The following is a 216,123-nucleotide window of genomic DNA, read 5'->3' on the forward strand; positions in this document are numbered from 1 at the left end:
CCCGCGACGACATGGTGCACTACGCCCGCGCCCTGGACCGAGTGCTGCAGTGGGGTTACTACTCGATCCAGAACTACTACAGCGAAGGCACGCCCACGGTGTTCCTCAACCGCTTCGGCAGGCCCAAGGTCGCGCCCACCTACGACGTCGGCCTGGACACCTGGTGGCAGGTCAGCCCCACGCCCCTCACCACCCTGCAAATGAGCGCACTGGCGCGCAATTCCGAGGAGCACTGAGATGCTGCGCTATATCTGTCGGCGGCTGCTGCTGATCATTCCCACCCTGCTGTGCATCCTGGTGGTCAATTTCGTCATCGTCCAGGCCGCGCCCGGCGGCCCGGTGGAACAGGCCATCGCCCGCCTGCAGGGCGCCGGCGGCCACGGCGTGGGCGGCGGTGGCGGGGAAAGCGCCGGGGGTGGCGGCAGCCGCTCCAGCCGCGGCCTGGACCCGGCGCTGATCGAGGAGATCAAGCACCACTACGGCTTCGACCAGCCCATGCACGCGCGCCTGTGGTTGATGCTGAAGAACTACGCCCACCTGGACTTCGGCACGAGCTTCTTCCGTGGCGCGCCGGTGACCGAGCTGATCGCCCAGAAGCTGCCCACCACCCTGTCCCTGGGGCTGTGGGCGACGCTGATCACCTACCTGATCTCCATTCCCCTGGGCATCCGCAAGGCGGTGCACCACGGCACGCGCTTCGACGTGTGGACCAGCACCGCGATCATCATCGGCTACGCCATGCCGGCGTTTCTGTTCGCCATCCTGCTGATCGTGGTCTTTGCCGGCGGCAGCTACGTCAACTGGTTCCCGGTGCAGGGCCTGGTGTCGAGCAACTTCGACCAGCTGTCCACCCTGGGCAAGGTCGGCGACTACCTGTGGCACCTGGTGCTGCCGGTCAGCGCCCTGGTGATCGGCGGCTTCGCCACGCTCACCATTCTCACCAAGAACAGTTTCCTCAACGAGATCAGCCGCCAGTACGTAACCACGGCGCGGGCCAAGGGCCTTACCGAGCAGCGCATGCTCTACGGCCACGTGTTCCGCAACGCCATGCTGCTGGTGCTGGCGGGCATTCCCCAGGCGCTGATCGACGTGTTCTTCGCCGGCTCGCTGCTGATCGAGACCATCTTCAACCTCGACGGCATCGGCCGCATGAGCTACGACGCCGCCGTGTCGCGCGACTACCCGGTGGTGTTCGGCACGCTGTTCCTGTTCACCCTGTTCGGCCTGTTGATCAAGCTGCTGGGCGACCTGTGCTACACCCTGGTCGACCCGCGCATCGACTTCTCCGCGAGGACTGCCTGATGTTCCGGATCTCCCCTTTGGGCCAGCGCCGCCTGGCCGCGTTCAAGGCCAACCGCCGTGGCTGGTGGTCGCTGTGGCTATTCATCGCGCTGCTGCTGACGTGCCTGTGCAGCGAGTTGCTGGCCAACGACAAGCCGCTGCTGATCCACTACCAGGGCAAGATGTACTACCCCATCCTGCATGAATACCAGGAGACCGATTTCGGCGGCCAACTGCCGTTCGAGCCCGACTACAGCAGCCAGTACGTGCGCGACCTGATCAGCGCCAAGGGCGGCTGGATGCTGTTCCCGCCAATTCCGTTCAGCGACCAGTCGGTGAACTACGACCTCAGCCAGCCCTCGCCCAGCCCGCCCACGCGCGACAACTGGCTGGGCACCGACCAGCAGGCCCGCGACGTGCTGGCGCGAGCGCTGTATGGGGCGCGGGTGTCGATTCTGTTTGCGCTGATACTGACCGTGGTCAGCACCCTGATCGGCGTCTGCGCCGGCGCCGTGCAGGGCTTCTATGGCGGCTGGGTGGACCTGATCGGCCAGCGCCTGCAGGAGATCTGGTCGGGGCTGCCGGTGTTGTACCTGCTGATCATCCTCTCCGGCTTCGTCGCCCCCGGCTTCTGGTGGCTGCTGGGGATCATGGCGCTGTTCTCCTGGTTGGCGCTGGTGGACGTGGTGCGCGCCGAATTCCTGCGCGGCCGCAGCCTGGAGTACGTGAAAGCCGCCCGCGCCCTGGGCGTGACCGACGGCGCGCTGATGCGCCGGCACATCCTGCCCAACGCCATGACCAGCACCCTCACCTACCTGCCCTTCATCGTCACCGGCGCCATCTCCACCCTCACCGCCCTGGACTTCCTGGGCTTCGGCATGCCCGCCGGCAGCGCCTCGCTGGGCGAGCTGGTGGGCGAGGCCAAGCAGAACCTCGAGGCGCCCTGGCTGGGCATCACCGCCTTCTGCGCCCTGGCGCTGATTCTTTCGCTGCTGGTGTTCATCGGCGAGGCCTGCCGTGACGCGTTCGACCCAAGGACCTGAGCATGACCGACAACCTGATTGAAATCCGCCACCTGAGCGTGGCTTTCGGCGAGCGCGAAGTGGTGCACGGCATCGACCTGGACATCCGCCGCGGCGAGTGCCTGGCGCTGGTGGGCGAGTCCGGCTCGGGCAAGTCGGTGACGGCGCACTCGATCCTGCGCCTGCTGCCGGGCAAGAGCGTCAACACCGGCGGCAGCATCCGCTTCAACGGCGAGGAACTGGTGGGCGCCAGCGACAAGCAGCTGCGCAGCCTGCGCGGCAACCGCATCGCCATGATCTTCCAGGAACCCATGACCTCGCTGAACCCGCTGCACACCGTGGAGAAGCAGATCGGCGAGGTACTGGCGGTGCACAAGGGCCTGGCCGGCCGCGCAGCGCGGGCGCGGGTGCTGGAGCTTTTGGAACTGGTGGGCATCACTGAACCTGCCAAGCGCCTCAAGGCCTACCCGCACCAGCTGTCCGGCGGCCAGCGCCAGCGCATCATGATCGCCATGGCCCTGGCCAACGAGCCGGACCTGCTGATTGCCGACGAGCCGACCACGGCGCTGGACGTGACCGTGCAGCAGAAGATCATGGAGCTTTTGCGCTCGCTGCAGGCGCGCCTGGGCATGTCGCTGCTGCTGATCAGCCACGACCTCAACCTGGTGCGGCGCGTGGCCCAGCGGGTGTGCGTGATGCGCGGTGGCGAGATCGTCGAGGAAGCTGACTGCAAGACCCTGTTCGAGCGCCCTGCCCATCCCTACAGCCGCCAGTTGATCGACGCCGAGCCCGACGGCCGGCCAGTGCCGGTGATGTTCGACCAGTACCTGCTGGAAGTGGACGATGTGCGGGTGTGGTTCCCGCTGCCCAAGCCGCTGTTCAGCCGCCAGCGCGACTACATCAAGGCGGTGGACGGGGTGAGTTTCAAGCTGCTCAAGGGCAAGACCCTGGGCATCGTCGGCGAGTCGGGCTCGGGCAAGTCCACCCTGGGCCAGGCGATATTGCGGCTGGTGGAATGCCAGGGCAGCATCCGCCTGGGCAACAAGGAACTGACCCTGCACAGCCAGCGCCTGATGCGGCCGTTGCGGCGGCAGATGCAGATCGTCTTCCAGGACCCGTTCGCCAGCCTCAGCCCGCGCATGTCAGTGCAGCAGATCATCGCCGAGGGCCTGGAGACCCATGGCATCGGCACCCCGGCCGAGCAGGAGGCGGCGGTGATCCGCGTGCTGGAGGAAGTGGGCCTGGACCCGGCCACCCGCCACCGCTACCCGCACGAATTCTCCGGCGGCCAGCGCCAGCGCATCGCCATCGCCCGCGCCCTGGTGCTGGAACCGGCGCTGATCCTGCTGGACGAACCCACCTCGGCGCTCGACCGCACCGTGCAGAAGCAGATCATCGAGCTGCTGCGCAGCCTGCAGCTGCGCCATGGCCTGACCTACCTGTTCATCAGCCACGACCTGGCGGTGGTGCAGGCCCTGGCCCATGACCTGATGGTGATCCGCCACGGCCGCGTGGTAGAGCAAGGCCCGGCCCGGCGCGTCTTCGCCGACCCCCGGCACGCCTACACCCAGGAGCTGCTCAAGGCCTCCAGCCTTCACAAACGCACACCGCAAATCGCGTAGCAGCGGCCGCGCTGCACCAGGCAAACCGCGTGTACCGCGAATGCGTATACCGCATAAATCGCGTCGCCTGCATCGCGGCCAAGGCCGGCTCCTACCACGAACGCTGTAGGAGCCGACTTTAGTCGCGATGCAGACGACGCGATCGACCGTAGCAGCGGCCGCAGGCCGCGTCCCAGACGCCGCCTGGCGGCAGCTGCTACGGGGGCTAGGCGCGGGAATGAAAAAGGCCGCCCCTTTTCGGGGGCGGCCTTCGGTTTTTGCAGGCTTGTGACTTACAGCTTGTCGCCCTGCAGCACCAGCGGCGGGTTAGGCAGCCCCTGGTCCTTGCGCAGCTTGGCCACCTGCTTGGCGTCGACGGTCGCCGCCGCCGGGTTGCCGAACTGGGTGAAGACGTAGTTGGTGACCTGGGCCACCTGCTCGTCCGTCAGGTCTTCGGCGAAGGATGGCATCAGGATTTCGCCCTTCTCCATCTTGCGGTTCACCGAACCCAGGATCACCGAGACCACGTTCTTGGCGTCCGCCGCACCGGTGGTGGTGTGGTTGAACAGCGCCGGGTAGGCGCCGAAGCCGCTGCCCGCGCCCTGGCCCTTGGCGCCGTGGCAGGTGGCGCAGTTGCCCATGAACAACGCACGGGCCGGGTCCTGGGCGAGGATCGCCGGGCTCTGGCCGCGCATGTCGACGTAGCCCTCGCTCGGCTTGCCGAAGCTCGACCGCGAGCCTGGCTGCTTGTCATCGGCAATGGCCGGCACCGACTGCAGGTAGGTGGCGATGGCCGTCAGGTCAGTGTCGGGCAGGTACTGCAGGCTGTGCTCGATGGCCTCGGCCATGGGCCCGGACGCCGTGGCACGACCGTCGACGTGACCTGTCTTGAGGTAGGTGACCAGTTCGGCCTGAGTCCAGTTGCCGATGCCGGCGACCTTGTCCGGGGTGATGTTGTAGGCCACGAAGCTGCCCAGGTCGCCACCGGCGAACGGCTTCTTGGTGTCCATGCCCATGGTCAGGTTGCGCGGCGTATGGCAGGTGCCGCAGTGCGCCAGGGCTTCCACCAGGTAACGGCCCTGGTTCCACTGGGCAGTCTGGCTCGGGTCAGGCTTGAGCTCGCCGGCCTTGAAGTTGAAGAACTTCCAGAACGTCATGCCCCAGCGCTGGTTGAACGGGAACGGCAGGTCGGTCTTGGGCGACGCCTCGGCCACCGGTGGCAGCGACATCAGGTAGGCCTTGATGGCCAGCACGTCGTCGCGCGACATCTTGGTGAAGGAGTCGTAGGGCATGGCCGGGTACAGCTGTTCGCCGTCCTTGCCCACGCCGTCACGCACCGCGGCGACGAACTGGTCATCAGTCCAGTTGCCGATGCCGTGCTCCTTGTCCGAGGAGATGTTGGTGCCGTAGATCACGCCGAACGGCGTGCCCACCGGGTAGCCGCCGCCGAACGCCTTGCCCTTGGGCGCGGTGTGGCAGGCAGTGCAGTCGGCGGCGTGGGCCAGGTATTCGCCACGGCTGATCAGCGCCGCGTCGGGGGATTGTTCGGCGGCCTGGGCACCCAGGCTGGCCACCAGCGGTAGTACCGCCATGAGGAATTTTTTCATCGATAGCTCCCGGTTCATGCCAAGCTCTTGAGCACGGTGTCGGCCATGCGCAGCGCCAGCGCGGTGCCGGTCAGGGTCGAGTTGACGATGGCGGCGGTCGGCATCACGCCGGTGCCGGCCATGAACAGGTTCTCGTGCTCGTGGCTGCGCAGGTCGCGGTCCACCACCGACGTAGCCGGGTCTGCGCCCATGCTCAGGGTGCCAGTGATGTGCTGGTTGTTGTCGTACACGCCACGCTTGCTGAACACCACTTCGGTACCGCCCATGGCACTGGCGATTTCCTTGTAGACGTCGATGGAGTGGTCGTAGCCCTTGTGCACGTATTCCGGGAACTTGTAGTGCACCTCGATGCGCGGCAGGCCCCAGGCGTCCTTCTCGGTCTTGCTGAGCATGACGCGGTTGTCGCGGTCGGGCAGGATTTCCATCATGCCTTTCAGCAGCACGTAGTGGTCGGCCTGGTACTTGAGCTTCTCGTTCAGCGCCTTGCCGTAGTAGCCCTGTTTGATCAGGCGCTCGGTGAGCATGCGCGTCGGGTTGGTGTTGGCAAGGTCGATGCGCAGGCCCGAACGGTCGGCCCGGAAGGCGCCGTCGCGGATGTTGTTGATGCTGCTGGGGCGCATCGGGCCACGGCCGAAGTAGATCGGCTCGTCGGCCAGGAACTCCACGGAGGAGCCAGGATGGTCCATCAGGTGGCGGCCGACCATGTCGTTGCTGTTGGCCACGCCGTTGGGCAGGCGGTCGCTGGTGGACATCAGCAGCAGCTTGCTGCTTTCGATGGCGTTGGCGGTCAGCACGAAGCGCTTGCCGGTGACGCGGTGGCTGGCCTTGTTGGCGTCCAGGTAGTGGACGGCGACGATGCGGCCCTTGTCATCGGCCTCGATGCGGTAGACCACCGCGTTGGCGACCAGGCGCACGCCGGCGTCCAGGGCTTTGCGCGCGGCGATGCCGCCGTGGTACTGGGCGTCGATCGGGCACACCGGCATGCAGTTGTTGTTGCCACAGCAGGCCGGGCGGCCGTCGAACGGCACGCTGTTGCGCGCCTGCGGGCCGATGCCCACTTCGTAGCCCAGGCCCTTGAGGCGCTGCTTCATGCGCTCGAAGCCGTACGGCAGCGGAATGCCCGGCAGCGGGTACGGTTGCGAACGTGGCGAGCCCAGGTCGCTGTCACCGGACACACCCATCTGGAACTCGGCGTCGCAGTAGTAGGGTTCCAGCTCTGCATAGCTCAGCGGCCAGTCCACGCCCACGCCGTACAGCGATTGCAGCTTCATGTCGTTAGGCAGGATGCGGAACGCCTGCCCCGCCCAGTGCCAGGTGGTGCCACCCACGCCGCGCAGGTACGAGGCCAGGTACGGGTCCGGGCCTTTCTGGATCAGGTAGCCGTTGTCCACCGGCTGGAACTTGGGCTGCGGCGCCCAGGGCTTCGGTGGGTAGGGTTCGGTGAAATCGCCCTTGAGCGGGCTGTTGCGGAACAGCTCCACGGCCTCGTCACGCTTGATCTCGGGACCCGACTCCAGCATCAGCACCGAAGCACCGGCCTTGGCCATTTTCAGCGCCGACAGGGAACCGGCGATGCCGGCACCAATGACGACTACATCTGCACTGAGGGAATCAGACATGGGCCACGCTCTCGGACTGGGGGGGTTGAATCCAGAAATTCGGTTCGCCGGCGCAGTAGCTCGGCGGGGTGAAGGAGGTGCTCAGCAGCTGGTAGCTGACGATGGTTTCGAAGCCGACGCACACGGGGTTCATCTTGCTGCCCACCACGCCCAGGTACCAACCGCCCAGCAGGGCCTGGTACAGCGCGGCCACACCGGCGGGCTGCGCGGCGATCTGCGCCTGGAAGGCATCCGGGGCCAGGCCCTGGTGCGCGTCCAGCAGGCCGTTGAGGCTGGCCATGTTGGCGGCCAGCTGCGGGTCGGCGTGCTTGAGCCAGTCATGCAGGCGCTGGCCCAGTTGCAGGTCGGGCTTGTCTATGCCGGTCAGGCGCATGGACAAGGCCAGGAAGTCTGCGGGCAAGGTCAGGTTGTTGACCAGCGGGGCGCTGGCGAACGCGTTGGAAACCAGCAAGGTCTTGCCCAGGGCACCCGCAGCCAGGAGGCTGGTGGCGCCGAAGACCAGATGGCGTCGGCTTAGATTTATCATGGTTGATCGTCCGATGTGATCACATCCCCGATAGCCAGGCTCCGGGGCTTTTAATGGTGTGCACAGTGGGGCGCCGCGACGGGCATGAGCCTGTCGCGGGACCGGTTGCAACGGTTACAGCAAGGGGTGTTACTTGAGGGCTTGCGCCGCGGTCTCGCTGGCCTGGTTGTCCAGGGCCTGCACCGGGGTGCTGACGCCGACGGCGCCGACCACTTCACCGTTGAGGGTCAGCGGGTAGCCGCCACCCAGGGCCACGGCGTGAGGGATTTCGAGCACGGTGGACTCGCCTTTCTGCAGGCGTTCCATGAATTTCACCGAAGGCGCGCGGTACAGCGCCGAGGTGCGGGCCTTGCCGATGGAGGCATCGACGCAGCCCAGCGGCGCGCCGTCCAGGCGTTCAAAGGCCAGCAGGGTGCCGGAGACGTCCACCACCGCTACGCAACCAAAGCTTTTCTGCGCGGCGAGGCTGGCCTTGACGCTGCTGATGACCTGCAGGGCCTGGGCGTTGTCCAGCTGCTGGTGGGTCGCGGCGAAGGCGCTGGAGGATGCCAAAGCCAGAATGCTGGCACCGAAGAAAAAAGACAGGGTTTTCATGAAGTTGCCATTCCTATGAGCAGTAACCAATTTTAACCAACTGGTTAGTCCACTAACCATCCGCATTTGCGCAAATGATCGTTACAAAAAAGCGAACAATTGCCGCATTGACATTTCACGCAAGGCCCTGGCATGGCGTGCACGACCGCGTTGATGCGTCCAAAATCCCGTAGCCGCTGCCGCAGGCTGCGCTGGCCCGGGTAGCCACCGAAGATCTCCAGCGAGGCACAGTGCCAGCGCAGCCTGCGGCAGCGGCTACGGTGGGATATGGGACGCAATTTGCGTAAACTAGGTGCCCCGATTTCACAGGCACCCTCGATGAGCAACGAACTACTGGTCGAAGACCTGCAACCTGGCACCGGCAAGGCCGTGGTCAAGGGTGCGCTGATCACCACCCATTACCGCGGCACGCTGGCGGACGGCACCGAGTTCGACTCGTCGTGGTCGCGCGGCAAGCCCTTCCAGTGCGTGATCGGCACTGGCCGCGTGATCAAGGGCTGGGACCAGGGCCTGATGGGCATGCAGGTAGGCGGCAAGCGCAAGCTGTTCGTGCCCGCGCACCTGGCCTACGGCGAGCGCAGCATGGGCGCGCATATCAAGCCGGGCAGCGACCTGTATTTCGAGATCGAGCTGCTGGAAGTGCTGACTCGCGACGATTGAGCCTGCAACCGCTAAAACGCCTTGACCTGCCAGCGGCGATGGTTATAAAGGTCAGGTCATTTTCGACATGAAGCCCTCTGAACAATAAGGCACCTATGGATACCGGAACACGACTGAAGTTGGTGCGCGAACGGTTTCAACTGTCCCAACGCGAACTGGCGCGCCGCAGCGGCGTGACCAACTCGACCATTTCCAACATCGAGCAGAACCGCGTCAGCCCCTCGGTCAGCTCGCTGAAGAAACTGCTGCAAAGCATTCCCATGAGCCTGGCCGACTTCTTCACCTTCGACGAGCCGCCCAAGCAGGAGCGCTATGTGTTCCGCTCCGACGAGCAGCCCGACCTGGGCCGCGAAGGCCTGCGCCTGCTGCTGGTGGGCGCCACCCTGCCCGGCCGCGACATGCGCATGCTGCGCGAGCTGTACGCCCCCGGCGCGCACTCGGGCGACGAGTTCATCGTGCACAACGAAGGCGAGGAATGTGGCGTGGTCACCCGCGGCACCATCGAGCTGACCATCGACGGCCAGACCAGCATCCTCAATGCCGGCGACGGCTACTACATTCCCACCACCCTGCCCCACCGGTTCCGCAACATCGGCCAGGACGAGGCAGAGATAATAAGCGCCAACACCCCGGCCAACTTCTAAACGAGCAAGACTCGGAGTGTTTTGCCGGCCCCCGCAGGGCTAAGCTGGGGCCACGTTCAACTGCCAGGCCACGCCCATGAGACCCACCACCCACGATGCCCACGCCGCCCTGGTCACCCGTGCCTGCGCGGTGCTGGACGCCGCCGCCAGCCCGCCGTCGCTGGCGCAGCTGGCGGCCGAGGTGGGGCTGAGCCCCTACCACCTCCATCGGCTGTTCAAGCGTTTCACCGGCCTGACGCCCAAGGCCTACGCCGACGCGCGCCGCGCCCAGCGCGTGCGCGAGCAGCTCAAGCCCGGCGGCACGGTGACCGAGGCGGTGTACGAGGCCGGCTTCAATTCCAACAGCCGCTTCTACGAGTCCAGCAACCAGCGCCTGGGCATGAAACCGGTGCAGTTCCGCAACGGCGGTGCCCGCGCCACCCTGCGCTTCGCCCTGGGCCGCTGTTCGCTGGGCGATATTCTGGTGGCAGCCAGCGAGCGCGGCGTCTGCGCGATCCTGCTGGGCGACGACCCCGAGCAACTGCTGCAAGAGCTGCAGGACAGCTTTCGCAACGCCGAGTTGATTGGCGCCGATGCCGAGTTCGAGCAATGGGTGGCCCAGGTGGTGGGCTTCGTCGAGGCGCCCGGCATTGGCCTGGACCTGCCGCTGGACGTGCGTGGCACGGCGTTCCAGGAGCGGGTGTGGCAAGCGCTGCGCGCGATACCGGTGGGCAGCACCGCCAGCTACGCCGAGGTGGCACGGTTGATCGGCGCGCCCACGGCCACCCGCGCGGTGGCCCAGGCCTGCGGCGCCAACCGCCTGGCCGTGGCCATCCCCTGCCACCGGGTGGTGCGCAGCGACGGTGCGCTATCGGGCTACCGCTGGGGCGTGGAGCGCAAGCGCCAGCTGCTGGCGCGCGAGGCGCGCTGATCAGCCCTGGTCGGCCTGCAGCACGCGGCGCACCATCGCGGTCAGCGCGTCGGGGCCATAGGGTTTGCGCAACAGGTGCTGGTGCGGCGCCAGCTCATAGTTGCGCGAGATGATGTCGCGGGTGTGGCCCGAGGCGAACAGCACCGGCAACGGCGGCGTGCGTGCCTGGGCCCAGGTGGCCAGGTCAGCGCTCTTGACCTGGCCGGGCATGACCACGTCGGTGAAGATCAGGTCCACCCGCAGGCCGTCGAGCAGGAAGCGCATGGCCACGTCGCCGTTTTCCGCGGTGATCACCCGGTAGCCTGACTGCTCCAGCAGCTCGGCGGCGGTGGCGCGCACCTGCTCGTCGTCCTCGACCACGAGGATGGTCTCCTCGCCATCGATCATGACCGCTGCCCCCGGCACCTCCTCGATGCTCTCGGCCGCGTGGCTGCGCGGGAAATACATCTGCACCGTGGTGCCCTGGCCCTCAACGCTGCAGATTTCCACGTGCCCGGCGCTCTGGCGGACAAAGCCGAACACCATGCTAAGGCCCAGGCCGGTGCCGTGGCCATCGGGCTTGGTGGTGAAGAACGGCTCGAAGGCCTGGGCCAGGGTGGCCGGCGCCATGCCCACGCCGTCATCACTGACCGACAGCCGCACATAGTCGCCGGGGCTCAGCTCCTTGCCGGTGCAGAACTCATGGCCCAGCACCACGTTGTCGGCGCTGATCACCAGCTCGCCCTCGCCACCCATGGCGTCGCGGGCGTTGAGGGCCAGGTTGAGCACGGCGTTTTCCAGCTGGTTGCGGTCGACGTGAATGCTCCACGGTTGCTCGGGCGTGTGCATGCGCACCTGGACGGTTTCACCCATGGCGCGCAGCAGCAGTTCGCCCAGGCCGTCGTACAGCCGGCGCAGGTTATAGACCCCGGGGGATAGCGGCTGGCGACGGGCGAAGGCCAGCAGCTGCGCCGACAGCTTGGCACCGCGCTCCACGGCGGCCAGGGCAGCGGCCACCCGGCGCTGGATGGGTGCGTTGTCCTGCTGCTGTCGACCCAGCAGGTGCAGGTTGCCGGCGATCACCTGCAGCACGTTGTTGAAGTCATGGGCCACCCCACCGGTGAGGCCGCCCAAGGCTTCGAGCTTTTGTGACTGGCGCAGCTTTTCCTCGGCCTCGGAGCGGGCGCGCACCTCCTGCTCCACCCGCTGTTCGAGGTTGCGCGTGAGCTGCAGCAGGGAGTCTTCGGCGATCTTGCGCTCGTGAATGTCGATCAGCACCCCCGGGAACCGCGATGGCGCCCCCTGGGCGTCGTAGTCACAGCGGCCGCTGGCCTGCACCCAGCGGTAACTGCCATCGGCACGCTGCAAGCGGTACTCGGCGTTGTAGCCCGAGTGCTGCTGGATGGCGGCGTCGATGGCCGCCTGCACGCGTTGGCGATCATCATCGTGGATGGCCGCCAGTGCCTGCTCGGCGGGCAGGTGCTCCAGCGGCGTGCCGGGTGGGTAGAGGAAAGTACGCGCAAAACGCTCGTCACCCGAGAGCTGGCCGCCCTTGATGTCCCACACGAACGAACCCAGCACCGCGCCGGTGTTGAGGGCCATCTGCAGGCGCTCACTGGTGGCCCGGTGCGCACGCTCGGCGGCTTCACGGGCACGCTCGGAGAGCACGTGGGCGGTGGTTTCCACGACGATGGCCATGACCCCGGCGGGGCTGCCGTCGTCGCCCGGCACCGGGCTGTAGTAGAGGTCCATCCACACGTCTTCGGGCACGCCGTTGCGCAGCAGCACCAACTCCTTGCTGTGGTAGCTCAGGGTGCCGCCGGCCAGGCAGGTGTCGACCACGTTGCGGTTGAAGTCGGCGACTTCCGGCCAGCCCATTTCCACGGGCGAGCCCAGCAGGTACGGGTGGCGGCCACCGGCGAACAGCGAATAGGCGTCGTTGTAGATCATGTAGCCGGGGCGGCCCCAGAGCATCACCAGCGGCACTGGCGAAGCCAGCAGAAACTGGGTCGCCATGCGCAGGGCGGGCGACCAGAGGTCGAATGGGCCGAGTTCGGTCAGCGACCAGTCAAAGCCGCGAATACGCGTGGCCATTTCACCACGCCAGCCTTCACAGCCGTGGTCTTTGGAAAGGAATTGCATCGCGGGGCTCGGACTCCGTGGGCGGGGCTGCGCCCTTCGAGTCTAACGCTGGGGAGAGGGAAAGCACATAGGCGGCGCGACGGTCCGTAGCCGCTGCCGAAGGCTGCGCTGGCCCGCGTGCACCCTGGAGATCTTCGGTGCATGGGAGGGCCAGCGCAGCCTGGCGGCAGCGGCTACGAGTTGCGCGGCGTGGCTGGCATCAGTGGCCGGTGACGTCGCCGTTGCGGCTGGTCTCGAACAGGAACCAGGTGCGCTGTTCGGTTTCGTCGATCCAGTTCTCGATCAGGCTGGCGGTGGCGATGTCGTTGTACTTGTCGCACAGTTCGTGGACTTCGCGCATGTAGGCGGCCAGGCCCTTGTTGTCACCCTGCAGCTCGGCCAGCATGTCCAGCGGCTGGACGAATTCGGCGTCGTTGTCGAGCACCGACTTCAGGCGCGCGATGTGGCCGATGGAGCGCAGCGAGTTGCCACCGATTTTACGGGTGCGCTCGGCGATGGCGTCGACCATGGCGAAGATCTCGGTGGCGTGGTCGTCCAACAGCAGGTGGTAGTCGCGGAAGTGCGGGCCGCTGACGTGCCAGTGGAAGTTCTTGGTCTTCAGGTACAGCGCGAACACGTCGGCCAACAGGCGGTTCAGCGCGCCGCTGAGGTCACGGGTGGCGTCGCTGCCCAGGTCGGTGGGAGTGGCCAGCGCGCGGGCGCGGGTCTTCAGGGCGGCAGGCTTGTCGAGTGGGGCCTTGGCAGCGGCAGGCGCTTTTGCCGAGGCAGGCTTGGCGGCGGGCTTTTTCGCCACTGCAGGTTTCTTCGCGGCGGCGGGCTTCTTGGTCGGGGTAGCCATTGCGGTAGTTCTCCTTCGGTCTTGGAGCGGAAGATTCATGCAGCGGCCGAATGTCTCGACGACGCGCTGATCCCCCAGCCTAACAGGTCGCTTTCCAGCAACTCAATCTGATCATTACCTTGGGCTTTGGTTTCGTCATTTCAAGAGGTGTTCGCGGCAGATCGCCTCGACCTGCCAATCTTCATTCATCGGTGAAACGTTTCATGGCACTTAAGCGGGACTATGCTGTTCCAAGCTTTTTTCCCCCACCAAGGTGAGTGTCATGATCAAGACATACAGCTACGCCGCCCAGAGCGCCAGCGACGCCCTCAAGCCCTACCGGTTCGAACGCCGCTCCCCCGGCGCCGACGATGTGCAGATCGACATTCTCTACTGTGGCGTGTGCCACTCCGACCTGCACACCGTGCGCAACGAATGGCACAACACCCTGTACCCGTCGGTGCCGGGCCACGAGATCGTCGGCAAGGTGACGGCGGTGGGCGCCAACGTGAAGCACTTCAAGGTCGGCGACCTGGCCGGCGTCGGTTGCATGGTCGACAGCTGCCAGCACTGCGCGTCCTGCGCCGAAGGCGAGGAACAGTACTGCGAGAACGGCTTCACCGGCACCTACAACGGCCCGGTGTTCGGCGGCGAGAACACCTTCGGCGGCTACTCCGACACCATCGTGGTGAAGGAGAAATTCGTCCTGCGCATCCCCCACAAGGACAACCTTGCGGCCGTGGCGCCGCTGCTGTGCGCAGGCATCACCACCTACTCGCCGCTGAGCCACTGGAAGGTCGGCCCGGGCAAGAAGGTGGGCGTGGTGGGCCTGGGCGGCCTGGGCCACATGGCGGTGAAAATCGCCCACGCCATGGGCGCCCACGTGGTGCTGTTCACCACCTCGCCCAGCAAGCGCGAAGACGGGCTGCGCCTGGGCGCGGACGAGGTCATCGTGTCGAAGAATGAAACCGAGATGGCCACCCAGGCCAACCAGCTGGACTTCATCCTCAACACCGTGGCCGCGCCGCACAACCTCGACCCGTTCCTGGCGTTGCTCAAGCGCGACGGCACCATGACCCTGGTGGGCGCGCCGGACTCGCCGCACCCCTCGCCTACCGTGTTCAACCTGATCTTTAAGCGCCGCAGTCTGGCCGGCTCGTTGATTGGCGGCATCCAGGAAACCCAGGAAATGCTCGATTTCTGCGCCAAGCACAACATCGTCTCGGACATTGAGATGATCGCCATGAAGGACATCAACCAGGCGTACGAGCGCATGCTCAAGGGCGACGTGAAATACCGCTTCGTGATCGACATGGCCACCCTCAAACAGGAAAACGCCGCGTAACCCCGTAGCAGCGGCCACAGGCCGCGTCCGGCCGCACCACGGTATTTCCGGGAATACGCGGTGCGTTCGGACGCGGCCTGTGGCCGCTGCTACGGTTTAGAGCATGTTGCCTTTTACTGGCGTGCCGATTGCCATGAAATGCCCGCCCGCCACGTGGTGCAACGTGCGCAATTGATCATGCCCTTCGAAATGCCAATGCCCTTCGCTGAACACCCGCGCATCCGCCTGGGCGCTGATCACTTCGCCCAGGAACAGATCGTAGGCGCCCTGGTTGTGCGGTTCGGGCAGCAGGCGGCACTCCAGCCAGGCCACGCAGCCTTCCAGCAACGGCGCGTCCAGCTGTTCGCCGGCGAAGGTCTGCAGGCCGTAGGTGGCAAACTTGTCCAGGGTCTGCCCGGCGGTGTTGCCCACGGTCTGGACAATGTCGGCCTGGGCCACGCAGGGCACTTGCAGGACGAAGGTGCCGCTGGCCTCCAGCAGTTGCCGGGTCCAGGTGGACTTGTCCAGCACCACCGCCACTTTTGGCGGCTCGAAGTCCAGGGGCATGGCCCAGGCGGCGGCCATGATGTTGCGCTGGCCCTGGTGGGCGGCGCTGACCAGTACGGTGGGGCCGTGGTTGAGCAGGCGGTAGGCCTTGTCCAGCGGCACGGGCAGGCGGTGGTGGGCGGTCATGGCATGGGCTCCGGCAAAAGCACGCAGTGTACCAAGTTGCCGCCCGCCCGCGTCAGGCCGGGATCGGCGTGGGCAGCGGCCGGCCGGCGAAATGCGCCGCCAGGTTGGCCAAGGTCAGGTCAGCCATGGCCTGGCGCGTGGCCCCGGTGGCGCTGGCCATGTGCGGGGTCAGCAGCACGTTGTCCAGGCCCAGCAAGCCTGGGTGCGGGCGCGGCTCGTCCTCGAACACGTCCAGCGCCGCGCCCGCCAATTGGCGGGTGGCCAGGGCCTGGAACAGCGCCGCCTCGTCCACCACGCTGCCGCGGCCGACGTTGATCAGGTAACCCTCGGGCCCCAGCGCTTGCAACACCTGGGCATCCACCAGGTGGAAGGTCTGGGCGCCACCGCCCACCGCCACCACCAGGAAGTCCACCACCGCGGCCAGGCTCTGCGCATCGGGATAGAAGCGGTAATCCACCGGCTGGCGATTACGCCCGCAGTAGGCGATGTGCATGCCAAAGCCTTCGGCACGGCGGGCAATGGCCTGGCCAATGCGGCCCAGGCCGATGATGCCCAGGCGCGCGCCGCTGACCTTGCGGGTCCAGGCAATAGGGCCGTCGGCCCAGCGGCCCTGGCGCACGAAACGGTCGGCCGGGCCGGTGCCACGGGCGATGCCCAGCAGCAGCGCCATGGCGAAGTCGGCGACGTCGTCGGTGAGCACGTCGGGCGTGTGGGTGACGGCGATGCAGCGCTCGCGCGCCGCCGCCACGTCGACGCCGTCGTAGCCCACGCCAAACACCACGATGACCTCCAGCGCCGGCAGGCGCTCGATGAGCGCGCGGCTGACCCGCGACTCGCCGTTGGCCACCAGCGCGCGAATATGCGCGGCGCCCTGCCCCAATTGGCTGCCCTGCTCGTCGCCCTCGAGCACGGCGAAATCGGCCAGCAGGCGTTCGGTGAGCTTTTCCGGCAGGCGGGCGATCTTAAGCACGTTTGCGTTCATTGACGGTTCCTTGCAGGTGAGCCTGGCCACGGGCGCGCTCGGCGCCCAGGTAAAGCCCCAGCACGCCGCCGGCCAGCAAGGCGCAGGCGACCAGCAACAGGGCGTAGTCGTAGGTGTGGGTGACGTCCTTGATCCAGCCCATCACCGGCGGCAGGCCCAGGCCGGCCAGGTTGGCGATGGAGTTGATCAGGGCAATGGACACGGCGGCGGCCGGGCCCGACAGGTATTCGGTGGTGGTGGCCCAGAACACCGGGGTGGCCGCCCAGTTCAGCGCCACGGCCACCACCAGCAGGCCGTAGGCCAGGCCATGGTTGCCGCAGAACACCGCCACGCCCAGCACAATGCCGGCCGCCAGCAGCGGGCCGCCCAGGTGCAGGGCGCGTTCGCCGTTCTTGTCGGAATGCCGGCCGTTGGCGTACATGAACACGCAGGCCAGCAGGAACGGCAGCGCCGACATCAGGCTGACCACGAACGAGCCCTGCCCCGACACCGACTGCACGATCAGCGGCAGGAACAGGGTGATGCCGATGGTGCCGAACGCCTGCAACAGCCAGAACAGGCTTAGCAGCCACACCACCGGGCTGCGGAACGCCTTGTGCCAGGCATCGTTATGGGAGATCAGCGTGGTGCTCTGCTCGGCGGCGATGGTGCTGGCCAGCCAGGTCTTCTGCCGTGCGTCCAGCCAATGCGTGGTCTGCGGCGAGTCCGGCAGGTAGCGCAGCACCACCACGCCCAGCACGGCGGCGGGAATGCCTTCGAGCAGGAACAGCCAGCGCCAGCCGCTCACCGAGGCCATGCCGTCCAGGTGCAGGAACGCGCCGGACAGCGGCAGGCCGATCACCGAGGCCAGCGCCGCGCCGATGTAGAAGAACGACATGGCCTTGGCCCGGTCGCTGCGCGGGTACCACTGCGACAGGTAATAAATGATGCCCGGCGTGAAGCCAGCCTCGGCGGCGCCCAGCAACAGGCGCATCACATACAGCTGGTTGGCGGTCTGCACCAGGCTCATGCCGGCGGCGACGATGCCCCAGGTGATCATGATGCGGGCGATCCAGCGCCGCGCGCCGACCTTGGTGAGGATCAGGCTGCTGGGCACTTCCAGCAGGATGTAGGTGAGAAAGAACAGCCCCACGCCCAGCCCGTACATCGCCGCCGACAGGCCCAGGTCGGCGTTCATCTGCAGCGCCGCCACCGAGATGTTCGACTTGTCGATGTAGGCCACCATGTACAGCAGCATCAGGAAGGGGATCAGCTTGAGATTGAGCTTGGCCAGGGTGCTGGCGTGCAAGCCGTCGTTCAGCGTGGGCTGGGTCATGACGGGGCTCTCTATTGTTGTCGTTATGGAGGTGCAATGAGGCAGACCATAAACCAGCACAGATGCAGATTCAATATATGAATTATCGTCCCCATATATGGGATAAAAACTGAAACGTTACAGTCCCGCAGACAGCCACGTAGCAGCTGCCGCAGGCTGCGTCCTACATTCTCAAGCCAGGAAATGCCACAACAGCAACGTCCCCACCAACCCCACCACCGAGACAATCGTCTGCAACACCGACCACACCCAGATGGTCTGCTTCAACTGCAGCCCGAAGTACTCGCGCACCATCCAGAAGCCCGCATCGTTCACATGGCAGAAGAACACCGAGCCAGCCCCGATGGCCAGGGCCACCAGCGAACTCTGGGTCGCGGCCAGCCCGGCCATCATCGGCGCCAGGATACCCGCGGTGGTGGTGGCGACGGTGGCCGAGCCAGTGGCCTGGCGCAGGGCCACGGCGATCAGCCACGCCAGCAGCAGGTACGGCAGGTGCGCGCCCTCGGCGGCCTTGCTGATGGTCTGGCTGACGCCGGCGTCCAGCAGGGTCTGCTTCAGGCCGCCGCCAGCACCGATGGTCAACAGCAGCACGGCAATGGGCGCCAGCGCCTTGCGCAGGGTGTTGCCGACCTGTTCGCGCGGCAGGCCGTTGGCCCAGCCCAGGCAGACCACGGCGGCCAGCACGGCTATGCCCAGGGCAATTAGCGGCTCGCCGAGGAACTTCAGGGTCAGCGCCAGGGTGGTCTCGGGGGCCAGGGCCACCTTGGCCAGGGTGCTGCCGAGCATCAACAGCACCGGCAGCAGGATGATCAACAGCGAAATGCCGAAGCCGGGCTGGCGCTGGGCCTGGGGCTTGGCGCTGAACAGCGCGCCCAGCTCGGCGGGCTCCTGCACGTCCATGCGCCGCGACAGCCAGTTGCCATACAGCGGGCCGGCGAGGATCACCGCCGGCAAGGCAATGCTGAAGCCCAGCAGCATGGTCAGGCCCAGGTCAGCGTGCAACGCGCTGACCGCGATCAGCGGCCCCGGGTGCGGGGGCATCAGCGCATGCAGGGTGGTCATGCCGGCCAGCGCCGGGATGGCGATTTTCAGCAGCGGCTGGTTGGACTGGCGAGCCATGACGAAGATGATCGGCACCATCATCACCAGGCCCACTTCGAAGAACAGCGGCAGGCCGATCACCAGCGCCACCAGGGCCATCACCCACGGCAGGCTGCGGCCCTTGCCCAGCCCCAGCAGGGTGCTGGCGATGCGGTCGGCCGCGCCGGACTCGGCCATCAACGCGCCAAGCATCGAGCCTAGCGCAATGATGATGCCGGCCTCGCCGAGGATGCCGCCAGCGCCCTTGCTGAACGCCTTCGCCACCTCCTCCGGCCCCAACCCGGCGCCGACGCCGGCAATGAAGGTGCCGACCAGAATGGACAGGAAAGGCGGTAACTTGGTGGCGCTGATCAACACGATGATGGTGGCGATGGCCACCGCACAGCAGACGATGAGGCGGGTGTCGTGGGCAAGCCAGGCGAGGTTGTTCGGGTCCACCGGGTACTCCTTATTGTTGGCAGATACAGCTGCAACATTTGGTTGCAATTTGCCAACAGAATACCCCATTGCACCGTAGCAGCGGCCACCAGGCCGCGTCCTGTCACACCGTAGCCGCTGCCGAAGGCTGCGCTGGCCCTGTGCCCCACTGGAGATCTCCAGGGTTCACCCCGGCCAGCGCAGCCTGGCGGCAGCGGCTACAAGGTTGAGCCCAGGTAGATGGCGACAACCACGCACAAGCCCGCGAACCCTACCTGCAACACCCGCGCGGGGATGCGCGGCGACAGCAGCCGCCCTGCCACCATGCCCGCCACGCTGGCAGCAATGAACACCCCGCCCTGCAGCGGGATGCGCACCCCGGCGTGCAGCGCACCGACCACTGCCATGCCCGATACCAGGGCAATCACCATCAGCGAGGTGGCGATGATGCCGTGCACGCGGATGTCGGTCAGTTGCCGGAACGCCGGCACCAGCAGGAAGCCGCCGCCCACGCCGAGCAGGCCGGTGAGGAAGCCGCAGCACGACCCCACCAGCGACAGGGTGATGCTGCAGCGCAGGGTCCATTTCAGGCGCCCGGTCTGGTCGTTGAGCATGCAGTTCTTCTGCTCCCAGCCGTGGTCGATGCCCGACCCCGCGCACTTGGCCTCGCGCGCTTGGCTGAACATGCGCCAGGCGACGATCAGCAGCACGCCGCAGAACAGGCCCACCAGCAAATGATCCGGCAAGCGGTGCGCCACCAGCAGCCCCAACGGCGTGAACAGCGTGCCCAGCGCCGCCATCAACAACGCCGCACGCCAGCGCACGATGCCCTTGCGCAGGCCGTCGATGGCGCCCACCGCTGCTGCAGCGCCCACGGCCAGCAGCGCCACCGGCGCCGCCTGGGTCATGGGCCAGCCCAGGCCAAGCACCAACGCCGGCACCGCGAGAATGCCACCGCCGGCGCCGGTGAGGCCCAGCACGATGCCGATCAAGCCACCCAATACCAGTGCGAGCATGCCCCGCCCTCCTATTCAGCCGTGCTGCAGCGGGTCAGCCATTCGCGGCCCTTGAGCATGCCGTTCCAGTAGAACCACGGCAGGAAGCTGGCCTTCAACCACCAGGCCGAGCGCCGCGCCACGGTGGAGTCCCAGGGGAAGCTGGGCAGCAGCTTGCCGCCATAGCCGAACTCGGCCAGCACCACCCGGCCCTTCTCCACCGTCAATGGGCAGGAGCCGTAGCCGTCATAGCGCAGCGGCAAGGCGCGGCCGGCACGCAGGGCCAGCAGGTTCTCGGCCACCACCACGATCTGCTTGCGCGCCGCGGCGGCGGTCTTGGCGTTGCTGGTGGAACACACGTCGCCCAGGCCGAACACGTTGGCGTACCGCACGTGCTGCAGGGTGCCGGGGTCTACCTCGCACCAGCCGCCCGCGTTGGCCAACTGGCTTGTGCGCACGCAGTCGGGCGCCACCTGTGGCGGCACCACGTGCAGCATGTCAAAAGGCTTGGCCTGGCGAACCAGCGTGCCGTTGGCGTCCTGGCTTTCGAACCAGGCGGTCTTGCCCGGGCCATCGACCTTGACCAATTGCGAGCCGAACGCCAGCTGCGCCCGGTACTTCTCGATGTACTTCATCAGCGCCGGCACATACGTGGCCACGCCGAACAGCGCCGGGCCGGCAAGGTTGAACTCCACGTCAATGTGCTTGAGCACGCCGCTGCGCCGCCAATGGTCGCATGACAGGTACAGGGCCTTCTGCGGCGCCCCGGCGCACTTGATCGGCATGCCCGGCTGGGTGAACAGCGCCTTGCCCTGGCGTAGCTGCTGCACCAGTTGCCAGGTGTAGGGCGCCAGGTCGTAGCGGTAGTTGGACGTCACCCCGTGCTGGCCCAACGTCTGCTCCAGGCCCTCGATCTGCTCCCAGGCCAGGCGCAGGCCGGGGCACACGATCAACTGCCGGTAGCCCACGTGGCGGCCGTCGGCGAGGGTTACCCGCTGGCCATCGGCATCGATGCCCTGCACCGCCGCCTGCAGCCACTGCACGCCCTTGGGCATCACCTGGGCCATGGGCCGGGCGGTGCTGCCGACGTCGTAGGCGCCGCCGCCCACCAGGGTCCACGCCGGCTGGTAGTAGTGGGTGTCGCTGGGTTCGATGAGGGTAATGGCCAGGCCCGGCTGGCGCTTGAGCAGGCTGGCGGCAAGGCCGATGCCGGCAGCACCGCCGCCGATGATCAGGATGTCCGCGTTGCTGGCGGTCGCACCCTGTTGCTGCGCATTATCGTGCATGGGGTCCACACTTATTGAGGAAGAAGGGACGAACCGAGGCTGGCCAGCACCGTGCCGCAATACAGGCCCGACAAGGTCTTCATGACCTGGATGACTTCATGGCTGGCTAGCCCGTAGTAGATGTACTTGCCCTCGCGGCGGGTGGCCACCAGGCCTTCGTCGCGCAGCACGCCCAACTGCTGGGACAGGGTGGGCTGGCGCACGCCGGTGCCAGCCTCCAGCTCGCCGACGTTGCGCTCGCCCTGGGTGAGTTGGCACAGAATCAGCAAGCGGTCTTCGTTGGCCAGCGCTTTCAACAGCGCACAGGCCTTGGAGGCACTAGCGCGCAGGCGCACGACGTCGTCGGTGGTCAGGCAGGTTTCCATGGCGGGGTCGCTCTCGATCACATTCTGTGATTACATTATGTTTAAATATAGATTATTGAACAATAGACTGTGGAGCAATTGATGACCCCACGTATCCAGCCCTTCTTCGACAGCGGCTCGTCGACCTTCAGCTATGTGGTGTATGAAGCGCCGGGCAGCGCCTGCGCGGTCATCGACTCGGTGCTGGACTACGACCACAAGGCCGGCCGCACCGGCACCGAACAGGCCGACGCCATCATCGCCTTCGTCCGCGCCCAGGGCCTGCAGGTGCAGTGGCTGCTGGAGACCCACGCCCACGCCGACCACCTGTCTGCCGCACCCTACCTGCGCGCGCAACTGGGTGGGCGCATCGCCATCGGCGAAGGCATTCGCCAGGTGCAGAAGGTGTTCAAGACGGTGTTCAACCTGGAGCCCGGCTTCCGCCTCGACGGCTCGCAGTTCGACCAGTTGCTCACGCCCGACCAGACTTTCAGCATCGGCAACCTGCCAGTGCGCGCCCTGCACGTGCCCGGCCACACCCCGGCGGACATGGCGTTCCTGATCGGTGCGCACGACCTGTTCGTCGGCGACACGCTGTTCATGCCCGACGTTGGCACTGCCCGCTGCGACTTCCCCGGTGGCGACGCCGAGCAGCTGTACCAGTCCATCCAGACCCTGCTGGCCTTCCCCGCCGACACCCGCCTGCACCTGTGCCACGACTACCCGCCCGAGGGCCGCGAGGCGCAATCGCAGACCACCGTCGCCGCCCAGCGCCAGGGCAACATCCACGTGCGCGACGGCATCGACCAGGCGCAGTTCGTGGCCATGCGCACCGCCCGCGACGCCACCCTGCCCATGCCCGTGCTGCTGATGCCGGCGGTGCAGGTGAACATCCGCGCCGGGCAGTTGCCGCCCGCCGAGGACAACGGCGTGCGCTACATCAAGATCCCGCTCGACCGGCTGTAAGGCAATCGGGCGGAACTTGTAGGGCCCAGGCTTGCCCATTCCTGCATGGCGCCGGTATTTCACCGGCCGGTCTTGCAGGAGTCATGACATGCCTGATGCACACGGCAAGGTTCGCTACGCAGTCGTCGCCGGCGGCTGGATTTCCCAGGGGGCGTTCATGCCCGGCATCGGCCAGACCGACAATTCGGTGATGACCGCGCTGGTCACCGGCGACCCCATCAAGGCCCGCGACCTGGCGGCCGAGTACCAGCTCAAGAGCTACCACTACGACGAGTTCGCCACGCTGCTGGCCAGCGGCGAGATCGACGCGGTGTACATCGCCACGCCCAACTTCCGCCACCGCGAATTCGCCGTGCCGGCCCTGGAAGCCGGCATCCACGTGCTGCTGGAAAAACCCATGGCCACCAGCGAGGCCGACTGCCTGGCGATCAACGCCGCGGCCGAGCGCAGCAACGCGCTGCTGATGGTCGCCTACCGCCTGCACTGCGAGCCGGCCACGGTGGAGATGATCGGCAAGGTGCGCGCCGGCGCCATCGGCGAGCCGCGGCTGTTCACCTCGACCTTCACCCAGCACACCAAGGAATCCAACCACCGCGCTCACAGCGGCTACTGGGCCGGCCCCGTGGCCGACATGGGCCCCTACCCGCTCAACGCGGTGCGCAACCTGTTCGGCGAGGAGCCGCTTGAAGTCTCGGCGGTGGGCATCCACACCCCGGGGCGACATTTCGACAGCCATGACACCGTCACCGTCACCCTGCGCTTCAGCCAGGAACGCCTGGCGCAGTTCATCGTCAGCTACAGCCTGCCCGGCAGCCAGCGCTTCCAGTTGCTGGGCAGCGAAGGCGAGATCGAGGCTTCGCCGTGCTTCGGCTTCGGCGAAGGCGTGGCCATCGGCTACCGGCTGATCAAGGACGGCGAGCCTCACGAACATGAACACCCGGTGGTGGACCAGTTCGGCGGCGAGACCCAGTACTTCTCCGACTGCATTCTCAAGGGTGAGCAACCCGAGCCCGACGGCGACGAAGCCTGGCGCGACGTGCGCGTGCTGGCGGCCATCGAAAAAGCCCTGGCCAGCGGCACGCCGCAACGCCTGGAGCCACTGGCGCCGCGCCGCGGCATCCAACCCGGCCAGGCCCGGCAGCTGCCGTTGGCCAAGGTGCCGCCGTACATCAACACCGCCGAACCGAACGACTGAGCCAGGGGGCCGAACGCTTGAGCCGAATCATCACTTCACGCTTGCCGCACGACACCGACGAAGCCCGCGAAGCGCAAATGTTCGGCAGCCCCAAGGACCGCCTGGATTTCTACCGCCGCGAGATCCAGTACGAGACGGCGATCCTCTCCAACCGCACCAACGCCTACCTCTCGGCGCAGGCGTTCCTGGTGATCGCCTACGCCTCGTCCATGGCCAACCTCAACCCCGAATGGGGCAAGCTGTTCACCCTGGTGGTGCCGCCGGTGCTGGCGCTACTGGGGGTGCTGTGCTCGCTCAACGCCTGGCCGGGCATTCGCGCGGCCTACGACATCATCGACCACTGGCACTTCAAGCAGAGCGGCCTGCTGCGCGACACCCCGGCCATGGGCCTGGCCTATGACGACGAGCCGCTGTTCAGCGAAATGGAGTCCAGCCACAAGGGCTACCGCAAGTCGCTGATGTTCTCGATGCGCGCGCCGTGGCTGTTCGCGGTGTTCTGGATAGGCCTGGGGGCGTTCGCCCTGGCGATCCAGTTGGGCTAGATGAAATCGCATCTGTAACAAAGAATTTCGACGCAGCGCCGGGGTCTATCCCTTAACCCCCTTCAGGACCTAACTGCCATGAAATTCGCATTGTTTTCCAACGCCTTGTCCAAGGCCTGCGGCAGCCCGCGGACGTTTATCGTCGCGGTGTTGCTGATCGTGGTCTGGGCCGTGACCGGGCCGTTCTTTCACTACAACGACACCTGGCAGCTGATCATCAACACCTCGACCACCATCATCACCTTCCTGATGGTGTTCGTGATCCAGAACACCCAGAACCGCGATAACGACATCCTGCACATCAAGATCGACGAACTGCTGCGCGCCACCAAGGACGCGCAAAACGCGGCGCTGGACCTGGACGACCTGGACGCCAAGGAGCTGACCACCATTCGCAAGCAATACCGGTCAATGGGCACCAATGAGACCATCGAGGTGACGGAGTCCAAGACCACCCTCAAGGACGACCCGGCAGCCTGACGTGCCCACCGTTACGCGGCGCCTGGGACGCGGCTTTCGGCCGCTGCTACGAATGCTCTGTAGCAGCGGCCCCAGGCCGCGTCCGGGAGCACCGCGGGGTGCGCTCAAGCCCAGATCGCCCCACCCACCACCGGGTCCTGCGCCGGCAGCGCCAGCTTGGCGATGCGCGTGCGCGAGGCATGGTGGGTGGCGGCCTTGGGGCGCTGGATGTCGTAGTCTTCCTGGCCCTGGGGGTAGGCGCCCACCACCAGGAAATCGTCGCTGTGGGACAGCGCGCAATGGCCGGTGCCCGCCGGCAGCACCAGCACGTCACCCTGCACCAGGCTGATGATCTGCCCCTGCTCGCCGCCCAGCATCACCCGTGCGCTGCCGCCGGCCACGCCCAGCACTTCGTGGGCGTTGGAGTGGTAATGGTGGTAGTCGAAAATCCCGTCACGCCACAGCGGCACCCACTGGTGCCGCGCGAACAACTGCTCGAACGCCGCCGCATCGCCGGCCACCTGGTGGTAAACCAGGGCCGGCAACGGGTTGTTGGGCACGCGCCCATCGTCACGAAAGTACAGCTGCTCTGCTGGGGTCATGGGGGGGCTCCCGATGGCTGTGCATGTGGGTTGGAAACCCCGGACCCCGGGATTGTTCCCCTCACACCTCGACCAGCACTTCGCTGATCTGCACCACTGGCACCAGGTCGGTGTAGTTGGGGATGTCGCCGTTGAGCACCGCGGCGTGGGGCACGAAGGCCTGCTGGAAGGTCTCCAGCGACTCGCAGTAGAAATGGCACAGGCCCAGGTACGGCGGCGTGGAACCCGGCAGGCCGCCGGCCAGGCCCTTCTCCACCGAATACTTCAGGCAGGCCGCGCCCATCAGCTCCTTGAGCAGCGGCATGTGCTTGTCGCGGTAGTAGTCGAAGTCGAACCGCGCGTCCGGCTGGTAGGGGTACATCACGCTGACTTTGATCATCACGGTCTCCTGGGGGAATGAATTGACCGCTCGATAGTAACGCCAATTCAACTAACCGGTCGCGGCAAAGTCACAGTTAGTACCTGCCACGCACCAAGACGTTGAGGAATCAATGAGTTTCATTCTGTGGATGTCAGTGCTCGGCGCCCTGCTGCTGTTGCTGGCGCTGACCTCGTCCTACCTGCGCTGGCTGCCGATGACCACCTCGGCGGTGTGCCTGGCCTTCGGCATGGCGCTGGGGCCGGTGGGGCTGGGCCTGGTGAACATGGACTTCGCCCGCGCCGCCAGCTGGCTGCAACGCCTCACCGAAATGGCCGTGCTGTTCTCGCTGTTCGGCACCGGCATCAAGCTGCGCCTGGGCCTGCGCCGCACCGCCTGGCGCGCCGCCTACCTGCTGGCCGGGCCGGTGATGCTGCTGTCGATCGCCGGCGTGGCGCTGCTGGCCCACTACGGCCTGCACCTGTCCTGGGGCCTGTCGGCGTTGCTGGGGGCAATGCTCGCGCCCACCGACCCGGTGCTGGCCGCCATGGTCCAGGTCAGCAGCGCCCACGACTTCGACAAGGTGCGCTACGGGCTGTCCGGCGAGGCTGGGCTCAACGACGGCGTAGCCTTCCCGTTCGTGATCTTCGCCCTGATGCTGATCGACCACGTGGAACTGGGCCTGCCCGACATCGGCGCCTGGGCCCTGAAGAACCTGGTGTGGGGCGTGCCGGCGGGGCTGGCCATCGGCTACGGCCTGGGCCGCCTGCTGGGGCAGATGATGATCGCCCTGCGGGTGCGCCACGCCGACAGCGCCGAATCACCCAACGACTTCGTCGCCCTGGCGCTGATCGCCATCAGCTACGTGGTGGCCTATGGCGTGGACGCGTTCGGCTTCCTCGCGGTGTTCGCCGCCGGCGTCGGCCTGCGCCAGGCCGAGGCGCGCGCCTCGCACACCGACATTCCCGCCGAGCACCTGGCCCGGCCGCTGGACCCGCACACCCGCCCCACGCCCCAGGAAGAGCAGGACGACAGCCAGCTGGCCGCCGGCACGATGATGGCCGACATCCTCACCTTCGGCGACCTGGTGGAACGCTCCATGGAGGTGCTGCTGATCACCCTGCTGGGCGCGGCCCTGTCGCTGTACTGGGACTGGCGCGCCATCGGCCTGGGGCTGGGGCTGTTCTGCGTGATCCGCCCGCTGAGCGTGTGGCTGCTGGTGCGCGGCAAGTACCTGGACGGCCACCAGCGGGCGCTGCTGGGTTGGTTCGGCATTCGTGGCATCGGCTCGCTGTACTACCTGTGCTTCGCCATCGCCCACGGCCTGCCGGCGTCCATCCAGCACAGCGCCATCAGCCTGACGCTGTCGGTGGTGGCGCTGAGCATTCTGCTGCACGGCGTCAGCACCCAGCCGTTGCTGGCGCACTATGAACGCCGCCACCGCAAGGCCGGCTAGAGGCTGGCGAGCAAGGCCTTGAGCGCCTGGTAGTCCGGCACGTGATGGAAGCCGGGCTGGCCGTCGAACTGGGCGAAGTCAGTGTCACCATAGCCGGCGACCCGTGCGCCGGCGGCCAGGCCTGCCTGCACGCCGGGGATGCTGTCATCCACCAGCAGGCACTCATCGGGCGCCAGCTTCAACAGCTGGGCGGCGGCCACGATCAGCTCCGGCGACGGTTTCCAGGCATTGACCTCGTAGGCGCTGACGATGTTGCCGTCGAAGGCGTCCCACAGGCCCGCGGTCTTCAGGCAGGTCTCGATCTTGGTGCGCGGGCCGTTGGAGGCCACGCACTTGGGCAGTTTCAGTTCGCGGACGAAATCCAGGGCGCCGGGCATGGCTTCAAGGCCGGCGGCGAACAGGTCCAGGCTGCGGCTGCGGAAGTCGCGCATGAAGGGCTCGGCGTCCAGGTGCGCGTGCTCTTCGCACAACTCGCCGACGAAGATGGCGAACTGCACACCGCGAAAGCGCCGCAGCACTTCCTCGTGGGGCAGGTGAATGTCGCGTTCGGCCAGCAGCTGGCGCAACAGCCCGGCCGCCATGCGTTCACTGTCGACCAGAGTGCCGTCGCTGTCGAAAATAACGCCTTTGATGGTCAATGAGTGGCTCCTGTGGTGGCGTGGGATCAGGCAAAGCCTGCCCCGTGGGCGACACTTTGTCCACCCTGGCGCCCCGGACGCCGCCTGGCGGCAGCTGCTACAGTGCAACTGAGCAAAGCTTCATTTGTCCAAAGCCGGTAAAGCGATTCTCATAGCCCATTTGCTCCGCCCGAGACCTTACCCATGAACCACCGCACAACCCTGCAACTGGGCCTGGCCCTGCTGATCGCCAGCACCGGCACCGCCTTTGCCGCGCCCAACGCCTTCGTCACCAAGGCCATGACCGGCGCCGCCACCCAGGTGCTGCTGGCCCAGCAAGGCGCCGGCAAGTTCCAGCAGCCCGACATGCAGACCTACACCGGCGTGATGGTGAAGGACAACACCATCATCAGCGAGCAGCTGACCGACGTGGCGAAGAAGCTCGACATCGACCTGCCGCCAGCCCCCACCAAGGCCGCCCCCGCCCCTGCCGTGGCCGGCAAGACCGCCGAAGCCAGCTTCGCCCTGTACCAGGTCAAGGTCACCCAGGACCTGGCCAGCCTCTATGAAGCCGAGGTCAACAGCAACGACGCCCCCGAGCTCAAGGCCTTCGCCCTGGCACAGCTCAAAGACGTGCAACGCCACGGCAAGATGGCCCAGCGCCTGTCCAAGACCTACAAAAAGTAACCCCAGCCCCCGTAGCAGCTGCCGCAGGCGGCGTCCCCAGCCACCGCGAACCCCGGACGCAGCCTGCGGCAGCTGCTACACGCGCTACCCATCAGCTTAAGCAACGATTGTCCCGCCCCTGTCACCATTGAGTGCTACCTTGATGTGATCCTCGCAAAACCGCCTCAAGGAGCGATCATGGCCCATCAGATGTTTTCCAGTGTCATTGCCTACTCGCAGCACTGCGAACGGGTGATCAAGGAGATGTTGCATGCCCGCCCCAGCCTCGACCGGCAGAAGGTGATGACCTGGGTGGACGAGCAGAGCCACGCCCATTCCGAAGGGGAACCGCTGGAGTACCTGAAGGCGCTGAGCGCCAAGGTGCGCGCCGGCCTGCCCATGCCCTGGGACAAGTGAGGGAACGCCATGCGCCTGATCTGTACGGCAATGTGTGTACTGCTGGTCAGTGGTTGTTCGTCCTACCGCAGCGACCATCCCGACCCCGTGCCCAAGGAACGCCTGCTGGGCCTGCAGGCGCCGCTGGACAACGCCAGCACCCTGGTGGTGCGCCGTGACATCGGCATGCTCGGTGGCGGCTGCTACGTGGCGGTGAAAGTCGACCGCACCGTGGTGGCACGCATCGGCATCGGCGAGATCGCCACCTTCAACGTGCCCGCCGGCGACCGCATCGTCGGCATCGCCACCGACACCGCCGACGACACCCTGTGCGGCAAGGGCAGCCTGAACCGCGAGATCCTCGTGCAGGCCAGCGCCGGGCAGGCGGAAAACGTGCGCATCGTCAGCGAAAACAAGCAGGGCTTCGCGATTTTGCAGGATAAAAAGCCGTAGACTTCGCAGGTCATTCACTCGCGTATTGGCAGGACCTGCATGCAAGCACTCGAAGGCCCGCGCATTCTGTTGCGGCCGCTGCAACCCGACGACGCCACCGCTCTGGTGGCCGCCGCCAGCGATGGCGAACTGTGGACCCTGCCCTTCACCGTGGTGCCCTCGGCCGCCACGGTGCAGGGCTATATCGAGGCGGCGCTCAAGGGCCGCGACGCCGGCACGGTGCTGCCCTATGTGACGGTGCTCAAGGACACCGCCGAGGTCATTGGCAGCACGCGTTTCTGGAAGGTCGACCGGGTGAACCGCAAGCTGGAGATCGGTAGCACCTGGATCGCCGCGCGCTGGCAGCGCAGCTTCGTCAACACCGAGGCCAAGTACCTGATGCTGCGCTTTGCCTTCGAGACGCTGAATTGCGTGCGGGTGCAGTTCACCACCGACGAGATCAACGCCAGGTCACGGGCGGCGATCCTGCGCCTGGGGGCAAAACAGGAAGGGATCGTGCGCAACGAACGGATCATGCCTGACGGGCGCAAGCGCAATTCGGTGCGGTTCAGTGTGATTGATGAGGAGTGGGCGCAGGTGCGGGCGCAGCTGGAAGCGCGATTACAGCCACACCGCCCGTAGCCGCTGCCGCAGGCTGCGCTGGCCCTATGCCTCGCTGAACATCTCCAGCGGACGCCAGGACCAGCGCAGCCTGGCGGCAGCGGCTACAGGTAGGGGGGCCGGCCGCTTATTCCCCGGTCCACGACCCACCCAGCGCCGCCTGCAGCTGCACGCTGGTGACCAGCTGCGTCGCCACCAGGCTCAGCAGCGTCTGCCGCTCGCTGAGGCTGGTGGCCTGGGTGGTCGCCACGTCCAGGTAGTCGATCACCCCCGCCTCATACTGGTCGCGGCTCACCGAGGCCGACTCTTCCGCCGACTGCGCCGAGGCGCGGCGCGCCACCAGCTCCGGCTCCAGGGTACGCAGCTCCACCAGGTAGTCCTCGACCTCGCCCAGACCGGTCAGCACCGTCTGCCGGTAAGTCGCCACCTTGGCGTCGTAGGCAAATTTCGCCTGCTCCACCGCGGCCTTGGTAGCGCCGAAGTCGAGGATAGTGCCGGTCAGGCTCGGGCCGATGGACCAGAAGCGGTTGGGCACCGAGAACAGGTTGCTGATGGTCGAACCCTGGTAGCCGCCGCTGGCGCTCAGGGTCAGGTCGGGGTAATACGCGGCGGTCGCCACGCCCACGGCGGCATTGGCGGCAGCCATCTGGCGTTCGGCGGCGGCGATGTCCGGGCGGCGTTCCAGCAGGCGGCTTGGCACGCCCAGGGGCACGGTGGGCACGTGGTACTGCCAGCCCGCGTCCACCGCCAGGGCGAAGTCGGCCGGCGCCTTGCCGATCAGCAGCGCAATGGCGTGCTCGTACTGGGCGCGCTGCCATTGCAGGTCGAGCATCGACGCCTGGGCACTCTGCAGCTGGGTCTTGCCGGTGGCCAGGTCGGCACGCGAGGAGATCTGCTCGTCGTACTTGTTCTGGATCACCTGCAGGTAGCGCTGGTAGCCCTTGATGGTCTCGCCGTACAGGGCAATGCGCTGGTCGAGGATGCGCAGCTGGAAGTAGTCCTGGGCCAGGGTCGACTGGGCGCTGAGGGTGGCGTTGGCCAGGTCCGCGGCGCTGGCCTGGGCGCTGGCGCGGTCTTCTTCGACGGTGCGGCGCAGCTTGCCCCAGATGTCGGCTTCCCAGCTCAGGCTGAGGCTGGCCGAGTGTTCGTTCTTCGGCGAGGCGGCGCTGGAGGTGCTGGTGCTGCTGCTCGACGAGCCGGTGCCGGTTTCGCTGCGGGTGCTGGACGCCGTGCCGGTCAGGGTGGGGAACAGGTCGGCGCGCGACTCGCGCACCAGCGCCAGGGCCTGGCGGTACTGGGCAGCGTACAGCGCCACGTTCTGGTTATTGACCTGCACCTGGGCCACCAGCGCGTTCAGCTGCGGGTCCTGATACAGCTCCCACCAGGGGCCCTTGGGCAGCTCGTCCTGGGGGCTCGCCGCTTTCCAGCCCTCGGCCTCCTTGAAGGTGGTGGAGATAGGCGCGGTGGGCTTCTTGTAGTCCGGGCCGACCATGCAGCCGCCCAGCAGGGTGCTGGCCAGCAGCACGGCAACGCAGAGACGGGAAGGCAGTGGAGCGTTCATTCATTAACCCTTGTCAGTCAGCCGGGCACGTGGGTGCGGCGGATACGCGTGTGCCAGAAGTGCCGGGTGGCGCGGCTGGCACGGTCGAGATAGAGGTACACCACCGGGGTGGTGAACAGCGTCAACAATTGGCTCAACGCCAGGCCGCCAGCGATGGCCACGCCCAGCGGCTTGCGCAGGTCGGCGTCGCCGCCGCTGCCCAAGGCCAGTGGCAAGGCGCCGAAGAACGCCGCCAGGGTGGTCATCATGATCGGCCGGAAACGCATGCGGCAGGCTTCGATGATCGCCTGTTCAGGCGGCAACTTGCGCTCGCGCTCGGCCACCAGGGCGAAGTCGATCATCATGATGGCGTTCTTCTTGACGATGCCGATCAGCAGCAGGATGCCGATCAACGCGATCACCGTCAGCTGCATGTTCACCGCCTTGAGCAGCAACAACGCCCCTACCCCCGCCGACGGCAGCGTCGACAGGATGGTCAGCGGGTGGATGTAGCTCTCGTACAGCACGCCCAGCACGATATACACCGCCAGCAAGGCCGCAGCGATCAGCCACGGCATGCTCGCCGCCAGCGCCGCGTAGGCCTGGGCGGTGCCGGCAAAGCCGGCCTGGATGTCCCGTGGCAGGCCGACCTTGTCGACGGCGGCGTTGATGGCTGCGGTGGCCTGTTCCAGCGACACGCCGTCCTGCAGGTTGAAGGCGATGGTGCTGGTGGCCGACTGGCCCTGGTGCGCCACTGCCAGCGGCGCGTTGTCGGGGCTGAAGGTGGCGAACGCGGTCAGCGGCACCTGCTGGTTGTCACTGTTGATCACGTACATGCGTTCAAGCATGGTCGAGTCGCTGGTGTACACCGGGTCCAGGCCCATCACCACGTGGTACTGGTTGAGGGTCTTGTACAGGGTGGCCACCTGGCGCTGGCTGTACGAGTTGTTCAGCAGGTTGTCGACGTCACTGACACTCACACCCAGGCGGCTGGCCGCCGCGCGGTCGATGTGCAGCTTGAGCTCCTGGCCGCCGGTCTGGCTGTCGGAGTCGATGCCGGTCAGCTCGGGCAAGGCGCGCAGCGCCGCCTCCACCTTGGGCTCCCACACCCGCAGCAGGTCGAGGTCGTCGGCCTGCAGGCTGAACTGGTAGGTGGCGTTGGCGCTGCGGCCGCCCACGCGGATGTCCTCGGCGGGCATCAGGAACAGCTGGATGCCGGCGACCTTGTTGTTGGCCTTGGTCAACCGGTTGGCGATGGCCGCGGCGCTGCTGGTGCGCTGCTTGTAGTCCTTGAGGCGGATGAAGAAGTCGCCGGTGTTGCGCGAGCCGGCGCGGCCGCTGCCGGTGGACGACATCACTGCCTCCACGTCAGGGTCGGCGGCCAGGTCGTGGGCGATCTGCATCAGGTGCGGTTTGAGCGCCTGGAACGAGATGTTCTGGTCGGCGCGCACGGCGCCCATCAGCACCCCGGTGTCCTGGGCCGGGAAGAAGCCTTTCTGCACCGTGGCGTACAGGTAGACGTTGAGCACCACGGTCAGCAGCAGGCTGAACATGGTCAGCAGGCGGTGGCGCATCACCCAGCCCAGCGCGGCGATGTAGGCGCCCTGCAGGCGTGCCAGCGCGGCCTCGATCCACTGGTAGATGCGCGGCTCCCGGGCGTCGTGCGCCGGCTGGCGCAGCAGCATCACGCACAGCACCGGGGTCAGGCTCAGGGACACCACCATGGACAGCGCCAGGGCGATGCTCAGGGTCACGGCGAATTCGCGGAACAGCCGGCCGACGATGCTGCCCATCAGCAGGATGGGGATGAACACGGCGATCAGCGACAGGGTCATGGACAGCACCGTGAAGCCCACCTCGCGGGTGCCCATCAGCGCCGCCCGCAGCGGGCGCATGCCCATCTCCTGGTAGCGGGCGATGTTCTCCAGCACCACGATGGCGTCATCCACCACGAAGCCGGTGCAGATGATCAGCGCCATTAGTGACAGGTTGTCGAGGCTGTAGCCCAGCAGGTACATGATCGAGCAGGTGCCGATCAGCGACACCGGCAGCACCACCGCCGGAATCAGCGTGGCGCGCAGGTTGCGCAGGAACACGAAGACCACGGCGATCACCAGCAGGGTGGCGATCAGCAGGGTTTCCTCGGTGTCGTGCAGCGAGGCACTGACCGTGGGGCCACGGTCGATCACCGGGATCAGCTGCACGTCGCCGGGAATCTCGCGTTGCAGCTCGGGGATCAGCGCCTTGATGCTGTCGATGGTCTGCAGCATGTTGGCGCCGGCCTGGCGGGTGACGCCCAGGGTTACCGACGGCTGGCCGTTGTAGTAGCCACCGACGAAGGCGTCTTCCACCGAGTCGTAGACATTGGCCACGTCACTCAGGCGCACGGCCGTGCCGTTCTGGTAGGTGATCACCAGCTGCTGGTAATCCACTGCCTTGTCGATCTGGTCGTTGCCGTCGATCACCCAGCTCTGGCCGTCGCCCTGGAGGATGCCCTTGGGCTTGGCCTTGGTGGCGTTGTCGATGGCTTCGCGCACGGTCTCGAGCGAAATGCCGGCGTTGGCCAGCAGGTTGGGCTGGATATCGATACGCACCGCCGGCAACGCGCCGCCGCGCACCGACACCTCGCCCACGCCGTTGACCTGGGAGATCTTCTGCTGCAGCTTGCTGTAGGCCAGGTCGTAGAGCTCGCCCGGGCTGCGCGTGGACGAGGTCAGCGCCAGCATCAGCACCGGCGCCTCCGAGGGGTTGGCCTTGCGGTAGGTGGGCAGCGAAGGCATGGAGCTGGGCAGCAGGCTGCGCGAGGCGTTGATGGCGGCCTGCACGTCGCGGGCGGCGCCGTTGATGTCGCGGTCCAGTTCGAACTGCAAAATCAGCGTGGTCGAGCCCTGGCTGCTGGTGGACGTCATCTCGGTGATGCCGGCAATCTGCCCCAGGCTGCGCTCCAGCGGCGTGGCCACCGTGGCGGCCATGGTCTCGGGGCTGGCGCCGGCCAGCGAGGCGCTGACCATGATGGTGGGGAAATCCACCTGGGGCAACGGCGCCACCGGCAGCAGCTTGTAGCCCAGGATGCCGGCCAGGGTGATGCTCAGGCTCAGCAGCAGCGTGGCTACCGGCTTGCGGATGAACAGCCGCGACAGGTTCATGCCTGCGCCCTGCCACGGTTGAGGCGGGCCTTGGCGCGCTCGCTGATGCGGTCAAACATCAGGTAGATCACCGGCGTGGTGAACAGCGTCAGCACCTGGCTCAGCAGCAGGCCGCCGACGATCACCAGGCCCAGCGGCCGGCGCAGCTCGGCGCCGGCACCGGTGGCGAGCATCAGCGGCAAGGCGCCGAACAGCGCCGCCAGGGTGGTCATCAGGATCGGCCGCAAGCGCAGCAGCGCCGCCCGGTGGATGGCGTCGCGCGCGTTCAGGCGCTGATGCTGGCGGCCCTCCAGGGCGAAGTCGATCATCATGATGGCGTTCTTCTTGACGATACCGATCAGCAGAATCACCCCGATCAGGGCGATCAGGCTGAACTCGGTGCCGGTCAGCAGCAGCGCCAGCAAGGCGCCGATGGCCGCCGAGGGCAGCGTCGAGAGGATGGTCACCGGGTGGATGAAGCTCTCGTAGAGCATGCCCAGCACGATGTACATGGTGATCAACGCCGCCAGGATCAGCCACAGGGTGTTGCCGGTGGCGGTCTGGAACGCATCGGCGGCGCCCTGGTAGCGCAGGGTGATGCTGCTGGGCGCCTGCAACTCGGTCATCACGTCGCTGATGGCCTGCTGCGCCTGCTCCAGGGAATAGCCGTCGGCCAGGTTGAACGACAGGGTCACGGCCGGGAACTGGTCCAGGCGGCTCAGCGACAGCGAGCCGGTGCGCTGGCCGACCTTGGCGATGTCGGTCAAACGTACCATCTGCGCGGCGGTGGTGGTGGTCGACGAGCTGGTGGTCGAGGCACTGCTGCCGGTGGTCGTGCCCGTGGTGGTGGTCACCGTGCTGCTGTTGCTGCCGGTGGTGCTGGTGGTGGCCGCCGCCAGGTAGATGTTGTCGAACGCCGCCAGGTTCTGCTGAAACTTGCCCGGCACCTGCAGCACCACGCGGTACTGGTTGGACTGGGTGAAGATGGTGGAAATCAGGCGCTGGCCGAAGGCGTTGTACAGGGCGGTGTCGACGTCGGAGGCGGTGATGCCGTAGCGCATGGCCGCGGCGCGGTCCAGTTCCACGTAGGCCACCAGGCCCTGGTCCTGCAGGTTGTCGATGACGTCGCGCATTTCCTTGCGGTGCTGCAGCTTCTCCATCAGTTTGGGGATCAGCGCCGACAGGTTGGCGCTTTCCGAGTCGTCCAGGGTGAACTGGTACTGGCTGGGCGTCAGCTGGTCGTCGACGGTGAGGTCCTGGGAGCTGACCAGGTTCAACTGCAGGCCGGGCACGTCCTTGGCGGCCTTTTCCAGGCGGGTGATGACCTGGGTGGCGGTGTCGTCGCGGTCCTCGAACGGCTTGAGTTCGATCTGCAGGCGGCCGTTGTTCAGCGAGCCGTTATTGCCGTCCACGCCAATGGTGGACGACACCGATTCCACCGCCGGGTCCTGGCGCACCACCTCGACCATGGCCTGCTGGCGCCGCTCCATTTCACCGAAGGAGACGTCCTGGGAGGCGCGGGTGAAGCCCTGGATCAGGCCCGTGTCCTGGGTGGGGAAGAAGCCCTTGGGCACCACCAGGTAGAGGAAGCCGGTAAGGGCCACGGTGCCCACCGCCACCAGCAGGGTCAGGCGCTGGTGGTCCAGCACCCACACCAGGCCGCGGTCGTAGGCGTTCAGCACCTTGTGGTACTGGCGGTCGCCCCATTGCGCGAAGCGGCTCTGGCCGCCTTCGGGCACGTGGCGCAGCAGGTGCGCGCAGAGCATGGGCGTCAGGGTCAGGGAAATGACCATGGACACCAGGATCGCCACCGCCAAGGTGATGGCGAACTCGCGGAACAGGCGGCCGACCACGTCGCCCATGAACAGCAGCGGGATCAGCACGGCGATCAGCGAGAAGGTCAGCGAGATAATCGTGAAGCCGATTTCCTGCGAGCCTTTCAGCGCCGCGGCCATGGGTTCCTCGCCCTCCTCCAGGTGCCGGGAGATGTTCTCCACCACCACGATGGCGTCGTCGATGACGAAGCCGGTGGCGATGGTCAGGGCCATCAGCGTCAGGTTGTTCACGCTGAAGCCGGCCAGGTACATCACGCCGAAGGTGCCGATCAGCGACAGCGGCACCGCCAGGCTGGGGATCAGGGTGGCGGTGAAGTTGCCGAGGAAGGCGAAGGTCACCAGCACCACCAGCCCGATGGACAGCAGCAGCTCGATCTGCACGTCCTTGATGGAGGCGCGGATGGTCTGGGTGCGGTCACTGATGACGGTGAGCTTGACCGAGTCGGGCAACGCCGACTGCAGGGTGGGCAGCTTCTGCTTGATGCTGTCCACCACCTCGATGACGTTGGCGCCGGGCTGGCGCTGCACGTTGATGACGATGGCCGGCTTGCCGTTGGCGCTGGCCGACAGGTACTGGTCCTGGGGCGCCTCGGCCGTGGTGGCGACGTCTTTCAAGCGCAGGGCCGCGCCGTTTTCATAGGCCAGCACCAGCTCGCCGTATTCCACGGCGTCGCGCAGCTGGTCGTTGGCGTCGATGGTGATGGAATGCGAGGGGCCGTCGAAGCCGCCCTTGGAGCCGTTGACGTTGGCGGCGTTGACCTTGTCGTACACGTCTTCAAGCGTCAGGCCGTGGGCCGCCAGGCTGGTGGGGTTGACCTCGATCTTCACCGCCGGCTGCTGGCCGCCGGCCAGGCTGACCATGCCCACGCCGGAAATCTGCGAGAGCTTGAGCGCCACGCGGGTGTTGATCAGGTCTTGCACGCGGGTCAGCGGCAGGCTGTCGGAAGTGGCGGACAGGGTCAGCACCGCCGTGTCGGCCGGGTTCACCTTCTTGTAGGTGGGCGGGTTCGGCAGGTCGCTGGGCAGCAGGCTGTCGGCGGCGTTGATGGCCGCCTGCACTTCCTGCTCGGCCACGTCCAGGGACAGGTCCAGGGAGAACTTCAGGGTAATCACCGAGGCACCGGCCGAACTGGTCGAGTACATCTGCGACAGGCCCGACATCTGCCCCAGCTGGCGCTCCAGCGGCGCGGTAACCGCCGAGGCCAGCACGTTGGAGCTGGCGCCGGGGTACAGGGTGCTGACCTGGATGGTGGGGTAATCCACTTCGGGCAGGGCCGAGGTGGACAGCAACCGGTAGGCGAAGATGCCCGCCAGCATCACCGCCAGCATCAGCAGCACGGTGGCGACCGGGCGCTGGATAAAGAGTCTGGACGGGTTCATTCGGTTTGCGCGCCGGCTGCGGGCTTGGCGGTTTTAGCCGGCTTGGCGCTGGCGCCGCTGTCGGGTTTCTCCACCTCGACCTTGCTGCCATCGCGCAGGTGATCGATGCCGCGGGTCACCACCTGCTCGCCGGCGGCCACGCCCTGGGTGATCACGGTCTGTTCGCCGAACACCGGGCCGACCTTGATGGTGCGGCGCTGCACCTTGCCGTCCTTCACCGCGTAGAGAAACTCGCCGTCGCTGCTCAACTGCACGGCCGCCGAGGGCACCACTACCGCGTTGTGCAGGGTGTCGGTGGTCAGCTTCACGTTGACGAACTGGTTGGGGTAGAGCTTTTCGTCCGGGTTGTCGAACAGCGCCTTGAGCTTGATGCTGCCGGTGCTGGTGTCGATCTCGTTGCTGATGAACTTCAGCGTGCCGTTGGCCAGTGGCGTGGTGCCCAGCTGGTCCAGCGCCTGCACGCCCAGCACTTCACCCTTGCGCACCTTGGGCAGCAGGGTTGCCAGCTGCGCCTGAGGAATGCTGAAGGTCACGGCGATGGGGTTGGTCTGGGTCACGGTGACGATGCCAGTGGTGCTGCTGGACGCGACGATGTTGCCCGGGTCCACCAGGCGCAGGCCGACGAAGCCATCGATGGGCGAGACGATCTTCGCGTAGATCAGGTTCAGCTTGGCGGCGTCGATCTGCGCCAGGTCGGCCTTCACCGCGCCCTGGTACTGGCCGACGGTGGCCATTTGCGTGTCCAGGTCCTGCTTGGCGATGGAGTCCTTGGCGAACAGGCGCTGGTAGCGCGCGGCGGTCAGCTGGGCGCTTTTGAGCAGCGCCTGGTTCTGCGCCAGGTCGCCCTGGTACTGGTCCAGGGTGGCCTGGTAGGCCCGCGGGTCGATCTGCGCCAGCAGTTGGCCCTTCTTCACGAACTGGCCTTCGGTGAAGTACACCGCCATCAGCTCGCCGTCGACGCGGCTGGTGACCGTCACCGAATAGTTGGGGATCACCGTGCCCAGCGCCTGCTGGATCACCGGCACGTCGGCGGTGCCGGCGGTGCCGACCGCGACGCTGACCGTGGCGTTGGCGTCCATGCCCGGCCCACCGTGCCGGCCACCCGGGCCTGCGGCACGCGCGGCACCGGCTTCAGGGGTTTCGCTGGACGACGGGGTGTGCCGAACGTAGATAAAGGCCGCACCAATGGCTGCGGCTATCAGGAGCACAAGCACGAGGCGCTTGCGAGAGCGGGCTGCCGGGATCTGGGTCATTGAAAGCTTCTGCGTGGGCAATGGACAAGGGAGGTAACGGGCGTCAGGTCTGCTTTGGGCACATCACTTGGCAGCATAGCCAGTAAATGTGCAGGGAATGTGCAGACATCGCCTGCGAGGCGAGCCGCAGGGTAAGAGCAGTGAGGGGCCGGTAAGTTCATTGGGGCATTTGACCCTGCCCTGCCCCCCATGCCAACCCTGACGAACGGGCTTTGCCATTTATTTACAAAATGTTGACGAAAAGCCCACACCCCCGTAGCAGCTGCCGCAGGCGGCGTCCGCTCTCGCCGCGGTATCCCGGGAAAACCGCGGCGCCCCGGACGCGGCCTGCGGCCGCTGCTACAGGGTCCCGTGTACCTCGTCGATCGCGTCGCCTCCATCGCGGCCAAGGCCGGCTCCTACCACGTACGGCGTAGGAGCCGACTTTAGTCGCGATGCAGACGACACCGTTTCAAGACAGTTGCTGCTACAGCATCCGCGTTGCTGCCGCACGCCCCCGTAGCAGCTGCCGCAGGCGGCGTCCGGTCCTACCGCGGTATTCCGGGAAAACCGCAGCGCCCCGGACGCGGCCTGCGGCCGCTGCTACAGCAACCGCGTTCCTGCCGAAGGCGGCCTCCGCGTTCACCGCAATATGCCGGAAAAAGCGCGGCGCCCTGGACGCGGCCTGCGGCCGCTGCTACGGGTTTTGCGATCACGCGCGGATGGAGGCTTCCAGGTGCGCCAGGTAGCCATCGAACCGCGCCACCAGGTCCAACTGCTCCGGGAACCGCAGCCATTGCAGCTGCAACCCGTCCATCATCGCCAGGCACTCCTGCACCACCCCGCCCAGGTCGACGTCGGCGCGCACCTCGCCCAGCGCCACCAGCTCCTGCAACTGCCCCACCATGCGCGCATGAATGGTGCTGTAGCGCCCCTGGAACCAGGCCCAGGCCGGGTGGCCTTCCAGCAGGCTTTCGGCGTTGAGCATGCTGAAGGCGCGGATCACCCCGGGCGCCGTGGCGTTGGAGCGGTTGATGGCGCTGAGGCTGCCCAGCAGCCCGCTGAGGGTGGGTTCGCCGCGCACCTCGTCGGCGATTTTCTGGCTGACCGCGTCGCGGCGGTCCAGCACGCCCATCAGCAGCGCGGTCTTGTTGGGGAAATGGTGCAGCACCCCGGCGACGGAAATGCCGACGATTTCGGCGATGCGCGCAATGGAGGCGCCGCCGTAGCCTTCCAGGGAAAACATCTGCAAAGCCGCGTCCAGCAGCTCTTCGCGGCGTTTCTCGCCCTTGGGCGCGCGGCGCTGGCGCGGCGCGGGTTTGGCAGGTTGGGAATCAGCAGTCATGAACAGCGTCTTTTATTATCCAGGCCCCACCCTAGCGCGATCCGCCCGGCCACGGCAAATCTCAGCCCTTGAGCAGCGGGTACAACGACAGCACCAGCATCAGCGCCATGCCCCAGTTGAACAGGCGCAACCAGCGCGGCTGGCTGAGCACCGTGCGCAGCGCGCTGCCACAGCTGACCCACAGCGCCACGCTGGGCAGGTTGATGAGCGCGAACAGCGAGGCAATCACGAACACGTTCACCAGGTAGCCCTGGGCGGGCGCGTAGGTGGTGATGGCGCCGATGGCCATGATCCACGCCTTGGGGTTGACCCACTGGAACGCTGCCGCGCCCAGGAAGCTCATGGGCCTGCGGGTATCTTCCACGGCGGCGGACGGCGGCCCGGAGCGGGCAATTTTCCACGCCAGGTACAGCAAGTAACTGGCACCGGCCCAGCGCAGCACCGTGTAGGCCCAGGGCAGCACCTTGAACACCTCGCCCAGGCCCAGCCCCACGGCAATCACCATCACCATGAAGCCCAGGCTCACCCCCAGCGCGTGGGGCATGGAGCGGCGGAAACCGAAGTTCACCCCCGAGGCCAGCAGCATGGTGTTGTTGGGGCCCGGAGTGATGGACGACACCAGGGCGAACAGGGCGAAGGCGTACAGCAGGTCGAGGGAGGACAGCATGGGAAGGACTCCGGGGGGCAGGCTGAGAACACTACGGCATCACCCTGCGGGGCAGCAGATACAGCTAGGCAAAATTGGACCAGTACAATTTTGAAAACACCAAAACAACACCATTACAGATTGCCGTGCGATGCCGCTCCTTAACCATTCGCTCAAACCCGATGATGTTTTTCTCAATAGACGCAGCCCCTCCCCTACCCCCACCTTGAGTCACGCTAAAATGGCCGAGGTACACACTGTGAAGCATCTCGACTGGTATCTGCAGATCAACCTGAAGGCGCGGCACTTGCGCTTGCTCGTGGCGATCGACACCTACCGCAATCTCACGCAAGTGGCCGAGGTCACCCATGTCACCGTGCCTGCCGTGTCGAAGTCACTGGCGGAACTGGAGCGCGGGCTCGGCCTGGCGTTGTTTTCACGCACGGCACGGGGCTTGATGCCCACGCCGTACGGCGACTGCCTCATTCGCCACGCGCGCACCATGCTGGGAATCCTGCACCAGGCCCGCGACGAACTGAAAGCGCTGAGCTCGGGCGCCGAAGGCAAGGTGCGCATCGGCATGTTGCCGGCTTCGGCGTCGGTGCTGGTGCCGCAGGCGTTGAGCCTGCTCAAGGAGCAATCGCCGGGTACCAACGTGACGGTGATCGAAGGCACCACCGAATCGCTGTTGCCCGAACTGTGGCAGGGCCGCCTTGACCTGGTGGTGGGCCGCCTGCCGCCGCCCGACACCCTCGGCAGCTTCGAGGAACAGGAACTGCTCGAAGAACCCGTGGTGCTGATGACCGGCCGCCACCACCCGCTTGCCCGCAGGAAAACCCTGGAATGGTCGGACCTGTGCGCCTACCCCTGGATCCTGCCGCCACCGGGCTCGATCCTGCGCGACCCGCTGGAACGGGCGCTCGAAGCGAATGATGTGCCCCTGAGCAACAACTACATCGAGACCCTGTCGATTCACGTTGTCCGCGCCCACCTGCAAGTCTCGGACTTCATTGCGGTCATGGCCGAGTCGCTGGCCAATGACGCGGTACAACCGTTCCATAAGCTGCCACTGAACCTGCCCCGGCTACTGCGCCCGACCGGGGTGCTGTGGAACCGCAACCGTGGCCTCACACCCAGCGCCGAGCTCATGGTGGCCTGCCTGCAAGGGGCCGCCGAGCAGCTCCTCACAGGCTTTACCCCCACGTCCTCCCCGGCCAAGGCCAGGCGCACCCGCCCAGCAACGGATGCGCGCTGATACGGTTACTGCAGATCGTTCGGCAGGACGCTGTCCGGCAGGTTCTGGTAGCAGACCGGACGCAACCAGCGGCGAATGGACAGCGTGCCCACCGAGGTGGCGCCAAAGTTGGTGGACGCCGGGTAAGGCCCGCCATGGACCATCGCATCGCAGACCTCCACGCCAGTGGGGAAGCCATTGACCAGCACGCGCCCGGCCTTGCGTTCAAGGATCGGCAGCAGGTCCTTGGCGATGGCGCAATCCGCCTCATCCATGTGCAGGGTGGCGGTCAATTGACCGCCGAGGGACTGGGCGACTTCGCGCATTTGCGCCAGGTCGTCCACAGTGACGATCATGCCGAGTGGGCCGAAGACCTCTTCGCCGAGCAGGTGATTGGCCAGCCAGTCCCGGCCGCTCACGCAGAAGAGGTCAGGCGAGGCGTCACGCACGTCGCAGGACGAAGCCAGCAGCGAGCGTACGCTGGCGTGTGCGGCAATGCGGTCGCGCCCGCCGCGGTAGGCCGCCGCGATGCCGGCGGTGAGCATGGCCTGCGGCGGGGTCTGGGCCAGGGCGGCACGCGCGGCCTCGGCAAAATCGACGCCGTCGGTGCCTTGCATCACCACGGCGATGCCCGGGTTGGTGCAGAACTGCCCCGCCCCCAGGGCCAGCGAAGCAGCCCAGCCGGCACCGATTTCCGCACTGCGCGCCGCCAACGCGGCCGGCAGCAAGAACATCGGGTTGACCGACCCCAGCTCACCAAAAAACGGGATGGGCTCGGGCCGCGCCACGCACAGGTCGAACAGCGCCCGGCCACCGCCGAGCGAGCCGGTGAAGCCCACGGCGCGGATCAACGGGTGCTGCACCAGCGCTTCGCCCACGTCGCGCCGGCCACCTTGAATCAGCGAGAACACGCCGGGGTGGATGCCACAGCGCGTGATGGCGGCAACCACCGCCTGCGCAACGATTTCGCTGGTGCCAGGGTGCGCGGAATGCCCCTTGACCACCACCGGGCAGCCCGCCGCCAGCGCCGACGCGGTGTCACCGCCTGCCACCGAGAACGCCAGCGGGAAGTTCGAGGCGCCGAAGACCGCGACCGGGCCAATCGGCCGTTGCATCAGGCGCAGCCTGGGGCTCGACGCGGAGTGAGGGTGGGTCAGGTCGGTATCGGTGCGGCGGTCCAGGTAGTCACCCTGGCGGATATGGGCGGCGAACAGACGCAGCTGCATCACGGTGCGCCCGCGCTCGCCGATCAGCCGGGCCGCGGGCAAGCCGGTTTCCTGGCTGCCGATCTCGGTGATCAGGTCGGCGCGTGCCTCGATTTCATCGGCAATGGCCTCCAGGAACACCGCGCGCGCCTCCCGGGAGCTATAGCCAAAGGAGCAGAACGCCGCTTCGGCGGCCCGGCAGGCCTCATCGACCAGCGCGGGCGTACCCACCGAGAACGAGTGCGCGGGCCCGTGGGCCGGGGCAGAGCTGAACCGGGCTGGCGTTGCAACCTGCACCCCCGCGATAAAGTGTTGCCCGTGGGGGACGAAAGTAGACACGACGCTCATGGGGCATCCTTCAGGTAGGTCAGTAGGGGGCTGGAGCGCGCCGGACAGGCGCACCCAGACAGGCACCGCGATAGTGTCGATGCCCCCCTTCAGGGTCCATTGAGAAAACCCACCCACGGTTTAAGCGTATGGTTAACCCCAGGCCCGATTGCCTGCGCGCGACTACGCGGGTGACAGCTCGCCCAGGCGCGCCGACTGGTGCCGGGCAGCCTCTTCCAGGCACTCGACCATCAGCTCGGCACTGGGTGTCAGACCACGGTCGCGGTTCCACAACACGCCCACCGGCCGCACCAGCCTGGGCATTTTCAAGGGCAGCACATGCAGGGGCTGCACGGGGTCGCTGGCGATCGACACCGCCATGATCGCAATGGCATCGGACACGCGCAGGTGCGCGCGGACGACGTGAATCGAAAGCGTCTCGATGTAATCGCTGCTCAGCGGTACGTCATTGGCTTCCAGCACCCGCTCCAGCGGGTCGCGCAGCAGCGAGCCGGGGGGCGGCAGTATCCAGGCGTAGGGGCTGAGGTCCGACCACTCCACGGTCTTCCTGCGGGCCAGCGGGTGATGCAGGCCGGTCATCAGTACCACCGGTTCTTCCAGCAATTCCTTCTCTTCGAAGCTGCCGAGGGTGCCCGGCGGTGGCATGCGGCCGACCACCAGGTCGAGGCGGCCCTGCCAGAGCTCGGGCAACAGCGACTCCATGGTGCCCTCGATGATCGTCACATTGGTGCTGGCCGAGCGTTGCTTGAGCAGGCCAAGCGCCTGGGGCAGCAGCACCGAGGCCGAGGCCGGCAGCATGCCGATGCGGATCTTGCCCTCCGCCCCCGAACTCAAGGCCTTGAGCTGGTCGCGGGCGTCATGCAGCACCGTCAACATGGAGCGCGCATGCCGAATCAGGCACTCGCCATAGGGTGTGGGCATCAGGCCCTGGGTGGTGCGCGAGAACAACGCCAGCCCCAGGCCGCGCTCCAGTTCGCTCAATGACTTCGACACCGCCGGCACGGTCACGTGCGTGACCTCGGCCACCTGGGTCAGGTTGCGGTACGTGTCGATGGCCACCAGCAGGCGCAGGTGGCGCGCCTTCAGGTTGACCTGCAGGTACCAGTCGAACTCTGCCATGCGGTGTTCCTCAGCGTCTTTACCATTTCGTTAAGCCTAACCCATTTTTACTCAATCGACCGGCACGCCACTCGCGAGCACCATAGGTCCACACGTAGCCGTTTGACAAAAATCACCCCCCAGGAAAGATCAATGTCAGTTCATCTCAAGATTGCCATCGCCGATCATCCCCATACTGCTGCGATCCGCAGCGGCGCCATCAAGATCGAAGGCGTGGAAGCCGAATTCGTCACGGTGAAGCCGCAGATCGCCGCGTTCCGCCGCATGGTCCGCGATGTCGAATTCGATGTCTGCGAAATTGCCCCGACCACCTACATCATCGCCCGTGCCTATGGCGCCCCGTTCGTGGCCCTGCCGATTTTCGTCGTGCGGCGCTTCCACCACTCAGGCCTGCTGGTGCGCCCGGATGCCGGCATCAAGACCCCGAAGGATCTTGAAGGCAAGAAGGTCGGCGTGCGCGCCTACTCGGTGACCACGGGCGTGTGGACCCGCCAGGTGCTGATGGACGAGTTCGGCCTCGATTCGAGCAAGGTCACCTGGGTGGTCGACGACGAAGAACACGTGACGCAGCTCAAGCTGCCCGCCAACGTGATCCACGCCACCCGCCCACTGGCCGAGATGATGGCTGACGGCGAACTGGCCGCAGGCTTTGGCGGCGCCGCCGGCATCGGCCGTACAGGCAACCCTACCGACGGCTGGAAGGAAGTGGCGGCCGACTACCCCGATCTCTTCCCCAATGCCGCTGAAATCGAAGCCGAGTACTACGCACGCACCGGCGTCTACCCCATGCACGGCACCATCGTCGTCAAGGACTCGATCCTGGCCGAGCACCCATGGGTGGCCAAGGCCATCTACGACGCCTTCGAGCAGGCCAAGCAGGACTACCTGACCCGGCTTGATAGCGGCGATGCCACCAGCGAGACCGATAAAAAGTACCTCGAGCTGCGCGACGTCGTCGGCCACGACCCCCTGCCCTACGGCATCGAAGCCAACCGCAAGACCATCGAGGCCCTGGAGTCGACAGCGTTCAAGCAGGGCCTGACGCCGCGGCGCATGGCCATGGACGAGCTGTTCGTGGATCCCCAGGCCTGAATTTTCCGGAGCACATGATGATTATTGATTGCCACGGTCATTTCACCACCGTACCCGCGTCGTTCCGAGAGTGGCGCGCCAAGCAGATCGAATTCGCCGACGACCCGCTCAACGCGCCGGCGCGGTCTGGCGCCCATGTGACCGACGAACAGATTCGCGAGGGCGTCGGCAACGGCCAGTTGCGCCTGCAAAAGGAACGCGGCGGCGACCTCACCCTGTTCTCGCCGATCGCCGGCCTGATGAGCCACCACCTGGGCAACGAACGCACCAGCCAGGAATGGGCGGAAATCTCCAACGACCTCGTGCGCCGGGTCTGCGACATCTACCCCGACAACTTCGTGCCGGTGTGCCAGCTGCCCCAGTCGCCTCTGGCGCCGCCGAAGAACTCCGTCGCCGAGCTGCGCCGCTGCGTGGAGCAGATGGGCTTCGTGGGCTGCAACCTCAACCCCGACCCCAGCGGCGGCTACTGGACCGGCACGCCGATTACCGACCGCGAGTGGTACCCGCTGTACGAGGCCATGTGCGACCTGGACGTGCCGGCCATGGTCCACGTCGCCGCGTCGTGCAACCCCTGCCACCACGGCACCGGGGCGCACTACCTGAACGCCGACACCTCGGTGTTCATGCAACTGCTGCAAAGCGACCTGTTCAAGGACTTCCCTACCCTGCGCCTGGTCATTCCCCACGGTGGCGGCGCCGTGCCCTACCACTGGGGTCGCTACCGCGGCATGTCGCTGGAGATGGCCAAGCGCCCGCTCGAAGGGCTGCTGGACAACATCTTCTTCGACACCTGCGTCTACCACCACCCGGGCGTCGAGCTGCTGACCAAAGTGGTGCCCACCAGCAACGTGCTGTTCGGCTCGGAAATGGTCGGCGCCGTACGCGGCCGGGACCCGGACACCGACCATTACTTCGACGACACCAAGCGCTACCTGGACGCCTGCACCGCGCTGACCGATGCCGACCGCCACGCCATCTTCGAAGGCAACGTGCGCCGCGTCTACCCGCGTCTCAACAAGCATCTGAAGGCCAAAGGCAAGTAAGCCAGGGACAGACCATGAACATTATCGATATCCACCCGCACATCATCTCCGACGACGACAAGCGCTACCCGCCCGCCCCGCTGTTCGGCAAGCGTTCAGACTGGTCGCAGGAGCGCCCCAACACCGTCGAGGCGCTGGTGCAGGCCATGGACGAAGCCGGCGTCGCCAAGGCCGCCATCGTCCACTCCTCGACCACCTACGGCTTCGACAACCGCTACGTCGTCGATGGCTGCAACCAGTATAAGGATCGGCTCGTCGCCGTTGGCTCGGTGGACATGCTGGCTGACGACGTGCCCGCGGTGATCAAGGCCTGGGTCGACCAGGGCCTCGCCGGCCTGCGCATTTTCACCGGCGGTTCGACCAAGGACTTCGACCCCAGCGAGCTGGATAACCCCAAGTCGTTCAAGGCCTGGGAAATGCTCGCCGAGCTGAACCTGCCGATGTGCATCCAGACCGGCCCGACCGGCTTGCCCTACGTGCGCATGCTGGCCGAGAAATTCCCCGGGGTGAACATCATCCTCGACCACTTGGGCCGCCCGGACGTGCTCGACGGCCCGCCCTACGCCAACGCCGCCAGCCTGTTCGCGCTCGCCGACCTGCCCAACCTCTACCTGAAGCTGACGCCGCGCATCTTCGGCGACGTGGCAAAGGACAAGGCCAGCGCCGAGACCTTCTTCCCCCTGGTCGTCAAGGCGTTCGGCGCCCGGCGCATGGCCTGGGGCTCCAATTTCCCCACCTCGCCCGGCACCCTCAAGGAAATCCTGGCGACCGCCGAGCAGGGCCTGGCCTGCCTCACCGATGAAGACCGCCAGTGGATCTTCGGCAAGACCGCGCAAGCGCTGTACCCGGCACTGCGCTGAGGCTGCCCCCCCTTTGATGAGGAAATGAACATGAGCAACACCCGTCTCAACAGCATCATCCGCGCCTTCGAGTCCGGCAACCCTGCCTACCTGGCCTTCGCCAAGCTGGACAAGCAGACCGCCATCGAAATGAGCGACTCCCCGTACGACGGCATCGTCTACGAGATGGAGCACAACCCGTACGATGTCAGCGCCCTGGGCGACTCCTTGCAGTACATGCTCAGCCGCAAGCAGATCGCCGAATCGGGCTCGGTGGCGCCACGGGTGACGCCAATCGCGCGCATCCCGGCCAACGGCATCGAGATGAACCAGAGCTTCGCCAAGCAGGTGCTGGACCGCGGCTGCTACGGCGTGATCTGGCCGCACGTGGCCACCGTCGAGCAGGCCTACAACGCCGTCGCCTCCTGCCGCTATGCCCGCCCCAAAGGCGCGGCGCTGTACGAGCCCAAGGGCGTGCGCGGCGACGGCCCGGCCAATGCCGCGCGCTACTGGGGCCTGACCATGGGCGAGTATTACCAGAAGGCCGACGTCTGGCCGCTGGCGCCACAGGGTGAAATCCTGGTGGGCCTGATGTGCGAGAGCACCCAGGCCATCGACAACCTGGACGACATGCTCGCCAACGTCCCCGGCATCGGTTTCATCCTGATCGGCGAAGGCGACCTCAGCCAGGAACTGGGCCTGCCCCGCCAGTACGAGCACCCGGAAGTCCAGGACGCCATGCGCCGTATCGTCGAGACTTGCCGCAAGCACGACGTCATCGTCGGCAACCCCCATGTGACCGCCAACAACCATCGCCGCCTGCTGGACGAGGGCTACCGCGTGCTGCTGTCGGCGCCCAAGCGCTCCTACGGCGTGGTTGGCCAGGCGCGCGAACTGGCGGGGTACTGACCGATGAACGGCGCAGAAAGTCTCGTCTCGACCCTGGTCGACCAGGACGTGGACATTTGCTTTGCCAACCCGGGCACCTCGGAGATGCATTTCCTCGCAGCGCTGGGCGGCAACCCGCGGATGCGCAGCGTGCTGTGCCTGTTCGAAGGTGTCGCCACCGGCGCGGCCGACGGCTGGTACCGCATGAAGGACACGCCCGCCTCCACGCTCCTGCACCTGGGGCCGGGCCTGGCCAACGGCCTGGCGAACATCCACAACGCCAAGCGCGCCTCGTCGGGCATGGTCAACATCATCGGCGAACATTCGGCGTCACACCTCAAGTATGACCCGCCGCTGACCTCCGACATCGAAGGGCTGGCGCGCCCGCTGAGCCACTGGGTACGCCGCGCGGAATCGGCCGACTCCATCGCCTGGGACACCGCCCAGGCGGTGGCCAAGGCCAGCGAGCACCCCGGCCAGATCGCCACCTTGATCCTGCCGGGCGACGCGTCCTGGCAGCAGGCCGGCGCCGCCCCGGTGCTACCGCCGCCGGTGGCCGCCCGGCGCAAGGCTCCCAGCGCAGAGCGCATCGAGCATGTGGCGCGGGTGCTGCGCTCGGGTGAGCCAACGCTGATCATCCTCGCCAACAAGGCCACGCGCGGCGCGGCGCTGGAGAAGGCCGGCCGCGTCGCCGCGGCCACCGGCGCGCAATTGGGCTCGCAGTTCTTCACCGCCCGCATCGAGCGCGGCGCAGGTTTCGTGCCCCTCTCGCGCATCCCCTACGCCGTGCCACAGGCCATGGCCTTCCTCAAGGACTTCAAGCACATCATCACCGTGGAGACGCGCGAGCCCGTGGCGTTCTTCGCCTACCCGGACAAGCCGAGCCTGCTCAAGGCCGAGGGCACCCTGGTGCATGGCCTCGTCGAGGCGGACGAGGACAGCGAACTGGCCTTCGACATGTTGCTGCAGGCGCTGGGGGCCAGCGGTGTGCCCGCGATTGTGCAGCCGCGCATCCAGACTGCCGTGCCCACCGGCGCGCTCAACCCCACCAGCATTGCCCACGCCCTGGCAGCCGCCATGCCCGAGCATTGCATCCTGGTGGACGAGTCGCTGACCACCGGCCGCGAGTCCATCGGGCTGACCATCGGCGCGCAGCCCCACGACCTCATCAACAACATGGGCGGTTCCATCGGCTACGCCACGCCCGTGGCCACCGGGGCGGCGCTGGCCTGCCCGGAACGCCGGGTGTTCTGCATGGTCGGTGATGGCAGCGCCATGTACACCATCCAGTCGCTGTGGACCCAGGCGCGCGAAAACCTCAACGTCACGACGATCATCTTCGCCAACAACACCTACGCCATCCTCAAGGCCGAGTACGCCAACATGGGGGCCGGCACGCCCGGGGAGCGCGCGCTATCGATGATCGACATCGACCGCCCGAGCATCGACTGGCAGGCCATGGCGAAAAGCATGGGGGTGCCCAGCGTCGCCGTGGATACCGCCGAGGGTTTCTTCCGGGCCATGGCCAATTCGGCCCGCGAGCCGGGCCCTTGCCTGATCGAAGTCAAACTCTGAACCCGTCGCACATTCGAAGGAGCTTCCCATGGCGCTGACCTTGCGCACCAACCTGGCTGATTATCCGGTCACCAAGGCGATGAAGGACGGACGCGTGACGTCCGACCTCGTCACGCTCGACTACTGCGGCCCCACGCCTGCGCACAACGGCTTCAAGGCCATGGTGCGCGAGAACCAGTTCGATGCCGGCGAACTGGCCATCGTCACCTTCCTGCAGGCCAAGGCCTACGGCAAACCCTACGTCCTGCTGCCTGCGCCGATTTCGGGGCGCTTCCAGCACCACTGCGCCGGCTTCAACCTTGACCTGGGGCACCTTGACCCCAAGGACCTGGAAGGCAAGCGCGTGGGCGTGCGCACCTATTCGCAGACCACCGCGCTGTGGATTCGCGGCGTATTACGCCATGAGTACGGGGTCAACCTCGACAAGGTCACCTGGATGACCCTCGGCGACGGCCACCTGGCCGAGTACCGTGACCCGGCCAACTGCGTGCGCCTGCCGGCAGGGTCCAATATTCCGCAAATGATGCTCGACGGTGAACTCGACGCGGCGCTGCTCGGCGAAGACATGCCCAAGGACCCACGCGTGCGCACCGTGGTGCCCGATGCGCACAACGCCGCCAAGGCCTGGTATGCGCGTGAAGGTTTCGTGCCCATCAACCACATGTTCGCCATTCACCAGGATATCTCCCGGCAACACCCCGACGTGGTGAAGGAGATCTACCGGATGATCGCCGAAAGCCGCGCGCTCACCGAAGGCGGTGTGCCGGCCGTCTTCCCGCCCCTGGGGCTCGAGGCCAACCGCAAGGGGCTCAAGACCGCGATCGACTGGGCGTTCGACCAGAAGATCATCCCGCGCGCCATGTCGGTCGACGAACTGTTCGACGACGTGACCGGCAACCTCGGCTAACCGCAGCCGAACCAACCCTCCATCGTTAGACCCCAGCGCAGTGCCGGACGGCTGCGCCCCCACACGCCTTGGCCAAGGGCGCACGGGGGCGCAGTCATCGGCATGCCTTTTGTTCAGCCCCCCAGCCTGGCGCCATGCCAAGGGAAGCCGCAATGACCGTAGTAACCGAAGGTGCCGTACACATCAACCCGAGCCGCGCCCGGCTGATTGAACGCGCGATTGAGCGTGGCGAAGGCCAGCTCGCCGACTCCGGCGCCCTGGTCGTGACCACCGGCGAGCGCACCGGGCGCTCGCCCCAGGACCGTTTCATCGTCGACGAACCGGGCACCCGCCATGCCATCGACTGGGGCAAGGTCAACCGCCCTTTTGATGCAGGCAAGTTCGACGCCCTGTGGGAGCGAGTCGAGGGCTACCTGGCCGGCTGCGAGCAGTTCGTCTCGCGGGTTCACGTGGGCGCCGATCAGCACCACTACCTGCCGGTGGTCATGACCACGCAGACGGCCTGGCAGCAGCTGTTTGGCCAGAACCTGTTCATTCGCCCGGAGGTTTACAACCCCAGGGGCAAAGACCAGTGGCAGATCCTCAACGCCGCCGGTTTCCACTGCGTTCCCGAGCGCGACGGCACCCGCAGCGAAGGGTGTGTCATCTTGAACTTTGCCCAGCGCAAGGTGCTGATTGCCGGCATGCAATACGCCGGCGAAATGAAGAAGGCCATGTTCTCGGTGCAGAACTTCCTGCTGCCGCACTATGAAGTGCTGCCGATGCATTGCTCCGCCAACGTTGGTGACGATGGCAGCACCACGCTGTTCTTCGGCTTGTCCGGCACTGGCAAGACCACGCTGTCCGCAGACCCCGAGCGCTACCTGATCGGTGACGACGAGCACGGCTGGGGCGAAGGCGTGGTGTTCAACCTGGAAGGTGGCTGCTACGCCAAGACCATTGACCTGAGCCAGAAGAACGAGCCGATCATCTGGGACGCGATACGCTTCGGCGCCCTGGTCGAGAACGTTGTCCTGAATGAGGCGCGAACCGCCGATTATGCCGACACCCGCCTGACCGAGAACGGCCGGTGCGCGTACCCGCTGGAGCACGTGGAAAAACGAACCAGGGCCAACCTGGCTGGCGAGCCGCAGGCGATCATCTTCCTGACCTGCGACCTGTCCGGCGTGCTGCCCCCGGTGTCGATCCTGAGCAAGGACGCGGCGGCCTACCACTACCTGTCGGGTTACACGGCGCTGGTGGGTTCCACCGAGATGGGTTCAGGCGCGGGCATCAAGGCGACGTTTTCCACCTGCTTCGGCGCCGCCTTCCTGCCGCGCCCAGCGCGTGAATACGCCGACCTGCTGGTCAAGCGCATTGAAGCGTTTGGCTCGCAGGTCTACCTGGTCAACACTGGCTGGACCGGCGGCCCCTACGGCACGGGCGAGCGCTTCAGCATCCCGACGACGCGCCGAATCATCGCCGCGATCCAGAGTGGCGCCCTCACAGGCGTTGACACCGAGCACCTGGCCGTCCTTAACCTGTGGGTGCCCACCGCGGTGCCGGGTGTCGAGACCCGGCTGCTGAACCCGCGCAACACCTGGGCGGACCAGCAGGCGTATGACGCCACCGCCCGGCAGCTGGCCGGGCAGTTCATCGCTAACTTCGCCCAGCTCAGCGGGGTTGATCAACGGATCATTGCGGCAGGGCCACGCCGGTAAAGTGGGCAAACACCGGCTGCGGGATGCTCGCCTCGAAACCGCTCGGGGTGAGCATCCCGGATTGGGGGTCGATCTTGAAGGAGGTCACATTGTCGGATTTCAGGTTGGCGACCACCAGCCAATGACCGGCAGGCCCGATAGCCAATTCCCACGGGTAGCTACCGCCCGAGCTGATCCGCTGGATCGGCTCCAGGCACGCCCCCTGGGCGATGCGGTAGACCACCAGGGTATCGGTGCTTCGATCGGCGACGTAGAGGAATTTCTCCCCGGGGCCAATCTTCATCGACGAGGCGCTTTTTGGCCCGGTAAACCCTGCCGGGAAGGTATCCACCGAGGCGCCGTAGCGGAGGGTTTGCGTTGCGGGCTCCCAGGTCACGCAACGCACCTGTGCCGAGAGCTCGGACAGCAGGAACCCGTGCTGGCCATCCTGCTGGAATTCGATGCCTCGCGGCCCGGTGCCCGGTGCCATTTGCACGAATGGCGTGGGGCCTTGGGCCAACTGGTGACCCTTGCCCTTCAGCTGGTACATGAACACCCTGTCTGCGCCGAGGTCGGGCACCAGCAGCTCGTGTGTGCCTTTTACCAAGGTAATGCTGTGGGCATGCGCCTGGGTCTGCCTGGCAGTCGGTCCCGTGCCGAAGTCCGCGAGCACCGAGCTCACTGGCTGAACCTTGCCGTCGGCGGCCAGGGGTAACACCGCCACCTGGCCGCCGCCGTAATTGGCCACCACGAGACTGTGATGCAACCCGTCGTAAAGCATATGGGTAGGGCCACTGCCACCCGACCCGACGCGGTTGAGTTCCGTCAATGCACCGGACGCTCGGTCCATGCTGAAGGCTACAACTTCGCCATTGGCCTCGCCGTTGTTGCCAACTTCACTGACGCTATAGAGAAAGTGGCCGCCAGGGTCTTGTACAAACCAGGTGGGGCGAAGCACTTTTGCAATTTTCTGGACGTTCGAGAAACTGCCATTATCGAGATTGAAAACAGCGTTATAAATATAATCCCCATGGGTGCCAAAGTAGACTCTGGTTGCGCTGTTGTTTTCAGACGCTGCAGACGCCAGGGAACTATAGAGCGCAACGAATAACGCGCCGAGCTTCATGCCTTTTAGAACGTCCATACCCATGACCTTAGTCTCCTGCCAGGCAGTGTATTTATAATTCGACGTTATCCAGCGGTCTCTACGCCTGGCTACTGTTCAAGGCGGTGCTGGCAATGGGTGCGCTTGCCACCTGGGGCCCATTGATCTTCGGCGCCCAGGCACGTCTCATCAGCACCACGGTGCTGGTGACGCCCAAAAACAGGAAAACGAAGATCGCGATCATCGGCAGCGTATAACTGTGGCCGACATGCAACAGCCAGCCCGACAGGCTGGCCGACACACCACCCGCAAGACTCGTCGCCACTTGTTGAAGCCCGGTGTTCAAGCCGGTCGCCTGCCTGGGGATCAGCGTCAGCTTCACCAGCGCGAGGTTGTTGGTGGTGACCAGGCCCAGCAGCGTCAAGGACAGCACGTTCCAGCACAGGGCCACCGACACGCTCGACGCATAAGCGCCGAACAACACGGTCATGCCGCCAGTAAAACCGGCCACCATGAAGGCCTTGCGCACCGCCACCGCGTCGTGCCCGCGCAGGATCAATCGGTCTGCCGCCCAGCCGCTGACCGCGGCCCCGAGCGCGACGCCACAAAAGCTCAGTGCCGTGTAAAAGCCCGCCTGCGTCAACGACAGCCCCCGTTGCTCGACGAGGTAGGCCGGCATCCAGGTCATGCAGAAGAACACAAAGTAGGCGTAACAGAAGTTGGTGATCAACCCGCCCCACACCACCGGGCTCGCCAGCAGATTGCGCAGCGGCACGGTCGCCGCGTGCTGCTGTCGTTCGGCTAACTCGGCGCGGTCCGGAAAGTCGATGCGCACCATCAGCAACCAGGGCAGCAGCCACACCAGGCCGGCCAGGCCGGTCACCATGAACATGACTTTCCAGGAGGTGCCTGCAATCAGCCAGGCCGCCAGGGGCGCGCCCAGGGCCGGCCCCATCTTGCCGCCAATCGCGTAGATGGCCAGCGCGGAGCCCTTCTGCGTTTCTTCGAAGCGGTTGGCGATGTACCGATAGGTCGCCGGCACCACGACGGCTTCGGCCGCACCAATGATGACGCGCACCACCAGCAGCGCGCCGAGGGAATTCACCAGGCCGGTGGCCGCCGCCGCTACGCACCAGAGGAAGAAGCAGATTGCGTACGGCCATTTGACGCCGTAGCGGTCCACCAGCCAGCCCATGGGCAGTTGTAAAACGCCGTACGCCCAGAAGACCGATGAACCTAGCCAGCCTCTTTCGACGTGCGTCAGGGCAAATTCCCGGATGAATTGAGGATCGGCCATGGCGGCCGACATGCTGGAGCGGTCTGTCCACGCAATCATCAAGCCGAATGCGAGCAGGACGATGACGCCCCAACGGTTTTCGAGGCGTACGGCTTTCTGGATACTCTCCACTGCTTCCTCTCGGACCTGTTTTTTTAATTGTTGTCAGTCAAGACGTCCGTCGCTTCCGTGAACCCCACCGGGTGGTTGCCTGGACGCTCGGTGACGATCATCAACCGGGGCCAGCGGGCGGGTCCAGTGAGTTTTGTGGAGTGCCTGTTAACCAAACGGTATACCCCTTCGCAGCTCGCCAGCTGCCCCTCGCAGCGGCCAACGAGACAGGGTTTACATTCTGCGCAAGGCTGTGATTTGCTAAATGGCATGCACCGGGTCGGCACGTTGACCGTTGCCAAGGAGCCGTTATGACGCACAGTTCGAAAACAACATCTCGACACGAGTCAGACACCAAGGTCACGCTCAAGACGGTACCCAAGGTCCGCTTGTACGTGGAGCGGCGCGAGGAAGAAGAGCACTGGTTCGTCAACATCGGCCACGTCACCGAACGCGGCCGGTGGCGCACCGAACCTCATGCGCATCCCGGGTACGGCCAGATTATCTTCGTGCGCAGCGGCAACGGTGTGATGAATCTCGAGGGGTCGAGCATCCCGTTCGAAGGGCCGTGTGTGTTGTTGCTGCCGACCGAATGCGTGCATGGGCTCGATTATGAAAACGACGTGGACCGCTGGGTGGTGACCATCGAGGTGTCCTACCTGGCCCAGCTCTACGCCCGCCTCCACGCGTTCATCCAACTGTGGTCCCTGCCGCGGATGATTGCGGTGCCCTCAACGACCGGCATGGCCAGCGAACTCTTCGACCTTATCACGCGGCTGGCGCAGGAACTGGACGCCAAACTGTTCGGTCACGTGGTGGGCGCCGAAGCCCTGCTGACCCAGATGTTCCTGCTGCTGGTTCGCCAGGCCCGCCTCGATCAGCCGGACGATGGCGGCGCCTCTGGCAATGAGACCCGCCTGGCAGAACGCTACCGCGAACTCATCGATCAGCATTACCGGCAAAACCTGCCATTGCAGGACTACGCGTCGATGATGGGCGTGTCGGTGGTGCAGTTGCGCGCCGCGTGCGCGGCAGCCACCGGGCACAGCCCGACGAAGATGATCCACGCGCGCATCATCACCGAAGCGAAACGGAACCTGATTTTTGGCGAGATGGCCATCGAACAGATTGCCTTCGGCCTGGGCTTTTCCGACGCCGCGTACTTCACGCGCTTTTTCCGCCGGGAGGTGGGTGAGGCCCCCAGCCAATTCCGGCTGACGGCGCGGGAACAGTCGCAACGAGCGAAATAAGTCGCGTCGCACCTTTCTTTTTTTTCCCATGAATCGTGGCGCCAGCCTTATGCAAGGGCTGCTTGCGCCCGCCTTTCCCACCGTCCCGCAAAAAATGCCAGCGAATCTCACTTTTGTGTAAAGGCACAGGCCTGGCCGCCCAATAACATTCCCTTCAAGCACCGTAAAAAATACCCAGTGCCCACTTCATCAGCCAGTTGACTTCGGTGCGACCGAATCAAGTGTGGCGAACAACCACGCCTGGCTGATGAATATAAGTCCCCTGCAACGTGTTTTATAAAAACAACAAAATCAATACGGATGGAAACATGAGAAAAACTTTCAAACCTTTGCCCAGGTTGCTGCTCGGCACGGCGATTCTCTGTTGTTTAAGCGAGTATGTTTTCGCTGAAGAGATCATTGATGCACCGACGACGTCCGCTTCGCCACAGGCCACACTAATCCAGCAAACGCCAGACACTACCAACGCGCCGCACGCGTTTCCGGACCTGGCGAAGTTGGACGAACAGGTTGGCAAGCCGCCGGTGTCGTGGAACGACACTTTTATCGGCTATCGCGTCGGCAATGATTTCCACTTCCCGGGTGTTGCCGACAAGATCAAGCAGAACATTGGTTACCTGACATCCACCGGCGGCTTCAAGTACGGCAGCTATGCCTTTAACGTCGATTACCGGGTGTCCGACTCGGCGAACCCGGAGGCTGGCGGGCCGAACAATGGGGGGGCGCAGGAGGTGTACAGCGTGGGTCGCGTCACGGCGAGCGCCAGCAAGATTTTTGGCCGGCAAATCGGCATTGGCGTGATCCGCGACGTCGGCCTGACCGGGGGGTATGAGTTCGGCACGAAGAACGATGCCTACGCCCAGCGAGCCCGCATGCTCGTGCTGGGCGGAACAGTCGAGTTCGCCCTGCCGCGCGGCTTCTGGAACCTGACCGTCGGTGCGCGCACCGAGAGCAACCATAACGGCATTGTCGGCACGGACGTGGACTACGACACCGCCGCGCACCTTGAAAGTACCTGGCTCTACCCGTTTCGCGCAGGCCCGGTGCCTTTGATCTTCCGTGGTTTTGTCAGCATAACGGGGCCAAAGGGCAAAGATGGTTTTGGCGTCAAAACGACGACCGAATACCTTACCCGCGCTGCGTTGCTGGCCGACATCGGTTCATTCGCCGGTCAACCGCGCACGCTGTATGCGGGTGTCGGTTACGAGTACTGGAAGAACATGTTCGGCACGCCGAGTGATGAAGCGGTCAACACCAGGACGTCGACCCCGATGCTCCAGGTTGAAGTGCATTTCTAATCGATTGCTGGCAAGCCCCGTAGCAGCGGCCATTGGGCCGCGTCCCGGCCCACGCGGTGCCCGGGACGCGGCCTGCGGCCGCTGCTACGGGGGCGGCGCGTGGAAAAACCGCAGCCCCGTAGCAGCGGCCATGGGCCGCGTCCAGGCCCACGCGGTGCCTGGGACGCGGCCTGCGGCCGCTGCTACGGGTGCGGCGCGTGAAAAAACCGCAGCCCCGTAGCAGCGGCCATGGGCCGCGTCCTGGCCCACGCGGTACCTGGGACGCGGCCTGCGGCCGCTGCTACATCCTGTGGGAGCTGGCTTGCCAGCGAGCTGCTGGGGCCATAAAAGCTCGCTGGCAAGCCAGCTCCCACAAAGACAGTTGCTGCTACGGGGGCGGTGCAGTCCTGTAGCAGCGGCCATGGGCCGCGTCCTGGCCCACGCGGTACCTGGGACGCGGCCTGCGGCCGCTGCTACGGGTGCGGCGCGGGATTTCGTGTAGCCGCAGCAATCTGCGCCAAGGCAGTTGCTGCTATGGGGCGCAAACAAAACCGCCGTGCTATCGCACGGCGTTTTCATTGCTTCCCGGCTAAAACCGCTTACTGATTCGGCACGTACAGCGGCATCGAATCTTCCCACAACGTATCGGTGATCGCGTGCTGATTGGAACCGTCGGCGTTCATCACCCAGTTTTGTCCGTCAGGCTGGAACGTGTTGTCGTACAGCGCCAGTTCATCGCGGAAGCCATAGACCCCCGAGCTGTAGGCGATCCGCCCGTCATACAGCCACACCGCGTGCCCCTGGTTCGCCCCCGGCGTGGTCAGGCGGGTGACGGCCGTGCCATCGGGTTTGATCGTGTACACGTCGTAATGGAACTTGTTCGGATCGGTCGGGTTGATTTCCTTGCGCGTGAAAACAATTTTGCTGCCATCGGGCGACCAACCCGGCAGGTTGTCCGCCTCGTTCGTCAACTCCGTGGTCTGGCGAGTCTCCACATCCAGGATGCGCAGGCCTTGGACTTTCGGGCTCCACACGCGGTAGACGATCTTCTTGCCGTCCGGCGAGTAGCTCGGGAAACCGGCATTGATCGAACCGTCCGTGAGGATTTCCGGCTTGCCGTCCATGCTGCCATCAGCCTTGATCCGGGCAATGCGCCCCGGGCCCATGCCCCGCGTGAAGAACCAGTCACCAATGCCGAACGCCACCCACTCGCGGTTCGGCGACCAGGTTGGCTGGAACGCACCTGCCAGGCCCTTCTGGATCATGTCCGCCGGCAGGCCGCTGTTGGCCGGGTCGTAGATGCGCTGGTAGCCGGTGAAATCCGGATTGATGATGGCAATCGACGAGCCCATCGCCTTTTCCGTGTACACCAACTTCTTGCGGTCAGCCGACAGTTGTGGGAACACGTCGATGTAGCGGTAGCTCCACCCCGGGTCGAAGCTGAACAGCGGCGTGCCATTGGCACGGGCCGGCCGCATGGTGATCTTTTCATAGACCACCTTGGTACCGTCAGCCGAATAGTGCGGCGAGCGGATGCCGCTGTTGGCGGTCGAGCGCGCCCCACCCGCGGTGGTGTAGAGACCTTCGGTGTCGCCCCCTTTCACGTGATAAGCGACATTGCTGTCCGAGATAAATTGCGGAAACACCTTGAGGCCTGGCGTCGACGTCAACGTGGTCCGCGACAGCGTGGCCAGGTCGACCGCAACGATTTGCGAGCTGACCTTGTTGATCAACTCCGGACGGTGCGCGCCCCAGGTGGACTCGACGGGCGTCTCATAAAACGCGACGCGCTTGCCATCGGGCGACCAGGTCGGCGAGCCTTCGTCAAAGCCAGGGTTGCTGGCAAGCTGCTTCCAGCCCGAGCCATCGGGATGAATCAGGTAGATGCTGCTTTCCTGGGTGCGCTCCCAGCCAACCGGCAGGTTGTGACCGCGCCAGTCCGAGCCGATATCCGAAGCCAGGGCGAGCCACTTGCCATCCGGCGACCAGCTCGGCCGGAAGAAGCTGTGGGGCTTGGCCGGGTCGAACTTGATGGCACCGGTGACGTTCTTCAACGCGCCGGTCGCAATGTTCAGCGTCCAGATATTGGTGGTGCCAAACGCATCCTTGCCGCGGCGCGACGAGACGAAGGCAATGACGTGGGGATCGGTCGGCGAAAAGACCGCCGCGTCGTCAATGGCGACGTGATCGGTCAGCCTTTTCAGCTGCGTGCCGTCGGCTTTCACGCGGTACAGATTGGCCTCGCCGAGGCCGTCCCGCTCAGAGGTAAAGACGACCCACTGGCCATCTTTCGAGAATGAGGCGTGGTAATCGAAACCCGGGGTGGGCAGCAGTTTGTGCTCGTCGGTGCCGTCGGCATTCGCCACATACAAGTCCGAAGTCACCGGCCCGAGGCGGTTCAGCAAGGCCGTGCCTTGGGTGGCGGTCGCCGCGTGTGCGCTTGATGAAATAACAATCCAGGTGCCCCAGATGGCTGAATACGCCATGAGCTTTTTGAGAGGGGAGTTCAGATACACAGCTTATGTCTCCGTTATTATGCGTGGCTGAGCGGCAGGTAACCCCTGCGCTCAACTGCCTCCTGCGTCGCTATCCAGACAACGCGTTGTGTGTGTGCTTTGCTGCGAAGTGTCCGTGGTACCCCTTCTCAGCGGTCGGGCTGCCAATACATGAAGCCCATACCTTCGCCCGTGCCTGCAGCTGTGCGCCAGCAGGGCACGTAGTCCACCAGGGTCATCTGCGCGCCGGTCTGCTCCACGGCCTTCATCACACTCACGTACAGCTTGATCTCCGAGGTGCCCGACTGATACGAACGCTCGTCCACCGCGGCCAGCCCTTCATAGTCGTACTCGGACAGCATTTTCATGATGCGATGGTCGAACGCCTCGTCGTTGACGAAGTGCGACAGGCCGCCAGAGGCAAAGATGCCCACGCGAACGTCCTCTGGCCACGCGGTGATGGCGTCGCGCAGCACGCGGCCAAACTCGATGCAGCGCGCCATGGACGGCTGGGTCGGCGGGTAGAAGCAGTTCATGATGATCGGCACGTGCGGCGGCGGGTTGTCCGCCATGATCTGGTGGTAGACGAAACTGTAGGCATGCGGCACGACCGGGTAGTCGGGCAGCGGCTTCATCCACACGTTATCGGGCCAGGCGAACAGATCGGTGAGGTCAAAGTGCTCGCCCTGGAAATACTTGATCAGGTACGCCGCCAGCCCCGGATGGCACTGGTGGGTGACAGGGTGATCGGGGGCATACACCGAACGCTGCGGCGGCCCGTTATGCACCTCTGCGCCGCTGTAGATGGCGATCGAAGGCGAAAAATCAGTGAAGATTTCCTTCTGGTCCTTGCCCAGGATGATGGCCACGTCGATGTTCGCATCGCGGTACGCCTGCGCCATGACATCCAGCGCCTCGCGGCAGCGAGCCGCGCGCGCAGTACGTTCCTCCAGCGTGAGGAAGGGCTCGAAAGCCGCCTCGCGATGGGCCTCCAGTTCAGGGTAGGTCCAGGTGCGGTTGCGGTACCACAGTTCAGGGTTGTTGCGATCGCGCTCGCCATTGATCAACCAGTCCTCTGGCGCCTGCCCCAGCATGCCGCTGTGCGGCACGGCCATTCCGAATACAATTTTTGCCATGCAATCAATACCCCATTTTTTGTTCTGGCCAGGCGTGGCCTTCGTAGGATTCGCCAACGGTGCCGTGTGCTACGCGCTGCGCAGTTGCCCACAGGGCTCGCTGATTTTGGGTGCCCACTCGGGGCGGTACAGGACGATGGTGGCGAACGCGCCGATCAGCAGAAACGCCAGGATCACTTTCATCGGCAGGTCGTAGCTGCCACTGGACTGCAACAGCCACCCCGAAAGGCCGGCCGCCACGCCGCCGGCAAGGCTTGTCGCGAGCTGCTGCACGCCCGTCACCAGCCCCACCATCTGCTTGGGGATCAAGGTCATGCGCGACAACACAAGGTTGTTGGCTGTGGTCAAGCCCAGGCACGAGAGGGAAAAGGTGTTCCAGAACAGCGCCATGTTCTGCGTCGGCGCATAGGCGCCGAGCAACACGGTGCCCGCGAGCGTGAAGCCACAGACAACGAAGGCCTTGCGGACCCGCACGGCGTCATAGCCCCGCGCGATGATGCGGTCCGCCGCCCAGCCCGCCAGCACCGCAACCACGGCGATGCCGGCGAAGCTTGCGAACGTGAATAGCCCCGAACTGGATATCGACAAGCCGCGTTGCTCGACCAGGTACGCCGGCATCCAGGTCATGCAGTAAAAGGCGAAGTAGCCGTAGCAGAAGTTGGTGATCAGCCCGCCCCAGATGACCGGGCTGCTCAGAATGCCGTGCAGGCTCACCGTCCGCGGTTGATGGGTCACCCGGGACAGCTCGGCCTTGGACGGGAAGTCGTTGCGCACGGTCAACAGCCAGGGGATCAGCCACAACATGCCGACCAGGCCCGTGGCAATGAACATGACCTTCCAGGAATAACTCACGATCAACAGGGCCGCGACCGGGGCACCAATGGCGGGGCCCAGCTTGTTGCCCATGGCGAGCAGGCCGGCCGCGAGGCCGAGGCGCCCCTCATCGAAGTTGTTGCGTATCCAGCGGTAGCTGGCGGGCACCACGATCGCCTCGGACACACCGATCAGCAGGCGCAGCGCGATCAGGCTTTCCAGTGCATGGACGACGCCCAGCAGCAGGGTAAAAATGCACCATGCGCCGAAGGACACTGCGTACGGCCATTTCACCCCGTAGCGGTCGGCCACCCAGCCCATCGGCACCTGGAACAGGCCGTAGGACCAGAAGAAGGCCGAGTTGAGCCAGCCACGGTCCAGGCTCGACAGTTGAAAGTGTTGGATGAAGGAGGGATCGGCCAGCGCAGACGAAATACTGGTGCGGTCGACGTAGGAAATAAGGACGCCCAACGCAAGCAGTGCAAGCACGGCCCAGCGGGCTCTCGGTGTCAGGATTTGCATTGTTTTTATTGACCTGTGAGCGACTGTGTCCACCCCCTGTGCGCTGAAGCACGCCGATCGGGGGTGCCTTGACCCGGCTTATGCAAGGGCGGGATGGCTTGCATTATTTCCCGATTCACCAGGCAATGGCCCTACACAAAAGTCACTTTCACCGGTACTTTTTCATGGGCGGCGGGGCGCCATGACACGCTGGGCCGCCCGCTGTCGCCGACTTGTCGCCCGCCACCACAGGTACAGTTTTGTCAGCACGGAATAAAACCAGTACAACCCTCTGTACCTCGCGTCTTTCAAGCGTCCCCGCCGGGTAACTGCGTCTGCAAAAAAGCCCTTGCCGCGAAGTTTGAAACATATATTTACATATGCCTTACACAACTTTCGCCCCTGTCGACATTTCCTTGCCACACCTATAACAAAATTTTCACGCCACTGGCGCGATAGTTTCATCTTGTTGAACGACTCCAATGATCGCCTTCCCCACCCCCGGAGTTTTCCCGCAGCGCCTGACTTATCGGGCAAGTTACAGACATCAATGTACGCGATGTATCAAGGAGACAACATGAACATTCCAACCGACCCCATCCCGACCGCGCCACGCTTCAGTATCGCCATGGTCAACTACAAGACCTGCGAGATGACCCGTGCCTGTCTGGAGTTGCTGCGCGAGCAGCTGGTCGGCCTGGACGTGCCGGTGTGGGTGGTGGACAACAACTCCGCGGATGACAGCACCGATTACTTGCGCAGCCTGGATTGGATCAATCTTCTGGAGCGTGTACAAACCGCGGGGGAAGCCGGCCATATTGCCCACGGCAAGGCACTGGATATGATCCTGGAGCGTATCGACACCGACTATATACTGCTCATGCATACTGACACTTTCATATATAACCCCGAAGTGTTCAGCTTACTGCTTGATATGATTACCAAAACGCCCACTACCGCCGCCGCCGGCTGTTTCGAGCAACTTGACCGGGGCTTGCTGCGCACGGCATGGCGCTTCAGTTCCCGCTATTGCAAGCATCACTACCGGCGAATGGCCCGGGCGCTGGGCCTGTCGGCCCGTGAGCCGAAGCCGTGGAAGGAAACCCACCTCAAGAGCTTCTGCACCTTGTGGAATGCCAAGGCCATGAAGCACCGGGGCCTGCACTTCTGCATGGATGACCGGGTGCCGGGCTACACCCTGCAGGACCGCATGGTGGCCTCCGGCTTCTCCATCGCTACCCTCTCCGCCCACCGCCTGTTCAAGTACCTGGACCACATCCAGTCCGGCACCGTGGCCGCCCGTGGCACCTACGGCAAGGACCACCGCCGCACGCGCATGTACGACCATGCCCTGGCGCGCCTGCATCACAAAACTGCCGGCACCTGATCCACCTCACCCCGCAAGGCGTTATTTTCAGGGGCCTTGGGGGCATGGCTGCGCTATAGTGTCGCACTTTCCCAGCCTGCCCTTTTCGAGGATGTCCCTGTGGCCTCAATGCTGACCTTGCGTGCCATGTTGAAACCGGTTTCAGTCCTAGCCCTGTCGCTGCTCGCCGCCCACTCGGTAAGCGCTGCCGACTGGGTGGTGTCGTCCAACGACGGCAAGTACCAGCGTGTACAAGGCCGCGACACCTACCCCGACGCCGCCAAGCCCGACACCCTCACCGTGCTGGACGCCAGCGTGTTTCCGCCCAAGGTCAACCAGACCGTGGAAGTGGAAAACGGCATCCAGGGCCCGCCCCAGGCCGCCGCCATCAGCCCCGACGGCAGCCTGGCCCTGGTGGCGGCCCCCACCCGCTACGACCACGCCGCCAAGCAGCTGCAGATGGACACCTTCCTGCAGGTGGTGGACCTGTCCGCCAAGCCCGCCACTGTCAGCAAGATCGAACTGGGCAGCCACCCGCAGGCCGTGGCCTTCGACCGCAGCGGCAAGTGGGGCGTGGTCACCTGCGTGGACGGTGGCGTGCGCCCGCTGCGCGTCGACGGCCATCAGGTAACCGTGCTCGACAGCATCGCCCTGGGCAGCAAGCGCCTGGCCGGCGCGGCGTTCACCCACGACGGCCAGCATGTGCTGGTGTCGCTGCGCGATGAGCAAGGCGTGGCGGTGCTGAGCCTGGTGGACGGCAAGTGGGCCGACAGCGGCGACCGCATCAGCACCGGCGTGGCGCCCTACACCATCGACGTGTCCAGCGACGGCCACTGGGCGGTGGTCAGCAACGTTGGCCTGGCCGGCCTGCCCAATTACAAGGGGCGCCTGGCCGGTGACGAAGACAGCGTGACCCTGGTCGACGTGTCCAAGGTGCCGTTCCGCGCGGTGCAACACCTCAACGTGCCGTCGCTGCCGGAAGGCGTGGCGATTTCGCCGGACGGCAAGTGGATCGTGGCGCAGTCCATCGACGGCTCCAACCTGACCCCGGACAACCCCGGCGTGCGCGCCCATGGCCGCGTGACTCTGTTCGCCCTGCGCAACGGCAAGGCCGAGAAGGTCAACGACGTGGCCGACGGCAACTCGTCCCAGGGCGTGGTGTTCAGCGCCGACAGCAAGCACGTGATCGTGCAGTTCAACGTCGAGCATCAGCTGGGCTTGTACAGCATCGAAAACGGCAAGCTGGTGGACAGCAAGCAGCGCATCGAACTGAGCGGCGGCCCGTCGTCGCTGCGCAGCGCCCCGCGCTGACCCCACCCTTCACGCTCCCCCGTACATCGGCGTAGCAGCAACTGTCTTGAAACGGTGTCGTCTGCATCGCGACTAAAGTCGGCTCCTACGCCGTACGTGGTAGGAGCCGGCCTTGGCCGCGATGCAGGCGACGCGATCGACGAGGTACACGGGACCCTGTAGCAGCGGCCCCAGGCCGCGTCCTTTCAGCCACAACGCGGTGGCATTGGACGCAGCCTGCGGCAGCTGCTACAGGGAGTTGGTCAGTCGCGCGCCACGCAGCGGGCGCGGCGTTCGTCCACGCGGCGGGCGAACCAGGCGGTGGTCAGGTGGCGGGTGATCTTCGGGCTTTCCAGGGTGATGCCCGGCAGAATCGCCCGCGGCAGCGGCTTGCCGGCCACCTGGTCGGCCAGCTCGAACACCCGCTGGTACACCCGCGTGTCCTCGAAATCCAGCTGCTCGCCCTTGTCCAGCGCGTTGCGAATGGCGCTGTCGCTCATGTCCAGGCGCTTGCCCAGCGAACGCACCGCCAGCTCCGTCTGCCCGGCGCTGAGCGAACCGTAATCGATCAGGTCGCCGTCCAGCGCCAACCGCGCCTTCACCAGGCGGTTCAACGCCGCCTGGAAAGCCGCGTTGCGGCTGGCGTAGTGGCCGGCGTTGAAATCGGCGAAACGGTACAACGGCTCGGGGTAATGCACCGGGTAACCCAGCAGGTGGGCGGTGCCGAAATACACCCCGCCGCGGCGGCTGAACACCTCGCGGCGCACCGTGCCCTGCAGCGGGTACGGGTAGCCACGGGCGTTGCGTTCGGCGAAAGCCACGCTGACCTGCATGGGCCCGGCGGTGTGCACCGGGTTGAGCGTGCCGAACAGCTGGCCACCCAGAGGCACCATGCCGATGAAATCATCAAACACATCACTCAGCTCACGCTCCGAGCGCACGCTGGCGATGCGCTGGGCGTAGCTCTTGCCGGTGGGGGACTTGATCGCCAGCGCCGCGTCCACCAGGAAGCCCGGCACGTGCAGGCGCGCCGCACGCCGGTCGATCTCGGCACGGGCGATGCCACCCAGGCCGGGCACTTGCGGGTCGGCCTGGAAGTTGGACTCCTGCTCGATGACGGCGATCACCGAACACAGGTTCTGCGTGCTGGGCTCCAGGGCCTGGGCCTGGAACGCCGCCTGGATGTCTGCCGCCCAGGCCTGGCGCTGGCTGGCCGAGGGCGGCAGCAGGCGCGCCACCTTGGCGCGCACCTGCTCGGGGGTGAGGCTGGGCTGCTGCGCCTGATGGCTACAGGCGGCCAGCGCCAGCAGCCCCATCAGCAGTAAAACGTGTTTCAGCTGGCTCAATCCTCACCTCGGTTTCAGGGTTTATTCATCAGCATAGGCCTGCGGCTCGGTGGCGGTACTGTCGATACGCGCAGCCATGGCCTGTTCGAACTGCGCCAGGGGTACCAGCGCCTTGCCGTCCGGGCCGCTGAACTGCACCCGGTACGGCGCGGCGTGGCTCAGGTCACGCAACTGGTCCAGGCTCTGCGCCACGTACGCCAGGCTCACGTAGCGCTGGCCGTCGCGCGGGTCCAGCCAGCGTTCGAACAACAACGTGCCGCCGGGCGCCGCATCGTTTTGCGGGTACTCGGCAATCTTCCAGTCAAAGCCCAGCAGCGTGCGCAACTGCGCGATATTGCTGTCATGCCCCACGTAGGCCAGCCACGACGCAGGCGGCGGGCCACCGGCCAGCGACCGCTCGGTCGAATCCAGCGCCAACAGCACCTGGTGCAGCAATTGCGAGGCGCCGCGCCTGGCAATGTAGGGCAGGTGCTGAGTCAGAGCGTATTTGCCGCTGCGCAGTTCCATCAGGCCCGCCACTTGCGCGGCATTGGTGGCGTGACCGAACGCCACCTGGGGCAACGGCATGCCTTCGGCGTACTCCATGCGAATGGTCTCGGCCATGGCCGCGCCCAGGCTCAGCGGGCCGCTGAGTTTCACGGTGCTGCCCTTCTCTTTCAGGCCCCAGGCCTGCTCGCTGAGCGCGCAGGGTTTGCCCTTGGCGCAGCTGGCCGGCACGCCGACCACCTGCTGCATGCGCAGCAACGCCGCGCTGTAACGGTCATGCGCCGCCTGCGGGCTGCCGCCCATGGCGCCAAGCATGGCCTGCTCGGCCTGCTGGCGGTCCAGCGCGCCCAGGCCGTTTTCACTGGCGTGGAACAGCCGGTCCTGGCTGACGCGGCCGTGGTGCACCGGCACCTGGCAGCCCGGGAACATGCCGTCCAGCAGCGCCTTGCCGGTGGCGCGGGTGCGCGCCGCCGGGCTGGCCAACAGGTACACCTGGCCGGCGCCGGGGCAACCGTCGGCGGCCAGCAGGCCCTGCTCCTTCAGGTAGCCGCGTTGCCACTGGCCCAGCAGCACCGTCGCGGCGCGGCCATGCTCGGTCAACTGGCCGTCAGCCACCGCGAACCTCGGCCAGGGCTTGCCAGAACCGGCGTCCAGCGCCGCGGTGTCGGTGGCCGGGCGGATGCCGTGGCGCATCACCAGCACCACCTTGTCCAGGCGCAGGCCATGGGTGTCGAGGGTATCGGCATGGGCAATGGCGCTGCTTGCCAGCGCCAGGGCCAGGGCCAGGGTGAACAGGCGCAGCGGTTTAGAAGTCATAACGGGCATTCACGCTCAGGGTCCGTGGCGAACCGGGTTGCAGGTAGTTTTCCTGGTACCAGGTCCAGTACTTCTTGTTGGCCAGGTTGGTGACGTTGGCGCCGAAGGTCAGCGCGTGGCCGCCGGCCAGCTTCATGCGGTAGCCGCCGCCGGCGTCGAACAGGTTGTAGGCGTCCAGGGTGTTGACGTTGCCCGAGTCCACCGCCATGGGGCCGATGCGCTGGGCCCCGGCACGCACGAACAGGCCCGGCAACGCGCCAATGCGGTAGGTGGCCTGGGCGGCGGCCTGGTAGTGGGCGGCGCCGGCGGCGCGGTTGCCGTCTACGTCGCCTGCGTCCAGGTACTCGGAGTCCAGGGACATGACGCTGCCTTCAAGGGTCAGGCTGTCGATGGGGTCGACGCTGGCGTTCAGCTCCAGGCCCTGGTAGCGGATGGTGCCGCTCTGCACGTATTCGTTCTGGCTGTTGGTGTATTCCGCGCCGCGGTCGATGCGGAAGGCGGCGGCGGTGGCGCTCCAGTTGCGGCGCTGCACCTTCATGCCGATCTCATACTGTTTGCTGCGCAGCGGGCCCAGGGTGCTGTCTTCGTTGACCGTGCCGGTGGGCGCGGTGCCGCCCGCTTCCAGCGACTCGACGTAGCTAACATAGGCGGTGAGGTCCTTGATCGGCTTGTACATCAGCGCCACGGTGGGCGTGGCCGGGCGCGCCTTGTAGCGCACGGCGTCGCTGGTGGCCGAGTCGTGGGTCATCTCGCGGAAGGTTTCGTTGCGCAGGCCCAGCAGTAACGACCACTGCTCGCCCAGGCCGATGGTGTCGCTGGCGAAGACCGCGCTCTCCTTGATCTGGTCGTCGCCGTAGGTGCCGCCGCTGTAGTCGATGTCGTAGACCGAGAAAATCGTCGGGTCGTAGAGGTTGCCCTTGCCGACGGTGGTCTTGGGCGTGTTCACCGACTTGCGCGAATCGAGCTGCGAGTAGCTGCCGCCCAGCACCACGTCGTGGCTGAACCAGCCGGTGTCGAACTTGCCCTCCAGGGTGCCCATGGCGTCGTTGTATTCGTAGCCGTGGTATTCGGAGGTGACCTTGTCGGAGTAATTGCCGCTGTTGCTACTGATCTGGTACTGGTCCTTCACGTAACGGCGGTCCGAGTCGCTGTAGCGGTACGCCAGCTTGCCCTGCCAGTTGGGGTTGAACTGGTAGGTGGCCGACAGCGTCGACAGGCTGTAGTCGACGTCGGTGTAGGAGCCGTTGCTGTACAGGCGCTTGCTGCCGTCGATGGCCTTGGGCAGCGAGTACGAGGGGCTGACCACGATGTCGGTGCCACCAGAGGTGGTGCGCTGTTGGTACAGGGTGTCGAAGTTGAGGGTCAGGTCATCGGTCAACTTCGCGTCCAGCGCCAGGCCCACTGCCGTGCGGTTCACCGAGGAGCCGCCGCTGGCCGCGTCGCCCTCCTCGTGCACCAGGTTCAGGCGGTAGCCGAAGCGCGGGTCGTCCAGGCGGCCGCCCACGTCCACGTGCTCCTTGTAGACGTTGTCGGACTGGTAGCCGGCGTCCACGCTGAAAATGCTCTTGTCGGTCGGCCGCTTGGTCACGTAGTTGACGATGCCGCCGGGGCTGCCGAAACCGTACATGAAGCCCGACAGGCCCTTGAGCACCTCGACGCTGTCGAACATTTCCAGGGGCATTTCCACGCCGCGGTTGATGTTGGCCATGCCGTCCACCTTGTAGCCGTTCAGGTCATCCAGGGGCAGGCCGCGCACGGCCAGGGTGGCCGGGTGGGTGCCGTAGCTGGAGCTGATGGAGGTCACCGAGGCGTCGTACTTCACCGCCTCGGAGAGGATGCCGGCCTGGCGCTGCTGGATCTCTTCGCTGCTGACGCTCTTGAGCGAGAACGGCGTGTCGATGGCCGCCTTGCTGCCCAGGGCGCCACTGGACATCTGCTTGTGCAGGTCGGGCTTTTTCGCCTTGGCGGCCTTGACGGTGACCTGGGGCAAGGTTGCCAGCAGGCTGTCATCGATGACCGGGGCCGGGTCGGCCGCCCAGATCGACGGCGCCAGGGCGAAGGCGGCAAGGCCTGCGCCGGTGCGCAGGGACAACGGGTGGAACGGGTGGTTGCGACGCATGACGGTACCGAAAAATGAGCGCACGACGCCGCCCACCCGAGTACGGGCAGGGGCGATCGAGGCGTTGGGTTAAGGGGTGACGGCCTGGGTGACGAAGCCGATTTTTTCCAGGCCGCCGGACTGCGCGGTGGCCATTACTTGCACGACTTTCTCGTAGGGCGTGTCACGCTGGGCACGCAGGTGCAGCTCGGGCACCGGCTGGCGCGCCGCGGCCTCGGCCACCAGGGCCGGCAGCTCGCTGTCACTGATGTCGCGGTCGTCCCAGTGCAGGTGGCCGCTGCTGTCCAGGGCCAGGTCCACGGCCACCGGCGGCTTGTTGTCCTGCTGGGCGGCGGCGTGGGGCAAGTCGATCTTGACGCTGTGCTGGATGGCCGGCACGGTGATGATGAAAATCACCAGCAGCACCAGCATCACGTCCACCAGCGGCGTGGTGTTGATTTCCGGGTTGAAGCTGTCGTCTTCCAGTTCGTCCTGCAGTCCGCCGGCCATCACACGTACTCCGCGCGGGCCCGGGGCATGGCCCGTTGCGGCGACTGGCCCTGGGGTGTGGCGCGGGCGCCGATCACCAGCAGGTCATGCAGCTCGAAGGCGAATTTGCCCAGCTCGCCCAGGGTCTGCTTGTTGGTGCGCACCAGCAGGTTGTAGGCCAGGGTGGCGGGGATGGCCACGGCCAGGCCCAAAGCGGTCATGATCAGCGTCTCGCCCACGGGGCCGGCCACCTTGTCGATGCTGGCGTCGCCGGTCAGGCCGATCTTCATCAGCGCGTGGTAAATGCCCCACACGGTGCCCAGCAGGCCCACGAAGGGTGCGCTGGAGCCCACGGTGGCGAGAATCGCCATGCCGCCCTGCAAGCGCGCACCCACGCCAAGCGTGGCCTGGCGCAGGGCACGGTTGAGCCAGTCGCTGAAGGCTGGCGGGTTCATGCCGCTGTCCAGCGCCTCGCGGTGCTGGGTGGCGGCGCTGACACCGGCGTGGGTCAGCGCTGCATAGGAAGGCTCGCCGCCCAGCTGGCGCAGGCCGTCGCTGAGGGTCGGCGCGGCCCAGAAGGCGGCCAACAGACGCGGGGTGCGCACCCGGGACAGGACCAGGCGCACCAGCTTGTCGGCGATCACGTACCAGGATGCCAGCGACATGGCCAGCAGCATCAGCGCCACGCCACGGGTGACGGCGTCGGCCTGCCCCCACAGCATGTCCAGCCCTAACGAAGTATTTTGCATGGTGTTGCTCTCCAGGTCATCAAAGGGATAAAACGCGCCCGAGCGCCGTCCTGGCAGGACCGCCAACGGGATGAGATTCAGGGTTGAAAAAGGGTGACGCGGTCAGCTGTCGAGCTGGAACCGCAGCGGCACGATCACGTACACCGACATGGCCCGGCCGTCCTCGCGGTACGGCTTGAACAGCGCTGCCCGGGCGGCCGCCCTGCCCGCCTCGTCGAGGCTGCCGAAGCCCGAGGAGCGCAGCACATCGATGTGCCCCGGCTTGCCGCTTTCATCCACCAGCACGCGCAGCACCACGGTGCCTTCGTTGCCGTCCTCGCGGTCACGGTCGGGGTATTGCGGCTCGGGGGCGCGCAGGTATTCCACGCCATGGGTGATGGTTTTCGGCGGCGCCGGTGGCGGCACGGCTGCCGCGGCCACGGCAGGTGCGGCGGCGGCAGCGACCGCAGGGGTTGGGGTGGGCGCTGGCGTTGGCGTTGGCTTGGCGGCGGCCACATGCCGTGGTGTCGGCGCCTTGGCCACGGGCTTGGCTAGCGGCTTGGCCACAGGCGCAGGCGGCGGTGGTGGCGGCGTGACCGGCGCGGCGGGCGGTTGTGGCGCCGCGACCGGGGCTGGCGCAGGTTCATTGATCACCGACGCATAGAGCGTGCGCGGCTGGCTGACCGCCAGCGGCGCGGGCGCCTGACGGCCAAACCAGCTCAGCGCCAGCACGTGCACGGCCACCACCGCGGCCACCTTCACGGCGCGGGCCGGTAGCTTGGTGTGCACCGTGGGTAACGGCAGGGGTGTGCTGATAGCGGTGTGCATCGTCGTGACTCTCCCACCCTGGCGGTGGGCCAGGGACTGCTGTCCATATGCGCTGCGGGGGCCGCCGGGGTTTCTGGCCCGGGGCTTGCGTTTGTGGGGGCTGATGGTAGGTAGCGCAGATGACAGGTGGGTTACGGGAGGGAGAAGTAATTGGTAATGTTTCGCTTACACATCCCCAGTCACCCGCCCGGGCGGGAAGTACGCAGCAAGCTGCCACGCTTGTGATCCGGCGCTTGATCTAGATCTTGATCTGGCTTGTGATCTGCTGTTGATCTGCTGTTGATCTGGCTTTTGATCTGCTGTTGATCTGGCTTTTGATCTTGATTGTATGCCCCGTAAAGCGCCCGGGCCGACTGGAGGCGTTGACCAGGCGGCAGCCCGCAGGGCCCTTCGGCGCAGCCGAAGGAAACGGCAACCCGCCAGCTTTTATAGCGGGGGCCGTTTGCCGCCTGGGCGACGCCGGAAGGAGGGGACCCGTAGCGCAGCGGAGGGCCCAAGCAGGGGCAAGCCCTTTTTGCTTACTTTTTGGGGCGACTGCCAAAAAGTGAGTCGGCGTAAGGCCGAAACGGTCGGTGGTCGCCCCGCGAAAATGGATATATCCAGAAACGTCAGAAGCGAGATTCGAAGGCCGTGAACATATCCATTACCGGAGTTGATGCACAATCACCTTTCCGCCCTTACGGCGGGTCACTTTTTGACAAACGCCTCAAAAAGTAACCAAAAAAGGCTTGCCCCTGCTTGGTCCCTACGCTTCGCTGCGGGTCCCCTCCCTCCGGCGTCGCCCAAGCGGCCGACGGCCCGGAATAGAAGCGCCTCCGGTTCCGTCTTCCCCGGCTACGCCGTGGACCGCTTGAGCGCCGCCTCCAGTCGGCCCTGGCGCTTTACGGGGCACACAATCAAGATCAAAGGCCGCACGGGATCAAGGTCAAGATCAACAGCGGTTCGCGGTGTGCTCACGCTTTACTGGCTTGCATGTCATCGGCAAACTGCACTTTTTTGCCTCGGACCCCCACCATGGCCCACCCCAACCAGCCCCTGCAAATAACCCGTTTCCAGCCTACCGACGAACCCGGCGTAATCAACGTTATCCTGCCGATCCAGCAAGCCGAATTCGGCATCCCCATCACCGCCGCCGACCAGCCGGACCTGCGCGCCATCGGCGAGTTCTACCAGCAGGGCAACGGTGATTTCTGGGTGGCCAAGGCCGGCGAGGAAGTGGTGGGCACCATCGGCCTGAAAGACATTGGCGAAGGCCGCGCCGCCCTGCGCAAGATGTTCGTCGCGCAAGCCTATCGCGGCGCCGCGTACGGCACCGCCTCACGCCTGCTCACCACCCTGCTGGAAGCCGCCCGCGCACGCGGCGTGCAGCAGATCCTGCTGGGCACCACCGCACAGTTCCTCGCCGCGCACCGCTTCTACGAGAAACACGGCTTCCACGAAGTGGCCAAGCACAGCCTGCCCGCCTCGTTCCCGCTGATGGCCGTGGACAGCAAGTTCTACGCCCTGGACCTCTGACGCTTAACGCCCCGTAGCAGCTGCCGCCAGGCGGCGTCCGGCTGCGACGCGGTGGGCCTGAAAGTACGCGGCGCTTGCGGACGCGGCCTGACGGCCGCTGCTACGGGGGGCGGCGTTGGCAGTTTCTGCCTCGTTACGCGCGCCTCTCGAGCAACCGCCGCCACCAGGAAGTTCGGCGAGTGCCCGCGCTTGCCGTCAGCAGTTGCGGCATGTCGCGCAACCGAACCCAAGGCTCGTCTTGCCAATACAGCACACTCAACGACAATCGCGGCCAAGACATCTGCCCTACCAGCGGTCCGCGCTCGCCAGCGGGAGCCGCGCGCAGCGTAGGCAGTACCACTTGGGTCAGCCACTGCCGCAGCGCACGATTTTCCGGAACGTAGTGATACACCAGCAACGCAAGCGCGCCCGACTCACTGACCATCGCCGTGTGATGCAACTCGCCTTGATAACGCAACCACATCATTCGACGTTGGTCGGCATCCAGCTTGACGGCCTGGCGCTCGTCCAGGCCCGTGCCCATCACACGGCCGAGATCCTTCAGGCAAAACCAGGCCTGATCGTCAAATGTAACCGCCTTGAGCAAGCGCCCGTGGCGCAGGAAGGGAATGCTGTCGTAAGGCTGGGTATCGGATGCCGCGAATAGATTTGATCCGTGCATAGGTGAAGCTCCTTTCGTAGAGGAGCTGCCAACCCTTGCGACCAAGCAAGATTGGGTGGCAGCTGTGCACAGGTTGGTCGACCGGGACGAAAGGAACCCGGCAGGCACGAATGCCTCCCGCACACAGCCGCCATAAAGCCACGTGCAGGCAAAATACCGGCATCGGCAATAGCAAGGCTGTTGCACCTTTCGTAAGACGGGCGACCAAACCCGATCGCTGATGTGCAGCGACGGCGCGAGGATACAGCGTGGGTTGGCGACCGGCAAGGCTGCAACGCGGTGTGTCAGGCCGCGCGCGGCGAGAGGGACGCGGCCTGGCGGCCGCTGCTACGGGGGTTTACAGTCAATTGCCGCTGACGATGGCAACGCTGGCGCTGCACCCCAGGCGCGTCGCGCCGGCTTCGATCAGCGCCAGCGCGGTGGCTGCGTCGCGTACACCGCCGGAGGCCTTGACACCCACGCCCGGGCCGACGATACGGCGCATCAGCGCCACGTCGGCCACGGTCGCCCCGGCCTTGCCGAAACCGGTGGAGGTCTTGACGAACGCCACGCCCAGGTCGCGGCAGATTTCGCAGGCGCGGATTTTCTGGATGTCGTCGAGCAGGCAGGTTTCCAGGATCACTTTCAACGGCACGCCGCCACAGGCGTGCAGCACCTGGGCGATGTCCTCGCGCACATGGTCGAACAGGCCTTCCTTGAGCCAGCCGATGTTCAACACCATGTCGATTTCCGTGGCCCCGGCGGCGATGGCGCATTCGGCCTCGAAGGCCTTGGCCTGGCTCACGCACGCCCCCAGGGGGAAGCCCACCACGGCGCACACCTTCACGCCGCTGCCGCGCAGCCGTTGCGCCGCGTGGTAGACCTGGGCCGAGTTCACGCACACGGCGTGGAAGCCGTGCAGCCGCGCCTCCTGGCACAGCTGGGTGACCTGGGCGCTGGCGGCGTCGGCCGCCAGCAGGGTGTGGTCGATCATGGCGGCCAGGGCGGCACAGTCCAGCTTGCTCATCACGGGTGCTCCTGCGGGTAATTAGCGTGCCAGCACGAAACTAACACACCCTGGCCCCGCCCATCACCCGTGGGACGCGGCCGCAGGCCGCTGCTACGCTAGATTGGCGACCGCAGAAGGTTGTTCGATGGCGCCATAGCGCCAGCAGCAATGGCGATGGCCCGGGACAAACACACAACCGCTCACGCTGGTCAGCATGATCACGGTCAACAGCACGGCAAGGCGGCGGGTCATGATGGTATTCCTCTGGTTGGGGCAAGCGCCCATGGCGGGCGGTTACTGTTTTGAACGCCGGACGGGGGTGAAATCCGTCGCCGAAAAAAATTTCATTTTCGCGCGACGGATTGCGCCGACCTTGCCGTTAAACCCATCAGCAGCGTTCACCGTCGAACGCGCCTGAAGGAGTTGTCATGAGACTTGCCCGACCTCTGGCCAAACTACGCTATGTCCTGATCATCCCGTTTGCGCTGGCTTCGCTGATGAGCGTGCCGGCGTTCGCCGAACCCGAGATCATCATTCGCCAGGCCCCGCCGCCCCCGCGCGCCGAGATGTTCCCCCGCGAGCGCCCCGGCTACGCCTGGGACCAGGGCCACTGGCGCTGGGCCGGCAACCACTACGAGTGGGTCCCGGGGCACTGGCAACCGATGATGCGTGGCGGCCACTGGATCCCTGGCCACTGGGCGCAGCGCGGCCCGGGCTGGCGCTGGGTGGACGGCCACTGGGCCCGCTGAAGCACTGCCTGGGTGCGGGTAGCGCCCGCGCCCAGGCGCTGTTCGAGCTGACGCCCCACCCACTCACCGAGACGCGCGATTGAACGAAACTGACCCGGACGTGGAGTTGCTGGCCCGCATCGGCAACAACGAACCGGCGGCCGTCAACGAGATGGTGTCGCGCAAGCTGCCGCGCCTGCTGGCGTTGGCCAGCCGCCTGCTGGGCGATGCCGACGAAGCCCGCGACGTGGCCCAGGAGAGCTTTCTGCGCATCTGGAAGCAGGCTGCCAGCTGGCGCCCCGGCCAGGCGCGGTTCGACACCTGGCTGCACCGGGTGGCCCTGAACCTGTGCTACGACCACCTGCGCCGCCGCAAGGCCCACGGCCTCGACGACGCGACGCTGGAGCAGCTGGCCGACCCGGCCGGCGCCCCCGAGGACCAGCTGCTGGCCAGCGACCAGCAAGCGCGCATGGCCGCCGCCCTGGCCGCCCTGCCCGACCGCCAGCGCGAGGCCATCGTGCTGCAGTACTACCAGGAACTGTCGAACATCGAGGCAGCGGCGCTGATGGACATCAGCGTCGAGGCATTGGAAAGCCTGCTATCGCGAGCCCGGCGCAACCTGCGCAAGCAACTCGCCGAACCGGTTGGCCCGGGAGGAAAACAGCATGACGCCTGAACGCTTTGAGTACCTGGCCGATGCCTACGGCGCCAACCTGCGCCGCTGGCCCGCCGCCGAACAGCCGGCGGCGCGCGCGCTGCTGGACAGCGGCGATGCCCAGGCCCGCGCCAGCCTGGCCCAGGCACTGGCGCTGGACACCCTGCTGGACAGCCACCGCCTGCCCGCGCCCCCCCCTGCCCTGGCACACCGCATTGTTGCGTCCGCGGCGCTGGCGCCGCGGCGTTCACTGTGGCGCGGCCACCAGACCCTGTGGTCGCGGCTGGGGCTGCTGGGCGTGGGCCTGGCCGGTATCGCGGCGGGCATGCTGGCGGTGTCGCTGAGCCTGTCCATGGGCAACGGCGCGGAAGCCTTGCCGAGCATCTTCGACCAAAACGATGCCGATATCGTCTACTCCATCAGTACCGAGGACAGCGAACAATGACTCAAGCCCGTAGCCCACTCAAGCCCTGGCTGGCCGCCTCGCTGGTGCTCAACGTGTTCCTCATCGGCGGCGTGGCCGGCGGCGCCTACCAATGGCTGTCGCACCCGGCGCCCGTGGTCGGCCCGGTGGTGCAGCACGGGCTGCGCCAGGTGATGGTGCAACTGCCGGTGCAGCGCCGCCATGAACTGCGGCGCCTGCTGCGCGAAACTCGCGAGCAGAGCCAGCCGTTGATATTGGCCGGGCGCCAGGCGCGCCAGGACGTGATGCAGCAACTGCGCGCGCCCACCCTCGACCGCGACGCCCTGGTGGCCGACCTGGGCCGCGCCCGCGACGCCGACCTGGCACTGCGCGCCCGAGTGGAAACCAGCCTGGCCGACTTCGCCGCCACCCTGCCGGCGGACGAGCGCGAACAGCTGGCCAAATCCATGTACCTGCGCGGCCAGGGCAAGGCCAACAGGCCGCAGCCATAAGGCGACGGATTTTCCCGCCACCGGCGTTAAACCTTGCAAGCCCGCCGAACCGGCGTGGCTATGGCTTACGCAAGGAACCTTCCATGTTCAAGACTTTCAAGGCTGCCATCATCGCCACCCTGGTGGCGGCATCGCTGTCTGGCTGTATCGTCGAACCCGTCCACCCACGCCGCCCGCCACCGCCGGTGGAAGTGGTGCCGGTGATGCCGGCGCCGGGGTACCACTGGGTGCCGGGCCACTACCGTTGGGGCCCAGGCCGTTGGGTGTGGGTGCCGGGGCATTGGCGGTATTGATCGCCACTCCTGACGCCGCCTGCGGCAGCTGCTACGCCCCCCTGTAGCAGCGGCCGCAGGCCGCGTCACGTGCGCCGCGGCATATCAGGCCGACCGCGCCTGGGCCCGGACGCCGCCTGCGGCAGTTGCTACGAAACCTGTAGCAGCGGCCGCAGGCCGCGTCACGGCCGCCGCGGCATATCAGGCCGACCGCGCCTGGGCCCTGACGCCGCCTGCGGCAGCTGCTACGAAACCTGTAGCAGCGGCCGCAGGCCGCGTCACGTGCGCCGCGGTGTATCAGGCCGACCGCGCCTGGGCCCGAACGCTGCCTGCGGCAGCTGCTACGAAACTCTGTAGCAGCGGCCGCAGGCCGCGTCACAGGCGCCGCGGTGTATCAGGCCGACCGCGCCTGCGCCCGGACGCCGCCTGCGGCAGCTGCTACGGGGGTGCCGGGCTCCTTCAGGAGGATGAAGTAGGCCAGCGCCGAGCAGGTCGCCACCACCGCGCTGATCACGAACGCCGACGAGAACGAGCCGCTCTGCTGCACGCTGAAGCCGGTGAGAATCGGTGCGATGGAGCCTGCCAGGTAGCCACCGAAGTTCTGGATGGAACCAAACGACGCCACCCGCTCCGACGGCACGATGGTGTTGACGATCATCCACGCCGTGGCGCTGGAGATGTTGATGAAGAACAGCGCCGCACACAGCAAGGCCACGCACGCCGCCAGGTTGCTGGCGAAGGCGACGATCAGGGTGAACAGCGCCCCGCCCAGCAGGCCGGTGATGATCACCAGCTTGCGGCTGGCCAGCACCTTCATGCCGCGCGCCACGAGGGCGTCGCAGGCCTTGCCCGCCACCACCGTGCCGGCGGCGCCGAACAGGTAGGCCAACGACACCACCCACGCCGTGCGGTACAGGTCCAGGCCATGGGCCTTCTCGAAGTAGCCGGGCATCCAGGTCAGGTGCAGCCAGATCATGTAGATCACGCCCATGAAGCCCAGGAAGGCGCCCCAGGTGTTGCGGTCGCGCAGCAGCGCCGACCAGCGCAGCTTGGGCGCGGCCTTGGCCACCACCGGCTGTGGCTCGGCACGGCCGGTCTCGGCCATGTACTGGGCCTTGCTCTTGTAGAACGTGAACCAGCACGCCGCCAGCACCAGGCCGATGATACCGGTCAGCACGAACATGCCGCGCCAGCCCAGGTGCACCATGAACAATGTCAGCAGCGGCGGCGCCAGGCACGGGCCGATGCAGGTGGCCGACCACACCCAGCCGGTGGCGGTGCCGCGCTCCTGGGTGTCGAACCACTCCGACAGTGCCTTGGCCGCCGAGGGGAACACCGGCGCCTCGCCGATGCCCAGCAGCACGCGCATGCCCAGCAGGTGGCCGAAGCCGCTGAACAGGCCGAACGCCGCCTGCGCCAGCGACCACACAATCAGCGAACCGCCCAGCGCCAGCTTGCTGCCCAGGCGGTCGATCAGCGCGCCCATGGGCAGCTGTGAAAACGCATAGGCCAGGGAAAACGCCGACAGCAGGAAGCCCATCTGCGTGGGGCTGATGGCCAGGTCGTGCTGGATGGAGGTGTTGGCGATGGACAGCGCGCTGCGGTCCAGGTAGTTGACCACGCCGATCATGAACAGAAAAACGATGGTCAGCGTCTTGAAGCTTTTTATTGTTTTCATGACACGCCTCTTTGAGCGGTTGACGCCTGCATGCCGGGGCACGGGCGTCGTTGCACTCTAGTCAGCGTGGTGGGGTTTGCCCAATGACAACATTCCATTGAACGATAACCTGGGGTTATCGCTGCCAGCGCAGCGATGCTCGACCGCTGGCCGGGCGCTTCGTGGATGGCTTTCAACGCCCGCGCAACGCGGGGGTCGGACAAGGCGGCCTGCTGGTGCTGCTGATCGTCGGCGTCAGCGTGTGCGCAGAGTCGGCAGGGAGACCGCGCAACCGGCCTGCGGCTGAAGCCCACCCCCCGCCTGCCACGCACAGCGCGCGAGCACCTCGAAACAACGCGCCACCTGGGGCGACAGCGTGCGCCCCAGGCACAGGCGAATGGCCGTGCCGTCGGCCCCATCGGCAAAGAAGATGCCGCTGCCCGCCACATGGCAGCCGCCCTCCCCGGCCAGCCTGCGCAGCAACGCCATGTCAGTGTGCGCAGGCAGTGTCACCCAGTGAATGAAACCACCCGCTGGCGGCTGGTACAGCGTGCCGGGGGGAAAGCGGGTGCACACCACCCCCGCCACGTACTCGCCCAGGGTGGCCAATTGCGTGCGCAGCCGCGCGCAGTGCGGCGCCAGGTAGCCGCGGCCGATGAACTCGCTGAGCACGTGTTGCGCCAGGCTTGAAACCGCCAGGTTGCGCGCGAACATCTGCGCCAGAATCGCCTCGCGGTAGCGTCCGGCCACGCACCAGCCCACGCGGTAGCCGGGCGCAACGGTCTTGGAAAAGGACGCGCAGTAGATCGTCTGCCCGCTGCTGTCGTAGCTTTTCACGGCCCGCGGGCGCGCCTGTTCGGGGGCCAGGTCGAAGAAGATATCGTCCTCGATGATCGGCACGCCCGCCTCGTATGCCAACGCCGACAGCCGTGCCCTGTGCGCCTCGGGCATGATGAAACCGCAGGGGTTCTGCAAGGTGGGGTTGAGGAAAATCACATCGAGTTTCTTCTGCGCCAGCGCCTCTTGCAGGTGGTCGATATCGACCCCCGTTGCCAGGTGCGTGCGCAGGGGCAGCGCGCGCATGCCCAGGCGCTCGATGGTCTGCAGGATGCCGTAGTAGGTGGGCGTCTCGATGGCCACGGTGGCGCCCTTGGGCGCCACGGCTTCCAGCGCCAGCTCCAGGGCGATGGTGTCGCCGGAGGTGATCAGAATATCGTCGGGCCCGCAGGCCACGCCGCGCGCCAGCATCAACCCGGCAATGCGCCGGCGCAGCGCCGGCAGGCCCGGCGGCGGCACCAGCCCCGCCAGGGAAACCTGTGCGTTTGTGGCCAGGGCCGCCAGGCACTTGTTCAGCAGCACCTGCGGGGTGAGTTCGTCATGCAGCACCGCCGAGCTCAGCGACAGCGTCGCGGGGTTGGCGGCCTGGGCAAGCATGGCCACCACCGCCTGGTTGACGTTGACCGTGACACTGGAGAAATCGTCCGGCGCAGGGCTTGCCGCCGTGCCTGGCGCCGCGACGAAATAGCCTACCCGTGGCGTGGCCAGCACATAGGCGCTGGCCTCAAGCTCGGCCAACGCCCGTTGCACGGTGGTGATGCTGGTGCCGAACAGCCGCGTCAGTTCGCGCACCGAGGGCAGCCGGGCACCGGGTGGCCACTCGTGGCTGTCGATCTGGCGCACGATCCAGTCCTTGACGATGTACCAGCGCTTTTGCTGTTTTTCGATCCTGTCCATGGGGGCTCATGTGTGGCTAAGCATTGCCTGGCGCAAGATAAAGCAAAGCGATGCCGCTTGCAGCAACGATGATCACGTTGAACACCACCAGGCCGAAGGCGAACCGCACCAGCCCATGTTCTTCCTCGCGGTTGGCGCCCGCAAGCCCGGTGACCAGCGACAGAATCGACAGCGAACCCAACGCACCATGCCCGGCGGCGCTGTTGACCATGGCCGCCAGCCATGGCCCGTGCGCCACGCCCAGCGCCGCAATGGAAGGCATGACCAGGGTGTTGCCGCCCACGTTGGAGCCGGTGACGTAGCCGGCCAGGCCTGCCAGCAGCGCCACGGTGGGTGCCAGTGCCACACCCGACAGCGACTGCAGGGAGCGCTGTGCTTCCAGCAGGAAGCCGGCGTTGACCATCACCTGGGACAGCAGCAGGAACAAGAATATGGTCACCAGCGGAAACTTCGCGCGCTTGATCAACGCCACCCACGGGAACCCTTCGGCAGCGCCCTGCCGCATCGCCATCAACATCGTCACCAGCACCAGCGCAACGCCCGGTGAGGCCAGCGGCTTCCACGCCACATGCGCGCCCCTGACCACCCAGGCGTTGTCCCACCCCGACAGCAGGAACAGGCCGCGCAAGCCGATGATCACCGCCAGCAACGCCAGGTACGGCCACGCCGCCTGCGGCCAACGCACCAGGCGCTTGCGCTGCACCGCCGCCAGCCCCAGCCCAACCGCCGCCACCGCCAGCCCCGCAAGCACCCCGGCCACCTCCGGCCCCAGCCAGCGGTTGACGCTGAACAGCACCGTCACGAACAGCGCCGCCACCAGCAACAGCCCCAGCCACGCCAGCAGCTGGCGAATGCCTGCCTGCCACAGCGCCACGGCGGCCAGGCCAAGAAACACCGGCGCACTGACCAGCGCCGAGTGGCTGCCCAGTTCACCCACCGGCACATGCGCCAGTTGCGCACCAATCACCGTGGCCAGGCCCAGGGTGCCCCACGGCATGACCACCATGCCCGCCAGGGCGATTTTCATCCCTGCCTGACGGCTGAACAGGCTCATCAACAACGGCACCGTGGCAATCAGCGACACGCCGAAACCGGTCATGGCCTCCAGAAGCGGCGCCAGCCCCAGCACAATGAAAATGACCTGGGCCGGTGGCGTCCAGCCCAGCTCCTTGACCCAGGCGCCGATGGCTTGCGGTGCACCACCGCGCTCCACCAGCAGCACAAACGCCAGGCCTGGCGCGATGACGCAGGCGGTGCTCAGGAACAGAATGCCGGTGTCCTGGGCAATGGCCGCCGTGACGGCCGCACTGAACGGCGCCGCCACCCCCAGCCCCCACAGTAGCAACACCCCCGCCACACCGGCCAATGCCGCCTGCACCGGGGGCCGGCGGACCAGCAGAATCAACGCGAGTACCAGGCCGATGGGCGACATCTGCAGCAAGAGTGAATCCATGTGGGGCGCTCCTTGATCGTTGGTCAGGGAGCGATCTTGCCGGGTTCGGTTGGGGCGAAAGAGATACAGATACACGCTGTTTTCCAATACAGGCCTAACCCGCGGCCGCCGCCGTCTCGATCAGCTTCGCCACCGCGTCAGGGTGCGAGACCATCACCACGTGGGAGCCGCCCTTCACCACCTCTACCGCCTTGGCCGCCGCGCGCTTGGCCATGAACGCCATGGCCTGGGGCGGGATGTTCTTGTCGTGGTCGCCGTAGATGTACCACGACGGGATGTGCTTCCAGGCGGCCGCGTCGCTCTTCTCGTCAAGCGCTCCCTGGGCCAGCGGGCGCTGGGTGGCGGCCATCAGCGCGGCCTGGGCGGCAGGCACGTCGGCGGCGAACTGGTCGTGGAATTTGCCCTGCTGGATGTACAGGTCCTTGCCACCGTCGGCCAGGCTGACCGGTGGCGCCAGGGTTGGGCCCAGGGTGCTGCCGGGGAACTGGCCCACCAGCTGCGCCACGCTTTCGCCGGCGTCGGGGGCGAAGGCGCTGACGTACACCAGCGCCTTGACGTTGGCCTGCTGGTCGGCGGCGCTGGTGATCACGTTGCCGCCGTAGGAATGGCCGACCAGCACCACTGGCGTGTGAATGCTGCTGACCAGGTTGGCCACGGCGGCCGCGTCGCTCTTCACCCCGCGCAGCGGGTTGGCGGCAGCCACCACGGGGTAGCCGTCGTGTTCGAGGATCTTCACCACGCCGTTCCAGCTGGAGGCATCGGCGAAGGCGCCATGCACCAAGACGATGGTGGGTTTGGCCGGTTCGGCGAAGGCCGAGAGGCAGACGGAACAGGCCAGTGCTGCGATGACTTTTTTCATGGGTGACTCCGTATTGAAGTGATTCATAAGTGCCTTGGACGCGGCCTTTGGCCGCTGCTACGGGGGTTGGCCGTAGTCCAAGGCGGTCACGGGGCGAATCGGGTAAACACCAGGTCGTGGTTCTGCACCTTGGCCTGGTGGCAGGCATAACAGGTCTGGTGCTGCGCCGCGTCCGCCGGCTGGCCGTTGATGAAGCGGCCGAAACCCCAGCCACCGGTGGCGGCGTAGCGCTTCGAATCCTTGACCATCACCTGCACCGTGGTGGCCGCGCCAGGGATGGACGCCGGTTCGAACTCCGGCGACTGCACGTGCTTCCAGGCCAGCTTGACCAGCACCGTGCCGTCGGGGAACGGCTGGCTGCCAGCTTCGTAAGCCTTGATGGCGGTGTCGTTGCCCAGTACTGCACGCAATTCGTTCAACGGCGCGGCCTCTTGGGCCGGGGCTACCAACGCCCACTTGCGGTAGCCGTCGGGCAGCGCCACGCCGTAGATCGGCGACAGCGGGCCTGCGGCCAGGGCCGCGCCGCTGGCGACCAGGGCGCAACCCATCACGAGTGACTTGAATGTCATGACGCCTCCGTGCGCTTACAGGTGGTCGGCGTCGACGATGGCCTGGGCAAACGCCTGGGGGGCCTCTTGCGGCAGGTTGTGGCCAATGCCGCCGCTGATCAGGCGGAAGTCATACTTGCCGGTGTAGCGCTTGGCGTAGGCCTCGGCCGGTGGCTGCGGGGCGCCGTTGGCGTCGCCTTCCAGGGTGATGGTGGGCACGCTGATGGCCGGCGAGGCGGCGAGTTTCTGCTCCACGGCGGCGTAGCGTGCCTCGCCCTTCACCAGCCCCAGGCGCCAGCGGTAGTTGAAGATCGACACCGGCACGTGGTCGGGGTTTTGCAGGGCGGCGGCGCTGCGGTCGTAGGTGGCGTCGTCGAAGTTCCACTTCGGCGAGGCCAGCTTCCAGATCAGCTTGGCGAAGTCGTGGGTGTTCTTTTCATAGCCCAGGCGGCCGCGCTCGGTGGCGAAGTAGAACTGGTACCACCACTGCAGTTCGGCGGCCGGTGGCAGCGGCGCCTTGCCGGCCTCCTGGCCACCGATCAGGTAGCCGCTCACCGCCACCAGGGCCTTGACGCGCTCTGGCCACAGCGCGGCGACGATGTCGGCGGTGCGCGCGCCCCAGTCGTAACCGCCCAGCACCGCCTGCTTGATGTGCAGGGCGTCCATGAAGTCGATCAGGTCCTGGGCCAGGGCGGCGGGTTCGCCGTTGCGCGGGGTCTTGGCCGAGAGGAAGTGGGTGTCGCCGTAGCCGCGGGCGTAGGGGATCAGCACGCGGTAGCCCTTGTCGGCCAGCGCCGGCGCCACGTCGGCGTAGCTGTGAATGTCGTACGGCCAGCCGTGCAGCAGAATCACCACCGGGCCATCGGCCGGCCCCACTTCGGCGTAGGCCACGTCCAGCAGCCCGGCCTTCACGTGCTTCAGCGCGCCAAACGAGGTGTGGCTGCCCACGGTGATGGGCGCCACCTGGTTGGCGGCGGTTTCGGCGGCGCTGGCGTTGGCCCAGGCACCCAGTTGCAGCACGGCAGCCAGCACGGAGACAGCGAACGGTTTGGACAGAGTCTTGTACATGGTGGAGCTCCTTGGCGTGGTGTTCTCGATGGCGCTATTTGGCCCGCCACATGTGTTCGCCATGTTTCGCCTGCGGGCGGCAAAAGCCGGGTTATGTATCGGGTCCCGTTCCAGATACAAACAGATACATTAGCCCCTCCCCGGCTTGCTAGACTGGCCACCACTCCCCTGATGCAAGGACGCCGCCATGGACTCCCGCGCCGACCACGTATTGATCGTCGACGACGATCGTGACATCCGCGAGCTGGTGGGCAACTACCTGAAAAAGAACGGTTTTCGCGTGACCCTGGCCGCCGATGGGCGGGCCATGCGCAGCTTCCTGGAAGCCGGCCAGGTGGACCTGATCGTGCTGGATATCATGCTGCCCGGCGACGATGGCCTGGTGCTGTGCCGCGAGCTGCGCGCCGGCAAACACCGCTACATTCCGGTACTGATGCTGACCGCCCGCGACGACGACACCGACCGCATCATCGGCCTGGAAATGGGCGCCGACGACTACCTGGTAAAACCCTTCGTAGCCCGGGAACTGCTGGCACGCATCAACGCCGTGCTGCGCCGCACGCGCATGCTGCCGCCCAACCTGGTGGTCAGCGAGCAATCGCGGCAGCTGGCCTTCGGCGTGTGGCGCCTGGACACCACGGCGCGGCACCTGCTGGCCGCGGATGATTCGGTGGTGGCCCTGAGCGGCGCCGAGTACCGCATGCTGCGGGTGTTCCTCGACCACCCGCAACGCGTGCTGAGCCGCGACCAGCTGCTGAACCTGACCCAGGGCCGCGACGTCGACCTGTTCGACCGCTCCATCGACCTGATGGTCAGCCGCCTGCGCCAGCGCCTGCTGGACGACGCCCGCGACCCTGCCTATATCAAGACCGTGCGCAACGAAGGCTACGTGTTCAGCTTCCCGGTGCAACTGCTCGGGGACGCGCCGTGAGACACCGGCTGCGCTGGCCGCGCACCCTCGCCTCGCGCCTGTCGCTGATTTTCCTCACCAGCCTGGTGCTGGCCCAGGGCCTGGCCGTGGCGTTGCAGGCGTACGAGCGCTACAGCAGCGCCAAGACCCTGATGCTGGGCAACTTCGAGCGCGACGTTGCTACTTCGGTGGCCATCCTCGACCGCCTGCCAGCGGCGGAACGGCCGGCCTGGCTCAAGCGCCTGGAGCGCCCCAACTATCGTTACCAGCTGGACGAAGGCGCCCCCGGCCAGGCCATGGCCAGTGGCAGCGAACCCACCTCTGTGCAGTCCATGCGCATGACGCTGGCCCCCGACTACGCCCTGACCTTTCGCGACATTCCCGACAGCCGCCCGCACTACCAGGCGCACCTGCGCCTTAAGGACGGCCAGCCGCTGACCATCGACGTACGCCCCTCGGTCAGCCCGGTGTCGCCGTGGCTGCCAGTCACGCTGGCCGGGCAACTGGCGTTGCTGCTGGCTGCCACCTGGCTGGCGGTGCGCACCGCCATCCGCCCGCTAACGCGGCTGGCCAAGGCAGTGGACAACCTCGACCTCAAGCAGCACCCCGTGCACCTGGACGAACAGGGCCCCACCGAGGTGGCCTACGCCGCCATCGCCTTCAACAGCATGCAGGGGCGCATCGCCGCCTACGTCAAAGAGCGCGTGCAGCTGCTGGCGGCCATCTCCCACGACCTGCAAACCCCCATCACCCGCATGAAACTGCGCGTGGAGTTCATGGACGACAGCCCCGACAAGGACAAGCTGTGGAGCGACCTGGGCGAGATCCAGCACCTGGTCAAGGAAGGCGTGGCCTACGCCCGCAGCACCGAACCGTCCAGCGAAGCCAGCTGCCGCCTGCAACTCACGCCCTTCCTGGAAAGCCTGGTGGGCGACTACCACGACACCGGCAAGGACGTGCAACTGGCGACCGCAGGCAACCTGCTGCTCGACACCCGCCCCCAGGCGCTACGCCGGCTGCTGACCAACCTGATCGACAACGCCCTGAAATTCGCCGGCGCCGCCCAGGTGCAGGTGCTGACGGAGGGCGGCTGCACCCTGCGCGTGCTGGACCGTGGCCCGGGCATTCCCGAAGAGGCGTTGGCGCAGGTGTTGCAGCCGTTCTACCGGCTGGAAAGTTCGCGCAACCGCGACACCGGCGGGACCGGGTTAGGGTTGGCGATTGCCGTGCAGTTGGCCGAGAGCCTTGGGGGGACGTTGCGGTTGTATAACCGTGAGGGTGGGGGGTTGTGTGCGGAGGTTAAGCTGGGCCCCAACCCTGCCGCGTAGCCGCTGCCGCCAGGCTGCGCTGGCCCCCTGCCTCACTGGAGATTTTCAGGGTTCACGCAGGCCAGCGCAGCCTGCGGCAGCGGCTACAAGCGGTTGCCGGCGGGCTATTTTGTAGGACATTTCCCAAATACCCCCCGCCGCATTGCTCCTCACACCCGCCATCGCTAACCTCCCCGCCGTTGCAGCACATTTGCAACCGGGTTTGGCGACCTGCCGTTATCGTTTCATCACAAGCACCATATGGCACTTCATGCCTGGGGCGCGCGATGACAGCTGTGCAGCGGCCCCATAAACCCAAAGGAATTATCTTGTATGTCCTACATCCCCCTACTCCATTCCCCCGCCGTATTCCTCGATTCCCAAGCCCCCATCGCCACCCTCTACGCCCTGGCCATGCACCGCATCGGCACCGCGCAGGAGCTTATGCAAACCCTCAGCAGCCTGACCCTGAGCAACAGCGATGATCAGGATTTGAAAGCCGTGGCCAACACCGTGAACCTCTTGCTGGAAGAGGGTTGCGCGGTGCTTGAGGTGATTGAGGCGCGTGGCGCCTTTCTGCGCCAGCCCACACTGTTCGCGTAGCCGCTGCCGCCAGGCTGCGCTGGCCCCCTGCCTCACTGGAGATTTTCAGGGTTCACGCAGGCCAGCGCAGCCTGCGGCAGCGGCTACGGTTCTGCGGCGCCCAGCAGTTGATCGGCGAACGCCTGCGCCGCCCACCCCGGCACCTCGTTGCGGCGGGTGATCACGCCGTAATCATCCAGCACCAGCGGAAACGGCAGGTTCAGGCGCGTCAGCCTGCCTGCGCGGATGTCCGGCTCGACCATGGACTCGGCCAGCATCGCCAGCATGGGCGCGGTCTGCAGCAGTTGCAGGGTGGTCTGCATGGAGATGGTCTCCACGGTGTTGCCCGGCGAGGCCATGCCGGCTTCGGCGAAGGCGCGCTCCAGGCGCGCACGCATGGGCGTGCCGGCGGGGTAGACGATCCACGGCCAGTTGCCCAGCTCGGCCAGTGGCAGGTCGCTGTTGCCGGCCAGCGGGTGTTGGCTGCCGGCTACCAGGCACAGCGGCTCGGGGGCCAGGGCGCGGAAGTCGAAGAGCTGGCGGTGGCGGTCGAGGGTGAAACGGGCGATCACCAGGTCCAGCTGCTTGTGCTCCAGCAGGCTCAGCAGGTTGGCGCTGGTGCCCTCCAGCACGTCCAGGGTCAGCAGCGGCCAGCGCTGCTTGATGCCGACGATGGCCTGGGGCAAGGCCTGGGACGTGGGGGCAAAGATGGTGCCGATTTTCAGCAGGCCGTGGCCGCCCTCGCGCAGGTCGTTGACCTGGCCGACGAAATGGCGGGCGTCGTTCAGGGCGATTTGCGCGTAGCGCGCCACGTGCACGCCCAAGTCGGTGGGCACCAGGCTGCGCGGCAGGCGCTGGAACAGGTCGAAGCCGAGCATTTTCTCCGCCTCGCGCAGCATCTTGCTCACGGCCGGCTGGCTGATGCTCATCTGCTCCGCCGTGGCGTGCATGTTGCGCGTGCGCGCCAGGGTGTCGATCAGCACCAGGTGGCGAAAGCGCAGCCAGTTGCACAGTTGATTGAAGGAAACATCCGCCATGCGATAACCCCCGGTTATTGAACCTTGAGGATATCTCATTGGCGCTTATCGGCAAGGCGTTCTAGTGTTGACCCACAATAACAACAGGATGACCCGCCATGACCGTCACCGGAAAACGCGTTCTCATCACCGCCGCCGCCCAGGGCATCGGCCGCGCCTCGGTGCTGGCCTTTCAGCAGGCCGGCTTTGAGGTGATTGCCACCGATTTGCGCATCGACAGCCTGCGCGATGTGCCCGGCATCCAGGCCCTGGCCCTGGACGTCACCGACGCCCAGGCCGTGCAGCAGCTGACCGCCCAGGTGGGCACCCTCGATGTGCTGTTCAACTGCGCCGGCTTCGTGCACAGCGGCAACTTGCTGGCCTGCGACGACGAGGCCTGGCAGCGTTCCTTCGACCTCAACGTGACCGCCATGTACCGCATGATCCGCGGCGTGCTGCCGGCCATGCTGGCGACGGGCAGCGGCAGCATCGTCAACATGGCCTCGGTGGCGGGCAGCGTGAAGGCGGTGCCCAACCGCTTCGCCTACTCGGCCAGCAAGGCGGCGGTCATCGGCCTGACCAAGTCCGTGGCCGCCGACTACGTGGCCAAGGGCATCCGCTGCAACGCCATCTGCCCCGGCACCGTCGACTCGCCATCGCTGCGCCAGCGCATCACCGAGCAGGCCCGCGCCGAAGGCCGCAGCGAGGCCGAGGTGTACCAGGCCTTCGTCGCTCGCCAGCCCATGGGCCGCCTGGGCACCCCCGAGGAAATCGCCCGGCTGGCGGTGTACCTCGGCTCCGACGCCAGCGCCTACACCACCGGTGGCGTGCACGTCATCGACGGCGGCATGAGCAACTAATCCCCCCTGACCAGGAACTGACCATGAAACTGCTGCGTTACGGCCCCAAGGGCCAGGAAAAACCCGGCCTGCTGGACGACCAGGGCCAACTGCGCGACCTCAGCGGCCACGTGCACGACATCGGCGGCGCCACCCTGGAGGCCGCCAGCCTGGCGAAGCTAGCGCAACTGGACGCCCGCAGCCTGCCGGCGGTGCCGGGCAGCCCGCGTATCGGCCCGTGCGTGGGCCAGGTGGGCAAGTTCGTCTGCATCGGCCTGAACTACGCCGACCACGCCGCCGAATCGGGCATGGCGGTGCCCAGCGAACCGGTGATTTTCAACAAGTGGACCAGCGCCATCTGCGGGCCCAACGACAACGTGGAAATACCCCGCGGCTCGACGAAGACCGACTGGGAAGTGGAGCTGGGCGTGGTGATCGGCAAGGCCGGGCGCTACATCAGCGAGGCCAGTGCCATGGACCACGTGGCCGGCTACTGCGTGATCAACGACGTTTCCGAGCGCGAATGGCAGCTGGAGCGTGGCGGCACCTGGGACAAGGGCAAGGGCTTCGACACCTTCGGCCCCATCGGCCCGTGGCTGGTGACCCGCGATGAAATCGCCGACCCGCACCAGCTGGACCTGTGGCTGGAAGTGGACGGCCACCGTTACCAGCACGGCAATACGCGCACGCTGGTGTTCCAGATCCCAGCGCTGATCGCCTACTTGAGCCGCTGCATGTCGCTGCAGCCGGGGGACATCATCTCCACCGGCACCCCGCCGGGGGTGGGCCTGGGCATCAAGCCCAACCCGGTGTTCCTGCGCCCTGGCCAGGAAATGCGCCTGGGCATCACCGGCCTGGGCGAACAGCGCCAACGCACCACCCAAGCCGACTAACCCGTAGCAGCGGCCACAGGCCGCGTCCCTTGCGCCACAGCGGTGGGGCGGACGCAGCCTTCGGCAGCTGCTACGGGGGCATTGAAACCATAAGAACAAGGAAAACATCATGCGCATTCTGATCACCGGTGGCACCGGTTTCATCGGCAAGCAACTGGCCCAGCGCCTGCTGGACCTGGGCAGCGTCACCCTGCAGGGCCAGGCCGCCCAGCCCATCGAACGCATCGTGCTGTTCGACGCCTTCGAGGGCGAAGGCGTGCCCACGGACCCGCGCGTGGAGGTGATTACCGGCGACGTCAGCGACGCCGCCACCCTGGCCCGGGTCACCGACGGCGTGGACCTGGTGTGGCACCTGGCAGCCGTGGTCAGCAGCGCCGCCGAGGCCGATTTCGACCTGGGCATGCAGGTCAACCTGCACGGCCTCATGACCCTGCTCGAGACCCTGCGCCAGCAAGGCCGCCAGCCGCGCGTGGTGTACGCCAGCGGCTTCGCGGTGTTTGGCGGCACGCTGCCGGCGGTGGTCAACGACGACACCGCGTTGACCCCGCAGTCCTCCTATGGCATGCAGAAAGCCGTGGGTGAATTGCTGGTGGCCGACTATGCGCGCAAAGGCTTTATCGACGGCCGCGTGCTGCGCCTGCCGACCATCGCCGTGCGCCCGGGCAAGCCGAACAAGGCTGCCTCGACCTTCTTCAGTTCCATCATCCGCGAGCCGCTGGTGGGCCTGCCCGCCGTGTGCCCGGTGCGCCCCGACACCCAGGTGTACCTGTCGTCGCCGCGCCGCGCGGTGGAAGCGATGCTGCTGGGCATGACCCTGGCCCCCGAGACCCTGGGCAGCCAGCGGGTGATCCCCCTGCCCGGCCTGACCACCACCGTCGCCGACATGGTCAAGGCGCTGGAGCGCGTGGCCGGCCCCGAGGCGGTAAAACTGATTCGCTGGGAACCCGACGCCACCATCCAGCGCATCGTCGAAGGCTGGCCCAGCCAGGTCGAGGCGCCCTACGCCAGCGGCCTGGGCTTCAGCGCCGACGCCGATTTCGACGCCATCGTGCAAGCGCACATCGAGGACACCGCGCCCCGCTAGCCGACACCGCTTGCACACGCCCCCACAACAATAACAAGGCGAGGCCACGCGACATGAACACACCTGATCCAGCCATCCTGGACCTTGAAAAACAGACCATCAGCCGCGTCACCAAACGCCTGGTGCCCTTCCTCATCCTGCTGTTCGTGGTGGCCTTCCTGGACCGCACCAATGTCGGTTTCGCCGCGTTGAAAATGAACCAGGACATTGGCATCAACCAGACCATCTATGGCCTGGGCGCCGGGATCTTCTTCCTCGGCTATTTCCTGTTCGAGGTGCCCAGCAACATCATGCTGCACCGCTTCGGCGCGCGGGTGTGGATTGCCCGCATCATGGTGACCTGGGGCCTGATCGCCGGCGCCATGGGCCTGCTGCAGACCGCCGGGCACTTCATCACTCTGCGCGTGCTGCTGGGCATCGCCGAGGCCGGGTTCTTCCCCGGGGTGATCTACCTGCTGTCGCTGTGGTTCCCCAGCCGCTACCGAGCGCGGATGATCGCCACCTTCTACCTCGGCGTGCCGATTGCCCAGGTGATCGGTGCACCGTTGTCGGTGGGGCTGATGCAGCTGGGCGACAGCATCGGCGTGGTCGGCTGGCGGCTGATGTACATCGCCGAAGGCGTGCCGGCAATCCTGCTGGGCGTGGTCTGCTACTTCTACCTTACCGACCGCCCCGCCGACGCCCACTGGCTGACGCCGCAGCAACGGCAATGGCTGATGGACACCCTGGAGCGCGAAGAAGGCAGCAAGGCGCTGGCGGTGGACGCCGGCCTGAGCAAGGGCCAGATGATTCGCAAGGCCCTGGGCAACCGCCAGGTGTGGCTGCTGGCGCTGGTGTATTTCGGCATCACCTCGGGCTCCAACGCCATGAACTTCTTCCTGCCCAGCGTGCTGCAGTCGTTCCGCGCCTCGTTCGGCCTGGACCTGGGGCTGATGCAGAACGGCCTGATCAGCGCCATTCCCTACGCCCTGGCGGCGGTGGCGATGATTCTCTGGAGCCGCCGTTCCGACCGCCTGCAAGAGCGCCACTGGCACGCCGGCGGCGCCGCGTTGCTGGCGTCGGTGTCGATCGCCCTGGCGCTGCTGATCAACCAACCGTGGATCATCGTCATCGGCTTCGTGCTGCTGGCCATCGGCGTGTACAGCGCCATCAACGTGTTCTGGGCCGTGCCGGGCCAGGTGCTGACCGGGGTGGGTGCCGCTGCCGGCATCGGCCTGATCAACTCCATCGGCAACCTCAGCGGTTTCTCCGGGCCGTACATCACCGGCCTGCTCTACACCACCACCGGCAGCTACACGCCGGGCTTCCTGGTGATCGCCGCCCTGGTGGGCGCGGCCGGCATCGGCATGATGCTGATGCCCCGCCGCCCGGCACCTGCGGCCGACGCCACCCTGATTGGAGACAAGGCATGAGCCACCCCGTAATCGCCTTCATCGGCACCGGCATCATGGGCGCGCCCATGGTGCGCTGCCTGCTGCGCGCCGGCTTCCCCGTGCGCGCCTGGAACCGCTCGCCGGCCAAGGCCGCCGCGCTGGCCGCCGACGGCGCCCAGGTGCTGGACAGCGCCGCGGCGGCTGCCCAGGGCGCCGATGTACTGATTTGCATGCTCAGCGACGGGCCGACCTGCACCGACGTGTTGTTCGGCGCCAATGGCGCCGCCCTGGCCCTGCGCCCAGGCGCGCTGGTGGTGGTGATGAGTTCGATACCGGTGGACGCCGCCACCGACCACGCCCGCCGCTGCACCGAGTTGAGCCTTGAGTACCTGGACGCACCGGTGTCGGGCGGCGAGCGCGGCGCCCGCGAGGGCAGCCTGGCGATCATGGCCGGCGGCACGCCGCAGGCGTTCGAACAGGGCCAGGCGGTGCTGGCGGCCATGGGCCGGCCGGTGCTGGTGGGCCCGGCGGGCAGCGGTGAACTGGCCAAGCTGGTGAACCAGCTGATTGTCGCCAGCACCATCGCCACCGTCGCCGAAGGCCTGTTGCTGGCCGAACGCGGCGGCGCCGACCCGGCCAAGGTGCATGAAGCGCTGATGGGCGGCTTCGTTGATTCGCCCATCTGGCGCCAGCACGGCCAGCGCATGATCGACGATGAATTTACCCCCGGCGGCCCGGCCAAATGGCAGCTCAAGGACACCCGCACCGCCCTGGCCCATGCCCACGGCCTGGGCCTGAGCCTGCCGGTGGCGACCCTGGTGGACGGCCTGTTTAGCGCCCTGGTGGACGCCGGCGACGGTGACCTGGACCACGCCGCCCTGATCCGCCAATTGCGCCGCCACAACCAATTGCCTGCCTGATGCCCCGGAGCCTGCCATGAGCCAAACCCCACCCCGCCGCCTGCGCAGCCAACTGTGGTTCGACGACCCCAGCCACGCCGACCTGACCGCGCTGTACACCGAACGCTACATGAACCAGGGCCTGACCCGCGCCGAGCTGCAGTCGGGCCGGCCGATCATCGGCATCGCCCAGACCGGCAGCGACCTGACGCCCTGCAACCGCCACCACATCGAACTGGCCAAACGGGTCAAGGACGGCATTCGCGACGCCGGCGGCATACCCATGGAGTTTCCCGTGCACCCCATCGCCGAGCAGTCACGCCGGCCCACCGCTGCGCTGGACCGCAACCTCGCCTACCTGGGCCTGGTGGAAGTGCTGCACGGCTACCCGCTGGACGGCGTGGTGCTGACCACCGGCTGCGACAAGACCACCCCGGCGTGCCTGATGGCGGCCGCCACCACCGACCTGCCGTCCATTGTGCTGTCGGGCGGGCCGATGCTCGACGGCTGGCACAAGGGCAAGCTGATCGGCTCCGGCACCGTGCTGTGGCATGCGCGCAACCTGCTGGCCGCCGGCGACATCGACTACGAAGGCTTCATGGAGATGACCACCGCCGCCTCGCCCTCCATCGGCCACTGCAACACCATGGGCACGGCGCTATCGATGAACGCCCTGGCCGAAGCCCTGGGCATGTCGCTGCCCGGCTGCGCGAGCATTCCGGCGCCGTACCGCGAGCGCGGGCAGATGGCCTACGCCACCGGCCTGCGCATCGTCGACCTGGTGCGCGAGGACGTGCGCCCCTCGCAGATCATGACCCACGCCGCGTTCGAGAACGCCATCGCCGTGGCCTCGGCCCTGGGCGCGTCCACCAACTGCCCGCCGCACCTGATCGCCATCGCCCGCCACAGTGGCATCGACCTGAGCCTGGACGACTGGCAGCGGGTGGGCGAAGACGTGCCGCTGCTGGTGAACTGCATGCCGGCCGGCGAATTCCTCGGCGAGGGCTTCCACCGCGCCGGTGGCGTGCCGGCGGTGATGCACGAACTGGACAAGGTCGGCCGCCTGCACCGCGACTGTCGTAGCGTCAGCGGCCGCAGCATGGGCGAGATCGTCGCGGCGGCGCAGACCGTCGACCGCCAGGTGATCCGCAGCTACGAAGAACCGCTCAAGCACCGCGCCGGCTTCATCGTGCTCAGCGGCAACTTCTTCGACAGCGCCATCATGAAGATGTCGGTGGTCGGCGAGGCGTTCCGCAGCACCTATTTGAGCGACCCGCAGCAGCCCAACTGCTTCGACGCCCGCGCCATCGTCTTCGACGGCCCGGAGGACTACCAGGCGCGCATCAACGACCCGGCGCTGGAAGTGGACGAGCGCTGCATCCTGGTGATTCGCGGCTGCGGCACCGTGGGCTACCCCGGCAGCGCCGAGGTGGTGAACATGGCGCCGCCGGCCGAGCTGATCAAGCGCGGCATCGACTCGCTGCCGTGCCTGGGCGATGGCCGCCAGAGCGGTACCTCGGCCAGCCCGTCGATTCTCAACATGTCCCCGGAAGCAGCGGTGGGCGGCGGCCTGGCGCTGCTGCGCACCGGCGACACGCTGCGCATCGACCTCAACAGCCGCAGCGTCAACCTGCTGGTGGACGACGCTACCCTGGACCTGCGGCGCCAGGAGGCCCTGCCGGCCATCCCGGCCTCGCAGACGCCGTGGCAGGAGCTGTACCGGCAACTGGTGGGGCAATTGTCCACCGGCGGTTGCCTGGAGCCGGCCACGCTGTACTGGCGGGTGATTCCGGAAAACGGCGCGCCGCGCCATTCTCACTGAGTGCAAGGACGGCCTTATGTCACTGACCATTGAAAATTCCCTGCCCCACGACTGGCAACGCGCCACGCTGATCGGCCGCGCCTGGTGCCCCGGCACCATCGCCGGCCCCGCCGTGGTGGTGATTCGCGACGGCCGTGTGCTGGACTGCACCGCCAGCTTCGCCACGGTGAGCGAACTGCTCAACCGCCACGACCCGCTGGCCGCCGTGCGCGGCGCCAGCGGCACCGACCTGGGCAGCGTCGAGGCGCTGCTGGGCAACAGCGGCGAACAGCGCGACGACCGCCGCCCTTCCCTGCTGGCGCCCATCGACCTGCAGGTGATCAAGGCCGCCGGGGTGACCTTCGCGGCCAGCATGATCGAGCGGGTGATCGAGGAAAAGGCCGCCGGCGACGCGCGCCAGGCCGAGCGCATTCGCGCGCTGGTGCACGAGGTGATCGGCGACAACCTGCGCGACCTGCAGCCCGGCTCGCCCCAGGCCATGCAGCTCAAGCAGGTGCTGATCGAACAGCACATGTGGTCGCAATACCTAGAGGTGGGCATCGGCCCCGACGCCGAGATTTTCACCAAGGCGCCGGTGCTGGCCGCGGTGGGCAGCGGCAGCGCCATTGGCGTGCACCCCGGCTCGCACTGGAACAACCCCGAGCCTGAAGTAGTGCTGGCGGTGGACAGCCACGGGCGCATTCATGGCGCCACCCTGGGCAATGACGTCAACCTGCGCGACTTCGAGGGCCGCAGCGCCTTGCTGCTGAGCAAGGCCAAGGACAACAATGCCTCGTGCGCGCTGGGGCCGTTCATTCGGCTGTTCGACGAGCATTTCAGCCTGGACGAGGTGCGCGGCTGCGAGGTGGGTTTGCGTGTGGAGGGCGAAGACGGTTATGTGCTGCAGGGCCGCAGTTCCATGGCGCAGATCAGCCGCGACCCCGAAGACCTGGCCGGCCAGGCGCTGAACGCCAACCACCAGTACCCCGACGGTTTCGTGCTGTTCCTGGGCACGCTGTTCGCCCCCACCGAAGACCGCGACCAGCCCGGCCAGGGCTTCACCCACAAGGCCGGCGACCGTGTCAGCATCCACAGCCCGGCCCTGGGCGGGTTGCACAACCACGTCACCGGCAGCGACCAGGCGCCGCCGTGGACCTTCGGCGTGGCGGCGCTGATGCGCAACCTCTCCCGCCGCGGGTATTTGTAGCCCGCCCCTGGCTGCGACTGTCTTTGTGGGAGCTGGCTTGCCAGCGAGTTTTCAGGGCCTCAACAGCTCGCTGGCAAGCCAGCTCCCACAACATCGCGTCCAGGGCCCACACGGTCCATCACGCCACCGGCAACCGCAGGTTCAACCGCAACCCCGGGTTAAGGTTCTGCGCCCACAACTCCCCGCCCTGCAACTGCACCCGGCAGCGGGCGATGGTCAGGCCCAGGCCAAAACCGTCGCCCCCCGGGCGGCTGGCGCTGAGGCGGGTGAAAGGCTCGAAGATGCCCTCCAATGCACCTTCCGCCACGCCCGGGCCCTGGTCATCGATCCACAAGTGCCAGTGGTCCGCCTCGCGCCGGCCGCCCAGGCGCACCTGGCCGTGGCTGGGGGAATGGCGGATGGCGTTGCGCAGGATGTTTTCCAGGGCCTGGGCCAGGCCGTTGAGGTGGCAACGCACCCAGCAGGCGTCGCCCAGGGTGTTGGGCAGCTGCTCGGGCTGCCAGCCGGACTCGAAGCAGGCGTCCTCGCGCAGCATCTCCCACAAGGTACCGACGTCCACGGCGTCCAGCGCCAGCTGCGGGCGTTCGGTGTCCAGCCACACCAGCTCCAGGGTATCGTCCACCAGCTGGCGCATGCCCTGCACCTCACGCGCCAGGCGCTGGCGCAGGGCCTCGGCGTCGGCGTCGCTTTCCACCGCCACCTGCAGGCGGCTCAGGGGCGTGCGCAGCTCGTGGGACATGTCGCGCAGCAGCCGCCGTTGCAGCGCCACGGTGCGTTGCAGGCGGTCGGCCATGTGATGAAAGGCGCGGCCCAGGTCGCCCAGCTCGTCGCCACGGCGGCTGATGGCCGGGTCCAGCCGCGCGCCCAGCTGGCCTTCGCGCAGGGCATTGGCGTAGGCATGCAGGTGCGCCAGCGGGCCGATCAGCAGCCGGTAGAGCAAGGCGCCCAGCAGCAGCGCCAGGGCGCCGGGCACCAGCCAGTGGGCCACCACCTGCCAGCCCACCGAGGTGGTGGGCACGAAACGCTCGGGCAGGCGCATCACCAGTTGGCCGCTGCCAGGGTCTACCGGAAAGGCGATCTTGATGATCGGCCGCTCGCGGGCGCGGTCGCTCATGGCCCAGTCCAGCTCGCGGGCGAAGCCCAGGCGGTGGCGCTCCACGCCGCTCAGGCGGCGCTCGCCCAGGGGTTGCAGGTCGGGGCCCAGCAGCACTGCCCAGCCCGGCTCGCGGGCGTTGAACTGCAGCAGCCAGCGGTCGATCTCCGCCGGGCCGCCGTTGCGCCACACCGCCTCGGCTTCGGCGGCGTAGCCCTGCAAGGTGTGCTGCGCGGCGGGCGACAGGCGATAGCCCTCGCGCTCGAAATGCATGCCCCAGGAACGGCTGACGCAGATGATCAAAAGGATCAGCACCAGCAGCAGCCCGCTCAGGCTCCAGAACAACGAGTGACGCCCCGGCAGCTTCATGGCTGGCTCCTCAGCACGTAGCCCTTGCCCCACACCGTCTCCACCCGGCCCTCGAAGCCGATGGCCGCCAGCTTGCGGCGCACGTGGCTGACGTGCAGGTCCAGCACCCGGTCCTGCAGCGAATAGGGGCGGTGCAGCACGCGCTGGTAGAGGAAGGTCTTGCTCAGCACTTCCTCGGGGTTGGCCAGCAGGGTTTCCATCAGCCGGAACTCCACCGGCGTCAGCCCGGCGCGGGCGTGGCCCAGCACCAGGTCCTGGCTGCCGTCGTCGCAGCGGCGCAGTGCCCCGCTCGCGTGGCACACCGGCGGCGTGCGCTCGTAGGCCACGCGGCGCAGCACGGCGTCGATGCGCACGTCCATCTCACCCATGCTGAACGGCTTGGGCAGATAGTCGTCGGCGCCCTGGCTGAAGCCGACGATGCGGTCCTGCTCGGCGCCCAGGGCCGACATCAGAATCACCGGCACGCGGTTCTGCCGCCGCAGCTGGCCCAGCAGGCTCAGGCCGTCGCGGCTGGGCAGCATGATGTCCATGAGGATCAGGTCGTAGCCGCGCCAGTCGTGCAGGTCGTCGCTGCCGGCGACGTCGTTGCACACGGTCACCTCGAAGCCGCGCTTGCGCAGGTGCTGGCCCAGGTGGGCGGCAAGCAACAGGTCGTCTTCCACGGCGAGGATTCGCGGCGCGGCAACAGGTGGGCAGGTACTGGCAATCACGGGGCAAGCTCTCGGCGGACTACGGGGCAACTCGGATGCAAATTATAATTGTTATCAAATATAGCCAAACCACCTTTACGAAATTTACAAACCGGCGCTGGGGGTAAATTTTGTAAATACGATTTACTCTCAATTACGACACCCTATCATCGCCCCCCGTCTGGACGACTGCCCCGCCCTGCGACATGGACTGCCGCGGCTGGGGCCTCAATCACTCAAGGGGAGTTATCGTCGTGCTTTTTCATGCCTCACTCAGTCGTCTCACGCTGGCCATCCTGGCGGCCTCCGTCTCACCCGCGCTGCTGGCCGAAGACGCTGCCATCACCCTGGACAACACCCTGGTCACCGCCGAGAAAGAACTCAAGCAGGCGCCGGGCGTGTCCGTGATCACCGCCGACGATATCCAGAAAGCCCCGCCGGTGAACGACCTGTCCGACATCATCCGCAAGATGCCCGGCGTCAACCTCACCGGTAACAGCGCGAGCGGCGTGCGCGGCAACAACCGCCAGATCGACATTCGCGGCATGGGCCCGGAGAACACCCTGATCCTGATCGACGGCCTGCCGGTGGAGTCGCGCAACTCGGTGCGCTACGGCCGCACCGGCGACCGTGACACCCGCGGCGACACCAACTGGGTGCCAGCCGATGAAGTGCAGCGCATCGAAGTGCTGCGCGGCCCCGCCGCCGCCCGCTACGGCAACGGCGCGGCGGGCGGCGTGGTGAACATCATCACCAAGCAGCCCACCCAAGAAACCCACGGCAACTTCAGCGTCTACACCGACATGCCCAAGGACAAGGACGAGGGCGCCACCAAGCGCGCCACCTTCGGCCTCAGCGGCCCGCTGACCGACAACCTGACCTACCGGGTGTACGGCAACCTGAGCAAGACCGACCGCGACAGCAGCGACATCAACGTGGGCCACGAAGCCGCCGGCGAAGCCGCCGCGTCGGGTGCCGAGGGCGTGCGCAACAAGGACATCAATGGCCGCCTGAGCTGGAAACTGGACGACCGCCAGAGCCTCGACTTCGACGCCAGCTACAGCCGCCAGGGCAACATTTACGCCGGTGACAACCAGTACAACCAGAGCCTGACCAGCAAGAAGGCCGCCAGCGCCGCGCCGTGGGTAGGCCGCGAAACCAATGTGATGTACCGGAACAACTTCGCCATCACCCACAACGGCGACTGGGACTTCGGCACCAGCAAGTTCTTCCTGCAGTACGAGCACACCCGCAACCGCCGCCTGGACGAGGGCCTGACCGGTGGCGTGGAAGGCACCATCGACTCCACCGACTTCTCCACCAGCGACCTGAAAAGCTACCTGGCCCACGGCGAATTCAACCTGCCGCTGGCCACCCGCCTGCCCCAGGTGCTGACCCTGGGCGGCGAGTTCAACCGCCAGGAACTCGATGACCCGGCCTCCACCAGCCAGGCGCTGTCCTCGGGCAGCTACTACAACGGCAGCACCGCCGCCGATAGCATCGCCGGCTTGGCGTCCGGTACGCGCAGCAGCAAGGCGGCCGCCAACATCGGCTCGCTGTTCGCCGAGGACAACATCGAGCCCTGGGAAGGCGCCACCCTGACCCCCGGCGTGCGCATGGACGACCACACCAACTTCGGCGTGAACTGGTCGCCCAGCCTGAACATGTCGCAGAAGCTCAACCAGGACTTCACCCTGAAGGCCGGTATCGCCCGGGCGTTCAAGGCGCCCAACCTGTACCAACTCGACCCTAATTACCTGCTGCTGAGTTCGGGCAACGGCTGCCCCATCGGCAGCACCGGCAGCTGCTATATCCAGGGCAACGACGACCTCAAGGCCGAGACCAGCGTCAACAAGGAAATCGGCCTGCAGTTCAAGCGCGACGGCTGGGTGGCGGGCCTGACCTTCTTCCGCAACGACTACCACAACAAGGTAGTGGCCGGCACCGACGTGCTGGGCTACTCCTCGGGCGGCAACATGATCCTCAAGTGGGAAAACGCCAGGAAGGCCGTGACCCAGGGCCTGGAAGCCAACCTGACGGTACCGCTGGCCGACAACCTGACCTGGACCACCAACGGCACCTACATGCAGGAAAACAAGGACCTGGACACCGGCAACGTGCTGTCGATGATTCCCAAGTACACGGTCAACTCGATGCTGGACTGGCAGGTGAACGACAAGCTTTCCACCCAGCTGAGCATCACCAGCTTCGGCCGCCAGAAGCCACCCACCGTGGGCACCACCAAGGTCGACGCCGCCGGCGTGAACACCGAAGAGGTGGGCGCCTACAGCCTGGTGAACCTCAACGTCGGCTACCAGGTGACCAAGAACGTGCGCCTGGGCGCCGGCGTGAACAACCTCTTCGACAAGAAGCTGTACCGCGAAGGCAACTCCAACAGCGCCGGCGCGGCCACCTACAACCAGCACGGCCAGGCGGTGTACGCCAGCGTGGCCACTTCGTTCTGATGCTTTACAAATGTACCAAAGTGTAAAAATCAGAATGCGAATCATTGCTTATTGATATGATCGCTGCCCCGCGGACCACCGCGGGGCATGCCCCCTTTAAACATGGAGTCTTCGATGAAACCTCGCAATCGCGCGCTGTCCCCCGCCAGCCAACTGTGCAAGCTGGCCTCGCTGATCGGCCTGATGAGCCTGGGCATGCAGGCCGCCATGGCGCAGTCGGCGTTCGACACCCCGGACCCGGACTACCAGGGCCAGATCATGGCCATGCCGGCCGAAGGCGGCGCCATCACCGCCGGCAGCGACGTGCACCTGATGGGCCGCGGCTTCAAGCCGGGCCAGCACATCACCCTGACCCGCGGCACCACCGTGCTCAACGCCGAAGCCTACGTGGCTGACGCCCAGGGCGGCTTCAAGGGCGAACTGAAAGTGCCGGCCGACGCCGCCGTGGGCCAGCAGCCAATCGTGGTCACCGTCAGCAACCCGGCGGCCGCCGCCGTGCTGCCGCTGAAGATTTCGCCGGTGGTGCCGCTGTCGGGCACCGAGCGCTTCAAGCAGACCAGCACCAAGCTGGTGCCGGGCCTGTACCAGTCGGCGGTCAGCGCCAAGAGCGGCGCAGTGTTCGTGACCGCCGCCGTGGGCCGCCCGCCGGTGAAGGAATCGCAGCTGCTCAAGCTCAACCCCAACACCCTGGCCGTCGAAGCCCGCGTCACCCCGGCCGCCGCCCCGGGCCGCGAGCCGGGGAACGTCTATGCCGTATACGGCGTGGGCGTCGACGACCGCAACGGCAACGTCTGGGTCACCAACACTCGCCAGAACAGCGTGGCCGTGTACCGCCAGTCCGACCTGGGCCTGGTCAAGCAGTTCGCCCCCGACACCGTCGCCCACGCCCGTGACGTGGTGGTGGACGCCGGCCTGGACAAGGCCTTCGCCGGCGCCACCGGCACCTCGACCATCGTCATGTTCGACGCCGGCAAGCAGACCATCGAACGCACCATCGAGATCAAGTCCAACCAGCGCGGCGAGCGCGCCGCGCCGTTCACCGTCGCCAGCCTGCACCTGGACGCCCAGAACCACAAACTCTACACCGTGAGCCTGAGCACCAACGAAGCGGCGGTGATCGACGCCAAGACCGGCAACGTGGAAAAAGTGTTCCCCATCGAAGGCGTGAAAATGGCCATGGGCGTAGCATACGACGCCAAGACCAACCGCCTGTTCGTGGCCGCGCAGAACAGCGACAACCTGGCCATCGTCGACGTCGCCAGCGGCAAGACCCTGCACCTGGTGCCGACCGGCGCCGGCCCGCTGAACGTCACCTTCGACCCGGTCAAGCGCCTGGCCTACGTCAGCAACCGCGGCGCCGGCACCGTCACCGTGGTCGACCCGGACGGCAAGCTGGTGGCCAACCTGGACGACGGCACCTTCCCCAACCACGTGGCCACTGACGGACAGGGCAACGTGTTTGCGGTGAACAAGTCCAAGGGGCCGGATGACAAGGATGGCGACCGCATCACGCGCATCACCCAGGTGCGCTGATAGCCCCCTGACGCGGCCTTGCGGCCGCTGCTACGGGTTGACCTGTAGCAGCGGCCGCAAGGCCGCGTCACAGGCGACGCGAAGCCTGAACAGCCGGCTGATGGCTGCCCAACCATGCGCCCACTGCCACCACCAAAATCGCCCCCGCCGCACTCGCCGGCCAATGCAGCCACGTCACTTCGACCAACCCCGGCACCAACTGCGCGCTGTCCCCCGCCATGCCGCCCGCGATCCAGCCGATCAACCCCGCGCCCGCCTGCACCAGCCACGGCCAGCGCTGCATCGCCGCCAGCACGAAGCGGCTGCCCAGGACGATGATGGGAATGCTGACCAGCACCCCCGCCGCCACCAGGTAGACATTGCCCTGCCCTGCCCCGGCCACCGCCAGCACGTTGTCCAGGGACATCACTACGTCGGCGACGATGATGGCCTTGATGGCGCCCCACAGGCGCGTGCCGCCATCGATTTCCTCGGCGTCATCTTCACGGTTGGCGGCCAGCTTGATGCCGATCCACAACAGCAACAGCGCCCCCACCAGCTTCAACCACGGCACCGCCAGCAGCTGCATGGCGAAGCCCAGCATCACCACCCGCACGCCAATGGCCCCGGCCATGCCGCCGTAGATGGCCTTGCGCTGCAGCGCCTTGGGCAGGCGCCGGCAGGCCATGGCGATGACCACGGCGTTGTCGCCGCCCAGCAGCAGGTCGATGGCGATGATCTGCGCCAGGGCAGTCCACAGGAAAGGGTCGGTTATCCAGTTCACGGGGGCACCTCAATGAACGAACAGCGGGAAGATGCCGGTCAGCAGCGACACCGCCAGCAGGATCAGGCAGCTCACCAGCGACCAGCGCAGGGTGTAGCGCTGGCTCTCGGCGTAGTCGAGCTTGAGCATGCTGACCACAAGGTAGGTGGACGCCACCAACGGGCTGAGGATGTGCACCGGCTGGCCGATCAGCGAGGCGCGGGCCATCTCGATGGCGCTGATGCCATGGGCCTGGGCGGTCTGCGCGAGGATGGGCATGATGCCGAAATAGAACACGTCGTTGGACACCAGCCAGGTCACCGGAATGCTCACCAGCGCGGTGATCACCGCCATGAACGGCCCGAACGCTTCCGGTATCACCTTCAGCAGGCCCTGGGCCACCGAGTCGGCCATGCCGGTGCCGGTCAGCACGCCGGTGAACACGCCGGCGGCGAAGATCAGGCTGGACACCGCCAGGATCGGCGGCGCATGCAGCTCCAGCTGCGCCTGCTGATCCTTGAGCCGCGGGAAGTTGACCACCAGCGCCAGGCACGCGGCAATCATGAACAGGTAGCTCAGCGGCAGCAGTTCCAGGCACAGCGCCAGGATCAGCAGCACCGTCAGGCACCAGTTGAAGACAAAGCGCCAGCCGCTGTCGCCACGGTGCTCCTTGTGGTCGGCAAAATGACCGTTGAGGTCAATGGCACCGCCCAGGCGCGCGCGCTCGCGGCGGCCGAACAGCCAGGCCAGGGCGAAGGTCCACAGCATGCAGGCCAGCAGGCCCGGCAGCATGGGCACGAACATCTCGCCCACGTCCACGTGCAACGCCGTGGCCGCCCGTGCGGTCGGCCCGCCCCAGGGCACCATGTTGCCCAGCCCCGCCACTTGCAGCAGCAGGCAGCACACCATGGGCAGCGACAGGCCCAGGCGTTTGTAGATGGGCAGGAACGCCGACAGCACGATCATATAGATGGTGGCGCCGTCACCGTCCAGGGCGACGATGAACGCCAGCGCTACGGTGCCGACGAAGATTTTCACCGGGTCACCGCGCACCGCGTTGACGATGCGCGTCACCAGCGGGTCGAACATGCCCGCCTCGGTCATGGTCAGGAAGAACAGCATGGCGAACACCATCATCACGCCGTTGGGCGCAACCATGCGCACGCCGTCGAGGATAAATTTACCGACGTCGGCGTGGAAGCCGCCGATCAGCGCGAACACCGTGGGGATCAGGATCAGCGCGGTCAACGCCGAGAGTTTCTTGCTCATCAGCAAGAAGATGAAGCAGGCCAACATGATAAAACTGAGCATCATGAGCATGGCGTTTTCCTGTTTTTTATAGTTGTACAGGGGGTGCCGCGAGCGGCATCACCGCAACCGATGATGCCGACATTCTAGCCAGTCAGACGGGCAGGCCCTTGCTGCGCAGCAATGAATCGAAGCGCTCCGGGTCGGCAGTGCCAGCGCGGTTGGTCTCGCGGATGCCCGCCTCGCGGTCCAGGTGCGCCAGGGTCCTGGGCAGCAGCGCCGCAGCGTCCTGGGCAGGGATGGCGATGACGCCGTCGGCGTCGCCCAGCACCAGGTCGCCGGGCAGCACGCACAGGCCGGCGCAGGCGATGGGCACGTTGATCTCGCCCGGGCCGTCCTTGCTCGGGCCGCGGTGGGTGTGGCCGGCAGCGAACACCGGGACGATGCCCTCGGCCAGTTCTTCCAGGTCGCGCACGGCGCCGTCGATGACGATGCCGCCCAGCTTCACCCGCAGCGCGGTGGTGCGCACCAGGCCGCCGATGACCGCCTGGCTGACGTCGCCGCCGCCGTCGATGACCAGCACGTCGCCGGCCTGCACCATCATCAGCGCCTTGTGCACCATCAGGTTGTCACCGGGGCGCACGCGCACGGTGAAGGCCGGGCCGCAGAGCTTCAGCGACAGGTCGCCGTGGTAGGCGCGCAGGCCGCGGGCGCCGATGCTGCGGCCCATGCAGTCGCCGGCCACCGCTACGGGAATCTCGCGGAAGGCGTGCACCAGGTCTGCCGGCAGGCTGGCGACGCGTGGGTTGATGCGGTAGCCCGCAGGCCATTGTTGAGCGGTCATGGCAGTACTCCAGTTCAGTGTTGAAGAACCTGTGGGTTGACGCAGGCGCTGGCCGCAGGCGGCGTGCCGTCAAGGAAGCCCAGCACGTTGCGCGCGGCGCCCGCGGCCATGGCCGCCAGCGCCGCCGGGGTGGAACCACCGACGTGCGGGGTCAGCACCACGTTGTCCAGGCGCAGCAGCGGGCTGTCGGCCGGCAGCGGCTCGACGGCCATGGTGTCGAGGCCGGCGGCGTACAGTTGGCCGCTGGCCAGCGCCTGCACCAGCGCAGCTTCGTCCACCACTTCGCCACGGGCGGTGTTGATCAGCAGCGCGCCTTCGGGCAGCAGCGCCAGCTGTTCGGCGCCGATCAGGTTGCGGGTCTGGGCGGTGAGCGGCACGTGCAGGCTGAGCACCTGGCTGCGCCCGAGCAACACGCTCAAGTCGTCGATGCGCTCGGCGCCATCCAGCGCGGCGTCGGCGGGCAGCAGCGGGTCGTGCACCAGCACCTGCATGCCGATGGCCTGGCAGGCCCGGGCCACGCGCCGCGCCACCTGGCCAAAGCCGATGAGGCCCAGGCTACGGCCGCTCAGCTCCAGGCCGTCCTGGGCACGAGACCAGCGGCCCTGGCGAATTTCCCGATCCATCCAGCTGACCCGGCGGGCGGCGGCGAACATCAGGCCCAGGGTCATTTCGGTGACCGACTGCGCGTTGGCGCCGGGCGTCACGTACACCGGGATGCCCCGCCCAGTGGCGGCGGCCACGGCGATATTGCTGACGCCGACGCCGTGCTTGGAAATGACTTTCAGGGTGGGACAGGCGTCGATGGCGGCGGCGGTCAGGTCCAGGGTGCGGGAGATAACGGCGTCCACCGGCTCGCGAGCGAGAATGCGTTCGATGTCGGCGGGGCCTTGCTCGGGCGTCACGTACAGCACCCGGCAACCCTGGGCCCGCAGCAGTTCCAGGCCAGCGGGCGCCAGGCGTGGGGCGGTCACAAGAATGGTATGAGGCATGGGCAGGATCTCTGGCTTGTTATTGTTCGCTGCCGAAAGTATCCCCGCGGTTATCCTTTATTTCTATTAGCGTATTTTCAAGAAATCATTCTCCGTAGGAATGATTTAGTTGCAGGATCCCAATGAAGCGCCGCGTGGCCGGCGACAGGTAGCCGTCAGCGCGGTGCAGCACGCCAAAGCGCCGGGCCATGGTGGTCAGCGGGTTGGGAATTTCCACCAGGCCGCCGCCGTGGCGGCTGTCGGCCAGGTTGCGCCGTGAGAGGAAACTCAGCAGCCCGGTCTCGGTGATGAGGTTGGGCACCGCGGCGATGGAGCTGGTGGCGATGGCCACCCGCGGCGCCGGCAGCCCCTGGGCCAGGAACGCCTGGTCCAGCCACTGGCGCGTGGCCACCGATGGCGCTGAGAGAATCCAGCGGTACTCGCACAACGCTTCCAACGGCACCTGGCGCCCGGCCAGCGGGTGGTGGGCGCTGGCGGCCACCACCACTTCGTCACTGGCGATGGGCAACTCCACCAGGTCATCGTTGCGGGTGCCCAAGGGCCCCACCACCAGGTCCAGCAGGTCCTTGCGCAGGGAGTCGTGCAGCACGTCGTTCATGCCAATTTGCAAATCCAGCACCACCGCCGGCGCTTCTTCCTGTAACAGCCGGCACGCGCGCGGCATCAGGTATTCAGCAGTGGTGGCTGCCGCGCCGACGCGAATGGTGCCGGCCAGGCCCTTGCCCAGCGACGAGGTCTGCCGATGGGTTTCGTCGAGCATGCGCTCGATCAGCAGCGAGCGGTCGCGCAGCAGCTGCCCGGCATCGGTGAGACGGATGCCGCGGCCAATGCGCTCGAACAACTCGGCGTCGTAGGCGCTTTCCAGGCGGTCGATGCACTTGGACAACGCCGACTGGGAGATATGCAGCGCCTCGGACGCCCGCCCCAGGTGGCCCAGTTCGGCGACCTTGATGAAGTAGACCAGGTCGCGAATCTGCAGGTTGATGCTCATCGAGGCGGTGCTCCCGGCGATCCTTGTGGGTGTGCGCGGGAGGATACCTTATGCGGCAGCGATTCCGCGCCAGGGCACCACGCCCAGCAGCACCGCGCTGGTGAGCAGCACCAACATCAGGCCAATCACCCAGGGGAAACAGCGCCGCTGGTTGTCGCCATAGTTGAGGTCCAGCAGCGCCACCAGCAGATAGGTGGATGCCACCAGCGGGCTGAGCAGGTGCATGGGCTGGCCCAGCACCGAGGCGCGGGCCATGGCCACCGGCTCGATGCCGTAGGCATGGGCGGTCTGCGCCAGGATGGGCAGCATGCCGAAGTAGAACGCATCGTTGGTGACCGAATAGGTGGCCACACCGCTGAACAGCGCCGTCACTGGCCCCAGGTAGGGGCCCAGCCAGGCGGGGGTGACCAGCAGCAGGTCCTTGGCCATGGCGTCGACCATGCCGGTGCCGAACAGAATACCGGTGAACACCCCGGCCGCGAGAATCAGCCCCACCACCGAGATCACGTTGTAGGCGTGGGCGCTCAGGCGCTCCTTCTGTTCCTGCAGGCTGGGGTAATTGATCATGAGCGCCACCGCCGTCGCCGCCACGAACAGAATCGGCAACGGCATGAGGCCCATGATCAGCGCCACCAGCAGGCCGACGGTGAGCAACACGTTCACCCACAGCATGCGGGGCCGGCGATAGTCGGGGGTGTGGGCGATGTCACGTTTCACCGCGTCGAACTCGGCGTCGGTGAGCACGCCCACCCGGCGCCGCTCGCGCAGGCCGAACACCAGGGCCACGCCCAGGTTGTAGATGAACCCACAGGCCATCACCGGGATCAGCGGCACGAACACTTCGGCCACCTCCACGTGCAACGCCGACGCGGCCCGCGCGGTGGGCCCGCCCCACGGCAGGATGTTCATGATGCCGATGGCCATCACCATCAGCGTGGCCATGTACTGCACAGACAGGCCCAGGCGCTTGTACACCGGCAGCAGCGCCGACACGCAGATCATGTAGGTGGTGGAACCGTCGCCATCCAGGGCCACGCACAGGCTCATCACTGCGGTGCCCAGGTAAATTTTCAAGGGGTCGCCACGGGCCACACGGACCACGCCGCGCACCACCGGGTCGAACACGCCGGCGTCGGTCATGATGCTGAAGTAGACGATGCTGAACATCAGCAGCGCCGCCGTGGGGCCCAGTTTCTGCAGGCCGTCGAGCATCATCGGGCCAATCTGCGGGCCGGCCACCAGCAGCCCGAACGCAATGGGCACCACCACCAAAGCCACCAGCGCCGACATGCGGCGCGTCATGATGAGCGCCATGAAGGCCGCGACCATGGAACCTCCGAGGAAGGTCAACATAGGGTTGTCTCCGCAGCGCGCCGGCCGTGCCGGCGCGGATTATTGTTGTTATGGGACCGTCATGGCGACGGGAGACGGCAGCGGTGGCTCAGGCCCGGGCCAGGTGCAATTCCTCCTTGAGCATCTGCAGGTCCGCGGCGCTGATGCTCAACCCTTCACTGCGCGCCCGCGCGGCAGCGAGGTTTTCGCGCTCGCCGGGCATGTGCACGCAGTCAAAGCCGTCGGCCAGCGGCAGCGCCCGGGCGCGTTGCACCAATTCATCGGCGCGCTGCAGGTAATCGGCCATGGGCAATGCAGCGTCGGGGCGGAAGGTGATGAAGGTATGACCCACGTTCTGTGGTCGGGTGAAATCAGTGTTCTGGTTGCGCACCTGGCCACCGAAGGCGGCGCCGGACATGACGCCAGCCATCAGTTCCATCATCAGCCCCAGGCCCGAGCCCTTGGGCCCGGCCATGGGCAACACCACGCCGTCCAGCGCCGCGGCCGGATCGGTGGTGGGCGCGCCGTGGGCGTCCAGCGCCCAGTCGCCGGGAATCGATTCCCCCAGCCGTGCGGCGCGACGGATCTTGCCGAACGCCACCACCGAGGTGGCCATGTCCAGCATGATCGGCGCCAGCCGGCCAGGGGCGGCGAAGGCGAACGGGCTGGTGCCGAGGAACGGCGCCCGCGCGCCCCACACCGGCATCAGTGGCGGCGCGTTGGTCAGCACCAGCGCCCCCAGGCCGGCGTCCAGCGCCTGCTGCAGGTAGCTGGCGGCCATGCCGAAATGATTGCTGTTGGAGGCCAGGACCATGCCGATGCCGTGCTCGCGGCCGCGCTGGATGGCTTCGTCCATGGCCTTGCGCGCCACCAGGTAACCCATGCCGTTGTCGCCGTCCAGGTGCGCAGTGGCGCCCGGCCCGCCGCTGACGGTCAGCGCCGGGCGCGGGTTGACCACGCCCTCGCGCAGGCGCCGGGTATACACCGGGATGCGCCCGATGCCATGGGAGCTGACGCCACGGGCGTCGGCGTCAATCAGGCAATCGGCCACATAGCGGGCGTCGGCGTCAGCCAAGTGGGCGGCGAAAATGCGCGTCACTTGCCGGGACAAGTCTTCATGGGAAACAACGGCGGTTGCTGGCATCGGGTGTGCACCTGGCGGATGAGGTTGTAATGGGCCGCGGGATGCCCCGCGCCAAGGGCCAGGTCGGCTTCATCCGCTGTTCAGCCGCCTGCCTGTGCGCCTATTCTTGGACCCGTTCGCCAAGCCGGTCCAATGGCTAATTTTCCGCAACCGTTGAATCCGAGGAATAGGTGCGCCGCCCATGGATTACCGTGACCTGAGCTATTTCGAGACTATCGCCGAACTTGGCCACCTGGGGCTGGCGGCGGACCGGCTGTGCCGCACGCAGTCGGCGCTGTCCAAATGCGTGCGGCGCCTGGAGGCGGAATTGGACGCGCAGTTGTTCGAGCGCAGCGGCCGGCGCATTGCCCTCACCCCGGTGGGCGCGCTGTTGCTGGAGCGGGCGAAGATCATGCGCCGCGGCATGGAGGAATCGCGGCGCCAGATCGCCGATTTTTCCAAGGGCATCACCGGCCACGTGCGCCTGGGTGCGTCCACCACCATGGCCGAGCTGGTGCTGCCGACGGTGACCGCGCGCTTCCTGGCCGATGCACCGAAGGTAACCATGGAGCTGAAAATCGGCATGAACGACATGCTCCGCGACCTGCTCAATGCCGGCCACATCGACATCATGCTGGGGCCGTTGGACAGCAGCGACACCAGCAACATCGCCCTACCGTTGCTGGACGACGAAGTGGTAGTGGTCGCAGCCCCCGGGCACCCGATCTTCGCCGGCCCCATGGACCTGGCACAACTGGCCCGCTACCCGTGGATACTCGCCTCCACCCAGGCCTCCACCCGGCGCTGGCTGGACACCCAGCTGAGCCAGGCGGGCCTGCCGCCGACGGCGGTGCAAGTGGAGACCAACTCAATCCTGTCGCTGCCGGGGCTGATCGTGGAAAACCAGTTGCTCAGCCTGCTCTCACGGCGCAACCTCGGCCCTGGGCGGCCAGGGCACCCGCTGCAGGAAGTACCCATCGCCGGCACCACCATGAAACGCACCTTTGGCGTGATTTACCGGCAGGAAAGCTTTTTGTCACCCGCCGCCGTCTGCCTGCTCAATGTACTGAGGAATGGCGAATGGGCGGCCTTGAGCCCTTGAGGAATTGCACGATGCCGCCACACCCGCCCTTTTCCGGCGCCAAGATCGCCCTGCTGTGCGAAGGCCAGATCCTCACCTACCAGCGCGACGACAAGCCGAGCATCCCCTGGCCAGGGCTGTGGGACTTGCCCGGCGGTGGCCGCGAAGACGATGAAACGCCTGTGCAATGCGCCGCCCGCGAGACCTGGGAAGAGTTCGGCTTGACCCTGGATGAGAGCTGGATCGTCTGGACCCGGGTCTACCCTGGCCAGGGCATGAACGGGCTGGACACCTGGTTCTTCGTCGCCCAGGTGCCGGTGGGCACCTTCGCGCAGGTGGTGTTTGGTGATGAAGGCCAGCGCTGGGAGGTGACCAACGTAGAGGCTTTTCTGGCCCGTTCCGACGGCATCGACCGGCTGCAGGCGCGGCTGCGCGAGTACCTTTCGGCACAGTGACGGGTCTCAAAGGGTAACAGTTCAAGGATTGTCCGAAGCGGCCGCCACGATACAATTCCGGCCTCCAGACTCTGCGGCAACTTCAAGACGATAAAGGAGTGAGCAGCGATCAATTGCAACGCGGCAATGACCTGAAGGTTGGCTATCGTGATGCTGAACATGACATGGTGGAACTGTCGACTTGCACCACCGGCGGCAGGCGCCTCGCGATACCCCATCACCCCGGCCTTCGATGAAATCATCAGGTCGCTGCTGCAGGACCGGAATTCGGACATCGTTGGACTATGCGAAGTTGATGACACGGATATCGAACATATAGAGCAATTGCTGCAACGCCCCGCCCTCTCACACTTCAAGGTCATCAGCCTTTACAAAAAAGGCCGCTCCATTGACGACTTGTGCCTGATCTACAACACAACCCGGCTTGTTCCGAGGGGTACGCCGCAGTACGCCAACGCTCGTGATACCACTTACGACACGTGGCTGAAAGCAGGTGTTTTCATATGCCTTGAGTTGCACGGCCTTGGGCCTGTATTCATCGGGCTGTCTCACTGGCAAAGCCGTAACACCCTGCCAGAGGGCTCACCCTCGCGTTTCAAGCTGGGCGTGGCGCTAAATGCGACGGTGACGAAAATTCGTCGTGAAAACCCAGGCGCGCCCATCATTCTGTGCGGTGACTACAACGACGAGCCCTTTGACCCCTCCGTGGTACATGGGCTGGGCGCCACCCGCGATGTCTCGCTGCTCAAGACCCGGAAAAACGCCCTGTTCAACCCATTCTGGCCCCTGATGGGGTCCCCCAGTTGCAGCGAACTGCCTCCCGGCACGTTCCTCACCAGTGGCAAGGGCGTGTCCTCGCTGCTGATGTTCGACCACATGATGCTGTGCTCGGCGGCCTTGCGCTGCTGGAAAGTGGCGGATAGAGCGGTGCTCAATGAGATACCCGCCAAGGAATGGAAAAAAGTATCAGACCACTACCCTATCTTCCTGACTCTCAAGAGCGCCACCCCATGAACTTTCTAGACGCCGTAAAACAGGGAATGTGCAAGGCGCGCGAGGCCGATGCTGCCACGTGTGAAGTCAACACGATATTCGAGGCCATCAACCTGGACCTGGCGCGATTCGACGAATCGGTAAACCTCAAGCTTGCACGAACGGTATCCACCGTCGCGTCAATAAAATCAGTGACCAGCTTCTTCACCGAAGTCACCAGCGAATACGCCCCCGAAGATGTCATCCAACTCACCGTGACAACACAGGGCGCTTCGACCACGTCGGTCATCGCGAAGTGGCGCCAGCACACCGATGGCTTCCCTTGCGTGCTGTCATTTGAAGGGGAAGAGTTCACCTGCACAACGGGCGATGACCTGCGCGCTGCTTTCTCGGAGCTGTTCAGCACGGCCAGCTTCGGCCGGGCGCTGGTGGCGTCATTGGAATAAGCGGAAACCCGGGCTGCGGGCGGGTCTGGTAGAATAGCGGCCTAGATCCGCCCATCACCCATGGGCCCTCGGCAGCATGCACCCTGACCATGCCGCCCCTACGCCCAGAATGTCCGAGCAATATGTCTACCAATACCGCTGCCGTAACTGCCGTTGAACCCTCGCGCCGCTTCAGCGTTGCCCCCATGATGGACTGGACAGACCGCCACTGCCGCTTCTTCCTGCGCCTGCTCTCCGCCAACGCCCTGCTCTACACCGAGATGGTCACCACCGGCGCGCTGCTCAACGGTGACGCCGCGCGCTTTCTGCGCCACGACGACACCGAGCATCCGCTGGCGCTGCAACTGGGTGGCAGCACGCCTGCCGACCTGGCGGCGTGCGCGCGCCTGGCGCAGGAGGCCGGGTATGACGAGGTGAACCTGAACGTCGGGTGCCCCAGTGACCGGGTGCAGAACAACATGATCGGCGCGTGCCTGATGGGGCACCCGGCGTTGGTGGCCGATTGCGTGAAGGCGATGCGCGATGCGGTGTCGATTCCGGTGACGGTGAAGCACCGCATCGGTATCAATGGCCGCGACAGTTATGCCGAGCTGTGCGATTTCGTCGGCCAGGTGCGTGAGGCCGGGTGCCGCAGCTTTACTGTGCATGCGCGCATTGCGATTCTGGAGGGCCTGTCGCCCAAGGAGAACCGTGATATTCCGCCGCTGCGCTATGACGTGGCGGCGCAGTTGAAGGCTGATTTCGCGGACCTTGAAATCGTGCTGAACGGCGGCATCAAGACCATGGCCGAGTGCCAGGCGCACCTGAATACGTTTGACGGGGTGATGCTGGGCCGCGAGGCGTATCACAACCCGTACCTGCTGGCGACGGTGGACCAGGAGCTGTTCGGCAGCACGGCGCCGGTGATTTCCCGTGCCGAAACCCTGGCGAAGATGCGCCCCTATATCGCCCGGCATATCGAGGAAGGTGGCGCGATGCATCACGTGACCCGGCATATCCTCGGCCTGGGCCAGGGTTTCCCGGGGGCACGCAAGTTCCGCCAGTTGCTGTCGGTGGACATTCACAAGACCAACGACCCGCTGGGGTTGCTGGACCAGGCAGGTGGGTTGCTCGAAGGTCGCTGATGCCCTGTAGCAGCGGCCGCCAGGCCGCGTCATGGACGTTGCGCACGTGACGCTGCCTTCGGCAGCTGCTACGGGGAACCGTTGCGGCCTTTTGGGGCTCTAAACGGCAGTCTTCTTCCACCCGATGGCCGCAGCGCTTGAGCGCTTGGCGGCGGTCGGGTAATGTCACTCAATCGCACAGGACAGAGCACGCTCATGACTTCCAAGCTGGAACAACTCAAGCAATTTACCACTGTGGTTGCCGACACCGGCGACATCGATGCGATCAGCCGCCTCAAGCCCGTGGACGCCACCACCAACCCTTCGCTGCTGCTCAAGGCCGCGTCGATGCCCGGCTACGCCGAGCTGCTGAACGACGCCGTGCGCGACGTGAAGGGCGATATCGGCCTGGCCTGCGACCGCTTCGCGGTGTCGGTGGGCAGCGGTATCCTCAAGGTGATCCCGGGCCGCATCTCCACTGAAGTGGACGCCCGCCTGTCGTTCGACGAACCAGCCCTGCTGGGCAAGGCCCACCAGTTGATCGACCTGTACGACAAGGCCGGCGTTGGCCGCGACCGCGTGCTGATCAAGCTGGCGTCCACCTGGGAAGGCATCCGCGCCGCCGAGAAGCTGGAGAAGGAAGGCATCCAGACCAACCTGACCCTGCTGTTCTCGTTCGCCCAGGCCGCCGCCTGCGCCGACGCCGGGGTGTTCCTGATCTCGCCGTTCGTGGGCCGCATCTACGACTGGTACAAGAAGTCCACCGGCCAGGAATACACTGGCGCCGAGGACCCGGGCGTACAGTCGGTCACCCGCATCTACAACTACTACAAGGCCAACGGCTACGACACCGTGGTGATGGGCGCCAGCTTCCGCAACATCAGCCAGATCGAAGAGCTGGCCGGTTGCGACCGCCTGACCATCAGCCCCGAGCTGCTGCAGAAGCTGTCGGATGACACCGGCACCCTGGCGCACAAGCTCAAGCCAGGCAATGGCGGCGAAGCCAAGCACCCGTTGACCGAGGCGCAGTTCCGCTGGGAGTCCAACGAGGACGCCATGGCCACCGAGAAGCTGGCCGAAGGCATTCGCCAGTTCGCCCGCGACCAGGAAAAACTGGAAGCGCTGCTCAAAGCCAAGATCTGATCGCGCCGCAGCAATGAAAAAAGGGCGACTCCCACGGGAGTCGCCCTTTTTTGTGCCTGGCCTGGCGGAAGAATTGCGATGGCCGCATCGCGAGCAAGCTCGGCTCCTACAAAGGCGAGCCGGGTCAGCTGCGCTCGAGGGCGCTGACCAGGTCGTGGAACGCCTCGCGGTTGGAGTCGTTCAGGCCCATCAGGATCTTGTGCGCCTCCAGCACCTTGGTGCGCACGATGTCTTCGGACTGGTCCTGGGACGGCAGGTCGGTCAGGCACTCGGGGCACGGGATCGGCCGGCCGACGATGTTGAACACCTGGTCGAAGCCCATGGATTGCAGCAGGCGCGTGATGTCCTCGTGGGTCGTGACCACGGTGGGCAGCAAGCCAACTTTCTGCCGCGACAGGATCGACAGCTTGGCCAACAGGCCCAGCGTGGTGCTGTCAATGCTGCGCGTCTCGGTGAGATCGATGACGATCGCCGAGAAGTTCAGGGCAGTGAAGATCTTCTCAATAGTCGCATCCAGCGCCGAACACAGGGTCAGGCGCACTTCACCAACAAATTTCAGCACGAAAGTGCCATTTTGTTCAGCGAACTGGATTCTACCAGTACTCATTCTAGGTTCCTGCTTAGCACCATCAGGGCGATATCATCCGGCATCTCCCCAAGCGTGGCCAATCCAAACTTGCGCCGCAGGCCATCCAGGCCGCCGCCGACTTCCTTGACGATTTCCGGCAAGGCAGCCTCTTTATCTTTGAGTGTTTCGCCGGGCAAAAGGTCCAGAATGCCATCAGAGAACAAGGTCAAGCTGAAGCTCTCCGGCAATTCCAGCACGTGGTCAGTGTAGGTGGCCTCATTGAACAGGCCCACCGGCAAGCCACGCCCTTCCAGGTAACGCACCTGGCCCTGGCTGAAGAACACCGGCAGCGGCAAGTGCCCGCCGATGCTGTAGGTCAGCAGCCCCGTGTCTTCGTCGATCACCCCGCCCACCATGGTCACATGCTTGCCCAGCTTGCAGTTGATCAGCCCGCGGTTGATGTGGCCCAGCACTTCCGACGGCTTGAACTCCGGCAGGGTGCCATTGCGCTTGAATTCGAACATCAGGCGCGTGGTCATGAATTTCAACAACACGGTCACGAAGGCCGAGGAGGCACCATGCCCGGAAACGTCAGCCAGATAGAATGCCACTCTACGCTCATCAACGCGAAAACAGTCGACGAAATCACCTGAAAGGTACAAAGAGGGGATTATCTGGTGTTCGAAGGTGAAGCCGTCGACCACCCACGGGCTCTCGGGCAGCATGTTCATCTGCACCTGGCGCCCGGCGTTCTGGTCCTCCTGCAACAGGTGCAGGCTGGCTTCCAGTTCGCGGTTGGCGGTTTCCAGCTTTTCGCGATAACGCTGGTTTTCCTTCAGCAACCAGGCACGGTCGAGCGCCCGGCGCACCGAGTGCTCGAGCACCGCCAGGTCTTCGAGGGGCTTGATCAGGTAGTCGGACGCACCCAGGCGCAAGGCCTCGACGGCGTCGTTCATGACCCCGGCACCGGACAGCACGATCACCGGCATGTCCGGCGCGCGCTCGGTGACCTGGCGGATCAGCTCAAGGCCGCCGACCTGCGGCATGCGCAAGTCGCAGATCACGAGATCGGGCTGTTCCTGCTCGAATACCTGAAGTCCCTCCAGGCCGTTGCAGGCCTGCAGGACGCTGAAACCACTGTCTTCCAGGTAGGCGGCGAGACTCGCACGCACTACGTCGTCATCATCGATTATCAGCAGCGTGGCACTGGTTTTCTGCATGTGGGCAAACGGCGCCAGAAATTGGTTGGCGTAAGGTACTCGGCCGGGCCTGAGCTCGCTTACTGGATTCACTTCTAGCCTCTCTTGGCAGTGGTTGCAAGGCCAAAGCCTGCCACACTGAACCAGAGGTGCCCTCTAAGGCGCAGACGGTACTCCCATCCGCCGGGTGTTTCAAGCGTGTGCCGATGGTCGCTTGCTGTCTTTACAGCGCAAATCACCGGGGGTTATAAAAACCTATCCGCAAGCAACCTAATGGAAGGATGCAGCCCATGTCCCAAGCCGAGCGCGACTTCGCCGAAAAACGTGATTTCATTCGCATGACGGTCAACGCCAAGGTGTTTCTCATCGTCGACGGCCAGCGCGTGCTGGGGGTGTGCCGCGACCTGTCCAGCACCGGCATGCAGATCGAGGCGCGCAGCGCGTTGCGGGTGGGTGACGTGGTGGGCGTGCACCTGCCCTCCGAGCACGCGGCGCTGCGCGATCTCGATGCCCAGGCGGAAGTGGTGCGCATCGAGGAACTGGGCGCCGGCTTGCAGACCATCGGCCTGAGCATCGTGGAGATGCGCTGAGCAGCAAAAAGGCGACCACATGGGTCGCCTTTTTTCATGCAGCGGTGAATCAGAAATCGTCGACGACGTGGCCGTCCTTGATCTTGTATTCGCGCGTCTGCAGGTAGGCGTTGCGGATGAAGATGTACTTGTCGCCGTTGATCATCTTCTCGGCCTGCAGCAGCTGGGCGCGGGTGTCGACGATGCTCAGGGCGAACAGGCTGTTGCGCAGCGACATGTCGTCCATGTAGCGGTACGGCTGGGTGAAGCTGTCCGGGTACTTGGCGATGCCGTCACGCACGGTGCTCGGGCCCAGCAGCGGGATCATCACGTACGGGCCGCTCGGCACGCCCCATTTGCCCAGGGTGATGCCGAAGTCCTGGTCGTTGCGCTGCAGGCCCATGCGGGTACCCACGTCGAACAGGCCGGCGACGCCAAGGGTGGTGTTGAGCAGCAGGCGCGCGGTGTCGACGCCGGCGGCCTGGGGGTTGGCCTGCAGCACGTCGTTGGCGAAGTTGCCGACGTCACCGATGTTGTTGAAGAAGTTGTGCACGCCATCCTGCATGAACTGCGGCGTGATCCACTGGTAGCCCTTGGCGATCGGCTTGAGCGCGTAGGTGTCCAGCGTGTCGTTGAAGCGGAAAATGACACGGTTAGCCCCTTCCCATGGGTCTTCATCGGCGGCCTGGGCCACAACCGGGGCCAGGACGACGCCGGCGATCAGGCAGGCCTTGGCCAGACGATCGATCACACCCGTACCGATCAAGCGCATAGATGTTACTCCTTGGAATTCGATTCACGCCCCCGGGGGCGCATTACAGAGTGACCCAGTATAAAGCTTCTGCGCCGAATCCGTCAGTTTAGTCGCAAAGTGTTCCTTCTCCGACCAAAGTAGCGTCACGCCACATTCATACAACTGTCACGCATACCCCGTAGCCTTCATCGGTCCAAACAGGGAAGCCGACATGCCTGACACCGCACCCTGCGTCCCCACTTTCACCGCGCTGCTGTTCGGCCTGAGCGGCTGCCTGGTGGATTTCGGCGCACGCACCGAACCCGACGCCGGCCCTACCCCCGGCGCCCTGCAAGCGTTGAAACTGCTGCGTCACCAGGGCGTGCCCTGTGCGTGGCTGGATGAACTGGACGACACCCTCGCCCTACCCCTGGCCGCGCCGCTGCCGCGCTGGGTGAAAGCCGTCGGCGTGCCCGATGGCAACCCCTGGCCCGCCCCCGATGCCTGCTGGCAGGCGCTGATGCACTTGAACGTCTCGCGCCTGGACGGCTGCGTGCTGGTCAGTGGCAACCCGCGGTTGTTGCAGTCGGGGCTCAACGCCGGGCTGTGGACCGTGGGCCTGGCGTCGTGCGGGCCGCTGTGCGGGCTGTCCGCCGAGCAATGGGGCGAATTGGAAGCGCGCGAGCGCGACCTGCTGCGCGGCAAGGCCACGCTGAAGCTGTTCGCCCTGGGGGTGCATTCGGTGATCGATCACCTGGAAGAGCTGGAGGCCTGCCTGGCCGACATCGCCCTGCGTCGCTACAAGGGTGAAAAACCCTGATACGACTGCATTGATCAGGATCATGCAGGGAACGCGGCGGTGGATTAATCTAAAGGTCAGTCATGGACCTTTGGCACCGCGCCGCGGTCAATGGCTGTGCCTATCATTGAAGGGAGATCGCCATGCCTGCCCGCGAACTGCAAGAGCAATTGAACACATTGCGCGAGCAATTGGAGCAGAACCCGCCGCTTAACGAAGAGGAGCGTGCGAACCTGCACGACCTGATGGCCCAGATCGAGGCCGAGCTGCAACTGGAAACCGCCACCAACAACCCCAACCTCGCCGACGGCGTGAACCTGGCCGTGGAGCGCTTCGAAGTGGAGCACCCAGGGCTTGCCGGGACGCTGCGCAACATCGTCCAGACCCTGGGTGGCATGGGGATCTGACCCAGCCCTGTAGCCGCTGCCTTCGGCAGCGGCTACAGAATCCGTTACTGGCGCACCAACCGTGCGTTTTCCAGGGTGACCGCCGAGGTGCTGCGGTACGGGTTGATGTCCAGCCCGCCGCGGCGCACGTAGCGCGCGTATACCGTCAGCACCTGCGGGTCCAGCAGGCGCTGCAAGTCCATGAAGATGCGCTCCACACACTGCTCGTGGAAGTCCGAGTGCTGGCGGAAGCTCACCAGGTACGCCAGGAAGCTGGCGTGGTCCAGGGCCGGGCCGCGGTAGTGCACGGCCACGCTGCCCCAGTCGGGCTGGCTGGTGACCGGGCAGTTGGATTTCAGCAGATGGCTGTGCAGGCTCTCCTCCACCACGCGCGACGGGTCGCAACGCAGCAGCTCGGGCTGCGGGTGCTCGTAGCTGGAAATGCTCACGTCCAGGTCGTCGACACACACGCCCGGCAAGGCCACCACGCCTTCGGCCTGCACCTCGGCCAGCGAACGCACACGCACGCCTACCGGCTTGCCGGCAGCGGCAGACAGGTCCTTGACCAGGCAGGCTTCCAGCGCCTGCACGCTGTCGAACGGGGTCTGGTTCAGGGAGTTGAGGTACAGCTTGAACGACTTCGACTCGATGATGTTCGGCGAGTCGGCCGGGATGCTGAATTCACCGATGGCCACCACCGGCTTGCCCGATGGCAGCAGCCACGACAGTTCGAAGCAGTTCCAGAAGTCGACGCCCTGGTAAGGCAGGGTCTCGGCGCTCAGGCCCAGCTCGGCCCATTTGGCCGCGCGCGGGATGGGGAACAGCAGGGATGGCGTGTAGGTGGAGATGTATTCGCTGGACTTGCCCAACGGCGAATGTTCGGCTGCGGGATGCATGTTGGAAACCTGGACGTGAGTAAACCCGCCCAGTTTACCACGCACTTTGTGTGCCCAGTGGTTGCATTCGACGCGGCCCGTGGCCGCTGCTACAGGGCCAGTCGTAGCAGCGGCCGCAGGCCGCGTCAGGGGGTCACTCGTAACGCAACGCGTAGGCCGGCTCGATCTGCGCCGCGCGCCAGGCCGGGTACACGGTGGCCAGGAAGCTGAGGATCAGGCCGGCACTGCAGATCATGATCACGTCGCCCGCCTGCAGGTCAGACGGCAGGTTGCTGATGAAGTACACGTCCGAGGTGAAGATGTGCTGGCCGGTGGTGCGCTCCAGCCAGCCCACCACGGCGCTGACGTTGATGGCGGCGATGACACCCAGCACGCCGCCGATCAGGGTGCCCACCACGCCGATCACCGTGCCCTGGACCATGAAGATGCCCATGATCTGCCGCGGCGTGGCGCCGATGGTGCGCAGGATGGCGATGTCGGCGCCCTTGTCGTTCACCACCATGATCAGCGTGGCGATGATGTTGAACGCAGCGACCGCGACGATCATCAGCAACAACAGGCCGATCATGGTCTTTTCCATCTTCATGGCGCTGAACAGGCTGCCCTGGGTGTGGGTCCAGTCGTCGGCCTTGTAGCCGTCACCCAGGCTGGCGGCGATAGCCTTGGACACCTGGGGCGCCATGTACAGGTCCTTGAGCTTGAGCCGCACGCTCTGCACCTGGTTGGGCTGCCAGTGCTGGATCTGCGCGGCGTCGGCCATGTGGATCAGGGCCATGGAGCCATCCAGCTCGGCGCCCACCTTGAACACGCCCACTACGTTGAGGCGCTGCAGGCGTGGGGTGATGCCACCGGGCTCGCCGCTGAGTTCCGGCACAATCAGGGTAATCTTGTCACCCACGTTGAGGCCAAAGCGGCGCGCGGTGATGTCGCCGATGACCACGCCGAACTCGCCCGGCTTGAGGTCCTGCAGCGCGCCCTTGGTGATGTGGTCGGCAACGATCGAGACCTTGCCTTCCTGGGCCGGGTCGACGCCGCTGACCTGGATCGGCTGCATGTAGCCCTTGTAGGACAGCATGCCGTCCATGTCGGTGAACGGCACCGCGGCCAGCACCTCGGGGTTCTTCAGGGCGGCGGCGGCCACCGGCTGCCAGTCGTCCAGGGGCTTGGCGCCGAGGATTGTCGCGTGGGGCACCATGCCGAGAATGCGCGAACTCATTTCCTTCTGGAAACCGTTCATCACCGACAGCACCACGATCATCGCCAGCACGCCGAGGGCCAGCCCGATCATCGAGGTCATGGAGATGAACGAGATGAAATGGTTGCGGCGCTTGGCCCGGGTGTAGCGCGCGCCGACGAAGATGGATAAGGGTCTGAACATACGTCAAGGCACCTGGAAAAAGGGTTGGAGCAACGCCCGGGCGAACCCGGGCGCAAGGGCTTAGATCGGGACCAGACGGCCCTCTTCCAGGCGCAGCACGCGGTCCATCTGCCGGGCCAGGTTGAGGTCGTGGGTCACCACCAGGAAGGCGGTGCGCAGCGACACGCTCAACTCCAGCATCAGGTCCTGGATGCCCTGGGCGGTGTGCTGGTCGAGGTTGCCGGTGGGCTCGTCGAGCATCACCAGCCCCGGCTTGTTCACCAGCGCACGGGCGATGGCCACGCGCTGGCGCTCGCCGCCCGACAGCTCGGCCGGCTTGTGCGACAGCCGATGGCCCAGGCCCACGCGCTCCAGCAGCGCCGTGGCACGTTGCTTGGCCTCGGGGATCGGCGTCTTGCCGATCAGCAGCGGCATGCACACGTTCTCCAGGGCGGTGAACTCGGGCAGCAGGTGGTGGAACTGGTAGACGAAGCCCAGCGCGCGGTTGCGCAGCAGGCCGCGGGCCTTCTCGTTCAGCGCCGACAGCTGCTCGCCGGCCAGCCAGACGCTGCCGGTGCTGGGCGTGTCGAGGCCGCCGAGCATGTTCAGCAGGGTGCTCTTGCCCGAGCCCGACTGGCCGACGATGGCCACGCGCTCGCCGGCGAACAGCTCCAGCTGCAGGTTCGACAACACTACCACCGACTCCGGGCCTTCCTCGTAGGATTTGCCCAGGTTGCGGCAACTCAGCACTGCTTTATCACTCATGCCCAACTCACTCATAACGTAGCGCCTCTGCCGGCTGGGTGCGCGCTGCGCGCCACGCCGGGTACAGGGTCGCGAGGAAACTCAGGACCAGTGCCGCACCGCAGACCATGAACACGTCATTGGCCATCAGCTGCGACGGCAGGTAATCGATGAAATAGACGTCGGGGTTGAGGAACTTGTGCCCGATGACCTTTTCCAGCAGCGCGATGGCGCCGCTGACGTTGACGGCCGCGAGCATGCCCAGCCCGGCACCGATCAGGGTGCCGACGACGCCGATGACGGTGCCCTGCACCATGAAGATACGCATGATCTGACCGGGCGTGGAGCCCAGGGTGCGCAGGATGGCAATGTCGCCGCGCTTGTCGTTCACCACCATCACCAGGGTGGAGATGATGTTGAACGCCGCCACCGCAACGATCAGCAACAGCAGCAGGCCGATCATGGATTTCTCCATGCCGATGGCCTGGTACAGGTTGCCGTGGGTGCGCGTCCAGTCACGGGCGTAGTACTCGTCGCCCAGGCCCTGGGCGATCTGCCAGGAGATGCGCGGCGCCTGGAACAGGTCGGCGAACTTCAGCCGCACGCCCTGCACCTGGCCCGGCTGCCAGCGGTGCAGGCGCGCCAGGTCGTCGAGGTTGGTCAGGCCCAGGTAACCGTCGATCTCGCCGGCACCCACGTGGAAGGTGCCGGTGACGGTGAAGCGCTTCATGCGCGGGAACATGCCGGCCGGGGTGATGCTGACTTCCGGGGTAACGAAGGTGACCTTGTCGCCCACCTTCACGCCCAGCTTGTTGGCCGCGTTGTCGCCCAGCATGATGCCGAACTCGCCGGCCTTCAGGTCGTCGAGGCTGCCCTGCTTGATGAACTGGTCAAGGATGGTGACCTTGCGCTCCTCCGCCGGGTCGACGCCATTGAGCAGCATTTTCTGGACCTTGCCGTCATTGGTCATCAGGCCCTGCATCTGGGTGTAGGGGGCTACCTCCAGCACCGCGGGATTCTGCTTTACTTTACTGGCAAGGGCCTGCCAGTCATCAATGGGCTTGCTGGACTCGATGGTCGCGTGGGGCACCATGCCGAGCACGCGGGTGCGCATTTCATGATCGAAGCCGTTCATCACCGAGAGCACCACGATCATCACGATCACGCCAAGGGCGAGTCCGATCATCGAGGTCAGGGAAATGAATGACACAAAATGATTGCGACGCTTGGCGCGGGTGTAACGCGCGCCGATGAAAACGAAGAGAGGTCTGAACATGTCGGGGCTTGTTCGAATGAAAGAGGAACGTCCTTGTGGCGGGGCTTGACGAGCAGCTTTACACTCAGACCACCGCCGCTACCATGGGTTCGCCATGTCGACATTAGATGAAGAAGATCGCCGCGAATACTACCGTATCGACGATAGGATCGCACTGGAAATTCAACCACTTTCAGCTGCCGACGCCGCTGGCACGGACTTGTTGCAAGATGCTTCGCCGCTGTTCAACCTGCTCAGCGAACTGCACCTCAGCGAATTCGAGTCCCAGCACCTGCTGCGCCAACTCAGCGACAGCGACCGCACCCTGGGCAATTTCCTGAAAGCCCAGAATAAGCGCATCGACCTGCTCAGCCAGGTGGTGGCGCAAACCATCCTGGGGCACATCGGCGAGCCACGGCCGGTGGTGTTGTCCGAGGGTGGCGTGGAATTCCGCCAGGCCGAGGCCATTGCCCCGGGCAGCCGCGTGTCGGTGAAAATGGCGCTGATGCCCCAGGCCTTGGGCCTGCTGCTGCGTGCCAAGGTCACCCACTGCGACGCCAAGCCTGACGGCCAGTTCGAGATTGGCACCGAGTTCGATGACATCAGTGACGCCCAGCGCCAGTTGCTGGCCCGTTACATCCTGCAAAAACAAGCGGCCGAACGGCGCCGCGAACGTGAACAAAACGATTCCCCGGGTGCCTGAGTTTCAGCCCTCCTCCGACTTCTGCATTTTTTGAAGGAACAGACGTGACCCTTATTTATGGCCACCGCGGCGCCAAAGGCGAAGCACCGGAAAACACCCTCACCAGTTTCCAGGAATGCCTCAAGCACGGCGTGCGCCGTTGCGAACTGGACCTGCACCTGTCCCGCGACGGCGAGTTGATGGTCATTCACGACCCGACCCTGAAGCGCACCACCGACCGCCGCGGCAAGGTGGTGGAGCACGACGCCGCGGAGCTGGTGACCTACGACGCGCGCAAGGGCGGCCCGGGCTGGGTGCAGCCCTGCCCCATCCCGCGCCTGGAAGACCTGTTCAAGGCGTGCGATTTCGAGCACTGGCAGCTGGAGGTCAAGAGTGCCTCGCGCACCCGCGCCGCCACCACGGTGCTGGCAATTCGCGAGCTGGCCCAGGAATACGGGATGCTGGACAAGGTGACCATCACCTCGAGCTCCCGGGAAGTGTTGCGCGCCGCTGCCGAGCTGACCCCGGACCTGGCCCGTGGGCTGGTGGCCGAATACGCCTGGCTGGACCCACTGAAGGTGGCCCAGAACTACGGCTGCAATCTATTGGCACTGAACTGGACGCACTGCACCCCCGAGCGCCTGATCAAGGCCCAGCGCCAGGGGTTGCATGTGTCGGTGTGGACGGTCAACGAGCCGGCACTGATGCGCCGGCTCGCCGACTTCGGCGTTGACAGCCTGATTACAGACTTTCCCGGTTTGGCCACCGCCACGCTCGGGAATCGCTGAAATCGGTATCCCCGGCCGGCTCAGGCCACCGGCCGGAGCCGCTCAAAAAAGCCGGTTCAGGCCGTCATAGGCCGCTACCCGATAGGCTTCGGCCATGGTCGGGTAGTTGAAGGTGGTGTTGACGAAATACTTCAGGGTATTGAGTTCGCCCGGCTGGTTCATGATGGCCTGGCCGATGTGCACGATCTCCGACGCCTGGTCGCCGAAGCAATGCACGCCGAGGATCTCCAGCGACTCGCGGTGGAACAGGATCTTCAGCATGCCTACCGGCTCGCCGGAGATCTGCGCGCGGGCCATGCCCTTGAAGAACGCCTTGCCCACCTCGTACGGCACCTTGGCCTGGGTCAGCTCGGCCTCGGTCTTGCCGATGGAGCTGATCTCGGGAATGGTGTAGATGCCGGTCGGCACGTCGTTGACGTAGCGCCAGCTGCCATTGTCCACCACGCTGCCGGCGGCCGAACGGCCCTGGTCATAGGCGGCACTGGCCAGGCTCGGCCAGCCGATCACGTCGCCGGCGCCATAAATGGTCGGCACGCTGGTGCGGTAGGCTTCGTCGACGGTGATCTGGCCACGGCCGTTGACCTTGATGCCGATGTTCTCCAGGCCCAGCTTGTCGGTGTTGCCGGTACGGCCGTTGCACCACAGCAAGGCGTCGGCCTTGATTTTCTTGCCGGACTTGAGGTGCAGCACCACGCCGTTGTCCAGGCCTTCGACGCGCTCGTACTCTTCGTTGTGGCGGACCATGACGTTGTTGTTGCTGAAGTGGTAGCTCAGGCCCTGGGAAATTTCCGAGTCCAGGAAGCTCAGCAGTTGCTCGCGGTTGTCCACCAGCTCTACCAGCACGCCCAGGCCGCTGAAGATCGACGCGTATTCGCAGCCGATGACCCCGGCGCCGTAGATGATCAGTTTGCGCGGGGTGTGGGTGAGGCTCAGGATGGTGTCGCTGTCATAGATGCGCGAGTGGTGGAAGTCGATGTCGGCCGGGCGATACGGGCGCGAGCCGGTGGCGATGATGATCTGCTTGGCCACCAGTTTTTCCTGGGCGCCGTTGGCACAGATCACTTCCACGGTCTGCTCGTCGGAGAAGCTGCCGGTGCCGAAGAACACGTCGACGCGGTTGCGCGAATAGTAGGTGGTGCGCGAGGCAACCTGCTTGGCGATTACCTGCTCGGCGCTTTTCAGCACATCCGGAAACGAGAACCAGCGCGGCTCGCCAATGGCCCGGAACATGGGGTTGGTGTTGAACTGGATGATCTGCTTGACCGAGTGACGCAGGGCCTTGGACGGGATGGTGCCCAAGTGGGTGCAGTTGCCGCCGACCTGGCGGCGGCTGTCGACCATCGCCACCTTGCGCCCCGCCTTGGCGGCGTTCATTGCCGCGCCTTCACCCGCGGGCCCGGAACCCAGCACCACTACATCATAGTTGTAGACAGCCATGCGTACTCCTTCAGAACAGGCCGAGGCACCACTCTGGTACCTCCGGCTCAACATGCCGCCAGCGCGGCATCGAAAACTCGGGGATGCAGTCTATAGAAGCGGAATTGCCGCGAACATTAACCCTTGGTCGCGTCAAAGGCTATCACCTGCACGTCAATGATCAACTTTTCCTGCTGCCGCCATCCGTTCGAATGCAGGCGTCGGCCGGCTGGACAGCACCTCGCCATCGCGGCGCACGAACAGCGCGGCGATGTCGTGGCCACTGGCGTAGTCCCAGCCCTGCTCCGGCCCCAGGATCATCAACAGGGTCGACAGGCCATCGGCCGACAACGCCGAAGGATGAATCACCGTGACCGAGGCCAGGGCGTGGGTGATGGGCGCGCCGGTGCGCGCGTCGAGCAGGTGCGAATAACGGCGGTGCTCCTGCACGAAGTAGTGGCGGTGCTCGGCCGAAGTGGACACGCCGTAACCGTCGACGCCCAGCACCTGGCTGGCCTGCTGGTCGTCGGCGCGCGGGGTGGGCACGCTGGCCTGCCAGGCGCTGCCATCGGGCTTGCGCCCCGCCGCTTTCAGCTCGCCCGTGGCCTCGGCCAGGTAGCTGCCGATGCCCAGCGCCTGCAGCCGCGCGCCGATACGCTCCACCGCATAGCCGGCGGCGACGCTGTTGAGGTCGACCTGCACGGCGGCGTCCTTGCACAACTGGTTGCCGCTGATACTCAGGTGTCGGTAGCCCACGCGCTGGCGGGTCAGGGCCAGCACGGCCGGGCGCGGCACCTGTTGCAGGCGGCTGTGCGGACCAAAGCCCCACAGGTTCATCAGCGGCCCCACGGTCTGGTCATAGGCGCCATCGCTGGCACTGGACAGCGACTGGCCGTACTGCACCAGTTCCAGCACCGCCGGCGGCATCACCCGGCAGCTGTCGGCCGGCAAGGCGTTGAAGCGCACCAGTTCGGAGTCGTCGCGGTACAGCGACAGCTGCTGGTCAAGCTCGCCGAGGATGCGCTCCACCTCCGCCTGCACCTGCCCGGGCCGTGGCGTATGGGCGGTGGGCACGTATTGAATGGTGTAGCGACTGCCCATGGTGGGCCCGCTGAAGGACTCCACCGGGTCGCCAGCGCTGCAACCCGCCAGGGTCGTCAGCAGGTTGAGCAGGAGAAAAGGACGGGCAAGGTGCGTGGACAGGCGAATTTTGACTTAACCTTGAGGCAGACATTCGAGGAAGACGCCATTATGCGCCACAAGCCGCTGTTGCTTCTGCTCTTCTTCTGCGCCCTGGCCTGGGGCAACAGCGCCGACCGTCTCAACGAGGCGAATTTCGCCACGCAATGGGGACAGTCGCCGACATTGCAGCGCAAAAACCAGGCGCTGCTCAATTACCTATTCGTCGACGTCTACGCCGCCGCTTTCTATACCGAAGCCGACGTCAGCCCGCAGCAGGCCGTGGACAGCCTGCGCGACCAGCGCCTGGAGCTGTTCTACTTCCACGACATCGGCCGCGACGACGTGATCAAGGCCGCCAACCAGACCCTGCAACGCCAGGCCAGCCCCAACCAGCTGCGGGCGGCCCGGCCGGAAATCGACCGCCTGCACCAGAGCTTCATCGACATCCATGCCGGTGACCGTTATGCCCTCACCTACAACAGCGCATCGGGGCTCACCCTGGAGCGCAACGGCCAGGTCATTTTTATCAGCAAAGACAAGGACTTGGCACGCTTATACCTGAACATCTGGCTGGCCCCCAGGGGCCTTTCTGACAACTTGCGCGAGGCACTTTTGCAGCCTCGGGCATCTTGATCGATCGGCTGAAACGTTACACCTTCCAGGCAGAATCGTTGCCAAGTCCTACACTTATACATATTGTTACAAATTATTTTTCGCAAAACGGCCCCAAAGCCTGCGAAAGGCCGTGCGCTGCGGCCACCAACTACAACAATTTGCAGTGAGTGCACTTCCATGGCCTCGACCACAGGCAAGGGCAAGGCGATTTTTCGCGTTGTCAGCGGCAACTTCCTCGAGATGTTCGACTTCATGGTGTATGGCTTTTACGCCACCGCCATCGCCAAGACCTTCTTCCCCTCCGACAGTGCCTTCGCCTCGCTGATGCTGTCGTTGGCGACGTTCGGCGCCGGCTTCCTGATGCGCCCGCTGGGGGCGATATTCCTCGGCGCCTACATCGACCGCCATGGCCGCCGCCAAGGGCTGATCGTCACCCTGGCGATGATGGCCATGGGCACCGTGCTGATCGCCTGCGTGCCCGGCTACGCCACCCTGGGCGTGGTGGCGCCGCTGCTGGTGCTGCTGGGCCGCTTGCTGCAGGGCTTCTCGGCCGGCGTGGAACTGGGCGGCGTGTCGGTGTACCTGGCGGAAATCGCCACGCCCGGCCGCAAGGGCTTCTTCGTCAGCTGGCAGTCCGCCAGCCAGCAGGCTGCCGTGGTGTTCGCCGGCCTGCTGGGCGTGGCCCTGAACCACTGGCTAAGCCCCGAGCAAATGGGCGACTGGGGCTGGCGGGTGCCGTTCCTGGTGGGCTGCATGATCGTGCCGGCCATCTTCATGATCCGTCGCTCGCTGGAAGAAACCCCGGAGTTCCAGGCCCGCAAGCACCGCCCCAGCCTCAAGGAAGTCGTGCGCTCCATCGGCCAGAACTTCGGCCTGGTGCTGGCCGGCATGGCGCTGGTGGTGATGACCACCGTGTCGTTCTACCTGATCACCGCCTACACCCCCACCTTCGGCAAGGCCGAGCTGCACCTGTCCGACTTCGACGCCCTGCTGGTGACCGTGCTGATTGGCCTGTCGAACTTCTTCTGGCTGCCGGTGATGGGCGCGGTGTCCGACCGCATCGGCCGCAAGCCGCTGCTGCTGGCGGCGACCATCCTGGCGATCCTCACGGCCTACCCGGCGCTGAACTGGATGGTGCAGGCGCCCAGCTTTGAACGCCTGCTGATGGTGGAGCTGTGGTTGTCGTTCCTGTACGGCAGCTACAACGGCGCCATGGTGGTGGCGCTGACCGAGATCATGCCAGTAGAGGTGCGGACCACCGGTTTCTCGCTGGCCTACAGCCTGGCCACCGCCACCTTCGGCGGCTTCACCCCGGCGGCCTGCACCTACTTGATCCATGTGCTGGACAACAAGGCGGCGCCGGGGATTTGGTTGAGTGGTGCGGCGGTGTTGGGGTTGGTGGCGACGTTGGTGTTGTTCCATGGGAACAAGCATGCACTGCGGACAGCCGAGGCTGCTAGGGCGTAAATACAGCCCTATGATCTGCTGTTGAGCCGCTGTTGATCTGCTGTTGATCTGCTTGTGATTTGGCTTTTGATCTTGATCTGGCTTTTGATCTTGATCTTGATCTTGATCTGGCTTTTGATCTTGGCCCCGTTAAGCGCCAGGGCCGACTGGAGGCGTCGCTCAACGGGCTGCCCGAAGGGCCGAGGCCGCAGGCCGAAGAGACGGTAACCCGCAGGCTTCTATAGCGGGTGCCGTCTGCCCGTTGAGCGGCGCCGGAAGGAGGGGACCCGTAGCGCAGCGTAGGGCCCAAGCAGGGGCAAGCCCTTTTTGGTGACTTTTTGGGGCGACTGCCAAAAAGTTACTCGCCGTAAGGGCGAAACGGTCGGTGGTATCCCCGCGAAAATGGATATGTTCGAAATCGCCGAAGCGGGATTCGAAAGCCCTATGTATATCCAGCATTCAGGGTGATGCCACTTCACCTTTCCGGCCTTACGCCGGCTCACTTTTTGTCAAACGCCACAAAAAGTAAGCAAAAAAGGCTTGCCCCTGCTTGGTCCCTACGCTTCGCTGCGGGTCCCCTCCCTCCGGCGTCGCCCAAGCGGCCGACGGCCCGGAATAGAAGCGCCTCCGGTTCCGTCTTCCCCGGCTACGCCGTGGACCGCTCGGCCAACGCCTCCAGTCGGCCCTGGCGCTTTACGGGGCACACAATCAAGATCAAGGGCCTCACGGGATCAAGATCAAGAGCGGTTCGCGGTGTTTCGAAAATAAAAAAACCCCGGCATCACTGCCGGGGCTTTTTCATTTCCAAGCTAGCGCTTAGCGTGGAAACGCTGGCGGATTCACACCCGCCATGTCTTCCATCACCCGCACTACCTGGCAGCTGTAGCCAAACTCGTTGTCGTACCAGACGTACAGCACAACGCGGTTGTCATTAGCGATAGTCGCCTCGGCGTCCACCACACCGGCGTGGCGCGAGCCGACGAAGTCGGTGGACACCACTTCCTGGGAGTTCACGAAGTCGATCTGCTTGTGCAGGTCCGAGTGCATGGCCATCTGGCGCAGGTACTCGTTGATCTCTTCGCGAGTGGTGGCCTTTTCCAGGTTCAGGTTCAGGATGGCCATCGAGACGTTCGGCGTCGGCACGCGAATGGCGTTGCCGGTCAGCTTGCCGGCCAGCTCAGGCAGGGCCTTGGCAGCAGCGGTGGCGGCGCCGGTCTCGGTGATTACCATGTTCAGCGCGGCGCTGCGGCCACGGCGCGAACCCTTGTGGAAGTTGTCGATCAGGTTCTGGTCGTTGGTGTACGAGTGAACGGTCTCGACGTGGCCGTTGACGATGCCGAACTTGTCGTTGACGGCCTTGAGCACCGGCACGATGGCGTTGGTGGTGCAGGACGCCGCAGAAACGATCTTGTCGTCAGCGGTGATTTCGCCATGGTTGATGCCGTGGACGATGTTCTTCAGCTTGCCCTTGCCCGGTGCAGTCAGCACCACGCGGTCGACACCCGGGCAGGCCAGGTGCTGGCCCAGGCCGTCGGCGTCACGCCATACGCCGGTGTTGTCCACCAGCAGCGCGTCGCTGATGCCGTACTGGGTGTAGTCGACTTCGGACGGGTTCTTCGCGTAGATAACCTGGATCAGGTTGCCGTTGGCGGTGATGGTGCTGTTGGCTTCGTCGATGGTGATGGTGCCGTCGAACGGGCCGTGTACCGAGTCGCGACGCAGCAGGCTGGCGCGCTTGACCAGGTCGTTCTCGGCGCCCTTGCGCACCACAATGGCCCGCAGGCGCAGGCCGTCGCCGCCACCGGTCTTCTCGATCAGGATGCGTGCCAGCAGGCGGCCGATGCGACCGAAGCCGTACAGCACGACGTCCTTGCCCTTGCGTGGGGAAGCGTTCTGCTGGCCGACGATGTCGGCCATTTCCTCACGAACGAACTGCTCGGCAGTACGGCCGTTGCCCTGTTCCTTGAACTTGTTGGCCAGGCGGCCCAGGTCCACCGAGGCGGCGCCCAGTTTCAGCTCGCTCATGGCCTTGAGCAGGGGGAATGTCTCGTGGACAGACAATTCAACTTCGCCAGCCTGGCGGTGACGCGCAAAGCGGTGGGCCTTGAGGATCTGAATGACGGAACGGTTGATCAGGCTGCGGCCATAGATCGAGCTCACCACGTTGTTATTGCGGTAGAGCTGACCGATCAGCGGAATCATCGCCTCGGCGAGCGCTTCACGATCGATCCATTCACCAAGACACTGGTCGGGCTTCTGAGTCACGGGAACCTTCCACATGTAGGGACAGAAAAAAGGGGCTACATTATGACTTCGCGCGCACGCCGGAGCAATGAGCGCCTGTCGACACAGGCTCATAGACCGGGCTTTGCGGCGAAGGTTTCGTTTTCGAGCGGTCGAAACTGACAGCCCGGCCAAGGGTCGGTACAATCGTTGTCTTTGTCGCAACGCCTGGAGCCTGACCGCCCGTGCCTGTCCTGCGTCTACCGCTACTGTCCTCCACCGCGGGGAAACACACCTGGGGCAACCTGCCAGGGGCCGCCCTGAGCCTGGCCATTGCCGAAGCCGCCAGCGCCGCCAAGCGCTTTACCCTGCTGCTGACCGCCGACAGCCAGAGCGCCGACCGGCTGGAGCAGGAGCTGCGCTTCTTCGCCCCCGGCCTGCCCGTGCTGCATTTCCCTGACTGGGAAACCCTGCCATACGACCTGTTCTCGCCGCACCAGGACATCATTTCCCAGCGCATTGCCAGCCTGTACCGCCTGCCGGAGCTCGACCACGGGGTTTTGGTAGTGCCGGTGACCACTGCCCTACATCGGCTGGCGCCCACGCAATTCCTGCTCGGCAGCAGCCTGGTGCTGGACGTCGGCCAGAAGCTGGACGTGGAGCAGATGCGCACGCGCCTGGAGGCCAGCGGCTACCGCTACGTGGACACGGTGTACGAGCACGGCGAGTTCACCGTGCGCGGCGCGCTGATCGACCTGTTCCCCATGGGCAGCAAGCTGCCCTACCGCATCGACCTGTTCGATGACGAGATCGAGACCCTGCGCACCTTCGACCCGGAAACCCAGCGTTCCATCGACAAGGTGGACTCGGTGCGCCTGCTGCCGGCCCGCGAGTTCCCGCTGCAGAAGGAAGCCGTGACGCGCTTCAAGGCGCGCTTCCGCGAGCGCTTCGACGTCGACTTCCGGCGCACGCCGATCTTCCAGGACCTGAGCAGCGGCATCACCCCGGCCGGCATCGAGTACTACCTGCCGCTGTTCTTCGAGGACACCTCGACGCTGTTCGACTACCTGCCCCAGGACACCCAGGTGTTCTCGCTGCCGGGCATCGAGCAGGCCGCGGAGAACTTCTGGAACGACGTGCGCAACCGCTACGAGGAACGCAAGATCGACAAGCAGCGGCCGCTGCTGCCGCCGGCCGAACTGTTCCTGCCGGTGGAAGACTGCTTCGCCCGCCTCAAGGGCTGGCCGCGCGTAGTCGTCAGCCAGGCCGACATCGAGCCTGGCGTGGGCCGCGACCGCTTCCCGGCGCAAGTGCTGCCCAACCTTGCCATCGAGGCCAAGGCCAACCAGCCGCTGGCGGCGCTGTCGAACTTCCTCGACCAGTTCCCCGGCCGCGTGCTGTTCACGGCCGAATCGGCGGGCCGCCGCGAGGTGCTGCTGGAGCTGCTGGACCGCCTCAAGCTGAAACCGAAAACCGTCGACGGCTGGGCCGATTTCGCCGGCGGCAAGGACCGCCTGGCCATCACCATCGCGCCGCTGGACGAAGGCCTGGTGCTGGACGACCCGGCCCTGGCGCTGGTCGCCGAGAGCCCGCTGTTCGGCCAGCGCGTGATGCAGCGCCGCCGCCGGGAAAAACGCACCGACGGCAACAGCGACGCGGTCATCAAGAACCTCGCCGAGCTGCGCGAAGGCGCGCCGGTGGTGCACATCGACCACGGCGTGGGCCGCTACCTGGGCCTGGCAACCCTGGAAATCGAAAACCAGATGGCCGAATTCCTCACCCTGGAATACGCCGAGAACGCCAAGCTGTACGTGCCGGTGGCCAACCTGCACCTGATCGCCCGCTACACCGGCAGCGATGACGCCCTGGCGCCGCTGCACCGGCTGGGCTCGGAAACCTGGCAGAAGGCCAAGCGCAAGGCCGCCGAACAGGTGCGCGACGTGGCCGCCGAGCTGCTCGACATCTACGCCCGCCGGGCGGCGCGCAAGGGCTACGCCTTCGCCGACCCGTCGCTGGACTACGCCACCTTCAGCGCCGGCTTCCCCTTCGAGGAAACCCCCGACCAGCAGTCGGCCATCGAGGCGGTGCGCGAGGACATGCTCGCGCCCAAGCCCATGGACCGCCTGGTGTGCGGCGACGTCGGCTTCGGCAAGACCGAGGTGGCCATGCGCGCGGCGTTCATCGCCGTGCACGGCGGCCGCCAGGTGGCCATCCTGGTGCCCACCACCCTGCTCGCCCAGCAGCACTACAACAGCTTCCGCGACCGCTTCGCCGACTGGCCGGTGCGCGTCGAGGTGATGAGCCGCTTCAAGTCCGCCAAGGAAGTCAGCGCCGCCGTGGCAGAGCTGGCCGAAGGCAAGATCGACATCGTCATCGGCACCCACAAGCTGCTGCAGGACGACGTCAAGATCAAGAACCTGGGCCTGGTGATCATCGACGAGGAACACCGTTTCGGCGTGCGCCAGAAGGAGCAGCTCAAGGCCCTGCGCAGCGAAGTGGACATCCTCACCCTGACCGCCACGCCCATCCCGCGCACGCTGAACATGGCGGTGTCGGGCATGCGCGACCTGTCGATCATCGCCACCCCGCCCGCGCGGCGGCTGTCGGTGCGCACCTTCGTCATGGAGCAGAACAAGAGCACCGTGAAAGAGGCGCTGCTGCGTGAGCTGCTGCGTGGCGGCCAGGTGTACTACCTGCACAACGACGTGAAGACCATCGAGAAGTGCGCCGCCGACCTCGCCGAACTGGTGCCCGAGGCACGCATCGGCATCGGCCACGGGCAGATGCGCGAGCGCGAACTCGAACAGGTGATGAGTGACTTCTACCACAAGCGCTTCAACGTGCTGATTGCCTCGACCATCATCGAGACCGGCATCGACGTGCCCAGCGCCAACACCATCATCATCGAGCGCGCCGACAAGTTCGGCCTGGCCCAACTGCACCAGCTGCGTGGCCGCGTGGGCCGTAGCCACCACCAGGCCTACGCCTACCTGCTGACGCCACCCCGGCAACAGATCACCCCGGACGCCGAAAAGCGCCTGGAGGCCATCGCCAACACCCAGGACCTGGGCGCCGGCTTTGTGCTGGCCACCAACGACCTGGAAATCCGTGGCGCCGGCGAGCTGCTGGGCGAAGGCCAGAGCGGCCAGATCCAGGCAGTGGGCTTCACCCTGTACATGGAAATGCTCGAACGCGCGGTGAAGGCCATCCGCAAGGGCGAGCAGCCCAACCTCGACCAGCCCCTGGGCGGCGGCCCGGAGATCAACCTGCGCCTGCCGGCGCTGATCCCCGAGGACTACCTGCCCGACGTGCACGCGCGGCTTATCCTGTACAAGCGCATCGCCTCGGCGGTGGACGAGGACGGCCTCAAGGACCTGCAGGTGGAGATGATCGACCGCTTCGGCCTGCTGCCCGAGCCGACCAAGAACCTGGTGCGCCTGACCCTGCTCAAGCTGCAGGCGGAAACCCTGGGCATCAAGAAGGTCGACGCCGGCCCGCAAGGCGGCCGCATCGAGTTCGCGGCCGAGACGCCGGTGGACCCGCTGGTGCTGATCAAGCTGATCCAGGGCCAGCCCAACCGCTACAAGTTCGAAGGCGCCACGCTGTTCAAGTTCATGGTGCCCATGGAGCGCGCCGATGAACGCTTCAACACCCTGGAGGCGCTGTTCGAGCGCCTGACGCCGAAGTCCGCATGAACATGATTGTCGTTTTGAACAAGGTGTCTGCCAGCTAAATGTCCGAACACCTGACCACCCTCGAACCCCGGCCACGCTTGTGGCTGGGGAGTGTCGAGTTCAGCGCCTTCGAACCGCGCAACGGCCGCATGCAGCGGCATATCCAGCACCGCGCCGCGCTGGCGTTCGGCTACGCCGGGCACTATGTGTCCAGCAACCGCCTGCCTCACGAACCGAGCGTGGCGCGCCAACCCCTGAGCGAAAAACTGCTGCGCGAGACCCTGCAGAACCTGGGCTTTCGCATCGCCACCCGGCAAAGCAAGGCGCTGCCCGAAAGCGCCGGCGACATCTTCGAGCTGCCCAGCGACAGCGCCTGGCTGCGCTTCGTGCTCAACGACCTGCCGGTGCTGCGCGACCAGGGCTGGGAGATCGAGTATTCGGACGACTTCGCCTTCGACCTGACCCCGGTGGACGACTGGTACGCGGTGATTGACGAGGCCGGCGACCGCGACTGGTTCGACCTGGAGCTGGGCATCGTGGTCAACGGCGAACGCCTGAGCCTGCTGCCGATCCTGATCAACCTGCTGCGCACCCACCCCGAACTCCTGAACCCGGCGCAACTGGCGCGGCGCCGCGACGACGAGCAGATGCTGGTGCCGGTGCACAGCCCCCAGGGCAACAAGGCCAAGCTGATCCAGGTAGCGCTGCCCTATGGCCGCCTGAAACCGGTGCTGGCGACCCTGGGCGACTTTTACCTGCGCGAGCCGGGCGAGACCCGCCTGCGCCTGTCCACGCCCGATGCCACGCGGCTCAACGCACTCAAGGAGCTGCCGCTGAGCTGGGAAGGCGGCGAGCGCCTGCGCGGCTTTGCCGAACGCCTGCGCGACATTCGCACCCAGCCCGCCGTGCCGCCCGCCGACCTCAAGGCCACGCTGCGCCCCTACCAGCATGAAGGCCTGAGCTGGATGCAGGCCCTGCGCGAGCTGGAAGTGGGCGGCATCCTCGCCGACGACATGGGCCTGGGCAAGACCCTGCAGACCCTGGCGCACCTGCTGAGCGAGAAAAACGCCGGGCGCCTGGACCGGCCGGCCATGGTGGTGATGCCCACCAGCCTGATCCCCAACTGGCAGGACGAGGCCCAGCGCTTCGCCCCTACCCTGCGCGTGGCCGCGTTGCACGGCGCCGGGCGCAAGAAGCATTTCGACCACCTGTTCGACTACGACGTGCTGCTGACCACCTACGCCCTGCTGCCCAAGGACCTGGAGGTGCTGAGCAAGGTGCCGCTGCACGTGCTGATCCTCGACGAGGCGCAGTACATCAAGACCCCGGGCAGCAAGGCCGCCCAGGCGGCACGCCAGCTGCGCGCGCGCCAGCGCCTGTGCCTGAGCGGCACGCCGCTGGAAAACCACCTGGGCGAGCTGTGGTCGCTGTTCCACTTCCTGCTGCCGGGCTGGCTGGGCGACGCCAAGGCGTTCAACCGCGATTACCGCGTGCCCATCGAGAAACACGGCGACCAGGAGCGCCTGCAGCACCTTAATGCGCGCATCAAGCCGTTCCTGCTGCGCCGCACCAAGGAGCAGGTGGCCACCGAGCTGCCGGCCAAGACCGAGATCACCCACTGGGTGGAGCTCAACGAGGCCCAGCGCGACGTGTACGAGACCGTGCGCCTGGCCATGGACCGCAAGGTGCGCGAGGAAATCAACCGCAAAGGCGTGGCACGCAGCCAGATCATCATCCTCGAGGCGCTGCTCAAGCTGCGCCAGGTGTGCTGCGACCTGCGCCTGGTCAACAGCGTCACGCCGCCGCGCCCCGGCCACAGCTCGGGCAAGCTGGCCAGCCTGATGGAAATGCTCGAGGAGCTGCTGCTGGAGAATCGGCGCATTCTGCTGTTCTCGCAGTTCACCTCGATGCTGGGGCTGATCGAGCAGGAACTGCAGCACCGCGGCATCGAGTACGCGCTGCTGACCGGCTCCACCAAGAACCGCCGCATACCGGTGCAGGACTTCCAGAAAGGCAAGGTGCAGATCTTCCTCATCAGCCTGAAGGCCGGTGGCGTGGGACTGAACCTGACTGCGGCCGACACGGTGATCCACTACGACCCGTGGTGGAACCCGGCCGCCGAGCACCAGGCCACCGACCGTGCGTACCGCATCGGCCAAGAGAAGCCGGTGTTCGTCTACAAGCTGATCACCCGCGGCACGGTGGAGGAGAAAATCCAGCACCTGCAGTCGGAGAAATCGGCGCTGGCCGCCGGCATCCTCGAAGGCCGCGAGACCGGCGATTGGAAGCTGGCCCCCGAAGACATCGACGCGCTGTTCGAACCCCTGCCCGGCCGCAAGCCACGCAAACCGAAATAAACCCCGTAGCAGCGGCCACAGGCCGCGTCCGGATGCACCGCGTATTCCCAGGAAGATTGCGCCGAGGCCGGACGCAGCCTGCGGCAGCTGCTACGCCGCCCTCCGTAGCAGCGGCCACAAGGCCGCGTCCGGATGCACCGCGTATTCCCGGGAAGATTGCGCCGGGGCCGCAAGGCCGCGGCCGGGGGCGCCGCGCACCCGCGTTACGGGCGGGTGGCCGGGTTTGCCAGGACGTGGGCCAGGGTGGCCTTTACCTGGCCCATGCCGTCGTGCAGTGCCTGTTCGATCTCGGCCATGGTGATCACTGCCGTCGACTTGCCCGCCGCTGGGTTCACCACCAGCGCCAGACAGGCGTAATCCAGGTCCAGCTCGCGGGCCAGCGCCGCTTCCGGCATGCCGGTCATGCCGACGATGTCGCAGCCATCGCGTTCCAGCCGCACGATCTCCGCCGCGGTTTCCAGGCGCGGGCCCTGGGTGCAGGCGTACACGCCGAAATCGCTGTAGGCCAGGCCCTGCGCCGCCAGGGCGGCGATCAGCCGGGTGCGCAGCGCCTCGGTGTAGGGGTAGCTGAAATCGATGTGGGTGACCTGCTCCAGGTCATCGGCGAAAAAGGTGTGCTCGCGCCCGCTGGTGTAGTCCACCAACTGGTGCGGCACGCACAAATGCCCAGTGCCCATGGCTGGATGGATGCCACCCACCGCGTTGACTGCCAGGATCGCCTGGGCGCCGGCCTGCTTCAGCGCCCAGATATTAGCGCGGTAGTTGACCTTGTGCGGCGGCACCCGGTGCGGGTGGCCGTGGCGCGCCAGGAACAGCACCTCGTGGCCGGCGTACTCGCCCTGGAGGATATCCGCCGAGGGCGCCCCGTAGGGCGTGTCCAAGGCCAGGCTGCGGGTGATGGTCAGCCCATCGAGCTGGGTCAGGCCGGTGCCGCCGATAATCGCGTAGACAGTCATGAATTACCCTCAGTCGATCAGTTGGGCGTCGCGCAGCGCTCCGACAGCGGTAAGCCAGCGTGGATCCTGGCGGTATTCGACGTTGCTGAACGCCTGGCCACGCATGCCGGCGATGCGCGGCGACGGCTGCACCTGCAGGCGCTGGGCAGCGCTGAGAGCCAGTTCGGCGGCGGCGCGGTCGTTGCACACCAGGCCCATGTCGCAACCGGCGCTCAAGGCCGCCTCGATGCGGCTGGCGGCGTCGCCGACCACGTGGGCGCCGGCCATGGACAGGTCGTCACTGAAGATCACACCGTCGAACTTGAGCTCGCCGCGCAGGATGTCCTGCAGCCAGCGGCGCGAGAAACCGGCCGGTTGGCTGTCGACCTGGGGATAGATGACGTGGGCCGGCATCACCGCCGCCAGCTGCTGGCTCAGGCGCGCGAACGGCACCAGGTCCAGGGCGCGGATCTGCTCCAGGCTGCGCTCGTCGGTGGGGATGGCCACGTGGGAGTCGGCCTCGGCCCAGCCATGGCCGGGGAAGTGCTTGCCGCACGCGGCCATGCCGGCGGCGTTCATGCCCTTGATAAAGGCACCGGCCAGGGCGGTGGCGCGCTCGGGGTTGCCCTCGAAGGCGCGGCTGCCAACCACGGCGCTGCGCTGGTGATCCAGGTCCAGCACCGGGGCGAAGCTCAGGTCCAGGCCCACCGCCAGGACTTCGGTGGCCATGATCCAGCCGCACTGCTCGGCCAGGTACTCGGCGTTGGGGTTGTCGGCCAGCGCGCGCATGGCCGGCAGCCGCACGAAGCCCTGGCGCAGGCGCTGCACGCGGCCGCCTTCCTGGTCCACGGCGAGAATCAGGTCCGGGCGGATGGCGCGGATCGACGCGGTCAGCTCGCGCACCTGGCGGGCGTGTTCGATGTTGCGGGCGAAGATGATCAGGCCGGCCACTTCGGGCTGGCGCAGCAGGTGCCGGTCTTCGGCGGTCAGCCAGGTGCCGGCGATATCGACCATCAACGAGCCTTGGAGGCGGGAAGTCATGGGGTAGTCCTTGATTCGCGGGTGCATGCGTGCCGCCCCACGCAGCCCGGGGCCGCGCAGGGGTCGATCAGCAAGGGGGTAAACACGGCGCCTGGACGACGCCGCAGGTTCAGAATAGGCATGGGCGGCTAGCTTAGCGGAAGCTGCCGGCCACGCCCACCGTCAATTGTTTCAGGCCTTGGCCAGGGCCGGCGTGGACTTGCTGCGCGGGCGCAGCTGCGCGGTGGCCATGGCTTCGTCGGTGACGCCGCTGTCGGCGCGCATGCCGGCAGCCAGGAACGGCACCATCAGGCGCATCACCTGCTCGATGGAGGTATCGATGCCGAAATTGGTCTCGGCGATGGCCCGCAGGGCCTTGATGCCGGACATGCTGAACGCCGCGGCACCCAGCATGAAGTGCACGCGCCAGAACAGCTCCAGCGGCGGGATACGCGGCGCGGCTTCGTTGACCAGCAGCATGTAGCGGCGGAACACCTTGCCGTACATGTCTTCCAGGTAACGGCGCAGGTGGCCCTGGCTCTGGCTGAACGCCAGGCCCAGCAGGCGCATGAAGATCGACAGGTCGTCGCCGCTGCGCGGCTGCACCACCATGGCCTGCTCCACCAGGATTTCCAGCAGTTCTTCCAGGTTGGCCTTGTGCTCGGGGCGCGCCTGGCGGCGGTCCAGCTCACGCTCGAGGCTGACGCAGAAAGGCCCCAGGAAGCGCGAGAACACCGCCTGGATCAGGGCTTTCTTGGAGCCGAAATGATAATTCACCGCCGCCAGGTTGACCCCGGCCTTGCTGGTGATCAGCCGCAACGAGGTTTCGGCAAAACCTTTTTCCGCGAACAACTGCTCGGCAGCGTCGAGTATGCGTTCAACGGTTTCCGACTGGGCCATGCTAATTCCACCTGACAAACACTTGTTTGAAACATACGTTTCATACCCCTGCCCTGTCAAGTCCGGGCAGGCGTTTTGTGTCTGGTCGGTCACGTATTTAACCACAGCCGGTGGGGGTTTCGCCCCCATTGCCGGGGTTTCGCCACGAAGCAACCGCCAGGCGGCATGGCGGCCTGGAGGGACGAGCGGTGGGCACGGCAGGATTGCCAAGCCCCGCATACTGTATATAATCCCAGTCACTGTATAAAAAGACAGAGCGATCGACATGCTGAAACTGACGCCACGCCAAGCCGAGATCCTGGCTTTCATCAAGCGCTGCCTCGACGACAACGGCTTCCCGCCCACCCGCGCGGAAATCGCCCAGGAACTGGGTTTCAAGTCGCCGAACGCCGCTGAAGAACACCTCAAGGCGCTGGCGCGCAAGGGGGCCATCGAAATGACCCCGGGCGCGTCCCGCGGCATCCGCATTCCCGGTTTCGAGGCCAAGGCCGACGAATCCACCCTGCCCATCATTGGCCGGGTCGCTGCCGGTGCGCCGATACTGGCCCAGCAGCACATCGAGGAATCCTGCAACATCAACCCCACCTTCTTCCACCCCCGCGCCGACTACCTGCTGCGCGTGCATGGCATGAGCATGAAGGACGTCGGCATCTTCGACGGTGACCTGCTGGCCGTGCACACCTGCCGCGAGGCCCGCAACGGCCAGATCGTGGTGGCGCGCATCGGCGACGAAGTCACCGTCAAGCGCTTCAAGCGCGAAGGCAGCAAGGTCTGGCTGCTGGCGGAAAACCCCGAGTTCGCACCCATCGAAGTCAACCTCAAGGATCAGGACCTGGTCATCGAAGGCTTGAGCGTCGGCGTCATACGCCGATAAAGGAGGCTCCATGCAGTTCCCACACTCGATGCAACCGGCCCAGCTGTCCCTGTTCGAGGCCTTCATGGCTCAACCCGTGGCGCCGCTGTTCACCCACGCCACCGAAGTGCCCTGGACGGCGCCGCAGCCCGAGGTCTTCAGTGAAGTGTCATTGCGTGGCGCTGCCGGGAACTGCCTGAACCTGCTGGCCCCGATGCTGCGCGAGCTCAGCGAGGACCAGGACGCCCGCTGGCTGACCCTGATAGCCCCGCCCGCCAGCCTGACCCAGGCCTGGCTGCGCGACGCCGGCCTGAACCGCGAACGCATCCTGATCCTGCAAACGGGCGGCAACCAGAGCGCCCTGCAGCTGACCTGCGAGGCGCTGCGCCTGGGCCGCAGCCACACGGTGGTGAGCTGGTTGCACCCGCTGGCCAGCAGCGCGCGCCAGCAGTTGATTGCCGCCGCACGCCTGGGCGACGCCCAGAGCCTGAACATTCGCATGGGGTAGAACGTCTGTGGGAGCTGGCTTGCCAGCGAGCTTTTAAAGATCAAAAGCTCGCTGGAAAGCCAGCTCCCACAGACTCAGTCGCGCCAGATCAATGCAGGACGCGCGGGCCTTCTTCTTTCTCCAGCTCGCCTTCCACCATCTTGCCCGCCATCTGCACGCCCACGCTGAGCATGGCCTTGGCGACTTCAACATGCTGTCCTTGCAGGAAAGCCTTGGCGTCTTCCGAGAAGTCCAAGGTCACGAGCGAGCCTTCATCCTCGGCGCGGCGCAGTTCAATTCGGCCGTCGGGCAGCTCGACAATTTCAAGAAAGGACGTTGGCATAAAGGGGGGTTCTCCACGTGAGGGCGCTATTGTAGCAGCCGCTGACGCAATCAGCACTCACTGAGGCCATCGCGGTAACGAATGGCCAGACTCTTGAGCTGCTGGCGCCAGCCCTCCAACACCTCGCGGGTCAGTTCCTCAGGCTCCTCAGGCGCATCCAGGTTGACCGCCACGATCAGTGGCTGGGTGACATCACCTTTCGCTACCTTCGGCGCCTGGGGCGGGCGATGCAGCGCCGCGTGGGCGGCCAGCAGCTCGTACACCCAGCTGCCTGGGGCCTGGGCCAGCTCGACCAGCTCGGCCATTTCCGGGATGGCGATCTGCGCCAGAATCTGCGGGGTCAGCAACTCTTCGGCGCGCGGCGTAGCGGCCTGGGGCAAGCGGTAGAAACCGGCGATTTCATGGCACAGGCCCAGCAAGGCACCGTACAGGTGGAACAACGACGACTCGCGCTCGGCCTGGATGCGCGCCAGGGCGTTCATGGCCTGGCCCTGCTCGGCCTTGCCCATGGCTTCCAGGGAGAGGCCGGCGAAGTAAATTTTCTGATTGGTGCGGGTGTAGAGTTCGTGGGCCATGGCGGGCACCCTCCAGTAACGACGGGGTTCGGGCAGACGAACAGTTTCAGCGATGAACGCCCGCCGTCGCAAGATAAATATCGGGCCATAAAAAAACCGCGCCGGGGCGCGGTTTTTTCTCAGGGATGAATCAAGCCGGCTCTTTCTCTTTCGCCCGCTTGTCTTCCACCTTCCAGCTGTCGCCTTCGTAGAACGCGCGCCAGCCCGTCGGCTTGCCGTCCACTTCGGTCTGCACGTACTGCTCCTTGGTCTTGCGGCTGTAGCGGATCACCGATGGGCGGCCATCGGGGTCCTTCTTCGGCGCTTCGCAGAGGAAGTGGTACTTGGGATCGATCTCGTCCTTGTGCGGGATGATCTCGATGACCAGTGGCGCACGGGTCTCGCGGTTTTTCGGGAACTGGCTGGCCGCCAGGAACAGGCCCGAGGCGCCGTCACGCAGCACGTAGGTGTCGTTGACCTTCTCGCACTTGAGTTCCGGCATCTTCACCGCGTCCATCTTCGGCGGCGCCGCCTCGCCGCTCTTCAGCAGCTTGCGGGTGTTCTTGCACTCGGGGTTGGTGCAACCGAAGAACTTGCCGAAACGGCCGGTCTTGAGCTGCATCTCACTGCCGCACTTGTCGCATTCCAGGCTCGGGCCTTCGTAGCCCTTGATGCGATAGTTGCCTTCCTCGATCTCGTAGCCCACGCAGTCCGGGTTGTTACCGCAGATGTGCAGCTTGCGCTTCTCATCCAGCAGGTAGGCGTCCATGGCGGTGGCGCAGATCGGGCAGCGGTGCTTGCCACGCAGCACCAGCGACTCGGATTCACCCTCGTCGTCGGCGGCGATCTCGTCGCCCGGCACCAGGTTGATGGTGGCCTTGCAACGTTCTTTCGGCGGCAGGCTGTAGCCCGAGCAACCCAGGAACACGCCGGTGGATGCGGTACGGATCATCATGTGCCGGCCGCACTCGCGGCAGGTGATGTCGGTCGGCGTCGGCTGGTTGGCACGCATGCCGCTGTCGGCGGAACCGGCCACTTCCAGCTTGTTCTTGAAGTCGCCGTAGAACTCGTCCAGCACGTTCTTCCAGTCGCGCTCGCCCTGGGCCACGTCGTCGAGGTTCTCCTCCATGCCGGCGGTGAAGCCGTAGTCCATCAGGTTCGAGAAGCTCTCCGACAGGCGCTCGGTGACGATGTCACCCATCTTCTCGGAGTAGAAGCGGCGGTTGTGCAGGGCCACGTAGCCGCGGTCCTGGATGGTGGAGATGATGGCGGCGTAGGTCGACGGGCGACCGATACCGCGTTTTTCCATCTCTTTCACCAGGCTGGCTTCGGAGTAGCGCGCCGGCGGCTTGGTGAAATGCTGGGTCGGGTCCAGCTCGATCAGCTTCAGCTTCTCGCCCTGGTCCATTTCCGGCAGCACGTCGTCGTCGCCCGGCTTGGCCATCTGTGGCATCACGCGGGTGTAACCGTCGAACTTGAGGATACGGCCCTTGGCACGCAGCTCGAACTCGCCGGCAGCCACGGTGACGGTGGTGGACAGGTACTGCGCTGGCGGCATCTGGCAGGCCAGGAACTGGCGCCAGATCAGCTCGTACAGGCGCTCGGCGTCACGCTCCATGCCCGCCAGCTTGGTGGGGTGGGTGTTGACGTCAGACGGACGAATGGCTTCGTGCGCCTCCTGGGCGCCTTCCTTGCTGCTGTACACCATGGGCGCGGCCGGCAGGTACTGCTTGCCGAATTCGCTCTCGATGTAGCTGCGCGCCATTTCCACCGCGTCGGCGGACAGGTTGGTGGAGTCGGTACGCATGTAGGTGATGTAGCCGGCTTCGTACAGACGCTGGGCCATCATCATGGTCTTCTTCACGCCGAAGCCCAGGCGGTTGCTGGCAGCCTGCTGCAGGGTCGAGGTGATGAACGGTGCCGACGGCTTGCTGCTGGTCGGCTTGTCTTCACGCTTGACGATGCTGTAGGTGGACGCCTTGAGCTTGGCCAGGGCGGCCATGGCCGTGGCTTCGTTCAGCGGCTTGAAGGCCTCGCCGTTCTCGCGCGCCACTTCGAAACGCACCTTGGCGTTCTTGGCGGTGCCCAGGTCGGCGTGGATCTCCCAGTACTCTTCAGGGATGAACGCACGAATTTCGCGCTCGCGCTCCACCACCAGTTTCACGGCCACCGACTGCACGCGGCCAGCCGACAGGCCACGGGCGATCTTCGACCACAGCAGCGGCGAGACCATATAGCCCACCACGCGGTCGAGGAAACGGCGCGCCTGCTGGGCGTTGACGCGGTCGATGTCCAGCTCGCCCGGCGTGGAGAAGGCCTCCTGGATGGCCTTCTTGGTAATTTCGTTGAACACCACGCGCTTGTAGCGGGTGTCGTCACCACCGATGGCTTCGCGCAGGTGCCAGGCAATGGCTTCCCCCTCGCGGTCCAAGTCGGTTGCGAGATAGATGGTGTCGGCATCCTTGGCGAGACGGCGCAGCTCCTCGATCACCTTCTCCTTGCCGGGAAGGATCTCGTAGTGGGCTTTCCAGCCGTGCTCGGGGTCGACGCCCATGCGCGCCACCAGCTGCTTGCGCGCCTTTTCCTTGGGCGACAAGGCAGGCGCCTCGGCGGCCGCGGCCTTGCCACGCTTCACCGGTTCTTTCGTGGCGCTAGCCGAACCGCTGGTGGGCAGGTCTCGGATATGGCCGATACTCGACTTCACCACGTATTGGTTGCCCAGATACTTGTTGATGGTCTTGGCCTTAGCCGGGGATTCCACAATGACCAGCGATTTGCCCATGGATCGGAAAATTCCTGAATACTAGAAATGAAAGCGATTGGTGCCTTCGAGGCACCGCTATATATAGTGGCGACGAAACGAGGTCAAGCGCGGATGATCAAGCGATCTCGTCGCCGGGCTGCTCGAACAGGCTCGGTTCGGCCTCGACCAAAGCAAAGCGCGGTACGCGCTCGCCGTCAACTTCGACCGACTCCAGGAACATGCTCAGCGGCCGTACCCACAGGCCAAATTCGCCGTACAGCGCCTGGTAGCAGACCACCTCTTCCTCGCTTTCGGAATGGCGCGCAACACCAAATACGCGGTAGTGAGGCCCTTTGTAGTGACGATAGAGCCCTGGCTGTAGCTGCATGTTTGCCTCGCTTGAACAAAATATCCTGAAAAACAAAAACCGGGGCACCTGGCCCCGGTTCGCCGACTCGCGAGCGCTTAGACGCGTTCGAAGACGGTGGTGATGCCCTGACCCAGACCTACACACATGGTGGACACCCCGAAGGTGCCGTTGTTCTGCTTCATGACATTCAACAGGGTGCCCGAAATACGTGCACCAGAGCAACCGAATGGGTGACCCAGGGCGATGGCGCCGCCGTGCAGGTTAACCTTCTCGTTCATCTTGTCGAGCACTTTCAGATCCTTCAGCACCGGCAGGGCCTGTGCGGCGAAGGCTTCGTTGAGCTCGAAGAAGTCGATATCGTTGATCGAAAGGCCTGCGCGCTTCAGCGCTTTCTGGGTCGCCGGCACCGGGCCGTAGCCCATGATTGCAGGGTCGACGCCGGCAACGGCCATGGAGCGGATCACTGCCATCGGCTGAATGCCCAGGTCTTGGGCACGTTGGGCCGACATGACGATCATGCAAGAGGCGCCGTCGGTAATTTGCGACGAAGTGCCCGCTGTCACGGTGCCACCTTTGGGGTTGAACGCAGGACGCAGCGCGGCCAGGCTCTCCAGGGTAGTGTCCGGACGAATGGTCTCGTCGTAGTCAAACATCTTCAGGAAGCCGTTCTCGTCATACCCTTGCATCGGGATGATCTCGTCCTTGAACTTGCCTTCCACGGTGGCCTTGTGGGCCAGTTGGTGGGAGCGCAGGCCGAAGGCGTCCTGGGCTTCGCGGGTGATGCCGTGCATCTTGCCGAGCATTTCCGCAGTCAGGCCCATCATGCCCGAGGCCTTGGCGGCGTACAGGGACATGTGCGGGTTGGGATCGACGCCGTGCATCATGCTCACGTGGCCCATGTGCTCCACGCCGCCGACGACGAACACGTCGCCGTTGCCGGTCATGATCGCCTGGGCGGCGGTGTGCAGCGCGCTCATGGACGAGCCGCACAGGCGGCTGACGGTCTGGCCGGCCGCGGTGTGCGGGATCTGGGTCATCAGCGACGCCATGCGCGCGATGTTCCAGCCCTGCTCCAGGGTCTGGTTCACACAGCCCCAGATCACGTCCTCGACTTCGCTCGGGTCGACCTTGACGTTGCGTTCCAGCAGTTTGCTGATCAGGTGCGCCGACATGTCTTCGGCGCGGGTGTTGCGGTGCATGCCACCCTTGGAGCGGCCCATTGGCGTGCGACCGAAGTCGACGATCACCACATCTCTCGGATTCAAGCTCATAAAATCGTTCTCGCTCTAGTCGTTGGGCGCTTAACCGAAGAAGCTCTGGCCGTTCTTGGCCATCTCACGCAGCTTCGCGGTGGGGTGGTACAGCGGGCCCAGGTCGGCGTACTGGTCTGCCAGGGCGACGAAGTTGGCCACGCCCAGCGAATCGATGTAGCGCAGCGCGCCGCCACGGAACGGAGGGAAACCGATGCCGTAGACCAGGCCCATGTCGGCCTCGGCCGCGGTTTCGACGATGCCGTCTTCCAGGCAACGCACGGTCTCCAGGCACAGCGGAATCATCATCCAGTTGAGGATGTCGTCGTCGCTCAGCTCGCGCTGCTCGTAGACGATCGGCTTGAGCACTTCGAGCACCGAGGCGTCGGCGACTTTCTTCGGCTTGCCCTTCTTGTCGGTCTCGTAGGCGTAGAAGCCCTTGCCGTTCTTCTGGCCCAGGCGGTTGGCCTCGTACAGCACGTCGATGGCCGAACGGCGGTCATCTTTCATGCGGTCCGGGAAGCCTTCGGCCATTACGTCGCGGCCGTGGTGGCCGGTGTCGATGCCGACCACGTCCATCAGGTAGGCCGGGCCCATCGGCCAGCCGAATTTTTCCATGATCTTGTCGACGCGCACGAAGTCGATGCCGGCGCTGACCAGCTTGGCGAAGCCGCCGAAGTACGGGAACAGCACGCGGTTGACCAGGAAGCCCGGGCAGTCGTTGACCACGATCGGGTTCTTGCCCATCTTCTTGGCGTAGGCCACGGTGGTGGCGACTGCCACTTCGCTGGACTTCTCGCCACGGATGACTTCCACCAGCGGCATCATGTGCACCGGGTTGAAGAAGTGCATGCCGACGAAGTTTTCCGGACGCTTGAGGGCTTTCGCCAGCAGGCTGATGGAAATGGTCGAGGTGTTGGACGCCAGGATGGTGTCCACCTTGACCTGGGCTTCGACTTCGGCCAGCACGGCCTGCTTGACCTTGGGGTTCTCGACCACGGCTTCGACGACGATGTCGACGTGGCCGAAATCACCGTACGACAGGGTCGGGCGAATGGCGTTGAGCGACTCGGCCATCTGCGCGGCGGTCAGGCGGCCTTTCTCGACGCGCTTGCCCAGCAGCTTCGAGGCTTCGGCCAGGCCTTGCTCGATGCCCTTCTCGTTGATGTCCTTCATCAGGATCGGGGTGCCCTTGACGGCGGACTGGTAGGCAATGCCACCGCCCATGATGCCGGCGCCGAGCACGGCGGCCTGCTTCACGTCGTGGGCCAGCTCGTCGTAGGCCTTGGCCTTGCGTTTCAGTTCCTGGTCATTCAGGAACAGGCCCACCAGGCTTTGCGCAGCCGGGGTCTTGGCCATTTTCACGAAACCGGCGGCTTCGATTTCCAGGGCCTTCTCGCGACCGAAGTTGGCGGCTTTCTGGATGGTCTTGATGGCTTCGACCGGGGCCGGGTAGTTCGGCCCGGCCTGGCCGGCGACGAAGCCCTTGGCGGTCTCGAAGGCCATCATCTGCTCGATGGCGTTGAGCTTGAGCTTGTCCAGCTTGGGCTGGCGACGGGCCTTGTGGTCGAACTCGCCGCTGATGGCGCGCTTGACCAGGTCCAGGGCGGCCGCGTGCAGCTGCTCAGGCGCGACCACGGCATCGACGGCGCCGGCTTTCAGGGCGTCATCGGCACGGTTTTCCTTGCCCGAGGCAATCCACTCGATGGCGTTGTCGGCACCGATGATGCGCGGCAGGCGCACGGTGCCGCCGAAGCCTGGGTAGATGCCCAGCTTCACTTCCGGCAGGCCGATCTTGGCGGTGGCGGACATGACGCGGAAGTCCGCGGCCAGGCACATTTCCAGGCCGCCGCCCAGGGCGATGCCGTTGATGGCGGCCACGGTGGGCACGCCCAGGTCTTCGAAGTCGCTGAAAATGCGGTTGGCTTCCAGGTTACCAGCGACCAGTTCGGCCTCGGGCAGCTTGAAGTTGTCGACAAATTCGGTGATGTCCGCGCCGACGATGAAAACGTCCTTGCCACTGCTGACAATCACGCCTTTGATGCTGGCGTCGGCCTTGATGGTGTCCACCGCCTGGCGCAATTCGCCCAGGGTCAGACGGTTGAATTTATTGACGGACTCACCCTTGAGGTCGAACTTCAATTCGACGATGCCACTTTCAAGAGCCTTAACCGTGATGGCTTTACCTTCGTAAATCATCAACTGATCTCCACGATATGGAAGCTGAACTGTACACGCCAAACGCTGGTGCGAGGCCGGCAGGCGCATTGACGCCGGTTGCCGCTCCCTCGCTTCCAGACACACCCGTCAGCGCGATATTCGGGATTCTGTATAAGAGCGTTCCTACAAGACAAACGCTCAATTCATACGCCCGTTTGATTTGGGTATGCACACATTCAGGGAAAAACCGGCAATTGTCAAATGCGCTGGAAGGCGGCAAAAACGCGACTTTGCGGTCACGCGTGCGTCATAACAGCGCACGCCGCGCCGGGACTGATGACGCAACATTCAGCAACAGCATGGCACATACCCATGACAGCCAGATACACCGGGGCCTGGGGCAAACCAAACGTCGCAGGGAAATAAAAAGAAAGGAATTTTGAAAGAGGCCGGCGTAAGATCGCTTCGCGACTACACTGTCGACCACACATGCAGAAAATGTCTTACCGGCCTGCCTGGCCAACCCCAGCCCGACGCAGATTATCGGGCTTTTTATTGCCCGAAATCTAACGCCCCGACACCTGTGGGAGCTGGCTTGCCAGCGAGCTTCTTGTTCCGCAACAGCTCGCTGGCAAGCCAGCTCCCACAGGGCGACAGCCCCCACAGGTCATGCCAGCGCTTTCAGCACCTGGTCTATCGCCACCAGCACACTCGCCTCCCCGCGCTCGCCCCAGTACAGGGCGATCAACTGTTGACCTGCGTCAACCTTGTAGACATTACCCGGCAAGGTGGCGAACTGCGCGAGTAATATCGGGTCTTCACAAGGCTCGCGCCATTGGTTGAGCCAGGTCCCCGGCTCGGTCTGCCAGTAGCAGAACCGCGCGGCCGTGGCCGACCGCCGCGGCCGGCAGTACTGCGCGCAGGGGCTTGGCGGCTGCTGGGGCAGCCAGTGCGGCCATTCCTGGGGCATCAGCTGCATGGCCAGGCCCAGGCGGCGCGCTTCCATGCGCAGGGCCATCTGGCCGCTCTGCTTGCGCGAGGGGCGCAGCCACACCAGGGGGCTTAAAACCAGCGCAAGGATTGACACCACTATCCATACCGTCATATGACTGTGCACCCTGTAAAACTTTTAGAAATGAGTTGGTTAGGACACGCGCAAACAGACCGACTTGAAACCGGCCATACTTAGCCTATCGCCACGTCAGGAGAGCTTCCCATGCCCTACCAACATATTCTGGTCGCCGTCGACCTGACCGAAGAGTGCGATCCGGTGATCCACCGGGCCCGCGAGCTGTCTTCCAGCCAGGACGCCAAGCTGTCCCTGGTGCACATCGTCGAACCCATGGCCATGGCCTTCGGCGGCGACGTGCCCATGGACCTGTCGCAGCTGCAACAGCAGCAGTTCGACCAGGCCAAGGAGCGCCTGGAGCGCCTGATCACCAAGTACCCGGAACTGACGAAAGAGAACTGCCACCTGACCTATGGCCAGCCCAAGCAGGAAATCCATGGCCTGGCCAAGGAAAAGGGTTGCGACCTGGTGGTGGTGGGCAGCCATGCCCGCCATGGCCTGGCGCTCTTGCTGGGCTCCACGTCCAATGACGTGCTGCATGGCGCGCCCTGTGATGTGCTGGCGGTACGCCTGAAGAAACCTGAGTAATCGCGGCGCCCCCATCGCGGCCAAGGCCGGCTCCTACCTGTAGGAGCCGGCCTTGGCCGCGATGGGGCAACACGGATCAGGCGTCGAGCTCAGCCCAACGCTCGACCATCTCGTCCAGCTTGGCCTGGGCCTGTTCCAGCTCGGCAATCACCTTGGCCGTCTCGGCCGCCGGCTTCTGGTAGAAACCCGCATCCGCCATGGTCGCTTCCAGCGCGGCAATCTTCTGCTCCTGGGCGTCGATCTCACCCGGCAAGGCTTCCAGCTCGCGCTGCAGCTTGTAGCTGAGTTTCTTCTTCGCAGGGGCAGCAGCTTCCACTGCCGGTGCCACGACGGCTGCCGGGGCAGTCACCACGGCGCTGTTAAGCTCGGCCTTGCCCGACTTGTTCTCGGTAACGCCCAGCAGCTTCGGCGAACCACCCTGGCGAATCCAGTCCTGGTAGCCACCCACGTACTCGCGCACCTTGCCCTCGCCTTCGAAGACCAGGGTGCTGGTCACCACGTTGTCGAGGAAGGCCCGGTCGTGGCTGACCATCAGCACGGTGCCCTTGAAGCTGGACAGCACTTCTTCCAGCAGTTCCAGGGTTTCCACGTCCAGGTCGTTGGTCGGTTCGTCGAGCACCAGCAGGTTGGCCGGCTTGCTGAACAGCTTGGCCAGCAGCAGGCGCGCACGCTCGCCACCCGACAGCGCCTTGACCGGCGTGCGGGCACGCTGCGGGCTGAACAGGAAGTCGCCCAGGTAGCTGAGCACGTGGCGGTTCTGGCCGTCGATCTCGATGAAGTCCCGGCCTTCGGCCAGGTTGTCGATCACGGTCTTTTCCAGGTTCAGCTGGTGGCGCAGCTGGTCGAAGTACGCCACTTCCAGGCGCGTACCGGCCGCCACGGTGCCGCTGGTGGCTTCCAGGTCGCCCAGCATCAGCTTGAGCAACGTGGTCTTGCCGGTGCCGTTGGCGCCCAGCAGGCCAATGCGGTCCTGGCGCTGCAGCACCATGGAGAAGTCCTTGACCAGGAACGGGCCGCCCGGGTGGGCAAAGCTGACGTTCTCGACCACCATCACCTGCTTGCCGGATTTCTCCGCGGTATCAAGCTGGATGTTGGCCTTGCCCTGGCGCTCGCGACGCTCGCTGCGCTCGACGCGCAGCTCTTTCAGGGCGCGCACGCGGCCTTCGTTACGGGTACGACGGGCCTTGATGCCCTGGCGAATCCACACCTCTTCCTGGGCCAGGCGCTTGTCGAACAGCGCATTGGCGGTCTCTTCGGCCGCCAGCATGGCTTCCTTGTGCACCAGGAAGCTGGCGTAGTCGCCGTTCCAGTCGATCAGGCCGCCGCGGTCCAGTTCCAGGATGCGCGTGGCCAGGTTCTGCAGGAAGGAACGGTCGTGCGTGATGAACAGCACGGCGCCGCCGAAACCGCTCAGGGCCTCTTCCAGCCAGGCAATCGCACCGATGTCCAGGTGGTTGGTAGGCTCGTCGAGCAGCAGCAGGTCGGGCTCGGACACCAGCGCCTGGGCCAGCAGCACGCGGCGGCGCCAGCCACCGGACAGCTGCGCCAGGGTCTTGTCGGCCGGTAGTTGCAGGCGGCTCAGGGTGCTATCCACCAGTTGCTGCAGGCGCCAGCCGTCGCGGGCCTCGAGGTCCGACTGGACGTGCATGAGCTTGGTCAGGTCTTCATCGGTGACGATGTTCTGGCTCAGGTGGTGATATTCGGCCAGCAACGCGCCCACACCATCGAGGCCTTCGGCAACCACGTCGAACACGGTGCGATCGTCGGCCACCGGCAGTTCCTGCGGCAGCTCGCCGATCTTCAGGCCCGGCGCACGCCAGACCTCGCCTTCGTCAGGCTTCTGATCGCCCTTGACCAGGCGCAACATGCTGGACTTGCCAGTGCCGTTGCGACCGATGATGCAGACCCGCTCTCCACGGGCGATCTGCCAGGACACTTTGTCCAACAACGGCATCGCGCCGAAAGCGAGGGACACATCGCTTAATTTGAGCAGGGTCATGTGTTTCTCCAAAAACCGGGCGCGCATTCTACCTGACTTGAGCGCCCAGCACAGTAAATGCCGCCATATGGGCCGGACGGTCTGAATTCATCTGTTGTTACAAGCACAATGCTTTCATCGGCCACCCGCAACCGGCTAAGCTAATGGGAAATCAGTGCAGGCAACGCCGCACTTGTCATGCCTTATCTGCACGGATGTCTCATGCGCGGTCGCCTGTCTAGCCTCTTGTCCTGCCTGCTGCTCTCTGCCACCGCCGTCTCCTGCGCCCACGCAGTGGACCTGACCACCCAGCGCCAGTATTACGACGAGGCCAAGCGCGCACTGGCCAAGGGCGACAGCGGTCCCTACTACCGTTACGCGCCGATGCTCAGCGACTACCCGCTGGAGCCGTACCTGGCCTATGACGAGCTCACCGCACGCCTGAAGACCGCCAGCAACGACGAGATCGAGAAATTCCTCGCCGCCCACGGTGACCTGCCCCAGGCCAACTGGATGAAGCTGCGCTGGTTGCGCTGGCTGGCGGAACGCGGCGACTGGGACACCTTTGCCAAATATTATGACGCCAAGCTCAACTTCACCGAGCTTGACTGCCTCAACGGCCAGTACCAACTGGGCCACAACCAGAAGGCCGAGGGCTACGCCAGCGCGCAGAAGCTGTGGCTGACCGGCAAGACCCAGCCCGACGCCTGCGACGCGCTGTTCGGCCTGTGGGCCGCCGACGGCCAATTGACCGAGGACAAGCGCTGGCAGCGCCTGAAACTGGCCGCCCACACCCGCAACTACGCCCTGGCCAACGCGTTGGTCGCCACCCTGCCGACCCTGGGCAACCAGGGCCGCCTGCTGATCAGCGTGGCGCAGAACCCCGAGCTGCTCACCGACCCGTCGCGCTTCCAGCCGGCCACCGAGGCCATGTCCGACGTGGTCGGCCTGGGCCTGCGGCGCCTGGCCAAGCAGGACCCGGACCGGGCCATGCAGATGCTCGACGGCTACGCCAACAGCATGCACTTTTCTCGTGACGAAAAGGTGGCCATCGCCCGGGAAATCGGCCTGACCCTGGCGCGCAACTACGACCCGCGCGCCCTCGACCTGATGACCCAGTACGACCCCGAGCTGCGCGACAACACCGTCACCGAGTGGCGCCTGCGCCTGCTGCTGCGCCTGGGCCGCTGGCAGGACGCCTACGACCTGACCCGCCGCCTGCCCCAGGACCTGGCGGCCACCAGCCGCTGGAAATACTGGCAGGCGCGCAGCCTGGAGCTGGCACAACCACAGAACCCGCAGGTGCCGCTGCTGTACCGCAACGTGTCCAAGGAGCGTGATTTCTACGGCTTCCTCGCCGCCGACCGCACCCAGGCGCCCTACTCCCTGGCCAACCGCCCGCTGGTGATCAGCCAGGCGTTGATGAACAAGGTGCGCAACACCCCGGGCATCCGCCGCGCCATGGAGCTGCTGGACCGTGGCCAGGTGGTGGACGCACGCCGCGAGTGGTACTACGTGAGCAACCTGTTCAGCCGCGACGAAATGGTCGCCCAGGCCAAGCTGGCCTACGACATGCACTGGTACTTCCCGGCCATCCGCACCATTGCCCAGGCGCAGTACTGGGATGACCTGGACATCCGCTTCCCCATGGCCCACCGCGAGGCCCTGGTGCGCGAAGCCAACAACCGCGGCATCCATGCCAGCTGGGCGTTCGCCATCACCCGCCAGGAAAGCGCGTTCATGGACGACGCCCGTTCGGGCGTGGGCGCCATGGGCCTGATGCAGCTGATGCCCGGCACCGCCAAGGAAACCGCGCGCAAGTTCAGCATTCCCCTGGCCTCGCCGCAGCAGGCCATCGACCCGGACAAGAATATCCAGCTGGGCGCCGCCTACCTGAGCCAGGTGCACGCGCAGTTCAACGGCAACCGCGTGCTCGCTTCCGCCGCCTACAACGCCGGCCCCGGCCGCGTGAAGCAGTGGCTGCGCGGCGCCAACCACCTGAGCTTCGACGTGTGGGTGGAGTCGATTCCGTTCGACGAGACCCGCCAGTACGTGCAGAACGTGCTGTCCTACGCAGTGATCTACGGCCAGAAGCTGAACATCCCGCAGCCGATCGCCGACTGGAACGAACGCTTCTTCGACGACCAATAACCCCGTGGACGCGGCCTTTGGCCGCTGCTACGGTTATTCGAGGACCGTGACGGGCATGCCGACCTGCAGCTGCCCTACCCCGTCGTTGACCAGGTTCTGCCCGAACATCACGTCGCCATCCACCTGGCGATAGGTCTTGAGCGTCGCCAATGGCTCGCGATCGTCACTGCGTACTCCGGTCGCGGGGTCAATGGTGGTGAGGATGCAGCGCGAGCACGGCTTCACCACCCGGAACTCCACCTCGCCAATGCGAATGCGCTTCCAGCCATCCTCGGCGAACGCCTCGCTGCCGGTGACCACCAGGTTGGGGCGGAACCGCAGCATCTCCAGTTCACGGCCCACGCGGCTCGACAGGTCATCCAGCGACGCCTGGCCAATCAGCAGTAATGGGAAACCATCGGCGAAGCCCACGCGGTCGCTGTCCAGGCCGTAGCCGGCCTGGGTGCTGCGCGCCCGCTCGACCGGCACCTGCACCAGGCGCGTCGGTTTGCCTATAAAGGAAGAGACCCACTGGGCTGCCTCATCGCCCGCATCAGGCACGCGCAGGGTGTCCCGCCAGATGGTCACACCGCGCAGCGGCGCGTCGGCGCCAGGGGTAGGCACGAACAGCGGCGCAAGGCCCGGTGCCGACAGTTGCAGCCCGGCATCGCCCTGGTGGGCGGCGCCCAGCTGGCTCATGTGTGCCTCGGCGCGCTGGGTCAGGAAGCGCCCGCTGGCCTCGTCCACCAGCATCCAGCGGCGATCGCCGGCCAGGCCCAGGCTGTCCAGGGCGGATGCCTGCAAGGGTTCGGCGATGGCGGACTTGAGGGGGTAGCGGTAGAGGGCGCTGAGGTGCATGGCGGCTTCCTGCGGTCAATTTAGACCGGCAGTTTATCACGCCACTTCTTTGTGGGAGCTGCCTTGCCAGCGAGCTGTTGAAGCCTGAAAAGCTCGCTGGCAAGCCAGCTCCCACAGGGTCAGTTATCCAGCATCAGGCGTTGGCGCACCACGTCCACCAGCTTGTCCGGCTGGAACTTGGACAGGAAGTTGTCGCAGCCCACCTTCTTGACCATGGATTCGTTGAAGCTGCCCGATAGCGAGGTGTGCAGCACTACGTACAAACCGCGCAGCCGCGGGTCGTTGCGGATCTCGGTGGTCAGGCGGTAGCCGTCCATCTCGGGCATTTCCGCGTCGGTGAACACCATCAGCAGTTTGTCCGTGAGGTTTTCGCCGGCATCCGCCCAGGCCTTGAGCATCTTCAGCGCCTTGAGGCCATCGCTGGCCACGTGCATCTTCACCCCCAGCTGGGACAGAGTGTCGCGCAGCTGCGCCAGCGCCACGGTAGAGTCGTCCACCAGCAGCACTTCCCTGCCCCGGGCACGGGCCAGCACGGGGTCTTCAAGCTTCTCGCGGGACACCTTGGCGCTGTAGGGCACGATCTCGGCCAGCACTTTTTCCACATCGATGATTTCCACCAGTTGGTCATCGACCTTGCTGATGGCGGTGAGGTAGTGCTGGCGGCCAGCGCTGGTAGGCGGCGGCAGGATGGCCTCCCAGTTCATGTTGACGATGCGGTCCACGCCGCCCACCAGGAACGCCTGCACCGAGCGGTTGTACTCGGTGACGATGATGGTGCTGTTGGGCCCCGGCTGCAGCGGGCGCATGCCGATGGCCTGGGACAGGTCGATGACCGGCAGGGTCTGCCCGCGCAGGTTGACCACCCCGCACACGAAAGCGTGGCGCTGGGGCATCAGCGTCAACTTGGGCAGTTGCAGCACCTCCTGCACCTTGAACACGTTGATGGCGAACAATTGCCGGCCCGCCAGGCGAAACATCAGAATTTCAAGGCGGTTCTCACCCACAAGCTGGGTACGTTGGTCTACTGTGTCGAGAATGCCGGCCATCGATGACTCCTGGGGACGATGCTGAGGTGAACTGATAAGGGTTATCGGCAGCGCGCGACCGATCTTGAAGCCCGACGAAATACACGCTGGTGAGCATTGATGTCACATTAACATCATGCTTAACTGATCGCATTGCCGTCGCTGAACATTTAGATACAAAACTGCTAAGAACCCTCCCTTCTTATCAGGGATTCCCCTATAGGCAATCGGGCGAAACCTGATATTCGCAATATCCAATAGCCATTAATGTGACGCCATTCTCAATGCATGAACGGAGTCAGGCTTTTGTTCGCTCGCTTTTTATCCCCCGATCGCAGCCTTCGGAGCGGCAGCAAGGGCCTGATTTCATCTTTTCCCGCCAAGACAATGTGTCTGGCTTGTGGCTCGCAGGACACATTGAAAATGACAGCGCAAATGCCAGCCATCCGTGCGCGGATGCAGCTAAGCTTGAGTGGCCAGATGGAACCAACGCACGGACCGCACGCAATGGACGCGTCCGCACGGAGTTGTGGAGATCAACATGCTCAATGACACCCAATGGTCATGTGCCCTGCCTGACTTCCTCGTCGAGGCCCAGGCCATGCTGAACAAATTGCAGGAATGCATCAGCCACCTCGAACTGATCCGCAACGATCAGGACGCCGCCGACTGCCTGCTGTACACCCTGGAAAGCCTTGGTTTACGGGCCCAGGGCCTGTCACTTGAGCAAGTGGCTGCATTTTGCCAGCAGCTGCGCCAGCTGCTGCACCTGGCAAAACCGCGCAATCGTTTGGAGGGGGCCACACTCAAGGCGCTCAACGAATGCCTCACCCTGCTGGCCTGGCAACTGGAGCTGATCGACCCACGCACCGGCCAGTTGAGCCTGGACAGTGACGAACAGGTGGCGCTGGTGGAGGCCCTGGCGGTCACCATCGATTCGAACCTCGCCCCTGTGCCTCCCACCGCGGGCAAGGCCAGCGGGCAATTGGACCGACGGGTCATGTGACCCCGACTGCATCCACTTTGTTGCCAGTTCCATACACCGCGCCAGGGCGCGGTATAATTGTGCGTTCATGAAATGACCAGCCATTCACCTAGGCCACCCTCAGCTATTCCCCTAGGTACAACTACCCCCGGCTTTCTGTAACTTTGGCATTACACTCAAAGTTACCAGGAGTGCGTTCCTGCCCTATGATTGTGCATTTTTGTCCGTTGACTGAAGTTGTTCAGGGGCCTGAGTTGCAATGTGATGACAACCGTACTCCAGCCGCCCCCAATGATGGCGATGTGATTGCGCTCGCGAGATAACTGTTAACGCCGAAAATAAACCTGACCGTTCAGGCATATATTGCTGAACAGGCGACCAACTGTTGATGAAGTGATACCATGGCAGACCTATTCCCCCCACGGACCGGATGCCCTGACCACCTGACACTTGCAAGGTGTCATCGGGAATCGGGCGATATGTTCTATTCATTTGCATCTTTCGCCCACGGCGCTACATCTAGAGCATGGAGCCTTGGAAACGGCTTTCAACAACGCCTTAACCGGTTCTCAGCAGCGACTTTTTCTTGGCTCCGTTTTCTATGTACGCCAGTTTCAGAAAATACACATCGTGGCCAATGGGCGTGCAACACATGCGCTGGTTGACGGTACTGCTGTGCCTGGGCTCGCTGTTGGGCAACGCCTGGATATTCGCCACCCAAGGCACGGTTCCCGCGGGGCTGCTGGCCATCAACATCGCCGCCATGCTCAGCGTATGGGTGCAGCATCGCAACGCGCAGAAGTCCATCGCCTTCAAGCCCCAGGAACTCGCCGACCACCTGTTGCAGGTGCAGGAAAACGAACGGCACCGCCTGAGCCGGGAACTGCACGATGACATCGGCCAGCTGCTGACTGCGGCCAAGATGCAATCAGACTGGCTGCAACGACGCCTGCCCAACGACCTGGAAGAAGGCTTCGCGACCTTGCGCGAGACCATCGACGAAACCCTGACCAAGGTCCGCGACGTGTCCGCCATCCTCAACCCGCGCCAGCTCACCAGCCTGGGCCTGGAAGCCAGCCTGCGCGGGCACCTGCTGCGCACCCTGGAAAACACCCAGGTGAACTGGACCCTGGAATGCCACCAGGCCATGACCGGCATCCCCGAGGAGATGGCGGTGGCCGCCTTCCGCATTACCCAGGAAGCGGTGACCAACCTGCTGCGCCATGCCCGGGCGACCAACCTGCTGGTGCGCCTGCAACGCACCCCCGAAGGCCTGCACCTGTATGTCAGCGATGACGGCGTGGGCTTCACCCCCGTCAGCGACCCGGCCAGCCATGGCCTGCGGGGCATGTCGGGCATGCAGGAGCGCGCCACGCTGATTGGCGGCTGGCTGAAGGTCAATAGCCAGCCCGGCCAGGGCACCCAACTTGAAGCACTCTTCCCCTGGGCGCCGCGCGCCCTGCAACGAGCCAAACTCGGCAAAGGCCTATGATCTGCAAATTATTGCTGGTGGACGATCATTCCCTGATCAGGGCGGGCGTGCGCGCCCTGGTGTCGGATATTCCCGGTTACGCGGTGGTGGGCGAGGCCAGCGATGGTGCACAACTGGTGGACATGGTGCGCCGGCTGGACCCGGACATCGTCCTGCTCGACCTGTCCATGCGTGACACCGGCGGGCTGGAAGCCCTGGGCCGGCTGCAGGCCACCCGGGCGCGCAGCAAGGTACTGATCCTGTCCATGCATACCGACCCGGAAATGATCATGCAGGCGCTGGAGATGGGCGCCCATGGTTACCTGCTCAAGGACACCACGGCCGTCGAACTGGGCCAGGCGCTGGACGCCCTGCGCAGCAACGAGCGTTACCTGAGCCCGGCCATCGCCCACACGGTGATCAACCAGGCGCTGATCCGCGCGCAGAGCAGCCGCCCGGAACAGGCCGACAACCACAACCTCACCCCGCGCCAGCTGGAGATCCTGCGGCTGATCGTGCGCGGCAAGTCCACCCGCGAGATCGCCACCGGCCTGGGGCTGAGCGTGAAGACCGTGGAAACCCACCGCTCGCAGATCATGAAGCGCCTGCAGATCTTCGACGTGGCGGGCCTGGTGCTGTTCGCCGTGCGCGAGCGCATCATCAGCCTCGACGATTGATGATTGCGCCGGCATTGCGGAACTCCTGACGCAGCCTGCGGCCGCTGCTACGCAGGGAGTGATGTAGCAGCGGCCGCAGGCCGCGTCACGGGCGCCCGCGCGACAACAGCGGTGAATTCGCCGGCAGGTGCACCTTCAGGGCGCCGGGCCGGGCGCTGAAACGCAGGCTGTCGCCCGTCAGCGGCTCGCCGTCGAGGTTGATGTCCAGGCCCTCGGCACTGTGGATTTCCACCCAGGGCAGGCGCACCCGAACGAACAGGTTATCCACTCCGAGCCCACCAGCGAGCAAATCCTTCAAGGTGCTGAACACCTCGGTGGGCGCCGGCAGGATGCTGATGTCCAGCAGCCCGTCATCCGCCACCGCCTCGGGGCACAGCACATGGCCACCACCCGCCTGCCGGCCATTGCCGATGCCCAGCGCCAGCAACTGCCCTTCCCACTCGAAGTCTGGCCCGCGCAGGCAGCCGTAGGCCGGGCGCAGCTCGGCGAAGCGCGACAAGCCGGTGAACAGGTAGGCCGCACCACCCAGCACTTTTTTCAGGTCGTCGGAGGTGTTGGCTGTCACCTGGCTGCCGAACCCTCCGGTGGCCATGTTCAGGAACAACTGCCCGCCCACCTCGCCCAGGTCCACCGGCCGGGCCGGTGCATCCAGTAGCGCCAGGGCCCCGGCGCAGTCCAGCGGCACGCCGGCGGCCCGGGCAAAATCGTTGGCGGTGCCCAGGGGCATCAGCACCAGGCTGGCGTCAGTGCCCGCCAGGGCGATGGCCTCGGCGATATCGCGCAGGGTGCCGTCACCGCCCCCGGCGATGATGTGCGGGTAACCGGCCGCCAGCGCTTCCGCCACCAGGCGCTGGGCATCCCCCGCCTCCCAGGTCAGCCGCACCGCCAGCTCGACGCCCGCCGCCCGCTGGGCTTCCACGGCGCGCCGCACGTCCTCGTTGAGGGCCTGCTTGCCGTGCAGAATCAAAAATGCCTTGCGCGCTGCCATGCCGTTTCCCCCGTCTAGAACCGCCCACTGAAGCGTTTCGACCACACCACCGTCAAAAAAAGCCATACAGATCATCAGCGATTGCATATTTTTTTGGCGCTTTGCGCGTTTTTGATTCGCAAGGCGGTGTTTCATGGACTTTACTCAGGTTTCAAAGTGCCATCGGAAAGATTGCCTTCCAGGGCCATTCAATCGTAAATTAATATTTGTAACGGAAAACTGACGCAAAATTCCCCGCCAATAATAAAACGACAAAAAATTGCCACCAGGGACGGAGTCAGCAACAAACGGTAACACCCAACGTACACAATGGAACTGCCGCAATTCTTGTTGTCGGCCTTGGATCACCAATGGTCTGGAGGGAAGGGATTTATGCGCTTGCAACCCGTGGACAGTCTGCTGATGACTCGGCCCAGTATGGTCGAGTATTTCCTGTTCGCTATCCGCCTGGTCCACGGGCTTACCGCCATCGCCCCTGGCTTGCTGATTTTGATGATCGACTCGAACATCAAGCCCGGCGCCGTGAAGGACGACCTGGCCGTGCTGGTGTTCTTCGGTTTTCTCAGCGTGCTGATCTTCCAGGCGCTGGGGGTGTACGCCGAATCGATCTTCAGCAACCGCCTGCGCTTCCAGACCACCTTCTACGCCTGGGCGTCGGCGTTCTGCCTGTTGCTGTTCATGCACCGGGCGCTGTCACTGTTCGACTTCATCAGCAACCTGCAGCTGGCGATCTGGTTCATCGGCACCTTCATCCTGTTCGGCATCGAACGGATGATCATCCTCACCCTGTTCCAGCAACTCATGGTGCGCGGGGTGTTCCTGCAGAACGCGGTGATCCTGGGGGCTACCGAAAACGGCCAGCGCCTGGCCGAGTACCTGCTGCAGCACCAGGACATCCGCTCCGGCGTGGTGGGCTTCATCGACGACCGCATCGCCCGCCTGCCCAAGACCCTGGTCAACCTGCCCCTGCTGGGCAACAGCCAGGAGCTGGAGCAACTGATCCGCGACGAGAAGGTCACCCAGGTGCTGGTGGCCATCCCCTGGTCGGCGGAAAACCGCATGGACTACATCATTCGCGAACTGCGCCGGCTGCCGGTGAACGTGCTGCTGGTGCCGGACATGGTCGCCTTCCGCCACTCGCACAACCGCATCACCGAAGTCGCCAACCTGCCGATGTTCAACGCCTCCGAAGTGCCGTTGCGCGGCTGGTCGCCGTTCTTCAAGCGCCTGGAAGACATGCTCATCTCCAGCCTGGCGCTGGTGGCGCTGTCGCCGATCATGCTGCTGGTGGCGCTGGCCATCAAGCTCGACTCCCCAGGCCCGGTGCTGTTCAAGCAGAAGCGCTACGGCTACAACAACCGCCTGATCGAGGTGTACAAGTTCCGCTCCATGCACCAGCACCAGGCCGATGCCAACGCCGAGAAGCAGACCGTGCGCGGTGACTCACGCATTACCCGGGTAGGCCGCTTCATCCGCAAGACCAGCCTGGATGAGCTGCCCCAGTTGTTCAACGTGTTCGGCGGCAGCATGTCGATGGTCGGCCCGCGCCCCCACGCCACGGCCACCAAGGCCGCCGGCATCCTCTTCGAAGAGGCGGTGAAGGAATACACCTCCCGCCATCGGGTCAAGCCGGGCATCACCGGCCTTGCGCAGATCAACGGCTACCGCGGCGAGACCGACACCCTGGAAAAGATCGAGAAACGCGTGGAGTTCGACCTCGAGTACATCGAGAACTGGTCCGTGTGGTTCGACCTCTACATCCTCTTCCGCACTGTTCCGGCAGTGCTCCTGACGCGCGAGGTTTATTGAAATGGGCACGCTCATTCCCTGCATTATCGCCGGCGGTGCTGGCACCCGCCTGTGGCCGGTATCCCGCGAAGCGATGCCCAAGCCTTTCATGCGCCTGCCGGATGGCGAGAGCCTGCTGCAGAAAACCTTCCTGCGCGCCGCCGGCCTGCCCGGCGTCGACCGCCTGCTGACGGTGACCAACCGCGAGGTGTTCTTCCGCACCGTGGACGACTACCGCCTGCTGAACAAGGGTCGCGCGGGGCTGGATTTCATTCTTGAACCGTTCGGTCGCAATACCGCCCCGGCCATTGCCGCGGCGGCCCTGCACACCGCGCGCCTGTACGGCGAGGACGCGCAGCTGCTGGTGCTGCCCGCAGACCAATTGATCACCGACGTGGCGGCATTCACCCAGGCCGTGGAGGCCGCGCGCAGCCTGGCCGACCAAGGCTGGCTGGTGACCTTCGGCATCATCCCCACCCGCGCCGAAACCGGCTTCGGCTACATCGAGAAGGGCCAGGCCTTGACCGAAGGTGGTTTCCAGGTGGCGCGCTTCGTCGAGAAACCCAACGCCGCCACCGCCCAGGAATACCTCAAGGGCGGCCTGCACCTGTGGAACGCCGGCATGTTCTGCATGCGCGTCGACGCCATTCTGCGCGAGTTCCAGGCCCACGCCCCGGACGTGCTGGAGGCGGTCAACACCTGCCTGGCCGCCAGCCACCGCAAGGACGGCAACCGCGAACTGCAGGTGGAACTGGACAGCGGCGCCTTCGCCAACGCCCCGGACATTTCCGTGGACTACGCCATCATGGAGCGCTCGCAGAAGGTCGCGGTCATCCCTTGCGAGCTGGGCTGGAGCGACATCGGCTCGTGGGAAGCGGTGCGCGAATTGAGCCCGGCAGACACCAACGGCAACCAGTGCAACGGCGAGACCGTGCTGCACGACGTGCACAACTGCTACATCGACTCGCCCAAGCGCCTGGTGGGCGGCGTGGGCCTGGACAACCTGATCGTCATCGACACCCCCGACGCCCTGCTGATTGCCGATGCCGCGCGCAGCCAGGACGTCAAGTTCATCGCCCAGGAGCTCAAGCGCCAGGGCCACGACGCCTACCGCCTGCACCGCACCGTCACCCGCCCGTGGGGTACCTACACGGTGCTGGAGGAAGGCAAGCGCTTCAAGATCAAGCGCATCGTGGTACGCCCCAACGCCTCGCTGTCACTGCAGATGCACCACCACCGCAGCGAGCACTGGATCGTGGTCAGCGGCATGGCCCGCGTGACCAATGGCGAGCGCGAGTTCCTGCTCGACACCAACGAATCGACGTTCATCAAGCCTGGCCACACCCACCGCCTGGTCAACCCCGGGGTCATCGACCTGGTGATGATTGAAGTACAGAGCGGCGAGTACCTGGGCGAGGACGACATCGTGCGCTTCACCGACATCTACGGCCGCGTGCCGGAAGCACCCAAAGCCTGACCCTTGACCTCTAACGCTGCACCGACCCGGATTCGCCAGGGAGCTGTATTTCATGCACCACAGGAAGACTGACCAATGAAAAAAGTGTTGCTCATATTAAGTATTGTCATGCTCGCCGCATGCAGCAATCAGGCTAAGGTTTCATTGCCCAGTAACGACGTGCTGAAAGCAGCTCACCAGGCCGGCGACGCACTGGCCGGCAAACCCCTGCCACCCCAGCGCATCCGCCCGGGCGACACTTTAAGGATTGTGCGCAACACTGGCGAGGCGCCGTCGATTTCGGCGTTCACCGCCAACACCATTTATGAACTGACGCTGTTCACCGTGCAGAACGACGGCACCTTCGCCTACCCCTACGTGGGCCAGGTCAAGGCCGCCGGCCTGTCCACCGAAGAGCTGACCAAGGTGCTGGAGGTCAAGCTGGAGAACATCTACCGCGAGACCTCGCTGACCATCAACATCAACGCCGCGCCGGGCAACACGGTGTTCGTCGGTGGCGCGGTGCGCAACCCGGCCAACCTGTCGGTGAACGTCGCCACCACCCTCGACCAGGCCATCGTCGGCGCCGGTGGCGTGCTGTCGGTGGCCGACAGCGGCAACGTCGCGCTGATGCGCCAGGAGCCCGACGGCAAGTACAAGACCTACTTCTTCGACTACGCCAGTTCCCTGTATGCCAACAACGACCGCCCGCCCGTATGGCTGCAGCGCGGCGACGTGGTGTTCGTGCCCAAGTCCCACGTGGGCAACGGCATCGAGTGGGTGGACCTGTATTTGAACCAGCTCATCCCGTTCACCAAGTCCATCGGCCTTGGCGTGACGTATGACCTGCGCAACTACAACTCCTCCAACTGAAGCTAATCGCCAAGGACAACAGACATGATCAATATCCGTTCCTTCCGCGATTTGCTGCGGCTGTTCTTTATCTTCAAGCGGGAAGTGAAAATCACCGTGGCGGTGACCTTCGTGGTCATTCTGCTGGGTGCCTTCCTGCTTCCCAACCGCTATGAATCCACCGCGCTGCTGCTGGTCAAGCCCGGCCGCGACAGCACCCTGCCCATCGAGATGAGCGACCGCCAGACCGCCGTGATCCCGCTGCAGCGCGACCCGGTGGCCGACGAGGAGCGCATGCTCACCGGCCGCCCGATCACCCGCCTGGTGGCCGAGCAGTACCTGGATGACCAGGCGCGCCAGCCGCACCAGGAAGGCGTGGTAGCCAGCATCAAGTATGCCGTGAAAGGCGCGGTGCAGAGCCTGGCCGACATCGGCCGCGGCTTCCTCCAGGCCCTGGGCCTGGTAGAGAAGCAGACCCCCGTGGAGCGCCTGGCGACCCAGCTGGAGAAGAACTTTACCGTGACCCACGCCACCGGTTCCTCGGTGATGGAGGTCAGCTTCACCTGGAGCGACCCGCAAGTGGCGCAGACCGTGGTGAAGAACTGGCTCGACAAGTATCAGGAAGAGCGTACCCGCACCCTGGGCCGCAAAAGCCTCTATTCCTTCTATGAAGGCGAGAGCAAGGCCACCCAGCAGCGCATCCTGGACACCAAGAAACGCATCCAGACCCTGCTCGACAAACTCGGCGCGGTGAGCATCACCGAGCGCCTGAACGATGTGTCGCGCAACCTCAACGACCTCAAGGGCGAACGCCTGAACACCCTGCGCTCCATTGCCTCCACCCAAGCCGGGCTGGACGTGCTGAAGCAACAGATGAATGGCATTCCCAAGGAAATCAGCATTGCCCGCGAGATCGCCCGCAACCCCGACCGTGAAGACCTGAGCCAGCGCATCAACACCAAGCAGATCGAGAAACAGGAACTGCTGCGCACCTTCAAGGACGACGCGCCGCCGGTCCGTGCGATCAACACCGCCATCGCCAACCTGCAAGCGCTGATGAACGGCGAGAACGCCACCGTGCAGCGCTCGCAGAACATGGCACCCAACCCCATCTACACCCGCCTGCAGAACAGCTACGCCGACCAGGCCGCCAGCCTCAGCCGCCTGAAATCCCAGGCAGCCCAGCAGGAGACCCAACTGGCCAAGCTGGAAGCCGACCGCACCCAGGCCGTGGGCCTGGAGCCGGAACTGTCGCAGTTGCAACTTGAACTGGACGCCGCCGAGAAGAGCTTCGCGCTGTACAGCGACAGCCTGGAAAAAGCCCGCATCGACCGTGAACTGGACGCCAGCCAGATCAGCAACATCGCGGTGATCGAGCAGGCAACCCTCAACCCTAGCCGCGTGTTCCCGAAAAGCCTGCTGATGCTGCTGTTCGCCATCCCGATCAGCCTGGCCGTGGGCCTGCTGGCGCTGTACTTCTTCTACCTGCTGGACCAGCGCATCCACGACGGCGACAAGATCGAGGAACGCTTCGGCATCAAGGTGTGGACCAGCCTGCAGGACATCAGCGGCCAGGACGCCCAGCGCATCAGCGCCTTCACCGCCAGCATGTACCGCCTGTACGGCGTGCTGCCGCTCAAGCAAGTGGCACTCAGCGGCCTGAGCATCGGCCTGACCTCGGCGCGCAAGGGCGAAGGCGTGAGCTTCGTCATCGAGCACTTGCGCAAGCTGCTGGAAGACCGCGGCCACAAGGTGCGCGTCAACGGCGAGGCCAGTGCGCAACCGGGCGAAATCGTGCTGCTGGACGCCGCCGGGTTCTTCTCCAACCAGGAAGCCTTCGTGACCCTGCGTGAAGCCGACCTGATCGCGCTGATCGTGGAAGCCGAGAAGACCACCGTGCCGGTGCTGGAAAACGCCGTGTCGATCCTCAACACCGCCTTCAAGCACGTGGACGGCATCATCATCAACCGCCGCCGCTTCGAGATCCCGGCCAAGGTGCTGAACTTCATGACCCGCATCCGGAGCCATGCCTGATGCATATTGCCCTGCTGGCTCCCCTGCCACCGGAACAGAACGGCATCGCCGACTACGCCGGGCACCTCAAGCACGCCCTGGAGCAACGGGGCGTGACCGTCAGCACACCGCTGGCGGGCCTGGGCAACGACGTGCAGCGCACCCAGGAGGCGCTGCAGGCGTTTGACTGGAAGGGCATCGACCTGGTGCACGCAGAGATCGGTGGTGGCCGCCTGGCCGAGTTCAACGGCCTGCGTACCCTGCGCCAGCGCTTCCCGCGCCTGCCGCTGACCGCCACCGTGCACGACCCGGAGCGCCTGGTGTGGCGCCGCGAACAGCTGCCCTGGCCGCTGTCGATGGTGGCGGGCATGCCCAACCCGTTGCCGCAGGTGGCCACGGTGCTGGCCGACCCCTTGTGCCTGCGCGAGGAACGCCTGCTGGCGCGCAGCCTCACGCGCCTGGTGACCCTGACCCAGTCGGGCAGCCAGTGCCTGAAACAACGCATGGGCCTTGCGACCGAACAGATGGTGGTGATTCCCCACGGCAACCTGGTCATACCACCGGCGCCGCTGCCACCGCTGGAGCCCCTGCGCCTGCTGTACTTCGGTTTCATTTACCGTGGCAAGGGCATCGAGGACCTGCTCGACGCCCTGGCCCTGACGTTCAGCCAGCAACCGGCGCTGCGCGAGCGCATCCGCCTGACCCTGGCCGGTGGCAGCGAACCGGAAATGGCCTTCGGGCCGTCGGGCAGCTACCTGGACCAGCTGCGCCAGCGCATCAGCCAGCTGCAACTCAACGACAACATCGAGTGGGGCCTGGACCTGCCCGCCGCGGACATCCCGGCGGTCATCCAGGCCCATCACGTGATGGTGCTGCCCTACCGCGAGTCCAGCAAGCTGAAGCTGCTGGGCAACCTGCGCGGCACCAGTGGCGCGCTGTCCTGGGCGGTCGCGTGCGGGCGCGGGGCCATTACCTCCGACGCCCGCTCGTTCGCCGAGGAAGTGGCCCACGACAACGGCGTCATCTTCCCCCAGGGCAATGTACCGGCCCTGGCCGCAGAATTGAGTCACCTGTGCGCTGCTCCCGAGCTGGCCATTCGCTGGGCCGAGCACGCCAGTCTGATCGGCAGCCAACGTACCTGGCCACTCACGGCCGGGCGTTTTGTGCAAATGTTCGAGGACGCCTGTGGAGGCCGCTGATCATGTGGAAGAAGCCAATCGTATGGATACCCGTCCTGCTGTGCGCCGCCGTGGCGTTCAGCACCCTGCCCTGGAGCGACAAGGCCGAGGCTGACATCAGCCTCAAGGGTCCGCGAGCGGTCACATGGAGTGACTTCCTGGGCGTCAACGCCCAGTTCGAATATTTTGACCCCTCGGTCTACCAGAAGCAGATGGCCGCGCTCGACGCCCTGGGCCTGACCTGGGTGCGCCTGACCATCCATTGGCCGATCATCGAGCCCACCCAGGGCAACTTCGACCTCACCGCCCTGGACGGTGCCATGACTGCCATGGCCCAGCACAAGTACAACATCCTCGCCTACATGGTGGGCTCGGCAACATTCGACAGCAGCGCCCCCAGCGGCGCCGCCAGCACCGACCAGTACCCGCCCACTGACTACAGCATCTTCGCCGACCGCATGACCATGCTCGCCAAGCGCTACCCGCAGGTGAACACCTGGCAGGTGTGGAACGAGCCCAATATCGTCTGGCTGCCCAAGGAAGACCCCACTGCCTACGGCAACCTGCTGTTCAGCACGGCCACCGCCATTCGCAAGGCCATCCCCGACAAGCCGGTGGCCACCGCCGGCATGGCCTACTACAGCCAGATGCGCAGCACCGACGGCCTGATGCTGGCCGACCTGCTGACCCAGGGCCTGCCCACCAGCAACATCGTCGCCGCCTACCACCCCTACTCCGAATACCCCGAGGGCGACGACACCACCGCCAAGGACTTCATCCAGCGCGGCAACTACATCAACAGCGCCCTGCACGCCAAGGGCGTGACCCAGGTGTGGGCCACCGAGTGGGGCTGGTCCAGCTACGCAGGCCCGGTGGAAATGCAGGCGGTGATCGGCGTCGACGGCCAGGCCGACTACACCCTGCGCCGCCTGGCGTTGATGAGCGCAATGGACTACCAGCGCATCTTCCTGTTCAATCTCAATGACCTGGACGCGCGCGCCTCGGCCCGCGACCAGTACTACGGCCTGGTTGACCTGAACGGCAACCCCAAGCCGGTCTACACCGCCCTGAAGAATTTCCTCGGGGTGACCGGCGCGCGCCTGGAACCGGCGGACCCACCCGCCTACACCAACGGCCCGGGCGACCTGTTCAACGTGGCCTGGACCCGCGCCGACGGCACTCATCTATGGCTGTTCTGGAGCGCCTCGGGCACCTCGGTCAGCCTGCCTTCGGTGACCTCGGCGACGCTGTTCGACCCGCTGCAGGGCACCAGCACCACCCTGGCCAACGCCCAGGGCATCAGTGTTCCGCTCAAGACCAGCCTGCAAATGCTGGTCTGGTAACAAGGACGATTGAATGCGCATTTTATGGACACTGCCGTATTTGCCCTGGCCTACCACCAGCGGCGGCAAGACCCGTCAGTACCACCTGTTGCGCAGCCTGGCCGCGCGCGGGCACCGCATCACGCTGCTGGTGCAATCCAAGACCGAGGTCGACCAGGCCACGCGCAACGCCCTGGAGCCGTTCCTGGAGCAGTTGATCGTGTTGCCGCGTCGGCCGCTGCGCAGCCTCAAGACCCTGCTGGCGGTGCTGGCGGCGCCTTACCCGATGCTGGCCAGCATCAACGGCCTGGCACCGGAGCTGGAACGCTATTTCGACCAGTTGCTGGCCACCCCGTGGGACGTGGTGCAGATCGAGCACAGCTACAGCTTCCAGCCCTACGAACGAGCGCTGCAACGCCACGGCCAGCCGTTCCTGCTCACCGAGCACAACATCGAGTCGGCCCTGGGCGCGGCCAGCTATGACCGCCTGCCCGGCTGGATGAAGCCGTTCACCGCCTACGACCAGTGGCGCTACCGGCGCTGGGAGCAACGCGTGTTCAGCCAGGCCGCGCAGCTGGTGGCGGTGACCGAGGCGGATGCCCGGCAGATGCAGGTGCTGTTCCAGCGCCAGGCGTCGGTGGTGGTCAACGGCGTGGACTGCCCGCATTACGCCACGGTGCGCCCGGCCTTCGACAGCCAGCGCCTGCTGTTCATCGGCAACTACGAGTACAGCCCCAACCTGGATGCGGTGGAATGGGCGCTGGATGAAATCATGCCCAAGGTGTGGGCGCTGAACCCCGAGGTGCGCCTGGCGGTGTGCGGCTTCGCCCTGCCCGCCCAGTGGCGCCAGCGCTGGCCCGACCCGCGGGTGGAGTTCCAGGGTTTCGTGCCCGACCTGCGCGCGCTGCAGGAGCAGACCGCGGTGTTCTTCGCGCCCCTGCGCCAGGGCGGCGGCTCCAAGCTCAAGGTGCTGGAGGCCATGGCCGCCGGGCTGCCGGTAGTGACTACGGGCCAGGGCGTGTCGGGCCTGGCGGTCAGCAATGGCCAGGACTACCTGGGCAGCGAAACCGCCGAAGGCCTGGCCCAGCTGCTGGCCGACGCCGTGCGCGACCCGGCCCGCCTGCAACAACTCTCCGAAGCCGCGCGCCGCTACGTGCGCGGCCATCACGACTGGGCCGTCGCCGCGGCCCAGCTTGAAGACGTCTATTCACGGCTTTTGCAACCTATGGAAGACACCAGCGTATGCGCATAGGACTGGATTATCGCCCGGCCACCAGTTACCCCAACAGCGGCATCGGCCGCCAGACCCTGGCCCTGGAGCAGGCGCTGCGGGCCAACCCGGACGTGCAGTTGCAGTTGTTCAGCGTAGCCCCCGAGGACCACCTCATCCGTCGCAAGGCCCACTGCCCGCGCTGGGGCGCCCCGCTGGCCGGGGTGCACCGGTTGCCGCTGCGGCTCAAGTTCGAGGCCGGCTTCCTGCCCGGTTCCCTGCGCGAAGCCGGGGTGGACACCTACATCGCCAACTTCAACATGGGCCTGCCACTGGCGCGCAAGCCCGAGGGCATGAAGTACATCCTGCAGTTGCACGACCTGTTCCAGCTGACCCTGACCAACGCCCACGGCTCGCAGCTCAAGGCGCGGGTCTATGGCTACACCGACAAGCTGTCGATCGGCTGGTCGGTGAAGGTCGCCGACCGCATCTGGGTGCCGTCGCAGTACACCGCAGACGAGGTGGCAAAGCTGTTCCCCCAGGCCCGCGACAAGACCCGCGTGCTGCCCAACCTGGTGCTGCCCTACACCGACGCCCTGGCCGACATCAGCGACCTGCAGCTGCCGCCGCGCTATTGGCTGGTGGTGGGCACGCGCGAGCCGCGCAAGAACATTCCCTGGTTCGTGGCCGCCTGGCAGCAGGCGCGCCAGCAGAACCCCGAGGTGCCCGAGCTGGTGCTGGTAGGCGCCCGCGAGCACCTGCCGGTGGCCCAGCAACATTTGCACGGCATGCACTTTGTCAGCGGCATCAGCGACGCCCAGCTGCACGCCCTGTACGCTGGCGCGTCGCGGCTGTGGCAACCGTCCTACGCCGAAGGCTTCGGCCTGCCGGTGATCGAGGCGCTGGCCCAGGGCACCCCGGTGGCCGTGGCCAACGGCTCGGCGCTGGACGAGATCACCCCGCCCGACAGCCCGCGCTTCTCGCCCACCGACACCGGCGCGCTGGTGGAACTGATGAAGGAACTGGCCCTCGACCATCCGGTCGACAGCGCCCCGCTCAAGGCCTGGGCCGACGGCTACGGCGAGCAGGCCTACCGCCAACGCTTCGATGAATTGCTCGGGGAGCTGCGCTGATGCCACTGGCCTTTCCGCTCGCGCTGATCACCAGCATTACCTTCGGCGTGCTGGCCTGGCTGTTGCCCGCGCCCAAGGTGCTGGCGGTGATGATAGGCATCGCCGCCATCGTCACCGTTATTCGCAAGCCCCTGTGGGGCCTGCTGTTGTTTGCCGTGATCGCCACCTTCCTGCCCTATACCACGGTCAACGTCGGCATTCGCACCACGGTGTCGGAAGCGCTGATCATGCTGGTGTGGGCCAGCGTCATGGCCCAGCACCTGTTCGGCCAGATGCACCGGGCGCCGAAGCTGCTGCACACCGAGCGCATGGTGGTGGCGTTCATGCTGTTCACTGCCCTGCCGTTCGTGGTCGGCCAGATCGTCATCGATGCCGCCGGCAACGGCCCGGTGAACTGGGTGCGCTGGCTGTTCAACCTGTCGACGTTGTTCCTGGTGCCGCGCCTGCTGGACACCCGGGAAAAGCGTGAGCAACTGGTCATCGGCCTGCTGCTGGGCACTCTGTTCCTGTTGCTGCTGGCGATCCCGGTGTACCTCAAGGACAGCACCCCGGCCACCCTCACCGACATCCTCGGCAAGCTGGGCTATGGCTCCATCGACCAACTAAGCGAAGGCCTGGCCGGCCTCAGCAGCCGCATGGCCTCGGGCTGGACGCACCCCAACATCACCGGTGGCGCCATGGCCCTGCTGGTGCCGCTGGCCGCCTGCTTCGGCCTGACCCGCAAGGGCTGGCCGCGCGCCCTGGGCATTGCGGTGACCCTGCTGGGCATGTTCGGCCTGCTGCTGACCGGTTCGCGGGGTGCCCTGGTGAGCCTGGTGCTGGTGCTGATGTGGCTGGCGCGCAAGCGCCTGCCCTACACCGGCCGCGCCTTGATGGTGGGCCTGGTGGGTGCGGCACTGCTGCTGATGTTCTACCCGCCGTTGCAGGACCGCGTGCTGGACCTGTTCTCCAGCAATGACGCCAGTACCTCGGTGCGCTTCGACGAATACTCGAACTTCCCCCGCGCCATGGCCATGTACCCGCTGGGCATCGGCTTCAAGGTCGACCCGCCGGTGCCAGGCACCACGCTGTGGGGTATCTCCAACCTGTACCTCAACTACATCTACAAGGTGGGGGTCATCGGCCTGGTGATGTTCCTGCTGGTGGTGCGCAGTTGGTGGCGCGCCAGCGGCCCCACCACCAAGACCCTGGTGCTGACCCATGACAACGCCATCTGGCTGGGCACCCTGGTGGGCCTGCTGGCGGCGCTGGTCAGCGGCCTGTTCGACCACTATTTCAGTTTCACCATGGTGCTGGTCGCACTGTTCTGGCTGTTGTTGGGTCTCAACCTGCACGAGGCCCAGCGGCTGCGCGCCGCACCTGCCACTACTTCAGTCCCTGTTGGAAGCCGCCTATGAGACATCGTCTACTTCACTCCCATAATCTGCGGCAGGCACTGCCCGAATACGCCATCAAGATGGGTGTGAGCCTGGAAGAACTGGAAAGCGCCTACGAATGGATGCTGGCCAACGAAGTGATCTTCGAACAACCACTCAAGGGCAACATTCTCACCTTCATCAGCTACGTGAACATCGAACCGCGCATCGAACACCCCTTGGCGCGACGCTTCTACGCCCTGCTGGGCCGCGAGCTGAAAGGCGCGCTAATCCCCTTGTACGGCAAGAACTGGGCGACCCTGCGCGACCGCTGGCTGCGGGCCTGGGAACAGGCCTACAACATCCTCATCTGCAAGATTCCCAGCCACACCCTGCGCCTGGCCTGGCTGCGCCTGGGCGGGGCGAAGATCGGCAAGGGCTCCTCGGTGTGGCGCAACACCGAGGTGCTGGGTGTCGACAGCCTGCGCATCGGCGATGACACCACCGTGGGCTGGCACTGCCAGCTCGACGCCCGCGGCGGGCTGATCATCGGCGACCACGTGACCATCGCCTCCCACGTGCTGATCATCGCCGGCGGCCATGACACCCAGGCGCCCGAATTCTGGGCCGTGGGCGGGCCGGTGTACATCGAGGACTACGCCTGGATCGCCACCCGCGCGCTGCTGTCGTTCGGCGCGCACGTCGGCGAGGGCGCCATTGTCGGTGGCAACACCGTGGTCAGCAAGCCGGTGCCGCCCTATGCCATCGTCGGCGGGCCCAACGCCGAGGTGAAGGGCGAGCGCTGCCGCAACCTCAACTACAAGGTGGGCGGCAAAGGCCTGTTCACCCTGTTCCACTGAGGCCTGCCATGTTCGGATCGACGCTGTGGCTGACCCTGGCGACGCTGACCGGCCTGGCCGCGGGCTTTGCCCGCGAATGGCTGCTGGTGGCGTCCTGGGGCGCGGGCGGGCAGAGTGACGCCTTCCTGGTTTCGCTGTTCCTGCCCGAAGCCTTGCGCATGGCGCTGGCAGCCGGGCTGCTGAGCGCCGCTGCGCTGCCGCTGTTCCAGCAGCGCGACAGCGACGGCCAGCGCGCCTGGCTGGGCGCGCTGGTGCCACGCATTCTATTGCTGGGCCTGTTGCTGGCGCTGCTGCTGAGCCTGGCCGCGCCGCTGCTGGTACGCGCCATCGGCCCGGGCCTGGACAGCGACGGCTATGCCCGCGCCGCGGGTTCCCTGCACTGGCTGGCCTGGTGCGCGCCGGGCTTCCTGCTGCATGCGCTGTTCTGCGTGCCGCTGCAGGCGCGCTCGCGGTTCGTGCTGGCCGGCCTGGGGTCGCTGCTGTTCAACCTGCCGCCGGTGCTGTACCTGGCCATCCTGCGCCACGACGCCACCACCACCGGCATGGCCTGCGCCTGCGTGCTGGGCAGCTGGCTGATGCCGGCGGTGCTCACGCCGTCGCTGCTGCGCAACGGCTGGCGGCCGTGGCAGCGTGAACAGGCGCCAGGGGCGGTGAAGGAGCTGCTGCAACGCATCGGCCCGCTGCTGAGTAGCAACCTCGCCAGCCAGGGCCTGGCACTGCTGGAGCGCATGGTGGCGTCGCTGCTGGGCGAGGGGTCGGTGACCTGGATCAACCTGGCCCGCAAGCTGATCAACCTGCCGCTGATTGCCCTGATGAGCCTCAACCAGGTGCTGCTGGGCCTGATGAGCGGCAGCGCCGGCGAGCAACGCCTGACCCTGCTGCGCAAGGGCCTGAGCAGCGCCACCCTGCTCACCGTGCCGGCGGTGACCGGCCTGATCGGCGCCTCGGCGGCGCTGGTGGCCCTGCTGCTGCCCAACCAGTCGGCTGGCAGCCCGCTGCCCGAACTGCTGGCCTGGTTCTGCGCACCGCTGATGTTCGGCGCCTGGAACGCCCTGCTGGCGCGCTACGCCTACGCGGCGGGCGACACGCGCATGCCGCTCAATTGCGAACTGCTCGGCAGCCTGCTCAACGCCGTGCTGCTGGGTGTGCTGCCGTGGGCCTTCGGCCTGATCGGCATTGCCATGGCGGCCCTGTGCGGTGTGCTGCTGACCGGCGTGCTACTGATGCGCCGCCAGGCCCTGCTGGGGCAATTGCCGTGGCGCAGCCATTGGCTGCTGGGCGCGGTGGCGATGCTGCTGGCGGCACTACTGGTGCACCCGTTGCCGGGCATGTGGGTGCAACTGGGCGTGAGCTGCGTGTGCGGGCTGGTGCTGTTGGTGGGGCTGGGGATGTGGCTGCGGCCCTGGGCGCGCGCCTGAAGCACCCACGGCGCGCCCCGTGGCACCGGCCGCAGGCCGGGTCGCGCCGTGCTCAGGCGTAAGGGCTGTCCCAGTAACGCTTGTGCATCCCCAGGCGTTTCTTCCACTTCACCGGCAAGCGTGCTTCCTGCTGGCTGAACTTGTACGCCAGCAGCTTCAAGCCGTTGCGCAGGAACGAGGCTGGCCACAGCCAGCACCGGCGCACCCCCAGGTACTTGAGCTCTGACTTCACGTAGCGCAAGCCCTCGCCCCCTGCCCCGCCGAACTGCTCGCGAATCCAGGGTTCGCGGGCCTGGAACACGCCGATGTCGAAGTAGCGGCGGAACTCCTCGGCCAGGGTGTAGTTGTGCGAATGCCGGCAGCAGGCATCCCCGGCATAGGCAATCTTCCAACCGGCCACCAGCATGCGCGCGGCCACGTACATGTCTTCCGAGAGGATCACGTGCAGCGGGAAGCCGCCCACCTGCATCAGCGCCTTGCGGCGGTAGGCGGCAAACGAGTTGGACATGAAACAGGTCTTGATGCCCAGGCGGTCGACGTCGGCCATGCTCTTGAGCTGCGAGCTGGCCGGGTAGTTGAACGCCCGCGCGTGGGCCGACAACAGGTTGGCGTCCTTGTGCGCCAGCTGCCGCCCGCACACCGCGCCCACGCTGTCATCGGCGAAGGGCGCGACGATGCGCGCCAGCGCCTGGGGGTCTTCGAGGTAGGCATCCTGGGTCATGAACACGTACACGTCATAGCCGGGAAACTCCTCGACCATGCGCTGGCGCGTACCACCGTGGTTGAACTCGCGGCTGGGGATCAACAGGAAATGGTCGGCGCATTCGCGCCCAAGTTCGGTGGTGCCGTCGCTGGAGGAGGAATCGACGATCAGGGTATCGAAATCAATCGTCTGGCTACCCAGCGAATCCAACAGACGTTGCAGATCCCTTTGACCATTGTAGGTTGGGACCACGCACGCTACTTTCAAAGTCGTCATGGCCATATCCCCACGTGATTGCCAAGTCCATTTGTTGCGGCCATTGGCGGTGCAGGCCAAGCCTGCCGACAACGGCACCCGATGTGCGGTACAGCGTGTTGAAGATTAGCGCACACGGGGCCGAGGCCGGTAACATTAAATTCAGGCCAGCACTTCGCTCAGGGGAATGAAGCGCACGCGGTCGCCTTCGGCCAGGGTACGGCCTTCCAGCACCTCCACCAGGCCCTCGGCCCAGGCGGCGCTGCGCAGCACCCCGGAGCTCTGGTTGGGGTAGATGACCGCACGGCCGTTCTCCAGGCGCCCGCGCAGGTACTCGCGGCGGTTGCCCGGCTTGCCCCAGGTAAAGCCCACCGGCACGTCGAACGCCAGTGGCGCGACGTCGGCCACGCCCATGCGCCGCAACAGGTACGGCCGCGCCAGCAGCGCGAAGGTCACCAGGGTGGAGGCCGGGTTGCCTGGCAGGCCGATCACCGGCACGCCACGGAAATGCCCGAAGGTCAGCGGCTTGCCCGGCTTGATCGCCAGCTTCCACAGCGCCAGCTCGCCTTCCTCGCGCAAGGCCACGCCGAGGAAATCCGCCTCGCCCACCGACACACCACCGGTGGACAGGATCAGCTCGGCCTGGCCCAGCTCGGCCAGGCGCGCGCGGGTGCGGGCGAGGTCGTCGGGCAGGATGCCGGCGTCGATCACCTCGCAGCCCAGGCGCTGCAGCCAGCTCACCAGCAGGCGGCGGTTGCTGTTGTAGATCTGCCCCGGTGCCAGCGGCTGGCCGGGATCCACCAGCTCATCGCCGGTGGACAGCACCGCCACGCGCACGCGCCGTACCACCTCCAGCTCGGCGTGGCCCAGGGACGCCGCCAGGCCCAGTTCGATCGGGCCCAGGCGCGTGCCGGCCGGCAGCACCTGCTCGCCGACGCGGGTTTCCTGGCCTTGGGGGCGGATGTTCTGGTTCAGGCTGAGCGCTTCGGTGAAGCGCACGCGGCCGTCGTCCAGCACCTCGGCGTTTTCCTGCATTTCCACGCAGTCGGCACCCGCCGGCACGGGCGCGCCGGTGAAGATCCGCGCGCAGGTGCCCGCCGCCAGCGGCGTGGGCATCTGCCCGGCCTGGATGCGCTGGCTCACCGGCAGCGGCTCGCCGCTCCAGTCGGCCAGGCGCAGGGCGTAGCCGTCCATGGCGCTGTTGGACCAGGGCGGCAGGTCCAGGGTCGATACCAGGTCGGTGGCCAGCACCCGGCCATCGGCGTCGGCCAGGGCCACGCGCTCGGTCTCACGCAAGGGCGCCTGGTCAGCCATGGCCAGCAGGCGCTCCAGCGCCTGCTCCAGCGGCATCAGCGGCTTGGCCGCGCCCAACTCAGCCACGGGACTGGCAGGGCTCGGCCTGCTTGAGGTGAGGGACGAAGTTGCAGGGGCGGTGGCGCACGTCCAGCTGCTCGGCGAGAATACCGTCCCAACCGGTGCGCACGGCGTTGGTGGAGCCCGGCAGGCAGCACACCAGGGTGCCGTTGGCCAGGCCCGCCAGGGCGCGCGATTGCACGGTGGAGGTGCCGATGTCCGGCACGCTGATCTGGCGGAACAGCTCGCCAAAACCGTCCACCTGCTTGTCCAGCAGGCAGGCCACGGCCTCGGGGGTGCTGTCGCGGCCAGTGAAGCCGGTGCCGCCGGTGATCAGCACCACCTGTACCACGTCCTCGGCGATCCAGTGGGCGACTTTCGCGCGAATCTTGTACAGGTCGTCCTTGAGCAGCACGCGCTCGGCCAGCAGGTGGCCGGCGGCGGTCAGGCGGTCGACGAACATTTGCCCGGAGGTGTCGGTTTCCAGGGTACGGGTGTCACTGACAGTCAGCACCGCAATATTGAGCGGCACAAAAGGTACATCAGCCTTGGCTTTCATCAGGGCTCGTCCGGTTGTGTGTAGGAATAGGCAGTGTTATATCACAGCAGCCCTCATCTGAAGACCGAGACCTGCGATGCCCGACACTGCCCTGCCCGCCTGTTCCGTCCTGTTGCTGGCCGGTGGCCGTGGCCAGCGCATGGGCGGCCGCGACAAGGGCCTGCTGCCCTGGCGCGGCCAGCCACTGATTGCCCACCTGCACGCCCGGGTGCGCGGCCTGGGCGATGACCTGATCATCTCCTGCAACCGCAACCAGGCCGTCTACGCCGCCTACGCCGACCGCCTGGTAGGCGACGACAGCGCCGACTTCCCCGGCCCCCTGGCGGGCATTCGCGCAGGGCTTGCCGCCGCCCGCCACAGCCACCTGCTGGTGCTGCCCTGCGACGTACCGGGCATTGACGGCGACCTGCTGCAGGCCATGCTGCGCTTGGCCTTCGCGCAGCCGCAACAACCGCTGATGGTGCGCCAGGGCGAGCACTGGGAGCCGCTGCTGTGCGTGATCCCGGTGGCCCACGCAGCGGTGTTCGAGCAGGCCTGGCAGGCCGGAGAGCGCAGCCCGCGCCAGGTCATGCTGGCCCTTGGCGCCCAGGCGCTGCAGTGCCCGGCCGATGACCCGCGGCTGGCCAACCTCAACACCCCGCAGCTGCTGGGCGATGCCTGACAGTGTCAAAAAAATGGAACTCACCCAGGGTACAACCGTCTCAAACCTTGTACATGGAACAATCGTCCCCCTTTGGAGAAACAGACAATGACTAAACGGACCCTTCCCGCTCTGCTCCTGGCAATGGGCCTGGCCACCCTGGCGGGTTGCTCCACGCCCACGGTCATCACCCTCAACGACGGGCGCGAGATCCAGGCGGTGGACACGCCCAAATACGACGAAGACTCGGGCTTCTACGAAATCAAGCAGCTGGATGGCAAGGAAACCCGCATCAACAAGGATCAGGTACGCACCGTCAAAGAGCTGTGACGGCCTGACCCCAGGGGCACGGCCGGCCGGCGTGCCCCCACTTGCCGAGCGCCGATTTTGGAATAGAATCAGGTCTATCGGGGTGTAGCGCAGCCAGGTAGCGCGTCTCGTTCGGGACGAGAAGGCCGCAGGTTCGAATCCTGTCTCCCCGACCAGTCTTGTGAAGAAGCCCGCCTTGTGCGGGCTTTTTTGTGCCCGGTGTTCCAGGACATAGCCGGGAAACAAAACCGAACAATCGATTCATTGACGGCTGGGTGTTGTCATTTAGCATAGCGCGACCTATAGTTTTTATAGATTAAGCCATGATCAGGTCGCTGCCGTACCCGCTTCCGAAACAGACCGCGCTCAGCTTGATTCGCCAGATCGCAGTGAATTCGGGCCGTGTCCTGTACACGGCCCATGCGCGACAAAGAATGACCGAGCGCGAGATCACCTTGCCGGATGTCATGGAATGCCTGGCCAAAGGGCAAATCACTGAAGGGCCGGCCTACATGCCAAAAGGGGATTGGCGCTTCACACTTTCCTGGTTCCGGGCAGGGTCACCCCTCCAGGTTGTGGGCGCGATAGATATTGACGAGGACGGGACCTATCTCGTCGTGGTGACCGCGATCCAGAAACAGAGGTGAATTTATGTACCACTACGTTGAGAGCGGCTTGCCGAACGTGTGGCTGAGCAACGGCTACGTACTGAAACAGACGTCATATGGTGAAGCCTTGGGCATCACCGATGTGCAAGGGCTGCACGACACAATAGGCAAGGCACTCGCAGAAAAACCGGCACCGCTGACAGGCGCCGAATTTCGGTTTCTGCGCAAGGAATTGGGCTTGTCCCAGGAGCGCTTGGGCGACATTGTCGGGCTCACCAGCCAAGCGGTGGCAATCTGGGAAAAAACCGGCAAAATTCCAACCGTGAGTGATCGCTATTTGCGAGGTTTGTATTTGGAGGCGAAGACAGGGGAAGCCGACCTCATGACTGCCATCAACAAGATCAACGACCTTGATCACCATCTTTATGAATTGAAGCTGGCGTACGAGGGCCGCTGGCACAGCGAGGGACAACAATGCGCCTGAAGGCGCTCCTTCATTCGACGTAGCAGCTGCCGCAGGCTGCGTCAAAAGCCCCCGCCGCCGCCTCGAACCACCCACGCAAAGGACCCTGCCCGTGCCCCACCTCCTCACCCTCTGCGGCAGCCTGCGCCAAGGTTCATCCAACCGCGCGCTGCTGCACGCCGCCGCGCAACTGGCGCCCCCGGGCCTGCAACTCAAGCACTACGAGGGCATCGGCAACCTGCCGTTGTTCAACCCCGACCTCAGCGACACGCCCCCGCCTGCGGTGCAGGCCCTGCACGCAGCGGTGGACGCCGCCGACGGCCTGCTGATCGCCTGCCCCGAATACGCCCGCGGTATTCCTGGTGCCTTCAAGAACGCCCTGGACTGGCTGGTGGCCAGCCAGCAATTCCCCGACAAGCCGGTGGCGCTGTTCAACGCCTCCCCACGCGCCAGCGACGCCCAGGCGGCACTGCGCCTGGTGCTGCGGACCATGTCGGCCCACCTGGTGGAGCAGGCGTCGGTGACGGTTAACCTGTTGGCCAAAGGCATGACGGCGGCGGACATCGTTGCCGATGCGCAGGTGGCTGAGGTGGTGGGGGCCGCGTTGCGGGCGTTCGAATTGGAGATTCTGTTGAGGGAGAAGGTGGATGCTTCGCTGGCCGGACTGCACGGCGGCTGACCCTACACAACCCTGTAGCAGCAACGGTCTTTCGCCGAAGGCCGCGTACAAGGTGCCGCGTTATTCCCGGCACACCGCAGCGAACCCGGACGCCGCCTGCGGCAGCTGCTACAGGGCTGCGCGCACCGCCGATCGCGCGGCATGGAACGCAATTCTGTAGCAGCGGCCGAAGGCCGCGTCATGGCCAACACGCCCAGCGCCTGTGACGCGGCCTAGCGGCCGCTGCTACAGGCGCATTATCCTGTTCTACCCAACTCCCATGGAAAGCCCTTTCATGCGCTGGACCGCCAACAACCTGGCCGACATCCCCGGCATCGCCCATGGATTCCTCGGCATCGACGATGCGCTGCCTGCCGATACCTTCTATTGCAACCAGAAGCACACCGCCGAGATCGTCGCCCCCTCCCACGGGGACGTGATCGCCGATGGCCTGTTCACCGATCAGCAACGGCCCATCGCCGTCTTCACCGCCGACTGCCTGCCCGTGCTGATGGCCTCCACCGACGGCCGGCACGTGGCCGCCGTGCACGGCGGCTGGAAGGGCCTGCGGGCCGGCATCCTGGGCAACGCCCTGCGCCGCTTCGACCAGGCGCGCGTGCCACGGCACCGCGTGCGCGTTGCCATCGGCCCGTCGATCAAGCCCTGCTGCTATGAGGTGAGCGATGATTTTCGCACGCTGTGGGCCGGCTCGAATCCACCCTGGTATCAGCAGCGTCCGGCCCCCGCGCAGCCAAACGCCCTGCCGCAGCCACCAGCCATGAACCCCCACGGCCTGTGGTTCGACCTGGCGCGCTACGGCCAATTGCTGTTGGCCGAGCAAGGCATTGCCGCCGATCAGGTCGAGGTCGTCGACCGCTGCACCTGCTGCCATACCGACGCGCTGGGTAGCTACCGCCGCCGCACTCACTGGCCGGCGCCTCGCACCCAGCAATTTTCATGGATTGCGCGAACCTAGATGAACATTCACATCCGCTCACAAACTGTCACATAACTGCAATATTTCCTCCTCATGATCGCGCCATCAGCCCTTGCGCCGCGAGCCGACATGAATTCGAGCATCATCAAGAGCCACCAGGACTCGGACCTCTTCGGCTTGCTGTACGGCTACCGCTTCCGCCCCGGCGGCCCGGTGTGCGAGCTGGATTCGGCCGCCGTGCTGCAAACCCTGGGCGACGCCGAGCACAACGACGAGTTCGTCTGGCTGCACCTGAACCTGGCCCACGCCGGCTGCGAGCGCTGGATGCGCGCGCACCTGCAGCTGCCCGATGATTTCTACGAATCCCTGCACGAAGGATCGCGTTCCACGCGCATCGAGCACGTCGACGACGCCCTGCTGGCGGTGGTCAACGACGTGGTGTTCAACTTCGGCATGGTCTCCTCGGACATTTCCACCCTGTGGCTGTGCGCCAACGAGCGGGTGCTGGTCAGCGCCCGCCTGCAGCCGCTGCACTCGGTGGACAAGCTGCGTTCGTCGGTGAAGCGCGGCGAGCGCTTCCGCTCGCCCATGGAGCTGCTGGTGCACCTGTTCCGCGACCAGGCCGAGGTGCTGACGCAGATCGTGCGCAAAACCAGCATGAGCGTCGACAATATCGAAGACCAACTGCTGTCCCTGCGCCTGAGCAACAACCGCGCTGAACTGGGCAGCATGCGCCGGGTACTGGTGCGCCTGCAGCGCCTGCTGGCGCTGGAGCCGGGCTCGTTGCTGCGGCTGCTGAACCGGCCGCCGGCCTGGCTGCAGGAGGATGACGTGCAGGCCCTGCGCCAGGCCACCGAGGAGTTCGCCCTGGTGCTCAGCGACCTCACGGCCCTGGGCGAACGCATCAAGCTGCTGCAGGAAGAAATTGCCGCCAACCTCAACGAACAGAGCAACCGCACCCTGTTCACCCTGACCGTGGTGACGGTGCTGGCCCTGCCCATCAACATCATCGCCGGCTTCTTCGGCATGAACGTGGGCGGCATCCCGCTGGCCAGCGACCCGGAGGGCTTCTGGATCCTGGTGGCGCTGGTGGCCACCTTCACCCTGCTGGCCGGGCGCTGGGCGTTCCGCAAGCGGACCGACTACTGACCCGGGGCTGACGCCAGTCTGTCACATTTTGCAACGATTATGAGGGTTCCCTCCCTCAATCGAGTTGCCTGACATGGCTACGCCAACCCTGGCTTCTTCATCCCCCAGCAGTACTCAAGCGCGCCCGCAGTTTGACCGCAAGCCAGGGCGCGGCACCCTCATCGGCTTCTTCATCGTGCTGGCCATCGGGCTGATCTACAGCACCTGGAGCCTGGTCACCGACGTCGACGAGATGGGCACCATCGTCACCACCTGGACGCCGTTCATCCTGCTGGGCGTAGCCCTGCTGATCGCCCTGGGCTTCGAGTTCGTCAACGGTTTCCATGACACCGCCAACGCGGTGGCCACGGTGATCTACACCCATTCGCTGCCGCCGCAGTTCGCGGTGGTGTGGTCGGGCCTGTTCAACTTCCTCGGCGTGCTGACCTCCAGCGGCGCGGTGGCGTTCGGCATCATCGCCCTGCTGCCGGTGGAGCTGATTCTGCAGGTGGGCTCGTCCGCCGGTTTCTCGATGATCTTCGCCCTGCTGCTGGCGGCCATCATCTGGAACCTGGGCACCTGGTGGCTGGGCCTGCCGGCCTCCTCGTCGCACACCCTGATTGGTTCGATCATCGGCGTGGGCGTGGCCAACGCACTCATGCACGGCCGCGACGGCACCAGCGGCGTGGACTGGGGCCAGGCGCTGAAAATCGGTTACTCGCTGCTGCTGTCGCCGCTGCTGGGCTTCGCCTTCGCCGCGCTGTTGCTGGTGGTGCTGCGCGTGTTCGTGAAAAACCGCGCCCTGTACAAGGCGCCCGTCAGCGACGCGCCACCGCCATGGTGGATTCGCGGCCTGCTGATTTTGACCTGCACCGGCGTGTCCTTCGCCCACGGCTCCAACGACGGCCAGAAAGGCATGGGCCTGATCATGCTGATCCTGGTGGGCACCCTGCCCATGGCCTACGCCCTGAACCGCGCCATGCCGGCCGACCAGTCGGTGCAGTTCGCCGCCGTGGCCCAGGTGACCCAACAGGCGCTGGTCAAGGCCGCGCCAACGCCGGTGAACGGCGACCCGCGGGCGATCCTGACGGACTATATCCGCAACAAGCAGCCTACCCCGGAACTGGTACCGGCCCTGGCCGCCATTGCCGGGCTGATCGGCAACGAGGTCAACGCCTACGGCAGCCTTACCGCCATCCCTGCCGCCGCGGTGGGCAACGTGCGTAACGACATGTACCTGACCTCCGAGGCAATTCGCCTGATGGACAAGGACAAGGTCGGCCACTTTGACGCCGACACCCAGGCCAAGGTCTCGCAGTTCAAGCAGCAGATCGACAGCTCCACCCGCTTCATCCCGCTGTGGGTGAAAGTGGCCGTGGCCATCGCCCTGGGGCTGGGCACCATGGTGGGCTGGAAGCGCATCGTGGTGACGGTCGGTGAGAAAATCGGCAAGAACCACCTGACCTACGCCCAAGGCGCCAGCGCCGAAGTGGTGGCCATGCTGACCATCGGCGCGGCGGACATGTACGGGCTGCCGGTGTCCACCACCCACGTGCTGTCCTCGGGCGTGGCCGGGGCCATGGTGGCCAACGGCTCGGGGCTGCAGATGCGCACCATCCGCAACCTGGTGATGGCCTGGGTGCTGACCTTGCCGGCGGCCATCCTGCTGTCAGGCTCGTTGTACTGGTTGTTCAACTCGGTGTTCTGACCAACGCCCCGTAGCAGCGGCCTAAGGCCGCCTCCCCAGGCACCGCGATCCGCCAGGGACGCAGCCTTCGGCAGCTGGACCAACGCCCCGTAGCAGCGGCCTAGGGCCGCGTCCCCAGGCACCGCGATCCGCCAGGGACGCAGCCTTCGGCAGCTGCTACGGGAAGGTTAGTGTCAGGCGGCTCTCGAAGCTGCGTTCCTCACCCGTCAACGGGTCCTTGAAGCGCAGGCTCTGCGCCAGCAGCTTCAACGGTTTCGCGTAATCATCCGCCTCGCCCTGCCCGCACACCTGCGGGTAGAACGGGTCGTTGCACAGGCTGGCGCCCAGCGCCGTCATGTGCACCCGCAGCTGGTGGGTCTTGCCGGTGATGGGATAGAGGATGTAGCGCCACAAATCCCCATGTTTCTCCCCCACTTCCACCAAGGTCTCGCTGTTGGGCACGCCGTCCACTTCCTGCATGCGGAAGAACGGCTCGCCGTGCACCATGCGGCTCTTGTGCACCAGCGGGAAACTCAGGTGCGGCAGCGCCGGGGCGATGGCGTGGTAGCGCTTGTCGATCTGGCGGTTGGGGAACAGCGACTGGTAGGCCGAGCGGCTCTCGGGGTTGGCCGAAAACAGCACCAGCCCGGCGGTGTGGCGGTCGATACGGTGCAGCGGCACCAGGTGCGGGTTGTCCAGGCGGCGGATCAGCCGGCGCAGCAAGGTGTGCTCCACGTACTCGCCAGTGGGTGTCACCGGCAGGAAGTGCGGCTTGTCGGCCACCACCAGGTGCTCGTCCACGTGCAGGATCTGCTCCTGGGCGGCGATGGGCTTTTCATTGGGCACTTCACGGAAATAGTGAATGCGCAGGCCCTGTTTGTAGGGCAGGTCGACCGCTATCGGCTGCCCCTGGGCGTCCAGTACCCTGCCCCGGGCAATGCGGTCCAGCCACTGGGCGCGGTCGATGGCCTTGAAGTGATCGCACAGGCAATCCAGCACCGTCGTCCAGGGGCCAGGCGGCAGGCTGAGGGTGCTGGCCTGGTGATGGGCAGCGTTGAAGGCACGATCGGACATGGGCAGGGCTCTGGGCTAAGGCAGCCTGGCATTATCCCCCAGTGCCGCGCCCGCTGTCATTGCGCGTGGGCCTGGCGCGCCGCGTCGGTGAACTCCTTGAGCCAGCGCAGCACCTGCACCGCTTCCCAGCGAGTGGGGTCGTACAGGGCGTACAGCAGGCCCTCGTAGCCCACCACGTCCAGCGGGCGATGGTAGCCGGCACGCTGGAACAGTGCCTCGATCTCGGCGAAGCAGGTGTTGAAATGCAATTTGTTGAAGGGCGTCTTGCCTTCCGTTACCAGGCCATCGAGGCGCAGCTCCAGCACCGCCTCCTGGACCACTTCCGGGCTCATGCGGTTGACGCTGTATTTCAGTTGTTCGACATTGACCACGCGGGCAATCCTCTGACTTCGTTGCTCAGGGCACGCGCGGGCACCCTGTAGTGCGCACTTCCACGAACACTGTATTTATATACAGCATAAGGATCGCTACCCTCTGCGTCAATGCGCAGATGATCGGTGGCGCCTCAGACAATCCCGGGCAGGTAGCCGGTGTCCTTGCGAATGGTCAGCACCTCGCGGCGCGGTGGCCGCTCGCTGACGGCCAGGTGCACCCAGCGGTCGAACTCCAGGATCAGCTGGTCGAACACCAGGCCGCTGTCGGCGATCAGTTCCACCGCTTGCCGCGGCGCCAAGCCCACCACCGTGAAATCCGCGGCCAGGCCACGCAGGTGCGCACTGTTGGGCGAACCGCCAATCAGCGCGTTCAACGCCGGGCCACGGTAGCCGCTGCTGATCAGCAGCGGCGCGTTCACCAGGGCGCGGATGGCCTCAAGCAGCTGGCACAGGCGGCGCAGGTTGGCGATAACGGCCGCGTCGGGGGTGTTGTCGATGCCGGCCTTGGCGGCCGAGGGGGAGGCAATCATCTCTGCCAGGGTGAAGTTGTCGCTCAGGTTCATGCTGTCGCTCCTTGACGTGCGCACGGGTGCACCGGCCATTGTCCGGGGCCGGTGGAGGGAGCGTGTAGTTATCTATGTAGGCGCGGCGACGGGGCAGCGGGAAAGCCTGCGCAGGCTCAGCGCACGAAGGCGACCACCTGGGCGGTGTCGAACGGCCAGCGCAGTTCGGCACCGGTGTCGATGCGCAGCAGCACGGGGATGTGCAGCGAGTAGCTGTCGAACAGCGCGGGGTTTTCGGCGATGTCGATCAGTTCCACCTGCAACCCGTGCTCCACCAGCGGCATCAGCTCAGCCTCGGCCAGCTCGCACAGGTGGCACCCCAGGGTTCCAAGCAATTGGCATTCAGCAGGCATGATGCTTACCGGGCAAGGTGGGAATGGGCCCTATTCTAGAACCTACAGGATAAACCGCCAACGCCGGCTGGCGGCAATCACCAGGGGTGCCACGGCCAGGGTCAGCAGCGCCACCAGCAGGGCCATCAGGCTGCCGTACGCCAGCCCCGCAGCCATCGCCGCGAACATCAACAACGGGTGGGTGAAGTAGACCGCCGCCGACAATCGACCCACGCGGTCACCCGTGCCTGGGCGCGGGTAATGCAGGGCCAGCAGCACCACCACCGGGGCCACCAGCGGCAGCGTGAACATGAAGTCAAAATTGATGACGCGGTCGGGGGCGTGCTGGTAGTTGAACCACGACTCGGCCAGCATCAGCAGCAGCGCCACCACCAGCCAACTCCACAACAGCCCCGGGGCCAGGCGTGCCGGCACCTGGTGGCGGGCCAGCAGGAAGCCCGTCGCCACGAACGGGAAGCCCATGAACAGGAAGTTGCGCGCCGCGTAGTCGTTCTGGTTGAAGTGCTGCAGGAACGCCTCGGGAATCTGCACGTAGGCCCGCGCGTACTGCAGCGCCAGGCCCAGGGCAAAGGCAATCAACGCCAGCGCGGCGACCTGCCAGGTGCGGCGCTCGCGCACGGCATACAGCAGCAGGCCACCACCGATCATGCCCAGCAGGTACCACAGGTGGAAGAAGCCGATCAGCCACTGTTTGAGCGCCAGCAGCACCGCGCCCACGCCTGAACCCGCCACGTAGAACGGGCTGTAGACCAGCATCCAGAACACGTACAGCAGCACGATGCGCCCCAGCCAGCGGCGTATGCCGGCCGCGCCCTGCAGCGCCTGGCCGAGGAAATAGCCGTTGATCAGGAAGAACACCGGCACCGCGATGCGCAGCAGGCCGTTGCACAACAGGTAGCCCGGCAGGCTGTCGTTGCCACCCAGCACCTTGCAGTGCATGGCCACTACCATCAGCGCCAGCAGCAGCTTGAGCCGGTCCAGGTTTGCGTTGACGATCTTGCTCATCCCTAAGCGCTCTAGTGGGCGAAATTGGAAAAACCTGGAGCAGTCCAACCGCCACACAGCGTAGCAGCGGCAACAGCCACCATCTTATCGGTGATGGCTATTTGCCGTCGAGCCTCGCGCACCTAGAGCATGAAACGCCAGCGCTGGTTCATGGCAATCAACAGCGGCGCCAGCGCAACGGCCGCCAGGGTCACCAGCGCCACCATGAAGTTGCCATAGACCACCCCCGCGCCCAGGGCACACCACAAGATCAGCGGGTGCACGAAGTACACCGCCGATGACATCTGCCCTACGTAGACGCTCTGGGTGGGCCGGTCGTAGACCATCACCAGCATGAACAGCGCCGGCGCCACCAGTGGCATCGAAGCCAGCAGGTCGAAGTTGAACAGGTGCACCGGGTCATTGCGGTAGTTGAGCTCGGACTCCAGCAGCATCAGCGCCATGGCCAGCAGCAGCCAACCCCACACCAGGCTGCGGTTGAGGCGCAGGTGCAGCGGGTGGCGCGCCAGCAGGTAGCCCAGGGCCATGAACGGAAACGCCATGAACAGGAAATTGCGCGCGGTGTAGTCGTTCTGGTTGAAGTGCTGCAGGAAGTCATTGGGAATGTGCACGTACACCCTGGCGTACTGCAGCGCCACGCCAATGGCGAAGGTGGCCAGGGCCGCGGCCGCAAGCGTGGCGGTGGAGCGCTGGTGCAGCACGAACAGCAGGGCGCCGGCGCCGATCATGCCCACCAGGTACCACAGGTGGAAATAGCCGATGACCCATTGCTTGATGGCCGCCAGCATATCGGCAAAGCCCAGCCCCGTGAGGTACAGCGGGCTGTAGATGACCATCCAGAATACGTAGAGCATGGTGACGCGCCATAGCCATTGGCGCATCACCGGCCAGGTCATGGGCGCCTGGCCCAGAAAGTAGCCGTTGATGATGAAGAACACCGGCACGACCACGCGGAAAACACCATTGCACAACAGGTACCCGGCCAGGGTGTCGTTGCCGCCGAGTATCTTGCAATGCACCGCGACCACGATCAGGGCCAGGGTAAGTTTGAGCCAGTTGAGGTTTGCGTTGACTGTTTTTGTTGTTGTTTTGCCCATGTGATGTCACCTGACGAAAAAGCGCCAAGCCCCGTGACGACGAATGCGTCACACCGTGTCGTACCCCCCGCGTGCCGGTGCCTTGCGAAAGCGCTGGTTGCACCACGCCGTGGCGCGGTCCAGCAGCGGTTTCTCGAACACCCGGTACGCCACTGCCCCATAGCACAACGTGGCTGCCAGCATCAGCAGCACAAACGCCAGGTTGTCCCACAGACTGTCCGGATTCGCGCCCACCAGGCGCCACACCTGCCCCATCACCCCGAGCACCAGCAGGTGCGACAGGTAGACGGTGTAGGACATGTCACCTATGTGCGTAAGGAAGCGCGGTACCGTGATCAGTTTTCGCCGTTCCAGCAACGCCAGCGACAAGGTCAGCGTGCCGAACACCAGGGCAGCCGCCAGCATGCGCGGCAGCCCCACCGTCTTGTACAGGCCCAGGCTGGCGATCAGCGGCATGCCTAGCACCGAGGCCAGCAGCATCACCCAGACCACGCCGGTGGGCAGCGCGGCACTGCGCGCCGAATAGAAGTAGCGCGCCACGGCGCAGCCAACGATGAATTCCAGGGCGTAGGGGTGCAGCATGATCCGCAGCGCCGGGGAATAGTCCTGCCAGTCCTGGGTCAGGTTGAAGGCCACCAGCACCAGCGCCCAACCCGCCAGCAGCCAGGGCAGCCACTGTTCGCGCAGGAACAGCAGCGCGGCAAACACCAGGTAGAACCACAGTTCGAACACCAGCGACCAGGCCACCATCACCAGCAGCACCTTGTCGCTGGGCAGCAGCAGGAAGGACATGCCCAGGTTCGAGTCGCCGTGGGTGGAATTGACCAGCCCCGGCGCCGCCAGGTAGATGCCCAGGGTGATCAGGTAATAGAGCCAGTAGTTGGGATAGATGCGCGACAGGCGATTGAACAGGAAGCGCTGGCCCTGCACCCAGTCCTGATGGCGGCCGCGGGTGACGATGACCATGACGAAGCCGCTGATGACGAAGAACAGGTCGACGCCCAGCTGGAAGAAATCCACCATGGATGGCAGCAACAGGTCGCCACCGCTGTATTTGGCTTCAACCGCCGCCATGTGGAACAACACCACGCCCACTACCGCGACGCCCCGCATGCCCTGCAACGAAAACAGGCGCTCCATACCCCTTGCCCCTTGTGTTCGAACCCCATACCAAAGCCGTGGCCCAGGGTAAATGCTCCTGGGCCAACTGCATGCTATGCCGAACGCCGACGCAAGAAAACCATTGGTTTATGGCGTCAAACTGCCATCACCCCCACCCTCCGTAGCAGCGGCTGCAGGCCGCGTCCCCAAGCGCCGCATCGCGGCCGGGACGCCACCCGGTCAATCGTGGTTGACCGCGCCAATCTTGTGCAGCGACAGGTCGGCGCCGTAGTACTCCTGCTCCTGGCTCAGGCGAATACCCACCACCGCCTTGAGCAGCCCGTACACCGCAAAGCCGCCCACCAGCGCCACGACCACCCCGGCCAGGCTGCCCAGCACCTGCACGGCCAGGCTCACGCCGCCCATGCCGCCCAGCGCCTGCTGGCCAAAGATGCCGCAGGCCACGCCGCCCCACACGCCACAGATGCCGTGCAGCGGCCACACGCCCAGCACGTCATCGATCTTCCACTTGCCCTGGGCGGCAATGAAGCAGCCCACGAACAGCGCGCCGGCGATGGCACCGGTGGCCAGGGCGCCGATGGGGTGCATCAGGTCGGAACCGGCGCACACCGCCACCAGCCCGGCCAGCGGGCCGTTGTGCAGGAAGCCGGGGTCGTTGCGGCCCACGATCAGCGCGGCGATGGTGCCGCCGACCATGGCCATCAGCGAGTTGATCGCCACCAGGCCGCTCATGCCCGCCACGCTTTGTGCGCTCATGACGTTGAAGCCGAACCAGCCAACGATCAGAATCCACGAGCCCAGCGCCAGGAACGGAATGTTCGACGGTGCGAAGGCCACCACGCGGCCATCGCGATAGCGGCCCTGGCGCGGCCCCAGCAGCAGCACCGCCGCCAGCGCCAGCCAGCCGCCCATGGCGTGCACCACCACCGAGCCTGCGAAGTCATGGAAGGTGGCGCCGAAATGCGCCAGCAGCCACGGCTGCACGCCACAGTTGCCGTTCCAGGCAATACCCTCGAAGAACGGGTAGACGAAGGCCACGATCAGCGTGGTGGCGCACAGCTGCGGGACGAAACGCGCACGCTCGGCGATGCCGCCGGAGATGATCGCCGGAATGGCCGCGGCAAAGGTCAGCAGGAAGAAGAACTTCACCAGTGCATAGCCATGGTCCGCGCTCAGCTCGCTGGCCGGGGCAATGAAGGTGACGCCATAGGCGATCCAGTAGCCTATAAAGAAATAGGCCAGGGTGGACACGGCGAAGTCGCTGAGGATCTTCGACAGCGCGTTCACCTGGTTCTTCTGGCGCACGGTACCGACTTCCAGGAACGCGAAGCCGGCGTGCATGGCCAGGACCATGACAGCGCCCATCAGCAGGAACAGGGTATTGGAGCCGTGAATCAGTGTTTGCACGGCGCTTTGCAGATTATCCATCGAGAAGGCAGACCTGAAGTCCGGAAAAACAGCACCAAAGCAGGTCGACCGATGAGTCATTGCACCAATATGGAACGTGCAACGCGCTCTTTATTCGACTGCGTGGTAATTTTTCCTCGGGTTTATTTCGTTTGGGTTAAGGTTTATTTCCACCGCAGGCTCTGGCGCGCCGATCTGGCGCACGGGCCTGCTGTTATGCACCAACGAAAAGCAAAAGCTGTACCAGGCAAACGTGAAGGAACCTTCAGAAAGCCTGGGCACTCGAAACACCAGACGCCAACCAATGGAGAGCACCATGGCCCGCACCACGGCAAAGACTGCACAAGACGTACTGATGGCTGATTTTCAGACGTTGGTGCGCGACACCGAGAAGCTGCTGGACCACACCAAGACCCTGGCCGGCGACCAGGCTGACGAGCTGCGCGAGCAGATCCACGACAGCCTGCTGCGCGCCCGCGAAACCCTGAAGGCCACCGAGCAGACCCTGCGCCTGAAGGGCGAACTGGCCGTGGCCAAGACCGAGGCCTACGTGCAGGAAAACCCCTGGCAGTCCATCGGCATCGCCGCCGGCGTGGGCTTCCTGGTCGGCCTGCTGGCCACAAGGCGCTAACCGATGGCCTTGGACATGGACTCGAAATCGACGGCCGCCGGGCCGTCGTCGCGGCGCCTGGGCGCGGCCCTGCTGGGCCTGTTGCACAGCCATGTGGAACTGTTCGGCATCGAACTGCAGGAGCAGAAATCGCGCACCTTGAGCCTGCTGCTGTTCGCCGGGCTGGCCCTGGTATTCGCGCTGCTGGCACTGGTGGCCTTGTCAGGCCTGATCCTGATTCTGCTGTGGGACAACTACCGCATGCAGGGCATGATTGGCCTGGCGGTGTTCTACCTGCTGGCAGGGCTGTTCTGCGCCATGAAGTTGAAAGCGGCGATCTTCGATGAATCCTCGCCGTTCAGCGGCACCCTCGAAGAGCTGGCCAACGATCGGGAGCGCCTGTTGCCATGAGTGCACCGAACCTGCCACAGAACCAGTCGCGTCGCGAAATGCGCAAGGCCTTGATCCGCTTGCGCATGGAAATGCACCGCCAGGAAATCCGCCACGAATCCGGCCAACTGATCAACCCCTTGAACCGCCTGCGCGGCATGGGCCAGTCGGTCCAGGACGGCTTGGGCATCAAGCACGCACCGTTGTGGGGCCTGGCCGGCGTGGTGCTGCTGGGCTTCCTCACCGGCAAAGGCGCCAAGAGCGGCGGCACCGGCGGGCTGACGCGCCTGGTGAAGCTGGGCACCAGCCTGCTGCCCTTGATCAAGCTGGCCATGCAACGCAAGGATTAGGTTGCCATCATTTGGCTACATTCTTGCAAAGGCCCTAGGCCATGCCCCGGTTCCGGCCGGGGCGCTCAAGAAGCTGCCATCTGAGGAGCCGCCGTGTTCGACGGGCAACCGCTCGCCTGGTTTCAACCCTTCATCGATACCGCCACCGGCCGCATCGCCGGCGTGGAGGCCCTGGGCCGCCTGCGCCAGGCCGACGGCACGGTGCAGTCGGTGGGGCCGCTGTTCAGCGACCCACGCACCCTGGCCCCGGCCCTGCGGCGCCTGGACCGGCAGATCCGCGGCGACGCCCTGGCCCGCCTGCATGAGGCGCCGCAGGACTGGTTCCTGAGCCTGAATATCTCGCCACGCTGGATCAGCCGCGTGCGCGACAACCAGCCGCTGCCCAGCCTGACCCAACTGCAGCGCCACGGCGTGGCGGCCGAACGAGTGGTGTTCGAGATCACCGAACTGGGCGGCGACAGCCGTCGCCTCAGCCAGGTGGTGCAGCGCTACCGCGAGGCCGGCGCGCGCATCGCCATCGACGACTTCGGCGCCGGCTATTCGCAGTTGGACCGCGTGCTGGCGCTGCAACCCGACATCCTCAAGCTCGACATGCGCCTGTTCCAGGCGGCCGCCCGTGGCGGCCCCAGCAGCGAAGTGGTCAAGGCCCTGGCACAGATGGCGGAGAAGACCGGCTGCTGGATCATCGCCGAGGGCGTGGAAACCGAAGCCGAGCTCAACTTCGCCCTGGAATGCGGCTCACGCTACGTGCAGGGCTACCTGTTCGCCCGCGCCGAACCGGACTTCTTCCCCGCCGACGCCTTCGTCACCCGCTTCGCCGCCCTGCGCGAGCGCTACGTGCAGCAGAAACTGGGCGAGCGTGCGCGGCTGATGAACCTGCGCCTGCAACTGGGCGAGCTGATGGCCGTGCTGCAACCCTGGGCCCAGGCCGGCGCCCCTGCCAGCGCCCTGCCCCGGCTGGACGCCTACCCCTGGCTGCTGCGCTTCTACCAGTGCGACCGCCACGGCACCCAACTGACCCCCAACATGGAATGGCGCCAACAGGGCTGGCAGGCCGACCCCAGCTACCTGGGCCACAACTGGTCGTGGCGCCCGTACTTCTACCACCTGCTGGCCGAAGGCTGGGACGAACGCCGGCTGATCCTGTCCAGCACCTACCGCGACGCCACCAGCAACCAGTATTGCCTCACCGCAGGGCAGTTCTTCGCCAACGGCCAGCGGTTGTTGTTGATTGACGTGGATGCGGCGCATCTGGGGTGATGGGAGGTGCGGTGCGCCAGGACGCGGCCTGCGGCCGCTGCTACGTACTGTGGGAGCTGGCTTGCCAGCGAGCTGTTGAGGCCCTGAAAACTCGCTGGCAAGCCAGCTCCCACAAAGACAGTGCTGCTACAGGTCGTGCGCCCCAGGTCTGTTTTTCAGCGACGACACAGACAGGCTTGATTGTTTATATCGAACGATCCTTCAATGCTAGCGAAATACCAGTATTTACTAGCAAAACCCTAAAAATCGCTGAAAGCCGCGTTTTAGACACCTCAAGATACATTTGACGTGGCGAAAGATTCGGCTACTATCGCCCGCACAAAAACTGCAGATGGCTTTACGGATGAAGATCAAGATCGAAAAAAACAACAACGATTCCTCCTGCCTGGTCTGGCTGAACGACGACCCCGTGACCTTCCGCACCGAGGAAGAAGCACAGGCCTACGTCGATCAGCTCAAGGCACGACTGGAGGCGGTGCCTGTACTGGCCGCCGAACTTCAGGACTAGGCGCAGCGCTGGATCACTCGTCACTAAAGTTGTACCCCGCCAAACGCTCGTAGCCGCACTGCCAACCCTGCGGCTACGACGCCAGCCTCAAAAGCCGAACAGCTTCCCCGGCCCATCACACAGAATCGCCCGCCGCTGCGCCGCCCACGGCACCAGGCTCTGGAACAGCTCGAACTCACCCGCGTAATTCACCTGCCGCTCGTGCTGGGTGTGCGGCCAGTCGCTGCCCCACATCAGGCGGTCGGCGCCGAAGTGCTCGATCAGCAGCGGCACTGCGTCGTGGGCGAACGACAGGTTCTCGCTGTGGGTGCCGCCCAGGCGGTAGACCCCGGAGAGCTTGACCCAGGTGCGCTTGCCGTCGCCCAGTTCCAACAGGCGCTGGAAGGTGGCGTGGCTGGTGCCGAAACCGGCGTGGGGGCGGCCGAAGTGGTCGATGGCGACCTTGCAGCCGTAGCGCTGCAGCGCCGCCCACAGGCTGGGTATGTCTTCGATCTGGCGGTGCAGTTCCACGTGCCAGCCCAGCTCCGCCACCGTTTCCAGCAGCGGCGCCCAGGTGGGCGACGCCAGGTCCGGCAAGGCCTGGCCCATCAGGTTCAGGCGGATGCCGCACACGCCCAGCCGGGCCATGCGCTTGAGCTGGGACTGGCTGACGTCCGGCGCCACCACCGCCACCCCGCGCAGCTGCTCGGGGGCGGCGGCCAGGGCCTGGAGCAGGTGGCTGTTGTCGGTGCCCAGGAAGCTGGGCTGCACCAGCACGCCATGGCTTAGCCCCTGTTCGCGCAGGTGGCCCAGCCATTGCGCCAGGGTGGCGTCGTAGTCCGGGGTGTAGCGGCGGCCGTCGACGAAGTCGAGCTGGCGGCCGAACACGTGGGCGTGGGCGTCAATGCCGAGGATGGGCAAGGGGGCGGTCAGTGGCATGGTGATGGTCTGCATGGAGTGATGGGGTCAGGCCCGTGACGGGTGGGTGCCCGCCACAGGCTTGGGGGTGGCGCCCGGGGCCTCGGCGACCAGGCTGCGGCCGCGGGTTTCGGGCAGTGCCAGGGCGGCGATCATCGCCACGCCGTAGGCAATGCCGGCGTCGATACCGATGGCCGAGCCCAGGGACATGCTCGCGCTCAGGTGGCCGACCATGGCCGGGAACACCGCGGCTACCACGCGGCCGGAGTTGTAGCAGAAGCCCACCCCGGCGCCGCGCACGTCGGCCGGGTACAGTTCGTTGAACAACGAGCCGAGGCTGGCGGGAATACCGGCGGCGAAGAAGCCCAGGGGGAAGCCCAGGAACAGCATCTGCGGGTTGGTGAGCGGCAGGAACAGGTAGGCCTGCACCGTCAGCACGCAGCAGAAGGCGAACAGGATGATGTTCTTGCGCCGGCCGATGCGGTCCACCAGGAAACCACTGGCCACGCAGCCGCAGAAGAAGGCGACGATGATCACCGCCAGGTAGCCGCCCGAGCTCAGCACCGAGAGGTTGCGCTCGGTCTTGAGGAAGGTCGGCAGCCAGGTCATCACCGCGTGGTAACCACCGTGGGCCCCCAGGCCCAGCAGCCCGCCCAGCAAGGTTACGCGCAGCAGTTGCGGGCGGAAAATGGCCGCCATGGCCGCGAACAGGTTCAAGGGCGCGGCCTTGGCCTGTTGCTGGCGCAGGAAACTGTCCGGCTCCGGCACGCTGCGGCGCACGTAGATAATCAGGATGGCGGGCAGCAGGCCCACCAGGAACATCACCCGCCAGGCGTAGTCCGCGGGCACGAAGGAATAGATCAGCGTGAACACCCCTACCGCGGTGCCCCAGCCTACGGCCCAGGCGCTCTGCACCGTGCCCATGACCTTGCCGCGGTAGCGCGCCTGGATGCTCTCGGCCATCAGCACCGCACCCGCCGCCCATTCGCCGCCAATGCCAAAGCCCTGCAAGGCCTTGATCACCACCAGCTGGTTGAAGTCGGTGACAAACGCCGAGGCGAAGGTGAACAGCGAGAACCACAGGATCATCCACTGCAGGGTACGTACCCGGCCATAGCGGTCCGACAGCGTACCACCCAGCCAGCCGCCCACCGCCGAGGTGATCAGCGTGACGCTGCTGATCAGGCCGGCCTGGGTGTTGCTCAGGGCGAACGCGGCGATCAGCGCCGGAATCGCCAGGCCAAACATCTGCACTTCCAGGGCGTCCAGCGCCCAGCCGCCGAAGCAGGCCCAGAAGGTCTTGCGCTCGCGCGCGGTGACGTCTCGATACCAGGTGAACATGTTTTCTTATCCTTATGGGTGGGACAGGTCAGCGGATTTCGACGCTGTAGCGGAAGTGCCGGGCGTGGCCCCAGGAGCGCCGCCATTCCAGCGGTTGGCCGGCGTAGTTGCGTGCCACTCGCTCGATCACCACCACGGGGCTACCGGCATCTACGCGCAGCAGGCGCGCGTGCACTTCGCTGACCGCTTCGGCGGTCAGGGTCTCGTCGGCGGCGGCAATCACCTGCCCGCACAGGCTTTCATACACCGGGTACAGCAGCGGGCCGTGGGCGTTGAGATCGTGGTCGAGGATGGCGGCGAACGGTTCGTGGGGCAGCCAGATCTCTTCCACCAGCAGCGGCTGGGCGTTGATCAGGCGCAGGCGCAACAGGCGGATCACCTGGGCGCCGGGCTCCAGGGCCAAGGCATGGGCCACGTCGGCAGGCGCCTGCAGGGCTTCATTGGAGAGGATGCGGCTTTCCGGCACCTGGCGGGCGCCGTCGGCGTCCTGGAAGCGGAAGAAGCGGAACAGCGAGGACTGGAACTGCGGGCGGCGCACGAAGGTGCCGCGGCCTTGCTGGCGTTCCAGCAGCGACTCGCTGACCAGTTGGTCGATGGCCTTGCGCACTGTGCCGATCGACAGGCCGTACTCGGCCGCCAGCGCCGACTCGGTGGGAATGGCCGCGCCGGGCTGCCAGCGGTTGCTGGCGATCTGCTCGGCGAGCTGGTCGCGCAAGCGCTGGTACAGCGGCAGGCGCTCGTCACTGGAAAGACTGTTCATGGCAGACGGGCTCTTTTAGTTATGTAGTCATCTATATGAATCTGGAAAGAGTATTCGCTGCCTCCGTGCGTTCGTCAAGTCGCCGCCCCTGCCCTTCGTCGTCCGGCAAGGTGGTACACCAGGGGCGGGATAAACCGTTATACTGGTTAACGATTCCCCTAATAAAAGCCCGATACCATGGCCACTCCCAGCTCCCCGCCCACCACCCCCGACCCGCTGGACACCGGCGTGCTCGACGATCTGATCGGCTATGCCCTGCGCCGCGCGCAGATCCAGGTGTTCCAGCACCTGGTGGAACAGCTCAATGCCTATGACCTGCGCCCGGCGCAGTTTTCCGCCCTGGCGATCATCGCCCAGAACCCCGGCCCCACCCAGGCGGAACTGGCCAAGAGCCTGGCCATCGAACCGCCGCAGGTGGTGCCCATGGTCAACAAGCTGGAAGAACGCGGGCTGGCCTTGCGGGTGCGCTGCAAGCCGGACAAGCGTTCCTATGGACTGTTCCTGAGCAAGGCCGGCGAGGCGTTGCTCAAGGAACTGAAAGAGGTGGCCGCGCGCAGCGACCAGGAAGCAACGGCAAACCTGAGCGCCGAAGAGCGCGAGCAGTTGCTGGGGTTGTTGCGCAAGGTGTATCAGGGTAACGCCTGAGCCTGTGGACGCGGCCTGCGGCAGCTGCTACGTAGCAGCGGCCGCAGGCCGCGTCATCGGGCCAGGGTACGCGGGACCTTGCCGGCGTACAGGTCGTCGATCAACGCGGCGCGGCCTTGCAACACCAGGCGCTGGTTGATCGAGCCCTTGTCGGTGATCTCGCCGCTGTCGATGGACGGCGGCTGCTGCGCCAGGCTCGCCCAGTCGATGCGGCTGGCGCTGCCGGTGGCGTGCTGGTTGAGGCGCCCCAGCAGGTCCGCCAGCCAGGCTTGCACAGGTGCTGCCGCCAGCACCTGTGCCACCGTGGCATCGGCACCCAGCCCTGCCAACTGCCGACACTCGTCCAGCCGCGGGAAAATCAGCAGCCCCAGGCGCTCGCGATCCGGGCCCGCCACCACCACGTCATGCACGTACGGCGCGCCGTCGAGGATCACCCGCGTGCGCAGCGGCCCGACGCTGACGAACACCCCCGAGGACAGCTTGAAGTCCTCGGCGATGCGGCCATCGAACATCAACCCCAGCTGCGGGTTCTGCGGGTCGGCCAGGCGCACGGCGTCGCCGGAGCAGTAATAACCCTGCTCATCGAACGCCTCGCGGCTCTGCTGCGGCGCGCGCCAGTAGCCCGGCATCACGTGGGGGCCACGGAAGCGCACCTCCAGCTTGCCGTCGCGCGGCACCAGCTTGACCTCGCAGCCAGGTGCCGGCAGGCCGACGTAGCCGGCCACCGCCAGCGGCCCGGTGGTGAAGGTGCACGACGGCGCGGTCTCGGTCATGCCCAGCCCGGCCATCATGCGGATGCGCTCGCCGCAGTGGGCCACGGCAACCTTGTCCAGGCGGTCCCACACCGATTGCGACAGCCCTGCCCCGGCGAAGAAAAACAGCTTCATGCGCGCGAAGAAGCGCTCGCGCAGGTCACCGTCCTGCTCCAGCTGGCTGACCAGCTCCTCCCAGCCTTTGGGCACGGTGAGGTAGGCCGTGGGCGAGATCTCGCCCAGGTTGCGCAGGGTCTCGGCGAACAGCGCAGGCGTCGGCTTGCCGTCGTCGATGTACAGGCTGCCGCCGTTGTACAGCACGATGCCGACGTTGTGGCTGCCACCAAAGGTGTGGTTCCACGGCAGCCAGTCCACCAGCACCGGCGGCTCGTCGGCGAATTCGGGAAAGGTCTGCAGCAGCATCTGCTGGTTGGCGCAGAGCATGCGCTGGGTGGTGACCACGCCCTTGGGTAGCTTGGTGGAGCCGGAGGTAAAGAGAAACTTGGCGATGCTGTCGGCGGTCACGGCCGCGAACGCCGCGTCCGCCAAGGCTGGGTCGGCAGCGCCGAGCAGTTCATCGAAGGCCAGCCCGGGCGACTGTCCATCGGCAAAAATCACCGGTACATCCGCTGGCAGCACTGCCTCGATAGCCGGCAGGTAGGCGCCATCGCTGGCAAACACCAGGCCCGGCGTCAGGGTGTCGATGATGTGGCGCAGCTTGCCGTAGTCCCGCGACACCAGCGAGTAGGCCGGCGACACCGGGCAGTACGGAATGCCGGCGTACAACGCGGCGCAGGTCAGCTGCAGGTGCTCCAGGTCGTTGCCCGACAGGATCACCAGCGGCCGCTCGGCGCTGAGATTGAAACCCAGCAGCCGTGCGGCGATGGCGCGGGTGCGCTCGAGCATCTGCGCGTAGCTGATGCGTTGCCATTGGCCCTGGCCGTCGCGGCGGGCGACGAAGGTCTGCTGCGGGCGCACCTGCGCCCACTGCACCAGGCGTTCCATCAGCCGCTGGGGGTGTGCCTGCAGCGGTTCCAGGGCGCGCATGTGCAGCACCCCTTGCACTTCATCGACCTGCACCTGGGGGTGGCCGATGTTCACGGCGCGCCAGGGCGCCGCTGCCATTGAACGATTCACGCGATGTCCCTCTGCTTGTTGTTATTGGAAGCAGTTAATGGGGTTGCGGTTAGATTGGGTAGTGACGAGGGCCGTGCTGGACCGTCACCCACCGCAGCTGGGTGAACTGCTCGATGGCGGCACTGGCACCAAAGCTGCCGTAGCCGCTCGCCTTCACGCCGCCGAAGGGCATGTGCGCCTCGTCGTGCACGGTGGGGCCGTTGATGTGGCAGATGCCCGACTCCAGGCGCTGCGCCAGGGCCAGCGCGCGGCTGGTGTCGCGGCTGAAGATGGCCGCCGACAGGCCGAAGGCCGAATCATTGGCCAGCGCCAGCAGCGCCTCGTCGCCAGCGGCGCGCTGCACCACGGCCACCGGGCCGAACGACTCCTCGTGGTACAGGCGCATGGCCGGGGTCACATGGTCCAGCAGCACTGGCTGCATGACGCTGCCCTGCACCGCGCCACCACACACCTGGGTGGCGCCCTGGCTGACCGCGTCGGCCACCAGCGCCTGGAGGCGCGTGGCCGCCGCAGGGTCGACCAGCGAGCCGAGCACCGAGCGGCTGTCCGCCGGGTCACCGGCGCGCAGGCCGGCGACCTTGCGCGCCAGCCGCGCGACGAAGTCATCGGCCACTGCCGCGTCGACGATCAGCCGCTCGGTGGACATGCAGATCTGCCCCTGGTTGAAGTAGGCGCCGAAGGCCGCCGCCTCCACCGCTGCGTCCAGGTCGGCGTCGGCCAGCACCAGGAACGGCGCCTTGCCGCCCAGTTCCAGCAACGCCGGCTTCAGGTGCCGCGCCGCCAGCTGGCCGATGATACGGCCGACGTGGGTGGACCCGGTGAAGTTGACCCGGCGCACCGCCGGGTGGGCGATGAGCCGCTCGACGATGGCCGCGGCATCGGCCGGGGCATTGCTGAGAATATTGACCACGCCGGCGCCGATGCCGGCGTCCTCCAGCACCTGGCCGATCAGCCGGTGCACCGCCGGGCTCAGCTCCGAGGACTTGAGCACCACGGTGTTGCCGCACGCCAGTGGCATGGCGATGGCGCGAGTAGCGAGAATCACCGGCGCGTTCCACGGCGCAATGCTGAGAATGACGCCGCACGGCTGGCGCAGGGCCATGGCGAAACTGCCGGGCACATCAGACGGGATGACCTGGCCGTTGACCTGGGTGGTCAGCGCTGCGGCCTCGCGCAGGATGTTGGCCGCCAGTTGTACGTTGAAGCCGTACCAGTTGGCCATGGCCCCGGTCTCGGCGGCCATGGCCATGAATTCGGCGCTGCGCGCGAGCATGCCGTCGGCGGCGCGCAGCAGGCGGTTGCGACGCTCGCCGGGGCCCAGCGCGGCCCAGGCCGGGAACGCCGCGTGGGCAGCGTCCACTGCGGCGTCGGCGTCTTCGAGGGTGGCGGCCGCGGCAATCGACACCACCTGCCCGGTCATCGGGCAGCGGCGCTCGAACGTGCGCCCGTCGCGGGCGCCCACGGCCTTGCCGGCGATCAGCAAGGGGACTTCGAACATGGTGCATTCCTCGTTGTTATGGTTGTCGGGAATGATGCGTTGTTACGACGGTACGTGTGGGAGCTGGCTTGCCAGCGAGATTTTCAGGGGCCCGCAAAACTCGCTGGCAAGCCAGCTCCCACAACGGGTCAGCGCTTGTAGGCTTGCAGGCCGGGCTTGATGCTCTTGTCGTCGAGGAATTGCTTGAGGCCCTGCTCGCGGCCGTGCTCGGGGTCGCGCAGCTGCGCCTGGTCGAGCTTGGCGTACAGGTAGTCCTCGCTCTGCTCCCAGGTCAGTTCGCGGCAGCGCTTGAAGCCGTTCTTCGCCGCGCGCAGCACCACCGGGTTCTTGTCCAGCAGGTCCTGGGCCAGCAGGATAACCTCTTCGCGCAGCTGGTTGAGCGGCACGCTCTTGTTCACCAGGCCCATCTCGGCGGCCTTCTGCCCGTCGAAGGTCTTGCCGGTCATGATGTAGTACAGCGACTGGCGGTGGCCCACGGTGTCGGCCATGGCCTTGCTCACCAGGTTGCCCGGTGGGATGCCCCAGTTGATCTCCGACAGGCCGAACGTAGCCTCGTCGGCGCAGATGGCCAGGTCGCAGGCCACCAGCGGGCTGAAGCCGCCGCCAAAGCACCAGCCGTTGACCATGGCGATGGTCGGCTTGCTGTACAGGCGCAGCAGTTTCCATTGCCATTCCGAGGCATCACGGCGAATGCGCTCCTGCAGGATCTCGGGGCCGGCGTCCACTTCGCGGAAGTATTCCTTGAGGTCCATGCCGGCGGTCCAGGCGCTGCCGGCGCCGGTCAACACCAGCACGCGGGCGTCGGCGTCCTGCTCGACGGTTTCCAGCACGTCGCGCATTTCCCGGTTGAGGGTGGGGCTCATGGCGTTGCGTTTTTCCGGGCGATTGAGGGTTACCCAGGCGATGCCGTCCTCGACGTCGACGGTCACGGTCTGCCAGCGGTTTGCGTAGCGGCTCATTTCACACCTCTTGTTCTTGGGCTGTGCGTTGTGGATGAAGAGACAGTAATGGCTAAAACTGGTTACGTCAATTAATCGTTAATACTATTAACTATATTTCCAGAAAAAGCCTTACCCCTCCCTTCACCGACCAACGCCAACGCCGCCAGCGCCGCGACCACCAGCCCCGGCGAGGCCGCCAGCAGCACCCCGCCCACACCCGCCCCGGCCGCCAGGATCTGCCCCGCCGCCAGCGGCCCGGCCATGGACCCCAGGCGCCCCACCGCCACGCACGCGCCCACGCCGGTGGCGCGCATGTCCGCCGGGTAGACCCGTGGCGCCAGCGCATACAGCACCAGCTGCGCGCCGATGCAGCAGTAGCCGCCCAGCACGCCGGCCAGCGCCATGCCGGTGAACGTCGCGGCCAGGCCCAGGCCGGCCAGGGCCACCAGCATGCCCAGGTAGGCGATCACCACCGCCGGCCCGGTGCGCCGGCGGTCCATCAGCCGGCCGGTCAGCAGCGAGCCTGCGGCGCCGCCGAGGTTGAACAGCACCTGCACCCAGCCGGCCTGCACGCGGTCGAAGCCCTTGGCCATGAGCAGCGAGGGCAGCCAGTTCAGCAGCAGGTACAGCACGGTCAAAGTGAAGAAGCACGCCAGCCACAACAGCAGCGTCTGCCGCGCCCGCCCCTGGCTGAACAGGCGGCCGGCGGGCGAGCCCTCGGCACGCTGCGACGTTGCCGCCACGCCCAGGCGCGGCAGCCACACCAGCAGGGCCACGGCGATCAGCAGCGGCGCCAGGCCGCCGATGTGAAACACCGTGCGCCACTGCTCCCCTACCCCCGACAGGCTGATCAGCGAGGCCAGCGCACCGCCCAGTGGCACGCCGCAATAGGTCAGGCTGACGGCGGTGCTGCGCAGCCGCGGCGCTGCAGCCTCGCTGGCCACGGCAATGATGATGGGCAGCGCCGCGCCCAGGCCGAGGCCGGTCAGCAGCCGCGCCAGCAACAGGCCGGGGTAGCTGCTGGCATGGGCGGTGAACAGGGTGAAGGCGCCGAACAGTAGCACCGCCGCCAGCAAGGTGCCCTTGCGTCCGGCACGGTCGGCCAGCCAGCCGCCCAGGAAGGCGCCGGGCAGCAGGCCCATGAGCCCGGCGCTAAATACCCAGCCCAACTGTGCGGGTGCCAGGCCGAAGGCCTTGGCCAGGAAGGGTGCGGTGATACCGGTGGATTGCAGGTCGAGGCCTTCGAGCAAGGCCACGGCGCAGCACAGCGCGACGGTCAATACCGGCCGCGGGGAAGCGGGACGTGCAGGCATGGTGTGCATCTCTTGTTGTGGTTGTGGTGGCACATGGATAATACGATTAATGATTATATACATTAACCAAATGCCTGCCAGCCATGCCCCGTCCTGCAAGCGTTTTGCCTGCATCTTTGTCTGAACGAAGCGACAACAACATCTGTCGTACCAAATAAGCCATCTACACTGGCTTGTGCTTGTCCTAAACGAGATGGTTCAACCAATTGATCGAGGACGTCATCCATGAAGCGAATCTTGAGCTGTGGGCTGTTGGTGCTGGCAGGGGCGTTGAGTTTCCAGGCCAGCGCCGCCGGCGAGACCGAGACGTGCAACGCGAACATCCAGCGCTTGCAGGACCGCATCAACAGCGCTGCCACCACTGACCCCAAAGTGCACGAGCTGGTGGGCAAGGACATCGACTCTGCCGCCGCAGCCCGCGACAAGGGCAACGTGAAGGACTGCATCGAGATCACCGACCGGGTGAAGAGCCGGTTGGACAAGTACAACAAATAAACACGTAGCAGCGGCCCTTAGGCCGCGTCCGGTCGCGCCGCAGCGCAACTGAAGCACCGCGGCGCGACCGGACGCGGCCTGGGGCCGCTGCTACGGGGTCAGGCGCGGCAGCGTAGTTCCAGGCCCGGGGTCAGGCGCGGCAGCGGACCTCCAGCCCCGCGGTCAGTTCCTGCAGCGCATCGCGCAACTGCTCCACCCTGCCCGCCAACGGCTGCTGCGCATCCGCGCACGCCCGCTCCACCAGCTCGCACGCCTCCAGCACCTGCACGGCGCGGATTATGCGCGCGCCGCCCTTGACCCGATGCGCCAGGTTGGCGATGCCTTCGCGGTCGGCCTCGACGTCCAGCATGGCCAGGCTGCCCAGGTCCTGGCGGCAACACTCCACCAGATCGCCGAGAAGGCCTTTGAGCGCCACGCTGTCGCCCGCGGTCAGCTCTTCCAGTGACGCCAGGTCGATGCCATCGCTGGCCGGCGCCACCGTCACCTGCCCACCCTGGCCAGGCTGCAGGGCCACGGCCAACTCGGTCAGGCCCAGGGGCTTGAACAGGCAACCGTCCATGCCCGCCTCCAGGCAACGCACCCGTTCCTGGGGCACCGCGTTGGCGGTGAAGCCCAGCACGCGGCAGCGCGGGCGGCGCTGCCGGCGTTCGTGCACGCGAATCGCGCGCACCAGCTGGTAGCCGTCCAGGCCCGGCATGTTGCAGTCGCTCATGACCACGTCGAACTGCCCGCCCAACCAGGCGCGCAGGCCGCTGCCACCGTCCTCGGCCAGGGTAACCCGGTGGCCCAGGTACGCCAGTTGCTGCTGCAACAGGATGCGGTTGGCGCGGTAGTCGTCCACCACCAGGATGTTCAGCGCCGGGCCCTGGCTAGGCACCTCCGGCGCCACTTTGGGCGGCGGCACGGCCTCGGCGCGCGGTAGCTGCAGTTCGATCACCACCTGCGTGCCTTCGCCCAGGGTGCTGTCCAGGCTCATGCTGCCATCCATCATGGCGCACAGGGTGCGGCTGATGTTCAGCCCCAGCCCGCAGCCTTCGCGGGCCGAGTGCTGATGATTGCTGGCCTGGGCGAACGCGGCACCCAGTTTCGACAGCTCGTCGGGCGGGATGCCCACGCCGGTGTCGCTGATCGTCAACTGCACCCCCACGGCGGCGTCTTTCGGGGTGAAGACCACCCGCACCAGGACCTGGCCGCGCTGGGTGAACTTCACGGCATTGCTGATCACGTTGGAGATGATCTGCTTGAAGCGCAGCGGGTCGAGCATGACCGGGGTGTCGGCCTGGCCCTGCACCTCCAGGGCCAGGCGCAGGCGCTTGTGCCGCGCCTGCCCCTGGAACAGCCGCTCCACGGCCTCCACATGGGCCATCAACAGGGTGGGCACGGGCGCCAGGGTCAGCTGGCCGGTCTCGATGCGGGTGATGTCGAGAATGTCGCCAATCAACGCCAGCAGGCCACTGGCAGCGCCGGCCGCCACTTCGATGGACAGGTGGTCCAGGCGGCCCTGCTGGGATTTCTTCAGCGCCAGTTCGAGCATGCCGGTGATGGCGTTCATCGGTGTGCGGATCTCGTGGCTCATGGTGGCCAGGAACACCGTCTTGGCGTGGTTGGCGGCCTCGGCCTGCTCCTTCGCCTGCTGGTAGGCCAGCAGCAGGCGCTGGCGCTCGGTGATGTCGACCCAGCCACCGATCAGGCCGGCGATCTGGCCGTCGCCGGCCTTGTAGGGCAGCACCCAGTGGTAGATGGTCTTGGTTTCGCCGCTGCGCAATTGCACTTCACGGTCCTCGACCACCTTTTCCCCCGCGTCCATGGCCTCCAGGTAGGCCTGCTGGTAGTCCTCGGCCTGCTCGGCGGTCAGGGCGATGGTCTGCCCCACGGGCTTGCCGATGACCTCGTCGCGCAGCACCTGCAACGCTTCCAGGTAACTGGCATTGCAGGTCACCAGCTCACCGCTGCGGTCGCGCACGTACAGCGGGTGCGGCGTGCCATCGATCATCTCGCGCATGAACTCCAGCTGGTCGGTCAGCTTGGCCTCGGCTTCGCGCCGGCGCTTGACCTGGCGCCGCAGCTGGCTGAGCCAGCCCAGCAGCAGGCCCAGCAGCACCAGGGTGGTGATCAGCAGTTGCACGATGTGCCAGCGGTGCCGCGACCAGAAGCTGTCCTCCAGCACCACTTCGCCGCGCCAGCGGGCGGCCAGGTCGTTGAATTCCTGGGGGGGAATGGCCAACAGCGCCTTGTTGAGGATGGACAGCAGCTCGGGGGCCTGGCGCGAGGTGGCGAACGCCAGGCTGGCCGGGCGCACCGGCAGCGTGGCACTGATGCGCAGCCGCCCGGAATATTGGCGCTGGATACGATAGCGCGCGCCAATCAGCGTGAGGATCGCCGCATCGGCCTTGCCCTCGGCCACCAGCGTCAGCGCATGGTCGGCACTGCGCGCGCCCACAGGGATGATGGCAGGGTACTGGTCGACCACCCGGTCGCGCATGAAGCTGCCATGGATCAGCGCCAGGCGCTTGCCGCTCAGTTGCTCCAGCGACTGCGCAGTGCCCCGCTGGTCACGTGTGACCAGCACCCGCGGGCTGCTCAGGTAGGCGCGGGTGAACCCCAGGTGCTCCTCGCGGGCGCGGCTTTGCGGCAGGGCCGCGATCAGGTCGGCCTCGCCGCGTTCCACCTGCTCGGTCATCGCCTCCAGGGTGGTGCCGGACTGGACGTCGAAGCGCAGCCCGGTCATCTGCCCGATCACGTCCAGCACCTGGGCGCTGATGCCCCGGTAGCGGCCCTGGGCATCGCGGTAGCTGACCGGCAGGAACTGGTCGTCCATCAATACCCGCAGCGTCGGCGCAGTGGCCAGCCAGCGTTGTTCGGCCGCGTTCAACCCCAGCTCGCGGCGCTGGCCGATGCTGACGCCGCCGACACTCCAGCGCCCCAGGATAGCCCGCCGCTCGCTCTCGGGAATGGCCTGCAGCGCGGTATTGACCAGGGCCAGCAGCCGGCTGTTGCGCGGCGACAGGGCAAAGCCGAAATGGTTGCTCTGCGCCTGCACCAGGTGGCTGAGGAACAGGCCGTTGAGCTGGCCCTTGTTGATCTGGTAATAGGCGCCCAGGGCGTTGCCCAGGAATACATCCGCCTGGCCGAAAGCCACCGCCCCCAGGGCCGCCAGCGTCGAGGGGTAGAGCTGCAGGTGGGCGTTGGGGTACAGGTGTGTGACCATCTCGCGCGGCAGGTAGAACTCCTGCATGGCCAGGCGGCGGTCATCGAGGCCGCTGAGCAGTGCCGTGCGATCGTCGGTGCGGGTGGCCAGCACCGAATCGTCCTGGGCGTAGGCTTCGGACAGCACCAGGTAGGCCATGGACGCCTCGAAGCCATTGGAGGTCCCGAGCATGTCGATGGCACCATCGCGCACCGCCGCCAGCGCCTCCGCCCGTGAAGGGTAACGCACCACTTCCACGCTCAGGTTCAGCAGCGTGGCCACCAGCGCCGCGTAGTCGGCGGTGATGCCTTCGTACTCGCGGCCGGTGCCCAGCACATCGAACGGCGCGTATTCGGGCTGGCTGACGCCCAGGCGCAGGGTGCGCTGTTGCCATAGCCAGCGGCGGTCGTCATCGGTCAGCTCCAGCTGCTCGATTTCAGCCGCGGCCAGGTTCGAGCGGCCGTAGAGCATGGGCGCGGCGTCATCGGCCAGCGCCGGGCACGCCAGCCACAGCCACAGCCAGCACAGCATCCGTGCCTTCATCGCGGCGTCCTATATCAGCGCATGGCGCCTGGCCAGATCCGCCAGGTCGACCAGGGATTTGACCCGCAACTTCTCGATCAGGCGGGTTTTGTAGGTGCTCACGGTCTTGTTGCTCAGCAGCATTTCGTGGCCGATGGCCTTGTTGCTGTAGCCGCGCGCCAGTTGCTGCAGAATCAGCAGCTCGCGGTCGGTGAGCCGGGCGATGCACTGGGCCTCGCTGTCCAGGCTGTCGCCACGGTGCACCGAACTCAAGGCCACGTCGGGAAAGTACGAATAGCCGCTGCGCACGGCCTGCACCGCCTTGGTCAGCTCGTTGAGGTTGTCGGACTTGGAGACGTAGCCGGCCGCGCCGGCCTTCATGCAGCGCAGGGAAAAATAGTCCGGCGCCTGGGACGTCAGCACCAGGATCTTGATCGGCAGCTGCATGTCCCGAATACGCGCGATGACCTCCATGCCGTCGAGCCGGGGCATGGCGATGTCGAGGACCAGCAGCTCGGGCATCCAGTCGCGGATCACCGCCAGGGCGTCCACGCCGTTGTCCAGCTCGGCGACCACCCTGATCTTCATCTTCTCCAACAGCAACCGCACGCTGGCGCGGATAAACGGGTGGTCATCGACAATCATCGCTCTGTACATGGCATCCTCGCTGGGGCTGGCAAATCGCTGCTCAACCCCGAAACTCGACCTGGCGCGATTGCTCGCCCTCGATCAATTCAAACCGGTACTGGCGCCCCGGCTGTTTGGTGAAGCTGCGACGCGAATTGGGCAGCAGGTGGTGCTTGGTGGTGACTTCGCATTGCTGGCCGCTGGCGTCGCAGTCGTTGAAATGGTCCAGCACCACGGTGCTGTTGCCCTGGTTGGGCACCAGGAAGCGCCCCGGCTCCTGCAGCACCTGGGTGTCGAAGCGGGTGGCCTGGGGCCGCACGAACAGCAGCGAGCCGTAGCCGGCGAGGATATTCACCCCCGCCTTGAGCGAATCCTTGTACTGCTCGCTTTCCTGTTGGGTCAGGGCAAAACCGTCGTTGACCTGGGGCAGCACCGGGATGAAGCGCAGGCGGAAGTAGCGTTCGCGATCGCGCTCGCCGCGGTACAGCAGGCGCACGGCCTGCATGCCGTTGGCCGGCACGATCAGCCGCGCCGGGCTGGCCACCAGCGCACGCTGCTCGGCCGGCAGGCCGTCCATGGGCACCTCGCGCGAGGTGCCGTCGGCGGCATAGACGATCTCGGCCACGCTGACCTTGACGAAAGCAGTGCTGTCGCCGCTGTTGCGCACCCGCTTGAGCTGGGTGCTGCGGTTGCCGTCCAGGTAGTCATAGAGGCCGCCGATGTTGAGTTGCGGCGCGGCCTGCAGCAGCCCGGGCAACAGGCAGGCGATGGCAACGATGAGTCGTTTCATGATGGTTGACCTTGCAGTGACGGGGCAGCGCTGCCAGGTGGCCGGCGACTGCGCCCATTATTGGAAAACTGATCGACGCGGGATGTAGGCTGATTCCCAAACACCCCGTCGAAATTTCCGAGTTACCTTCGTGCCGATGGCGGCCTAGGCGCCCTCGCCCGCCGCTCCATCGGCCTGGGCCAGGGTGTCGGTGGTGCAACGCTGGTCGCCCACCAGCAGCACTTCGTTCTCACGCCGCGCGTGCCTGGCGTCCAGGCGCAGGAAGCACACCCTGGCGCCTTTGTGGCGCACTTCGAGGGTGGGCGTGGACTCGCTCATCTCCACCGCGAAGAAGCCGTCGGCCTCGCTGACACTGCGGCTGGCATGGTTGATCACCAGCGCACCCTTGAGCGGCTGCCCCTGTCCGTCCAGCAGGCGCCCGAGCACGGTCAGGGTGCGCATCACCCGCACCTGGCGGTACTCCACGCCGCCCTTGTTCAGGTGGTAGCCCAGGCTGGCCGGCTGGATCACCGCCGCGTGGGCATCGCGGCCGGCGAAGTCCAGCTGCACGCTGCCGGACTTGTAGGCCTGCACCGCGATCACGTTGCGCCCCGGGTGCAAGGCGGTGCTGGCGCCAGAGATATCGTCGGCGCGCAGGTCCAGTTGCGCCAAATCCGAATCCACGTCGACGATCAGGCCGGCGTCATACAGCCCGTACTCGCCGCTCATGGCCACGTGCCCTTCGCCCAGGGCCAGGGTGCTTTCCAGGTTCAGGCCGCCCGACAGCTCGCCGTTGTAGGAAGAGTTCTGCGCGTAGGCATCGCCAAACAGGTAACCGTTCTGGAACTGGGTGTTGGCACCGAAACCGGCGCCGTAGCGGTCCGCCGACACCGAGCCGGAGACGCTGCGCAGGGTGTGGTGCTGCAGGTCCTGCTGGTAGGTGAGCGTGGCGGTCTGGTCGCGGCCGCCATCGCGCGAGGTCTGGCTGCCGACGCTGGCCGACAGGCGCTGGCCGGGCTTGCCCAGCGCCAGGCTCAGGCTCAGGTTGACGCCACGGTTGCGCTGGCTGCCGGAGCTGTAGGTGCCGGGGCGGTCGAACAGCGACAGCCGCCAGGTGGCGTCCGAACCCTTGAGGGTGCCGTGGTAAGCCCAGCCCAGGTCCATGGCCATGCCCTGGATCGCGCCGCTGCTGTGGGACAGGCGCGCGCTGACGGTGTTTTCACGGGTCAGGCGGTGGCTCAGGGACAGCGAGCTTTGCTGGGTCTGGCCGCCGCGCCAGTTACTGTAGCGCCGCGGGTTATCGCGGCGGTCCAGCTTGGGCGGCTCGGTCCAGGCGCGGGTGTGGCTGGCCACCAGGCTGCCGCGCTCGTAGTTGAAGATGCCCTGCAGGTCGAAGCCATCGCCCTGGTCCTGGGTGTGGTACAGGTTGCCGAACAACTTGAAGCGGTCATGGGGGTCCCAGTCCAGCGACGTACCGTACTGCATGCGGTCGTCGACGCGTTGGGCCGACAGGCCGACCACGGCGCGCGGGTGCAGCAGGTAGTTGGTGAGCACGCCGGCGCTCAGGCCGCCCTCCTCATCCTGGTTGTCCCAGTTGCTGAGCAGGTCGCGCTGCTGGCCGGCGAACAGGTTGTAGCGCCAGCGCTGCTCGGGGTTGGCCCAGTTGCCGGGCTTGTAGATGAACTCGGGGGTGCGCGAGGTCACCTGGCCGTCTTCCACCAGGCGCACCTCCACCTCGTAGATACCGCCGGGCAGCACGCGGGTGTCGATGGCTTGCAGGCCAGCCTGCACCGGCTGGCTATTGATCAGCTGGCCGTTGCGGTAGATCTCGACCACGCCCGGACGGTTGGGCGTAACGTAGATCGGCGTGCTGCTGGGTGCGCCGTTGTTGATGGCCAGGCTGTCGCTGCTGCCGAACATCACCCCCACCGTGGCGTCGGGGCTCGAGCCCATCAACCGCGGCTGGCGGGTGAGGCCCTGGGAGCTGGGCGTGAAATAGCCCAGGCGGAAAAAATGCGCGGGGCTGAGCCGCTCGCCGTACAGCTGGTCGACGCGGTGGCGGGACTGGGCACCGACCTCGTTGCTGCGGTCAGCCTGCACGTTGGCAAGGCCGGTCCAGTTGCCGAGGCTGCTCTGCCCTTGCAGGGCGTAGCGGCCACTGGTCTGGTCGCCGTCGCGGGCCAGGTTGAGCTGGTTGCGCACGATCAGGCCGCGGCTGCCCTGCTCGGGCAGCGAATAGAAGCGTGCCTGGGCCGGGTCCTGCTCCACGGCACGGGTCAGTATCGATAGCTGCGAGTTCACCAGGCTGTAGTGCAGGGCCACCAGGTCCTGGGCGCAGTCCTTGAGGCAGTTGCCCAAGGGCCGGCCGTCCACCAGCAGGTCGCGCCAGCGCTGGCGGGTGGCATCGGGTTCGTGGCTTTCGTCCACCTGGGTGAACTCCAGCAGTTGCACGGTTTCATTGCGTGACAGCACGATCATGGCTTCGCCAAGGAAACGGCCATCGAGGTCAACGCGCACGGCAAGGGGCACGTCGAAGAAATGTTCGCTGAAATCGCTGGGCAGGTTCTCGGCCTGGCTCAGCACGCCCAGCGGGGTCGGCGCGGAGGGCGCCGCCTGGGCCTGGGCACACCACAATGACGCGGCACAACAACCCAGCGCCAGGCGAATGAAAAATGCAAGGTTCATGACAGGCGCCATCTACGGTTCACGGGTAAACCGCGCCCGCCCCGCGCCACGGGGCACAGGTCGGGAACGGTAATAAAGGTGAAACGCGATCAGTTACCCGGCGGGGTGACGGTTTCGAACATCATGTTGACCACGCCCTGGTAGGCACCCGGCACGTAGGTGGAACCGTCGCCCAAGGCCGCTACCTGGAACGACACAGTGCTGCCGGGTGCTGCCTGGGCGGCTGTTACCACTTCGGCAGCCGTGGTGGTCAGGGTCTTGCCAGCCACCGACACCTGCAGGCCGATGTTGCTGCCACCGCTGGTCATTACCGGCGGCGTCAGCACATAGGCGGAGATGGCGCCGGTGGTGCTCTTGACCTGCAGCTGCTTGGTGATCGGGGTCAGGGTCTGCTGGAAGGGGTTCCAGGCCATCTCCTGCGGATCATTCATCCAGTTGCCACCCACCGGCTCCACGTAGAAGCTGTCGGTCGGGATGACAGCCGTCACCGTCACTTGCTTCTCGATAGGGTCGACAGCCATCGCATTACCGACAACAAGCAGGGCCAATGGCAGGGCGAGGAACAGCTTTTTCATGGTGGATCTCCGTTGTATTCGTTGAGTGGGCAGCACGCCTGCCCTACCGACCGCCAGGCCGGGCGAGCAGGCCCAGGCAGTCAACGGAGCGAATTATTGGCGACGCGACTTGTGCGAAAAGTCGGACGCTTCCGAACGAAACGAGGAAATTTCCGAAGCCCCTGTTTCCGGGGCCCGCACGCCGATGGCACCTGCGGCACAGGACGTGGTCCATCCTTCATGCCCCCCTGGAAACCTATGCGCCATGGCCGAAATCAACGACATCGCCGCCGACCTGCCCGACCTGCCCCCGGACCTGCATTACGTCGACGACCAGCAACCGGGCATTCGCCGCGAGCGCCAGGGCGACCACTTCGTCTACTTCCACGCCGATGGCGGCCGCGTGGACGACGCCGAAGAGATCAAGCGCATCAACGCCCTGGCCGTACCTCCCGCCTACACCGACGTGTGGATCTGCAGCGACCCGCGCGGCCACCTGCAGGCCACCGGCCGTGACGCCCGTGGCCGCAAGCAATACCGCTATCACGCACGCTGGCGCGAGGTGCGTGACCAGGACAAGTACGCGCGCATGATCGAGTTCGGCAAGGCCCTGCCCAAGCTGCGCAAGCAACTGGAGGGGCACCTGGCGCTGCCCGGCCTGGACCGCAACAAGATCATGGCCACGGTGATCTCGCTGCTCGACACCACGCTGATCCGCGTGGGCAACACCCAGTACGCCCGGGACAACCGCTCCTACGGCCTGACCACCTTGCGCAACCGCCATGTGGCGGTGAAAGGCAGCGCCATCGAATTCCACTTTCGCGGCAAGAGTGGCGTTGAACATCGAGTATCGGTGCGCGACAAGCGCCTGGCGCGGATCATCAAGCGCTGCCTGGAGCTGCCCGGCCAGCACCTGTTCCAGTACCTGGACGAGCAGGGCGAGCGGCACACGGTCAGCTCCAACGACGTCAACGCCTACCTGCACGAAATGACCGGCGCCGACTTCACCGCCAAGGACTACCGCACCTGGGCTGGCAGCGCGCTGGCCCTGGCCATGCTGCGCGAGTTGCACTGGCAGCCCGAGCCGGAGGCCAAGCGGCAAATCGTCGAGATGGTCAAGGCCGTGGCGCGTACCCTAGGCAACACCCCGGCGGTATGCCGCAAGTGCTACATCCACCCGGCCGTGCTGGAGCGGTATGTGCTGGGGGAGCTGGCCAAACTGCCGAAGCCGCGCAAGCGTAAAGGGTTGCGGTTGGAGGAAGTGGCGTTGGCGACGTTTTTGCAGAGGTTGGTGGCTGCGCAGGAGGCTGCGGCGGCGTAGCGCTGGCGGCAGCGGCAGCCGTAACTGGCCTGCACTGCCGCTGCCGTAGATCTTGATCTTGATCCCGTGAGGCCTTTGATCTTGATTGTGTGCCCCATAAAGCGCCAGGGCCGACCGGAGGCGTTGGCCAAGCGGTCCACGGCGTAGCCGGGGAAGACGGAACCGGAGGCGCTTCTATTCCGGGCCGTCGGCC

General features: G+C 65.7%; 198 protein-coding genes and 1 tRNA gene (1 of these 199 cut by a window edge). 98 read left to right on the forward strand and 101 right to left on the reverse strand.

The features are described 5' to 3' along the window. The 4 genes in view from ACWKWX_RS08280 to ACWKWX_RS08295 are tightly spaced (at most 2 nt apart) and all read left to right on the forward strand, a layout consistent with a single transcriptional unit that may run on beyond the window. Positions 1–236: the 3' portion of an extracellular solute-binding protein gene (locus tag ACWKWX_RS08280; protein ID WP_483827470.1), read on the forward strand. It extends 1,627 nt beyond the left edge of the window; only the last 236 of its 1,863 coding nucleotides appear in the window; the start codon falls outside the window, past its left edge; the stop codon is at positions 234–236. 1 nt (position 237) lies between these two features. Further along, positions 238–1,302, forward strand: coding sequence for a microcin C ABC transporter permease YejB (locus ACWKWX_RS08285; RefSeq protein ID WP_416423552.1), 1,065 nt, complete (start codon positions 238–240; stop codon positions 1,300–1,302). Beyond that, positions 1,302–2,324 carry an ABC transporter permease gene (locus tag ACWKWX_RS08290; RefSeq protein WP_483827471.1) on the forward strand — a complete coding sequence of 341 codons (1,023 nt, stop codon included), beginning with the start codon at positions 1,302–1,304 and terminating at the stop codon, positions 2,322–2,324. Before ACWKWX_RS08285 ends, ACWKWX_RS08290 begins: the two co-directional genes overlap by 1 nt. Positions 2,325–2,326: 2 nt before the next feature. Continuing rightward, positions 2,327–3,925, forward strand: coding sequence for an ABC transporter ATP-binding protein (locus ACWKWX_RS08295; RefSeq protein WP_483827472.1), 1,599 nt, complete (start codon positions 2,327–2,329; stop codon positions 3,923–3,925). 272 nt (positions 3,926–4,197) lie between these two features. Here ACWKWX_RS08295 and ACWKWX_RS08300 read toward each other — a convergent pair whose 3' ends face one another. The 4 genes from ACWKWX_RS08300 to ACWKWX_RS08315 all read right to left on the reverse strand — a co-directional run bounded on the left by ACWKWX_RS08300 (position 4,198) and on the right by ACWKWX_RS08315 (position 8,250). After that, the gene (locus ACWKWX_RS08300; protein ID WP_483827473.1) at positions 4,198–5,511 is read right to left on the reverse strand and encodes a c-type cytochrome; all 1,314 of its coding nucleotides are present in this window, start codon (positions 5,509–5,511) and stop codon (positions 4,198–4,200) included. 14 nt (positions 5,512–5,525) lie between these two features. Next, positions 5,526–7,130 (reverse strand): GMC family oxidoreductase, encoded by a 1,605-nt coding sequence (locus ACWKWX_RS08305; RefSeq protein WP_416423548.1) that lies wholly within the window; start codon positions 7,128–7,130, stop codon positions 5,526–5,528. Beyond that, positions 7,123–7,656 (reverse strand): sugar dehydrogenase complex small subunit, encoded by a 534-nt coding sequence (locus tag ACWKWX_RS08310; RefSeq protein WP_416423547.1) that lies wholly within the window; start codon positions 7,654–7,656, stop codon positions 7,123–7,125. The genes ACWKWX_RS08305 and ACWKWX_RS08310 overlap by 8 nt, the downstream gene beginning before the upstream one ends. Positions 7,657–7,785: 129 nt before the next feature. Further along, positions 7,786–8,250 (reverse strand): GlcG/HbpS family heme-binding protein, encoded by a 465-nt coding sequence (locus tag ACWKWX_RS08315; RefSeq protein WP_416423546.1) that lies wholly within the window; start codon positions 8,248–8,250, stop codon positions 7,786–7,788. A gap of 318 nt (positions 8,251–8,568) precedes the next feature. Here ACWKWX_RS08315 and ACWKWX_RS08320 point away from each other — a divergent pair, with 318 nt between their 5' ends. The 3 genes from ACWKWX_RS08320 (at position 8,569) to ada (ending at position 10,464) form a co-directional block, all read left to right on the forward strand. Continuing rightward, entirely contained in the window at positions 8,569–8,910 is a 342-nt protein-coding gene (locus ACWKWX_RS08320; RefSeq protein ID WP_416423545.1) for an FKBP-type peptidyl-prolyl cis-trans isomerase, read from the forward strand. Between the two features lie 95 nt (positions 8,911–9,005). Continuing rightward, positions 9,006–9,554, forward strand: a complete 549-nt coding sequence (locus ACWKWX_RS08325) for a cupin domain-containing protein (protein ID WP_416423544.1) — start codon at positions 9,006–9,008, stop codon at positions 9,552–9,554. Between the two features lie 76 nt (positions 9,555–9,630). After that, positions 9,631–10,464, forward strand: coding sequence for a bifunctional DNA-binding transcriptional regulator/O6-methylguanine-DNA methyltransferase Ada (gene ada, locus ACWKWX_RS08330; RefSeq protein WP_416423543.1), 834 nt, complete (start codon positions 9,631–9,633; stop codon positions 10,462–10,464). Here the strand turns inward: ada and ACWKWX_RS08335 are convergent, their stop codons facing one another. After that, positions 10,465–12,585 (reverse strand): hybrid sensor histidine kinase/response regulator, encoded by a 2,121-nt coding sequence (locus ACWKWX_RS08335; RefSeq protein ID WP_483827474.1) that lies wholly within the window; start codon positions 12,583–12,585, stop codon positions 10,465–10,467. It abuts the gene before it with no gap. A gap of 199 nt (positions 12,586–12,784) precedes the next feature. Beyond that, a complete protein-coding gene (locus ACWKWX_RS08340; RefSeq protein ID WP_483827475.1) occupies positions 12,785–13,423 on the reverse strand; it encodes a Dps family protein in 639 nt (212 codons plus the stop codon). A 262-nt stretch (positions 13,424–13,685) separates the two neighbouring features. Here ACWKWX_RS08340 and ACWKWX_RS08345 point away from each other — a divergent pair, with 262 nt between their 5' ends. Beyond that, positions 13,686–14,747 (forward strand): NAD(P)-dependent alcohol dehydrogenase, encoded by a 1,062-nt coding sequence (locus ACWKWX_RS08345; protein ID WP_416423540.1) that lies wholly within the window; start codon positions 13,686–13,688, stop codon positions 14,745–14,747. A gap of 96 nt (positions 14,748–14,843) precedes the next feature. On the opposite strand, the gene ACWKWX_RS08350 is transcribed toward ACWKWX_RS08345, so the two are convergent. The 7 genes from ACWKWX_RS08350 to ACWKWX_RS08380 form a co-directional block, all read right to left on the reverse strand. Further along, on the reverse strand, positions 14,844–15,419 hold the full coding sequence (locus ACWKWX_RS08350) for a flavin reductase family protein (protein WP_483827476.1): 576 nt from the start codon (positions 15,417–15,419) through the stop codon (positions 14,844–14,846). Between the two features lie 52 nt (positions 15,420–15,471). Continuing rightward, entirely contained in the window at positions 15,472–16,401 is a 930-nt protein-coding gene (locus ACWKWX_RS08355) for a 2-hydroxyacid dehydrogenase (RefSeq protein WP_483827477.1), read from the reverse strand. After that, complete coding sequence (locus tag ACWKWX_RS08360; protein ID WP_483827478.1) at positions 16,382–17,716, reverse strand: MFS transporter; 1,335 nt, start codon at positions 17,714–17,716, stop codon at positions 16,382–16,384. The genes ACWKWX_RS08355 and ACWKWX_RS08360 overlap by 20 nt, the downstream gene beginning before the upstream one ends. Positions 17,717–17,887: 171 nt before the next feature. Further along, a complete protein-coding gene (locus tag ACWKWX_RS08365) occupies positions 17,888–19,255 on the reverse strand; it encodes a GntT/GntP/DsdX family permease (protein WP_483827479.1) in 1,368 nt (455 codons plus the stop codon). 197 nt (positions 19,256–19,452) lie between these two features. Next, on the reverse strand, positions 19,453–20,250 hold the full coding sequence (locus ACWKWX_RS08370; RefSeq protein WP_483827480.1) for a sulfite exporter TauE/SafE family protein: 798 nt from the start codon (positions 20,248–20,250) through the stop codon (positions 19,453–19,455). Positions 20,251–20,261: 11 nt separating this feature from the next. Further along, positions 20,262–21,515, reverse strand: coding sequence for an NAD(P)/FAD-dependent oxidoreductase (locus ACWKWX_RS08375; protein WP_483827481.1), 1,254 nt, complete (start codon positions 21,513–21,515; stop codon positions 20,262–20,264). 11 nt (positions 21,516–21,526) lie between these two features. Beyond that, entirely contained in the window at positions 21,527–21,880 is a 354-nt protein-coding gene (locus ACWKWX_RS08380; RefSeq protein WP_473006105.1) for an ArsR/SmtB family transcription factor, read from the reverse strand. Between the two features lie 81 nt (positions 21,881–21,961). On the opposite strand from ACWKWX_RS08380, the gene ACWKWX_RS08385 reads away from it, so the two are divergent. The 4 genes from ACWKWX_RS08385 to ACWKWX_RS08400 all read left to right on the forward strand — a co-directional run bounded on the left by ACWKWX_RS08385 (position 21,962) and on the right by ACWKWX_RS08400 (position 25,042). Next, positions 21,962–22,825: an MBL fold metallo-hydrolase gene (locus tag ACWKWX_RS08385; protein ID WP_416423532.1), complete on the forward strand. Its 864-nt coding sequence runs from the start codon at positions 21,962–21,964 to the stop codon at positions 22,823–22,825. An 88-nt stretch (positions 22,826–22,913) separates the two neighbouring features. Continuing rightward, the gene (locus ACWKWX_RS08390) at positions 22,914–24,020 is read left to right on the forward strand and encodes a Gfo/Idh/MocA family protein (RefSeq protein WP_473006102.1); all 1,107 of its coding nucleotides are present in this window, start codon (positions 22,914–22,916) and stop codon (positions 24,018–24,020) included. Between the two features lie 17 nt (positions 24,021–24,037). Next, on the forward strand, positions 24,038–24,562 hold the full coding sequence (locus tag ACWKWX_RS08395) for a hypothetical protein (protein WP_416423530.1): 525 nt from the start codon (positions 24,038–24,040) through the stop codon (positions 24,560–24,562). 78 nt (positions 24,563–24,640) lie between these two features. Continuing rightward, positions 24,641–25,042 (forward strand): low affinity iron permease family protein, encoded by a 402-nt coding sequence (locus ACWKWX_RS08400; protein ID WP_416423529.1) that lies wholly within the window; start codon positions 24,641–24,643, stop codon positions 25,040–25,042. A gap of 104 nt (positions 25,043–25,146) precedes the next feature. On the opposite strand, the gene ACWKWX_RS08405 is transcribed toward ACWKWX_RS08400, so the two are convergent. Beyond that, positions 25,147–25,623, reverse strand: a complete 477-nt coding sequence (locus tag ACWKWX_RS08405) for a cupin domain-containing protein (protein WP_416423528.1) — start codon at positions 25,621–25,623, stop codon at positions 25,147–25,149. Positions 25,624–25,684: 61 nt separating this feature from the next. Further along, entirely contained in the window at positions 25,685–26,002 is a 318-nt protein-coding gene (locus tag ACWKWX_RS08410) for an EthD family reductase (protein WP_416423527.1), read from the reverse strand. Positions 26,003–26,114: 112 nt separating this feature from the next. Between ACWKWX_RS08410 and ACWKWX_RS08415 the strand changes: the two genes are divergently transcribed. Further along, positions 26,115–27,437 (forward strand): cation:proton antiporter, encoded by a 1,323-nt coding sequence (locus tag ACWKWX_RS08415; protein WP_483827482.1) that lies wholly within the window; start codon positions 26,115–26,117, stop codon positions 27,435–27,437. On the opposite strand, the gene ACWKWX_RS08420 is transcribed toward ACWKWX_RS08415, so the two are convergent. After that, on the reverse strand, positions 27,434–28,075 hold the full coding sequence (locus ACWKWX_RS08420; protein ID WP_473006098.1) for an HAD family hydrolase: 642 nt from the start codon (positions 28,073–28,075) through the stop codon (positions 27,434–27,436). The genes ACWKWX_RS08415 and ACWKWX_RS08420 overlap by 4 nt on opposite strands. A 183-nt stretch (positions 28,076–28,258) precedes the next feature. On the opposite strand from ACWKWX_RS08420, the gene ACWKWX_RS08425 reads away from it, so the two are divergent. From ACWKWX_RS08425 to ACWKWX_RS08440, 4 genes are all read left to right on the forward strand, one after another. After that, positions 28,259–28,741, forward strand: a complete 483-nt coding sequence (locus ACWKWX_RS08425; RefSeq protein ID WP_483827483.1) for a DUF4142 domain-containing protein — start codon at positions 28,259–28,261, stop codon at positions 28,739–28,741. A 177-nt stretch (positions 28,742–28,918) separates the two neighbouring features. Next, positions 28,919–29,137 (forward strand): hypothetical protein, encoded by a 219-nt coding sequence (locus tag ACWKWX_RS08430; RefSeq protein ID WP_008368335.1) that lies wholly within the window; start codon positions 28,919–28,921, stop codon positions 29,135–29,137. 9 nt (positions 29,138–29,146) lie between these two features. Next, complete coding sequence (locus ACWKWX_RS08435; protein ID WP_476299710.1) at positions 29,147–29,569, forward strand: 3-isopropylmalate dehydratase; 423 nt, start codon at positions 29,147–29,149, stop codon at positions 29,567–29,569. A 39-nt stretch (positions 29,570–29,608) separates the two neighbouring features. Further along, a complete protein-coding gene (locus ACWKWX_RS08440; RefSeq protein ID WP_483827484.1) occupies positions 29,609–30,190 on the forward strand; it encodes a GNAT family N-acetyltransferase in 582 nt (193 codons plus the stop codon). 106 nt (positions 30,191–30,296) lie between these two features. Here ACWKWX_RS08440 and ACWKWX_RS08445 read toward each other — a convergent pair whose 3' ends face one another. The 6 genes from ACWKWX_RS08445 to ACWKWX_RS08470 all read right to left on the reverse strand — a co-directional run bounded on the left by ACWKWX_RS08445 (position 30,297) and on the right by ACWKWX_RS08470 (position 41,293). Continuing rightward, positions 30,297–31,730 carry an efflux transporter outer membrane subunit gene (locus ACWKWX_RS08445; protein WP_416423519.1) on the reverse strand — a complete coding sequence of 478 codons (1,434 nt, stop codon included), beginning with the start codon at positions 31,728–31,730 and terminating at the stop codon, positions 30,297–30,299. Between the two features lie 17 nt (positions 31,731–31,747). Further along, positions 31,748–34,855 carry an efflux RND transporter permease subunit gene (locus ACWKWX_RS08450; protein ID WP_483827485.1) on the reverse strand — a complete coding sequence of 1,036 codons (3,108 nt, stop codon included), beginning with the start codon at positions 34,853–34,855 and terminating at the stop codon, positions 31,748–31,750. Beyond that, a complete protein-coding gene (locus tag ACWKWX_RS08455; RefSeq protein WP_483827486.1) occupies positions 34,852–38,049 on the reverse strand; it encodes an efflux RND transporter permease subunit in 3,198 nt (1,065 codons plus the stop codon). Before ACWKWX_RS08455 ends, ACWKWX_RS08450 begins: the two co-directional genes overlap by 4 nt. Then, on the reverse strand, positions 38,046–39,302 hold the full coding sequence (locus tag ACWKWX_RS08460; protein WP_483827487.1) for an efflux RND transporter periplasmic adaptor subunit: 1,257 nt from the start codon (positions 39,300–39,302) through the stop codon (positions 38,046–38,048). The genes ACWKWX_RS08455 and ACWKWX_RS08460 overlap by 4 nt, the downstream gene beginning before the upstream one ends. 691 nt (positions 39,303–39,993) lie before the next feature. Continuing rightward, a complete protein-coding gene (locus ACWKWX_RS08465) occupies positions 39,994–40,626 on the reverse strand; it encodes a TetR/AcrR family transcriptional regulator (RefSeq protein WP_483827488.1) in 633 nt (210 codons plus the stop codon). Positions 40,627–40,687: 61 nt separating this feature from the next. Then, the gene (locus ACWKWX_RS08470) at positions 40,688–41,293 is read right to left on the reverse strand and encodes a LysE family translocator (protein ID WP_416423514.1); all 606 of its coding nucleotides are present in this window, start codon (positions 41,291–41,293) and stop codon (positions 40,688–40,690) included. A 238-nt stretch (positions 41,294–41,531) separates the two neighbouring features. Between ACWKWX_RS08470 and ACWKWX_RS08475 the strand changes: the two genes are divergently transcribed. Then, positions 41,532–42,527, forward strand: coding sequence for a LysR substrate-binding domain-containing protein (locus ACWKWX_RS08475; protein ID WP_416423513.1), 996 nt, complete (start codon positions 41,532–41,534; stop codon positions 42,525–42,527). A 5-nt stretch (positions 42,528–42,532) separates the two neighbouring features. Here ACWKWX_RS08475 and ACWKWX_RS08480 read toward each other — a convergent pair whose 3' ends face one another. Both ACWKWX_RS08480 and ACWKWX_RS08485 read right to left on the reverse strand, forming a co-directional pair. Continuing rightward, positions 42,533–44,059: an aldehyde dehydrogenase (NADP(+)) gene (locus tag ACWKWX_RS08480; RefSeq protein ID WP_483827489.1), complete on the reverse strand. Its 1,527-nt coding sequence runs from the start codon at positions 44,057–44,059 to the stop codon at positions 42,533–42,535. A gap of 162 nt (positions 44,060–44,221) precedes the next feature. Continuing rightward, complete coding sequence (locus ACWKWX_RS08485; protein ID WP_416423511.1) at positions 44,222–45,178, reverse strand: LysR substrate-binding domain-containing protein; 957 nt, start codon at positions 45,176–45,178, stop codon at positions 44,222–44,224. 132 nt (positions 45,179–45,310) lie between these two features. Between ACWKWX_RS08485 and ACWKWX_RS08490 the strand changes: the two genes are divergently transcribed. The 7 genes from ACWKWX_RS08490 (at position 45,311) to ACWKWX_RS08520 (ending at position 53,222) form a co-directional block, all read left to right on the forward strand. Then, positions 45,311–46,270 carry an ABC transporter substrate-binding protein gene (locus ACWKWX_RS08490; RefSeq protein WP_483827490.1) on the forward strand — a complete coding sequence of 320 codons (960 nt, stop codon included), beginning with the start codon at positions 45,311–45,313 and terminating at the stop codon, positions 46,268–46,270. A 14-nt stretch (positions 46,271–46,284) separates the two neighbouring features. Continuing rightward, the gene (locus ACWKWX_RS08495) at positions 46,285–47,313 is read left to right on the forward strand and encodes an amidohydrolase family protein (RefSeq protein ID WP_483827491.1); all 1,029 of its coding nucleotides are present in this window, start codon (positions 46,285–46,287) and stop codon (positions 47,311–47,313) included. A 14-nt stretch (positions 47,314–47,327) separates the two neighbouring features. Next, positions 47,328–48,173: an amidohydrolase family protein gene (locus tag ACWKWX_RS08500; RefSeq protein WP_416423508.1), complete on the forward strand. Its 846-nt coding sequence runs from the start codon at positions 47,328–47,330 to the stop codon at positions 48,171–48,173. 30 nt (positions 48,174–48,203) lie between these two features. Beyond that, positions 48,204–49,061: an HpcH/HpaI aldolase family protein gene (locus ACWKWX_RS08505; protein ID WP_416423507.1), complete on the forward strand. Its 858-nt coding sequence runs from the start codon at positions 48,204–48,206 to the stop codon at positions 49,059–49,061. A 3-nt stretch (positions 49,062–49,064) separates the two neighbouring features. After that, positions 49,065–50,615, forward strand: coding sequence for an acetolactate synthase large subunit (locus tag ACWKWX_RS08510; protein WP_483827492.1), 1,551 nt, complete (start codon positions 49,065–49,067; stop codon positions 50,613–50,615). A 28-nt stretch (positions 50,616–50,643) separates the two neighbouring features. Beyond that, entirely contained in the window at positions 50,644–51,522 is an 879-nt protein-coding gene (locus ACWKWX_RS08515) for a substrate-binding domain-containing protein (RefSeq protein ID WP_483827493.1), read from the forward strand. A 152-nt stretch (positions 51,523–51,674) separates the two neighbouring features. Next, positions 51,675–53,222 (forward strand): phosphoenolpyruvate carboxykinase, encoded by a 1,548-nt coding sequence (locus ACWKWX_RS08520; RefSeq protein WP_483827494.1) that lies wholly within the window; start codon positions 51,675–51,677, stop codon positions 53,220–53,222. On the opposite strand, the gene ACWKWX_RS08525 is transcribed toward ACWKWX_RS08520, so the two are convergent. Together ACWKWX_RS08525 and ACWKWX_RS08530 are read right to left on the reverse strand one after the other, a co-directional pair. Continuing rightward, complete coding sequence (locus tag ACWKWX_RS08525; protein WP_483827495.1) at positions 53,197–54,351, reverse strand: lactonase family protein; 1,155 nt, start codon at positions 54,349–54,351, stop codon at positions 53,197–53,199. The genes ACWKWX_RS08520 and ACWKWX_RS08525 overlap by 26 nt on opposite strands. 55 nt (positions 54,352–54,406) lie before the next feature. Continuing rightward, positions 54,407–55,714, reverse strand: a complete 1,308-nt coding sequence (locus tag ACWKWX_RS08530) for an MFS transporter (protein ID WP_483827496.1) — start codon at positions 55,712–55,714, stop codon at positions 54,407–54,409. A 290-nt stretch (positions 55,715–56,004) separates the two neighbouring features. Between ACWKWX_RS08530 and ACWKWX_RS08535 the strand changes: the two genes are divergently transcribed. Together ACWKWX_RS08535 and ACWKWX_RS08540 are read left to right on the forward strand one after the other, a co-directional pair. Beyond that, the gene (locus tag ACWKWX_RS08535; protein WP_483827497.1) at positions 56,005–56,943 is read left to right on the forward strand and encodes a helix-turn-helix domain-containing protein; all 939 of its coding nucleotides are present in this window, start codon (positions 56,005–56,007) and stop codon (positions 56,941–56,943) included. Between the two features lie 308 nt (positions 56,944–57,251). Then, a complete protein-coding gene (locus ACWKWX_RS08540) occupies positions 57,252–58,241 on the forward strand; it encodes a hypothetical protein (protein WP_476299740.1) in 990 nt (329 codons plus the stop codon). Between the two features lie 578 nt (positions 58,242–58,819). On the opposite strand, the gene ACWKWX_RS08545 is transcribed toward ACWKWX_RS08540, so the two are convergent. From ACWKWX_RS08545 to ACWKWX_RS08555, 3 genes are all read right to left on the reverse strand, one after another. Further along, positions 58,820–60,736 (reverse strand): hypothetical protein, encoded by a 1,917-nt coding sequence (locus tag ACWKWX_RS08545; protein ID WP_483827498.1) that lies wholly within the window; start codon positions 60,734–60,736, stop codon positions 58,820–58,822. A gap of 128 nt (positions 60,737–60,864) precedes the next feature. After that, complete coding sequence (locus tag ACWKWX_RS08550) at positions 60,865–61,851, reverse strand: DODA-type extradiol aromatic ring-opening family dioxygenase (RefSeq protein ID WP_483827499.1); 987 nt, start codon at positions 61,849–61,851, stop codon at positions 60,865–60,867. 69 nt (positions 61,852–61,920) lie between these two features. Continuing rightward, on the reverse strand, positions 61,921–63,186 hold the full coding sequence (locus tag ACWKWX_RS08555) for an MFS transporter (RefSeq protein ID WP_483827500.1): 1,266 nt from the start codon (positions 63,184–63,186) through the stop codon (positions 61,921–61,923). Positions 63,187–63,742: 556 nt separating this feature from the next. Between ACWKWX_RS08555 and ACWKWX_RS08560 the strand changes: the two genes are divergently transcribed. Further along, a complete protein-coding gene (locus ACWKWX_RS08560; protein WP_483827501.1) occupies positions 63,743–64,552 on the forward strand; it encodes a glycosyltransferase family 2 protein in 810 nt (269 codons plus the stop codon). Between the two features lie 108 nt (positions 64,553–64,660). Further along, positions 64,661–65,842: a YncE family protein gene (locus ACWKWX_RS08565; RefSeq protein WP_483827561.1), complete on the forward strand. Its 1,182-nt coding sequence runs from the start codon at positions 64,661–64,663 to the stop codon at positions 65,840–65,842. Between the two features lie 242 nt (positions 65,843–66,084). Here ACWKWX_RS08565 and ACWKWX_RS08570 read toward each other — a convergent pair whose 3' ends face one another. The 6 genes from ACWKWX_RS08570 to ACWKWX_RS08595 all read right to left on the reverse strand — a co-directional run bounded on the left by ACWKWX_RS08570 (position 66,085) and on the right by ACWKWX_RS08595 (position 72,612). Further along, positions 66,085–67,137, reverse strand: a complete 1,053-nt coding sequence (locus ACWKWX_RS08570; protein WP_483827562.1) for a DUF1615 domain-containing protein — start codon at positions 67,135–67,137, stop codon at positions 66,085–66,087. Positions 67,138–67,188: 51 nt separating this feature from the next. Further along, positions 67,189–68,469, reverse strand: coding sequence for a histidine-type phosphatase (locus tag ACWKWX_RS08575; protein ID WP_483827502.1), 1,281 nt, complete (start codon positions 68,467–68,469; stop codon positions 67,189–67,191). Continuing rightward, entirely contained in the window at positions 68,459–70,588 is a 2,130-nt protein-coding gene (locus ACWKWX_RS08580) for a TonB-dependent receptor (RefSeq protein WP_476302153.1), read from the reverse strand. The genes ACWKWX_RS08575 and ACWKWX_RS08580 overlap by 11 nt, the downstream gene beginning before the upstream one ends. Positions 70,589–70,657: 69 nt before the next feature. After that, positions 70,658–71,077 carry an ExbD/TolR family protein gene (locus ACWKWX_RS08585; RefSeq protein ID WP_416423493.1) on the reverse strand — a complete coding sequence of 140 codons (420 nt, stop codon included), beginning with the start codon at positions 71,075–71,077 and terminating at the stop codon, positions 70,658–70,660. Continuing rightward, positions 71,077–71,805 carry a MotA/TolQ/ExbB proton channel family protein gene (locus ACWKWX_RS08590; protein WP_483827503.1) on the reverse strand — a complete coding sequence of 243 codons (729 nt, stop codon included), beginning with the start codon at positions 71,803–71,805 and terminating at the stop codon, positions 71,077–71,079. Before ACWKWX_RS08590 ends, ACWKWX_RS08585 begins: the two co-directional genes overlap by 1 nt. Positions 71,806–71,907: 102 nt before the next feature. Next, positions 71,908–72,612, reverse strand: coding sequence for an energy transducer TonB (locus ACWKWX_RS08595; protein ID WP_483827504.1), 705 nt, complete (start codon positions 72,610–72,612; stop codon positions 71,908–71,910). A gap of 1,014 nt (positions 72,613–73,626) precedes the next feature. On the opposite strand from ACWKWX_RS08595, the gene ACWKWX_RS08600 reads away from it, so the two are divergent. Then, a complete protein-coding gene (locus ACWKWX_RS08600) occupies positions 73,627–74,127 on the forward strand; it encodes a GNAT family N-acetyltransferase (RefSeq protein WP_483827505.1) in 501 nt (166 codons plus the stop codon). A 133-nt stretch (positions 74,128–74,260) separates the two neighbouring features. Here ACWKWX_RS08600 and ACWKWX_RS08605 read toward each other — a convergent pair whose 3' ends face one another. The 3 genes from ACWKWX_RS08605 to ACWKWX_RS08615 form a co-directional block, all read right to left on the reverse strand. Then, on the reverse strand, positions 74,261–74,788 hold the full coding sequence (locus ACWKWX_RS08605; protein WP_483827506.1) for a BRO-N domain-containing protein: 528 nt from the start codon (positions 74,786–74,788) through the stop codon (positions 74,261–74,263). 343 nt (positions 74,789–75,131) lie between these two features. Further along, on the reverse strand, positions 75,132–75,794 hold the full coding sequence (deoC, locus tag ACWKWX_RS08610; RefSeq protein WP_473006079.1) for a deoxyribose-phosphate aldolase: 663 nt from the start codon (positions 75,792–75,794) through the stop codon (positions 75,132–75,134). A gap of 93 nt (positions 75,795–75,887) precedes the next feature. After that, positions 75,888–76,028 carry a hypothetical protein gene (locus ACWKWX_RS08615; RefSeq protein ID WP_416423488.1) on the reverse strand — a complete coding sequence of 47 codons (141 nt, stop codon included), beginning with the start codon at positions 76,026–76,028 and terminating at the stop codon, positions 75,888–75,890. Between ACWKWX_RS08615 and ACWKWX_RS08620 the strand changes: the two genes are divergently transcribed. From ACWKWX_RS08620 to ACWKWX_RS08645, 6 genes are all read left to right on the forward strand, one after another. Next, positions 76,027–76,194, forward strand: coding sequence for a hypothetical protein (locus ACWKWX_RS08620; RefSeq protein ID WP_476296197.1), 168 nt, complete (start codon positions 76,027–76,029; stop codon positions 76,192–76,194). The two genes, ACWKWX_RS08615 and ACWKWX_RS08620, sit on opposite strands and share 2 nt — an antisense overlap. A gap of 10 nt (positions 76,195–76,204) precedes the next feature. Continuing rightward, positions 76,205–76,525 (forward strand): YXWGXW repeat-containing protein, encoded by a 321-nt coding sequence (locus ACWKWX_RS08625; protein WP_416423486.1) that lies wholly within the window; start codon positions 76,205–76,207, stop codon positions 76,523–76,525. A 79-nt stretch (positions 76,526–76,604) separates the two neighbouring features. Further along, positions 76,605–77,180, forward strand: coding sequence for an RNA polymerase sigma factor (locus tag ACWKWX_RS08630; protein ID WP_416423485.1), 576 nt, complete (start codon positions 76,605–76,607; stop codon positions 77,178–77,180). After that, positions 77,170–77,604 carry a hypothetical protein gene (locus tag ACWKWX_RS08635; RefSeq protein WP_483827507.1) on the forward strand — a complete coding sequence of 145 codons (435 nt, stop codon included), beginning with the start codon at positions 77,170–77,172 and terminating at the stop codon, positions 77,602–77,604. Before ACWKWX_RS08630 ends, ACWKWX_RS08635 begins: the two co-directional genes overlap by 11 nt. Next, positions 77,601–78,074: a periplasmic heavy metal sensor gene (locus ACWKWX_RS08640; protein ID WP_416423483.1), complete on the forward strand. Its 474-nt coding sequence runs from the start codon at positions 77,601–77,603 to the stop codon at positions 78,072–78,074. Before ACWKWX_RS08635 ends, ACWKWX_RS08640 begins: the two co-directional genes overlap by 4 nt. An 83-nt stretch (positions 78,075–78,157) precedes the next feature. Then, positions 78,158–78,367 (forward strand): YXWGXW repeat-containing protein, encoded by a 210-nt coding sequence (locus tag ACWKWX_RS08645; RefSeq protein ID WP_416423482.1) that lies wholly within the window; start codon positions 78,158–78,160, stop codon positions 78,365–78,367. A 373-nt stretch (positions 78,368–78,740) separates the two neighbouring features. On the opposite strand, the gene ACWKWX_RS08650 is transcribed toward ACWKWX_RS08645, so the two are convergent. From ACWKWX_RS08650 to ACWKWX_RS08675, 6 genes are all read right to left on the reverse strand, one after another. Next, the gene (locus tag ACWKWX_RS08650) at positions 78,741–80,024 is read right to left on the reverse strand and encodes an MFS transporter (protein WP_483827508.1); all 1,284 of its coding nucleotides are present in this window, start codon (positions 80,022–80,024) and stop codon (positions 78,741–78,743) included. A 234-nt stretch (positions 80,025–80,258) separates the two neighbouring features. Further along, positions 80,259–81,737 (reverse strand): aminotransferase-like domain-containing protein, encoded by a 1,479-nt coding sequence (locus tag ACWKWX_RS08655; protein ID WP_483827509.1) that lies wholly within the window; start codon positions 81,735–81,737, stop codon positions 80,259–80,261. Positions 81,738–81,753: 16 nt separating this feature from the next. After that, the gene (locus tag ACWKWX_RS08660; protein WP_483827510.1) at positions 81,754–83,190 is read right to left on the reverse strand and encodes an L-lactate permease; all 1,437 of its coding nucleotides are present in this window, start codon (positions 83,188–83,190) and stop codon (positions 81,754–81,756) included. Positions 83,191–83,284: 94 nt separating this feature from the next. Continuing rightward, the gene (locus ACWKWX_RS08665; RefSeq protein ID WP_483827511.1) at positions 83,285–84,049 is read right to left on the reverse strand and encodes an alpha/beta fold hydrolase; all 765 of its coding nucleotides are present in this window, start codon (positions 84,047–84,049) and stop codon (positions 83,285–83,287) included. Positions 84,050–84,135: 86 nt separating this feature from the next. After that, entirely contained in the window at positions 84,136–84,597 is a 462-nt protein-coding gene (locus tag ACWKWX_RS08670; RefSeq protein WP_483827563.1) for a cytochrome P460 family protein, read from the reverse strand. 36 nt (positions 84,598–84,633) lie between these two features. Continuing rightward, positions 84,634–85,665 (reverse strand): alpha/beta fold hydrolase, encoded by a 1,032-nt coding sequence (locus ACWKWX_RS08675; protein ID WP_483827512.1) that lies wholly within the window; start codon positions 85,663–85,665, stop codon positions 84,634–84,636. Between the two features lie 187 nt (positions 85,666–85,852). Between ACWKWX_RS08675 and ACWKWX_RS08680 the strand changes: the two genes are divergently transcribed. From ACWKWX_RS08680 to ACWKWX_RS08690, 3 genes are all read left to right on the forward strand, one after another. Beyond that, on the forward strand, positions 85,853–86,596 hold the full coding sequence (locus ACWKWX_RS08680; protein WP_416423474.1) for a response regulator: 744 nt from the start codon (positions 85,853–85,855) through the stop codon (positions 86,594–86,596). Next, entirely contained in the window at positions 86,593–87,903 is a 1,311-nt protein-coding gene (locus tag ACWKWX_RS08685) for a sensor histidine kinase (RefSeq protein ID WP_483827513.1), read from the forward strand. Before ACWKWX_RS08680 ends, ACWKWX_RS08685 begins: the two co-directional genes overlap by 4 nt. Before the next feature lie 312 nt (positions 87,904–88,215). Next, on the forward strand, positions 88,216–88,485 hold the full coding sequence (locus ACWKWX_RS08690; RefSeq protein WP_483827514.1) for a hypothetical protein: 270 nt from the start codon (positions 88,216–88,218) through the stop codon (positions 88,483–88,485). 83 nt (positions 88,486–88,568) lie between these two features. Here ACWKWX_RS08690 and ACWKWX_RS08695 read toward each other — a convergent pair whose 3' ends face one another. Continuing rightward, positions 88,569–89,501 carry a LysR family transcriptional regulator gene (locus ACWKWX_RS08695; RefSeq protein ID WP_416423472.1) on the reverse strand — a complete coding sequence of 311 codons (933 nt, stop codon included), beginning with the start codon at positions 89,499–89,501 and terminating at the stop codon, positions 88,569–88,571. Between the two features lie 98 nt (positions 89,502–89,599). Here ACWKWX_RS08695 and ACWKWX_RS08700 point away from each other — a divergent pair, with 98 nt between their 5' ends. The 7 genes from ACWKWX_RS08700 to ACWKWX_RS08730 all read left to right on the forward strand — a co-directional run bounded on the left by ACWKWX_RS08700 (position 89,600) and on the right by ACWKWX_RS08730 (position 97,576). Beyond that, entirely contained in the window at positions 89,600–90,340 is a 741-nt protein-coding gene (locus ACWKWX_RS08700) for an SDR family oxidoreductase (RefSeq protein WP_483827515.1), read from the forward strand. 23 nt (positions 90,341–90,363) lie between these two features. Beyond that, positions 90,364–91,212 carry an ureidoglycolate lyase gene (locus tag ACWKWX_RS08705; RefSeq protein ID WP_483827516.1) on the forward strand — a complete coding sequence of 283 codons (849 nt, stop codon included), beginning with the start codon at positions 90,364–90,366 and terminating at the stop codon, positions 91,210–91,212. A gap of 109 nt (positions 91,213–91,321) precedes the next feature. Beyond that, complete coding sequence (denD, locus tag ACWKWX_RS08710) at positions 91,322–92,296, forward strand: D-erythronate dehydrogenase (protein WP_483827517.1); 975 nt, start codon at positions 91,322–91,324, stop codon at positions 92,294–92,296. Positions 92,297–92,349: 53 nt separating this feature from the next. Continuing rightward, positions 92,350–93,708, forward strand: a complete 1,359-nt coding sequence (locus tag ACWKWX_RS08715; RefSeq protein WP_483827518.1) for an MFS transporter — start codon at positions 92,350–92,352, stop codon at positions 93,706–93,708. Then, positions 93,705–94,589, forward strand: coding sequence for an NAD(P)-dependent oxidoreductase (locus ACWKWX_RS08720; RefSeq protein WP_483827519.1), 885 nt, complete (start codon positions 93,705–93,707; stop codon positions 94,587–94,589). The genes ACWKWX_RS08715 and ACWKWX_RS08720 overlap by 4 nt, the downstream gene beginning before the upstream one ends. A 16-nt stretch (positions 94,590–94,605) precedes the next feature. Next, complete coding sequence (locus tag ACWKWX_RS08725) at positions 94,606–96,390, forward strand: IlvD/Edd family dehydratase (RefSeq protein WP_473006064.1); 1,785 nt, start codon at positions 94,606–94,608, stop codon at positions 96,388–96,390. A 16-nt stretch (positions 96,391–96,406) separates the two neighbouring features. Next, positions 96,407–97,576 carry a fumarylacetoacetate hydrolase family protein gene (locus ACWKWX_RS08730; protein WP_483827520.1) on the forward strand — a complete coding sequence of 390 codons (1,170 nt, stop codon included), beginning with the start codon at positions 96,407–96,409 and terminating at the stop codon, positions 97,574–97,576. Positions 97,577–97,694: 118 nt separating this feature from the next. Here ACWKWX_RS08730 and ACWKWX_RS08735 read toward each other — a convergent pair whose 3' ends face one another. Then, positions 97,695–99,038: a HAMP domain-containing sensor histidine kinase gene (locus tag ACWKWX_RS08735; RefSeq protein ID WP_483827521.1), complete on the reverse strand. Its 1,344-nt coding sequence runs from the start codon at positions 99,036–99,038 to the stop codon at positions 97,695–97,697. Next, the gene (locus tag ACWKWX_RS08740; protein ID WP_483827522.1) at positions 99,035–99,748 is read right to left on the reverse strand and encodes a response regulator transcription factor; all 714 of its coding nucleotides are present in this window, start codon (positions 99,746–99,748) and stop codon (positions 99,035–99,037) included. Before ACWKWX_RS08740 ends, ACWKWX_RS08735 begins: the two co-directional genes overlap by 4 nt. 185 nt (positions 99,749–99,933) lie before the next feature. On the opposite strand from ACWKWX_RS08740, the gene ACWKWX_RS08745 reads away from it, so the two are divergent. Both ACWKWX_RS08745 and ACWKWX_RS08750 read left to right on the forward strand, forming a co-directional pair. Next, positions 99,934–102,192: a TonB-dependent siderophore receptor gene (locus ACWKWX_RS08745; RefSeq protein WP_483827523.1), complete on the forward strand. Its 2,259-nt coding sequence runs from the start codon at positions 99,934–99,936 to the stop codon at positions 102,190–102,192. Positions 102,193–102,306: 114 nt separating this feature from the next. Beyond that, positions 102,307–103,725, forward strand: coding sequence for a YncE family protein (locus ACWKWX_RS08750; protein WP_483827524.1), 1,419 nt, complete (start codon positions 102,307–102,309; stop codon positions 103,723–103,725). Positions 103,726–103,792: 67 nt separating this feature from the next. On the opposite strand, the gene ACWKWX_RS08755 is transcribed toward ACWKWX_RS08750, so the two are convergent. The 7 genes from ACWKWX_RS08755 to ACWKWX_RS08785 form a co-directional block, all read right to left on the reverse strand. Further along, positions 103,793–104,488, reverse strand: coding sequence for a TerC family protein (locus ACWKWX_RS08755; RefSeq protein ID WP_483827525.1), 696 nt, complete (start codon positions 104,486–104,488; stop codon positions 103,793–103,795). A gap of 9 nt (positions 104,489–104,497) precedes the next feature. After that, positions 104,498–105,787, reverse strand: coding sequence for a CitMHS family transporter (locus ACWKWX_RS08760; protein ID WP_416423459.1), 1,290 nt, complete (start codon positions 105,785–105,787; stop codon positions 104,498–104,500). 82 nt (positions 105,788–105,869) lie between these two features. Beyond that, entirely contained in the window at positions 105,870–106,559 is a 690-nt protein-coding gene (locus tag ACWKWX_RS08765; RefSeq protein WP_473006058.1) for an RraA family protein, read from the reverse strand. Between the two features lie 14 nt (positions 106,560–106,573). Continuing rightward, positions 106,574–107,548: a hydroxyacid dehydrogenase gene (locus ACWKWX_RS08770; RefSeq protein WP_473006057.1), complete on the reverse strand. Its 975-nt coding sequence runs from the start codon at positions 107,546–107,548 to the stop codon at positions 106,574–106,576. Positions 107,549–107,633: 85 nt separating this feature from the next. Continuing rightward, positions 107,634–108,539, reverse strand: a complete 906-nt coding sequence (locus ACWKWX_RS08775) for a LysR family transcriptional regulator (protein ID WP_483827526.1) — start codon at positions 108,537–108,539, stop codon at positions 107,634–107,636. A 48-nt stretch (positions 108,540–108,587) separates the two neighbouring features. Continuing rightward, a complete protein-coding gene (locus ACWKWX_RS08780; protein ID WP_483827527.1) occupies positions 108,588–109,892 on the reverse strand; it encodes a CitMHS family transporter in 1,305 nt (434 codons plus the stop codon). A gap of 88 nt (positions 109,893–109,980) precedes the next feature. Continuing rightward, entirely contained in the window at positions 109,981–111,015 is a 1,035-nt protein-coding gene (locus ACWKWX_RS08785; protein ID WP_483827528.1) for an Ldh family oxidoreductase, read from the reverse strand. Between the two features lie 181 nt (positions 111,016–111,196). Between ACWKWX_RS08785 and ACWKWX_RS08790 the strand changes: the two genes are divergently transcribed. The 6 genes from ACWKWX_RS08790 (at position 111,197) to tal (ending at position 116,215) form a co-directional block, all read left to right on the forward strand. Next, positions 111,197–112,096 (forward strand): LysR family transcriptional regulator, encoded by a 900-nt coding sequence (locus tag ACWKWX_RS08790; RefSeq protein ID WP_483827529.1) that lies wholly within the window; start codon positions 111,197–111,199, stop codon positions 112,094–112,096. 11 nt (positions 112,097–112,107) lie between these two features. Next, positions 112,108–112,530 carry an NUDIX hydrolase gene (locus tag ACWKWX_RS08795; protein ID WP_483827530.1) on the forward strand — a complete coding sequence of 141 codons (423 nt, stop codon included), beginning with the start codon at positions 112,108–112,110 and terminating at the stop codon, positions 112,528–112,530. A 150-nt stretch (positions 112,531–112,680) separates the two neighbouring features. Next, complete coding sequence (locus ACWKWX_RS08800; protein ID WP_483827564.1) at positions 112,681–113,544, forward strand: endonuclease/exonuclease/phosphatase family protein; 864 nt, start codon at positions 112,681–112,683, stop codon at positions 113,542–113,544. Further along, on the forward strand, positions 113,541–113,969 hold the full coding sequence (locus ACWKWX_RS08805; protein WP_483827531.1) for a hypothetical protein: 429 nt from the start codon (positions 113,541–113,543) through the stop codon (positions 113,967–113,969). The genes ACWKWX_RS08800 and ACWKWX_RS08805 overlap by 4 nt, the downstream gene beginning before the upstream one ends. A 122-nt stretch (positions 113,970–114,091) precedes the next feature. After that, positions 114,092–115,093 (forward strand): tRNA dihydrouridine(20/20a) synthase DusA, encoded by a 1,002-nt coding sequence (gene dusA, locus ACWKWX_RS08810; RefSeq protein ID WP_483827532.1) that lies wholly within the window; start codon positions 114,092–114,094, stop codon positions 115,091–115,093. A 195-nt stretch (positions 115,094–115,288) separates the two neighbouring features. Further along, complete coding sequence (tal, locus tag ACWKWX_RS08815) at positions 115,289–116,215, forward strand: transaldolase (RefSeq protein WP_416423452.1); 927 nt, start codon at positions 115,289–115,291, stop codon at positions 116,213–116,215. Between the two features lie 124 nt (positions 116,216–116,339). Here tal and rssC read toward each other — a convergent pair whose 3' ends face one another. After that, the gene (rssC, locus tag ACWKWX_RS08820) at positions 116,340–116,822 is read right to left on the reverse strand and encodes an anti-sigma factor antagonist RssC (RefSeq protein ID WP_416423451.1); all 483 of its coding nucleotides are present in this window, start codon (positions 116,820–116,822) and stop codon (positions 116,340–116,342) included. Further along, entirely contained in the window at positions 116,819–118,003 is a 1,185-nt protein-coding gene (rssB, locus tag ACWKWX_RS08825) for a two-component system response regulator RssB (protein WP_416423450.1), read from the reverse strand. Before rssB ends, rssC begins: the two co-directional genes overlap by 4 nt. A 269-nt stretch (positions 118,004–118,272) precedes the next feature. On the opposite strand from rssB, the gene ACWKWX_RS08830 reads away from it, so the two are divergent. After that, positions 118,273–118,572, forward strand: coding sequence for a PilZ domain-containing protein (locus ACWKWX_RS08830; protein ID WP_476298634.1), 300 nt, complete (start codon positions 118,273–118,275; stop codon positions 118,570–118,572). 49 nt (positions 118,573–118,621) lie between these two features. Here the strand turns inward: ACWKWX_RS08830 and ACWKWX_RS08835 are convergent, their stop codons facing one another. Next, on the reverse strand, positions 118,622–119,323 hold the full coding sequence (locus ACWKWX_RS08835; protein ID WP_416423448.1) for an MlaA family lipoprotein: 702 nt from the start codon (positions 119,321–119,323) through the stop codon (positions 118,622–118,624). 193 nt (positions 119,324–119,516) lie between these two features. Between ACWKWX_RS08835 and pcrP the strand changes: the two genes are divergently transcribed. Next, the gene (pcrP, locus tag ACWKWX_RS08840) at positions 119,517–120,104 is read left to right on the forward strand and encodes an HAD superfamily inactivated hydrolase PcrP (protein WP_476298636.1); all 588 of its coding nucleotides are present in this window, start codon (positions 119,517–119,519) and stop codon (positions 120,102–120,104) included. A 122-nt stretch (positions 120,105–120,226) separates the two neighbouring features. Next, positions 120,227–120,490: a DUF4404 family protein gene (locus ACWKWX_RS08845; RefSeq protein ID WP_416423446.1), complete on the forward strand. Its 264-nt coding sequence runs from the start codon at positions 120,227–120,229 to the stop codon at positions 120,488–120,490. A gap of 44 nt (positions 120,491–120,534) precedes the next feature. Here ACWKWX_RS08845 and queF read toward each other — a convergent pair whose 3' ends face one another. The 4 genes from queF to ACWKWX_RS08865 all read right to left on the reverse strand — a co-directional run bounded on the left by queF (position 120,535) and on the right by ACWKWX_RS08865 (position 124,742). Next, the gene (queF, locus tag ACWKWX_RS08850) at positions 120,535–121,365 is read right to left on the reverse strand and encodes an NADPH-dependent 7-cyano-7-deazaguanine reductase QueF (protein WP_483827533.1); all 831 of its coding nucleotides are present in this window, start codon (positions 121,363–121,365) and stop codon (positions 120,535–120,537) included. Positions 121,366–121,498: 133 nt separating this feature from the next. After that, positions 121,499–122,743, reverse strand: coding sequence for a lipoprotein-releasing ABC transporter permease subunit (locus tag ACWKWX_RS08855; RefSeq protein WP_483827534.1), 1,245 nt, complete (start codon positions 122,741–122,743; stop codon positions 121,499–121,501). 60 nt (positions 122,744–122,803) lie between these two features. Beyond that, positions 122,804–123,487: a lipoprotein-releasing ABC transporter ATP-binding protein LolD gene (lolD, locus tag ACWKWX_RS08860; protein WP_416423443.1), complete on the reverse strand. Its 684-nt coding sequence runs from the start codon at positions 123,485–123,487 to the stop codon at positions 122,804–122,806. 7 nt (positions 123,488–123,494) lie between these two features. Further along, positions 123,495–124,742, reverse strand: coding sequence for a lipoprotein-releasing ABC transporter permease subunit (locus ACWKWX_RS08865; RefSeq protein WP_416423442.1), 1,248 nt, complete (start codon positions 124,740–124,742; stop codon positions 123,495–123,497). Between the two features lie 94 nt (positions 124,743–124,836). Between ACWKWX_RS08865 and ACWKWX_RS08870 the strand changes: the two genes are divergently transcribed. Continuing rightward, positions 124,837–125,424 carry a PilZ domain-containing protein gene (locus ACWKWX_RS08870; RefSeq protein ID WP_416423441.1) on the forward strand — a complete coding sequence of 196 codons (588 nt, stop codon included), beginning with the start codon at positions 124,837–124,839 and terminating at the stop codon, positions 125,422–125,424. Between the two features lie 44 nt (positions 125,425–125,468). Continuing rightward, positions 125,469–126,191: a glycerophosphodiester phosphodiesterase gene (locus ACWKWX_RS08875; RefSeq protein ID WP_416423440.1), complete on the forward strand. Its 723-nt coding sequence runs from the start codon at positions 125,469–125,471 to the stop codon at positions 126,189–126,191. A gap of 42 nt (positions 126,192–126,233) precedes the next feature. On the opposite strand, the gene sthA is transcribed toward ACWKWX_RS08875, so the two are convergent. Continuing rightward, positions 126,234–127,628, reverse strand: coding sequence for a Si-specific NAD(P)(+) transhydrogenase (gene sthA, locus ACWKWX_RS08880; protein WP_416423439.1), 1,395 nt, complete (start codon positions 127,626–127,628; stop codon positions 126,234–126,236). 153 nt (positions 127,629–127,781) lie between these two features. Beyond that, positions 127,782–128,708, reverse strand: a complete 927-nt coding sequence (locus tag ACWKWX_RS08885; protein WP_483827535.1) for an FAD:protein FMN transferase — start codon at positions 128,706–128,708, stop codon at positions 127,782–127,784. A 150-nt stretch (positions 128,709–128,858) separates the two neighbouring features. On the opposite strand from ACWKWX_RS08885, the gene ACWKWX_RS08890 reads away from it, so the two are divergent. Continuing rightward, positions 128,859–129,422 (forward strand): chalcone isomerase family protein, encoded by a 564-nt coding sequence (locus ACWKWX_RS08890; protein ID WP_483827536.1) that lies wholly within the window; start codon positions 128,859–128,861, stop codon positions 129,420–129,422. Positions 129,423–129,581: 159 nt separating this feature from the next. Next, the gene (tcuC, locus tag ACWKWX_RS08895) at positions 129,582–130,871 is read left to right on the forward strand and encodes a tricarballylate/proton symporter TcuC (protein ID WP_483827537.1); all 1,290 of its coding nucleotides are present in this window, start codon (positions 129,582–129,584) and stop codon (positions 130,869–130,871) included. Positions 130,872–131,666: 795 nt separating this feature from the next. On the opposite strand, the gene ACWKWX_RS08900 is transcribed toward tcuC, so the two are convergent. Continuing rightward, positions 131,667–133,130: a glyceraldehyde-3-phosphate dehydrogenase gene (locus ACWKWX_RS08900; RefSeq protein WP_416423435.1), complete on the reverse strand. Its 1,464-nt coding sequence runs from the start codon at positions 133,128–133,130 to the stop codon at positions 131,667–131,669. 188 nt (positions 133,131–133,318) lie between these two features. On the opposite strand from ACWKWX_RS08900, the gene mfd reads away from it, so the two are divergent. Next, positions 133,319–136,768, forward strand: a complete 3,450-nt coding sequence (gene mfd, locus ACWKWX_RS08905; RefSeq protein ID WP_483827538.1) for a transcription-repair coupling factor — start codon at positions 133,319–133,321, stop codon at positions 136,766–136,768. A 38-nt stretch (positions 136,769–136,806) separates the two neighbouring features. Then, the gene (locus ACWKWX_RS08910) at positions 136,807–139,104 is read left to right on the forward strand and encodes a DEAD/DEAH box helicase (RefSeq protein WP_483827539.1); all 2,298 of its coding nucleotides are present in this window, start codon (positions 136,807–136,809) and stop codon (positions 139,102–139,104) included. A 203-nt stretch (positions 139,105–139,307) separates the two neighbouring features. Here ACWKWX_RS08910 and ACWKWX_RS08915 read toward each other — a convergent pair whose 3' ends face one another. From ACWKWX_RS08915 to ACWKWX_RS08925, 3 genes are all read right to left on the reverse strand, one after another. After that, positions 139,308–140,060: an S-methyl-5'-thioinosine phosphorylase gene (locus ACWKWX_RS08915; protein ID WP_483827540.1), complete on the reverse strand. Its 753-nt coding sequence runs from the start codon at positions 140,058–140,060 to the stop codon at positions 139,308–139,310. A gap of 9 nt (positions 140,061–140,069) precedes the next feature. Next, on the reverse strand, positions 140,070–141,080 hold the full coding sequence (gene nagZ / locus ACWKWX_RS08920; protein ID WP_416423431.1) for a beta-N-acetylhexosaminidase: 1,011 nt from the start codon (positions 141,078–141,080) through the stop codon (positions 140,070–140,072). A 171-nt stretch (positions 141,081–141,251) separates the two neighbouring features. Next, positions 141,252–141,959, reverse strand: a complete 708-nt coding sequence (locus tag ACWKWX_RS08925; protein WP_416423430.1) for a TetR/AcrR family transcriptional regulator — start codon at positions 141,957–141,959, stop codon at positions 141,252–141,254. 265 nt (positions 141,960–142,224) lie between these two features. Here ACWKWX_RS08925 and lexA point away from each other — a divergent pair, with 265 nt between their 5' ends. Next, positions 142,225–142,833 carry a transcriptional repressor LexA gene (gene lexA, locus ACWKWX_RS08930; RefSeq protein WP_027978423.1) on the forward strand — a complete coding sequence of 203 codons (609 nt, stop codon included), beginning with the start codon at positions 142,225–142,227 and terminating at the stop codon, positions 142,831–142,833. 10 nt (positions 142,834–142,843) lie between these two features. Next, positions 142,844–143,320 (forward strand): SOS-induced cell division inhibitor SulA, encoded by a 477-nt coding sequence (gene sulA, locus ACWKWX_RS08935; protein ID WP_416423429.1) that lies wholly within the window; start codon positions 142,844–142,846, stop codon positions 143,318–143,320. An 88-nt stretch (positions 143,321–143,408) separates the two neighbouring features. On the opposite strand, the gene ACWKWX_RS08940 is transcribed toward sulA, so the two are convergent. The 7 genes from ACWKWX_RS08940 to ACWKWX_RS08970 all read right to left on the reverse strand — a co-directional run bounded on the left by ACWKWX_RS08940 (position 143,409) and on the right by ACWKWX_RS08970 (position 151,824). Further along, positions 143,409–143,642, reverse strand: a complete 234-nt coding sequence (locus ACWKWX_RS08940) for a hypothetical protein (protein ID WP_416423428.1) — start codon at positions 143,640–143,642, stop codon at positions 143,409–143,411. A gap of 50 nt (positions 143,643–143,692) precedes the next feature. After that, entirely contained in the window at positions 143,693–144,217 is a 525-nt protein-coding gene (locus ACWKWX_RS08945) for a DUF6586 family protein (RefSeq protein WP_416423427.1), read from the reverse strand. Between the two features lie 130 nt (positions 144,218–144,347). After that, positions 144,348–146,978, reverse strand: coding sequence for a type I DNA topoisomerase (gene topA / locus ACWKWX_RS08950; protein ID WP_483827541.1), 2,631 nt, complete (start codon positions 146,976–146,978; stop codon positions 144,348–144,350). A gap of 97 nt (positions 146,979–147,075) precedes the next feature. Beyond that, the gene (locus ACWKWX_RS08955; RefSeq protein WP_416423425.1) at positions 147,076–147,327 is read right to left on the reverse strand and encodes a DUF1653 domain-containing protein; all 252 of its coding nucleotides are present in this window, start codon (positions 147,325–147,327) and stop codon (positions 147,076–147,078) included. Between the two features lie 77 nt (positions 147,328–147,404). Further along, a complete protein-coding gene (gene fadA, locus ACWKWX_RS08960) occupies positions 147,405–148,580 on the reverse strand; it encodes an acetyl-CoA C-acyltransferase FadA (protein ID WP_416423424.1) in 1,176 nt (391 codons plus the stop codon). A 30-nt stretch (positions 148,581–148,610) separates the two neighbouring features. Further along, positions 148,611–150,758, reverse strand: a complete 2,148-nt coding sequence (fadB, locus tag ACWKWX_RS08965) for a fatty acid oxidation complex subunit alpha FadB (RefSeq protein WP_483827542.1) — start codon at positions 150,756–150,758, stop codon at positions 148,611–148,613. A gap of 628 nt (positions 150,759–151,386) precedes the next feature. Then, positions 151,387–151,824 (reverse strand): hypothetical protein, encoded by a 438-nt coding sequence (locus ACWKWX_RS08970; RefSeq protein ID WP_475505984.1) that lies wholly within the window; start codon positions 151,822–151,824, stop codon positions 151,387–151,389. Positions 151,825–151,935: 111 nt separating this feature from the next. On the opposite strand from ACWKWX_RS08970, the gene ACWKWX_RS08975 reads away from it, so the two are divergent. After that, positions 151,936–152,376, forward strand: coding sequence for a universal stress protein (locus ACWKWX_RS08975; RefSeq protein WP_416423421.1), 441 nt, complete (start codon positions 151,936–151,938; stop codon positions 152,374–152,376). A 76-nt stretch (positions 152,377–152,452) separates the two neighbouring features. Here ACWKWX_RS08975 and ACWKWX_RS08980 read toward each other — a convergent pair whose 3' ends face one another. After that, positions 152,453–154,375 carry an ATP-binding cassette domain-containing protein gene (locus tag ACWKWX_RS08980; protein ID WP_416423420.1) on the reverse strand — a complete coding sequence of 641 codons (1,923 nt, stop codon included), beginning with the start codon at positions 154,373–154,375 and terminating at the stop codon, positions 152,453–152,455. 201 nt (positions 154,376–154,576) lie between these two features. Between ACWKWX_RS08980 and ACWKWX_RS08985 the strand changes: the two genes are divergently transcribed. After that, positions 154,577–156,505, forward strand: a complete 1,929-nt coding sequence (locus ACWKWX_RS08985; protein ID WP_473006031.1) for a transglycosylase SLT domain-containing protein — start codon at positions 154,577–154,579, stop codon at positions 156,503–156,505. A 33-nt stretch (positions 156,506–156,538) separates the two neighbouring features. Here ACWKWX_RS08985 and ACWKWX_RS08990 read toward each other — a convergent pair whose 3' ends face one another. Both ACWKWX_RS08990 and ACWKWX_RS08995 read right to left on the reverse strand, forming a co-directional pair. Further along, positions 156,539–157,342, reverse strand: a complete 804-nt coding sequence (locus ACWKWX_RS08990) for an MOSC domain-containing protein (protein ID WP_416423418.1) — start codon at positions 157,340–157,342, stop codon at positions 156,539–156,541. 119 nt (positions 157,343–157,461) lie between these two features. After that, on the reverse strand, positions 157,462–158,388 hold the full coding sequence (locus ACWKWX_RS08995; RefSeq protein WP_473006030.1) for a chemotaxis protein CheV: 927 nt from the start codon (positions 158,386–158,388) through the stop codon (positions 157,462–157,464). A gap of 520 nt (positions 158,389–158,908) precedes the next feature. On the opposite strand from ACWKWX_RS08995, the gene ACWKWX_RS09000 reads away from it, so the two are divergent. From ACWKWX_RS09000 to ACWKWX_RS09010, 3 genes are all read left to right on the forward strand, one after another. Then, positions 158,909–159,373 (forward strand): hypothetical protein, encoded by a 465-nt coding sequence (locus ACWKWX_RS09000; RefSeq protein WP_416423416.1) that lies wholly within the window; start codon positions 158,909–158,911, stop codon positions 159,371–159,373. A gap of 580 nt (positions 159,374–159,953) precedes the next feature. Next, the gene (locus ACWKWX_RS09005; protein ID WP_473006836.1) at positions 159,954–160,844 is read left to right on the forward strand and encodes a sensor histidine kinase; all 891 of its coding nucleotides are present in this window, start codon (positions 159,954–159,956) and stop codon (positions 160,842–160,844) included. Next, positions 160,841–161,500 (forward strand): response regulator, encoded by a 660-nt coding sequence (locus ACWKWX_RS09010; protein WP_416423415.1) that lies wholly within the window; start codon positions 160,841–160,843, stop codon positions 161,498–161,500. Before ACWKWX_RS09005 ends, ACWKWX_RS09010 begins: the two co-directional genes overlap by 4 nt. Before the next feature lie 85 nt (positions 161,501–161,585). Here the strand turns inward: ACWKWX_RS09010 and yegS are convergent, their stop codons facing one another. Beyond that, positions 161,586–162,488 (reverse strand): lipid kinase YegS, encoded by a 903-nt coding sequence (gene yegS, locus ACWKWX_RS09015; protein WP_483827543.1) that lies wholly within the window; start codon positions 162,486–162,488, stop codon positions 161,586–161,588. Positions 162,489–162,860: 372 nt separating this feature from the next. Between yegS and ACWKWX_RS09020 the strand changes: the two genes are divergently transcribed. The 11 genes from ACWKWX_RS09020 (at position 162,861) to ACWKWX_RS09070 (ending at position 177,073) form a co-directional block, all read left to right on the forward strand. Then, positions 162,861–164,297 carry an undecaprenyl-phosphate glucose phosphotransferase gene (locus ACWKWX_RS09020; protein ID WP_416423412.1) on the forward strand — a complete coding sequence of 479 codons (1,437 nt, stop codon included), beginning with the start codon at positions 162,861–162,863 and terminating at the stop codon, positions 164,295–164,297. 1 nt (position 164,298) lies between these two features. Further along, positions 164,299–165,753 carry a mannose-1-phosphate guanylyltransferase/mannose-6-phosphate isomerase gene (locus ACWKWX_RS09025; RefSeq protein WP_483827544.1) on the forward strand — a complete coding sequence of 485 codons (1,455 nt, stop codon included), beginning with the start codon at positions 164,299–164,301 and terminating at the stop codon, positions 165,751–165,753. A gap of 75 nt (positions 165,754–165,828) precedes the next feature. Next, positions 165,829–166,605 (forward strand): polysaccharide biosynthesis/export family protein, encoded by a 777-nt coding sequence (locus ACWKWX_RS09030; protein ID WP_473006024.1) that lies wholly within the window; start codon positions 165,829–165,831, stop codon positions 166,603–166,605. A gap of 24 nt (positions 166,606–166,629) precedes the next feature. Beyond that, a complete protein-coding gene (locus ACWKWX_RS09035; protein ID WP_416423409.1) occupies positions 166,630–168,618 on the forward strand; it encodes an exopolysaccharide transport family protein in 1,989 nt (662 codons plus the stop codon). Next, entirely contained in the window at positions 168,618–169,796 is a 1,179-nt protein-coding gene (locus tag ACWKWX_RS09040) for a glycosyltransferase (protein WP_416423408.1), read from the forward strand. Before ACWKWX_RS09035 ends, ACWKWX_RS09040 begins: the two co-directional genes overlap by 1 nt. A gap of 2 nt (positions 169,797–169,798) precedes the next feature. Beyond that, on the forward strand, positions 169,799–171,118 hold the full coding sequence (locus ACWKWX_RS09045; protein WP_416423407.1) for a beta-xylosidase: 1,320 nt from the start codon (positions 169,799–169,801) through the stop codon (positions 171,116–171,118). Between the two features lie 13 nt (positions 171,119–171,131). Then, positions 171,132–172,349: a glycosyltransferase family 4 protein gene (locus ACWKWX_RS09050; protein WP_416423406.1), complete on the forward strand. Its 1,218-nt coding sequence runs from the start codon at positions 171,132–171,134 to the stop codon at positions 172,347–172,349. After that, entirely contained in the window at positions 172,340–173,440 is a 1,101-nt protein-coding gene (locus ACWKWX_RS09055; protein WP_473006021.1) for a glycosyltransferase family 4 protein, read from the forward strand. Before ACWKWX_RS09050 ends, ACWKWX_RS09055 begins: the two co-directional genes overlap by 10 nt. Continuing rightward, on the forward strand, positions 173,440–174,837 hold the full coding sequence (locus tag ACWKWX_RS09060) for an O-antigen ligase family protein (protein WP_473006020.1): 1,398 nt from the start codon (positions 173,440–173,442) through the stop codon (positions 174,835–174,837). The genes ACWKWX_RS09055 and ACWKWX_RS09060 overlap by 1 nt, the downstream gene beginning before the upstream one ends. Beyond that, positions 174,834–175,655: an acyltransferase gene (locus tag ACWKWX_RS09065; RefSeq protein WP_416423403.1), complete on the forward strand. Its 822-nt coding sequence runs from the start codon at positions 174,834–174,836 to the stop codon at positions 175,653–175,655. Before ACWKWX_RS09060 ends, ACWKWX_RS09065 begins: the two co-directional genes overlap by 4 nt. Before the next feature lie 8 nt (positions 175,656–175,663). Then, positions 175,664–177,073: a lipid II flippase MurJ gene (locus ACWKWX_RS09070; RefSeq protein ID WP_483827545.1), complete on the forward strand. Its 1,410-nt coding sequence runs from the start codon at positions 175,664–175,666 to the stop codon at positions 177,071–177,073. A gap of 52 nt (positions 177,074–177,125) precedes the next feature. On the opposite strand, the gene ACWKWX_RS09075 is transcribed toward ACWKWX_RS09070, so the two are convergent. From ACWKWX_RS09075 to moaB, 3 genes are all read right to left on the reverse strand, one after another. Continuing rightward, positions 177,126–178,052: a glycosyltransferase family 2 protein gene (locus ACWKWX_RS09075; RefSeq protein WP_416423401.1), complete on the reverse strand. Its 927-nt coding sequence runs from the start codon at positions 178,050–178,052 to the stop codon at positions 177,126–177,128. Between the two features lie 141 nt (positions 178,053–178,193). Beyond that, entirely contained in the window at positions 178,194–179,381 is a 1,188-nt protein-coding gene (locus ACWKWX_RS09080; protein ID WP_483827565.1) for a molybdopterin molybdotransferase MoeA, read from the reverse strand. 22 nt (positions 179,382–179,403) lie between these two features. Further along, the gene (moaB, locus tag ACWKWX_RS09085) at positions 179,404–179,943 is read right to left on the reverse strand and encodes a molybdenum cofactor biosynthesis protein B (RefSeq protein ID WP_027978453.1); all 540 of its coding nucleotides are present in this window, start codon (positions 179,941–179,943) and stop codon (positions 179,404–179,406) included. Positions 179,944–180,019: 76 nt separating this feature from the next. On the opposite strand from moaB, the gene mobA reads away from it, so the two are divergent. The 9 genes from mobA (at position 180,020) to ACWKWX_RS09130 (ending at position 186,394) form a co-directional block, all read left to right on the forward strand. Further along, entirely contained in the window at positions 180,020–180,604 is a 585-nt protein-coding gene (gene mobA, locus ACWKWX_RS09090) for a molybdenum cofactor guanylyltransferase MobA (RefSeq protein ID WP_483827546.1), read from the forward strand. Between the two features lie 87 nt (positions 180,605–180,691). After that, positions 180,692–180,913, forward strand: coding sequence for a YgdI/YgdR family lipoprotein (locus ACWKWX_RS09095; RefSeq protein WP_027978455.1), 222 nt, complete (start codon positions 180,692–180,694; stop codon positions 180,911–180,913). A 78-nt stretch (positions 180,914–180,991) separates the two neighbouring features. Beyond that, positions 180,992–181,068: transfer RNA gene (locus ACWKWX_RS09100), tRNA-Pro, on the forward strand. Positions 181,069–181,215: 147 nt separating this feature from the next. After that, positions 181,216–181,539, forward strand: coding sequence for a DUF4258 domain-containing protein (locus tag ACWKWX_RS09105; protein WP_416423399.1), 324 nt, complete (start codon positions 181,216–181,218; stop codon positions 181,537–181,539). Positions 181,540–181,543: 4 nt separating this feature from the next. Next, on the forward strand, positions 181,544–181,984 hold the full coding sequence (locus ACWKWX_RS09110) for a transcriptional regulator (RefSeq protein ID WP_416423398.1): 441 nt from the start codon (positions 181,544–181,546) through the stop codon (positions 181,982–181,984). A gap of 91 nt (positions 181,985–182,075) precedes the next feature. Beyond that, complete coding sequence (locus ACWKWX_RS09115; RefSeq protein WP_483827547.1) at positions 182,076–182,642, forward strand: NADPH-dependent FMN reductase; 567 nt, start codon at positions 182,076–182,078, stop codon at positions 182,640–182,642. 274 nt (positions 182,643–182,916) lie between these two features. Next, positions 182,917–183,597, forward strand: a complete 681-nt coding sequence (locus ACWKWX_RS09120; protein WP_483827548.1) for a purine nucleoside phosphorylase YfiH/LACC1 family protein — start codon at positions 182,917–182,919, stop codon at positions 183,595–183,597. 90 nt (positions 183,598–183,687) lie between these two features. Continuing rightward, positions 183,688–184,707, forward strand: coding sequence for a transporter (locus ACWKWX_RS09125; RefSeq protein WP_416423395.1), 1,020 nt, complete (start codon positions 183,688–183,690; stop codon positions 184,705–184,707). A gap of 73 nt (positions 184,708–184,780) precedes the next feature. Beyond that, complete coding sequence (locus ACWKWX_RS09130; RefSeq protein ID WP_483827549.1) at positions 184,781–186,394, forward strand: inorganic phosphate transporter; 1,614 nt, start codon at positions 184,781–184,783, stop codon at positions 186,392–186,394. Between the two features lie 156 nt (positions 186,395–186,550). Here ACWKWX_RS09130 and ACWKWX_RS09135 read toward each other — a convergent pair whose 3' ends face one another. From ACWKWX_RS09135 to ACWKWX_RS09170, 8 genes are all read right to left on the reverse strand, one after another. Beyond that, positions 186,551–187,447, reverse strand: a complete 897-nt coding sequence (locus ACWKWX_RS09135) for a pseudouridine synthase (RefSeq protein WP_483827550.1) — start codon at positions 187,445–187,447, stop codon at positions 186,551–186,553. 56 nt (positions 187,448–187,503) lie between these two features. After that, positions 187,504–187,818 carry a transcriptional regulator gene (locus tag ACWKWX_RS09140; RefSeq protein WP_416423392.1) on the reverse strand — a complete coding sequence of 105 codons (315 nt, stop codon included), beginning with the start codon at positions 187,816–187,818 and terminating at the stop codon, positions 187,504–187,506. Positions 187,819–187,952: 134 nt separating this feature from the next. Continuing rightward, positions 187,953–188,384: a D-Ala-D-Ala carboxypeptidase family metallohydrolase gene (locus ACWKWX_RS09145; protein WP_483827551.1), complete on the reverse strand. Its 432-nt coding sequence runs from the start codon at positions 188,382–188,384 to the stop codon at positions 187,953–187,955. Between the two features lie 116 nt (positions 188,385–188,500). Further along, the gene (locus ACWKWX_RS09150) at positions 188,501–188,737 is read right to left on the reverse strand and encodes a glutaredoxin family protein (protein WP_416423390.1); all 237 of its coding nucleotides are present in this window, start codon (positions 188,735–188,737) and stop codon (positions 188,501–188,503) included. 42 nt (positions 188,738–188,779) lie between these two features. Further along, positions 188,780–189,742 carry an acyltransferase family protein gene (locus ACWKWX_RS09155; protein ID WP_416423389.1) on the reverse strand — a complete coding sequence of 321 codons (963 nt, stop codon included), beginning with the start codon at positions 189,740–189,742 and terminating at the stop codon, positions 188,780–188,782. 122 nt (positions 189,743–189,864) lie between these two features. Beyond that, the gene (locus tag ACWKWX_RS09160; protein WP_416423388.1) at positions 189,865–190,839 is read right to left on the reverse strand and encodes an acyltransferase family protein; all 975 of its coding nucleotides are present in this window, start codon (positions 190,837–190,839) and stop codon (positions 189,865–189,867) included. Positions 190,840–190,887: 48 nt separating this feature from the next. Continuing rightward, entirely contained in the window at positions 190,888–191,979 is a 1,092-nt protein-coding gene (locus tag ACWKWX_RS09165) for an acyltransferase family protein (RefSeq protein WP_483827552.1), read from the reverse strand. Positions 191,980–192,180: 201 nt separating this feature from the next. Continuing rightward, the gene (locus tag ACWKWX_RS09170; protein ID WP_483827553.1) at positions 192,181–193,389 is read right to left on the reverse strand and encodes an ammonium transporter; all 1,209 of its coding nucleotides are present in this window, start codon (positions 193,387–193,389) and stop codon (positions 192,181–192,183) included. A 295-nt stretch (positions 193,390–193,684) separates the two neighbouring features. Between ACWKWX_RS09170 and ACWKWX_RS09175 the strand changes: the two genes are divergently transcribed. The 5 genes from ACWKWX_RS09175 (at position 193,685) to ACWKWX_RS09195 (ending at position 196,486) form a co-directional block, all read left to right on the forward strand. Further along, positions 193,685–193,999: an ElaB/YgaM/YqjD family protein gene (locus ACWKWX_RS09175; RefSeq protein ID WP_416423385.1), complete on the forward strand. Its 315-nt coding sequence runs from the start codon at positions 193,685–193,687 to the stop codon at positions 193,997–193,999. 15 nt (positions 194,000–194,014) lie between these two features. Next, complete coding sequence (locus tag ACWKWX_RS09180) at positions 194,015–194,389, forward strand: phage holin family protein (RefSeq protein WP_416427569.1); 375 nt, start codon at positions 194,015–194,017, stop codon at positions 194,387–194,389. Continuing rightward, a complete protein-coding gene (locus tag ACWKWX_RS09185; protein ID WP_416423384.1) occupies positions 194,386–194,718 on the forward strand; it encodes a hypothetical protein in 333 nt (110 codons plus the stop codon). Before ACWKWX_RS09180 ends, ACWKWX_RS09185 begins: the two co-directional genes overlap by 4 nt. A 93-nt stretch (positions 194,719–194,811) precedes the next feature. After that, positions 194,812–195,978 (forward strand): EAL domain-containing protein, encoded by a 1,167-nt coding sequence (locus ACWKWX_RS09190; protein WP_483827554.1) that lies wholly within the window; start codon positions 194,812–194,814, stop codon positions 195,976–195,978. A 343-nt stretch (positions 195,979–196,321) separates the two neighbouring features. Further along, positions 196,322–196,486, forward strand: coding sequence for a hypothetical protein (locus tag ACWKWX_RS09195; RefSeq protein ID WP_416423382.1), 165 nt, complete (start codon positions 196,322–196,324; stop codon positions 196,484–196,486). Positions 196,487–196,573: 87 nt separating this feature from the next. Here ACWKWX_RS09195 and ACWKWX_RS09200 read toward each other — a convergent pair whose 3' ends face one another. From ACWKWX_RS09200 to ACWKWX_RS09210, 3 genes are read right to left on the reverse strand one after another with little or no spacing between them, the layout of a single operon-like run. After that, positions 196,574–197,404: an amidohydrolase family protein gene (locus ACWKWX_RS09200; RefSeq protein WP_483827555.1), complete on the reverse strand. Its 831-nt coding sequence runs from the start codon at positions 197,402–197,404 to the stop codon at positions 196,574–196,576. A gap of 27 nt (positions 197,405–197,431) precedes the next feature. Next, positions 197,432–198,724 (reverse strand): MFS transporter, encoded by a 1,293-nt coding sequence (locus tag ACWKWX_RS09205; RefSeq protein WP_483827556.1) that lies wholly within the window; start codon positions 198,722–198,724, stop codon positions 197,432–197,434. 28 nt (positions 198,725–198,752) lie between these two features. After that, entirely contained in the window at positions 198,753–199,484 is a 732-nt protein-coding gene (locus tag ACWKWX_RS09210) for a GntR family transcriptional regulator (RefSeq protein ID WP_476301948.1), read from the reverse strand. Between the two features lie 177 nt (positions 199,485–199,661). On the opposite strand from ACWKWX_RS09210, the gene ACWKWX_RS09215 reads away from it, so the two are divergent. Beyond that, complete coding sequence (locus ACWKWX_RS09215; RefSeq protein ID WP_416423378.1) at positions 199,662–200,129, forward strand: MarR family winged helix-turn-helix transcriptional regulator; 468 nt, start codon at positions 199,662–199,664, stop codon at positions 200,127–200,129. Positions 200,130–200,182: 53 nt separating this feature from the next. Here ACWKWX_RS09215 and ACWKWX_RS09220 read toward each other — a convergent pair whose 3' ends face one another. The 4 genes from ACWKWX_RS09220 to mhpT all read right to left on the reverse strand — a co-directional run bounded on the left by ACWKWX_RS09220 (position 200,183) and on the right by mhpT (position 205,770). Next, on the reverse strand, positions 200,183–202,006 hold the full coding sequence (locus tag ACWKWX_RS09220; protein ID WP_483827566.1) for a feruloyl-CoA synthase: 1,824 nt from the start codon (positions 202,004–202,006) through the stop codon (positions 200,183–200,185). A gap of 61 nt (positions 202,007–202,067) precedes the next feature. Beyond that, on the reverse strand, positions 202,068–203,516 hold the full coding sequence (locus tag ACWKWX_RS09225) for an aldehyde dehydrogenase (RefSeq protein WP_483827557.1): 1,449 nt from the start codon (positions 203,514–203,516) through the stop codon (positions 202,068–202,070). Between the two features lie 128 nt (positions 203,517–203,644). Continuing rightward, complete coding sequence (locus ACWKWX_RS09230; protein WP_416423376.1) at positions 203,645–204,475, reverse strand: p-hydroxycinnamoyl CoA hydratase/lyase; 831 nt, start codon at positions 204,473–204,475, stop codon at positions 203,645–203,647. 71 nt (positions 204,476–204,546) lie between these two features. Further along, positions 204,547–205,770: a 3-(3-hydroxy-phenyl)propionate transporter MhpT gene (gene mhpT, locus ACWKWX_RS09235; protein ID WP_483827558.1), complete on the reverse strand. Its 1,224-nt coding sequence runs from the start codon at positions 205,768–205,770 to the stop codon at positions 204,547–204,549. 225 nt (positions 205,771–205,995) lie between these two features. Between mhpT and ACWKWX_RS09240 the strand changes: the two genes are divergently transcribed. Next, entirely contained in the window at positions 205,996–206,265 is a 270-nt protein-coding gene (locus tag ACWKWX_RS09240) for a hypothetical protein (RefSeq protein WP_416423374.1), read from the forward strand. Between the two features lie 130 nt (positions 206,266–206,395). Here the strand turns inward: ACWKWX_RS09240 and ACWKWX_RS09245 are convergent, their stop codons facing one another. From ACWKWX_RS09245 to ACWKWX_RS09265, 5 genes are all read right to left on the reverse strand, one after another. Further along, positions 206,396–209,995 (reverse strand): transporter substrate-binding domain-containing protein, encoded by a 3,600-nt coding sequence (locus ACWKWX_RS09245; RefSeq protein ID WP_483827559.1) that lies wholly within the window; start codon positions 209,993–209,995, stop codon positions 206,396–206,398. Between the two features lie 9 nt (positions 209,996–210,004). Next, positions 210,005–210,631, reverse strand: a complete 627-nt coding sequence (locus ACWKWX_RS09250) for a response regulator (protein WP_416423372.1) — start codon at positions 210,629–210,631, stop codon at positions 210,005–210,007. 31 nt (positions 210,632–210,662) lie between these two features. Continuing rightward, a complete protein-coding gene (locus ACWKWX_RS09255; RefSeq protein ID WP_416423371.1) occupies positions 210,663–211,391 on the reverse strand; it encodes a fimbrial biogenesis chaperone in 729 nt (242 codons plus the stop codon). A gap of 144 nt (positions 211,392–211,535) precedes the next feature. Beyond that, on the reverse strand, positions 211,536–214,055 hold the full coding sequence (locus ACWKWX_RS09260) for a TcfC E-set like domain-containing protein (RefSeq protein WP_483827560.1): 2,520 nt from the start codon (positions 214,053–214,055) through the stop codon (positions 211,536–211,538). An 89-nt stretch (positions 214,056–214,144) separates the two neighbouring features. Beyond that, a complete protein-coding gene (locus ACWKWX_RS09265) occupies positions 214,145–214,630 on the reverse strand; it encodes a CS1 type fimbrial major subunit (RefSeq protein ID WP_416423369.1) in 486 nt (161 codons plus the stop codon). Positions 214,631–214,874: 244 nt separating this feature from the next. Here ACWKWX_RS09265 and ACWKWX_RS09270 point away from each other — a divergent pair, with 244 nt between their 5' ends. Further along, the gene (locus ACWKWX_RS09270; RefSeq protein ID WP_416423368.1) at positions 214,875–215,930 is read left to right on the forward strand and encodes a DNA topoisomerase IB; all 1,056 of its coding nucleotides are present in this window, start codon (positions 214,875–214,877) and stop codon (positions 215,928–215,930) included. The last annotated feature ends 193 nt before the right edge of the window (positions 215,931–216,123 follow it).

It is taken from the genome of Pseudomonas imperatae, assembly GCF_057128625.1.

Bases quoted from the DNA above. Each gene is read 5' to 3' on its own strand.
- ACWKWX_RS08285 (WP_416423552.1), top strand. From the start codon at position 238: ATGCTGCGCTATATCTGTCGGCGGCTGCTGCTGATCATTCCCACCCTG.
- ACWKWX_RS08290 (WP_483827471.1), top strand. From the start codon at position 1,302: ATGTTCCGGATCTCCCCTTTGGGCCAGCGCCGCCTGGCCGCGTTCAAG.
- ACWKWX_RS08295 (WP_483827472.1), top strand. From the start codon at position 2,327: ATGACCGACAACCTGATTGAAATCCGCCACCTGAGCGTGGCTTTCGGC.
- ACWKWX_RS08300 (WP_483827473.1), bottom strand. From the start codon at position 5,511: ATGAAAAAATTCCTCATGGCGGTACTACCGCTGGTGGCCAGCCTGGGT.
- ACWKWX_RS08305 (WP_416423548.1), bottom strand. From the start codon at position 7,130: ATGTCTGATTCCCTCAGTGCAGATGTAGTCGTCATTGGTGCCGGCATC.
- ACWKWX_RS08310 (WP_416423547.1), bottom strand. From the start codon at position 7,656: ATGATAAATCTAAGCCGACGCCATCTGGTCTTCGGCGCCACCAGCCTC.
- ACWKWX_RS08315 (WP_416423546.1), bottom strand. From the start codon at position 8,250: ATGAAAACCCTGTCTTTTTTCTTCGGTGCCAGCATTCTGGCTTTGGCA.
- ACWKWX_RS08320 (WP_416423545.1), top strand. From the start codon at position 8,569: ATGAGCAACGAACTACTGGTCGAAGACCTGCAACCTGGCACCGGCAAG.
- ACWKWX_RS08325 (WP_416423544.1), top strand. From the start codon at position 9,006: ATGGATACCGGAACACGACTGAAGTTGGTGCGCGAACGGTTTCAACTG.
- ada (WP_416423543.1), top strand. From the start codon at position 9,631: ATGAGACCCACCACCCACGATGCCCACGCCGCCCTGGTCACCCGTGCC.
- ACWKWX_RS08335 (WP_483827474.1), bottom strand. From the start codon at position 12,585: ATGCAATTCCTTTCCAAAGACCACGGCTGTGAAGGCTGGCGTGGTGAA.
- ACWKWX_RS08340 (WP_483827475.1), bottom strand. From the start codon at position 13,423: ATGGCTACCCCGACCAAGAAGCCCGCCGCCGCGAAGAAACCTGCAGTG.
- ACWKWX_RS08345 (WP_416423540.1), top strand. From the start codon at position 13,686: ATGATCAAGACATACAGCTACGCCGCCCAGAGCGCCAGCGACGCCCTC.
- ACWKWX_RS08350 (WP_483827476.1), bottom strand. From the start codon at position 15,419: ATGACCGCCCACCACCGCCTGCCCGTGCCGCTGGACAAGGCCTACCGC.
- ACWKWX_RS08355 (WP_483827477.1), bottom strand. From the start codon at position 16,401: ATGAACGCAAACGTGCTTAAGATCGCCCGCCTGCCGGAAAAGCTCACC.
- ACWKWX_RS08360 (WP_483827478.1), bottom strand. From the start codon at position 17,716: ATGACCCAGCCCACGCTGAACGACGGCTTGCACGCCAGCACCCTGGCC.
- ACWKWX_RS08370 (WP_483827480.1), bottom strand. From the start codon at position 20,250: ATGCTCGCACTGGTATTGGGTGGCTTGATCGGCATCGTGCTGGGCCTC.
- ACWKWX_RS08375 (WP_483827481.1), bottom strand. From the start codon at position 21,515: ATGCACGATAATGCGCAGCAACAGGGTGCGACCGCCAGCAACGCGGAC.
- ACWKWX_RS08380 (WP_473006105.1), bottom strand. From the start codon at position 21,880: ATGGAAACCTGCCTGACCACCGACGACGTCGTGCGCCTGCGCGCTAGT.
- ACWKWX_RS08385 (WP_416423532.1), top strand. From the start codon at position 21,962: ATGACCCCACGTATCCAGCCCTTCTTCGACAGCGGCTCGTCGACCTTC.
- ACWKWX_RS08390 (WP_473006102.1), top strand. From the start codon at position 22,914: ATGCCTGATGCACACGGCAAGGTTCGCTACGCAGTCGTCGCCGGCGGC.
- ACWKWX_RS08400 (WP_416423529.1), top strand. From the start codon at position 24,641: ATGAAATTCGCATTGTTTTCCAACGCCTTGTCCAAGGCCTGCGGCAGC.
- ACWKWX_RS08405 (WP_416423528.1), bottom strand. From the start codon at position 25,623: ATGACCCCAGCAGAGCAGCTGTACTTTCGTGACGATGGGCGCGTGCCC.
- ACWKWX_RS08410 (WP_416423527.1), bottom strand. From the start codon at position 26,002: ATGATCAAAGTCAGCGTGATGTACCCCTACCAGCCGGACGCGCGGTTC.
- ACWKWX_RS08415 (WP_483827482.1), top strand. From the start codon at position 26,115: ATGAGTTTCATTCTGTGGATGTCAGTGCTCGGCGCCCTGCTGCTGTTG.
- ACWKWX_RS08425 (WP_483827483.1), top strand. From the start codon at position 28,259: ATGAACCACCGCACAACCCTGCAACTGGGCCTGGCCCTGCTGATCGCC.
- ACWKWX_RS08430 (WP_008368335.1), top strand. From the start codon at position 28,919: ATGGCCCATCAGATGTTTTCCAGTGTCATTGCCTACTCGCAGCACTGC.
- ACWKWX_RS08435 (WP_476299710.1), top strand. From the start codon at position 29,147: ATGCGCCTGATCTGTACGGCAATGTGTGTACTGCTGGTCAGTGGTTGT.
- ACWKWX_RS08440 (WP_483827484.1), top strand. From the start codon at position 29,609: ATGCAAGCACTCGAAGGCCCGCGCATTCTGTTGCGGCCGCTGCAACCC.
- ACWKWX_RS08445 (WP_416423519.1), bottom strand. From the start codon at position 31,730: ATGAACGCTCCACTGCCTTCCCGTCTCTGCGTTGCCGTGCTGCTGGCC.
- ACWKWX_RS08450 (WP_483827485.1), bottom strand. From the start codon at position 34,855: ATGAACCTGTCGCGGCTGTTCATCCGCAAGCCGGTAGCCACGCTGCTG.
- ACWKWX_RS08455 (WP_483827486.1), bottom strand. From the start codon at position 38,049: ATGAACCCGTCCAGACTCTTTATCCAGCGCCCGGTCGCCACCGTGCTG.
- ACWKWX_RS08460 (WP_483827487.1), bottom strand. From the start codon at position 39,302: ATGACCCAGATCCCGGCAGCCCGCTCTCGCAAGCGCCTCGTGCTTGTG.
- ACWKWX_RS08465 (WP_483827488.1), bottom strand. From the start codon at position 40,626: ATGACTGCTGATTCCCAACCTGCCAAACCCGCGCCGCGCCAGCGCCGC.
- ACWKWX_RS08470 (WP_416423514.1), bottom strand. From the start codon at position 41,293: ATGCTGTCCTCCCTCGACCTGCTGTACGCCTTCGCCCTGTTCGCCCTG.
- ACWKWX_RS08480 (WP_483827489.1), bottom strand. From the start codon at position 44,059: ATGAGCGTCGTGTCTACTTTCGTCCCCCACGGGCAACACTTTATCGCG.
- ACWKWX_RS08485 (WP_416423511.1), bottom strand. From the start codon at position 45,178: ATGGCAGAGTTCGACTGGTACCTGCAGGTCAACCTGAAGGCGCGCCAC.
- ACWKWX_RS08490 (WP_483827490.1), top strand. From the start codon at position 45,311: ATGTCAGTTCATCTCAAGATTGCCATCGCCGATCATCCCCATACTGCT.
- ACWKWX_RS08495 (WP_483827491.1), top strand. From the start codon at position 46,285: ATGATGATTATTGATTGCCACGGTCATTTCACCACCGTACCCGCGTCG.
- ACWKWX_RS08500 (WP_416423508.1), top strand. From the start codon at position 47,328: ATGAACATTATCGATATCCACCCGCACATCATCTCCGACGACGACAAG.
- ACWKWX_RS08505 (WP_416423507.1), top strand. From the start codon at position 48,204: ATGAGCAACACCCGTCTCAACAGCATCATCCGCGCCTTCGAGTCCGGC.
- ACWKWX_RS08510 (WP_483827492.1), top strand. From the start codon at position 49,065: ATGAACGGCGCAGAAAGTCTCGTCTCGACCCTGGTCGACCAGGACGTG.
- ACWKWX_RS08515 (WP_483827493.1), top strand. From the start codon at position 50,644: ATGGCGCTGACCTTGCGCACCAACCTGGCTGATTATCCGGTCACCAAG.
- ACWKWX_RS08520 (WP_483827494.1), top strand. From the start codon at position 51,675: ATGACCGTAGTAACCGAAGGTGCCGTACACATCAACCCGAGCCGCGCC.
- ACWKWX_RS08525 (WP_483827495.1), bottom strand. From the start codon at position 54,351: ATGGGTATGGACGTTCTAAAAGGCATGAAGCTCGGCGCGTTATTCGTT.
- ACWKWX_RS08535 (WP_483827497.1), top strand. From the start codon at position 56,005: ATGACGCACAGTTCGAAAACAACATCTCGACACGAGTCAGACACCAAG.
- ACWKWX_RS08540 (WP_476299740.1), top strand. From the start codon at position 57,252: ATGAGAAAAACTTTCAAACCTTTGCCCAGGTTGCTGCTCGGCACGGCG.
- ACWKWX_RS08550 (WP_483827499.1), bottom strand. From the start codon at position 61,851: ATGGCAAAAATTGTATTCGGAATGGCCGTGCCGCACAGCGGCATGCTG.
- ACWKWX_RS08555 (WP_483827500.1), bottom strand. From the start codon at position 63,186: ATGCAAATCCTGACACCGAGAGCCCGCTGGGCCGTGCTTGCACTGCTT.
- ACWKWX_RS08560 (WP_483827501.1), top strand. From the start codon at position 63,743: ATGAACATTCCAACCGACCCCATCCCGACCGCGCCACGCTTCAGTATC.
- ACWKWX_RS08565 (WP_483827561.1), top strand. From the start codon at position 64,661: ATGCTGACCTTGCGTGCCATGTTGAAACCGGTTTCAGTCCTAGCCCTG.
- ACWKWX_RS08570 (WP_483827562.1), bottom strand. From the start codon at position 67,137: ATGGGGCTGCTGGCGCTGGCCGCCTGTAGCCATCAGGCGCAGCAGCCC.
- ACWKWX_RS08575 (WP_483827502.1), bottom strand. From the start codon at position 68,469: ATGACTTCTAAACCGCTGCGCCTGTTCACCCTGGCCCTGGCCCTGGCG.
- ACWKWX_RS08580 (WP_476302153.1), bottom strand. From the start codon at position 70,588: ATGCGTCGCAACCACCCGTTCCACCCGTTGTCCCTGCGCACCGGCGCA.
- ACWKWX_RS08585 (WP_416423493.1), bottom strand. From the start codon at position 71,077: ATGGCCGGCGGACTGCAGGACGAACTGGAAGACGACAGCTTCAACCCG.
- ACWKWX_RS08590 (WP_483827503.1), bottom strand. From the start codon at position 71,805: ATGCAAAATACTTCGTTAGGGCTGGACATGCTGTGGGGGCAGGCCGAC.
- ACWKWX_RS08595 (WP_483827504.1), bottom strand. From the start codon at position 72,612: ATGCACACCGCTATCAGCACACCCCTGCCGTTACCCACGGTGCACACC.
- ACWKWX_RS08600 (WP_483827505.1), top strand. From the start codon at position 73,627: ATGGCCCACCCCAACCAGCCCCTGCAAATAACCCGTTTCCAGCCTACC.
- ACWKWX_RS08605 (WP_483827506.1), bottom strand. From the start codon at position 74,788: ATGCACGGATCAAATCTATTCGCGGCATCCGATACCCAGCCTTACGAC.
- deoC (WP_473006079.1), bottom strand. From the start codon at position 75,794: ATGAGCAAGCTGGACTGTGCCGCCCTGGCCGCCATGATCGACCACACC.
- ACWKWX_RS08620 (WP_476296197.1), top strand. From the start codon at position 76,027: ATGATGGTATTCCTCTGGTTGGGGCAAGCGCCCATGGCGGGCGGTTAC.
- ACWKWX_RS08615 (WP_416423488.1), bottom strand. From the start codon at position 76,028: ATGACCCGCCGCCTTGCCGTGCTGTTGACCGTGATCATGCTGACCAGC.
- ACWKWX_RS08625 (WP_416423486.1), top strand. From the start codon at position 76,205: ATGAGACTTGCCCGACCTCTGGCCAAACTACGCTATGTCCTGATCATC.
- ACWKWX_RS08635 (WP_483827507.1), top strand. From the start codon at position 77,170: ATGACGCCTGAACGCTTTGAGTACCTGGCCGATGCCTACGGCGCCAAC.
- ACWKWX_RS08640 (WP_416423483.1), top strand. From the start codon at position 77,601: ATGACTCAAGCCCGTAGCCCACTCAAGCCCTGGCTGGCCGCCTCGCTG.
- ACWKWX_RS08645 (WP_416423482.1), top strand. From the start codon at position 78,158: ATGTTCAAGACTTTCAAGGCTGCCATCATCGCCACCCTGGTGGCGGCA.
- ACWKWX_RS08650 (WP_483827508.1), bottom strand. From the start codon at position 80,024: ATGAAAACAATAAAAAGCTTCAAGACGCTGACCATCGTTTTTCTGTTC.
- ACWKWX_RS08655 (WP_483827509.1), bottom strand. From the start codon at position 81,737: ATGGACAGGATCGAAAAACAGCAAAAGCGCTGGTACATCGTCAAGGAC.
- ACWKWX_RS08660 (WP_483827510.1), bottom strand. From the start codon at position 83,190: ATGGATTCACTCTTGCTGCAGATGTCGCCCATCGGCCTGGTACTCGCG.
- ACWKWX_RS08665 (WP_483827511.1), bottom strand. From the start codon at position 84,049: ATGAAAAAAGTCATCGCAGCACTGGCCTGTTCCGTCTGCCTCTCGGCC.
- ACWKWX_RS08670 (WP_483827563.1), bottom strand. From the start codon at position 84,597: ATGGGTTGCGCCCTGGTCGCCAGCGGCGCGGCCCTGGCCGCAGGCCCG.
- ACWKWX_RS08675 (WP_483827512.1), bottom strand. From the start codon at position 85,665: ATGTACAAGACTCTGTCCAAACCGTTCGCTGTCTCCGTGCTGGCTGCC.
- ACWKWX_RS08680 (WP_416423474.1), top strand. From the start codon at position 85,853: ATGGACTCCCGCGCCGACCACGTATTGATCGTCGACGACGATCGTGAC.
- ACWKWX_RS08690 (WP_483827514.1), top strand. From the start codon at position 88,216: ATGTCCTACATCCCCCTACTCCATTCCCCCGCCGTATTCCTCGATTCC.
- ACWKWX_RS08695 (WP_416423472.1), bottom strand. From the start codon at position 89,501: ATGGCGGATGTTTCCTTCAATCAACTGTGCAACTGGCTGCGCTTTCGC.
- ACWKWX_RS08700 (WP_483827515.1), top strand. From the start codon at position 89,600: ATGACCGTCACCGGAAAACGCGTTCTCATCACCGCCGCCGCCCAGGGC.
- ACWKWX_RS08705 (WP_483827516.1), top strand. From the start codon at position 90,364: ATGAAACTGCTGCGTTACGGCCCCAAGGGCCAGGAAAAACCCGGCCTG.
- denD (WP_483827517.1), top strand. From the start codon at position 91,322: ATGCGCATTCTGATCACCGGTGGCACCGGTTTCATCGGCAAGCAACTG.
- ACWKWX_RS08715 (WP_483827518.1), top strand. From the start codon at position 92,350: ATGAACACACCTGATCCAGCCATCCTGGACCTTGAAAAACAGACCATC.
- ACWKWX_RS08720 (WP_483827519.1), top strand. From the start codon at position 93,705: ATGAGCCACCCCGTAATCGCCTTCATCGGCACCGGCATCATGGGCGCG.
- ACWKWX_RS08725 (WP_473006064.1), top strand. From the start codon at position 94,606: ATGAGCCAAACCCCACCCCGCCGCCTGCGCAGCCAACTGTGGTTCGAC.
- ACWKWX_RS08730 (WP_483827520.1), top strand. From the start codon at position 96,407: ATGTCACTGACCATTGAAAATTCCCTGCCCCACGACTGGCAACGCGCC.
- ACWKWX_RS08735 (WP_483827521.1), bottom strand. From the start codon at position 99,038: ATGAAGCTGCCGGGGCGTCACTCGTTGTTCTGGAGCCTGAGCGGGCTG.
- ACWKWX_RS08745 (WP_483827523.1), top strand. From the start codon at position 99,934: ATGGACTGCCGCGGCTGGGGCCTCAATCACTCAAGGGGAGTTATCGTC.
- ACWKWX_RS08750 (WP_483827524.1), top strand. From the start codon at position 102,307: ATGAAACCTCGCAATCGCGCGCTGTCCCCCGCCAGCCAACTGTGCAAG.
- ACWKWX_RS08760 (WP_416423459.1), bottom strand. From the start codon at position 105,787: ATGCTCATGATGCTCAGTTTTATCATGTTGGCCTGCTTCATCTTCTTG.
- ACWKWX_RS08765 (WP_473006058.1), bottom strand. From the start codon at position 106,559: ATGACCGCTCAACAATGGCCTGCGGGCTACCGCATCAACCCACGCGTC.
- ACWKWX_RS08770 (WP_473006057.1), bottom strand. From the start codon at position 107,548: ATGCCTCATACCATTCTTGTGACCGCCCCACGCCTGGCGCCCGCTGGC.
- ACWKWX_RS08775 (WP_483827526.1), bottom strand. From the start codon at position 108,539: ATGAGCATCAACCTGCAGATTCGCGACCTGGTCTACTTCATCAAGGTC.
- ACWKWX_RS08780 (WP_483827527.1), bottom strand. From the start codon at position 109,892: ATGTTGACCTTCCTCGGAGGTTCCATGGTCGCGGCCTTCATGGCGCTC.
- ACWKWX_RS08785 (WP_483827528.1), bottom strand. From the start codon at position 111,015: ATGCCAGCAACCGCCGTTGTTTCCCATGAAGACTTGTCCCGGCAAGTG.
- ACWKWX_RS08790 (WP_483827529.1), top strand. From the start codon at position 111,197: ATGGATTACCGTGACCTGAGCTATTTCGAGACTATCGCCGAACTTGGC.
- ACWKWX_RS08795 (WP_483827530.1), top strand. From the start codon at position 112,108: ATGCCGCCACACCCGCCCTTTTCCGGCGCCAAGATCGCCCTGCTGTGC.
- ACWKWX_RS08800 (WP_483827564.1), top strand. From the start codon at position 112,681: ATGCTGAACATGACATGGTGGAACTGTCGACTTGCACCACCGGCGGCA.
- ACWKWX_RS08805 (WP_483827531.1), top strand. From the start codon at position 113,541: ATGAACTTTCTAGACGCCGTAAAACAGGGAATGTGCAAGGCGCGCGAG.
- dusA (WP_483827532.1), top strand. From the start codon at position 114,092: ATGTCTACCAATACCGCTGCCGTAACTGCCGTTGAACCCTCGCGCCGC.
- tal (WP_416423452.1), top strand. From the start codon at position 115,289: ATGACTTCCAAGCTGGAACAACTCAAGCAATTTACCACTGTGGTTGCC.
- rssC (WP_416423451.1), bottom strand. From the start codon at position 116,822: ATGAGTACTGGTAGAATCCAGTTCGCTGAACAAAATGGCACTTTCGTG.
- rssB (WP_416423450.1), bottom strand. From the start codon at position 118,003: ATGCAGAAAACCAGTGCCACGCTGCTGATAATCGATGATGACGACGTA.
- ACWKWX_RS08830 (WP_476298634.1), top strand. From the start codon at position 118,273: ATGTCCCAAGCCGAGCGCGACTTCGCCGAAAAACGTGATTTCATTCGC.
- ACWKWX_RS08835 (WP_416423448.1), bottom strand. From the start codon at position 119,323: ATGCGCTTGATCGGTACGGGTGTGATCGATCGTCTGGCCAAGGCCTGC.
- pcrP (WP_476298636.1), top strand. From the start codon at position 119,517: ATGCCTGACACCGCACCCTGCGTCCCCACTTTCACCGCGCTGCTGTTC.
- ACWKWX_RS08845 (WP_416423446.1), top strand. From the start codon at position 120,227: ATGCCTGCCCGCGAACTGCAAGAGCAATTGAACACATTGCGCGAGCAA.
- queF (WP_483827533.1), bottom strand. From the start codon at position 121,365: ATGCATCCCGCAGCCGAACATTCGCCGTTGGGCAAGTCCAGCGAATAC.
- ACWKWX_RS08855 (WP_483827534.1), bottom strand. From the start codon at position 122,743: ATGTTCAGACCCTTATCCATCTTCGTCGGCGCGCGCTACACCCGGGCC.
- lolD (WP_416423443.1), bottom strand. From the start codon at position 123,487: ATGAGTGATAAAGCAGTGCTGAGTTGCCGCAACCTGGGCAAATCCTAC.
- ACWKWX_RS08865 (WP_416423442.1), bottom strand. From the start codon at position 124,742: ATGTTCAGACCTCTCTTCGTTTTCATCGGCGCGCGTTACACCCGCGCC.
- ACWKWX_RS08870 (WP_416423441.1), top strand. From the start codon at position 124,837: ATGTCGACATTAGATGAAGAAGATCGCCGCGAATACTACCGTATCGAC.
- sthA (WP_416423439.1), bottom strand. From the start codon at position 127,628: ATGGCTGTCTACAACTATGATGTAGTGGTGCTGGGTTCCGGGCCCGCG.
- ACWKWX_RS08885 (WP_483827535.1), bottom strand. From the start codon at position 128,708: ATGGGCAGTCGCTACACCATTCAATACGTGCCCACCGCCCATACGCCA.
- ACWKWX_RS08890 (WP_483827536.1), top strand. From the start codon at position 128,859: ATGCGCCACAAGCCGCTGTTGCTTCTGCTCTTCTTCTGCGCCCTGGCC.
- tcuC (WP_483827537.1), top strand. From the start codon at position 129,582: ATGGCCTCGACCACAGGCAAGGGCAAGGCGATTTTTCGCGTTGTCAGC.
- ACWKWX_RS08900 (WP_416423435.1), bottom strand. From the start codon at position 133,130: ATGTGGAAGGTTCCCGTGACTCAGAAGCCCGACCAGTGTCTTGGTGAA.
- ACWKWX_RS08910 (WP_483827539.1), top strand. From the start codon at position 136,807: ATGTCCGAACACCTGACCACCCTCGAACCCCGGCCACGCTTGTGGCTG.
- ACWKWX_RS08915 (WP_483827540.1), bottom strand. From the start codon at position 140,060: ATGACTGTCTACGCGATTATCGGCGGCACCGGCCTGACCCAGCTCGAT.
- nagZ (WP_416423431.1), bottom strand. From the start codon at position 141,080: ATGACTTCCCGCCTCCAAGGCTCGTTGATGGTCGATATCGCCGGCACC.
- ACWKWX_RS08925 (WP_416423430.1), bottom strand. From the start codon at position 141,959: ATGGCCCAGTCGGAAACCGTTGAACGCATACTCGACGCTGCCGAGCAG.
- lexA (WP_027978423.1), top strand. From the start codon at position 142,225: ATGCTGAAACTGACGCCACGCCAAGCCGAGATCCTGGCTTTCATCAAG.
- sulA (WP_416423429.1), top strand. From the start codon at position 142,844: ATGCAGTTCCCACACTCGATGCAACCGGCCCAGCTGTCCCTGTTCGAG.
- ACWKWX_RS08940 (WP_416423428.1), bottom strand. From the start codon at position 143,642: ATGCCAACGTCCTTTCTTGAAATTGTCGAGCTGCCCGACGGCCGAATT.
- ACWKWX_RS08945 (WP_416423427.1), bottom strand. From the start codon at position 144,217: ATGGCCCACGAACTCTACACCCGCACCAATCAGAAAATTTACTTCGCC.
- topA (WP_483827541.1), bottom strand. From the start codon at position 146,978: ATGGGCAAATCGCTGGTCATTGTGGAATCCCCGGCTAAGGCCAAGACC.
- ACWKWX_RS08955 (WP_416423425.1), bottom strand. From the start codon at position 147,327: ATGCAGCTACAGCCAGGGCTCTATCGTCACTACAAAGGGCCTCACTAC.
- fadA (WP_416423424.1), bottom strand. From the start codon at position 148,580: ATGAGCTTGAATCCGAGAGATGTGGTGATCGTCGACTTCGGTCGCACG.
- fadB (WP_483827542.1), bottom strand. From the start codon at position 150,758: ATGATTTACGAAGGTAAAGCCATCACGGTTAAGGCTCTTGAAAGTGGC.
- ACWKWX_RS08970 (WP_475505984.1), bottom strand. From the start codon at position 151,824: ATGACGGTATGGATAGTGGTGTCAATCCTTGCGCTGGTTTTAAGCCCC.
- ACWKWX_RS08975 (WP_416423421.1), top strand. From the start codon at position 151,936: ATGCCCTACCAACATATTCTGGTCGCCGTCGACCTGACCGAAGAGTGC.
- ACWKWX_RS08980 (WP_416423420.1), bottom strand. From the start codon at position 154,375: ATGACCCTGCTCAAATTAAGCGATGTGTCCCTCGCTTTCGGCGCGATG.
- ACWKWX_RS08985 (WP_473006031.1), top strand. From the start codon at position 154,577: ATGCGCGGTCGCCTGTCTAGCCTCTTGTCCTGCCTGCTGCTCTCTGCC.
- ACWKWX_RS08990 (WP_416423418.1), bottom strand. From the start codon at position 157,342: ATGCACCTCAGCGCCCTCTACCGCTACCCCCTCAAGTCCGCCATCGCC.
- ACWKWX_RS08995 (WP_473006030.1), bottom strand. From the start codon at position 158,388: ATGGCCGGCATTCTCGACACAGTAGACCAACGTACCCAGCTTGTGGGT.
- ACWKWX_RS09000 (WP_416423416.1), top strand. From the start codon at position 158,909: ATGCTCAATGACACCCAATGGTCATGTGCCCTGCCTGACTTCCTCGTC.
- ACWKWX_RS09005 (WP_473006836.1), top strand. From the start codon at position 159,954: ATGTACGCCAGTTTCAGAAAATACACATCGTGGCCAATGGGCGTGCAA.
- ACWKWX_RS09010 (WP_416423415.1), top strand. From the start codon at position 160,841: ATGATCTGCAAATTATTGCTGGTGGACGATCATTCCCTGATCAGGGCG.
- yegS (WP_483827543.1), bottom strand. From the start codon at position 162,488: ATGGCAGCGCGCAAGGCATTTTTGATTCTGCACGGCAAGCAGGCCCTC.
- ACWKWX_RS09020 (WP_416423412.1), top strand. From the start codon at position 162,861: ATGCGCTTGCAACCCGTGGACAGTCTGCTGATGACTCGGCCCAGTATG.
- ACWKWX_RS09025 (WP_483827544.1), top strand. From the start codon at position 164,299: ATGGGCACGCTCATTCCCTGCATTATCGCCGGCGGTGCTGGCACCCGC.
- ACWKWX_RS09030 (WP_473006024.1), top strand. From the start codon at position 165,829: ATGAAAAAAGTGTTGCTCATATTAAGTATTGTCATGCTCGCCGCATGC.
- ACWKWX_RS09035 (WP_416423409.1), top strand. From the start codon at position 166,630: ATGATCAATATCCGTTCCTTCCGCGATTTGCTGCGGCTGTTCTTTATC.
- ACWKWX_RS09040 (WP_416423408.1), top strand. From the start codon at position 168,618: ATGCATATTGCCCTGCTGGCTCCCCTGCCACCGGAACAGAACGGCATC.
- ACWKWX_RS09045 (WP_416423407.1), top strand. From the start codon at position 169,799: ATGTGGAAGAAGCCAATCGTATGGATACCCGTCCTGCTGTGCGCCGCC.
- ACWKWX_RS09050 (WP_416423406.1), top strand. From the start codon at position 171,132: ATGCGCATTTTATGGACACTGCCGTATTTGCCCTGGCCTACCACCAGC.
- ACWKWX_RS09055 (WP_473006021.1), top strand. From the start codon at position 172,340: ATGCGCATAGGACTGGATTATCGCCCGGCCACCAGTTACCCCAACAGC.
- ACWKWX_RS09060 (WP_473006020.1), top strand. From the start codon at position 173,440: ATGCCACTGGCCTTTCCGCTCGCGCTGATCACCAGCATTACCTTCGGC.
- ACWKWX_RS09065 (WP_416423403.1), top strand. From the start codon at position 174,834: ATGAGACATCGTCTACTTCACTCCCATAATCTGCGGCAGGCACTGCCC.
- ACWKWX_RS09070 (WP_483827545.1), top strand. From the start codon at position 175,664: ATGTTCGGATCGACGCTGTGGCTGACCCTGGCGACGCTGACCGGCCTG.
- ACWKWX_RS09075 (WP_416423401.1), bottom strand. From the start codon at position 178,052: ATGACGACTTTGAAAGTAGCGTGCGTGGTCCCAACCTACAATGGTCAA.
- ACWKWX_RS09080 (WP_483827565.1), bottom strand. From the start codon at position 179,381: ATGCCGCTGGAGCAGGCGCTGGAGCGCCTGCTGGCCATGGCTGACCAG.
- moaB (WP_027978453.1), bottom strand. From the start codon at position 179,943: ATGAAAGCCAAGGCTGATGTACCTTTTGTGCCGCTCAATATTGCGGTG.
- mobA (WP_483827546.1), top strand. From the start codon at position 180,020: ATGCCCGACACTGCCCTGCCCGCCTGTTCCGTCCTGTTGCTGGCCGGT.
- ACWKWX_RS09095 (WP_027978455.1), top strand. From the start codon at position 180,692: ATGACTAAACGGACCCTTCCCGCTCTGCTCCTGGCAATGGGCCTGGCC.
- ACWKWX_RS09105 (WP_416423399.1), top strand. From the start codon at position 181,216: ATGATCAGGTCGCTGCCGTACCCGCTTCCGAAACAGACCGCGCTCAGC.
- ACWKWX_RS09110 (WP_416423398.1), top strand. From the start codon at position 181,544: ATGTACCACTACGTTGAGAGCGGCTTGCCGAACGTGTGGCTGAGCAAC.
- ACWKWX_RS09120 (WP_483827548.1), top strand. From the start codon at position 182,917: ATGCGCTGGACCGCCAACAACCTGGCCGACATCCCCGGCATCGCCCAT.
- ACWKWX_RS09125 (WP_416423395.1), top strand. From the start codon at position 183,688: ATGAATTCGAGCATCATCAAGAGCCACCAGGACTCGGACCTCTTCGGC.
- ACWKWX_RS09130 (WP_483827549.1), top strand. From the start codon at position 184,781: ATGGCTACGCCAACCCTGGCTTCTTCATCCCCCAGCAGTACTCAAGCG.
- ACWKWX_RS09135 (WP_483827550.1), bottom strand. From the start codon at position 187,447: ATGTCCGATCGTGCCTTCAACGCTGCCCATCACCAGGCCAGCACCCTC.
- ACWKWX_RS09145 (WP_483827551.1), bottom strand. From the start codon at position 188,384: ATGAACCTGAGCGACAACTTCACCCTGGCAGAGATGATTGCCTCCCCC.
- ACWKWX_RS09150 (WP_416423390.1), bottom strand. From the start codon at position 188,737: ATGCCTGCTGAATGCCAATTGCTTGGAACCCTGGGGTGCCACCTGTGC.
- ACWKWX_RS09155 (WP_416423389.1), bottom strand. From the start codon at position 189,742: ATGAGCAAGATCGTCAACGCAAACCTGGACCGGCTCAAGCTGCTGCTG.
- ACWKWX_RS09160 (WP_416423388.1), bottom strand. From the start codon at position 190,839: ATGGGCAAAACAACAACAAAAACAGTCAACGCAAACCTCAACTGGCTC.
- ACWKWX_RS09165 (WP_483827552.1), bottom strand. From the start codon at position 191,979: ATGGAGCGCCTGTTTTCGTTGCAGGGCATGCGGGGCGTCGCGGTAGTG.
- ACWKWX_RS09170 (WP_483827553.1), bottom strand. From the start codon at position 193,389: ATGGATAATCTGCAAAGCGCCGTGCAAACACTGATTCACGGCTCCAAT.
- ACWKWX_RS09175 (WP_416423385.1), top strand. From the start codon at position 193,685: ATGGCCCGCACCACGGCAAAGACTGCACAAGACGTACTGATGGCTGAT.
- ACWKWX_RS09180 (WP_416427569.1), top strand. From the start codon at position 194,015: ATGGACTCGAAATCGACGGCCGCCGGGCCGTCGTCGCGGCGCCTGGGC.
- ACWKWX_RS09185 (WP_416423384.1), top strand. From the start codon at position 194,386: ATGAGTGCACCGAACCTGCCACAGAACCAGTCGCGTCGCGAAATGCGC.
- ACWKWX_RS09195 (WP_416423382.1), top strand. From the start codon at position 196,322: ATGAAGATCAAGATCGAAAAAAACAACAACGATTCCTCCTGCCTGGTC.
- ACWKWX_RS09200 (WP_483827555.1), bottom strand. From the start codon at position 197,404: ATGCCACTGACCGCCCCCTTGCCCATCCTCGGCATTGACGCCCACGCC.
- ACWKWX_RS09205 (WP_483827556.1), bottom strand. From the start codon at position 198,724: ATGTTCACCTGGTATCGAGACGTCACCGCGCGCGAGCGCAAGACCTTC.
- ACWKWX_RS09210 (WP_476301948.1), bottom strand. From the start codon at position 199,484: ATGAACAGTCTTTCCAGTGACGAGCGCCTGCCGCTGTACCAGCGCTTG.
- ACWKWX_RS09215 (WP_416423378.1), top strand. From the start codon at position 199,662: ATGGCCACTCCCAGCTCCCCGCCCACCACCCCCGACCCGCTGGACACC.
- ACWKWX_RS09220 (WP_483827566.1), bottom strand. From the start codon at position 202,006: ATGGCAGCGGCGCCCTGGCGCGCCGTGAACATCGGCCACCCCCAGGTG.
- ACWKWX_RS09225 (WP_483827557.1), bottom strand. From the start codon at position 203,516: ATGTTCGAAGTCCCCTTGCTGATCGCCGGCAAGGCCGTGGGCGCCCGC.
- ACWKWX_RS09230 (WP_416423376.1), bottom strand. From the start codon at position 204,475: ATGAGCCGCTACGCAAACCGCTGGCAGACCGTGACCGTCGACGTCGAG.
- mhpT (WP_483827558.1), bottom strand. From the start codon at position 205,770: ATGCCTGCACGTCCCGCTTCCCCGCGGCCGGTATTGACCGTCGCGCTG.
- ACWKWX_RS09240 (WP_416423374.1), top strand. From the start codon at position 205,996: ATGAAGCGAATCTTGAGCTGTGGGCTGTTGGTGCTGGCAGGGGCGTTG.
- ACWKWX_RS09245 (WP_483827559.1), bottom strand. From the start codon at position 209,995: ATGAAGGCACGGATGCTGTGCTGGCTGTGGCTGTGGCTGGCGTGCCCG.
- ACWKWX_RS09250 (WP_416423372.1), bottom strand. From the start codon at position 210,631: ATGTACAGAGCGATGATTGTCGATGACCACCCGTTTATCCGCGCCAGC.
- ACWKWX_RS09255 (WP_416423371.1), bottom strand. From the start codon at position 211,391: ATGAAACGACTCATCGTTGCCATCGCCTGCCTGTTGCCCGGGCTGCTG.
- ACWKWX_RS09260 (WP_483827560.1), bottom strand. From the start codon at position 214,055: ATGAACCTTGCATTTTTCATTCGCCTGGCGCTGGGTTGTTGTGCCGCG.
- ACWKWX_RS09265 (WP_416423369.1), bottom strand. From the start codon at position 214,630: ATGAAAAAGCTGTTCCTCGCCCTGCCATTGGCCCTGCTTGTTGTCGGT.
- ACWKWX_RS09270 (WP_416423368.1), top strand. From the start codon at position 214,875: ATGGCCGAAATCAACGACATCGCCGCCGACCTGCCCGACCTGCCCCCG.